At 30.4% G+C, this 230,686-nt stretch carries 220 protein-coding genes, 3 riboswitches and 2 other annotated features (2 of these 225 running past the window's edge); of the genes, 167 read left to right on the top strand and 53 right to left on the bottom strand.

The window, feature by feature from the left end:
* From OCU55_RS09060 to OCU55_RS09050, 3 genes are all read right to left on the bottom strand, one after another.
* A protein-coding gene (locus OCU55_RS09060; RefSeq protein ID WP_261851981.1) for an FtsX-like permease family protein crosses the window boundary here: on the bottom strand, nucleotides 1-131 show its beginning. It extends 1,213 nt beyond the left edge of the window; the window shows 131 of its 1,344 coding nt (coding positions 1-131); it begins with the start codon at nucleotides 129-131; its stop codon lies beyond the left edge, outside the window.
* A 514-nt stretch (nucleotides 132-645) separates the two neighbouring features.
* The gene (locus tag OCU55_RS09055; protein WP_261851980.1) at nucleotides 646-1,296 is read right to left on the bottom strand and encodes a pentapeptide repeat-containing protein; all 651 of its coding nucleotides are present in this window, start codon (nucleotides 1,294-1,296) and stop codon (nucleotides 646-648) included.
* A 249-nt stretch (nucleotides 1,297-1,545) separates the two neighbouring features.
* A complete protein-coding gene (locus OCU55_RS09050; protein WP_261851979.1) occupies nucleotides 1,546-2,235 on the bottom strand; it encodes a Crp/Fnr family transcriptional regulator in 690 nt (229 codons plus the stop codon).
* Between the two features lie 104 nt (nucleotides 2,236-2,339).
* On the opposite strand from OCU55_RS09050, the gene OCU55_RS09045 reads away from it, so the two are divergent.
* The 7 genes from OCU55_RS09045 (at nucleotide 2,340) to OCU55_RS09015 (ending at nucleotide 9,812) form a co-directional block, all read left to right on the top strand.
* A complete protein-coding gene (locus tag OCU55_RS09045) occupies nucleotides 2,340-2,762 on the top strand; it encodes a DMT family transporter (RefSeq protein WP_261851978.1) in 423 nt (140 codons plus the stop codon).
* Nucleotides 2,763-2,829: 67 nt separating this feature from the next.
* Nucleotides 2,830-3,300, top strand: coding sequence for a DMT family transporter (locus OCU55_RS09040; RefSeq protein WP_261851977.1), 471 nt, complete (start codon nucleotides 2,830-2,832; stop codon nucleotides 3,298-3,300).
* Between the two features lie 150 nt (nucleotides 3,301-3,450).
* The gene (locus tag OCU55_RS09035) at nucleotides 3,451-4,140 is read left to right on the top strand and encodes a YjjG family noncanonical pyrimidine nucleotidase (protein ID WP_261851976.1); all 690 of its coding nucleotides are present in this window, start codon (nucleotides 3,451-3,453) and stop codon (nucleotides 4,138-4,140) included.
* A 266-nt stretch (nucleotides 4,141-4,406) separates the two neighbouring features.
* Nucleotides 4,407-8,228, top strand: a complete 3,822-nt coding sequence (locus tag OCU55_RS09030) for an AAA family ATPase (protein ID WP_261851975.1) — start codon at nucleotides 4,407-4,409, stop codon at nucleotides 8,226-8,228.
* A 12-nt stretch (nucleotides 8,229-8,240) separates the two neighbouring features.
* Nucleotides 8,241-8,726 (top strand): hypothetical protein, encoded by a 486-nt coding sequence (locus OCU55_RS09025; protein WP_261851974.1) that lies wholly within the window; start codon nucleotides 8,241-8,243, stop codon nucleotides 8,724-8,726.
* A gap of 18 nt (nucleotides 8,727-8,744) precedes the next feature.
* Nucleotides 8,745-9,515, top strand: coding sequence for a hypothetical protein (locus OCU55_RS09020; protein ID WP_261851973.1), 771 nt, complete (start codon nucleotides 8,745-8,747; stop codon nucleotides 9,513-9,515).
* Between the two features lie 105 nt (nucleotides 9,516-9,620).
* Entirely contained in the window at nucleotides 9,621-9,812 is a 192-nt protein-coding gene (locus OCU55_RS09015) for a hypothetical protein (protein ID WP_261851972.1), read from the top strand.
* 411 nt (nucleotides 9,813-10,223) lie between these two features.
* On the opposite strand, the gene OCU55_RS09010 is transcribed toward OCU55_RS09015, so the two are convergent.
* Complete coding sequence (locus tag OCU55_RS09010; protein WP_261851971.1) at nucleotides 10,224-11,075, bottom strand: aldo/keto reductase; 852 nt, start codon at nucleotides 11,073-11,075, stop codon at nucleotides 10,224-10,226.
* A 369-nt stretch (nucleotides 11,076-11,444) separates the two neighbouring features.
* Here OCU55_RS09010 and OCU55_RS09005 point away from each other — a divergent pair, with 369 nt between their 5' ends.
* Nucleotides 11,445-12,200 (top strand): AIM24 family protein, encoded by a 756-nt coding sequence (locus OCU55_RS09005; RefSeq protein ID WP_261851970.1) that lies wholly within the window; start codon nucleotides 11,445-11,447, stop codon nucleotides 12,198-12,200.
* A gap of 123 nt (nucleotides 12,201-12,323) precedes the next feature.
* Here the strand turns inward: OCU55_RS09005 and OCU55_RS09000 are convergent, their stop codons facing one another.
* The 3 genes from OCU55_RS09000 to OCU55_RS08990 all read right to left on the bottom strand — a co-directional run bounded on the left by OCU55_RS09000 (nucleotide 12,324) and on the right by OCU55_RS08990 (nucleotide 13,943).
* Nucleotides 12,324-12,659, bottom strand: coding sequence for a branched-chain amino acid transporter permease (locus tag OCU55_RS09000; RefSeq protein WP_261851969.1), 336 nt, complete (start codon nucleotides 12,657-12,659; stop codon nucleotides 12,324-12,326).
* Nucleotides 12,649-13,368: an AzlC family ABC transporter permease gene (locus tag OCU55_RS08995; RefSeq protein ID WP_261851968.1), complete on the bottom strand. Its 720-nt coding sequence runs from the start codon at nucleotides 13,366-13,368 to the stop codon at nucleotides 12,649-12,651. The genes OCU55_RS09000 and OCU55_RS08995 overlap by 11 nt, the downstream gene beginning before the upstream one ends.
* A 395-nt stretch (nucleotides 13,369-13,763) precedes the next feature.
* Complete coding sequence (locus tag OCU55_RS08990) at nucleotides 13,764-13,943, bottom strand: hypothetical protein (protein WP_261851967.1); 180 nt, start codon at nucleotides 13,941-13,943, stop codon at nucleotides 13,764-13,766.
* A 394-nt stretch (nucleotides 13,944-14,337) separates the two neighbouring features.
* Nucleotides 14,338-14,583, top strand: a binding site (T-box leader).
* 478 nt (nucleotides 14,584-15,061) lie between these two features.
* On the opposite strand from OCU55_RS08990, the gene OCU55_RS08985 reads away from it, so the two are divergent.
* The 6 genes from OCU55_RS08985 (at nucleotide 15,062) to OCU55_RS08960 (ending at nucleotide 21,200) form a co-directional block, all read left to right on the top strand.
* On the top strand, nucleotides 15,062-17,053 hold the full coding sequence (locus tag OCU55_RS08985; protein WP_261851966.1) for a methionine--tRNA ligase: 1,992 nt from the start codon (nucleotides 15,062-15,064) through the stop codon (nucleotides 17,051-17,053).
* 360 nt (nucleotides 17,054-17,413) lie between these two features.
* Nucleotides 17,414-18,109 (top strand): TetR/AcrR family transcriptional regulator, encoded by a 696-nt coding sequence (locus OCU55_RS08980; protein WP_261851965.1) that lies wholly within the window; start codon nucleotides 17,414-17,416, stop codon nucleotides 18,107-18,109.
* A 48-nt stretch (nucleotides 18,110-18,157) separates the two neighbouring features.
* Entirely contained in the window at nucleotides 18,158-19,033 is an 876-nt protein-coding gene (locus OCU55_RS08975) for a phosphotransferase (protein ID WP_261851964.1), read from the top strand.
* 117 nt (nucleotides 19,034-19,150) lie between these two features.
* Nucleotides 19,151-19,744, top strand: a complete 594-nt coding sequence (locus OCU55_RS08970) for a hypothetical protein (protein WP_261851963.1) — start codon at nucleotides 19,151-19,153, stop codon at nucleotides 19,742-19,744.
* A gap of 157 nt (nucleotides 19,745-19,901) precedes the next feature.
* The gene (locus tag OCU55_RS08965; RefSeq protein WP_261851962.1) at nucleotides 19,902-20,807 is read left to right on the top strand and encodes a PHP domain-containing protein; all 906 of its coding nucleotides are present in this window, start codon (nucleotides 19,902-19,904) and stop codon (nucleotides 20,805-20,807) included.
* A gap of 105 nt (nucleotides 20,808-20,912) precedes the next feature.
* Nucleotides 20,913-21,200 (top strand): peptide deformylase, encoded by a 288-nt coding sequence (locus OCU55_RS08960; RefSeq protein WP_345795588.1) that lies wholly within the window; start codon nucleotides 20,913-20,915, stop codon nucleotides 21,198-21,200.
* Nucleotides 21,201-21,367: 167 nt separating this feature from the next.
* On the opposite strand, the gene OCU55_RS08955 is transcribed toward OCU55_RS08960, so the two are convergent.
* Complete coding sequence (locus tag OCU55_RS08955; protein ID WP_261851961.1) at nucleotides 21,368-21,901, bottom strand: biotin transporter BioY; 534 nt, start codon at nucleotides 21,899-21,901, stop codon at nucleotides 21,368-21,370.
* Nucleotides 21,902-22,327: 426 nt separating this feature from the next.
* On the opposite strand from OCU55_RS08955, the gene OCU55_RS08950 reads away from it, so the two are divergent.
* Nucleotides 22,328-24,262, top strand: a complete 1,935-nt coding sequence (locus tag OCU55_RS08950) for a Cache 3/Cache 2 fusion domain-containing protein (RefSeq protein WP_261851960.1) — start codon at nucleotides 22,328-22,330, stop codon at nucleotides 24,260-24,262.
* Between the two features lie 89 nt (nucleotides 24,263-24,351).
* Here OCU55_RS08950 and OCU55_RS08945 read toward each other — a convergent pair whose 3' ends face one another.
* From OCU55_RS08945 to OCU55_RS08935, 3 genes are all read right to left on the bottom strand, one after another.
* Nucleotides 24,352-24,966, bottom strand: coding sequence for a DUF1847 domain-containing protein (locus tag OCU55_RS08945; RefSeq protein ID WP_261851959.1), 615 nt, complete (start codon nucleotides 24,964-24,966; stop codon nucleotides 24,352-24,354).
* A 310-nt stretch (nucleotides 24,967-25,276) separates the two neighbouring features.
* Complete coding sequence (locus OCU55_RS08940) at nucleotides 25,277-26,476, bottom strand: FprA family A-type flavoprotein (RefSeq protein WP_261851958.1); 1,200 nt, start codon at nucleotides 26,474-26,476, stop codon at nucleotides 25,277-25,279.
* 169 nt (nucleotides 26,477-26,645) lie between these two features.
* Nucleotides 26,646-28,553 (bottom strand): acyl-CoA dehydrogenase family protein, encoded by a 1,908-nt coding sequence (locus OCU55_RS08935; RefSeq protein ID WP_261851957.1) that lies wholly within the window; start codon nucleotides 28,551-28,553, stop codon nucleotides 26,646-26,648.
* Nucleotides 28,554-29,174: 621 nt separating this feature from the next.
* On the opposite strand from OCU55_RS08935, the gene OCU55_RS08930 reads away from it, so the two are divergent.
* Complete coding sequence (locus OCU55_RS08930) at nucleotides 29,175-29,459, top strand: 50S ribosomal protein L7/L12 (RefSeq protein ID WP_261851956.1); 285 nt, start codon at nucleotides 29,175-29,177, stop codon at nucleotides 29,457-29,459.
* 268 nt (nucleotides 29,460-29,727) lie between these two features.
* On the opposite strand, the gene OCU55_RS08925 is transcribed toward OCU55_RS08930, so the two are convergent.
* The gene (locus OCU55_RS08925; protein ID WP_261851955.1) at nucleotides 29,728-30,591 is read right to left on the bottom strand and encodes an AraC family transcriptional regulator; all 864 of its coding nucleotides are present in this window, start codon (nucleotides 30,589-30,591) and stop codon (nucleotides 29,728-29,730) included.
* 225 nt (nucleotides 30,592-30,816) lie between these two features.
* Here OCU55_RS08925 and OCU55_RS08920 point away from each other — a divergent pair, with 225 nt between their 5' ends.
* The 9 genes from OCU55_RS08920 (at nucleotide 30,817) to OCU55_RS08880 (ending at nucleotide 41,167) form a co-directional block, all read left to right on the top strand.
* A complete protein-coding gene (locus OCU55_RS08920) occupies nucleotides 30,817-32,265 on the top strand; it encodes a UDP-N-acetylmuramoyl-L-alanyl-D-glutamate--2,6-diaminopimelate ligase (protein ID WP_261851954.1) in 1,449 nt (482 codons plus the stop codon).
* Between the two features lie 120 nt (nucleotides 32,266-32,385).
* On the top strand, nucleotides 32,386-33,636 hold the full coding sequence (locus OCU55_RS08915; RefSeq protein ID WP_261851953.1) for a dicarboxylate/amino acid:cation symporter: 1,251 nt from the start codon (nucleotides 32,386-32,388) through the stop codon (nucleotides 33,634-33,636).
* A 426-nt stretch (nucleotides 33,637-34,062) separates the two neighbouring features.
* The gene (locus tag OCU55_RS08910) at nucleotides 34,063-35,010 is read left to right on the top strand and encodes a glycoside hydrolase family 43 protein (RefSeq protein WP_261851952.1); all 948 of its coding nucleotides are present in this window, start codon (nucleotides 34,063-34,065) and stop codon (nucleotides 35,008-35,010) included.
* Nucleotides 35,011-35,295: 285 nt separating this feature from the next.
* Entirely contained in the window at nucleotides 35,296-35,793 is a 498-nt protein-coding gene (locus OCU55_RS08905) for a prolyl-tRNA synthetase associated domain-containing protein (RefSeq protein WP_261852206.1), read from the top strand.
* Between the two features lie 92 nt (nucleotides 35,794-35,885).
* Nucleotides 35,886-36,443: a GNAT family N-acetyltransferase gene (locus tag OCU55_RS08900; RefSeq protein WP_261851951.1), complete on the top strand. Its 558-nt coding sequence runs from the start codon at nucleotides 35,886-35,888 to the stop codon at nucleotides 36,441-36,443.
* A gap of 295 nt (nucleotides 36,444-36,738) precedes the next feature.
* On the top strand, nucleotides 36,739-37,722 hold the full coding sequence (locus tag OCU55_RS08895; protein ID WP_261851950.1) for a D-isomer specific 2-hydroxyacid dehydrogenase family protein: 984 nt from the start codon (nucleotides 36,739-36,741) through the stop codon (nucleotides 37,720-37,722).
* Between the two features lie 430 nt (nucleotides 37,723-38,152).
* Entirely contained in the window at nucleotides 38,153-39,055 is a 903-nt protein-coding gene (locus OCU55_RS08890) for an AraC family transcriptional regulator (protein ID WP_261851949.1), read from the top strand.
* Nucleotides 39,056-39,618: 563 nt separating this feature from the next.
* Nucleotides 39,619-40,641 (top strand): spore photoproduct lyase, encoded by a 1,023-nt coding sequence (splB, locus tag OCU55_RS08885; protein ID WP_261852205.1) that lies wholly within the window; start codon nucleotides 39,619-39,621, stop codon nucleotides 40,639-40,641.
* Between the two features lie 133 nt (nucleotides 40,642-40,774).
* The gene (locus OCU55_RS08880) at nucleotides 40,775-41,167 is read left to right on the top strand and encodes an iron chaperone (protein ID WP_261851948.1); all 393 of its coding nucleotides are present in this window, start codon (nucleotides 40,775-40,777) and stop codon (nucleotides 41,165-41,167) included.
* 222 nt (nucleotides 41,168-41,389) lie between these two features.
* On the opposite strand, the gene OCU55_RS08875 is transcribed toward OCU55_RS08880, so the two are convergent.
* Nucleotides 41,390-41,848 carry a MarR family winged helix-turn-helix transcriptional regulator gene (locus OCU55_RS08875; RefSeq protein ID WP_261851947.1) on the bottom strand — a complete coding sequence of 153 codons (459 nt, stop codon included), beginning with the start codon at nucleotides 41,846-41,848 and terminating at the stop codon, nucleotides 41,390-41,392.
* Between the two features lie 121 nt (nucleotides 41,849-41,969).
* Between OCU55_RS08875 and OCU55_RS08870 the strand changes: the two genes are divergently transcribed.
* From OCU55_RS08870 to OCU55_RS08860, 3 genes are all read left to right on the top strand, one after another.
* Entirely contained in the window at nucleotides 41,970-42,848 is an 879-nt protein-coding gene (locus OCU55_RS08870; RefSeq protein WP_261851946.1) for an SDR family NAD(P)-dependent oxidoreductase, read from the top strand.
* A 104-nt stretch (nucleotides 42,849-42,952) separates the two neighbouring features.
* Entirely contained in the window at nucleotides 42,953-43,939 is a 987-nt protein-coding gene (locus OCU55_RS08865; RefSeq protein ID WP_261851945.1) for an HD-GYP domain-containing protein, read from the top strand.
* A gap of 407 nt (nucleotides 43,940-44,346) precedes the next feature.
* On the top strand, nucleotides 44,347-45,831 hold the full coding sequence (locus OCU55_RS08860; RefSeq protein WP_261851944.1) for a carboxylesterase/lipase family protein: 1,485 nt from the start codon (nucleotides 44,347-44,349) through the stop codon (nucleotides 45,829-45,831).
* 182 nt (nucleotides 45,832-46,013) lie between these two features.
* Here the strand turns inward: OCU55_RS08860 and OCU55_RS08855 are convergent, their stop codons facing one another.
* Complete coding sequence (locus tag OCU55_RS08855) at nucleotides 46,014-46,250, bottom strand: TIGR04540 family protein (RefSeq protein ID WP_261851943.1); 237 nt, start codon at nucleotides 46,248-46,250, stop codon at nucleotides 46,014-46,016.
* Nucleotides 46,251-46,534: 284 nt separating this feature from the next.
* Nucleotides 46,535-46,619: riboswitch (cyclic di-GMP riboswitch) on the top strand.
* 151 nt (nucleotides 46,620-46,770) lie between these two features.
* On the opposite strand from OCU55_RS08855, the gene OCU55_RS08850 reads away from it, so the two are divergent.
* From OCU55_RS08850 to OCU55_RS08830, 5 genes are all read left to right on the top strand, one after another.
* Entirely contained in the window at nucleotides 46,771-48,723 is a 1,953-nt protein-coding gene (locus OCU55_RS08850; RefSeq protein WP_261851942.1) for an LPXTG cell wall anchor domain-containing protein, read from the top strand.
* A 341-nt stretch (nucleotides 48,724-49,064) separates the two neighbouring features.
* Complete coding sequence (locus tag OCU55_RS08845) at nucleotides 49,065-50,678, top strand: spore germination protein (RefSeq protein ID WP_261851941.1); 1,614 nt, start codon at nucleotides 49,065-49,067, stop codon at nucleotides 50,676-50,678.
* Nucleotides 50,662-51,858, top strand: a complete 1,197-nt coding sequence (locus tag OCU55_RS08840; RefSeq protein ID WP_261851940.1) for a Ger(x)C family spore germination protein — start codon at nucleotides 50,662-50,664, stop codon at nucleotides 51,856-51,858. Before OCU55_RS08845 ends, OCU55_RS08840 begins: the two co-directional genes overlap by 17 nt.
* Complete coding sequence (locus OCU55_RS08835) at nucleotides 51,855-52,073, top strand: hypothetical protein (RefSeq protein WP_261851939.1); 219 nt, start codon at nucleotides 51,855-51,857, stop codon at nucleotides 52,071-52,073. Before OCU55_RS08840 ends, OCU55_RS08835 begins: the two co-directional genes overlap by 4 nt.
* Before the next feature lie 23 nt (nucleotides 52,074-52,096).
* Nucleotides 52,097-53,185 (top strand): GerAB/ArcD/ProY family transporter, encoded by a 1,089-nt coding sequence (locus OCU55_RS08830; RefSeq protein ID WP_261851938.1) that lies wholly within the window; start codon nucleotides 52,097-52,099, stop codon nucleotides 53,183-53,185.
* Here the strand turns inward: OCU55_RS08830 and OCU55_RS08825 are convergent, their stop codons facing one another.
* The 3 genes from OCU55_RS08825 to OCU55_RS08815 form a co-directional block, all read right to left on the bottom strand.
* Complete coding sequence (locus OCU55_RS08825; protein WP_261851937.1) at nucleotides 53,186-53,347, bottom strand: hypothetical protein; 162 nt, start codon at nucleotides 53,345-53,347, stop codon at nucleotides 53,186-53,188.
* A 200-nt stretch (nucleotides 53,348-53,547) separates the two neighbouring features.
* Nucleotides 53,548-54,246, bottom strand: a complete 699-nt coding sequence (locus tag OCU55_RS08820) for a YsnF/AvaK domain-containing protein (protein ID WP_261851936.1) — start codon at nucleotides 54,244-54,246, stop codon at nucleotides 53,548-53,550.
* A 164-nt stretch (nucleotides 54,247-54,410) separates the two neighbouring features.
* Entirely contained in the window at nucleotides 54,411-54,893 is a 483-nt protein-coding gene (locus tag OCU55_RS08815) for a YsnF/AvaK domain-containing protein (RefSeq protein ID WP_261851935.1), read from the bottom strand.
* A gap of 342 nt (nucleotides 54,894-55,235) precedes the next feature.
* On the opposite strand from OCU55_RS08815, the gene OCU55_RS08810 reads away from it, so the two are divergent.
* Together OCU55_RS08810 and OCU55_RS08805 are read left to right on the top strand one after the other, a co-directional pair.
* Nucleotides 55,236-56,438, top strand: coding sequence for an MFS transporter (locus OCU55_RS08810; protein WP_261851934.1), 1,203 nt, complete (start codon nucleotides 55,236-55,238; stop codon nucleotides 56,436-56,438).
* Nucleotides 56,431-57,075 (top strand): TetR/AcrR family transcriptional regulator, encoded by a 645-nt coding sequence (locus tag OCU55_RS08805; protein WP_261851933.1) that lies wholly within the window; start codon nucleotides 56,431-56,433, stop codon nucleotides 57,073-57,075. Before OCU55_RS08810 ends, OCU55_RS08805 begins: the two co-directional genes overlap by 8 nt.
* Nucleotides 57,076-57,371: 296 nt before the next feature.
* On the opposite strand, the gene OCU55_RS08800 is transcribed toward OCU55_RS08805, so the two are convergent.
* The gene (locus tag OCU55_RS08800) at nucleotides 57,372-57,923 is read right to left on the bottom strand and encodes a hypothetical protein (RefSeq protein WP_261851932.1); all 552 of its coding nucleotides are present in this window, start codon (nucleotides 57,921-57,923) and stop codon (nucleotides 57,372-57,374) included.
* 495 nt (nucleotides 57,924-58,418) lie between these two features.
* On the opposite strand from OCU55_RS08800, the gene OCU55_RS08795 reads away from it, so the two are divergent.
* Together OCU55_RS08795 and OCU55_RS08790 are read left to right on the top strand one after the other, a co-directional pair.
* The gene (locus tag OCU55_RS08795) at nucleotides 58,419-58,604 is read left to right on the top strand and encodes a PspC domain-containing protein (protein ID WP_183277580.1); all 186 of its coding nucleotides are present in this window, start codon (nucleotides 58,419-58,421) and stop codon (nucleotides 58,602-58,604) included.
* Nucleotides 58,605-58,683: 79 nt separating this feature from the next.
* Complete coding sequence (locus tag OCU55_RS08790; RefSeq protein ID WP_261851931.1) at nucleotides 58,684-58,998, top strand: nucleotide pyrophosphohydrolase; 315 nt, start codon at nucleotides 58,684-58,686, stop codon at nucleotides 58,996-58,998.
* 222 nt (nucleotides 58,999-59,220) lie between these two features.
* Here OCU55_RS08790 and OCU55_RS08785 read toward each other — a convergent pair whose 3' ends face one another.
* Together OCU55_RS08785 and OCU55_RS08780 are read right to left on the bottom strand one after the other, a co-directional pair.
* Nucleotides 59,221-60,120, bottom strand: coding sequence for a DMT family transporter (locus OCU55_RS08785; RefSeq protein ID WP_261851930.1), 900 nt, complete (start codon nucleotides 60,118-60,120; stop codon nucleotides 59,221-59,223).
* A gap of 568 nt (nucleotides 60,121-60,688) precedes the next feature.
* Nucleotides 60,689-60,868 (bottom strand): H-type small acid-soluble spore protein, encoded by a 180-nt coding sequence (locus OCU55_RS08780; RefSeq protein WP_261851929.1) that lies wholly within the window; start codon nucleotides 60,866-60,868, stop codon nucleotides 60,689-60,691.
* A gap of 499 nt (nucleotides 60,869-61,367) precedes the next feature.
* On the opposite strand from OCU55_RS08780, the gene OCU55_RS08775 reads away from it, so the two are divergent.
* The 10 genes from OCU55_RS08775 to OCU55_RS08730 all read left to right on the top strand — a co-directional run bounded on the left by OCU55_RS08775 (nucleotide 61,368) and on the right by OCU55_RS08730 (nucleotide 76,928).
* The gene (locus tag OCU55_RS08775) at nucleotides 61,368-62,345 is read left to right on the top strand and encodes an ABC transporter ATP-binding protein (RefSeq protein WP_261851928.1); all 978 of its coding nucleotides are present in this window, start codon (nucleotides 61,368-61,370) and stop codon (nucleotides 62,343-62,345) included.
* Nucleotides 62,345-63,859, top strand: a complete 1,515-nt coding sequence (locus OCU55_RS08770; RefSeq protein WP_261851927.1) for an ABC transporter permease/substrate-binding protein — start codon at nucleotides 62,345-62,347, stop codon at nucleotides 63,857-63,859. The genes OCU55_RS08775 and OCU55_RS08770 overlap by 1 nt, the downstream gene beginning before the upstream one ends.
* Nucleotides 63,860-64,832: 973 nt before the next feature.
* Nucleotides 64,833-66,989 carry a chitobiase/beta-hexosaminidase C-terminal domain-containing protein gene (locus OCU55_RS08765; RefSeq protein WP_261851926.1) on the top strand — a complete coding sequence of 719 codons (2,157 nt, stop codon included), beginning with the start codon at nucleotides 64,833-64,835 and terminating at the stop codon, nucleotides 66,987-66,989.
* A gap of 348 nt (nucleotides 66,990-67,337) precedes the next feature.
* Nucleotides 67,338-67,967: a non-canonical purine NTP pyrophosphatase gene (locus OCU55_RS08760; RefSeq protein ID WP_261851925.1), complete on the top strand. Its 630-nt coding sequence runs from the start codon at nucleotides 67,338-67,340 to the stop codon at nucleotides 67,965-67,967.
* Nucleotides 67,968-68,157: 190 nt separating this feature from the next.
* Nucleotides 68,158-70,410, top strand: coding sequence for a glycoside hydrolase family 3 protein (locus OCU55_RS08755; protein ID WP_261851924.1), 2,253 nt, complete (start codon nucleotides 68,158-68,160; stop codon nucleotides 70,408-70,410).
* Between the two features lie 231 nt (nucleotides 70,411-70,641).
* On the top strand, nucleotides 70,642-71,253 hold the full coding sequence (locus OCU55_RS08750; RefSeq protein WP_261851923.1) for a YkgJ family cysteine cluster protein: 612 nt from the start codon (nucleotides 70,642-70,644) through the stop codon (nucleotides 71,251-71,253).
* Nucleotides 71,254-71,406: 153 nt separating this feature from the next.
* Nucleotides 71,407-71,611, top strand: a binding site (T-box leader).
* 325 nt (nucleotides 71,612-71,936) lie between these two features.
* Complete coding sequence (gene serS / locus OCU55_RS08745) at nucleotides 71,937-73,214, top strand: serine--tRNA ligase (RefSeq protein ID WP_261851922.1); 1,278 nt, start codon at nucleotides 71,937-71,939, stop codon at nucleotides 73,212-73,214.
* Between the two features lie 442 nt (nucleotides 73,215-73,656).
* Nucleotides 73,657-75,402: a sensor histidine kinase gene (locus OCU55_RS08740; protein WP_261851921.1), complete on the top strand. Its 1,746-nt coding sequence runs from the start codon at nucleotides 73,657-73,659 to the stop codon at nucleotides 75,400-75,402.
* Nucleotides 75,403-75,545: 143 nt separating this feature from the next.
* The gene (locus tag OCU55_RS08735; RefSeq protein WP_261851920.1) at nucleotides 75,546-75,983 is read left to right on the top strand and encodes a MarR family winged helix-turn-helix transcriptional regulator; all 438 of its coding nucleotides are present in this window, start codon (nucleotides 75,546-75,548) and stop codon (nucleotides 75,981-75,983) included.
* A 96-nt stretch (nucleotides 75,984-76,079) separates the two neighbouring features.
* Entirely contained in the window at nucleotides 76,080-76,928 is an 849-nt protein-coding gene (locus OCU55_RS08730; RefSeq protein ID WP_261851919.1) for a (Fe-S)-binding protein, read from the top strand.
* A gap of 393 nt (nucleotides 76,929-77,321) precedes the next feature.
* On the opposite strand, the gene OCU55_RS08725 is transcribed toward OCU55_RS08730, so the two are convergent.
* A complete protein-coding gene (locus tag OCU55_RS08725) occupies nucleotides 77,322-78,638 on the bottom strand; it encodes an FAD-binding oxidoreductase (RefSeq protein ID WP_261851918.1) in 1,317 nt (438 codons plus the stop codon).
* A 382-nt stretch (nucleotides 78,639-79,020) separates the two neighbouring features.
* Entirely contained in the window at nucleotides 79,021-80,004 is a 984-nt protein-coding gene (gene guaC / locus OCU55_RS08720; protein WP_261851917.1) for a GMP reductase, read from the bottom strand.
* Between the two features lie 422 nt (nucleotides 80,005-80,426).
* Between guaC and OCU55_RS08715 the strand changes: the two genes are divergently transcribed.
* Complete coding sequence (locus OCU55_RS08715; RefSeq protein ID WP_261852204.1) at nucleotides 80,427-80,978, top strand: GNAT family N-acetyltransferase; 552 nt, start codon at nucleotides 80,427-80,429, stop codon at nucleotides 80,976-80,978.
* 239 nt (nucleotides 80,979-81,217) lie between these two features.
* Nucleotides 81,218-81,430, top strand: a complete 213-nt coding sequence (locus OCU55_RS08710; protein WP_261851916.1) for a hypothetical protein — start codon at nucleotides 81,218-81,220, stop codon at nucleotides 81,428-81,430.
* A gap of 98 nt (nucleotides 81,431-81,528) precedes the next feature.
* Here the strand turns inward: OCU55_RS08710 and hflX are convergent, their stop codons facing one another.
* The 3 genes from hflX to OCU55_RS08695 form a co-directional block, all read right to left on the bottom strand.
* Nucleotides 81,529-83,325 carry a GTPase HflX gene (gene hflX / locus OCU55_RS08705; RefSeq protein WP_261851915.1) on the bottom strand — a complete coding sequence of 599 codons (1,797 nt, stop codon included), beginning with the start codon at nucleotides 83,323-83,325 and terminating at the stop codon, nucleotides 81,529-81,531.
* A gap of 923 nt (nucleotides 83,326-84,248) precedes the next feature.
* Complete coding sequence (locus tag OCU55_RS08700; RefSeq protein WP_261851914.1) at nucleotides 84,249-84,677, bottom strand: hypothetical protein; 429 nt, start codon at nucleotides 84,675-84,677, stop codon at nucleotides 84,249-84,251.
* 200 nt (nucleotides 84,678-84,877) lie between these two features.
* Nucleotides 84,878-85,804: an AEC family transporter gene (locus tag OCU55_RS08695; protein ID WP_261851913.1), complete on the bottom strand. Its 927-nt coding sequence runs from the start codon at nucleotides 85,802-85,804 to the stop codon at nucleotides 84,878-84,880.
* Nucleotides 85,805-86,340: 536 nt separating this feature from the next.
* Here OCU55_RS08695 and OCU55_RS08690 point away from each other — a divergent pair.
* From OCU55_RS08690 to OCU55_RS08670, 5 genes are all read left to right on the top strand, one after another.
* Nucleotides 86,341-86,640, top strand: coding sequence for a DUF2089 family protein (locus tag OCU55_RS08690; RefSeq protein ID WP_261851912.1), 300 nt, complete (start codon nucleotides 86,341-86,343; stop codon nucleotides 86,638-86,640).
* A 5-nt stretch (nucleotides 86,641-86,645) separates the two neighbouring features.
* Nucleotides 86,646-86,972 (top strand): hypothetical protein, encoded by a 327-nt coding sequence (locus tag OCU55_RS08685; protein WP_261851911.1) that lies wholly within the window; start codon nucleotides 86,646-86,648, stop codon nucleotides 86,970-86,972.
* A gap of 17 nt (nucleotides 86,973-86,989) precedes the next feature.
* Complete coding sequence (locus tag OCU55_RS08680; protein ID WP_261851910.1) at nucleotides 86,990-87,430, top strand: thioesterase domain-containing protein; 441 nt, start codon at nucleotides 86,990-86,992, stop codon at nucleotides 87,428-87,430.
* Between the two features lie 401 nt (nucleotides 87,431-87,831).
* Nucleotides 87,832-88,482 carry a CPBP family intramembrane glutamic endopeptidase gene (locus OCU55_RS08675; protein WP_261851909.1) on the top strand — a complete coding sequence of 217 codons (651 nt, stop codon included), beginning with the start codon at nucleotides 87,832-87,834 and terminating at the stop codon, nucleotides 88,480-88,482.
* A gap of 167 nt (nucleotides 88,483-88,649) precedes the next feature.
* Nucleotides 88,650-89,207 carry a beta-class carbonic anhydrase gene (locus OCU55_RS08670; protein WP_261851908.1) on the top strand — a complete coding sequence of 186 codons (558 nt, stop codon included), beginning with the start codon at nucleotides 88,650-88,652 and terminating at the stop codon, nucleotides 89,205-89,207.
* A gap of 176 nt (nucleotides 89,208-89,383) precedes the next feature.
* On the opposite strand, the gene OCU55_RS08665 is transcribed toward OCU55_RS08670, so the two are convergent.
* Nucleotides 89,384-89,986, bottom strand: a complete 603-nt coding sequence (locus OCU55_RS08665; protein WP_261851907.1) for a hypothetical protein — start codon at nucleotides 89,984-89,986, stop codon at nucleotides 89,384-89,386.
* A gap of 300 nt (nucleotides 89,987-90,286) precedes the next feature.
* On the opposite strand from OCU55_RS08665, the gene OCU55_RS08660 reads away from it, so the two are divergent.
* The gene (locus OCU55_RS08660) at nucleotides 90,287-90,793 is read left to right on the top strand and encodes a hypothetical protein (RefSeq protein ID WP_261851906.1); all 507 of its coding nucleotides are present in this window, start codon (nucleotides 90,287-90,289) and stop codon (nucleotides 90,791-90,793) included.
* A 116-nt stretch (nucleotides 90,794-90,909) separates the two neighbouring features.
* Here OCU55_RS08660 and OCU55_RS08655 read toward each other — a convergent pair whose 3' ends face one another.
* Nucleotides 90,910-91,599, bottom strand: coding sequence for a GntR family transcriptional regulator (locus OCU55_RS08655; protein ID WP_261851905.1), 690 nt, complete (start codon nucleotides 91,597-91,599; stop codon nucleotides 90,910-90,912).
* Between the two features lie 353 nt (nucleotides 91,600-91,952).
* On the opposite strand from OCU55_RS08655, the gene OCU55_RS08650 reads away from it, so the two are divergent.
* The 7 genes from OCU55_RS08650 (at nucleotide 91,953) to OCU55_RS08620 (ending at nucleotide 97,394) form a co-directional block, all read left to right on the top strand.
* Nucleotides 91,953-93,353, top strand: coding sequence for a glycoside hydrolase family 1 protein (locus OCU55_RS08650; RefSeq protein WP_261851904.1), 1,401 nt, complete (start codon nucleotides 91,953-91,955; stop codon nucleotides 93,351-93,353).
* A 184-nt stretch (nucleotides 93,354-93,537) separates the two neighbouring features.
* A complete protein-coding gene (locus OCU55_RS08645) occupies nucleotides 93,538-93,780 on the top strand; it encodes a hypothetical protein (protein ID WP_261851903.1) in 243 nt (80 codons plus the stop codon).
* Between the two features lie 39 nt (nucleotides 93,781-93,819).
* On the top strand, nucleotides 93,820-94,287 hold the full coding sequence (locus tag OCU55_RS08640; RefSeq protein WP_261851902.1) for a GNAT family N-acetyltransferase: 468 nt from the start codon (nucleotides 93,820-93,822) through the stop codon (nucleotides 94,285-94,287).
* 96 nt (nucleotides 94,288-94,383) lie between these two features.
* Nucleotides 94,384-94,956, top strand: coding sequence for an NUDIX hydrolase (locus OCU55_RS08635; protein WP_261851901.1), 573 nt, complete (start codon nucleotides 94,384-94,386; stop codon nucleotides 94,954-94,956).
* Between the two features lie 392 nt (nucleotides 94,957-95,348).
* Entirely contained in the window at nucleotides 95,349-95,669 is a 321-nt protein-coding gene (locus OCU55_RS08630) for a hypothetical protein (protein WP_261851900.1), read from the top strand.
* Between the two features lie 283 nt (nucleotides 95,670-95,952).
* A complete protein-coding gene (locus tag OCU55_RS08625) occupies nucleotides 95,953-96,894 on the top strand; it encodes a hypothetical protein (protein ID WP_261851899.1) in 942 nt (313 codons plus the stop codon).
* 128 nt (nucleotides 96,895-97,022) lie between these two features.
* Nucleotides 97,023-97,394, top strand: a complete 372-nt coding sequence (locus OCU55_RS08620; RefSeq protein ID WP_261851898.1) for a four-helix bundle copper-binding protein — start codon at nucleotides 97,023-97,025, stop codon at nucleotides 97,392-97,394.
* Nucleotides 97,395-97,600: 206 nt separating this feature from the next.
* On the opposite strand, the gene OCU55_RS08615 is transcribed toward OCU55_RS08620, so the two are convergent.
* Nucleotides 97,601-98,446: a class I SAM-dependent methyltransferase gene (locus OCU55_RS08615; protein ID WP_261851897.1), complete on the bottom strand. Its 846-nt coding sequence runs from the start codon at nucleotides 98,444-98,446 to the stop codon at nucleotides 97,601-97,603.
* A gap of 261 nt (nucleotides 98,447-98,707) precedes the next feature.
* Here OCU55_RS08615 and OCU55_RS08610 point away from each other — a divergent pair, with 261 nt between their 5' ends.
* Both OCU55_RS08610 and OCU55_RS08605 read left to right on the top strand, forming a co-directional pair.
* Nucleotides 98,708-99,673: an alpha/beta fold hydrolase gene (locus OCU55_RS08610; RefSeq protein ID WP_261851896.1), complete on the top strand. Its 966-nt coding sequence runs from the start codon at nucleotides 98,708-98,710 to the stop codon at nucleotides 99,671-99,673.
* A gap of 241 nt (nucleotides 99,674-99,914) precedes the next feature.
* Complete coding sequence (locus OCU55_RS08605) at nucleotides 99,915-100,994, top strand: acyltransferase family protein (RefSeq protein WP_261851895.1); 1,080 nt, start codon at nucleotides 99,915-99,917, stop codon at nucleotides 100,992-100,994.
* A gap of 188 nt (nucleotides 100,995-101,182) precedes the next feature.
* On the opposite strand, the gene OCU55_RS08600 is transcribed toward OCU55_RS08605, so the two are convergent.
* Entirely contained in the window at nucleotides 101,183-101,527 is a 345-nt protein-coding gene (locus tag OCU55_RS08600; RefSeq protein WP_261851894.1) for a hypothetical protein, read from the bottom strand.
* A gap of 277 nt (nucleotides 101,528-101,804) precedes the next feature.
* On the opposite strand from OCU55_RS08600, the gene OCU55_RS08595 reads away from it, so the two are divergent.
* The 7 genes from OCU55_RS08595 to OCU55_RS08565 all read left to right on the top strand — a co-directional run bounded on the left by OCU55_RS08595 (nucleotide 101,805) and on the right by OCU55_RS08565 (nucleotide 106,236).
* Nucleotides 101,805-102,224: a GNAT family N-acetyltransferase gene (locus OCU55_RS08595; protein ID WP_261851893.1), complete on the top strand. Its 420-nt coding sequence runs from the start codon at nucleotides 101,805-101,807 to the stop codon at nucleotides 102,222-102,224.
* A 44-nt stretch (nucleotides 102,225-102,268) separates the two neighbouring features.
* The gene (locus OCU55_RS08590) at nucleotides 102,269-102,568 is read left to right on the top strand and encodes a hypothetical protein (RefSeq protein ID WP_261851892.1); all 300 of its coding nucleotides are present in this window, start codon (nucleotides 102,269-102,271) and stop codon (nucleotides 102,566-102,568) included.
* Nucleotides 102,569-102,595: 27 nt separating this feature from the next.
* Nucleotides 102,596-103,114, top strand: a complete 519-nt coding sequence (locus tag OCU55_RS08585) for an NUDIX domain-containing protein (protein WP_261851891.1) — start codon at nucleotides 102,596-102,598, stop codon at nucleotides 103,112-103,114.
* An 89-nt stretch (nucleotides 103,115-103,203) separates the two neighbouring features.
* Nucleotides 103,204-103,626 carry a GNAT family N-acetyltransferase gene (locus OCU55_RS08580; protein ID WP_261851890.1) on the top strand — a complete coding sequence of 141 codons (423 nt, stop codon included), beginning with the start codon at nucleotides 103,204-103,206 and terminating at the stop codon, nucleotides 103,624-103,626.
* A 247-nt stretch (nucleotides 103,627-103,873) separates the two neighbouring features.
* Nucleotides 103,874-104,569 (top strand): hypothetical protein, encoded by a 696-nt coding sequence (locus tag OCU55_RS08575; protein WP_261851889.1) that lies wholly within the window; start codon nucleotides 103,874-103,876, stop codon nucleotides 104,567-104,569.
* 391 nt (nucleotides 104,570-104,960) lie between these two features.
* Nucleotides 104,961-105,590: a hypothetical protein gene (locus OCU55_RS08570; RefSeq protein WP_261851888.1), complete on the top strand. Its 630-nt coding sequence runs from the start codon at nucleotides 104,961-104,963 to the stop codon at nucleotides 105,588-105,590.
* 94 nt (nucleotides 105,591-105,684) lie between these two features.
* Complete coding sequence (locus tag OCU55_RS08565) at nucleotides 105,685-106,236, top strand: hypothetical protein (RefSeq protein ID WP_261851887.1); 552 nt, start codon at nucleotides 105,685-105,687, stop codon at nucleotides 106,234-106,236.
* Nucleotides 106,237-106,355: 119 nt separating this feature from the next.
* On the opposite strand, the gene OCU55_RS08560 is transcribed toward OCU55_RS08565, so the two are convergent.
* Together OCU55_RS08560 and OCU55_RS08555 are read right to left on the bottom strand one after the other, a co-directional pair.
* Complete coding sequence (locus OCU55_RS08560) at nucleotides 106,356-106,820, bottom strand: hypothetical protein (protein ID WP_261851886.1); 465 nt, start codon at nucleotides 106,818-106,820, stop codon at nucleotides 106,356-106,358.
* Between the two features lie 13 nt (nucleotides 106,821-106,833).
* A complete protein-coding gene (locus OCU55_RS08555) occupies nucleotides 106,834-107,616 on the bottom strand; it encodes a hypothetical protein (RefSeq protein ID WP_261851885.1) in 783 nt (260 codons plus the stop codon).
* Between the two features lie 627 nt (nucleotides 107,617-108,243).
* Here OCU55_RS08555 and rsgA (OCU55_RS08550) point away from each other — a divergent pair.
* Nucleotides 108,244-109,290, top strand: a complete 1,047-nt coding sequence (gene rsgA, locus OCU55_RS08550) for a ribosome small subunit-dependent GTPase A (RefSeq protein ID WP_261851884.1) — start codon at nucleotides 108,244-108,246, stop codon at nucleotides 109,288-109,290.
* Between the two features lie 243 nt (nucleotides 109,291-109,533).
* Nucleotides 109,534-110,457 (top strand): aldo/keto reductase, encoded by a 924-nt coding sequence (locus OCU55_RS08545; protein ID WP_261851883.1) that lies wholly within the window; start codon nucleotides 109,534-109,536, stop codon nucleotides 110,455-110,457.
* Nucleotides 110,458-110,575: 118 nt separating this feature from the next.
* Here OCU55_RS08545 and OCU55_RS08540 read toward each other — a convergent pair whose 3' ends face one another.
* Entirely contained in the window at nucleotides 110,576-111,073 is a 498-nt protein-coding gene (locus OCU55_RS08540; RefSeq protein ID WP_261851882.1) for a hypothetical protein, read from the bottom strand.
* Nucleotides 111,074-111,415: 342 nt separating this feature from the next.
* Here OCU55_RS08540 and OCU55_RS08535 point away from each other — a divergent pair, with 342 nt between their 5' ends.
* The 15 genes from OCU55_RS08535 to OCU55_RS08465 all read left to right on the top strand — a co-directional run bounded on the left by OCU55_RS08535 (nucleotide 111,416) and on the right by OCU55_RS08465 (nucleotide 129,506).
* On the top strand, nucleotides 111,416-111,634 hold the full coding sequence (locus OCU55_RS08535; protein WP_261851881.1) for a hypothetical protein: 219 nt from the start codon (nucleotides 111,416-111,418) through the stop codon (nucleotides 111,632-111,634).
* 328 nt (nucleotides 111,635-111,962) lie between these two features.
* Complete coding sequence (locus OCU55_RS08530; RefSeq protein ID WP_261851880.1) at nucleotides 111,963-113,693, top strand: oleate hydratase; 1,731 nt, start codon at nucleotides 111,963-111,965, stop codon at nucleotides 113,691-113,693.
* 128 nt (nucleotides 113,694-113,821) lie between these two features.
* Nucleotides 113,822-113,938, top strand: a riboswitch (SAM riboswitch).
* Between the two features lie 213 nt (nucleotides 113,939-114,151).
* Nucleotides 114,152-115,306: a trans-sulfuration enzyme family protein gene (locus tag OCU55_RS08525; protein WP_261851879.1), complete on the top strand. Its 1,155-nt coding sequence runs from the start codon at nucleotides 114,152-114,154 to the stop codon at nucleotides 115,304-115,306.
* 2 nt (nucleotides 115,307-115,308) lie between these two features.
* A complete protein-coding gene (locus OCU55_RS08520) occupies nucleotides 115,309-116,442 on the top strand; it encodes a trans-sulfuration enzyme family protein (RefSeq protein WP_261851878.1) in 1,134 nt (377 codons plus the stop codon).
* A 284-nt stretch (nucleotides 116,443-116,726) separates the two neighbouring features.
* Entirely contained in the window at nucleotides 116,727-118,133 is a 1,407-nt protein-coding gene (amrA, locus tag OCU55_RS08515; protein WP_261851877.1) for an AmmeMemoRadiSam system protein A, read from the top strand.
* Between the two features lie 14 nt (nucleotides 118,134-118,147).
* Nucleotides 118,148-119,002 (top strand): AmmeMemoRadiSam system radical SAM enzyme, encoded by an 855-nt coding sequence (amrS, locus tag OCU55_RS08510; RefSeq protein WP_261851876.1) that lies wholly within the window; start codon nucleotides 118,148-118,150, stop codon nucleotides 119,000-119,002.
* Between the two features lie 260 nt (nucleotides 119,003-119,262).
* On the top strand, nucleotides 119,263-119,688 hold the full coding sequence (locus tag OCU55_RS08505; protein WP_261851875.1) for a MerR family transcriptional regulator: 426 nt from the start codon (nucleotides 119,263-119,265) through the stop codon (nucleotides 119,686-119,688).
* A gap of 390 nt (nucleotides 119,689-120,078) precedes the next feature.
* A complete protein-coding gene (locus tag OCU55_RS08500) occupies nucleotides 120,079-121,218 on the top strand; it encodes an aldo/keto reductase (RefSeq protein WP_261851874.1) in 1,140 nt (379 codons plus the stop codon).
* 281 nt (nucleotides 121,219-121,499) lie between these two features.
* The gene (gene larC, locus OCU55_RS08495) at nucleotides 121,500-122,852 is read left to right on the top strand and encodes a nickel pincer cofactor biosynthesis protein LarC (protein WP_261851873.1); all 1,353 of its coding nucleotides are present in this window, start codon (nucleotides 121,500-121,502) and stop codon (nucleotides 122,850-122,852) included.
* Nucleotides 122,853-122,864: 12 nt separating this feature from the next.
* The gene (gene larE, locus OCU55_RS08490; protein WP_261851872.1) at nucleotides 122,865-123,710 is read left to right on the top strand and encodes an ATP-dependent sacrificial sulfur transferase LarE; all 846 of its coding nucleotides are present in this window, start codon (nucleotides 122,865-122,867) and stop codon (nucleotides 123,708-123,710) included.
* Between the two features lie 196 nt (nucleotides 123,711-123,906).
* Entirely contained in the window at nucleotides 123,907-124,653 is a 747-nt protein-coding gene (gene larB / locus OCU55_RS08485; RefSeq protein WP_261851871.1) for a nickel pincer cofactor biosynthesis protein LarB, read from the top strand.
* Nucleotides 124,654-124,694: 41 nt separating this feature from the next.
* Complete coding sequence (locus OCU55_RS08480; RefSeq protein WP_261851870.1) at nucleotides 124,695-125,696, top strand: HoxN/HupN/NixA family nickel/cobalt transporter; 1,002 nt, start codon at nucleotides 124,695-124,697, stop codon at nucleotides 125,694-125,696.
* A 147-nt stretch (nucleotides 125,697-125,843) separates the two neighbouring features.
* Entirely contained in the window at nucleotides 125,844-126,413 is a 570-nt protein-coding gene (locus OCU55_RS08475) for a TetR/AcrR family transcriptional regulator (RefSeq protein ID WP_261851869.1), read from the top strand.
* Nucleotides 126,414-126,656: 243 nt separating this feature from the next.
* Nucleotides 126,657-128,342 carry an oleate hydratase gene (locus OCU55_RS08470; protein ID WP_261851868.1) on the top strand — a complete coding sequence of 562 codons (1,686 nt, stop codon included), beginning with the start codon at nucleotides 126,657-126,659 and terminating at the stop codon, nucleotides 128,340-128,342.
* Between the two features lie 345 nt (nucleotides 128,343-128,687).
* Entirely contained in the window at nucleotides 128,688-129,506 is an 819-nt protein-coding gene (locus tag OCU55_RS08465) for a nitroreductase family protein (RefSeq protein WP_261851867.1), read from the top strand.
* Between the two features lie 294 nt (nucleotides 129,507-129,800).
* On the opposite strand, the gene OCU55_RS08460 is transcribed toward OCU55_RS08465, so the two are convergent.
* On the bottom strand, nucleotides 129,801-130,307 hold the full coding sequence (locus OCU55_RS08460) for a GNAT family N-acetyltransferase (protein WP_261851866.1): 507 nt from the start codon (nucleotides 130,305-130,307) through the stop codon (nucleotides 129,801-129,803).
* Between the two features lie 307 nt (nucleotides 130,308-130,614).
* Nucleotides 130,615-131,364, bottom strand: a complete 750-nt coding sequence (gene map, locus OCU55_RS08455) for a type I methionyl aminopeptidase (RefSeq protein ID WP_261851865.1) — start codon at nucleotides 131,362-131,364, stop codon at nucleotides 130,615-130,617.
* A gap of 539 nt (nucleotides 131,365-131,903) precedes the next feature.
* Here map and OCU55_RS08450 point away from each other — a divergent pair.
* The 4 genes from OCU55_RS08450 to OCU55_RS08435 all read left to right on the top strand — a co-directional run bounded on the left by OCU55_RS08450 (nucleotide 131,904) and on the right by OCU55_RS08435 (nucleotide 135,870).
* A complete protein-coding gene (locus OCU55_RS08450; RefSeq protein ID WP_261851864.1) occupies nucleotides 131,904-132,794 on the top strand; it encodes an acyl-CoA dehydratase activase-related protein in 891 nt (296 codons plus the stop codon).
* Nucleotide 132,795: 1 nt separating this feature from the next.
* Nucleotides 132,796-133,893: a 2-hydroxyglutaryl-CoA dehydratase gene (locus OCU55_RS08445; RefSeq protein ID WP_261851863.1), complete on the top strand. Its 1,098-nt coding sequence runs from the start codon at nucleotides 132,796-132,798 to the stop codon at nucleotides 133,891-133,893.
* The gene (locus OCU55_RS08440) at nucleotides 133,875-134,831 is read left to right on the top strand and encodes an acyl-CoA dehydratase activase (RefSeq protein WP_261851862.1); all 957 of its coding nucleotides are present in this window, start codon (nucleotides 133,875-133,877) and stop codon (nucleotides 134,829-134,831) included. Before OCU55_RS08445 ends, OCU55_RS08440 begins: the two co-directional genes overlap by 19 nt.
* A gap of 313 nt (nucleotides 134,832-135,144) precedes the next feature.
* Entirely contained in the window at nucleotides 135,145-135,870 is a 726-nt protein-coding gene (locus tag OCU55_RS08435) for a DUF6062 family protein (RefSeq protein ID WP_261851861.1), read from the top strand.
* A gap of 131 nt (nucleotides 135,871-136,001) precedes the next feature.
* Here the strand turns inward: OCU55_RS08435 and OCU55_RS08430 are convergent, their stop codons facing one another.
* Nucleotides 136,002-137,303: a VTT domain-containing protein gene (locus tag OCU55_RS08430; protein ID WP_261851860.1), complete on the bottom strand. Its 1,302-nt coding sequence runs from the start codon at nucleotides 137,301-137,303 to the stop codon at nucleotides 136,002-136,004.
* Between the two features lie 210 nt (nucleotides 137,304-137,513).
* Between OCU55_RS08430 and OCU55_RS08425 the strand changes: the two genes are divergently transcribed.
* From OCU55_RS08425 to OCU55_RS08415, 3 genes are all read left to right on the top strand, one after another.
* Nucleotides 137,514-137,930, top strand: coding sequence for a YkvA family protein (locus OCU55_RS08425; RefSeq protein ID WP_261851859.1), 417 nt, complete (start codon nucleotides 137,514-137,516; stop codon nucleotides 137,928-137,930).
* A 176-nt stretch (nucleotides 137,931-138,106) separates the two neighbouring features.
* Nucleotides 138,107-138,940: a methyl-accepting chemotaxis protein gene (locus OCU55_RS08420; RefSeq protein WP_261851858.1), complete on the top strand. Its 834-nt coding sequence runs from the start codon at nucleotides 138,107-138,109 to the stop codon at nucleotides 138,938-138,940.
* A 333-nt stretch (nucleotides 138,941-139,273) separates the two neighbouring features.
* Nucleotides 139,274-140,074 carry an aminoglycoside adenylyltransferase domain-containing protein gene (locus OCU55_RS08415; RefSeq protein ID WP_261851857.1) on the top strand — a complete coding sequence of 267 codons (801 nt, stop codon included), beginning with the start codon at nucleotides 139,274-139,276 and terminating at the stop codon, nucleotides 140,072-140,074.
* Between the two features lie 47 nt (nucleotides 140,075-140,121).
* Here the strand turns inward: OCU55_RS08415 and OCU55_RS08410 are convergent, their stop codons facing one another.
* Nucleotides 140,122-140,814: a DinB family protein gene (locus OCU55_RS08410; RefSeq protein ID WP_261851856.1), complete on the bottom strand. Its 693-nt coding sequence runs from the start codon at nucleotides 140,812-140,814 to the stop codon at nucleotides 140,122-140,124.
* Nucleotides 140,815-141,097: 283 nt separating this feature from the next.
* Here OCU55_RS08410 and OCU55_RS08405 point away from each other — a divergent pair, with 283 nt between their 5' ends.
* From OCU55_RS08405 to OCU55_RS08370, 8 genes are all read left to right on the top strand, one after another.
* Nucleotides 141,098-142,222, top strand: coding sequence for an NADH-dependent flavin oxidoreductase (locus OCU55_RS08405; protein WP_261851855.1), 1,125 nt, complete (start codon nucleotides 141,098-141,100; stop codon nucleotides 142,220-142,222).
* A 265-nt stretch (nucleotides 142,223-142,487) separates the two neighbouring features.
* Entirely contained in the window at nucleotides 142,488-142,685 is a 198-nt protein-coding gene (locus OCU55_RS08400) for a cold-shock protein (RefSeq protein ID WP_261851854.1), read from the top strand.
* Nucleotides 142,686-143,192: 507 nt separating this feature from the next.
* Nucleotides 143,193-143,828, top strand: a complete 636-nt coding sequence (locus OCU55_RS08395; RefSeq protein WP_261851853.1) for a class I SAM-dependent methyltransferase — start codon at nucleotides 143,193-143,195, stop codon at nucleotides 143,826-143,828.
* A 1,013-nt stretch (nucleotides 143,829-144,841) separates the two neighbouring features.
* Nucleotides 144,842-146,212 (top strand): ABC transporter substrate-binding protein, encoded by a 1,371-nt coding sequence (locus OCU55_RS08390; protein ID WP_261851852.1) that lies wholly within the window; start codon nucleotides 144,842-144,844, stop codon nucleotides 146,210-146,212.
* Between the two features lie 137 nt (nucleotides 146,213-146,349).
* Nucleotides 146,350-147,237 (top strand): carbohydrate ABC transporter permease, encoded by an 888-nt coding sequence (locus OCU55_RS08385; RefSeq protein WP_261851851.1) that lies wholly within the window; start codon nucleotides 146,350-146,352, stop codon nucleotides 147,235-147,237.
* A gap of 19 nt (nucleotides 147,238-147,256) precedes the next feature.
* The gene (locus OCU55_RS08380) at nucleotides 147,257-148,144 is read left to right on the top strand and encodes a carbohydrate ABC transporter permease (RefSeq protein WP_261851850.1); all 888 of its coding nucleotides are present in this window, start codon (nucleotides 147,257-147,259) and stop codon (nucleotides 148,142-148,144) included.
* 46 nt (nucleotides 148,145-148,190) lie between these two features.
* The gene (gene arfA / locus OCU55_RS08375) at nucleotides 148,191-149,687 is read left to right on the top strand and encodes an arabinosylfuranosidase ArfA (protein WP_261851849.1); all 1,497 of its coding nucleotides are present in this window, start codon (nucleotides 148,191-148,193) and stop codon (nucleotides 149,685-149,687) included.
* 206 nt (nucleotides 149,688-149,893) lie between these two features.
* Complete coding sequence (locus tag OCU55_RS08370; protein ID WP_345795592.1) at nucleotides 149,894-151,309, top strand: arabinan endo-1,5-alpha-L-arabinosidase; 1,416 nt, start codon at nucleotides 149,894-149,896, stop codon at nucleotides 151,307-151,309.
* Nucleotides 151,310-151,520: 211 nt separating this feature from the next.
* On the opposite strand, the gene OCU55_RS08365 is transcribed toward OCU55_RS08370, so the two are convergent.
* The 3 genes from OCU55_RS08365 to araA all read right to left on the bottom strand — a co-directional run bounded on the left by OCU55_RS08365 (nucleotide 151,521) and on the right by araA (nucleotide 155,352).
* Nucleotides 151,521-152,438, bottom strand: coding sequence for an ArsR/SmtB family transcription factor (locus OCU55_RS08365; protein ID WP_261851848.1), 918 nt, complete (start codon nucleotides 152,436-152,438; stop codon nucleotides 151,521-151,523).
* Between the two features lie 519 nt (nucleotides 152,439-152,957).
* A complete protein-coding gene (locus tag OCU55_RS08360; RefSeq protein ID WP_261851847.1) occupies nucleotides 152,958-153,635 on the bottom strand; it encodes a DUF624 domain-containing protein in 678 nt (225 codons plus the stop codon).
* 226 nt (nucleotides 153,636-153,861) lie between these two features.
* Nucleotides 153,862-155,352: an L-arabinose isomerase gene (gene araA, locus OCU55_RS08355; RefSeq protein WP_261851846.1), complete on the bottom strand. Its 1,491-nt coding sequence runs from the start codon at nucleotides 155,350-155,352 to the stop codon at nucleotides 153,862-153,864.
* A gap of 248 nt (nucleotides 155,353-155,600) precedes the next feature.
* Here araA and OCU55_RS08345 point away from each other — a divergent pair, with 248 nt between their 5' ends.
* From OCU55_RS08345 to tkt, 4 genes are all read left to right on the top strand, one after another.
* Entirely contained in the window at nucleotides 155,601-156,686 is a 1,086-nt protein-coding gene (locus OCU55_RS08345; protein ID WP_280923794.1) for a GntR family transcriptional regulator, read from the top strand.
* A gap of 319 nt (nucleotides 156,687-157,005) precedes the next feature.
* The gene (locus OCU55_RS08340) at nucleotides 157,006-157,695 is read left to right on the top strand and encodes an L-ribulose-5-phosphate 4-epimerase (RefSeq protein ID WP_261851845.1); all 690 of its coding nucleotides are present in this window, start codon (nucleotides 157,006-157,008) and stop codon (nucleotides 157,693-157,695) included.
* A gap of 123 nt (nucleotides 157,696-157,818) precedes the next feature.
* Complete coding sequence (gene fsa / locus OCU55_RS08335; RefSeq protein WP_261851844.1) at nucleotides 157,819-158,463, top strand: fructose-6-phosphate aldolase; 645 nt, start codon at nucleotides 157,819-157,821, stop codon at nucleotides 158,461-158,463.
* 16 nt (nucleotides 158,464-158,479) lie between these two features.
* Nucleotides 158,480-160,459 (top strand): transketolase, encoded by a 1,980-nt coding sequence (gene tkt, locus OCU55_RS08330; protein ID WP_261851843.1) that lies wholly within the window; start codon nucleotides 158,480-158,482, stop codon nucleotides 160,457-160,459.
* A 427-nt stretch (nucleotides 160,460-160,886) separates the two neighbouring features.
* Here the strand turns inward: tkt and OCU55_RS08325 are convergent, their stop codons facing one another.
* The 4 genes from OCU55_RS08325 to OCU55_RS08310 all read right to left on the bottom strand — a co-directional run bounded on the left by OCU55_RS08325 (nucleotide 160,887) and on the right by OCU55_RS08310 (nucleotide 162,276).
* Nucleotides 160,887-161,447 (bottom strand): histidine phosphatase family protein, encoded by a 561-nt coding sequence (locus tag OCU55_RS08325; RefSeq protein ID WP_261851842.1) that lies wholly within the window; start codon nucleotides 161,445-161,447, stop codon nucleotides 160,887-160,889.
* Between the two features lie 245 nt (nucleotides 161,448-161,692).
* Nucleotides 161,693-161,836 carry a hypothetical protein gene (locus OCU55_RS08320; RefSeq protein ID WP_200270925.1) on the bottom strand — a complete coding sequence of 48 codons (144 nt, stop codon included), beginning with the start codon at nucleotides 161,834-161,836 and terminating at the stop codon, nucleotides 161,693-161,695.
* Between the two features lie 101 nt (nucleotides 161,837-161,937).
* Entirely contained in the window at nucleotides 161,938-162,078 is a 141-nt protein-coding gene (locus OCU55_RS08315; RefSeq protein WP_261851841.1) for a hypothetical protein, read from the bottom strand.
* A 57-nt stretch (nucleotides 162,079-162,135) separates the two neighbouring features.
* Entirely contained in the window at nucleotides 162,136-162,276 is a 141-nt protein-coding gene (locus OCU55_RS08310) for a hypothetical protein (RefSeq protein WP_261851840.1), read from the bottom strand.
* A gap of 304 nt (nucleotides 162,277-162,580) precedes the next feature.
* Between OCU55_RS08310 and OCU55_RS08305 the strand changes: the two genes are divergently transcribed.
* Nucleotides 162,581-163,111, top strand: coding sequence for a 2'-5' RNA ligase family protein (locus tag OCU55_RS08305; protein WP_261851839.1), 531 nt, complete (start codon nucleotides 162,581-162,583; stop codon nucleotides 163,109-163,111).
* 73 nt (nucleotides 163,112-163,184) lie between these two features.
* On the opposite strand, the gene OCU55_RS08300 is transcribed toward OCU55_RS08305, so the two are convergent.
* From OCU55_RS08300 to OCU55_RS08290, 3 genes are all read right to left on the bottom strand, one after another.
* Complete coding sequence (locus OCU55_RS08300) at nucleotides 163,185-164,651, bottom strand: MDR family MFS transporter (RefSeq protein ID WP_261851838.1); 1,467 nt, start codon at nucleotides 164,649-164,651, stop codon at nucleotides 163,185-163,187.
* 300 nt (nucleotides 164,652-164,951) lie between these two features.
* The gene (locus OCU55_RS08295) at nucleotides 164,952-165,659 is read right to left on the bottom strand and encodes an ABC transporter ATP-binding protein (protein ID WP_261851837.1); all 708 of its coding nucleotides are present in this window, start codon (nucleotides 165,657-165,659) and stop codon (nucleotides 164,952-164,954) included.
* On the bottom strand, nucleotides 165,652-166,812 hold the full coding sequence (locus OCU55_RS08290) for an ABC transporter permease (RefSeq protein ID WP_261851836.1): 1,161 nt from the start codon (nucleotides 166,810-166,812) through the stop codon (nucleotides 165,652-165,654). Before OCU55_RS08290 ends, OCU55_RS08295 begins: the two co-directional genes overlap by 8 nt.
* A 166-nt stretch (nucleotides 166,813-166,978) precedes the next feature.
* On the opposite strand from OCU55_RS08290, the gene OCU55_RS08285 reads away from it, so the two are divergent.
* The gene (locus OCU55_RS08285) at nucleotides 166,979-167,878 is read left to right on the top strand and encodes a helix-turn-helix domain-containing protein (protein WP_261851835.1); all 900 of its coding nucleotides are present in this window, start codon (nucleotides 166,979-166,981) and stop codon (nucleotides 167,876-167,878) included.
* Between the two features lie 46 nt (nucleotides 167,879-167,924).
* Here OCU55_RS08285 and OCU55_RS08280 read toward each other — a convergent pair whose 3' ends face one another.
* Nucleotides 167,925-168,413, bottom strand: a complete 489-nt coding sequence (locus OCU55_RS08280; RefSeq protein WP_261851834.1) for a MogA/MoaB family molybdenum cofactor biosynthesis protein — start codon at nucleotides 168,411-168,413, stop codon at nucleotides 167,925-167,927.
* Nucleotides 168,414-168,880: 467 nt separating this feature from the next.
* Here OCU55_RS08280 and OCU55_RS08275 point away from each other — a divergent pair, with 467 nt between their 5' ends.
* The 14 genes from OCU55_RS08275 to OCU55_RS08210 all read left to right on the top strand — a co-directional run bounded on the left by OCU55_RS08275 (nucleotide 168,881) and on the right by OCU55_RS08210 (nucleotide 179,995).
* Nucleotides 168,881-170,092, top strand: a complete 1,212-nt coding sequence (locus OCU55_RS08275) for a molybdopterin molybdotransferase MoeA (RefSeq protein WP_261851833.1) — start codon at nucleotides 168,881-168,883, stop codon at nucleotides 170,090-170,092.
* Between the two features lie 76 nt (nucleotides 170,093-170,168).
* Complete coding sequence (locus OCU55_RS08270) at nucleotides 170,169-170,795, top strand: molybdenum cofactor guanylyltransferase (protein WP_261851832.1); 627 nt, start codon at nucleotides 170,169-170,171, stop codon at nucleotides 170,793-170,795.
* A 118-nt stretch (nucleotides 170,796-170,913) separates the two neighbouring features.
* The gene (gene moaA, locus OCU55_RS08265) at nucleotides 170,914-171,870 is read left to right on the top strand and encodes a GTP 3',8-cyclase MoaA (protein WP_261851831.1); all 957 of its coding nucleotides are present in this window, start codon (nucleotides 170,914-170,916) and stop codon (nucleotides 171,868-171,870) included.
* A gap of 2 nt (nucleotides 171,871-171,872) precedes the next feature.
* On the top strand, nucleotides 171,873-172,340 hold the full coding sequence (moaC, locus tag OCU55_RS08260) for a cyclic pyranopterin monophosphate synthase MoaC (RefSeq protein WP_427847045.1): 468 nt from the start codon (nucleotides 171,873-171,875) through the stop codon (nucleotides 172,338-172,340).
* A 24-nt stretch (nucleotides 172,341-172,364) separates the two neighbouring features.
* Nucleotides 172,365-172,796, top strand: coding sequence for an MOSC domain-containing protein (locus OCU55_RS08255; RefSeq protein WP_261851830.1), 432 nt, complete (start codon nucleotides 172,365-172,367; stop codon nucleotides 172,794-172,796).
* Nucleotides 172,797-172,810: 14 nt separating this feature from the next.
* The gene (modA, locus tag OCU55_RS08250) at nucleotides 172,811-173,623 is read left to right on the top strand and encodes a molybdate ABC transporter substrate-binding protein (RefSeq protein WP_261851829.1); all 813 of its coding nucleotides are present in this window, start codon (nucleotides 172,811-172,813) and stop codon (nucleotides 173,621-173,623) included.
* 115 nt (nucleotides 173,624-173,738) lie between these two features.
* Entirely contained in the window at nucleotides 173,739-174,596 is an 858-nt protein-coding gene (locus OCU55_RS08245; RefSeq protein WP_261851828.1) for an ABC transporter permease, read from the top strand.
* 142 nt (nucleotides 174,597-174,738) lie between these two features.
* The gene (gene mntA, locus OCU55_RS08240) at nucleotides 174,739-175,155 is read left to right on the top strand and encodes a type VII toxin-antitoxin system MntA family adenylyltransferase antitoxin (protein WP_427847044.1); all 417 of its coding nucleotides are present in this window, start codon (nucleotides 174,739-174,741) and stop codon (nucleotides 175,153-175,155) included.
* The gene (locus tag OCU55_RS08235) at nucleotides 175,152-175,586 is read left to right on the top strand and encodes a HepT-like ribonuclease domain-containing protein (protein ID WP_261851826.1); all 435 of its coding nucleotides are present in this window, start codon (nucleotides 175,152-175,154) and stop codon (nucleotides 175,584-175,586) included. Before mntA ends, OCU55_RS08235 begins: the two co-directional genes overlap by 4 nt.
* Nucleotides 175,587-175,839: 253 nt before the next feature.
* Nucleotides 175,840-177,000, top strand: a complete 1,161-nt coding sequence (locus tag OCU55_RS08230; RefSeq protein WP_261851825.1) for an alanyl-tRNA editing protein — start codon at nucleotides 175,840-175,842, stop codon at nucleotides 176,998-177,000.
* Between the two features lie 21 nt (nucleotides 177,001-177,021).
* Entirely contained in the window at nucleotides 177,022-177,882 is an 861-nt protein-coding gene (locus OCU55_RS08225) for a GNAT family N-acetyltransferase (RefSeq protein ID WP_261851824.1), read from the top strand.
* A gap of 116 nt (nucleotides 177,883-177,998) precedes the next feature.
* A complete protein-coding gene (locus OCU55_RS08220; protein ID WP_261851823.1) occupies nucleotides 177,999-179,021 on the top strand; it encodes a GH25 family lysozyme in 1,023 nt (340 codons plus the stop codon).
* 281 nt (nucleotides 179,022-179,302) lie between these two features.
* Nucleotides 179,303-179,500: a hypothetical protein gene (locus OCU55_RS08215; protein ID WP_261851822.1), complete on the top strand. Its 198-nt coding sequence runs from the start codon at nucleotides 179,303-179,305 to the stop codon at nucleotides 179,498-179,500.
* Between the two features lie 339 nt (nucleotides 179,501-179,839).
* Nucleotides 179,840-179,995 (top strand): hypothetical protein, encoded by a 156-nt coding sequence (locus tag OCU55_RS08210; protein ID WP_261851821.1) that lies wholly within the window; start codon nucleotides 179,840-179,842, stop codon nucleotides 179,993-179,995.
* 351 nt (nucleotides 179,996-180,346) lie between these two features.
* Here the strand turns inward: OCU55_RS08210 and OCU55_RS08205 are convergent, their stop codons facing one another.
* Nucleotides 180,347-180,535: a YjfB family protein gene (locus tag OCU55_RS08205; protein WP_261851820.1), complete on the bottom strand. Its 189-nt coding sequence runs from the start codon at nucleotides 180,533-180,535 to the stop codon at nucleotides 180,347-180,349.
* 578 nt (nucleotides 180,536-181,113) lie between these two features.
* Between OCU55_RS08205 and OCU55_RS08200 the strand changes: the two genes are divergently transcribed.
* From OCU55_RS08200 to OCU55_RS08150, 11 genes are all read left to right on the top strand, one after another.
* Nucleotides 181,114-181,959, top strand: a complete 846-nt coding sequence (locus tag OCU55_RS08200) for a YitT family protein (protein WP_261851819.1) — start codon at nucleotides 181,114-181,116, stop codon at nucleotides 181,957-181,959.
* A gap of 247 nt (nucleotides 181,960-182,206) precedes the next feature.
* Nucleotides 182,207-182,953 carry a hypothetical protein gene (locus tag OCU55_RS08195; protein WP_261851818.1) on the top strand — a complete coding sequence of 249 codons (747 nt, stop codon included), beginning with the start codon at nucleotides 182,207-182,209 and terminating at the stop codon, nucleotides 182,951-182,953.
* Nucleotides 182,954-183,266: 313 nt separating this feature from the next.
* On the top strand, nucleotides 183,267-183,881 hold the full coding sequence (locus OCU55_RS08190; RefSeq protein ID WP_261851817.1) for a TetR/AcrR family transcriptional regulator: 615 nt from the start codon (nucleotides 183,267-183,269) through the stop codon (nucleotides 183,879-183,881).
* Nucleotides 183,882-183,914: 33 nt separating this feature from the next.
* Entirely contained in the window at nucleotides 183,915-184,796 is an 882-nt protein-coding gene (locus OCU55_RS08185; RefSeq protein WP_261851816.1) for a hypothetical protein, read from the top strand.
* Nucleotides 184,797-184,798: 2 nt separating this feature from the next.
* A complete protein-coding gene (locus tag OCU55_RS08180; RefSeq protein WP_261851815.1) occupies nucleotides 184,799-185,284 on the top strand; it encodes a flavodoxin domain-containing protein in 486 nt (161 codons plus the stop codon).
* Nucleotides 185,285-185,407: 123 nt separating this feature from the next.
* A complete protein-coding gene (locus OCU55_RS08175; protein WP_261851814.1) occupies nucleotides 185,408-186,010 on the top strand; it encodes a TetR/AcrR family transcriptional regulator in 603 nt (200 codons plus the stop codon).
* A gap of 239 nt (nucleotides 186,011-186,249) precedes the next feature.
* Nucleotides 186,250-186,954 carry an ABC transporter ATP-binding protein gene (locus OCU55_RS08170; protein WP_261851813.1) on the top strand — a complete coding sequence of 235 codons (705 nt, stop codon included), beginning with the start codon at nucleotides 186,250-186,252 and terminating at the stop codon, nucleotides 186,952-186,954.
* Between the two features lie 2 nt (nucleotides 186,955-186,956).
* The gene (locus tag OCU55_RS08165; protein ID WP_261851812.1) at nucleotides 186,957-190,298 is read left to right on the top strand and encodes an FtsX-like permease family protein; all 3,342 of its coding nucleotides are present in this window, start codon (nucleotides 186,957-186,959) and stop codon (nucleotides 190,296-190,298) included.
* A gap of 244 nt (nucleotides 190,299-190,542) precedes the next feature.
* Entirely contained in the window at nucleotides 190,543-191,433 is an 891-nt protein-coding gene (locus tag OCU55_RS08160; RefSeq protein WP_261851811.1) for a D-alanine--D-alanine ligase, read from the top strand.
* Nucleotides 191,434-191,447: 14 nt separating this feature from the next.
* Nucleotides 191,448-192,902: a MocR-like pyridoxine biosynthesis transcription factor PdxR gene (gene pdxR / locus OCU55_RS08155; RefSeq protein WP_261851810.1), complete on the top strand. Its 1,455-nt coding sequence runs from the start codon at nucleotides 191,448-191,450 to the stop codon at nucleotides 192,900-192,902.
* 427 nt (nucleotides 192,903-193,329) lie between these two features.
* Nucleotides 193,330-194,070, top strand: coding sequence for an N-acetylmuramoyl-L-alanine amidase family protein (locus OCU55_RS08150; RefSeq protein ID WP_261851809.1), 741 nt, complete (start codon nucleotides 193,330-193,332; stop codon nucleotides 194,068-194,070).
* Nucleotides 194,071-194,275: 205 nt separating this feature from the next.
* Here the strand turns inward: OCU55_RS08150 and OCU55_RS24045 are convergent, their stop codons facing one another.
* Nucleotides 194,276-194,629, bottom strand: a complete 354-nt coding sequence (locus tag OCU55_RS24045; RefSeq protein WP_427847043.1) for a DUF5658 family protein — start codon at nucleotides 194,627-194,629, stop codon at nucleotides 194,276-194,278.
* Between the two features lie 307 nt (nucleotides 194,630-194,936).
* Here OCU55_RS24045 and OCU55_RS08145 point away from each other — a divergent pair, with 307 nt between their 5' ends.
* Nucleotides 194,937-195,236, top strand: coding sequence for a Dabb family protein (locus OCU55_RS08145; protein WP_261851808.1), 300 nt, complete (start codon nucleotides 194,937-194,939; stop codon nucleotides 195,234-195,236).
* 132 nt (nucleotides 195,237-195,368) lie between these two features.
* On the opposite strand, the gene OCU55_RS08140 is transcribed toward OCU55_RS08145, so the two are convergent.
* On the bottom strand, nucleotides 195,369-196,655 hold the full coding sequence (locus tag OCU55_RS08140; RefSeq protein WP_261851807.1) for a methyl-accepting chemotaxis protein: 1,287 nt from the start codon (nucleotides 196,653-196,655) through the stop codon (nucleotides 195,369-195,371).
* A gap of 321 nt (nucleotides 196,656-196,976) precedes the next feature.
* Between OCU55_RS08140 and OCU55_RS08135 the strand changes: the two genes are divergently transcribed.
* The 24 genes from OCU55_RS08135 (at nucleotide 196,977) to OCU55_RS08020 (ending at nucleotide 219,649) form a co-directional block, all read left to right on the top strand.
* Nucleotides 196,977-197,825 (top strand): YitT family protein, encoded by an 849-nt coding sequence (locus OCU55_RS08135; protein WP_261851806.1) that lies wholly within the window; start codon nucleotides 196,977-196,979, stop codon nucleotides 197,823-197,825.
* 110 nt (nucleotides 197,826-197,935) lie between these two features.
* Nucleotides 197,936-198,130 (top strand): alpha/beta-type small acid-soluble spore protein, encoded by a 195-nt coding sequence (locus OCU55_RS08130; protein ID WP_200267952.1) that lies wholly within the window; start codon nucleotides 197,936-197,938, stop codon nucleotides 198,128-198,130.
* Between the two features lie 618 nt (nucleotides 198,131-198,748).
* The gene (locus OCU55_RS08125) at nucleotides 198,749-199,030 is read left to right on the top strand and encodes a hypothetical protein (RefSeq protein ID WP_261851805.1); all 282 of its coding nucleotides are present in this window, start codon (nucleotides 198,749-198,751) and stop codon (nucleotides 199,028-199,030) included.
* Nucleotides 199,031-199,245: 215 nt separating this feature from the next.
* Complete coding sequence (locus OCU55_RS08120) at nucleotides 199,246-199,446, top strand: asparagine synthase (RefSeq protein WP_261851804.1); 201 nt, start codon at nucleotides 199,246-199,248, stop codon at nucleotides 199,444-199,446.
* Nucleotides 199,447-199,912: 466 nt separating this feature from the next.
* Entirely contained in the window at nucleotides 199,913-200,407 is a 495-nt protein-coding gene (gene tpx / locus OCU55_RS08115; RefSeq protein WP_261851803.1) for a thiol peroxidase, read from the top strand.
* 444 nt (nucleotides 200,408-200,851) lie between these two features.
* Nucleotides 200,852-201,172 (top strand): hypothetical protein, encoded by a 321-nt coding sequence (locus OCU55_RS08110; protein ID WP_261851802.1) that lies wholly within the window; start codon nucleotides 200,852-200,854, stop codon nucleotides 201,170-201,172.
* A 271-nt stretch (nucleotides 201,173-201,443) separates the two neighbouring features.
* Nucleotides 201,444-202,430 carry an asparaginase gene (locus OCU55_RS08105; protein ID WP_261851801.1) on the top strand — a complete coding sequence of 329 codons (987 nt, stop codon included), beginning with the start codon at nucleotides 201,444-201,446 and terminating at the stop codon, nucleotides 202,428-202,430.
* A gap of 69 nt (nucleotides 202,431-202,499) precedes the next feature.
* A riboswitch (purine riboswitch) is annotated at nucleotides 202,500-202,599 on the top strand.
* A 68-nt stretch (nucleotides 202,600-202,667) separates the two neighbouring features.
* Nucleotides 202,668-204,026 carry an NCS2 family permease gene (locus tag OCU55_RS08100; RefSeq protein ID WP_261851800.1) on the top strand — a complete coding sequence of 453 codons (1,359 nt, stop codon included), beginning with the start codon at nucleotides 202,668-202,670 and terminating at the stop codon, nucleotides 204,024-204,026.
* Between the two features lie 414 nt (nucleotides 204,027-204,440).
* Entirely contained in the window at nucleotides 204,441-205,322 is an 882-nt protein-coding gene (locus OCU55_RS08095) for a YicC/YloC family endoribonuclease (protein ID WP_261851799.1), read from the top strand.
* 10 nt (nucleotides 205,323-205,332) lie between these two features.
* Nucleotides 205,333-205,602, top strand: a complete 270-nt coding sequence (gene remA, locus OCU55_RS08090) for an extracellular matrix/biofilm regulator RemA (RefSeq protein WP_128213994.1) — start codon at nucleotides 205,333-205,335, stop codon at nucleotides 205,600-205,602.
* Complete coding sequence (gmk, locus tag OCU55_RS08085) at nucleotides 205,602-206,240, top strand: guanylate kinase (protein WP_261851798.1); 639 nt, start codon at nucleotides 205,602-205,604, stop codon at nucleotides 206,238-206,240. Before remA ends, gmk begins: the two co-directional genes overlap by 1 nt.
* Nucleotides 206,221-206,439, top strand: coding sequence for a DNA-directed RNA polymerase subunit omega (rpoZ, locus tag OCU55_RS08080; protein WP_183277450.1), 219 nt, complete (start codon nucleotides 206,221-206,223; stop codon nucleotides 206,437-206,439). The genes gmk and rpoZ overlap by 20 nt, the downstream gene beginning before the upstream one ends.
* A gap of 1 nt (nucleotide 206,440) precedes the next feature.
* Nucleotides 206,441-207,628: a bifunctional phosphopantothenoylcysteine decarboxylase/phosphopantothenate--cysteine ligase CoaBC gene (coaBC, locus tag OCU55_RS08075; protein WP_261851797.1), complete on the top strand. Its 1,188-nt coding sequence runs from the start codon at nucleotides 206,441-206,443 to the stop codon at nucleotides 207,626-207,628.
* 32 nt (nucleotides 207,629-207,660) lie between these two features.
* Nucleotides 207,661-209,865, top strand: a complete 2,205-nt coding sequence (gene priA, locus OCU55_RS08070) for a primosomal protein N' (RefSeq protein WP_261851796.1) — start codon at nucleotides 207,661-207,663, stop codon at nucleotides 209,863-209,865.
* A gap of 11 nt (nucleotides 209,866-209,876) precedes the next feature.
* Nucleotides 209,877-210,320: a peptide deformylase gene (gene def / locus OCU55_RS08065; protein ID WP_261851795.1), complete on the top strand. Its 444-nt coding sequence runs from the start codon at nucleotides 209,877-209,879 to the stop codon at nucleotides 210,318-210,320.
* Between the two features lie 17 nt (nucleotides 210,321-210,337).
* The gene (fmt, locus tag OCU55_RS08060) at nucleotides 210,338-211,264 is read left to right on the top strand and encodes a methionyl-tRNA formyltransferase (RefSeq protein WP_261851794.1); all 927 of its coding nucleotides are present in this window, start codon (nucleotides 210,338-210,340) and stop codon (nucleotides 211,262-211,264) included.
* Between the two features lie 181 nt (nucleotides 211,265-211,445).
* Nucleotides 211,446-212,129 (top strand): zinc metallopeptidase, encoded by a 684-nt coding sequence (locus tag OCU55_RS08055; protein WP_261851793.1) that lies wholly within the window; start codon nucleotides 211,446-211,448, stop codon nucleotides 212,127-212,129.
* A gap of 21 nt (nucleotides 212,130-212,150) precedes the next feature.
* Entirely contained in the window at nucleotides 212,151-213,476 is a 1,326-nt protein-coding gene (gene rsmB / locus OCU55_RS08050) for a 16S rRNA (cytosine(967)-C(5))-methyltransferase RsmB (RefSeq protein ID WP_261851792.1), read from the top strand.
* Nucleotides 213,477-213,480: 4 nt separating this feature from the next.
* Complete coding sequence (gene rlmN, locus OCU55_RS08045; RefSeq protein ID WP_261851791.1) at nucleotides 213,481-214,515, top strand: dual-specificity RNA methyltransferase RlmN; 1,035 nt, start codon at nucleotides 213,481-213,483, stop codon at nucleotides 214,513-214,515.
* A gap of 15 nt (nucleotides 214,516-214,530) precedes the next feature.
* Complete coding sequence (locus tag OCU55_RS08040; RefSeq protein ID WP_261851790.1) at nucleotides 214,531-215,250, top strand: Stp1/IreP family PP2C-type Ser/Thr phosphatase; 720 nt, start codon at nucleotides 214,531-214,533, stop codon at nucleotides 215,248-215,250.
* A 1-nt stretch (nucleotide 215,251) separates the two neighbouring features.
* The gene (gene pknB, locus OCU55_RS08035) at nucleotides 215,252-217,231 is read left to right on the top strand and encodes a Stk1 family PASTA domain-containing Ser/Thr kinase (RefSeq protein WP_261851789.1); all 1,980 of its coding nucleotides are present in this window, start codon (nucleotides 215,252-215,254) and stop codon (nucleotides 217,229-217,231) included.
* A gap of 275 nt (nucleotides 217,232-217,506) precedes the next feature.
* A complete protein-coding gene (gene rsgA, locus OCU55_RS08030; RefSeq protein ID WP_261851788.1) occupies nucleotides 217,507-218,373 on the top strand; it encodes a ribosome small subunit-dependent GTPase A in 867 nt (288 codons plus the stop codon).
* On the top strand, nucleotides 218,367-219,017 hold the full coding sequence (rpe, locus tag OCU55_RS08025; protein WP_261851787.1) for a ribulose-phosphate 3-epimerase: 651 nt from the start codon (nucleotides 218,367-218,369) through the stop codon (nucleotides 219,015-219,017). Before rsgA (OCU55_RS08030) ends, rpe begins: the two co-directional genes overlap by 7 nt.
* A 2-nt stretch (nucleotides 219,018-219,019) precedes the next feature.
* Nucleotides 219,020-219,649 carry a thiamine diphosphokinase gene (locus OCU55_RS08020; protein ID WP_261851786.1) on the top strand — a complete coding sequence of 210 codons (630 nt, stop codon included), beginning with the start codon at nucleotides 219,020-219,022 and terminating at the stop codon, nucleotides 219,647-219,649.
* Between the two features lie 310 nt (nucleotides 219,650-219,959).
* Here OCU55_RS08020 and rpmB read toward each other — a convergent pair whose 3' ends face one another.
* The gene (gene rpmB, locus OCU55_RS08015; RefSeq protein WP_128213979.1) at nucleotides 219,960-220,151 is read right to left on the bottom strand and encodes a 50S ribosomal protein L28; all 192 of its coding nucleotides are present in this window, start codon (nucleotides 220,149-220,151) and stop codon (nucleotides 219,960-219,962) included.
* Between the two features lie 193 nt (nucleotides 220,152-220,344).
* Here rpmB and OCU55_RS08010 point away from each other — a divergent pair, with 193 nt between their 5' ends.
* The 6 genes from OCU55_RS08010 (at nucleotide 220,345) to OCU55_RS07985 (ending at nucleotide 226,746) form a co-directional block, all read left to right on the top strand.
* Entirely contained in the window at nucleotides 220,345-220,692 is a 348-nt protein-coding gene (locus OCU55_RS08010) for an Asp23/Gls24 family envelope stress response protein (RefSeq protein ID WP_183277437.1), read from the top strand.
* Between the two features lie 12 nt (nucleotides 220,693-220,704).
* Complete coding sequence (locus OCU55_RS08005; protein WP_261851785.1) at nucleotides 220,705-222,354, top strand: DAK2 domain-containing protein; 1,650 nt, start codon at nucleotides 220,705-220,707, stop codon at nucleotides 222,352-222,354.
* 661 nt (nucleotides 222,355-223,015) lie between these two features.
* Nucleotides 223,016-225,049 (top strand): ATP-dependent DNA helicase RecG, encoded by a 2,034-nt coding sequence (gene recG, locus OCU55_RS08000; RefSeq protein WP_261851784.1) that lies wholly within the window; start codon nucleotides 223,016-223,018, stop codon nucleotides 225,047-225,049.
* A gap of 113 nt (nucleotides 225,050-225,162) precedes the next feature.
* On the top strand, nucleotides 225,163-225,720 hold the full coding sequence (gene rsmD / locus OCU55_RS07995; protein ID WP_261851783.1) for a 16S rRNA (guanine(966)-N(2))-methyltransferase RsmD: 558 nt from the start codon (nucleotides 225,163-225,165) through the stop codon (nucleotides 225,718-225,720).
* Nucleotide 225,721: 1 nt separating this feature from the next.
* Nucleotides 225,722-226,204, top strand: coding sequence for a pantetheine-phosphate adenylyltransferase (gene coaD / locus OCU55_RS07990; protein WP_183277433.1), 483 nt, complete (start codon nucleotides 225,722-225,724; stop codon nucleotides 226,202-226,204).
* 2 nt (nucleotides 226,205-226,206) lie between these two features.
* Entirely contained in the window at nucleotides 226,207-226,746 is a 540-nt protein-coding gene (locus OCU55_RS07985; protein WP_427847042.1) for an ATP synthase subunit B family protein, read from the top strand.
* Here the strand turns inward: OCU55_RS07985 and ylbJ are convergent.
* The gene (gene ylbJ / locus OCU55_RS07980; RefSeq protein WP_261851782.1) at nucleotides 226,729-227,886 is read right to left on the bottom strand and encodes a sporulation integral membrane protein YlbJ; all 1,158 of its coding nucleotides are present in this window, start codon (nucleotides 227,884-227,886) and stop codon (nucleotides 226,729-226,731) included. The two genes, OCU55_RS07985 and ylbJ, sit on opposite strands and share 18 nt — an antisense overlap.
* Nucleotides 227,887-227,961: 75 nt before the next feature.
* Nucleotides 227,962-229,191, bottom strand: coding sequence for a nucleotidyltransferase (locus OCU55_RS07975; RefSeq protein ID WP_261851781.1), 1,230 nt, complete (start codon nucleotides 229,189-229,191; stop codon nucleotides 227,962-227,964).
* 213 nt (nucleotides 229,192-229,404) lie between these two features.
* On the opposite strand from OCU55_RS07975, the gene pta reads away from it, so the two are divergent.
* Nucleotides 229,405-230,406, top strand: coding sequence for a phosphate acetyltransferase (gene pta, locus OCU55_RS07970; protein ID WP_261851780.1), 1,002 nt, complete (start codon nucleotides 229,405-229,407; stop codon nucleotides 230,404-230,406).
* Between the two features lie 30 nt (nucleotides 230,407-230,436).
* Nucleotides 230,437-230,686 carry the start of an acetate/propionate family kinase gene (locus tag OCU55_RS07965; RefSeq protein ID WP_261851779.1) on the top strand. The gene runs 947 nt beyond the window's last position, so 250 of the gene's 1,197 nt are visible here — the first part of the coding sequence; it begins with the start codon at nucleotides 230,437-230,439; its stop codon lies beyond the right edge, outside the window.

The raw sequence follows: 230,686 nt of genomic DNA, 5'->3' as shown, positions 1-230,686 counted from the left end.
TAATTATTGTCATCCATCATAGCATAGCCAATAAATAAAGTAGCTACTGAAGAGATTACAAATAGAAGATAAAGCAAGGTTTGTTTAAAATCTGTTTTAAGCATTTTTAAAGCGAATTTGTAAGTTCCCATATTAACCTCCTGTAATATTTAATATGATTACAATGTTTGTTTACGTATACATTAAGTTGAAAGTAGTACAACTATGTAAAAATCAAAGTAAAAAATATAAATGTCACTATATAGTGACAATATCATTATACATCTAAGTGGAAGTATATACAAATATGGAATTTACTGAATATTTGACCTGTCATCTATTCTATAATTGTTTTTCTTCTTTTTTATTCTTCTGATTTGCAATAGTATATATTTTTTTACTTTAAAGAAAACTATAAAATTTTCAAGCTAGCTAAATCTATATATTAAAATGGGTTTGTAAGTTATTTAAAGCTATGCAGTAAAAAATAAAACTTTATTCATCTGACAAACTTTCTTCATATACATTCAGAAAGGCATATACGCAAAGAAACTCTCCCTTAAGGTAGGAGAGTTTTTTGCAGTGAGATTATATTAAAATGAATTGGGAAAGCATAAGTCTTCAAAAGAATTATCTGTATAAGTAAAAGGTTATATTTTTGTTACGTTATCTAACTTCTACTCCAATTAGTGCGGCAAGAGTTATTGTTTGAGCCGTTGATACAATCATTCCTTCCAAGTCTGGAATTCTAGCAGCTATGCCATCAATTTCTGAACTTCTAAAATCAATTCCTTTTAGCTTAGTATTGAAGAATTGGCTTTCAGTAAGATCTGATTCTTTAAATTCTAGCTTAGAAAACTTACTTTCTTGAAAGTCTGAATAACGTAAATGACATTTATCAAATAGCACTAGATTACAATCTACAAATCTGAAAAGCGAGTACTGACCATTACATTCTTTGAAAAACACGTTTTTTAAAGTTGAATCAGTAAAATTAATACCGACAACTTTACAGTTAATAAACTCAACTCTATGGAAAGAGGATTCTGAAAAATCTACATTACATAAATCACAATTTTCAAATCTAACATCAATTAAATCAGATTTTTGGAATGAAACATTGTTAATAGTAGTATTTTCAAACACCACTTCATTAAATGAAACTTTATTTGCTTCGTGATATTTTAAGGAACCTTCTTTTATATATGATTCTGATATTGAATCATAGTCCGTTATATTATCCTCAGAAAGCTCAAAAGGTGTTAAATCATTAGGTAATTTAGGCTTTATTATTTTTATTGATGTTTTTTTCTCCATAATAAATTCATCCTTATCTTCTATAGTTGTTTGCTAAATTTTACTTATTCATTGTTGCATAAATTATATTAATTTGTCCATTAGTTTTTTAGTCATGGATAAATACTTATTTCAATGTGGTACTTTAACAACGTTCAAATTATAAATGTTAAAATGGAGATTTTTGAGCTACACATAATCAATATTTCAAGCAAATGAACCTGAAGTTTTGAAATATATAATCAGATATTATATGAATAAATTAAAATTCTAAAGAGATTTTAAAAAAGTATTCTTAGATAGCTCTTTTAACTCCATTCTATTTAGAATATAAACAGTTTTAATATCCAATCTTATAATATTTTTCGCTTCTAATTCTTTAAAGGTTCTCCCTAAATGTCTTGTGGTGGTTCCTAAAAATTGAGCAATTTCTTTAAAGCTTGAATCTAAAATTATAGTATCTTCCTCTGTTAAATGCTCAACTAAGTAACTAGCTAGTCTATTACTAAGTGGATATACAAAATTATAGGAACTATTATTAATTGTAGAATCAAGTTTCTCGCTTAAGGAATCTATAAGATAATGAAGAAACTTAGTATTATTTATATAATCTTTTCTAATTATATTGGCTGGTACTGCAATAAGAAAAGTATCTTCAACTGCCTCCACATTGCAGCGAATTGGTTTGTCTTTTAATATTTCTATATCTCCTATGAAGATAAAATCTTTATAGAATTTTAGAAGCATTGATTTACCGTTTTCAAAAAGATAAAAGATTTTTAATTTTCCAGCTACAAGCATATATAGATATTCTAGCTCTGATTCTGAATGTAATACAAATTCATCTTTTTTATAAAAGTGTAGCTCGCAGTGGTTTATTATGTCTTTATCAAATATATCTTCAATATTATTTTTTGAAAAATAATAGTTTAATAGTTCACGATCTAATAATCTTTTCATTAATCCTCCTGTGCAGGACAAATGTCCTATTTGAATTTATATAAATATTATAAATTATTTATAAAGCATTTATAAAGCATTGTAAAGTTTAGGGGGATTTAGTTATGTATAAAAATATAGCACTTATTAATGGTGTGTTACTTGCGATTATGGTGTTCTTTAATGGGATGGTTACTAAGGAAATAGGACCATATATGAGCACTTTAATATTTCATGCAATAGGTCTAATAACGATTGTTCTTATAGCTATTGTTAGAAAAAATAGACTTCCGAAACTAAAAGGAATAAAGTTAATGTTCCTACTGCCTGGTATACTTGGTGTTATAACCATACTTTTAAATAATTTATGCATCCCAATGATAGGAGTAACTTTGACTAGCAGTATAAGTTTATATGGACAACTTGTAATGTCTATTATAGTAGAACACTTTGGGCTTTTTGGAATGCCTGTAAATAAATTTAGAAAAGAAAAAATACTGGGGTTTTCAATAATTTCTCTCGGAGCAATTGTTATGATTATTATATAAAAATATTTTATTTAGGCTATTGTTTAAATTAAAAATAGAAATTTTATTATGTATTGGGGGAGTAATAATGATATTATATGTTTTCTTAGCTTTTTTAATAGGTATAAATATAGTTGTTAATATGATGATTAATGGAAAGCTTTCGCAAAAAGAAGGCATGATAAATGGAGTTGTTATAAATTATTTAATGGCGACCCTTTCCTCGGTTATTCTTTGTACATTTATGATAAGTTCGATTCCTTCATATAAGTTAATACGATCAGTTCCGTTGCCATATTTTATAGGTGGGTTTATTGGAGTTTTGACAACTTATATTTTTAATGTTTTAGTTCCTAAAGTACCTGCAGTTTATGTTGTTATACTGCGATTTATTGGGCAGATGTTTGCCAGTGCCATCATTGATTATATATATTTAGATGTTTTTTCTAAAGGAAAAGTAATAGGTGGTGTATTGTTTCTTATAGGCTTGATTTTGAATGCAAGAGCTGATACTAAACTAAATGATGTTATTGCTATAACTAATGGTACACATTTCTAAAGAAAGATATTCAATATTTGTTTCATTATATGTTATATTGAAATAGATGTTATACTGAAATAGATATCCTAGCTCTATTCTACAAAACTTAGATAAATAAAAATCAGTTAGATTTTATTAGAATAATAACATATATTAGGGGGAAACGATATGAAATACGAAGTTATAATATTTGATGCAGATGAGACACTTTTTGATTTTAGAAAGTCTGAAAGAGAAGCTTTTAAAAACGCTATGATTGAATTTGATATTGAATATGATGAAAACCATCATTTGAAAATATATAGTGAAATAAATACAGCTATATGGAAAGAGTTTGAAGAGGGCCTTATCACACAAGAAAAATTAAAGGTAGAAAGATTTAAGAGACTATCAAATAAATTAGAAGTTACTTTTGACGAAATTGAATTTGCTAAGTCATATATGAAACATCTAGCTAATGCATCATTCTTATTTGAGGATAGTGAGTCACTTGTAGAAAGTTTGTATAAAGACTATAAGTTGGCAATAGTTACAAATGGATTAACAGATGTTCAGAATGGCAGAATAAAAAAATCTGCTATAGCAAAATATTTTCAAGATGTGGTAATATCAGAAGAAGTTAAGGTTGCTAAACCAGATCCGAGGATATTTGAGCTAGCATTAAATAATCTAAAGTACACTGATAAGAGTAAAGTTCTTATGGTTGGAGATAGCTTAAGTTCTGATATAAGGGGTGGTGTAAATGCTGGAATCGATACATGCTGGTATAATCCAGGTGAAATTCAAAACACATCAGACATAAAGCCAACATATGAAATAAAAAGTCTTAATGAGCTGAAGGATATAATTAACGGATAGTTTAAAGAATTACATATATAAGAAAGAGGAATTTTGAAAATAGGTTTCTGATTCAAGTAGTACAACTTAAAAAGGTAGATATAGAGGGAAAGATAAGTTTCTCTTTATATCTACCTTTTCACTGTATATGAAATTATATAAATTTCGCTCTAAAAAATAGTTGAATGATAATTTTTGTAACACATAATTTGTAAATTTAAGTTTGTATATTATGGCAAAATTTATGATATAATTAGTAATCATGGATAGAACTGGGGGAGTTACGATTGGCAAAAAATAATTCAAATAAAGAACCATTAAAGCCAACAAATATGTTGAGAATTTTATTTCCAGAAATTCAAGTTGTAGATTACATAAAAGAAAACGGTATCCTAAATAAAGAAATGTTTAAGAAAAGCCAAAAGGCAGCAAGCAAATCAGTTACAAATGCAACAAGTACTGTAGGAAAAAAAGCTGCTCAAACAGTTTCCAATGCTGTAAAGTCCACTGAACAAGCCATTAATCATGTTGAAAATTCTGTAGGGTCAAGCAAGAATGTAGTTAAAGAGATGGCTAAGAATACAACAGAGGCTATAAATAGTGTATCTAAAAGCATCAATAACGTCGCTAATACTAAAGCAACAAATACTACTAATACTGTATTAAACACAGAAAGCAATAGTGTTTCTGCTTCGAAAGTAGATAAAACTAGAGATGAGCTTGATAAAGCTTTTGATAATGTAGAACATACTCTTTCAGATTATGTTCTAGGGCAGAAAGAGTATATAAGCAGACTTTGCGTTGCATTTAAAAGGCCTTTTGTTTATGGAGATACTGATGGAGTTAAAAATACAATATTCCTAACAGGACCTAAGGGATCAGGTAAGCATCTTTCTGTAAAGGCTATAACAAGGTTTTTAAAGGAAGAAAAGGTTTTAAAGAAGTCAGGAGTTTTCACTTTAGATTTAGCTAACTATAAGCTTGAAAAAGATGCTGATAATTTATTCTTAACTGATCTTTATAATGGACTTTATGGACAAGAACCAGTGGTGGTTTTTGATAATTTTGATAAGTGTCACGCAAGTGTTTTAGATACAATTACAAAGCTTGTAATTGATGAAAAATTGAAGCTTAACAAAAGATATATGGATCAAACAGATTCTATGATAGATGTAACAGGTAAAGGTAATCTTACATTAAATACTACCGATGAAATTCAAGCCAACGGGAAATACCTAGTTTTCATTACTGAAAAAAGTGAAGAAAAAATTAGAACTATGTTCTCAAGCAAGTTTATGCAGAAGGTTTATGACATAATAAGTACTATTGCGCTTACTGATGCAAACCTTTCAATAATTACAAAAGCAATTTTAGAAGATTATAAAGTGAAAATAAATAATAATTTGGGTATTAATATAGATTTCAAGGAAAGTGTGTTAAAACATGTAGTGAAAAATTCAAGCAAGTCTGAAGGTGCTCATTCTTTAAAAGCTTATGTTGAAGAAAATATATATGCACCAATGGTTGAATTACAATTAACAAAGAAGATTTCAAAAGATAAAGCTTATTATTTAAGTGAAGAAGACAACACATTGATATTAAATAGTGGATCAGAAAAGACTCAGCTGGCATCTGTTATTAAAAAGGCAGATACAGAAGGAATTGAAGAATTAAATAAAGAGCTCGATAATGTCATCGGATTAGATAGTGTAAAGACATTTATAAAAACTTTACAGGATAATATAAAGGTACAGAACCTTAGAAAGAATCAAGGGGCTAGTGAAGCAAAAATATCTCTTCATATGATATTTACAGGTAATCCTGGCACAGGAAAAACAACAATGGCTAGAATTATGGCTAGATATCTAAAGGCTTTGGGATATTTAAGCAGCGGCCATTTAGTAGAAGTTTCAAGAAATGATTTAGTAGGGCAATATGTAGGGGAAACTGCTCAGAAGACTATGGCCAAGGTAAACTCAGCTATGGGTGGGGTATTGTTTATAGATGAAGCCTATTCATTAGCAAGAGATAATAATGATGTATTTGGTATAGAAGCAGTAGACAGTCTTGTAAAAGCTGTAGAGGATAATAGAGACAACCTAGTTGTTATACTTGCAGGTTATACAAAAGAAATGGAAGATTTCTTAAAGACTAATAGTGGACTTAAATCAAGATTTAATCATAATGTTGAGTTTCCAGATTATACTCCGAAGGAACTTTTGCAAATTTCTAAAGTACTTGCAAAGTCTAATGGGTATAAATTTGAAGAAGCATTAGATGAGCAGCTTATAACTTTATATGAAGGAAAACAGATAAAGGGTAAAAACGATAGCGGAAATGGGAGACTTGCTAGAAATATAATAGAGCAGGCTATTGCAAATCAGTCAAAGAGACTGGCAGCAATAGATACAAAAGATATAAGCAAAGATGATATGAATACCCTTACCGTAAGTGATTTTGGATTTGATAAAAAGGTTGACTTTGATTTAGAAGCTGAACTTTCAAAGGTAATTGGATTAAATGAAGTTAAAAACTTTGTTAGAGATTTAGAAAAGCAGCTTATTGCTAAGGAAAAGAGAAAGAAACTTGGAATTAATGTGGAATCATCTCAATCTTTAAATATGATTTTCACTGGAAATCCTGGTACAGGAAAAACTACAGTGGCAAGACTTATTGCTGACTTGATGAAAAAAATGGGTATATTAAAATCTGGTCAAGTTATAGAAACTGATAGAAGTGGACTTGTAGGTCAGTACTCAGGAGAATCCACAAAGAAGGCTACTGAAGTATTTAAATCAGCTTTAGGAGGAGTCCTATTTATAGATGAAGCTTATGCAATCATGTCTTCAGAAAATGATCCTTTAGGAAAAGAAGCTGTAGATGTACTTGTAAAACTTGTAGAGGATTTTAGGGAGGATATCATAGTAATACTTGCAGGATACGACAAGGAAATGGGAGAGTTTCTAGATACAAACTCTGGACTGAAATCTAGATTTCCACTGAAGATTAGTTTCTCAGACTATAACTTAGATGAACTTTTATTAATAGGTAAATCTATGATAAAAGGAAAAGGTTTTGTACTTGCAGGTAATGCTGAAGATGAACTTAGAACTTCTATAGATGAAGAAAAGAGAAAAGGCGGAGCACAGGCTGGTAATGGAAGAATGGTTAGGAATATAGTTGAAAAAGCTATAAGGACCCAATCATCAAGAATTGCAGATTTAGAAGACTTCGATGAAAAAGCAGTAGTGCTGTTAACAGAAGAGGATTTTGGAGTTAGTACAGCACAAAATGAAAGCTTTGATTTAGAAGCTAAATTAAAAGATGTAATAGGACTTGAAGAGGTTAAGGACTTTGTGAGAAGTCTTCAAGCTCAGCTTAGAATAAAGAAACAAAGAAAGGCTTTAGGGCTTCCATCTGATGATTCACAAACTCTTCATATGATCTTTAAGGGTAATCCTGGTACTGGTAAGACTACTATGGCAAGAATCATAGGTGAAGTTTTATATAGTCTTGGAGTTTTAAAAGATAAAAAGTTTGTGGAAACAGATAGAAGTGGCTTAGTTGCTGGATATGTTGGTCAAACTGCTATAAAGACTAAGGAAAAGATAGATGCTGCTTTAGGTGGTATATTATTTATTGATGAAGCTTATGCTCTAGCGCAAGATGCCGGTAGCAACAGCGGATTTGGTAAGGAAGCTATTGATACTTTGGTTAAAGGTATGGATGATAACAGAGAAAATCTTTTAGTTATACTTGCTGGTTATAGTGAAGATATGGACAACTTCCTAGAAGTAAATCCAGGCCTAAAATCAAGATTTGCAAATATAATAGAATTCAAAGATTACTCAGTACAAGATCTTTTAGATATTGCAGATATTGTATTTAGAAATAAGGGCTATGTACTTACTGAAGCTGCAAGAAATAAAATGAAGACAATATTTGAGGATGCTTCAAAGGTTTCTGCTTTTGGAAACGGAAGATATGTAAGGAACTTATTTGAAAAAGCAGTTAGAAACCAAGCGGTAAGACTTGAAAATATTGAAAACTTAACTAAAGAACATCTTGTGACTATAGAAGAAGTCGATGTTTCTGCAGTGAGTTTATAGGAGGGTGATAATATGGGAACAATCTATAAACTTATAAGTAATTTAGTGGCAATTGCCTTTGGGGTAATATTTATACCTATAGTTTTACTATTACTTATTTTTACACCTTTAATGGCTATATCTAGTGCGATAAAGATAATTAGTTCTGGATATTCAGTAACTAGTGATTATATTAATGTCATGATTTCTGTTGTAGTTTTAACCTATTTATCACTTAGATTTAGAAATTTGAGAAGAATATATTTCGCGTTTCCGTCTTTATTTGAGACAATTAAATATCTAATAATAGCTAATTTATTTATAGCAATAGGCACTGACGTTTTAAATTGGAGTCATATTACCTTAGATCCAGGAAGACAAAAGCTTGGAATAGCTGTATTTGTATTATCATTGGTGCTTTGGAGAGTGTTTGTTTCTATATATTACTCCAAAAAGCCAATTACAAACTTCATGCCAAAGCCTGAAGAAAGAATGCAAAACTATAGCACAAAAGCTTAGTTAGTGGGAGGGGATATTATGAAGCAATTTAGAGAAGATGATGTAAATAAAGAAGCTGATGTTTTTAATGCTAAAAAAGTATCGAATAAAATTCGTAAAGATAATGAGGATGAGTTACTTAGTATACGATATAATAATGAAAAACCATTAAATGAAGAGAATATAAAAGAAGACATTACACCTGAAGAAGAATATGAAGATGATACTAATGAACAACCAGTAAGTGATGAGCCATTAAGTGCAGAATCACAATATAAAAGAATTGAAGAGAAAGAAAAGAAAAATGATTATATAACCCCAGCAATGAAGAGTTTCAGAATGGCAGTTGGAATACTTGCAATAGTAGCTGTAGTTTACACTGGCTTCTTTGGAAGAGCCGGTGCTGCAAATTATAAGCCTAACCTTGTATCAGGTAAGCTAGATGGGATTAATGCTGGAGAGATGTTAAGTAAGAATAGTGTGAAACTAGATGCAAAAGACTTTACTGTAGATACAGGGAAAAGCTATGGAAAAATTGAACTTTCTATTTGGAACTTTGTTGATAAAGAAGATGGAGATTATGTTCAGGTTTTTGTGGATGGATCACCTCAAGGTGAAGCTTTCTCCATAAGACATAAACCAGTTAAAGTTTCAGTGCCAGATAAGGCTGTAATTCAAGTAAGAGGAATTAGAGATGGAAGTAATAACGGAATAACCTACGGAGTAACCTTTAGTAAAACGGGAGAAACCTACCTTAATACTGTACCTTTAAATGCTGCAAACACTTATACTATAAAGAGTGCTGAGTAGTAGCCTTTTGGGAAGATTTTGGTTTATTTATGGTGTGTTACTTAGTTGTTTATACCGGTTTAACTTTTATAAAGAACAAAATAAAGAAATAAAAGGATTTTTAACATGGTAGATAAAAAGAAAAAATCACTAAAGAAAACAATATTTTTAGCTGGACTAACTCTGTTAATATTATCAGTAGGTTTGCCGTCTATAACCAAAAGTATTTGGGAGATTGTAATAAAAGGAATATTGATTTTAATTTCTGCTATATTAATTTCGTTTGCAGTAGTTAAAAAGGATTTTGATGAGAAGTGATATATTTTCGCTAATTGATTTCTAGACCTCATATAATATAATCTGATTGAGATCATTAAAAACAATAGAATCAGCTATATATAAACTTAAAAACCATGCATATAAAGGTTAACAAGCCTAAGTATGTATGGTTTTTTTATGCATTAAAATGCTGCTATTAAAAAAGCCTTATGTTCTGTATTAAATAAATGTTGTTAATGGGTTCTTTAAGGACAAGCTATACGGGTATTGGGAAAGTAAATTATAATTGTGGTTTATAGAATTATAGTAAAAGTGGCGCGTAATAGTATCAACATTTGTTTAATACATAAGATGATAGTATAAAAAGTGTATATCTAAACTTTGGTTTTTCAACATAACTAAGGGCATACAGAAGAATCCAGCATGCCCTTAGTTATATAATATAAGATATTAGAATGTAATTTTATCTGGATTTTTAGAAAATCCACAAACACCATTTAAATCAGCAATAAGTTTAACATCCTCTTGCGAAAGTTCAAAAGCAAAAACATCTCCATTTTCAATAATACGGGATTTTGTTACAGACTTTGGAAGAGGTAAAAATCCCATTTGCAAACTCCAACGTATGCATATTTGTGCAATTGATTTTCCGTACTTTTCTGCTAAAGCTTGCATTTCCTTTGATTCAAAAATCAAACCAGTTCCCAGTGGACTATATGCCTCTAATAGAATATTATGAGCTTTGCAGTACTCTACAAGTTCATCTTGTGTATCTCCAGGGCAAAGTCTAATCTGATTAACCATAGGAACAATAGTTGCTGTTTTAAGTAAGGCTTCTATATGATGAGGATGAAAGTTACTTACTCCAATTGACCTGATATGTCCAGCGGCATAAAGTTCTTCAAAGGCCTTCCATGAGCCAGCATTTGCTTCTTCCCAACAATCCCTATATTTTATAGGATTTGGCCAATGAATTAGATAAAGATCAAGGTAATCAGTATCAAGCTTCTTTAGAGTCTCTCCGAAAGCCTTCATAGTATTTTCATAACCATGATCATTATTATGAAGCTTACTGGTTATGAAAATTTCTTCTCTAGGTATTCCACTTTCCTTTACTGCTATACCAACACTTTCTTCATTCTTATATCCAGCAGCAGTATCAATATGACGATAGCCAGCTTCAAGAGCATCGCGCACAGAAGATATAGCAATTTCACCATTTTCTGCTTGCCATGTACCTAGACCTACACATGGGATTTCAACGCCGTTAGATAACTTGTAACAATCCTTCAAAGAATTCATTTTTAATACACACTCCAATCTTTAGATAGTATTATTTTAAGCACCAAGACTTAATTTTCTATTTTCATTAATGTATATCATTTAATAAGAATATACATAAATTGTACACCTTAGAGTTTACTGTAAGTCAATAAAATTCCAAAAAACTAGCTGTAAAATGAAAAGGTAAATTCTTGTTTGTAATAGCTAATGAGTGATTAAATGAAACACTTCCATCTGAAAAAAACATTTGATTCTAATAGCTTGGTCATATAGAGTCTCATGTATAACTAATTAATTTCAACAATTTTCTCAAACATAGCTATAAAATATAAAAGTTTCACAGTAAATGTACTAAAATCTAAATTTGTATTAGGGGGAGATATATAAATGGTAACTTGTAAAAATATTTTTGAAAATAAAAATATTGAGGTGGTAGAGGCTAGAGGAGAGGTAAAAGTACTTGAGTACAAAAAAGATCTAAGTGTAAACGCTGCAACCGCAATGGCTGCTTACTTTGCTTCTGAGATGAATATTAGAAAGAGACAAGTGCTGATTGAACTCAAAGGTAATGCATATACAATAAGCGCTGGAGCTATGCAGTGGACTTCGGGAGCTGTCACTATGGCTGCGGATGTTAAGGGGCTTGGAGATTTATTTGGAAAGGCTTTATCTTCAAAAGTAACGAAAGAATCTGCAATTAAACCTAAATATCAAGGTAATGGTTTATTAATGCTAGAACCAACATATAAACATATATTGCTTGAAGATGTTTCAGATTGGGGAGGGTTAGTGCTAGATGATGGTTTGTTCCTGGCTTGCGAATCAAAGGTTCAACAAAAGGTTGTTGCAAGGACAAACCTTTCGTCAGCTGTACTTGGAAAAGAAGGATTGTTTAATCTATGTCTAAGAGGTCAAGGCATTGCTGTTCTAGAGAGCCCTGTGCCAAGAGCTGAACTTATAGAGTTTATTGTTGAAAATGATGAAGTTAGAATTGATGGAAACTATGCAATAGCATGGTCAGATACATTAGATTTCCGTGTTGAGAAGTCTAGTAAAAGTTTGCTTGGTTCCGCAGTTTCTGGTGAGGGATTAGTAAATGTATATCGTGGAACAGGAAGAATACTTATGGCGCCTATTCAATAAGTTACTGTAAATAAAGAAGTATTAATATAAAGGCTAACTGTTTAATTTTTATGTACAAAAGTCATTAGAAAATTCAAGCCTTGCACAAATAAGGCAGTGCCTAAAAGTGCATGGCATTTAATCTTATACAAATATAAATTGAATTGCTATCATATAGATGGCTGTCCCACCTATTATGCTAAGCAAATTATTTCTTTTCCATATATGTAATATCGCTACTGAGGATATGCCAATCAGTTCAGGAATTCCAAAAGGAAAAGTTATTAAGCTAACATTTTTTAAGCAGTAAATTATCAGCATTGCCATAACAGCAGGAGGTAAATAATTGCCTAGATATAGTACATACTTTGGTGTAGACTTTCCTTTTCCAAAAAGGATAAAAGGAGCAATCCTTGTACCGAAAGTAACTATGGCAATAATTATTATAGAAATTAGGGTAGAACTAATATTAACATTCATTACTCACCTCTCCTTTATTAACACCGTAATTTTTTCCCTCTATCTGTTTTTGGAATACCATCAATGTTATAGATATGAAAATCATTGATGGTAGAATTAAATTGCTTGGACCAAATAAGATAAGAGATAAAATTGTGGAGCATGCACCTATCAAAACGGGAGTATGATTTTTATAGGTTGACCATTGTTCAATGAAAATTACTACAAATAAAGCGGTCATTGCAAAATCAATTCCTCTTGTATTAAAAGTTATAAGTGAACCTGCTATTGAGCCAATTGCACTGCCAATAATCCAGTATATTTGGTTAAATAGTGATATGAAGAACATGAATTGGTTGTTATTAACTCCTTCAGGAGCTTTTGAAGCGCAAAGTAGAGAGTAAGTTTCATCGGTAAGAGAAAAAATCATATAGGTCTTTTTCTTACCCATCTCTTTAAAACTCTCAATAAAGGATAAACCATAAAAGACATGTCTTATGTTTACAAATAAAGTCATCAGTGCGATTTCAATTAAACCTGCCCCACAGGTTAAAAGATTAATAGCTATAAATTGCATTGATCCAGCATAGATTAATATGCTCATTAAAATTGCCCATAAGAAGTTGTAACCAGACTTTTCTAGCAGCAGTCCAAAGGCTATGCCTACTGACACATATCCTAACATTACAGGTATGGTAACAGGAAATGCCGATTTAATTGCTTTTTTCATATAAATGCCCCCTTAATTCAGATGAAATGATATTATATTCATAAAAATGTACTATCCGAAATTATAGTATAAAGGGTAAGATTTTGCAATATCACTTAGTTTTATAAAATTGCCTCATATTTATTTATGAAATAAGTATGAGGCTTTATACATAAAGTGATATTAAGAGAGGAAAAATGAGCTATCTTGATAAGTATCAATGGGAGTTGAGCTTTGAAAACTTACAGGAAGAAAGGATGAATTGTTTATGATATAAGCTTAAGTGTGAAGTTTTTCATTTTTATATACAAAAGAGAGTTTTTATATTGATATAAAAGTATATTCCAAATTTCTATTAATTTTTAGAAATAGGGTTGAATTTTTTGAATTAGGAGTAATTATTTATTATTATGTAATTAAACCCTTGCTTCGAAGTAGTGATCTCCACCATTTGATTTGGTTGCACTTGAAATTGTGTCTGGTTTCTGTATCTTTGGAGTTTTTGTTGCACTTGAAACTGTATCAACGGTTTGAGTTTGTCTACTGGAATAAATATTATTTAAAGATGCAGATTGAAATAATTTTGATATATTCATTTGTTAATTACCTTCTTTCACAGTTTTAAAATTTATCTATATAAGAAATATATAGATTAATAAATTAGTAAAATATAAAAACTCTCTAATGAACATGTTTGGCTAAATATATGGATGTACCACTTCGTAATAAAATATATTATTTTTAAATTCTCTCACCAGAAACCGTGAGAGTTTTAAAAATAAATTTCGGTTCGAAGTGGTACATCTATAGAATTATTTATGTTATATGTTAGTAAAACATATCCAATAATTGCAATAGTATAATAATATAGACTAAAGCTTAGAAATAGCTGAGAATTTCCATAAAGTGTAATTATAAGTTTTTTAATTTAGGAAATAATAATAAATATTAATAATTCTTGACATTAATCAATTGATTTTATATATTAAAATAAAGGCTATGAAAAGAAGAGTAATTATCTTTGAAGCTTACAGAGAGTTCCTTTTGCTGAGATGGAACAGTGGAAATTTTAATGAAACAAGGCTTGGAGCTGCATACGGATCTTATTTTGAGGAATAGGTGATACTATGACGTTTGTTCACGTTACGGAACTAGAGTATGTGTTAGTACTTGATAAGATTAGCATGGTAACATGCTAATGAAGCAGGGTGGTACCGCGATCAATTCGCCCCTACAGATTATTGTAGGAGGTGTTTTTTTTATACCCTTTTTACTGTCTAAGAAAGTATAAAATTTTTGAAAGCTAAACCTAGTAATATTAAGGAGTTAAAATAAAAAAGTTAGTTTTGGATAACTTAAGTAATATATTATTTTGAATTAAGCGTCAGTAGGCTGGATGCAGATAAACTTAATATGAATTAGGCAGTAAAATTTGCAATCATATGTACAATTAATAGTAATTTTATTATTGATTTTTTATTCTTTAGGAAATTATATTTTAGATATATCTATGGATAACTATGTATAACAGGCTTAAAAGATAATATAAGTTAAAGAATAAAAAAGAAAACTTATTCACCTGCCAGATTTTCCTCATATACATTCGGAAAGCAGGTGTGTTAAAAAAGCTCACTAAAGAAGGTCGCTCAGCAACTTTTTTGTAGATTTAAATAAATTAGTTAGTCGATGTTATTACATTTAAGGAGTGTGCAAAATGGAAAAAAGAAAAATAGAACGCCCAATATTTCCAAAGAAAGCAGTTATAACTTCAGGTATGCCTTATGGAAATAAAGAACTACACTTTGGACACGTTGGTGGAGTGTTTGTTCATGCAGATACCTTTGCAAGGTTTTTAAGAGATAGAATTGGAAAAGAAAATGTTATATTTGTATCAGGAACAGATTGTTATGGATCACCTATTTCTGCAAGCTACAGAAAAATGGTAGACGAAAATAACTATGAAGGAACTATTGAGGATTATGTTCGTGAAAACCATGAAAAGCAAAAAGAAGTGCTTAATAAATATGAAATGGAACTAAATCTTTATGCTGCATCAGCACTGGATAGAGCTGGTGAAATACACAAAGAGGTATCTGCTAGTGTATTCAATAAATTATATGAAGGTGGATATTTAGTTAAATTATCATCTCCACAGTTTTATGATCCAGATAAGAAAGTTCTATTAAATGGTCGTCAAGTAATAGGCAAATGTCCTATAGAAGGATGCACATCTGAAAAAGCTTATGCTGATGAGTGTGATTTAGGACATCAATTTATGCCGATTGAATTAATAGATCCAAAGAGCACTTTGTCAGGTAAAGTACCAGAACTTAGAGATGTTACAAATTGGTACTTTAAATTGGATGAATATAATAGGCTTTTAAATGAAGAAGTAGATTATTTAAGAAAGAATACGAATTGGCGTAAGTATTTACTAAATACAATCGAAGAATTTTTAAAGCAACCAATTATATATGTTAAACGTAAGCAGTTAGAAGAGGTAACAGATTTAGAAGAAAAGTTACCAAAACACACCATTATAGATGAACCAAAGAAGCCATCTGTTTCTTTTGTTTTTGAAAATCTAGATGATAGAGATAAGGCAAGAGAAGTTTTTGATAAGATGGGTATCCGTTTTAGAACTGGCAAGACTCTAGTGCCTTTTAGATTATCAGGTAATGTTGAGTGGGGGATAGAAGTCCCTGAAAAAGAAGAACTTAAGGATTTAACTTTCTGGGTTTGGCCTGAATCTCTTTGGGCTCCAGTATCTTTTACTAAAGCTTATCTGGAAAGCATCGGAAAAGATTCAGAAGCATGGAAAGAGTTTTGGACTGGAAAAGATTCGAAAGTATATCAATTTATTGGTGAAGACAACATCTATTTCTATGGAGTTGCTGAGATGGCAATGCTTATGGCTTTATTAGGAATAGATAAAGATGATAAAGTAGACTGGGAAAATGTGAATATTCCTCATTTAATTGCAAATAATCATCTGCTTTTTATGGATAAGAAAGCTAGCAGCAGTGGCTCTATAAAACCACCTATGGCAAGAGGACTATTAGAATACTATACTGCAGAGCAATTACGTATGCATTTTTTAAGTCTTGGATTAGTTAAGAAAAGTGTAAGCTTTGCACCTCAAGCTTTTATGGATGATAAGGATAAACAAGGTCCTGATACTGTTTTGAAGGATGGTAATCTGCTTACAAATGTGTTTAATAGACTTGTACGTTCTTGCTTCTATACAGCACAAAAGTATTTTGATGGCACCATACCAGTAGGAGAAATTAGCAAGGAAATTTTAGAGGAATCAAATGAAGCTATTTTAACTTATGAAAAGCACATGTACAATCACGAGTTTCATATTGTAACTTATGTTTTGGATAGTTATATTCGTAATATGAATAAATATTGGGTAAATAATATGAAGCAAGCAGAAAGTAAGGAAGATAATGAATTACGAAGGCAAGTACTTATAGACTCATTTCATGCTGTAAGAACAGCTATAACCTTAATACATCCTATTGCTCCAAATGGCTGTGAGATGGTAAGAGAATATTTAAATATAGATGAAAAACTTTGGAGTTGGGATTATATTTTTAATCCAATTAATGCTCTTTTAGGTGATCCAGCTACTCATAAATTAAAATACTTAGAACCAAGAGTAGACTTCTTCTCAAAACATGAGAGTCAAATCTCTGGGTAAAGGTTTCTAAATAATAAGTACTTTGCTGAAATTAGAAAGAGCCCTAATTTATATATTATGCTTTAAGAAGAATCCTATTATAGGGTTCTTTTTTTGTTGTAGAGGAAAGCGTATAATTTCTATGATATCTAAACTAGTAATTTCAAGAGATTAGGATAACCTTTTAGTAAATGCAGTAAAAATAGAACTTAATAGACTATAGGGTTAAATAAAACGTATTATGGAAGATTTTTATTGATTATATTAGATAATTATTGACAGATGATGGTAAAGATAATATGCTTATTCTAAGAAATGAATTACAATTCATTACTTACTACATAGGAAAGTATAAAGTTCCCATTATGGAGGAGATTTATTATGGTGTACAAAAAGTCAGATAAAACAGAATCACGTAAAGATGAAAAAAGAAAATTAATCTTTGAAACTGCATCTAAAGTCTTCGCGGAAAAAGGATATAACAATACTTCAATAAAAGATATAACAAATAAGGCTGAAGTTTCTGTTGGTACATTTTATTTGTATTTTAAGAACAAGGAAGAACTCTTTGAGGAATTATATGATCATATGGAACAAATAATAAGCAACATAAAAAATTATGCTATGAAAAAGGAAACTTCGGTAGCTTCTGAAAAGTTCGCTAATGTAGTAGCTGCCAGTATATGGACCTATCAAAAGTATAGGCAACTTGCAAAAATCTTGCTTGTTGAAGCTTTGCGAATAAACTCTCGATTTGAAGAAAGATATCAAGAACTTGTTATGAAATCCTGTGAAGACATGGAGGGGATTTTAAAGCGTTTGAAAGCTATAGGAATAATTGATGTTCCAGATGTTAAGGTGTCAGCTATAGTACATGAAGGTTCTTTTAACTATGCTATAAGCTATTGGCTAAGGACTGATGATAAAACTGATTTCAAAGAATATTGTTATCCTCTAGCGGTTTCTTCTCTTCAGTCTTTAAAAATTGAATTTTCTAAGGAAGATATACAAAGAACCATTAAAAGCATGTTTTTAGAATTGGATAAGGTGGCTGATGAACTAATTAAGTTTAGTTAAGTAAAAAAATAAATAGATTGGAGGTGGGTTTTTAATAGGTATGCTCAGTTGTACTTATTAGATCTTGTTATGATAGAATTGAATAAAATTAAGTTACTTGCTCAAGGTGGGCAAGCAGAGATTTATGAACTAGATAATGATAAAGTTATAAGAGTATTACGAAACGTAGAAGAAGAGGAATATCTTAAAGCTGAAATGGCAACTATGCAAGCTTTGAAGAAGAAAAACAAGGCTGTACCTACAGTATATGAATATACGAAGATAAATGGAAGACCTTCAATAATTATGGAGAGGCTTAAAGGGGATACGATGCTAGATCATATAAAGAAAAATCCTCTTCAGCTTTTCAAGTATGCTGAAAAGTTAGCTAGTCTTCATGTTGACACAACGAGTTCTGTTGAAGGATTGGTACTTATTTTAATAAATGATAGAGCAGCACATTTAATACAAAAAGCAGAGATGTTAGATGATGATGTTAAAAAATTTGTCCTTGATATTTTGAAGGAGTTACCAAAAGGAATGGATGTTTGTCACGGAGATTTTCATCCAGGAAATATCATGATTGTAGATAATAAATATTATGTAATTGACTGGTTTGGTGCAACTTATGGTAGAAAGCTTTCAGATATAGCACACACTTATCTAATTTTAAGAAACACACCTAAAATTCCAGGAATAAGTAAATTTCAGAACTATCTTATAGGTATTTCAGGAAGTATTATTTCAGGTAAATATTTATCTGCATTAGAAAAAATACAATCAATAGATTATAGTGAATTCTCCAGATGGATGGTCATCAGAGCAGCAGAAAGAGTTTATTATGGAATGCCTTTTGAAAAAGAGGCGCTTGTTAATTTTCTTAAAAGATGCATGAGAGCTCAAAGTGGTGGAGTAAATCCAGATGGTTGGTGGAAGCTTATATAAAAGTATATAGTCACTATTTAAAAGTTTAACTTGTATTTTACAACTCTATAAGATATATTTAATAATTCTTTAGTACCTTTAGAGTATAAAAATAAATTCTAAAGGATAGGTGAAGGAATGTATACTAAAAACTTGCTAGCTTATAGTTACAATTCAAAGACCGATGTGAAATTACAAAAAAAGATTAATTTAATGAAGGTATTGATTCTATTGTTATTATTGACTATTTGTGGTGTATTCATTAGAGGTCTTACCAAGTCATTTGAATATAGGAACAAAAGCAATCTTTTAGTTGCAGATTTTAAAAACGATATTACTATGCTCAGTGAAGCTGCTAATGTAATTGAGACAGAGAGAACATATAATAAATTTTTAGAAGTAGGTCAATTTGGTACTGATGGAAAGTTGATAGATGCCAAGGAAATCTCAAAGGATTTATCGTTAAGCCTAATTAATATTACAGATATGAATAAAAATAATAAGATAGATTCTGAGGAAATTTCAGAGCTAGGTATCATGAGATTTAGAACAGATATTTATCAAAAAGAGCTGAAAACTCTTCAATTCAGTTTGAAATCACCAGATCATAATTTGAAAAACTTTATAATTATAACAAAGGGAAAATATGCAGGGACAATCCTCTATAATGGCAATTTTAAGTTTATTGATAACGAAAATAAAAGGTATTTTGGTTTAGAGATATATATTTAATTTAATGATAAAATATAATTCAAAATGTTAAATATATTTATGTAACACTTAGCAATAAAATTTATATTTTTAATTTATCTTCTTACAGTCAGTAGGAGTTTTAAAAATAGATTTTGATTTGAGTGGCACATATTTAGTTTTGTATGGAGGAATTAATATGAATTATAAAGTTGATTTTCATACGCATACAATTTTTTCTGATGGCGGAAGCACTCCAGAAGAGATGATTGATGATGCTATAGCAGGAGAGGTAAAAGCAATAGCTCTTACTGATCATGATAATATAGAAGGAATTTGTGAAGTTTCCAGGCTGGCTAAGGAAAATAATATAGATTTTCTAAGTGGTATAGAGATAAGTGCACTTTGCAAAGATGGAAGAATTATTCATATTTTAGGAATAGGAATTGATTTTGATAATTCAGAATTCTTGAAGGCCTACAATGAAATGAAACAAGCTAGACACGAAAGTGTAAGTAATATCTTATCAATAATAAAGCAACAAGGTATAAATATTGATATTAATCAATTAAAAGAAAACTCATTTAGAAAATATTTAGACAGATACGATGTATATAAATACTTTATTGAAAACAAAATGTGTGAAACTGCTCAAGGAATTTGGGATAAGTATTTAGATCCAATTCCGTATGGTGAAAAAGAATTATTTAGAGTAGAAGATGCCATTAAAGTAATAAAACAAGCTGGAGGACTATCTTTTCTAGCACATTATAATAAACATATGGGATTCGCAGGACTGGATAATGACCAAATAGAAGAAGAGATAAGCTACTTAGTTAGTCTGGGCTTAGATGGAGTTGAAAGATACTATCCTTCCTACAGTGAAGAAGATTATAAATTTTTGGATTACCTAATTAATAGATATAATTTGATGATTTCTGGTGGTACAGATTATCACGGTAAAAATAGACCGGATATAAAAATCGGAAGCGGAAAAGATAATAATCTTGCTATACCCTATGAAATTTATACAAATATAATTAATAGATTGGAACATTTGAGTATAGGCAAAAATAAGATTTGTTTATCTAGAAGTCTCTTATAAAGAGCTTCTTTTAAGATGTAATATGAGGGAAAGATGTGTTTTTGTTAAGGTTATAAACAGCATGATAAAAAAGATGGATATTCTAGATTTAAAAGACTTATTTATATGAATATAGATAAGGAAGTTGAATTGATAAATCCTAAGCTAGAATATGTTGATGATGAAATGATTACAGTTTGGGATGACTGTATGTGCTTCCCTGAACTTTTGGTAAAAGTAAAAAGATTTAAAAGGTGTGTAGTATATTATAAAGATTTGGCTTGGAAAGATAATTTTTTAGAGTTAGAAGGAGATATATCTGAGTTGATACAACATGAATATGATCACTTAGATGGAATTTTAGCAGTACAAAAGGCTTTGGATGAAAGATCTTTCAAGATACAAATAAAATAATAAAAAATGATTAATAAATTCTTAGCATACTAAACATTTTATTAGTTAAAGAATTGTTGAATTATAGATAAAGGGAGCCTGTTATTTATGGCTCCCTTTAAAATTTCTAAATAATATCGCTGTTTTATATAAGTTTCTAAGCAAAAACAAATTCTTATAAATTTATTCTATCTTCTTAGAGTATTAATTCTTTTAGCAACCAAAGCAGCTATCACAGCTTTTATTAAATCACCGATAATGAAAGGAAGTGCTCCTACAATGAATGCTCTATATACACCGATTCCTGTAATATACGATAGCCATAAAACTCCTAAAATATAAACCACAACAATTCCGCCTATAATGTTGGCTGATATCATTGAAATGATAGAATTATTTTTATTCTTTATTATACAAATAACTATGGAACCAATAAGAAATCCCATTAGATATCCTCCGTTAGAGCCTACAATAACACCAATGCCTGATGCTCCTCCAGAAAATACAGGAAGGCCAATAATCCCCATAAATATAAATGTGATTACGCTTAATCCGGCTTGCAGTGGAGTAAGTACACAGCCAACAAGCATTATCATAAGGGTTTGTCCTGTAAGTGGAACCGGGCTAAAAGGTAGTGGGATTGCGATATAACCAAAAACAGAAATTAAGGTGGCAAATAGTGCTGCATAAATCATATCATTTATTTGAATTTTTTTTCTCATGAAAAGTCCTCCGATTCTATTGATTGTAATTTTAAAAATTTCATTTCTTAACCAACTTGTCCAATTTAGTATAAAATACTAAGAATATATTGTCAACTATAAAAGTAAAAGTGGTTGACAATAGATGGCTCAAAAAAATTTGATTCTTTGAAGCAAGATTTAAAACCTAGTAAAATGAAAATCAAGTTTAATAAGATTAAATTTTTTCGGTGAAAAGTTGTTGTTTACATGATATAATTAGACAGAATGTCTTAAAATTAAATATAAATATACAAGAAATATCAAGAATCAATTGGATGGATTGTTGAATATTTTCAACTCAGCTCGGAAAGTTGTTTCTATTTGTCAGAGCTTGTGGTGAGAAAACTTAAGATATAAGCGTAATTAAGAAGTTATGAGTCTATAACTAAGGAGAAGTGTTTTTGAATGAGAGTAAAATATAAACTTATCATCAGCTATTTGGTTTTAATCGTGTTTGCCGTAAGTGTTTTAGGTTTTCTAATTGGTAAGAAGTCAAATGATGCAGTGTTTAAAGAGCTAGATGAGAAAAGTCAGCGTTTAACAGAATCAATTATTACGACCCTTAGTGTAAGAAATGATCTTCTGACAGAAAAATCCTATGGGGATTTGAATTTTGCAAATACTTTATTAAATAATTTATCTGACCTAACAGTAAACTATAATGAAAACGTAAAGATAGGAGAGTTCAATCTTCCGGTTCTATATACAGGAAATCAGAGATTGTCCTTAGATAATACTATAGTAGATAAACTCAAACAGTCTACAGGGACTGTGGCAACAATATTTTTATTGCATGATAATAAGCTAATAAGAGTTTCAAGTACAATTTTTAAAGATAATATGAGAGTATTAGGGACATATATATCAAATGATTCTGTTGCTTATAATAGAATAATTAGTAACCAAGAATATATTGGAGATATTTTGATAGAAGGCGTTGGATATGTTACAAGGATGAAGCCTTTATTGGATAAAGATAATAAAGTTATTGGAGCAATTGGAATAGGAAATAAGATTATTAACAATTATCTAGAAGAAACAATTAGTAATGTTAAGCTGGGGAAAACCGGTTATGCATATATACTAGATTCTAAAGGGAATGTAGTCATTCACCCAACTGAAAAAGGCAAGAATGTAAGTAATTATGATTTTGTTCAAAAGATGCATTTAGGCAGTGGTGGAAGAATTGAATATACCTATAACGGAGTTAAAAAAGTAGGGTACTATCAATTTTTCGAGCCTTGGCATTTATATGTAGTAACTACCGCAAATTACGATGAACTAAACTCCTCGGCTAAATCAATTTTGACCACTACTGTTGTTACTGGTTCTATAATAATTATCTTAAGTGGAATTATAGGATTGCTTTTAGCAAATACTTTAGTAAAGCCTTTGGATAAGTTAAAATCCTGTATGGAGATAGCAGGCAAAGGTGATTTGACTGTTCATTGTGACATAGAAAGTAAGGATGAGATAGGAATATTAGCAAATAGTTTTAATAATATGTTGGCTGAGAACAGAAGATTGGTAGAAGAAACCTTAGAATACGATAAGCTAAAAACTGAGTTTATTGCTAATATGTCTCATGAACTAAGAACTCCGTTAAATATTATTTTTGCAACTGCGCAGCTATTTAACGTGCTAATAAGCAAAGGTGAAGATCTTAATACTGATAAAATAAGGAATTATACTTTTAGTATAAGGCAGAATTGCTATAGACTATTAAGACTAGTAAATAACCTAATTGATATGACTAAGATTGATTCTGGTTTTATGAAGCTGGAGTTGAGGAACGATAACATAGTACAAGTTACAGAAGAAATAACTCAATCCACTGCTGCGTATGTAGGGCAAATGGACAGAACAATTATATTTGACACTGATCAAGAAGAAAAAGTTATGGCTTTTGATGCTGAAAAACTGGAAAGAATTCTGCTTAATTTAATTTCCAATGCCACTAAATTTACTGAGCCTGGAGATGAAATAAATGTTACTTTGTTTAATTATGAGGATCATGTAGTAATTAGTGTAAAGGATACAGGCAAAGGAATACCAGAAGATAAAGTTTCACAGCTTTTTCAAAGGTTTAAGCAAGTAGACCCATTACTTAGCAGAAGTCATGAAGGTAGTGGCATAGGATTGTCAATTGTTAAGGCTTTGGTGGAGATGCATGAAGGAACAATAGAAGTAAAGAGTGAATTTGGAAAAGGTACAGAGTTTATAATAATATTGCCTGTGAAAATTATTTTAGATATAGAAGATGTAAAAACTAATAGCAATTTTACAAATCAATCTAAGGTTGAAAATATACATATTGAGTTTTCAGATATATATAACTAATATATAGAAACATCTAAATAGAACTTAGGATATCAATATTTGTAAAGAATAAAATAAGCTAGGAGTATTATTCATACCCTTAGCTTATTTTATTTGCCTATGTTTTTAGGGAATAATCTTTCTTTATAATAGGCATCAGCCTGATAAACTACCGCTAGAGGATTGTGACAAAGGACTCTATCCTTTACAGCGAATACAGTTACAGGTGCTTCAGAATATTTAATAAACAAAGAATCATGTCCTACACATAAACCTAAAATTATATTAAGTTCTGTATTATCGTCGTTTAAGAATAATGCTTGACCAATTGGGTTGCACATAGGAACTTTGCTATTATTTATTTCAATTAGATTTTTGGAGATATGTCCGTTCTTGCAAATCACTGAATTTACTTCGAAACCATTATGTACAAGTATCTTACTTAGAATTTTACTTTCATTAGAAAGGCCTATGCAAAAGGCTAGTCCGATTTTCTTATATCCACAACTTTTTGCAAAAGACATTGTTTCCTCTAATCTTGTCTTTTCACCATAATCTTCGCTGACAACTAATGCTGAAGCTTTGGCAAGCTTATAGTTTTCTTCATCATTATATAATGCTTTTATATCCTCAATATTTTCACTTATGCATGGACAGTTTTTGGGTGCATTATCTATATCGCCACTATTACATACATGCTTTGAACAAAGAGCACAAGTATACATGAAAAAACCTCCTTTTAACTGAATAAGTGCAATTAATAGTATGCTAATACAATATATGTTAGTAATTATAGTATAATATAAATCCATTAAAGAGAAAAGGTATATGGGAAATTCGAAAAATTGATTTTGCAATTTTATTTAAAGTAAATGGGGTAGAGGCACAGGGAAGTAAGAGTAGTGTTAGTGGATAAGATAAGTGTAAGTATAATTAAAAGTTCATACTTTTTATTTTATTGGTAAATTAAAGAAGGCCTATGATATTATGATTATCATAGACCTTCTTTAATTATTATATTTGGTTTAGATTATTCTAATTTAGCGATTCAATAAGGCTGTTTGCAAGATTCTCCAATGAGTCTGAATCATTTTCTTTCATGGCAGAATTTAAGGACATGCTATTATCTAAGATAGTCATCTCTTTCATGCCTTCTAGATGCTCATGGATTAATCTTCCAGATTGAGGAGCCCAAGAACCATTTTCTATAAGGCCGAAAGTACGTTTTTGAAGATTTAATGCTTTCATATCCATTAGATAGTTATGCATAGGTGGGTAAATGTTTAGGTTGTAAGTTACACAAGCTAAAACTACATGGCTATATTTGAAGGTTTCTGAGATCAAGTATGATACATGAGTACTTGAAACATCATACATAACTACATTTCGTAATCCTTTTTTGACTAGTCTGGTTGCAAGGTCATTAGCAGCCGCTTCAGTATTACCATACATTGTCCCATAGACGATCATAACACCTTTTTCTTCAGGCTCATAACGACTCCATTTGTCATATTTATCAAGTAAGTATCCAAAATCATTACGCCATACTAATCCATGGAGTGGACAAATGAGCTTTATATCTAGACCACTAGCTTTTTTTAGTAAGGATTGAACATGTGGTCCGTATTTTCCTACGATATTTGTATAGTATCTTCTAGCATCTTCAATCCAGTTTCGGTCATAATTAACTTCATCATTAAATAACTTACCGTCTAAAGAGCCAAAAGATCCAAAGGCATCTGCGGAAAATAATGTACCACTTGTGATATCATAGGTTACCATTGCTTCTGGCCAATGTACCATTGGAGCAGACACAAATACAACTTCATGTTTTCCAAAAGACATCTTGTCGCCTTCTTTAACTATTATTGTTTTGTCATCTATATGGAATCCGAATTGATGCATAAACAATGAGGCTTTTTCTGTGCATATGATTTTGGTTTCAGGATATCGAAGAATAATCTCTTCTATACATGCGGCGTGGTCCGGTTCAACGTGATTTATTACCATGTAATTGAGAGGTCTTTTTCCTAAAACAGCATTAATATTCTCTAGAAACTGTCTGCAGATTGACCAATCTACAGTATCGAATAGTACAGACTTATCATCTAACAAAAGGTAAGAATTATAGGAAACACCACTTGGTATAGGGTGAATGTTTTCAAATAGAGCAAGGCGGCGATCGTTGCCACCAATCCAATATAAATCCTCAGTTATTTCTCTAACACAATACATGAATTTAATCCTCCTTGTATAAATTGATTGTGAACTTTGATAGAAAGCTATCTATCTTTCTATAGGGTTCCATTACGAAAACTTAAGTTATGCATGTTCGAAAATCATGCACCTATGAATTTTAGGCATGCATAACTTAATAGTTGAAGTTGGAACCCTATAACGAATATCACACTTCAATGAACATTGTCTTTTCTTCCCCGCAAGAAGGACAAGCCCATTCTTCTGGTATGTTTTCAAATATTGTTCCAGGGGTTATTTCTCCTTCAGTATCACCCATAGCAGGATCATACTCGTAACCGCATCCGTTGCAGACATAATGTTTCCATGCATGAGCTACTTTCTTTTGAATAATTTTCTTCATCTTTTTCATTGGAGGAGCAGCTTTTTTTGGTTCACCGTTGTCTAAGGCTGCGGTTAGTAGTGGAAGAATTTCATTTAAATCCCCAACTATCCCATAGTCAGCGTTTTTGAAAATCTTTGCATTAGAATCTATATTTATAGCTACGATAGTAGTAGCATCTTTTATACCTTTTAGATGTTGGCCAGCACCAGAGATACCACAGGCAATATAAAGATTGCCGTTGAATTTTTGGCCAGACATGCCAACATAACGATTTAAAGGAACGTATTTAAGGGTTTCAGCTACAGGACGAGAAGAACCTATAGCAGCACCAGCTTGCTCAGCCAGGGATTCTATTAAGTGCATATTTTCTTTTTTACCTATGCCCATACCTGCACTAACAACTCTATCTGCTTTACTTATAGGAGTATCTAAAGGTATTCCTATAGTGAAATCATATCCGTCGTCTTTTAAAGCTTTAACAAGAGAAGCAACCTTTTCTTCAGCAGTACCTTGTTTAAAGACTACTTTCTTTCTATATCCTGTTGCTGGTTCATGCTGAGGAGCTTTGCTAACATGTTCAGTTTTTGGCATCTTACCGATGATATGAGAGGAGATAACCAGTCTCTGAATTTCGTTAGTTCCTTCATATATAGTGCAAATCTTGGCATCTCTATAAGCACGTTCAACCTCCATGCCTTTTAAATAACCACTGCCACCAAAGATTTGAAGAGCTTCATTAACAATTTCAAGGCAAACATCTGAGGCATACTGTTTTGCCATAGCGGCTTCCATGCTATAGTGCTCATGATTTTCCTTAAGTTCTGCTGCGCTATAAATAAGTAATCTAGCGGCTCTTAGTTTTGTTGCCATATCCGATAGCTTGAAGGCTATTATTTGCTGCTGACAGATAGGTTTACCAAATTGAATTCTTTCTTTAGAATATTCAAGTGCATTTTCATAAGCTCCTTGAGCAATTCCGAGAGCTTGGGCAGCTATACCAATACGACCACCATCTAAGGTAGCCATAGCAATCTTAAAGCCTTCGCCCTCTTTGCCTAGTAGATTTTCTTTAGGGACTTTTACATCGTTGAAGATAAGTTCTGCAGTAGCAGAAGAGCGGATTCCCATTTTGTCATAATGTTTTCCAAAACTAAAACCTTCTGAGTCTTTTTCAACAATGAAAGCGCTAATGCCTTTTGTGCCTATATTAGGGGTTGTAACTGCGAAAACAACATATATATCAGCTTGTCCAGCGTTAGTTATAAAGATTTTTGAACCATTTAAAATATAATAATCACCTTCTAGTACAGCTGTGGTTTCAGTACCACCAGCATCGCTGCCTGCATTTTCTTCAGTTAAACCGAAGGCACCAAGTTTTTCTCCCTTAGCAAGAGGAACTAAATACTTTTGTCTTTGATCTTCATTGCCATAAGCAGCTATTGGGTAGGTACCTAAAGATGTATGGGCAGAAAGGATAACACCTGTGCCGCCATCAACTCTTGATAATTCTTCTACAGCTATGGCATAACTAATTACATCTAAACCTGCTCCGCCATATTCTTTGGGATAGGGTATACCAAGCATCCCCATTTCAGCTAGTTTATGAACTGCCTTTGTTGGAAATTTATTTTCTTGATCTAGCATGAATGCTATAGGCTTTACCTCTTCTTCAGCAAACTCTCTGATTTTTTTTCTTAAAATTTCATGTTGTTCTGTGGTTTTGAAAGACATATATTTCCCTCCCTCAAATCAATATTTTAGTGAATGGAGGTATAGGGTTCCTCTACGAAAATTTAATTTATACTTGTTTGAAAATCCTGCTTTCTGAGGATTTTCGGACATGTATAAATTAATAATTGAAGTTGGAAACCTATATAGAAATCCTATCTAAAGACTTAATTTGTGGTTTTGTCAAATAATCAATTATATGATCATTAAACAGAAGCAAATTAATAAATTGGTTAGGAATCCTGTCATTAATACATATATTACATAATATACCTTGTTAAAAGTATACCTATTTAATGTATATATTAACCTCCTATACTAAATATATTTATTAAAGGTTTACAATAGAACCTTAAAATTATTTGCGTTATTCTTAAACCTAGATTAATTTATTTGTATGTAATTTTATGTAAAAGTAAGATATAATTAGTGATTGTAAACAGTACAAGGATCAGTTGTAGATTTATGCATTTATGTTTCGTGATGTAAGGGCTAATTAATGCAAATTGATTGCTTTATTAGTTAAGAGTCTTTTGTGTTATATTATTGAGAATTGTATGTTTATTAAAATATTTAATACCTTGTTGTATTTTTAATTGTTAGAAATTTTTTGGAGGGAAACATATGGACAATAACTTTATATGGATAATTATTGGAGCTTTGTTGCTATCTACTATATTATCAAGCATTAATCAATTGCAAAATGATGTTAAAAGAACAAATGAAATTTTAATAAGAATTGCTAAACAAATTGGAGTTCCAGAGACATCTGTAGATGATGAAATTGAAAGCCTTATTTTAGAAGGGAAAAAGATTAAAGCAATTAAAGTATATAGACAATCCACCAGATCAGGCTTAAAAGAGGCCAAAGAGCATATCGATTTATTATGTGAAAAACTTAAAAGCTAAGAAGTTCGAAGTTTTTAAAAGTTTGATAAGGTAAGCTATAATGGCTTGCCTTAAAGTTTGCTTTAATTTTGAATTTTCCTTAAGATTTCACTCTTTAGCGACAAAAACTAGTGAGATAGGTGTTGCTATAGATAAAATTTATTTGAAACTGGTACATCCATACAGATAAACTACTTAGATACTTAAACTACCAATAAAGATTTCGATGGTTTTATGAATCTTTATTGGGATAGATTTCAATAGGAAGTAATTTATCTATAAAGTAGGCTTATAGACTAGCCTTATAATACTGCTTTGGAGATAATTGAAATTCTTTTTTGAAAGCTCTTACGAAACTAGAATAATCTATAAATCCGCAAAGTGAACACACTTCTCCGGCTTGCATACCGGTTTTTAGAAGATCAGCAGCTCTTTTAGTTCTTTTCTTTTGTATATAGCCATAGAGGGTGTAACCAGTTTCTTTCTTAAACAAATGCATAAGGTAATACTTATTAAGATAAAAGATATTTGATAGCATTTCTATAGAGATGTCCTTCTCTAAATTCGAGTTAATGAAGCTTAAAATAGACTCTATTCTAGGATCATATTTAATATCATCAATGTTTTTATCTGTATTCATATCTAAGAAAAATCTATTGATTTTAACCATGAACTGTATAAATAAGGCGTTTTTCAGTATGGTACTTCCAAAAGATTTGTCCTGTATTTCATCCTTAAGCTCCTGTAAGTTTTTCTTTAGCAGCTCTATCTGCTTTATATTTAATCTAATAAGGTTAAGTTTTCTTTCAGAGGCTATTTGAAAGCAGCTGAGAAGATCGCAGTTATTCATATTTTGCTTTTCTAAAAATAATGGATTTAACCAAAATATTATTCTTTCATATGGTTCAGTTTGACTTATTATAGGAAGATGAAGGTCGTTTTTGCCAACTAATAATACGTCCCAAGGTCTAAGTTTATAGGATTTTCCTTCAATGATATATGTGACATCTCCTGAGATAAAGATAATTATTTTATCAAAGTCGTGGTAATGAACCTCAAAGTCATTTTTTTTCTGATCTTTAAGGTTGAAGAAAAGAAAATCATCATTAAGATAACCTCTCTTTATTTTTTCTGTAGAAATACTTTCATTCAATATAAACACCTCAGATTTTATTAAAATATCATATCGTCTTTCGATTAACCCTTTGGAACATGTCTATCTATAAATTATAGCACTTTATGCAATATAATAAGCATTTAATTCAAGAAAATCTGCAAAAGTTGAGAATATAATATAAATATAGTAAGAGAAAAGGCACGTAAGAATCGTCTAAATCTTGATGATAAATACTGCTGAAAATAAATTGGAGGAACTGTAATGAAGTTATATGAAGTTTTAGAAGGAATAGACTATGAGATGTTAAGTGGAAGTGATGATTTAGACATAGAGAGTTTAACTTGGGATTCTAGGGATGTAGGCGAAAATTCACTTTTTATCGCTGTAAGAAATAGAAATGTAGATAGACATGATTTTGTATTTGATGCAGTAAGTAGCGGTGCTATAGCCTTGATGGTAGAACATGAGATTAATGGTATACAAAATAATATTGCAGTAATAAAAGTAAAAGATGCAAGAAGGTCAATGTCGCTAGCAGCGCAGAACTTTTATCATAGGCCTATAAGTAGATTAAAGACTGTTGGTATAACTGGTACAAACGGAAAAACTTCTGTGAGTTATTTTGTTTCAAAGATACTCGAAGTATTGGAGATAAAATGTGGAGTGATTGGCACTATACAAAATACTGTTGGCATACAAAAAATAAAGATTAAAAAGTTAAATCCAACTACGCCGGATGCAATAGAGCTTCAAGGAACATTTGCAGAGATGTTAGAACTTGGAGCAACCCATGCAACCATTGAAGTTACATCTTCAGCTTTATCTCAAGATAGGGTCTATGGATGTGCATTTGATATTGCTGTATTCACTAATCTAACGCAAGATCATTTAGAAGAACACGGCACTATGGATAATTATAAAAATGCTAAATTGAAACTATTTAGTATGTGTAAGAAAGCAGTGGTAAATATAGATGATTCATTTTCAAAGGATATCTTAGCTACTGCAAATTGTGAAATAATAACTTATGGTATTGATAAAAATTGTGATTTTAGAGCAACAGATATTGAATATACAAATTGTGGCGTGAGGTTTAATCTTCAATATAATTATCAGGCAAGAAAAGTAGAGCTTAATATACCAGGAAGGTTTAGTGTATATAATGCGTTGGCAGCAATCGCAAGTTGTTATAGCCTAAATCTTAGTATTGATGACATTGTAAATGCAGTTAAAGAAATAAAAGGAGTACCGGGAAGATTTCAAGCTATAGAAAATAGCAAAGATATTTTAGCAGTAGTAGACTATGCTCATTCACCAGATGCTATTGAAAACATACTAACTTCAGTTAAAGAAATCACTAAAGGCAAAATAATTACAGTGTTTGGGTGTGGTGGTGATAGAGATGCTAGTAAAAGACCGTTGATGGGAGAGGTTGCTGGTAAGCTAAGTGACTACTGCATAATTACTTCTGACAATCCTAGAAGCGAAGAACCAGCTTCAATAATTAATGATATTGAGAAAGGTCTACTTAAAACTGGATGTATGTACGAAAAGATAGAAGACAGAAAGCAAGCAATCTTCAAAGCACTTAATATTGCGGAACCTAAGGATGCAGTAATAATTGCTGGCAAGGGTCATGAAAACTACCAGATACTAAAGTATGAAACTATACATTTTAGTGATGAAGAAATAGTTAGGAACTTTCTTTAAAATATTAATTCTATTGGTGAGTTTTAGGTAGAGCTGATTTCAACAATAGTCTTGAACATGATCTAACTGTTAAATATAGTATTGAAAATTAATACAGTAAATTAAAAGGAGTTATAGATTATGAGAAGTCTTTTTAAGAATTATAAGATGTCTTTAATGCTTATATTATCAATATTATTAGGAGGTGCTGTTGGAGTAGTATTAGGACCAAAAGCTAAAGTTTTAGAACCCTTTGGACAAATATTTCTAAATCTAATGTTTACTATAATCGTTCCTTTAGTTTTTTTCAGTGTAGCATCTGCTATAGCAAATATGAGTGGTGTAAATAGATTGGGTAAAATAATGATAACAATAATCTTAGTGTTTATATCTACAGCAATTATCTCAGGTGTATTAGCTATAATAGGATCGCTTGTATTTAATCCAACTAAAGGATTAAACTCTGATACAATTAAAAATATATTGTCTCAAGGGGGAGCTGATATTAGTAAAAGTACTGAGAACATTTCATTATCACAGCAGCTAGTAAAGACCTTTACTGTTAGTGACTTCTCGGAGTTGTTTTCAAAGAATAATATGCTTCAAATTATAGTCTTTTCTGTATTTTTTGGAGTAGCCACAACGTTAGTTGGAGAAAAAGGGGAAGTAGTAAGAAAGTTTATTGATTCAGTAACAGCTATAATCATGAAAATAGTTAATATTATTATGTACTATGCTCCAATAGGGCTTGCATGTTATTTTGCTTCTGTGGTAGGGCAATTAGGAACACAAATCTTACAGGGATATTTAAAAGTGTTTTTATTATATTTAGGATTAACAATAATAAATTATTTTATATTTTTTAGTGTATATTCGTATATTTCATCTGGAAAAGAAGGTTTTAAAGCTTTCTGGAAAAATGTAATATCACCAACAGTAACTGCTCTAGCTACTTGTTCAAGTGCTGCTTCTATACCGGTTAATCTTGAAGCTACAAAAAAGATAGGTGTACCTAAGGATATAGCTGAAACAGTAATACCTCTTGGAGTCAACACTCATAAAGATGGATCTGTTATTGGTGGTGTTTTGAAAATAATATTTCTATTTGGATTATTTGGGAAAGATATTAATAGTATACAGGTATTATTATCAATATTAGCCGTTGGTTTTTTAGTAGGAGCTGTTATGGGGGCAATACCAGGCGGCGGAATGATTGGAGAAATGCTTATAATAAGTATCTATGGATTCCCTATTGAAGCACTACCTATAATTGCTGTTATTAGTACAATTATTGATGCACCAGCAACAGTATTAAACTCAACGGGAAATACTGTATGTGCAATGTTAGTTTCAAGATTTGTTGATGGGAAAAAGTGGCTAATGAAGGTTTGATTGAAATGGTGAACTTATTTAGTAAAATGTAAAAGATAGTATCTGAATAAAAATTAATTACAAATTTTAAATTTATATATTTTTAATAATCATCTCCTTTAGATACAATCAAATTGAAGGAAATGATTATTTTTTTGTCTCATTGAATATGGTAAGTTAGCCATATTACAAGGTTGTAGGGGTGATCTTAGAAACGAGATTTTTTTTGATATGTATATTATAAAACTGAAAGATAAAAAATGGTAATAGAACACCCTCATAGATATTAAAACAAAAGTCCTGGTATAGTTTTGTTCATTTTAATAAAGTTTAAACTAAAGGATGTTAATTCATGAAAAAATGATATATAATGATTTTACAACAGATTATTTTAATTAAATATGAAATAATTTAATTTTTAGTGTATTAACTAGGGGGAATGAACTGATGGTCACAAATTGCTTTATTAAACCTTTAATTGAGCAGAGGGCAGATCCTTATGTATACAAGCATACAGATGGATATTACTATTTTACAGCTTCTGTACCGACTTATGATTATATTGAGCTTAGAAGAGCTAAAACTATAGATGGACTAGCTTTGGCAGAAACAACAAAGATTTGGCAAAGACGCGAGTCTGGAGTTATGAGCGAGCATATATGGGCACCTGAACTTCATTATCTAGATGAAAAATGGTATGTGTATTTTGCAGCTGGAGAAAAAGAAGATGTGTGGAAGATACGCCCTTTCGTTTTAGAATGTACGGGAGATGATCCGATGAAAGATTCTTGGATTGAAAGAGGAATGATGCAGAAGGCAGAAGTAGATCCGTATTCGTTTACAGACTTTTCTCTAGATGCTACAGTATTTGAAAATAATAGTAGAAAATATATTGTTTGGGCTCAAAAAGTAGGTGGAGAAGGTGGTATTTCTAATTTATATATAGCAGAAATGGAATCTCCTATAAAGTTAAAAACTGTACAAGTACTTTTAACAACTCCCGACTATGATTGGGAAAGAGTAGATTATTGGGTAAATGAAGGCCCAGCGGTAATCAAAAGAAATGGAAAGATATTTATAACCTTTTCAGCAAGCTCTACTGGAGCTGCATATTGTATGGGATTATTAGAAGCTTCAGATGCTTCAGATTTATTAGATCCACAGTCTTGGAGTAAGACAAGATATCCGGTTTTCTCAACTTGTCCAGAAAAAAATATATTTGGACCTGGTCATAATAGCTTTACGGTTTCAGAAAATGGAGAAGATTTAGTTATTTATCATGCTCGTCCATACGAAAAAATTGTAGGAAATCCTTTATACGATTACAATCGTCATACCATGGTAATGAAACTGAAATGGGATGCAGAAGGAAGACCAGTTTTTGATTTAGAATAAACCAATAAAACTTTAATAAAGGCGCTGTTTAAGCACTATGTTGAAATTAAATAGTTAGCCATCCAATGCCTTAATAAACTATGTTACCCAATCTCTTATTAATAAAAAGAAGTTCTCGATGATTGTCGAGAACTTCTTTATGTTTAAGGATATTAAAAAAAAGGTTTGTAGAGGCACCATCTTACAAGTCTGTGTAAGAATGTTATAATTATCTAAATTGAAGATATGTTATATGATCTGTGAGAATTAATAACTATATATAATCTTTTATTGGAGGAGTAGATGATGTTTACTGAAACTGAACAAAAAGTATATGATATTTTAGATTTACTAGAGATCAAATATGATAGACATGAACATGATGCTGTGTACACTATAGAAGAAGCGAATAATTTAGGTATACATATAGAAGGTCAACTCTGTAAAAATCTTTTTCTTAGGAATAGAAAAGGTGATATTCACTATCTTGTTGTTCTTGATGAAACTAAACAAGTAGATTTAAAATCCCTAGCAAAACAGATTGGAAGTAGTAGTTTATCTTTTGCTTCAGTGGAAAGATTATTTAAATATTTAGGACTTAAGCCTGGATCTGTAAGCCCTTTTGGAATAATAAATGATACTGAAAGTGAAGTTGTAGTTTTAATAGACAGAGATATAACTAATGCTGAGATAGTGTCCTTCTATCCTAATATTAATACTGTTACTATAGGTGTATCATACCTAGATTTTGAGAAGTTCATCAAGTGGAAGAAGAATCAGATACTTTATGTAGATATAGATTAGAATATCACTTATAGTTTTTTACATAACCATATGAAAGTTTGTTAAAGTTAGGCAGCCGATGCTTTAATGAGCTAATGGAAGGAGTATAAAAAATGCTAACACACAAGGGGACACAGTCTTTAGAGACTGATAGACTTTTATTACGTAGATTTAAACCAAGTGACGCGGAATGTATGTTTAAGAATTGGGCAAATGATAGTGAAGTGTGTAAATTCTTGAGTTGGAATCCCCATAAAGATTTAAGTGAGACAAAGCAGATAGTTGAAAGTTGGGTAAATGCATATAGTAGTAATTATTATAATTGGGCAATTGAATTAAAGTCTAATAGTGAGATAATCGGTCAGATATCACTAATGAGTTTGGATGAAAAACATCTTTCTTGTGCTACTGGGTATAATATAGGAAGAACATTTTGGGGAAAAGGATTTATGACAGAAGCGTTAGATGTGGTTATTGACTATTTGTTTGAAGAGATTGGCATGAACAGAATAGAAGCCAGGCATAATACTCTTAATATAGCCTCTGGAAGGGTAATGCAAAAGTCAGGAATGAGCTTTGAAGGAATATTGAGGCAGGTTAAAATCAATAAGTATGGAGAATTTTACGATTTAGCAGTATATTCAATACTGAGTTCTGATTTAAAGTTTTGATAGTTGAATAGAATAGATAAACTATAATTTAGTTCACAATAGTAAAAAAGACTCATAAAAGCGAGTCTTTTTATTTTGGCAAAAACTTACCTGTTTTATTTGCAGATTAGCATTTTACTAGATATGTTTAACGAAATATATCAGAAAATCTGAAATGTCAATAGTTCCCTAGTAAAATATATAGTATAATTGTTTTGGTTAAAATTTTAATTTTAAGTTATTAGCTAAAATAATAATAAATATTATTATATATAAATTTAAATAATTGAAAATCCAGCAAAAGAGAGGTTATTTTATGAAGTTAATATCCTATGATACAAGAGATGATGAAAGAAATGATTTTGATGCAATATCAAAAAAACTTAAAGTAGAAATAACTTTAGTAGATGAGAAATTGAATGAGAAAACTGCAGAACTAGCTAAGGGATTTGACGGTGTGACTATTTTAGGACACAGTCATGTAACTCCAGCAGTTTTGGATAAATTAGATGAATTAAATATCAAGTATATTGCTACAAGAACTGTTGGATATAACAATATTGATGTTGAATATGCAAAAAGTAAAGGCATAAGAGTTAGTAATGCTTATTATGCGCCAAACGGTGTAGCTGACTATACTATAATGCTTATACTTATGTGTATAAGACATTATAAACAAGCTATGTTTAGAGGAAATGTTAATGATTACTCCTTAGTAGGACTTCAAGGAAAAGAAATGAAGGATCTAACTATTGGGGTAATTGGTACTGGAAAGATAGGAGCGACGGTAATTGACGGACTAAAAGGGTTTGGTTCTAGAATATTAGCTTACGATAAATTTGAGAATGACATAGTAAGAGAAAAAGCAACTTATGTGGATTTAGATACATTATATAAAGAGTCTGACGTTATAACTCTTCATACACCGTTATTAGAAAGTACTTATCACATGATAAATGATGAATCTATAAAGATGATGAAGGATAATGTGGTTTTAATTAACTGTGCAAGAGGGGAATTGATGAATATTCCAGCCTTGATTAACGGTATTGAGACTAGAAGAATAGGTGCGCTAGGGCTAGATGTTTTTGAAAACGAAGAAGGAATATATCATATAGATAGACGTACAGATATTATCAGCAATAGAGACATGGCTTACTTAAGACAGTTTCCAAATGTAATAATGACGCAGCATATGGCTTTTTACACTGATGCAGCGGTTACAAGTATGGTAAATAGCGCAATTACTAGCTTAGTTTCTTTCATCAATGCTGGTGAAAGTGATTACGAGATTAGATAAATATGTGATACTTCAATCAAAAAATATTGAGTTTAGCTATTTATAAAATGTATATTTGCTGACAGATTTTTCTCATGTACATTCGGAAAGACAGATGCATAAAAAGAGCTCGCTGAAGAAGGTTGCTTCAGCGACTTTTTTTATTATACAAATAATCTTAATATCATATATGTAAAGCGTTATTAATAAACAGTATCCTTAGCTCAATACTGATATACAAAATTATAACAATATAAAAATTTAAAAATATATAGGAATAATGCGGGTTTTGCACAACAATGTAGTTTTCTTATGCTATAATATTTGTAAATAATCACTAAGTATAAAACGCTTTCAGATTGCAAATGGATAATGCTTGCTAAATAGTGCAGAAAATGCAAGGTAATATAAATTACATCTTGTTATGATAGTAAATGAAGGGGAGATGGAGATGGATTGGCTAGAAAAAATGAATAGTGCTATAAGTTATATTGAAGTTAACTTGACAAATAATATTGCTTATAGTGATGTAGCTAAAATAGCATGCTGTTCAGAATATCATTTTCAAAGAATGTTCTCATTTATAACTGATGTAACTTTAGCAGAATATATAAGGAGAAGAAGACTTACTTTAGCGGCTTTGGAACTTCAGGGCTCAAGTATAAAAGTAATAGATGTTGCCTTAAAGTATGGATATGAATCTCCTGAAGCCTTTACCAGAGCTTTTAAAAATTTACATGGAGTTTCACCAACCTTTGCTAGAGAAAAGGGAACTCAGCTAAAAGCATATCCATCTATTTCTTTTAGTATATCAATAAAAGGAGATGTAGAGATGAATTATAAAATAGTAGATAAGGATTCATTCAAATTTTTTGGAGTAGAAGAAGTCATGGATACAACTAACGGGAATAACCTAGTTAGGATACCTAAGTTGTGGCAAGAATGTTTTAAGGATGGAACAATAGAACGCTTAGTAAAAGCCCAGCCAAAAGAGCTTGTAGAAGATGGCTTTGTTACTGACGTAAATGGAATCATGTGTTACAGAGAAATTGGTGAAGAGACTTTCCCATACATGATAGGTGTATTTGATCTGGATGGCAATGCTGAGGTACCAGGTGAATTTTCAGTTATCTCTGTTCCGGCATTAACATGGGTAATTTTTAGAACTGATGAACACAAAAGCTCAGAGGTTGTAGAAAAGATTCAAGCAATATGGGAAAGAATTTTTTCAGAGTGGTTCCCAAGCTCAGGATACGAACATGCAGAAGGACCTGAACTTGAAGTATACTATACTGCGGAAGGTGACAGAAATTACTCTGAAGTGTGGATACCAGTAGTTAAGAAGCATGCTTAATTTGGATTTGGAAATTTAATATAGTATAAAAGTTTAAAAAAGAAGATGCTGGTGTATCTTCTTTTTTTACTATAAAGGAACCACCAATGAATGCAAAGCCTTCACAAAAGTAGAATAAAAAAGAGCATGTCTTTTCAGTAGGAAAGTGTAAAACTTTTGTACTCGATAAATCTACATATTTCAATGCTTTTATAAGTTTTAGCTATACAGTAAAAAATAAAACTTATTCGCCTTCCATATTTTTCTCATATACATTGGGAAAGGCAGATGTATAAAAAATGTAATGACTTTACTAATTTATATATATCGGAAAATCTCCACAAGACGTGAGTTTTAGCAATTATAAATCAAATTATAATATAGAGCCTTATGAATATATTTTGAGTTATTAAGTGCATATAATTTTTAGAATTAAGTGAATAATAATAAAATAACAATATGTTTTAAAGTGAACAGGAGTAATCTTTTATGATTTGACTTGTAAATATAGAAGGAGTGTTTTTATTAAAACCGCGAGAGGAGTAAATAAATACAGCGTTTTAGCTTATTTATTATGTAAAGATATGTTCAAGCCTAAAAGAGTAATATTTGAGAAAGATTCACTAGAATATGATATGGGGAAGCACATTCTTGATAAATTTAAGCATAATACCCATGTGGAAATTATAAATTTAAATTCTAATAAAATAAAACAACATATACCAGGTGAAGACATTTCATCCCAATATAGTGAGGGTAAAAGAACTATGGTTATTGGAACTAAGAAAAGTTTAAAGTTTCAATCTTGTAAACCTTCAGCTCATTATCAGCTCCCTTTGGTGTCTGGATGTATGGGACAATGTGAATATTGCTATTTAAATACAAAACTTGGTGATAAACCGTTTGTAAAAGTTCATGTAAATATTGATGAAATTCTAAGTCAAGCTCAGAAATACATTGATGAGAGGTCGCCTGAAATTACCATATTTGAAGGATCAGCAACCTCTGATCCAATCGTTGTAGAGCCATACACTCATTCTTTAGAGAAGGCAATAACCTACTTTGGCAAAAGTGAAAATGCTAGATTTAGATTTGTAACAAAATATAATGATGTAGATTCACTGCTTAAGTTAGAACATAATGGACACACAGAGATAAGGTTTAGTATTAATACAAACACTATTATAAATAAATTTGAGCATATGACAGCTTCTAGAGATAAGAGAATAGAGGCTAGCATGAAGGTGGCTGAAGCGGGATATCCTACAGGATTTTTAATTGCACCTGTTTTTATATATGAAAGTTGGAAAGAAGAGTATCATGACCTATTGGTAGAATTAAAAAGTAAGCTTCCAAAAGATCTAAAGTATCCAGTAACCTTCGAGGTTATATCACATCGTTACACAACTACAGCTAAGAATATAATACTGCAAGTGTTTCCAACCAGTGAACTTCCTATGAATAATGAGGAAAGAAGTTTTAAATACGGACAATTTGGTTATGGAAAATATGTTTATCCTAAAGAAAGTTTAAGTGAGATAAAGGAGTTTTTTAAGAAAGAAATAGAGGAATTATTTACTAACAAAGAAATTAAATATATTATATAATCTATATAAGGATAAGATAGATATATTTATCTATATGAGTATTGATTTGTAAATTACCAAAACAAATTAGATGCAAGATTGTATGTTTTTATATCATTCTTATTTATAAATTAGTGTAGTGAAAGGTGTAAAAATGGAAGACGTCAAAAAAACTATAGAATCAATTGATGAATATATTTTAAATTGTCCACAAGAGGTTCAAGAAGTTCTTAAAAACTTAAGAAAAGTAATAAAAGAAGCGGCACCAGAAGCAACTGAAAAGATTAGTTATCAGATGCCTACTTTTTTCCTCCATGGAAATTTGGTTCATTTTGCAGCTTTTAAAAATCATATAGGTTTTTATCCTACCTCTAGTGGAATTGAGGCTTTTCAAAATGAACTAACTGGGTATAAAAATTCTAAAGGTGCAGTACAATTTCCTAAAAGTGAACCACTTCCTTATGAATTAATAAGTAGAATGGTTAAATACAGAGTGGTTGAAAACATAAAGAAAGCAGAAGAAAGAGTAATTAAGAAAAAGAAGTAGTTAATGAAAAGTAGTCTAGAAAATTACTGAATAAATTGTACGTAATATAGTACGATTTTTACCATTTTAATATTAACTATATAAAAAGAGATTAATATAATAATCTCTTTTTTGCTGTGTAGGAAATTATAAGATTTTGATGCTATCTAAATCTAGTAATTTCAAGTGTGTACCATAGCTTTTTATAACATCAGTAAATATAACTTATTTAACTGTTCAATTTTACTCATCCTTATTAAAATCATTAAGAAGATCAACAAAGCTTGCAAGTTTAGAATCATCCCAATTTGATATACGTTCATAAAAAGCAGATTCTTTTTCTTTTAGAGCGCCTATAGTTTTTTGTCTTCCTAGTTCAGTTAAAGATAGCAATACACCTCTGCGATCCTCAGGAGAAGATTCACTACTTACATATCCTAATTTTTTTAATTGATTAACAAGACGACTCACTGAGCTGCGGTCCATGGCTGTTGATTCTGCTAGAGCGGTAGCGCTAGTTGGCCCGTATGTGAACAGCCATCGTATAAGAAGAAATGATGCAGGCTGCAAAGAGTTATCAAAACATGCTGCAGTTCTCACATTCAGTGCATGAGAGGCGCTTAGGAGCATATTTAATTGTCTACCTAACTTTGCTTCCAAATCTAATCTTTTATCATTTTGTGTTGTAATAGTTTTATCCATAATTTACCTCGTATAAATTAATAAAATTAATTGACATATATCAAATAAAAACATATAGTTGACATATATCAAATATAATTCTTTGAAGGCTATAAGTCAAGGAAATATGGAGGAGATTATTATGAAAAAGCAATCTATAATTGTATTAACTGGTGCCACAAGTGGTCTTGGGCAACTGGTTGCAACTGAATTAGCAAAGAGAGACTTTCACCTTGTTTTGACTGCTAGGAGTAAAAGTAAAGCGGAAGAAACTAAGAGTATGCTAAAAAGTATAAATCCAGAGGTGAAGGTTGATTTCTTTTATGGAGACTTGTCATCAATGAAAGATGTAAAAAGAATAGGAGATGAGATTAGTAATACATATTCAAGTATAGATATACTTATAAATAATGCAGGGTTACATGCCTTTGAGCAAAGAATAACTGAAGATGGCTTTTCAGAGATGATAGCAGTTAATTATTTAGCTCCTTGGTTATTGACTCACACATTGCAGAAGATATTAAGAAATTCGGGAGCAGCTACAGTGGTGAATGTAGCATCAGAGGCATCACGTAATCATGGAAAACTTAAACTCCCTGAGGATTTAATGGATACATCTACCTTTACTGCAAGAGAATCATCTTCACTTTATGGGAAAACTAAACTACTTGATATTATGTTTACGGGAGAACTTGCACGTACGTTTTCAGGGACTGGGGTTACAGTAAATGCTCTTAATCCGGGATTTAATGTCACAGGACTAGGCAGAGAACTTGCTTTTGCCTCAGTGCTTGAACGCATTTTAAACTTTTTACATATAGGAGACCCGAAAAGAGGTGCCGACATAATAGTTAGAATAGCCACAGAATCTAAGTATAAAGAGGTAACTGGAGGATATTTTAATGTAGGTACTGGTAAATCTATTAATCCTATCTATCCTTGTGGAGATGAGGAGATTGAAAAGAAGCTCTGGGCTTATACTGAAGAAATATTTAAATCAAGAGGATTACTGCAGAAGTAAAATTTTACATATAGACCAAGAAAAAAGTTTAATATAATTCACAAATGTATTGAGTTTTATGTTATCTTTATAAATACATGGATTGTATTTAAAGAGGTGATAAGATGAAGCTAGTTTTAGCCAGTGATAAATTAATAGGTGAGGTTTTAGCGAATCCTATATATACTGAAAGTGGTATAATGTATTTAAATAAAGGAAATAAGATAACTTCTCGCGCTATTTTTATGCTGAAAAAAACAGGGGTTGCTACAGTATATATAGAAGATGGAAATGATGAATTTGATTTACAGGAGGTATTGGCGACTCCTGCAAAGTTCGAAGCAGTAAAAGCTTTAAAGTTAATATATGATGAGGCAAAAAGCAGAGAGTACATAAATGAGATGAAGGTGTCTCAAGTTGTTAAAGAAATTATGGAAAATATAAACTTATCAGAAAATGCTGCATTGATAAGTAATATAGTGCCAAATGATGAGATTTCTAGATTAGCAATCCATTCGTTAGATGTTGCGACTCTATGTCTAATGGTTGGCATTAGAAAAAAATATGATGAGAAAAAGATATTAAAGCTAGGTATTGCAGCTCTGCTTCATGATATAGGTAAGTTATTTACAAGTGAAAAGCATCATGTAAAAAAAGCACAAGAGATACTAAAAAGAAATCCATCCATTATGTCAACAACGTATATGGCTGTTTATTATATGTATGAAAGAGAAGATGGGTCAGGCCTGTTTGGAGCAATTGGAGAGAAGATTCATGAATTTGCCAAGATACTTGGCATATGTAATGATTATATAAACTACATAAGTGGAGAAAAATCAATTCTTCCTCATGTAGCTATAGAGAAGATTACAACCGAAGCAGTAACCAAATATAGTGAAGAAATCTACAAGGATTTTTTGCATTCAATATACTGCTATCCAAATGGATTGCAAGTTAGGCTAAATAACGGACTTACAGGCTTAGTGGTTATGCAAAATAAAGGTGCCACAACTAGACCGGTGCTAATAGTTAAAAATGATGAAGGATATAGATTCTGTAACTTGATTGAAGCTGAAAATCTTACGCTTTTCATTGAAGAAGTTATTATATAAAGATGGACAACATCAATTTGAAAATATAAATTTTATTATGAAGTATTACATCCGTATAAATATAAGTGAAGAAAAATTGAAAATCATTATAATGATTATGGGAAGGAGCTTTTAAGATATTATAAAAGTTCCTTCCTTTAAATATATGTAAGCTGAATTTATAGTTTCTACGGCTATCTCTTACCTTGTTATATATCATCTTTAAGAATATTTGTATTTTAATAACTATTAAAGCACCGTATTTAATCTTCTCCTTCACAAGCTTTTAATTTTAATAATATTCTTAAACATATATATATTTTAGAATGTTTTTATTTCGTAAAAATCAGCATAATAACTATTAATAGTGTAGGAAATTAACCCTATAAGCATTATCTAAATATATAAGAGTTTAGGAGATATGTATAATGGGATTGGTAGTTGAGACTAAATACGGAAAAGTAGAAGGTTTTAGTGAAGAGGGGATTAATAAATGGCTTGGAATTCCCTATGCTAAACCTCCTATTGGGAAATTAAGATTTAAAAGGACTGAAAAATGTGTTCCTTGGGCTGGGGTAAAAGAAACTAAAAACCATGGTAATAAGCCGCACCAATTTCTAGATACTAAATTAACAGATATTCCTGCCAGTGAAGACTGCTTATTCTTAAATATATGGGCGCCACGAGAGGCGAAAGATTTACCTGTGTTTGTATGGATTTATGGTGGAGCATATAGCATTGGTGAATGTTCAGATCCTAACTATGATGGAACTAACTTTGCAAAGGATGGAGTGATTTACGTTGCCTTTAATTATAGACTTGGTGTTTTAGGCTTCTATGATTTTAGCATATATGATGACAGCTTTGATTCTAATTGTGGAGTGGCTGACCAAATAGAAGCACTTATTTGGATTAAGGAAAACATTGCTACCTTTGGAGGAGATTCAAATAACATTACAATAGCAGGCGAGTCAGCAGGTGCTGCCTCAGTAATAAATATGTTAGCTGCACCAAAATCAAAAGGCTTATTTAATAAAGCCATTGCTGAGAGTCCTATACCTGGATGTGTTCATAATCACTATTCTACAAAGCTGAACATGAATTTATTTTTAAAAGTAACGAAAATAGCACCAGGTGAAGTTTATAAATTAAAAACTCTTCATCCAGACGAAATGAAGCATGCTGCAGAATATTTGCTTTTTAATAATTGCAACTTGTACCCAGGAATATTCTTGCCAGGCCCGGTAATTGATGATTTAATTCCAGAGCATCCTATAGATGCCATTTCCAAGGGGTGTGCAAAAGATATTAAGTTGATTATCGGAACAAATGATGATGACGGAGCTTTGTTTGTAAAAGTGGAAGCTACAATGTTTCCGAGTAGCTGGGAGCAGGTTAGAAAAATGCTTGAACTTAATCACTGCATTGATAAACTTGAAGATTTACACCAGCTATATGATGGACTTTCTGAAAACAAACAGATGAAAGAATTGGCTAAAGATAGAGCTTTTTTAATAGATTCAATTAAAGTGGCTGATAGGCAGAGTGGTTACAATAGCACTTGGATGTATAGGTTTGACTATGCGCCTATATTAACTAGATTAGTTGGATTAAAGTCTGTCCATGGTGTAGAAGTTCCTATTGCATTAGATAATCTAGGTAGGGGAGTTATTCGTAGATTTTGGAAAGGAGCACCAAAAAAGGTTATGTATAAACTTAGAGATGATATGCATACTGCTTGGGTAAACTTTGCAAAAAATAGTGATCCTAATAGGGATTTAGATATGTATTGGCCCAATTATAATGCTGAAATTCGTGCTACTTTTATATTTAATGAAAATAATAGAGTTGTTATGAATCCTAGCGAGAAAAACTATGATGTTTGGAATGATATTAAGTTATATATTGATTAAAACATTTCTTCCGAGAAAAATAATTTAATTCTAATAGCTCGCTCATATAGAATCTCCTGCATTAACATTTAATTTCAACAATATTCTTAAGCATAGCCTCTATGTTAAAGGATATATTTAAAAAATAAATAAAGGGAATTAATCTTAAGTTACAACTTAAAAATTAATTCCCTTAAATAATCCTACTTATCTAATTTGTTTGACACTTCATCGATAAGTGCTTTTCTATCTTCACCTAAAAAGTTAACTAGTTTTGTAGGCATAAATCCATTCTTGTATATTCTGTCCTCGTTCTTTTCTATTAGAGTAAGAATAGTACTTTCAAACTTCTCATAAGTAGTTAAGCCCTCTCTGTATGAATCAACTACATCTAATAACTTTGTTGCTAATTCTTTAGGGTTTTTGTATACTGCTTTCATTGTTATACTCCTTCTTATATAGATTATGTATTTGCTGATAACCCCCTATAATAAACATAAGATTATTATCACACTACATATTCTTAAATATTACATAAATATGATACATTGTTTATGTATTTATTGCAAATAAAAATCAAAATTAATTTATAGAAACTTGAAATGTTTATTTTGTTGTAATGTCTTATTCACAAGTTTGTAATATTTTCTTCACAATTTTGTAATATTATGATACAATTTTACATACTACATAAAATATAACAATTAATGTAAGTATAATATACCATAGATAAAGGCAAATCTATTGAAAGGTAGAGACGCAAAGCTACGGGCCTAAGGTTATTTAACTACGGCAGCCGGGTTACCTAAATTGTATAGCTATAAGCTTTTTCTATAAGCTTACTTTCTTTAATAATAAAAGTGGTCTATATCTATGGAATTGTTTGGGGGTGTTTAACTTCAAGAAATAATACCATAGATTTTTTATTTTGGATTATTATTAATGTAAGGGGAGTATAAAATGAAAAAAAGAAAAAACTTTAGCATAGCCATCTTAGTTATGTTTTTAGTGCAATTGATTTTTGGTATGGGGGTATCGAAAGAGGTAAAAGCAGAAGAAGTTAATTCATCTGTGCCTCAATTCTTAGATATAAGAAAAGAAACTGTAGATTTTGCTTATCAATATAAAGATAAAACTATTATTAATAATGCAGTGATTATTGACAATAATATTAAATTTTATGTTGAAGAAAATGGTAAAAAGCATATAATATCAGAAGATTTTAATCTTATAAGGTTTCTAGACTTTATAGGGATATATAATGATAACGCTTATGTAGTTTCAAATCAAGATAACAAGAGATCAATATATAAAGTTGATTTAAATACATATAAAATGGAATATGTAAAAGAAGTACCATCCTATAAAGACGGACAAGCTTATATAACTCACATAATAATTGATTCAAATGGTGTATTCTGGTATGAGGCGGAAGAGCACAACATTCCAATATATGATTCTAATGGAAGAATACTAGACAATAAAGCAAAAGATATAATATTTAATGATAAAGGCTTTTCATTCGAAGCTGAAAAGATACAAAAAGGAGACCAAAACTACGACAGCTTTGGAGGTCTTATAGAAGCATCTGATGGTAGTATGTGGTTTTCTAGGACAGTTACTTCAGGTACAGATAATAAAGTTTATAAAATTTCAAATGGAAAAATAGAAAAAGAGTATTTAGTAAACAGCGCTGTTCCTATGGCTATCTATGAAATTTGCCCAGGAGATGATAATACATTAACCTTTATAGCAGGAAAATTGGGAAAGATTACAGATGGACGTATTACAGAAGAAAAAATGTTAGTTCAGAAATACAAAATTAATAATGATACACTTCAACTAGTAAAGGAATTTGAATTTCCAACAACATACTTTTTTGCAACAATTGATATTAACAGAAATGTATGGATAAGTCAGAATGGGGATATTTTTAAGTTGGAAGGTAATGAACTTCAAAAGAAGTATGTTGTCGATAACTTTATGAAGCCTATTAAAGTTTATGATGATAAGCATATGGTTGCTTACGGTATAGTAGGCATGGGATATACACCAATATCTATTTCAGATCCAGCCGAAAAACCGTTAGATAACAATAATACCAATACTAGTCAGAATAGCGGAACTAATTCAGGAAATAATACAGTTTCTAGTAACAATGGTACAACTGCAAATAATAATTCAACGCCACAAGATACCAATAAAGAAAAGTTCAATGTGGATGTTAAAGGTACAAATGCTGTATTAACTTTAGATTCTAAGCAGATATCTAAAGACTCTGAAAATACAGTAGTTCCAACACTAGCAAGTAGTGTGCAAACTATCGAAACAAAGTTTGATGCTTTAACTACCAATGGGGGAAAAGGTAGTGTAAAAGTTAATGCAAATAATGTTAGTTTAGTACTTCCATTTTCAACTATAGACTATACAGGGGTAAACAACGGGGATTATGTTAAGTTTAGTGAGGCGATTGTAAAAAATGATTATTCTTTAAGTTCAATCAAGGATATTGGAAAGCTATTTGATTTTAGTCTTGGTATATATAGACAAGATGGAACTAAGCTAAAAGATATTCACAGCTTTAAAAATGGAAAAGCAACTATATCAGTAAAGATTACAAATGATGAAATTAAAAATTTAGATATAAATAAGCTTTCAGCTTTCTACTATAATGAAAATAATAAATCATGGGAAAATGTAGGAGGAAGTTATAATAAAGAAACTATGACATTTACTTTTCAAGCAAGTCACTTTAGTAAGTATACTATAGCTCAAATAAACGGGACTCTCCCTCAAACTGGTGCGGTAATAGACTCTACCGGTATAATGCTAGCTGCATTAATACTTATATTAATGGGAAGTACTGTTTTAATGAGAAGAAACATATCTAGAATAAAAACATCGAATAGATAAAACATTTAGTTATGTATCTAGGAATGAGAGTATTAAAAATACTCTCATTTTTTTATTTAATGAGATTTTCTTTGAAACTAGTCTATCTAAAGATGAACAACTTCGATCCGAAATCGTTCATCTATATTTTTCATAATAAATGTTTACGTATGATACACTACACACTGTTCCTAGGGGGAAAGGGGCATATAAATCCACTATAGTCTAGAAGTATTGATATCTACTTAAACCGTTGATTTACTCCAAAATATGTACATATTATATGCCAAATTGATAAGCGAATATTATTATCAATAATACACAAAATAACTTTAAATTCTAAATGGAGAGGTGTCTTTAATGTGAGCATTTTTTCAAAAGATAATAATAATTCAAAACCTCGGTGTGATGAAAATAAAGATAAAAAAGTAGAGCGGCAGCCATTAAGTAAATCTCTTTCGGATAATTTAAGCACAGTGCGGAATTTGTTTTCAAATTGCAGTGACGTGGTGTATAGAGAGTTTGTAATAGATTCAATTAAGCTTCCATCAGCACTGATTTTTATAAACGAACTTGTGGATACTCAGCTAATTAATGAAACTACCATAAGATCTATTATGAATATGAGGCCGATGAATTCACTAAATACAGACTCTGGCAATATAGTAGATACCATTAAAAATCGGTTTTTAAATACTGTTAATGTAAGTGAGATAGTAGATACTCATGAACTTGAAGAAGGTTTACTAAATGGTAGTGCGGTATTATTAGTAGATAAAGAAGATAAGGCCTTAAAAATTGCTATTCCTGGATTTAGAGGAAGAGATGTATCCGAACCAACTATTGAAAAAGTTATAAGAGGCCCCAAAGAAGGGTTTACAGAGAATATAAGTGTAAATACTGCAATGCTTAGAAAAAAAATAAAATCTTCTAAATTGAAATTTGAGAACTCTGTAGTAGGTAGACAAACAAAGACAATAATTCATATTACGTACTTAGAGGATGTTGTTGATGAAAAGGTACTTAAAGAACTTAAATATAGACTTAGTAAAATAGACGTAGATGCTATTCTTGAGAGTGGGTATATAGAACAATTGATACAGGATACTACAAAGACCATATTTCCACAAATTCTTCATACAGAAAGACCTGACAGAGTAGCTGGAGCTATCTTGGAAGGTAGAATAGCATTACTAATAGATGGCACCCCATTTGCATTAATTGTTCCAACAACTATGATTCTCTTTTTACAGACTAGCGAAGATTACTCAGAAAGATATATTATTGCCTCATTCATTAGAATTGTAAGATTTGTGTTTTTTATAGTTTCATTATTATTACCTGGATTATATGTAGGAATTGTTTCTTATCATAAAGAAATGGTTCCTACTGCATTACTTATAAGTATAATGGAATCTGCTAAAAGAGTTCCCTTTCCAGTACTTGTGGAAGCATTAATTATGGAGGCTACTTTCGAGGCACTGAGAGAAGCAGGAATAAGATTACCCATACCTGCAAATCAAACAGTTGGAATAGTTGGAGCACTTGTAATTGGAGATGCTGCAGTTAAAGCAGGCATGATTTCTTCTATTATGGTTATTATTGTTTCGATAACAGCTGTTGCTTCCTTTGGTATTCCATCTTATGACATGGGGTATTCAATTAGAGTTTTGAGATTTGTGATTATATTCCTTGGGGGATTATTTGGTTTATATGGAATTTTGCTTGGACTTCTTGTAATATTTATTCATTTAGTATCTTTAAGGTCTTTTGGGGTAAATTATCTTTCGCCAATTGCACCAGTAAATTTAAATGAGCTTAAGGACTCGTTTATTAGATTCCCTAGGTGGGCAATGATCAAGAGACCAGGTTCTGCAAATGAAAAAAATCGTCAAAGGCAGATTAGTGGGTTAAAACCTGGACCATCAAGGAATGATGATGAGGGGTTGAGTAAAGAAGATGAAAATCAGAAATAAATTTATATTAGTCAATGCATTAGTTTTTCTGTTGTCCACAGTACTGACTGGCTGCATTGACAAAACTGAGCTGAATGAAATTGCGCTTGTTATTGGAATGGGAATTGATAAGGATAAAGATGAAAACTCCATTCTTGTGACATTAGAACTGGCTAACCCAACTACTACAAATAAAGAATCTAGCGACTCGCCAGGGAGAGCAAATAGCTCAATTTTACAAACAAGTAAAGGGAAAAATTTTTCGGATGCTTTACAAAATTTCACCCAAATTAGTTCATTAGCTATAGACTTTACACATATTCAAGTCATTGTTATGTCAAAGGAGTTGTGTTCTGAAGGGGTTGCAGGAGTTGTAGATTATGTTTCAAGAGATCGACAATTTAGAAATTTAGACTGGATCTTTATGGCCGAAGATAGCGCCTACGAAGTTTTGAAAACCAAGATGTCTAATGATGACATTACATCTTTAGGTTTAGCAAATATGATGAACAAATTAAGAAAGAATGGGTCAATACTACCAGTTGATTTGAACAGATTTATCATTGGCTTTCAAAGTCAAGCAAAAGCAAGTTTGGCACCTGTTGTAAGAGTAGAAAAAACAAAGGATGAACAAAAAGGAAGAATAAAGATTGAGAAGACTGCTGTATTTAAAAATGACCGTTTAGTAGGTGTATTGACAACTGAAGAATCTAAATATTTAGCATGGTTTTATAGAAAAATAAAGGGCAATTTAGTTGTTTCACCTATTACGTCAAATACAAATAAAGAAAATATAGTTGTTCAGATTTTCAAAGAAGATACTAAAATTGAAACAAAGATAAATGAAGGTGATATTAGTTTTGAAATTAAGTGCATGGCAACCGCTGAAATAAAAGAAATGAGTAATCTTAAATTAGATTCATCGGTAATAAGAAGAATAGAAAATAACACCGGGCAGATATTAGAAACTAAGCTAAGTGAATTAATAAATAAGTGTCAAACCAATCTTAATGCTGATGTAATTGGATTTGCTGAAATTATATATAATAATAATCCTGAAAAGTGGGAAAGTATGAAAAAAGATTGGGATAAAATATTCCCTACAATGAAATATAAAGTTAGTTTCGATGTAACTTTAAAAAAGGTAGGAATGACTAAAGATTCTCCTATTGACAGTATTGAGGAGGGGAATATTAAATGATGTTTTTTGTAATTATTTTAGCTATTATAATTGGGGTTATAGAATGCATCCCATTAGTTAAAAGAGGATTGAAAAAAGAGATGTATGTAGTAGTGTTTATGTTATTATTTGCAGTGAGTATTCAAATCCTTAGTAAGAATAAACTTTTTAAATTAAAGGATTTAATAGAAAGTGTTCTTGAACCTATCGGGAGAGCACTTTTTAAGGAAATGTAAATATAGAATGGAGTTGTATAAGGTTGGAGGAAAAAGGAATTATTAATACCAATCAATTTATTTGGTTACTTTTTTGTATAATAACCTCTTTCACAGTTTTACATACACCTGGAATATTGATTGTTCAATCTGGTAGAGATGCTGTCCTTTCAATAATCTTAGCATGGATATTAGATGTACTTTTAGCTGTGGTATATGCATATATGGGTATTAGATTTCCAGGTCAAAATATGGCGCAATATAGTATGACTATATTAGGCAAAGGATTAGGGAAAGTTGTAGGTATGATGTTTCCACTTTTCTTTTTCCTGGTATCAGTTTTATTACAAAGTGGCTTTGCTATAATGCTTCATGTTGCTTTTTTTCCAAAGACTTCTATTGAAATGATTCTTCTTTGCTCTTCAATTACGGTAGCTTATGCTGTTCTTAAAGGAGTTGAAGTTATGGGAAGAGTATGTGAGTTTTTTGGTCCTATATTTTTAGCAAGTCTAATATTATTATTTGTGCTTGTTATTCCAGACTTACATTTAGAAAATCTTAAACCACAGCTTGAACATGGATTTTACCCAACTATTTCTGGTTCGATACTTATTATATCTTTTATTGGGATTTGCATCATTATGGGGTTGTACATACCAATTTGCGATCGCCCTGAGAATGGATTTTTTGCGAAATTTTCAGCAGTGAGCATGGGGGGCATTACAATATTACTAATAATTGTTGCAAGTATAGGAGTTTTTAGTATATCACAAGCTAAAAATATGTTTAGCCCAAGTCTTAGATTAGCAAGATATGTACATATAACTGTATTTATAGAAAGATTAGAAGTGATCTGGTTAATGATTGCAATTGGTGCATTAATTATATCTGCAGCTGAAATGATATGGGCATTTTCCCTGCAAACTGCACAAGTGATAGGATTAAAAAGTTACAAACCTCTTATTTTACCCTCTATATTGGTTTCTTTTGTTTTATCAGCGACTTCCTTCAGAAACAGTATTGATTTATTTGATTTTATAAACTATAGCTATCCAATAATTGCAATGTTTGTTGAAACAGGTTTGGAAATGTTTTTGTTTTTTGCTGCATTAATTTTAAAAAAAAGGGGATAACTATTGCTTAGAAGAAGAATCTTTATCTATAGTATTTTTAACTTTATTTGTATATTTATCAAAAAGGTATTTTTGAAACAAATAAGCAGTTATACATCCAATTATAATTAATGTTGTACCTATAATCAGAGAGAGTAAGTTAAGTAACCCTATTTTATTCATATAAGTCCTCCTAATATTGTAAAATAATATAATATTATAATTTCCGTTTTATACTATTTTTATTTATAAAAAAATAAGCAGGCTAAAAGGCTTCATTAATTAACCTGCTTATTTTTAGATTATATATTTTAATGAGAATTATAAATAATATATTAAGTGTCAATATAGCATACGTATGATATAGCTTTTTATATCATCATTTAAGACCGTTTGGAATTTGATTTGTCAGTAACTTTTGGGGAGCCTGTTATTTTCACTTTAGGCTTTTCTCTTTTTAGTGTTTCTTCAAAATGTTTAATTTCTTTTATATGTTCTCTATGGATTGATACATCCTCCAGCGCAACCCTATGCTTAGTGAAATCAACTCTTTCTTCATTTAAAGGTATTCTGATGATTTGTGGTGGAGTATTTTTTAGCTTTCCGGTAGAAGAGTTAAAGGTTCTTTTCTCTATTACCAGTTCTTCACGCTGAATAGGAATAGTAAATGTTTTTTCTACAGTCACAGTTTCTCTATGAGTCTTTACATCACCAGTTTTCATCCAGGTTTTAGCAATATTAAGCTGTTCTTCTTTAAGTTGTAGAGTTTCAGTTCCTATATCTTTATAAGTCATATCTTTTGATAGTGTTAAACCGTCATTGTATGAACCTGTTCTTTGAGTTGAAATGAATTCAATAAAGTCTCCTGTGAGACCACCAAGAATAACTCCCCATAACAAACCTGTAATAATCTCGTTTAGTGGAATAAATGCAAATGTAGAATTTAAAGCTGATATAATAAAAAGTCCTGATCTATCTAAAAAACCAAGTATTATTCCACATATACCACCAATTATCATTCCTAAAGTGATCCCGTTATATACTTGTGTATTTCGATGTTCTGTTGAAGTGTTTTTTTCCATAACTTTACCTCCAATTTATTTATAGGAACATTTATAGAAACCTAAATTATGTCTGTATAAAAGTTGTGAATCAGAAATATCTAACAAGACCTAACTTGATATATAAAATTAGATTCTTTAAAAGCACCCTCAATCATAAGTACAATTTGAAGGTGCCTCATAAATTATTGTTGTTGATTGTTTTGATTATCTACGATAACAGGATTTCCTACTTTATTTATAGTAGGTTCTTCATGCTTAAGAGTTTGCTCTATATGTTGAGTTTGTTGTACTTCACGTTTATGAGCAGTAACTTCTCCTGTTACTACTGTATTTTTAGTAACATCAACTCTTTCTTCACTTACAGGAATTCTAATTGATTGTTGCTCCTTTATAGGAGTATCACATACTTGATTGTTTAAAGTTTTTCTGTCAATAACAACTTCTTCATGTGAAACAGGTACATCCATGCACTTATGATCTTCAACAATCTCTTTACCAAGTTCAACTTCGCCTTTTTGCACTTTGTTTTTTGATACATTAATTTCTTCTTTACGGAGTTCAACTCTTGCGTCATTTTTGTCTTGTTTTGTATTACCTGCAGCACTGCTTGTAGCTTTGCTTGAGGTATTCTCATCATCTCCAAATAATCCGCTAAATATTCCCATGATAGGCACCTCCATAAATTTTTATATTTGATACGTTTATATATTTTCCTCATAGCACATTTATTATCCTGTTCGAATGTTGGAAAATAAGAAAGAAATAGTGTAAGAAGATTATGTAAAAATTAAACTTAGTATTTAATAACTCATTGGGTATATTAAAAATAATAATATAGGAGCGTTTTAACCTAATAATTTGAGTTTTTCAGAAACCAGAAAACTTTTTTATAAAAAATTGGTAGTTATAGTTTACAGATAATTAAAATGCTTATATAATTATTTACTGTGAGTAAATGGTTTACTATGTGTAAATCATGATTTGATATAATTTTTGGAGGTGCAACATTGAAAAAAGAGTATAGTCATAAAAAAATTCCTTTATTCATACTTATGCTTAACCTTTTTATAGCATTGCTAGGACAAGGTATGGTTATTCCTATATTGCCTGATTATCTTAAACAATTTAATGCAGCAGGTTCTGCAGCTGGTTATTTAGTGGCAGCTTTTGGAGCAGCACAATTCTTGTTTTCTCCTATAGGTGGAAGACTTTCAGATATGTACGGTAGAAAAAAACTTATATTATCGGGACTGTTTCTTACAGTAATCTCAGACTTTATTTTCGCAATTTCACATATGTTAGTTGAGTTATATATAGCAAGGTTTATTGGTGGAATAGGACTCGGAATAATGGTTCCATCGGTCCTAGCTTACGTAGCAGATGTTACCACAAAAGAAACTAGAGCAAAAGGCATGGGATACTTAAGCGCATCCATGAATCTTGGAATGGTAATTGGACCTGGGATAGGCGGCATTATCGCACAATTCGGAATAAGAGTTCCTTATTTTTTTGCATCAGGATTAGGACTTATAGCAACTATTTTAACAATTTTGCTACCGGAAACACTTTCTTTAGAAAAAAGAAAGACTTTAAAACCAAAAGAAAAACAGGAGTCCATTGTAAAGCAACTGAAAGAATCTGTACATACTCCTTATTTTAAATATCTTTTATTAATATTTGTCATGACTTTTGGATTAGTAAATTATGAAACTGTATATTCATTATATGTACAACAGAGGTACGGTTTTGCAGCTGATAAAATATCTATTTTGATAACTTTAGGGGCTGTAATTGGAATCATAACTCAAGTAGGACTAATAGAAAAAGCTATTAAGATTTTTGGAGAATATAGACTTGTAAGGTTTTCCTTATTTATATCAGCTGTAGCATTGCTCTTAATGCTTATAAAAGTTAATTTTGTATACCTCTTAGGAATATCTTCAATATTTTTCGCGTTTAATTCCTTTTTGAGACCAACGGTAAATACTTTGTTAGCTAATGAAGCAGGTGATCAGCAAGGATTTGTTTCAGGACTGAATACTACCTATACAAGTATAGGTAATGTTATAGGACCAATAATGGCTGGAAACTTATTTGACAGTCATATAAATTTACCATATACTGTGGGTAGTTTCATACTTATCGGAGCCATATTTTTGACTAAAAATAAGAAGAAAATTGATATAAATGAGGTAGTTAAAAATGAGTGAATCATGGCACAAAAGCTTAAAAAATAAGAACCGTGCGGAGATAATAGCAGCTGGCAGAGAGCTTTTTCTAAAGAATAATTTTATAAATGTAAATATTAAAGATGTATGTACACAAGCAGGAGTGAGCAGAGTAACTTTTTATAAGCATTTTAAATCAATAGACGAGCTGATATTTGAAGTGCAAATAGATATTTTAGAGTGTATGACTGGCGCTATATCAGAAGCTGGTAGAGTTGGAAATACTGGATTACAAAAACTTAAAAACATGCTTCATGAGTGGGTAAACTTTGCCAGTGAAAATAAGGACCAAATGAAGTTTATAACCTTATTCGATATTTATTATGAAGCATATGATTCAAACGAAGAATTAAAAATGAAATATGAAAACTTTACTAAACTAGAAGGTAACAATTTTTTAGATAATATTATACGTAGTGGTATTGAAGATAGGTCTTTTAAAAAAGATATTGATATAGTAAAAACTGGGTTTTATATATTTCAAACAATGATGGGAGTATTGCAGAGGGTGAGTTATACAAAAATACCAGTTACTTGCGAGGGAATAACTTCAGACGATATAGTACTATCAATTATAGATATGATTATAAATTCTATAAAAAATGAGAAAAATGATTAGGATTTCGCTTTATAGAGGCAAGTAAACTATTTATGTGAATTTTAAGCATAAATTTAAAGTTTATTCGAAGCTAAGGATTGAAGAGGTTTGTTTGCGACAAGGGATAGGAAAAAAAATTGGATTATATAAATTAAGGGACTCTAATGCTGAGTCCCTTGATTTATTATTTTAAGTTCAAGGACTGAAGTAGTTTATCTGATAAAGAGGAATAGATTAACAAGCTTTAATATACAATGCTTAGTTAGACTTTATTTGAAACCGATCTATATATAGTTAAATTTTAATTGCTCAATTATTTAAATAGAAATAAACTCTGATAAGTTAAGATCTCTAATCACATTATGATTTTCTGTTTTTCCAATAACATTAATTGACTTTATGCTTAAATTATTATCAAGGTATAGAGCCCATAATCGTATACCGTTTATTGAGATAAGTTCAGGGTTAATAATTTTATCATTTACCTTAATTTCTACTTTCGATATGTTATTATCAGCAACATATCCTGTGATTAGCCTTATTTTATCATTTAGGCTATAGTATCCGCTGGATAACTCAGAACTTCCACCATGTCCGCCAAAAGTTGTATCAATACACTTCCATCCAAATAGAGTCCTTTTTACGTATGCATGATTTAATGAAAAGCCTTTTGAATTAATGCTGCCATCTGTGAATACAATTACTTTACCATCATAATAATCTTTTGCACTTACAATTTGATTGACCTTAGAACCAGATCTTTCAATTGCACTTACTACTGTTGATGAGCTTTGATTTTTTATAGTAATAAAGCCAATTATTGAACCTGCAATTAGTATTGAAATTAAAATGAAAAATATCTTTCTCATGTTTCACTCCTTTGAGAATAAACTTTATTTTATTGCTACTTAAGTCATAATAAAACTGATATAACAATTGCTTAGAGAGAATTAATGCTAACACATTTATTAATTAGTTCTCTGCTTATATACTAATTTAAAGTTCTTAGATTATTTGTGGATTTTATAAGATAGACAGAAAGACGTATGTTTGCAAATTTTTTGTATGTTATCCAATTGTTATAGTGTATAATTATTTAATAAGAAATATAGCTGTCAACTATATGTTGAAATATATTTTTAGAAAATAAAACCGTATAGTCAATTGCATGTTAAATTTATATATATTTTTTAAAAATATACATAAATTAAGAATTCATAATAAAACCTTAATTTAAGATTATCATAGTAGCTTAATTAAATAAACAGCTTATTTGTCAGTATTAGGAAAATAAATTATTTTGAGATTGCTTACTAAATTTATGTATTATCTCATAATAATAATAATAAAACAAGGAGGAGTATATGAATAAAAAGTTATACAAATCAAATTCTAATCGGATGCTTGCAGGAGTTTGTGGTGGAATAGCTGAATTCTTTGATATCGATGCAACAATTGTACGTGTGCTATGGGTAATATTTGGGCTAGCAGCAGGAAGTGGAATCTTAGCATATATACTGTGTGCATTTATAATACCAAGTGGAGATTAAATAACAATAAGTCTTTTGAGTCATTTCGATTTCAGAAGACTTTTCAATTTAAGAGTATAAAAGCTAAGGAGATAAACCAATGAATGATGTAATTGAAAGAATACGAAAATTTAGAAATGACAGAGATTGGTCGCAATTTCACACACCTGAAAATTTGGCTAAAGCTATAAACATAGAAGCAGCAGAACTTTTAGAACATTTTCTTTGGGATAATAATTATAATAAAGAAGAGGTATGTGATGAGCTTGCTGATGTTCTTGTTTATTGCATACATATGGCTGACGCTTTAGATGTAAATATTGAAGATGTAATAAATAAGAAGATGAATAAAAATGAGAAGAAATATCCGGTGGAGAAGGCTAAAGGCAATAGTAAGAAATATACTGAATTGTAAAGAAAAGTTGTGTTTGAGTTGTATTAAAACTGGGATAATTTCTTGTTATATTTATTAGTGCTTACAATTTAATTTATGAGGAAACTTCAATAAGTTCCTTTGTTTGTTCTAGAGCTTTTTATTGAGATACAGTAAAAAATAAAACTTATTTGCCTGCCAAGTTTTCCTCATATACATTCGAAAAGGCAGATGCGTTAAAAAAACTCACTGAAGAAAGTCGCGTCAGTGAGCTTTTTTGGTAAAAGATAAATATATGATTGCAAATATAATACATGCTGTACCAAGCCATTGAAAAATTCCTAAATTAACATGTAACCAAAATACTGATAAAAAAGCAGCAGATAATGGTTCAATAGAAGAAAGTATGCTTACCTCTATTGGTTTTATATACTTTAAGCTTTCTAAGTAGCAACAAAAAGCAATAAGTGTACCAAATAGTACGACGAATATAATAGCTAGAATTGAGCTTACGGACCATTGGCCTGTACTAACCCAAGGCTTTTGAATAAAGCTAAATCCAATTCCCCCAATGAACATTCCCCAGCCAACTACAGTTATTGAATCATATCTAGCAAGAAGATAAACTGGTTGTAAGGTGTAAAAAGCAGCTGCAAAAGCTGAAGTTACTCCCCAGAACAATGCTATCTTAGAAATAGATAAGGTGCTAACATTACCTTTAGTGATTATTAGAAATGTACCAAGTATTGTTAAGCTAATTGCTATGATTTCTTTTGAACTTGGAGCTTTTTTTGTTCTGATAGTCATATAGAAGATTATTATAACTGGATACAAATATTGAAGTATAGTAGCCGTTGCAGCATTACCATGTTTTATAGCTGCAAAATATGTATACTGTACCCCCAACATTCCTATAAGTGCAAAACATATAAGGTTGAAAATCGTATATTTTGAGCTCCAGATCTTTCGAACATTCTTGTTGCCTCTTAAAGTAGCAAATGACAATAAAACAATTCCAGAGATTAATAGACGGATTACTACAAGCCATTCTGGACTGAAACCTTTCTGCTGAAACAAGTATTGGGCCACAGTACCGGATACTCCCCACAGCATAGTTGAAAAAATTACGAGCACAAATCCCTTTATCCTAGGTTGAGGTTTCATTATATTTTCACTCCTTATGTCTTATTATATAGGTGAACCACTTCATAATTAAACTTCTATTTTCAAATTCTCATCTCAGAACCCAGAGGAGTTTTGAAAATAGATTTAGGATTGAATTGGTTCATCTTTAGATATACCAGTTCCAAATAAAATCTATTTATCGGATAAAATACAATTAATAGCTAAAAGTTATTTTGAGTTTTAATGGTTGTACAAATTTTATGTTAAATTTATAAAATTTCTGCTAGTTATGGATGTACCACTTCGTAATAAAACATATTATTTTTAAATTCTCTCACTAGAAGCCGTGAGAGTTTTAAAAATAGATTTCGGTTCGAAGTGGTACATCTATAGATAAAATTTAAAGCTGAAAAATACCTTCAAATAACAAGTATACACAAATATATTACTTTACTCAAATAAATATTTAATAAATGTATTGTCACTTTCAATGGATTAAAGTTTAAAATAAATATAAAAAGATATGCATGTGAGAATAGTTTTAAATCAATCAAGCAAATGATGTTATCTATTTGAAGCTTATAATAATAACATCATTTGCTTAATTTTATTGTTCTTGAAGTGAGACTAAAGGAACTTCTTGTGATCCTGTAGGTTGATTAAGGGGATGTATATAAGCGATTTCTTTGTTATCGTCTATTTTTTCAATATAAATTTGTTCACCTTCATATGTAACATTAATAACATCAGGCGAGGAAAGAATTTCTTCTGCACGTTTTCTATCCATATTAACACCTCCTTTAAAAATAAATTACAAAAGTAGCATTTGCTTATGAAGGATTAAATATTCTTTAATCTATGGAAAGATTCCATTAGTTACCTTAAGGTAACTAACAAACTTAAAAGTACGTGCTTGCAAATGTATGTTCGCTAAATTATTATATAAATATAAGATTTTTTAGAAATTCAATCTAAGGATATACTAAAAAGCATAAGTAAATTTTATTTTTTAAAAGAATGGTATAGATTATAAAGAAATCTAAATATAATTTATAAAGAAATTTTAAGAAATAAAAGTCCTGCATCTATATATATAGATAAACCAGTTCTAAATGCAATCTTTATTTGGATAAATTCTAATATTAAGTAGTTTATCTATATTTGTATAAAGTGAGAAGAAAATTTATAAAGTCACTTGACCAAGTAGCAGTAATCTTTAGTAATAAAATTAAATAAAACAGTAGGGCTTATATGGTAAGTGAAAGTATAAGTAAGGAGTAAATTAGATGATTAAATTTGAAAATGTATCTAAGTATTATGATAATGGAAATAAAGCAGTTGATTCTTTGAACTTAACTATTAAGGAAGGAGAATTTTTTGTGCTTATAGGGCCAAGTGGATGTGGTAAAACAACTACGCTTAAGATGATTAATCGTTTGATTGATTTAAGTGAAGGAACGATTTATCTAGATGGCAAGAAAATAAGCGAATACAATATTCATGAACTCAGATGGAATATAGGATATGTATTACAACAAATAGCACTATTTCCACATATGACTATTGAAGAAAACATAGCAATAGTCCCTGAATTGAAGAAATGGGACAAGAAAAAAATTAATAATAAAATAACTGATCTTTTAGAAAGTGTAGGACTCGAGCCAGAAAAGTATAGGCATAGAAAACCATCAGAGCTTTCTGGTGGTGAACAACAGAGAGTAGGAGTGGTCCGCGCCTTAGCAGCTGATCCAAATATTATCTTAATGGACGAACCATTCAGTGCATTAGATCCCATTAGCCGCAAAAAGTTGCAGCAGGATATGGGGAAGCTTAAGAAGAAAATAAATAAAACCATTGTATTTGTAACTCATGATATGCAAGAGGCTTTAGCACTTGGAGATAGGATTTGTATAATGCAAGAAGGAAAGATAGTTCAATGTGATACGCCAGAAGCAATTATTAAAAATCCTAAAAATGATTTTGTAAGAAACTTTTTTAAATCTGGAAATGTATATAGAACACCACTTTTTGAATCAGATTACAGAGTGAAGGATTTGATAGAGGAACATCTATATGAGAATACTGATGATAAGGAAGATACTAATTGTGTCAATACTGAAGAATCACTTGAAAACTTATTTTCACTACTAACAAAAGAAAAAAGCATTAAAATAGAGCAAAATGGAAGATTTATAGGAACTTTAAATATGGAACATTTGGTTAAGTTTGTAGCTAATAAGCTTGAAAAGGATGGTGAAATATAATGAATACATTTTTTTCAACGCTTTTAGAACGAAAAGGTCAGTTAGGTACAGCATTACTTCAACATATGCAAATTTCATTTATAGCTATATTTATTGCAGTAATCCTAGCTGTGCCACTTGGGATATATATAACAAAACATAAGCGTTTTGGTGAGATAACTATACAAATAGCAGCTGTTTTTCAGACAATACCTTCTCTCGCTTTACTTGGAGTTCTTATTCCATTAGTAGGTATTGGCAAGGTTCCGGCGGTAATTGCCTTGGTGATTTATGCTATTTTACCTATACTAAGAAATACTTATACTGGTATTAAAGAAATTAATCCTGCTTTAATTGAAGCTGCTGATGCTATGGGAATGAATAGTAGTAAAAAACTTTTTAAAGTTCAACTACCATTGGCGATGCCTGTTATAATGGCTGGTATAAGAACTTCAATGGTAATGATTATTGGAACAGCAACACTAGCTGCTTTAATTGGAGCAGGTGGTCTAGGAGATTTGATTCTTCTTGGAATAGATCGTAATAATAATAGTCTTATTCTGATTGGAGCAATCCCAGCGGCTTTGCTTGCAATTTTGTTTGACGTAGTACTACGTTATCTTGAAAAATCTACATTAAAAAAATCAGTTGTAGCAGTTGGAGTAGCTATTATTATGACGTTAACTATTATTTTAGTTCCATACTTAAGTACACAAAAAAATGAGATTATAATAGCAGGAAAATTAGGTTCTGAGCCAGAGATTTTGATCAATATGTATAAATTAATGCTTGAAGATGAAACAAGTTTACATGTTACACTTAAGCCTGGCATGGGAAAAACTAGCTTTTTATTTAATGCACTTAAATCAGGCGATATTGATATATATCCTGAATTTACAGGTACTGCTCTTGAAACTTTTGTAAAGGAAAATGCAAAAAGTCATAATCCACAAGAGGTTTATGAGCAGGCACGTGTTGGTATGGAAAAGAACTTCAATATGGAACTTTTAAAACCTATGAAATACAATAATACTTATGCTATTGCAGTATCTCCAGAACTTGCAAAAGAATACAAACTAAATAAAATATCTGATTTAAAAAATATTGAGAAACAGCTTAAGGTAGGATTTACTCTTGAGTTTTCTGATAGAGATGATGGATATAAAGGACTTCAAAAAGTATATTCTGTAAACTTTAATAATTTAAAAACAATGGAACCTAAATTAAGATATAATGCGATAAAATCAGGAGACATAAATCTTTTAGACGCTTACTCTACTGATAGTGAAATTGTTCAGTACAACCTAAAGGTATTAGAAGATGATAAGCAATTCTTCCCACCATATCAAGGTGCGCCACTTATGCTAGAAAGCACTCTTAAGAAACATCCTGAGATAAGCAGTGTTCTTAATAAATTATCAGGTAAGATAACTGATGATGAAATGGCTAAAATGAATTATGAAGTAAATGTAGAAGGAAAAACAGCTCAAGAAGTCGCAAAGAGTTATCTGGAAAAAGAAGGATTGCTCAAATAAATTTTAGAATTAGGCGCTGTTAAAGCACCGTGTTGAAATTGATTGGTTAATCATCCGACGCTCTTTAGATGAACAACTCTATAATTGAATTTATATTTTTAGGAGTAGAGTCGTTCATCCTTAATGAGCTTACGCAAAGAATTAATATGATTTTGTCATATTCCATGGCTAAAACTGTAAACTCACTACGTTCGAACAGTACAGTTTTTTAACGCCATTCCATCTGAAAAAATCATTTAATTCTAGTTACTCGCTCATATAGCGTCTCCTGTATAACCAATAAATTTCAACAATATTCTTAAACATAGCTTAGAATTAAAGCATTTTAGAAGAGTAATTATATTGATTTTTTGTATATAAATATGCACAACTTTGCTCTTAAAACTATTTATAAAGTTATATATATTTAGAGGATTCACTTATTGAAGTGAATCCTTTTTAAATGCAGAGGAAAGTGCAAGATGTTAATTTATATAGATAAACTACTTCATATTAGAATCTATCCTAGTAGTCTAATGATCGAAGTAGTTTATCAGTTCAACGAAATAGATAATCCAGTTCTATCTAATAAAACTAGGTAATACTTCTGTTAACTATTAATGATAATAGGATTATCAAATATATACTCTATTTAGAACTGGTTTATCTATAAACTATTTTAAAATAGAATATTAAATTTATTTAGCCTTTATATATAAGTGAAAAATTAATCTTGCTTGAGTATCTTACCGAAAATATATCAAGTTTAATGGAAAAATTATTTAAATTTAAAAAATAGATTAAAATTACATTAAAAATCACTTTTTCAGGTCAAACGATGTAGAATGGGCGTGTAGATTAAGATATAATCAAATTGAGAGAAAATTCAGTTTCACTATTTAAATGGAGAATGTGAGATTTTGCTTAAGTTTTAATGCAGGATCTGTTCACTTCTAACTATATAAAAAACAACAAAAGTAAGGAGGATAGGAAAATGAAATCAAGAAAAATCAGCAGCATCTTCATTGCGACTATAGTTATTGTTTCATCCTTTAGTTGGACAACCTATGCAAGTACAAGTACCACAGATACAAACTCTAAGCGGTATATAGTTAAGTTCAAAACCAAAGGCATTGACGGAGGTAAGCTTATTTCAAATTATAGTGGAAAAGTTAAGCGTCAGTTTAAGCATGTGGATGCAGCAGTGGCTGAAATAACACCTCAAAATGCTGCAAAGCTTTTAAAAGACTCAAACGTAGCTTACGTCGAAGTAGATAATGTGGTAAAGGCAGCAGATACTACATTTTCCAACTGGGGAGTAAGTGATGTAAACGCTCCCGCTTCATGGCAATCTGGATTCACTGGAAAAGGTATAAAGGTTGCTGTTATTGATACAGGAGCTGCAACACATTCAGATTTATCCATTACTGGTGGCACAAATGTAATTAGTGGTTCAACAACTACATCTTTTTCTGATGATAATGGACATGGAACACATGTTGCTGGAATTATAGGAGCAAAGGGAGTAAATGGAGGTGTTAAAGGAGTAGCTCCAGATGCATCAATTTATGCAGTAAAAGCACTTGATTCATCAGGTAGTGGATACACTTCTGATATAATTTCAGGGATAGATTGGGCTATTGAAAATAAGATGGATATTATATCAATGAGTCTTGGGTCAAGCCAATCAGATACTTCACTACAGAATGCCGTGGATACAGCGTATAATAGCGGGATATTAGTTGTCGCTGCTGCAGGAAATGATGGAAATTCTGATGGTACTGGAACTAATGTTGAATACCCAGCAAACTACTCTTCAGTAATTGCAGTTGGAGCAGTTGACTCAACAAACACGAGAGCTTATTTTTCTTCTACAGGAAGTAAAGTAGAAGTGAGCGCACCAGGGGTAAATATAACCAGTACTTACTTAAATGGAAGCTATGCTCAAATGAGTGGTACATCTATGGCTACACCTTTTGTGGCAGGAGATTTAGCATTACTTAAGCAAAAGTATCCAAGCTATACTAATGTGCAATTGAGAAATTTATTAGATAGTAATATAGTCGACTTAGGTGTTAGTGGAAGAGATTCTTTTTATGGATTTGGTTTGATACAAGCACCAAGTAGTACAGCAACAGTTACTGCACCAAGTAAGCCAATGGCAAGTATTCCAGGTGGATCTTATACTTCGAGTCAGGCAATAGCATTAAGTGATGTAACACCAAGTGTGTCAATATATTATACAATTGATGGGACAACCCCTACTGCACAAAGTAATTTATATACTAATCCTATAGCAATAGGATCAACTACAACACTAAAGGCTGTGGCTATAGACGGTAGTGGGAATTCCTCAGAAGTGCTTAGTAATACTTATACAATTACTTCACCGGTTATATTGCCAGCTAAACCAACAGCCAGTGTGCCAGCTGGAAACTATAGTACAAGCCAAACAATAACGTTAAGTGATAAAACAACAGGAGTATCGATTTACTATACTCTTGATGGAACAATACCTACATCGAATAGTACTTTATATTCAGGTGCAATAGCTATAAGTTCAACTAAGACACTTAAAGCAATTGCCATAGATGCTAGCGGTAATGCTTCTGAAGTTATGAGCAATACTTATGTTATAAATGGAACTGTAGCTATCCCTACACCTACAGCAAGTGTTCCTTCAGGTACATATAAGGCACCTTTGTTTATTAAGCTTTACGATAGATATTCAAAACCACTTAAAGCTTTTTATACAATAGATGGAAGTACTCCAACAACTAAGAGTTTACCTTACATGGGATACATTAATATAACAGCCTCTTGTACACTAAAGGTTATAGCTGCAGATTATAATGGAAATGTATCAGGAGTATTGAGTAATCAATATACTATAATAAAACCTCCTGCAGAACCAATAGTGAATGTTAGAAGTGGTATATATAACAAACCTCAGACTATTACATTAAGTGATAGTACACCGGGAGTAACAATTTATTATACTCTTGACGGAACTAGACCTACAACAAATAGTTCTGTTTATAAAGGAGCCATAACTATAAGTAAAACAGCGGTTCTTAAAGCAATTGCAGTAGATGCTTCGGGAAATACATCAAATATAACTTCTTTATTTTATATTATTTTTGGAAGATAGTTTAGGCAGTTGTTTATCTATATCATCAAAATTAAAAGTGAATAAAATCTTGACCCAAGATTAGAATGTGGACAGGCGATAATAACATATTAAAGAGGAAATGATTCGTAAAAACAACGAGATAAGTCAATGATTATATAACAATCATTGGCTTATCTTTTTGCGTTTAAAATCAGTGCTAAAATTAAGATATCTTTTGGGTATTTGTTTCAATATGCAGTGAAAAGAAATAAAGTAGTAAGTTTTTCAAAAATAGAAAATTATCATTTTATAATCCAAAGAATCACTTGGGATTATGTGATATAATTACAAATAATTAATAGATTATAAGAATGAAGGGATAGTTTAATGAAGTTAATATATGGTACATATAATCCATCAAAGCTGACGAGCATGATAAAAATGCTTGATGGACTTAATATTGAAATTACGGGCATTAGCAGTGTTGATTTTAAACTAAGAGAATCTGATGAATCTGGCAAAGATCCATTAGCCAATGCTGTAGAAAAAGCTACTACCTACTTCGAACAGCTTAATAAGCCTGTATTTTCATGTGATACTGGATTGTTCTTTGAAGGAGTAGAAGAAGAAGATCAACCTGGTGTGTTAGTAAAGAGGATACATGGTGAAGATTTATCCTACAGAGAAATGGTTGACTATTATAGCAATTTAGCAGCAAAATATGGAGGTAGACTAACTGCATATTATAAAAATGGTATATGTTTATACATAGATAATGATCATATTTATAAGTATGATGGTGAGGACCTATGTTCTGAGAGGTTTTATATTGCAGACAAGCCTCACAAAAGATATAGAGAAGGATTTCCATTAGATACTTTATCTGTAGATATGGAAACTATGAAATACTATTATGATTTAGAAGATGAAAAAAGTGAAAGCTTAGGCATTATTCCTGGATTTAGAGACTTTTTTATTAGAAGTCTTGGCGATTATTTAAAAACAAAATCTTCATAAAATATATATGTTGAACAATTTTGAAATCTTTAAATAAGAGAGGTTATTATTTTATAATAAGATTTATATTTTCAAAGACTTCTGTGAGAATCTAGGTGAGGTTTGAAAAAAGCTTAAGGATTGAATTAGGACAGCTTTACTTATTGTAATGATTTTTGCATTAGGATATAAAATAAATGGAGGGGAATTTATGAGAAATTGGAGAAAAATTGATAAAGGCGACTATGTAATTATTGTAAATGAAGGTGGAAAAAATGTTGCCTATTCAAAGAATTCAGGTATTAAAATAATTGAGCAAGATGGCTTTGCTTTTAAGAACTTAAGTAAAAGTGGGAGACTTGAAAAATATGAAGATTGGAGACTGCCTGCTAAGGATAGAGCTAAAGATCTAGCAAGTAGACTTAGTATAAAGCAAATAGCAGGCCTTATGCTCTACAGCGGACATCAAGCGGTTTTTAGTAAAAAAGAAAGTTTCTCAAAAGCTTTTGATGGAACTTATGATGGTAAGACTTTTGATGAGACTGATGTGAAAATTACTGATTTGACGGATCAACAAAAAAAGTTTCTTACAGATGACAATCTAAGACATGTACTTATAACAGCAGTGGATGATGCTAAAACAGCAGCAGTGTGGAATAATAATCTGCAAGCGTTTGTTGAAGGGCTTGGTCTTGGAATACCTGTAAATATAAGCAGTGATCCAAGACATACAACTAGTCCAAATGCAGAGTTTAATGCGGGTGCAGGAGGAGATATCTCAAAATGGCCAGAGCCATTAGGACTAGCTGCAACTTTTAGTAGTGAAGAAGTAAGTAAGTTTGGATTTATTGCATCTAAAGAGTATAGGTCGTTAGGAATAGCAACTGCCTTATCACCTCAAGTAGATATAGCAACAGATCCTAGGTGGATGAGATTTAGTGGAACTTTAGGTGAAGATCCAATTTTGGCCCGTGATTTAGCTGAAGCTTATTGTAATGGATTTCAAACTTCTGCTGGAGATAGTGAAACAGAAGATGGATGGGGATATGAGAGCGTAAATGCTATGGTTAAACATTGGCCAGGTGGAGGAAGCTGTGAAAGTGGCAGAGATGCACATTTTGCTTACGGTAAGTATGCTGTTTATCCAGGAGACAACTTTAATGATCACTTAATTCCTTTTACAGAAGGAGCCTTTAAGTTATCAGGTAAAACTAAGAAGGCATCAGCAGTTATGCCTTATTATACAATATCATATGATATTGATAAAAAATATGGTGAAAACGTAGGAAATTCTTTTAGTAAATATATAATTAAGGACTTACTAAGAGAAGAGTATAATTATGATGGAGTTGTTTGTACTGATTGGGGTATAACTAAGGAGAATAATGTAATTGATGGCTTTATATCTGGAAAGAGTTGGGGAGTTGAAAAATTATCTGAGAGTGAAAGACACTTTAAAGTACTCATGGCTGGAGTAGACCAGTTTGGTGGAAATAATGAGGTCTTACCAATTCTTGAAGCTTATGATATGGGAGTAAAAGAATTTGGTGAAGAATACATGAGAGAAAGATTTGAAAAATCAGCTGTAAGATTATTGTTAAATATCTTTAGGACTGGTTTGTTTGAGAATCCTTATGTAGATCCAGAAGAATCTGATATGATAGTTGGCAAAGTTGAATATATGAAAGCGGGATATGAATGTCAGCTTAAGTCTATAGTGATGTTAAAAAATAAAAATCAAACACTTCCAATAAAGGAAAGAAAGAATGTTTATATACCTAAGAGAAGATTAAAGGAAAGTATAGATTGGTTCGGAAACGTAATCCCAGCTAGGGAAATAGAACCAGTAAATAAAGCTATTGTTGAAAAATATTTTAATGTAGTAGACAATGCAGAGGAAGCTGATTTTTCAATAGTTTTTATAGAATCGCCTAAAACAGTGGGATATTCTAAGAAAGAGGGATATGTACCTATAAGTTTACAATACAGACCTTATAAAGCTATAAGTAGCAGAAAAGTGAGTCTAGCAGGTGGTGACCCATTAGAACAATCAAATAATAGATCATATTATGGTAAAACAAATTATGCTACAAATGAAGAAGATTTAGATATAATATTAGAAACTAAAAACTTAATGAGACAAAAACCAGTATTAGTGTCTATAAACATGGGAAATCCAACAGTGTTTGGTGAGTTTGAGGATAAGGTTGATGCAATAGTGGTTGATTTTGGTGTACAAGTTCAAGCTATACTGGATGTTATAAGCGGAAAGCGTAATCCAAGTGGATTATTACCGTTTAACATGCCGAAGGATATGGATAATGTTGAAGAACAGTTTGAAGATGTACCACATGATATGAAATGCTATAAAGATGAATTGGGTAATGAGTATAGTTTTGCTTTTGGACTTAATTTTAATGGTATTATTAATGATGAAAGAGTAAGAAGATATAAAAGAATATAAATCATATTGGATAGACAAAAAAACTGCTATAGAGTATTTAGTAATGTTATAATATAATAGGAAATAGTTTAAAGCCTACATTTATATTTCAACAGAAATTTAGATGCAGGTTTTATATTTGAGTATAATTAAATGTTTTTAAAAACATATCAACTTGTGTGCTAAAGATGAAAATGAAGAAAACAATGATTTAATTTGTAGCTAATGCATAAAAACTTAAGGAGAAATGACATGAAATTATTATTTGACTCAGAAGGTAAAGTAAATTATGACAAACTTGATAAAGATACAACTGTGGAGGATATCTTAAAAGCAATTGATATATTCTTAAACAGCAACCCCCTTCCTTGTGAAGATTGTGAGGAAAGTTGCTGTAAAAAGGCTTGGTCAGTTGAAATAGATAATATCTGTGTTAACAGAATAAGCAACTGGAACAATGAAGATTCTTCAGATTTTGTAAGACAGAGGCTTGTAAAAAAGAGAAATTACTATAGAGAGTTTGACCAATATGTATTAAATAAAGAAAAAAATTGTCATTTCATTACTGAGGAGAACTATTGCACAATTTACGAGCAAAGACCAATAATTTGTAGGTTATATATCTGTATCGATAAAAGTTATAGATATAATGTTGTTAGAGAACTCATTGGAAGCACTTATTTACAGGCCTTAATATTTGAAGAAGAGATGAGAAACAATTCAATTTCAGAGGATTTAATTAAAGAATATAAAAGAAATCCTGCTGTATTTGCAAAGGGGTATGACATAGCTTTGAATGATATATTAAATTATGCTGAAGAAGAAGGCTGGTTATATGATGATGAAAGAGATGAATTATATTAATAAGTATATTTTTAGTATTTTTAAATTGTAAAAAGGATGATCCTTATATAAATAAAAACACTTTTATTAATGATTCAAGCGAAAAATACTTATTCTCACTTGAAAATCTGTATAATATTATATATAATTGATACATAATAACAACATATACAAAAAACAGTGATTATAAAAGCTACGATTTTTGGATTTCTTCAGAGAGCCGATGGTTGGTGCAAATCGGTGAAGTACTAAATCTTTCCACTTTTGGAGCTGTCGGTGATGAATCGAAAGGTTGGTAACCTTTATATTACTTTCGAGTGGCTGAATTTTAACTATTTCAGCAATTTGGGTGGCAACGCGGAGTACTTCCGTCCCATTTTTTATATTTGGGATGGGAGTTTTTTTATTCTTAAGGAAATTATAATCCAATGAGATCTATGGATAAGTATGCATAACAGATTTAATATATAATATTAAGATAAAGAATAAAAGAAGAAGAATATGTATATTTATTCATTATTAATATGTTCTTAATTTAGAGATACCATTAGACATAAATTGTTATAATAAATACAGTATTTAAAGATAGCATTGTAAATTATTAATTATTATCTTACAATGTAAAAGTAACCATTTAGGTAAATGTTTATATTACTGTGCTTTTAAAATATTATAAATAGATAAATGTATCAGGAGGGTAAATTATGTTAGATTTAAGATTTGTAAGGGAAAACCCTGAAATAGTAAAACAAAACATAAAAAATAAGTTTCAAGATAATAAGTTAGGTTTAGTTGATGAAGTTATAGCTTTAGATGCTGAACTAAGAAATGCAAAGCAAGAAGCTGATTCTTTAAGAGCAAATAGAAATAAAATCTCAAAGAGCATTGGTGCATTAATGGCTCAAGGAAAAAAAGAAGAAGCTGAAGAAATGAAAAAACAAGTTGCTGCAAATTCTGCACGTTTGGCAGAACTAGAAGTAAAAGAAGGCGAATTAGAGAAAAATGTTAAGGATATAATGATGATAATTCCAAACATCATAGATCCAAGTGTTCCAATAGGTAAAGATGATAGTGAAAATGTGGAAGTTGAACGTTTTGGTGAGCCAGTAGTACCTGACTTTGAGATTCCATATCACACTGAAATCATGGAAAAACTTAGCGGTATTGATTTAGATAGTGCTAGAAAGGTTGCTGGAAATGGTTTCTACTATCTAATGGGCAATATAGCTAGACTTCATTCTGCAGTTATATCATATGCTAGAGATTTTATGATAAATCGTGGATTTACATATTGTATACCACCTTTCATGATTCGTAGTGAAGTTGTAACAGGTGTTATGAGTTTTGCTGAAATGGATGCAATGATGTATAAAATAGAAGGTGAAGACTTATATCTTATAGGAACAAGTGAGCATTCTATGATAGGTAAGTATATAGATACAATATTACCAGAAGCTTCACTTCCTCATACTTTAACTAGTTACTCACCATGCTTCAGAAAAGAAAAAGGAGCTCATGGAATAGAAGAAAGAGGAGTTTACAGAATTCATCAATTTGAAAAACAAGAAATGATTGTTGTATGTAAACCAGAAGAAAGTATGGATTGGTACAACAAACTATGGAAAGATACAGTTGATTTATTCCGTTCATTAGATATACCAGTGAGAACTTTGGAATGTTGTTCAGGTGACTTAGCTGATCTTAAGGTGAAATCAGTAGATGTAGAAGCTTGGTCTCCAAGACAAAAGAAATACTTTGAAGTAGGAAGCTGCTCAAACTTAGGAGATGCTCAAGCACGTCGTTTAAAAATACGTGTAGATGGTGAAAACGGTAAATATTTTGCACATACACTAAACAATACAGTAGTAGCTCCTCCAAGAATGTTAATTGCGTTCTTAGAGAACAACTTAAATGAAGATGGTTCTATAAACATTCCAGTAGCATTACAACCTTATATGGGTGGAATGGCAGTAATTAAATAATATAAGTAAATGAAGATGTAATAAGGTATTATGTTAATAAAATACCTTGGAGACCCTTTAAAAAGCGGATTTAACCAAATTACATCTATAGATGCAGCATATTCAATGAAAAATTTGATGTGTTGCATTTTTTTATATAAATAATCACCTTAATTTTACATTTTAATCGGTATTTGCACTATGAATATGTATTTACAATATATTGGAAGGTGTATTATAATTTGTACAATAATAATTTCACTAAGCAATTGCGTTGGATATATTGTGGTTGTGATTCAAAGGATATTCCATAAAAAAAGTTTTATAAATTTTAAAAGTCTTGTGCTTTTAGCAAGTAACTTTATAATTATTTTACATTATTTGTAATTTTGTATAAATACAGAAAAAACTTAAATTCAGCTAGATAGCTTTATATTGAATATATTTATAAAAGGGGTAAGGTATGGGAAAGATCAATTTTTCAGAGGTATTTAATATTGATTCTTTTAAAAAAATGTCAGAAAGCCTTTATGAAGCATCCGGAATTCCTGTAGGACTTATTGATGTAGACGGGACAATATATATAAAAACTGGATGGCAAGATATTTGTACAAAATTTCATAGAATTCATCCAAATACTTGTAGCCGCTGCTTGAGTAGCGATAAGTATATAAATGACCATATAAAAGATAGTAGATACATAGAATACAGATGTTTAAACAATATGTGGGATATAGGAGTGCCTATTATCATATATGGACAACATGTAGCTACAATTTTTATGGGGCAATTTTTTTATAAGGATGAAGAAGTTGATGTTGAGTTTTTTAAAAGACAAGCTCGACAATTTAATTTTGATGAGGAAGAGTACATTGCTGCACTAAGTAAAGTTCCTAGATGGACAAGGAAAAAGGTTAAAAGTATCATAGATTATTACTTAGGGCTAGTAACTACTTTAGCTGAAAGTGGATTAAGACATTTAGAGTATGAAAGTTCCCAAAAAGAACTTGCTAAAAATCAGAAATATCTTGATACTATTTTTAATTCAGTAAATGACGCTATATTTATAAATGATTTTAATGGAAACATAGTAGATGCAAACCGTAGATCTTATTTTATGTTTAATTATTCTGAAGATCAACTAAGAAAGATGAATATAATAGACATGATATCATCAAAGTCTGTGATAACAAAAGAAAAGATGCTTCAAATCTTTAATAAAGCTACAAATGCTAGACCTATAGTATTGGAGTGCATCTGTAAGACAAAGAATAATGATGAATTTTGGGCTGAATTTAATATTAGTTCAATTAGATTTGAGGAGAAAGAAGAGATTGTAGTAAGTGTTCGTGATATTACGGATAGGAAGTTAAGTGAACTAGCCTTACAAGAAGAGGCATATGAATTAGAAAATCTAAGAACTGAATTCTTCGCAAACATTTCACATGAGCTAAGAACACCTTTAAACATAATATTTGGTGCTATACAAGTAATCGGAGCAGAAATTGAAAACAAGGAAAAAGCTGTTGATAAGGCAAAAATATTAAACAACTTAAATGTTGAAAAGCAAAATTGTTTTAGATTATTGAGGCTTATAAATAATTTAATAGACTCTACTAAACTTGATTCAGGGTATTTTGAATTAAATATGGTTAATTGTAATATTGTAAATATAGTTGAAGAAATTACTTTATCAGTTGCAGATTATATTAATAATAATAATCTAGATCTTATTTTCGATACCGAGATAGAAGAAAAGATAATGGCTTGTGATTTGGATAAGATTGAAAGAATAATGCTTAACCTCTTATCAAATGCGGTAAAATTCACCCCTGACGGAGGAAAAATTTTTGTGAATATTATCGATGGAGAAGAATACATAACCATTACAGTCGAAGATACTGGAATAGGGATTCCAAGCCAAAAACTAAATATAATATTTGATAGATTTAGGCAAGTAGATAAAACATTTATAAGAAGACATGAAGGTAGTGGAATAGGACTATCTTTAGTGAAATCATTAGTTGAAATGCATAATGGATCTATTTATGCAGAAAGTAAATATGGAATGGGGACTAAGTTTTCAGTGAAACTACCAGTTAAAGTGCTAAGTGAAGGAAGTTTAAGGCAGTGGGATGAGAAGCAAATAAGTACTAAAGAAAACTATGTTGAGAGAATTAAAATTGAGTTTTCGGATATATATAAATAATATCTTAATATACATACTACAAAATTATAATCTTAAAATAATTAATTACATAATATAGTAAACCTCTAATTGATATTGACAAAAGTCTAACAAAGGCATATTATAAAGATAGTGTAGATACACTGAAACGAGAAGGTGATAATATGGATATTAAGGTTTATGATAAAAAATCATCTAAGTGTAATTGTCTCAATTTAAGAAGAGCATCTCATGCTATAACTGAAGTTTATGACGAGTTCCTTGCTCCAAGTGGTTTGAAGATAGGACAGTTTTCTTTGCTAAAGCATATAGATGCTTTAGGACCAGTAAGTGTAAGTAATTTGGCAATTAGCATAAGATTGGATAGGACCACTCTTGTGAGAAATCTTAAACCTCTTGAAGAAAGAGGTTACATCGATGATATCGCGATAGAAGGTACAAGAAATAGACAACTGAAGTTAACAGATAAAGGAAAAGAAGTTTATAAATCAGCAGAGGTACTTTGGAACAAAGCTCAAAGCTATTTAGATGATTATCTAGGCAAGGATAACCTGGATGCTTTTACAAAGTTACTTTCAAAAATTGAGGCATTGGTGCCTTAATTTTTTTAATAAGTATCGTGTATATGCACGATACTACTAATTCTTTTTTATTTGATATTAAAGTTTTTAAGATATTAAAAGTACGGAGGGGTTAATATGGAAAACAAAATAAGAGAAGAGATTAAGAGGTTTTTTAAAGATAGTAAAGAAAATTGGTTTGAAGAAATTGATGGTTATTATTTTGAAGAGCCAATTATAGGTTTTGCTGATTCCGAAGATGATTTATTTAAAGAATATAAGAATATAATAGGTGAGCATCATTACACACCAAAGGAAATTTTTGAATTAGCCTTTGAAAAAAGTAGTTTTAGAACTGGTACAGTAATTAGTATAGTACTTCCTATAAACGAAAAGACAAGGAAAAGTAACAGGGGATTGCAGGATTGGCCATCAAGAGAGTGGACATTAACTCGTACTTTTGGTGACGAGGTATTTATTAGAGCTTTATCCACTCATATGGAGAATTATTTTAAAGATATGGGTTATAGAGCTATAGCACCATATCATTCTCAGTGGTTCAAAATTACAGGATCACACAATGGACCTACTTCAAACTGGTCAGAACGTCACGTGGCTTATGTTTCAGGCTTAGGTACTTTTTCTATAAATGATGCTTTTATTACAGACAAAGGAATTGCAATTAAATTGATATCTTTAGTAACTGATCTAAAGCTTACGCCAGATGTGAGAAAATATAAAAATCATACTGAAAACTGCTTGCTATGCAGCAAGGGGATATGTGGAGCATGTATAAAGAGATGTCCTGTAAATGCCATAACAAGAGAAGGTCATGATAAAGTAAAATGTATGAAATATGTTTATGGTGAGGAATCTAGAAAAAAAGCTGAAGCTATTGGAGCTAGCCCTAAAGCTGGATCAGGTTGTGGATTGTGTCAAAGTGGTGTACCTTGTGAGGGAAGAAACCCTATAGCAATAAGTAGATAGAAAACTGAAGTGCTAAGATATAGATAAACCAGTTACAAATAGAATTTATAAATCAAGTTATATACCATTAATAGTTAAATAGATTATTGGTATGTTTTTAAATCGTGGAAATGGGATATCTATTCCGCTTAAACAGATAAACTACTTCAATCCTTAAACTCCAAATAAAGATTTTGGTTATTCTACGAATGTTTATTTGGATAAGTTCTAATATGAAGTAGTTTATTTATATAATTGGGAAATTGATAATAGTAAGAAAATTTATTTAGTTTAATTATAATTATAGAAATTAAGGTGTTGCTAAAGATGAAACACTTGTTTAAGTAGCTAAAGTAGTGATACCTTGATTTAAACAATATCATTTATAAATGATATTGTTTAAGTTATTACGTATTAGAGGGTTATTGATTGCTGGAACTTAAAGAAGTTAGTTGGATCATATAACTTTTTAACTTCTTTAAGAGGGTAATAATTTTTGCCATAGTATTCATGACCATAATCCTCTAATTCAGCATAGGGGAAGTTAACATAGGAACCATTAGTAAGAGGCTTAACAAATCTAAAAACTTTTTCAACCCAATTTTTATATTCATATGAAACCTCATCCTCTTCCCAATCTGCGGTTATACATAGTATATATTCAGCTTTTCTATAGTAATAGGCTGTTTGGTTATTGGGAATATCATCTATAGCTCCACCTAGAGAATATAACCTTATGAAGCATTCATCTATACCAGGACTGTTGTTTATATATTGAACCAATTTCCTAAGATCTTTTCTAGATAAAGGTTTATATACAAATCTTCCAGTTGCTTTAAACTTATTTGGTGGATCGTAGAAGGCACTAATGGCCTTTATAGCATCGATAAAAGCAACATATTCAATTGAAGAATTTTTTAATAAATTTGGTAGTGATAAAAAGTCCTTTAATATCAATTTAGCTTCAGCTTTTGTGCCATATAAAAAGCCGTTTAAATAGATACCTTCTTTGTTAAAGCCAGCAAAACAGCTTATTTTATTATCAGCAGTTTTAAGCCAATATTGCCATAATTCTACAAAGTCTTCCATTGATTCATTATCCCATCTAAGCTCTATAATCGTAATTTTACTTACTTTTTGAGCTTTAAAAATATATGAAGTTGCAACACCAAAGTTTCCGCTACCAGCTCCACGACAAGCCCAGAATAACTTTGGGTTTTCATGGTTGTTAGCGGTGATTGAGGCTCCTTTGGCGTTTACCATTTCTAGTCCTAAGAGATTGTCAGCAGTTAAACCAAAGTTTCTGCAGGACAATCCTATTCCACCACCAAGAGTTAAGCCAGAGATGCTAACAGTTGGGCATGTCCCTCCTGCGAAGGCATAGCCTTTTTTCGCAAGCTCTGAATATACTTTGCCAAGTCTAGCACCAGCTTGAATTTTTACAATGTCATTTTTTTCATCAATTTCAACATTGTTCATATAAGTTGTATCCAGTATTAAAGCACCATTACTTGTTGAATATCCTTCGTAATTATGACCTCCAGTACGAATACGAAGAGGTATATCATTTTTTTTGCACCATTTTATTGCGTTTGAAATATCAGTATTATTGTAACAATAAACAATAGCAAGAGGAAATTTATTAATGTCACGATTATATTCAAGTCTTAAAATTTGATATTCTTTATCTGAAGGGGTTATTACTTTACCTGTTAACCCTTGAAAGTCCACATTCTCACCTCGAAAAAATTAATAACTACACCATAAGCACATTGATTTATCTATATATAGATGAATAGATATCCCATTTCCATGATTTGAAAATAGTATTCAGATTGAGGTAGGACATCTTTATATAAAGTATGAAAATGTATAACACTAAGTGTCAAGTTTTCAAATAAATATTGAAAAATCAAAAGAATAATATAGAAAACTAGCAGTTGAAAGATATGATAGACTAAAATAAAAAGAACCTATATATTCTGTACAACAAAATATATAGGCTCCTAATTAGAAATTTATATTTATCTAGTATTAATCTAACAAATAATAAATGATAGAATAGATATAACTCTATCTGTAGATGCACAAAGTATTAATCTCTTTTGATGTTCTAGTAGACTTTATCACCATTAAATATTGAATTTTTAACTACAACGTAATCAACATTTCTGATAGCATCTAACTTATTTCCACCTGCATAGGAGATAGAAGATTGAAGATCTTGTTCCATTTCGATTAAAGTATCTTTTAAAGGTCCTTTGTAATCAACGAACATTTTCTTTCCTTCAACATTTTTTCTCTCGCCTTTTTGATATTCTGAAGCTGAACCAAAGTACTCTTTATATAGCTTACCGTCCTTTTCGATAGTTATCCCTGGTGATTCTTCATGTCCTGCAAATAGTGATCCAATCATTACCATGGTTGCACCAAATCTAATTGATTTAGCTATATCACCATGAGTACGGATACCTCCATCAGCAATAACTGGTTTGCTTGCTGCTTTAGCGCACCAACGAAGTGCTGCTAATTGCCATCCACCAGTTCCAAATCCAGTTTTAATTTTAGTTATACAAACCTTACCAGGTCCAATACCAACCTTTGTAGCATCTGCACCAGCATTTTCAAGTTCTCTTACTGCTTCTGGAGTACCTACATTTCCAGCAATAACAAAGCTGTTTGGTAAGTGCTTCTTTATATGTTGGATCATTGCGATAACCGCATTGGAATGGCCATGTGCTATATCTATAGTTATGTACTCAGGTACAAGATTTTCAGATGCTAATTGTTCGATGAATCTATATTCATCTTCTTTTACACCTACACTGATTGAAGAGAATAATCCACGTGAAGTCATATCTTTAATAAAAGCAATTCTCTTTTCAGGCTCAAAACGGTGCATTATATAGAAATAACCATTTTCAGCTAAATATATTGAAATTTTTTCGTCTATAATGGTTTGCATGTTTGCAGGAACCACAGGTAACTTAAATGAACGACCACCTAATTCTACAGTGGTATCACATTCCGATCTACTGTTCACTATACACTTTGCAGGGATTAATTGAATATCTTCATAATCAAAAACATTTTCCATTAGTTACACCTCTAAATACGAATATTGTTATTAAATTAAACAAGAATGTTTGTCTAAATGTAGTTTACAATGTTTTTATTAATATGTCAAAAAAATTGTATTTATTTAACATATCAGAGAGCTGGTTGCCTTTCTAGAATGATATTTGTTATAATTTAGATAAATAAAGTTCGATTTGTAAATTAAAATTTGAAATTAAACAGTATGTCGTTAGTATTATCAAAATATTATATATTTATATGAATTCAATAAAAATAAAAAAGTATTTAATTTAACTAATCTTATAAAACAATAATATTCGTAAATTTTAATTTGAAAACTTAAATTTAAAAATTGTTTAAAATAAAAATATTTATAAATAATATTTAGTTAATATGAATTTATTATTTTAATGAATAAGATAAGAGGAAAAGGTGAATTACATGCAAAAGTTTTATGAAACCAAAAGATTAATTTTAAAAGTTTTAGATGAAGCGAATGCTGGACAAGTATTAGACTATTATATGAGAAATAGAGATTTTCTTGAAGAATGGGAAGCAACTAAAGATGAAGAATTTTATACAAAGGAAACCCATGAAATACAATTAAATAATGATCTAGAAAATATGTTAAAAGAAAATATGCTAAGACTTTGGATATTTAAAAAAGATGATGAAGGAACCGCAATAGGAACATTATCTTTCACTAATATAGTTAGAGGAGCATTTTGGTCTTGTTTTTTAGGTTATAAACTTGATGGTGCAGAAATAAACAAAGGGTATATGACAGAAGCATTGAAAAAGGGAATTGAAATAATGTTCAATGAATTTAAGCTTCATAGAATTGAAGCTAATATAATGCCTAAGAATAAGAGATCATTAAGAGTTGTTGATAAATTAGGGTTTTATAATGAAGGGATAGCATACAAATACCTTAAGATTAATGGTAGATGGGAAGATCATATTCATATGGTTCTATTGAATGATAAAGTCTGATAATTAAATTTTGCTATAAGAGGGAAGGGGGATAATAGAGTAGAGGAAAGTACTATTTATTTTTCTTTCCAGTTAAATTGGATTTGTTAATATATAGATAAACTACTTCATATTAGAATTTATCCTAGGAGTCTAATGATCGAAGTTGTACATCTATATATAGTGGCGTAAATATGATTAACTTATGGGATTATATTAAATAAAGTAAGATTATCATAGTATATATGGAGGTGATATAAATGAATAATGATAGTAATGATAAAAATAGGAAGTTTCTTTTTTTCTATTATAATCCTGAAGATCCATCTAGTACTGTTGATAGGAAAAATGGTAAAGGAGTAACTATAAATTTTGCAAGTAAAGAAGGAAGAAGATTATTTCTATTTCTTATGATACCTGCAATTATGATGATGATAATAGTTGTGTTTATAGCTATATTAAGTAATAGATAATTGATAGCTGTAGGGCATAATAAAATTAAAGGGCAACCCAATTGTGGTTACCCGTTTTAAAACATTTAATATTACTTCTAATTAAGTCTTCATCATTATTAAGATTTAGCTAGAACTTCGAAATCTAGGCACTTTTTATAAATTTCTTCATGAACTAAAGCTTTTATTTTAGTGCCTTCTTCTAGATGATCTTCATGAAGGATCTTAGAGTTATCATGAAGCATTGATACGAATTTTTGTTCAGTATATGGAATTATGAACTGTTTTTCCATCAGTTTAACTGGAATTTCTTTACCTATATAATCTAGCAGCAATGATAGATTTATTTCTTTTACTGCGCTGACTTCTATTGTCTTCTGTTTTTTTAAAAACTCTCGTACTTTATTTAAGTTTTCTTCTGAAGCCTTATCTACTTTATTTAGAACAACAATAGTGTTTTTATCTAGTGCATCCAGCTCCTCAAGAACTGAGTTAACGGATTTGATTTGGTTTATAACTTCTTCGTTTGAAGCATCAATTGTGTGTAAGAGTAAATCAGCATCAATTACCTCTTCTAAGGTTGATTTGAAAGCTTCAACTAAATCATGAGGAAGTTTACTTATAAAACCAACAGTGTCTGATAGAGCTATTCTTCTATTATCACTTAAGGTAACAGCTCTAACCGTGGTATCTAAGGTTGCAAAAAGCATATCTGCTTCTAAAACACCATCTTTATCAATTTTATTGGAAGCTGAAATTTCACATAACTTATTTCTAAGGGTTGACTTACCTGCATTTGTGTAGCCAACTATAGCTACCTGACTTATACTGCTTTTATTCCTTTTAACTTTTTGAATTGATCTTTGCTCTGAAGCTCTATTTAGTTCATTTCTTATTTCTTCAATTCGACGTTCTATATGTCTTCTGTCAGTCTCTAGCTTTTTCTCTCCAGGACCTTTTGAGCCAACGCCCCCCCTGATTCTGGAAAGGTTAGCATTTGCATTTCTTAGTCTTGGGATTTTATGATTAAGCATTGCTAGCTCAACTTGAAGCATACCTTCTTTACTTTTTGCTCGTCTTGCAAATATGTCAAGTATAAGTGTAGTTCTATCTATAACTTTACATTTTAAAGTTTCTTCAAGATTTCTAAGTTGTGAACCTGATAGCTCATCATCAAATATAACCACATTGGCATTTTTAATTTGTTTTAAATAGCTTAGTTCTTCAATTTTTCCTTGACCTGCATAATAAGCAGTATTAATTTTATTTTTCTTCTGGAAAACCTTAAATACAGGAACAACATCGCATGCTTCAGCAAGACCACAAAGTTCCTCAAGACTTTCTTCACTGTCATTTCCAAATAAAATGGCTCTTTCAATATCATCATCTTGTTGTTTTATATCTGTGATTATTTTTTCAACATAAGATATTTTTTCTCTAAGATTCAAATGTAGAGCAGAGGATAAAGTTAGACTTCTAAGTTCTTTAAAAGATAGATTGTTGTCATTAATATCACATAAGGCGATGTTCACTTTTATGTTTTCGATATTTTCATTAACTCCAATAGCAACCATTGCATCTAACTTAAGCTCCATTAAAGCTGAAGTATCCATAGAGGATAAGGTACTGTCTCCAGAAGGGTGTGTATGAATTACTCTATAACCGCTTAGTCTTTTGGTTGCTCCGTCTATATAAGGTATCTCTGCATTATTTAAGTTACCTATTGATATATCAGTTATTTTTCCTCTTCTATTTATAACCACACACAGTTCTTTTTTTATAATTCTGCTAATATCGTTCATTTCTGAAACTAATTCATAAGAAAAAATACTGCTGTTATCTATATTTAATTCATATAGTGCCTCAAGTCTTTCAAGTAACAATTTCTTTATTCCATCTATATTTCCTGTTATCATATAATATCCTCCAATCAAAATTATGAATATACTAATATTCATTTATTACTTTGTATTTAAAGATGTATGACTTTGTATTTTGATAATCCTCAAAATTTTCAGAGGAAAATTACAAAATATATATTTTATTACAAAGTAGTACATCTATAGTTGTGTTTTATAGCCGTAGTATCTTAAGATAAAATAATTGTATTAATTTAATCTATAAAAGTGATAGCCTCATTTTTTTGCCTCCTGATCATAATTTTAACTTCAAGTTTTACTGGCAATTTATCTAATTGAGCTCATTTCTAACTCCCCCTAGGATAACTTTTGAATATAATAAGTTGTTTTTTCATAAGGTTTATGAGTGTGATTAGCCAATAAAATTAACTTTGCCACATCAATTAATGCCTTAAAGAAAGTAGTATATTTTACATAAATAAAAGCCGCAAAACAATGAACTCTAACTGGTAGAGAATTGCACTGCGGCTTATGATATTAACAAAATAAAAAACCACAGATTTTCTCTGCGGTATCATAAATCATTCATTACAATAAAGCTTTAAATTTTAAATGCCTATGTATATAAGCGAGATGTTTTATAGCTTTAGTAATACAATATAATAAAACCGCAGAATATGAAGTCTGCGGTCAAAAAATTACATATAAAATATTGAAAAAATATATAACATTTTTAACTATTTACAGCAGACTGTATATTTTAATATTAGATTTTTATTTGATTTTAGCTTAAAAATTAACATTTTACAGTCCCCTTTCATACATTTGGTAATTTCATTGTAAAGCATATATTGCTAAATGTAAATAACTTTTTGGAATGTACAGCATATGAGTCAAACTTTATTGAGTTTAAATGTATTAAATTTGCGGAACAAAGTTTCTAAAATCTATGTTCATAGAGTGAATTTGAATAGAGTTAATTATAGTATAGTCATTTGCGCCTGTTCATTTGATCTTTGTATGACACCTACAGTTTTGAATATACTTCCTAAAATACTTAAAGTATAGCCGGTCGTTATGTTTAGATTAGGAGTTATTGAAAAATTGCTTTCACCGGATCGTATACTTTTTTCTAATTCTCTAAGTCTAGTATATGCTATGTCACCTAAAAGTATATTGCCTATTAAAGTTAAGCTACTAGAAAGTACTACAAGTTGCGTTGGTTCTAAGTCATTGGAAGTATTTATACCTCTTTGTCTTTTAAGTATGATTTCTCTTTCCTTAATTGCTGAATTAATAAGAATTATATATGCTAATATAATAATAAGTGATGCAGATTTTTCTTTTTGTATTAATGCTAAATCTAATTTGTCATTTCCAGCACGTCTCACAGAAACATTGTTTTCCATAAAATCTCCATAAAAAATGATATAATATAGTATATTTATTTAATAAGTTAATGTTCAATTTTATTTAGTCAAATGTTTATATAGGAAGAATAGATTAAAAATACAAATAAAGTCTTTTAATTAATTTAAGCATATTCGTAATTCTACATTTAAAGAATTATAAATATGCTTAAATTTTATTGAGATGTTCGAAGTTTATATTAAGTTAACAATAAAGCTACAATTAATGGAATTGTAAATACAGAAATTAAAGTGGTAATAAAAACAGATTTTGCAGCCAAATCTACATCGCCATCATACTGATTTGCGAATAACACTGCACTATTACCTACAGGCATAGCTAAGTTAACTAAAGCAACGCCCAAAACTAATGGACTAGTTATAAAATATTTTAAAAGTGGATATGCAATAAAAGGAATCAGAATCTGTTTGATTATTGTGTAAGGATAAATTCTAAGTTCTGTAAAGACTTCTTTAATATTTAAATTGGCTAAAGTAGAACCAATAAGCATCATTGCTACTGGGGTAGTGATATTACCAACCATATCAAAAGTAGATTTTAATACAGGATGTACAGGTATTCTTAAAAAGTAAATAGCTATAGCAAGTAGTGATGATATTATTCCAGGAGATAAAAGGTTTTTGAAGCTTAATTTAACTTTACTATTAGTTCCATAATTTATTAAAACTATACCTAAAGTAAATACCCAAATATTGAAGATCATATTGAAGATAGAAGTATAAAATACCGCTTCATTGCCAAAAATTGCTTTCATTACTGGGAATCCCATAAAGCCTATGTTAGAGAAAACTGTCATAAACATGTAAATTCCTCGTTGATGTTTCGGAATCCTAATGATTCTAACTAACATATAACTTATTATTGGCAATAAAGTGAAAATAATTATAGCTACTAAAAATACAAATAGAGCCTCTTTAGTATTATTACTTTGTTTAATTGAACTTACAGATGCCAACACCAAAGCTGGGGTTGTAACATTAAGCAGTAGTTTATTTAGTTTTTGATTTAAAGTGTCATCAAAGATTTTTATCTTATTTAAAAAATAGCCAAGACCTAAAATAATAAACAATTGTAGCATTTGATTAATCACAATATTTACATCCATATTATCCCTCTTATCTAACAATAACCTTGATTATTGTTTAATAAATTCATTTGCTTTTATAAATAAATTGCCTTCATAAAAATAGCATTTATATAAAATTATTTAATATCTATTTTAAAGCATATTTTACTAAAATTAAAATTATTTGAATTTTCTTTTTTATTAAGCTTCATAATCAATAAATGCCTTAAGAGTTATATTAGCACCTTTTTTGTGATATTTCTAATATGTTTCTAATTTTGAAACAATATTGTTAATAAAGTTATGGTTATAGTCTCGAGTCAAAATGAAAGAACTATATAATTATAATTCAAAATTCATCTACAACTGAATTTATTTCATATTTAGAAAAAAGCAAAGTGAAGCAACAATGGAATAGGAAATAATTTATATTATAATCACCACGTAAGATAAAATGGAATTTTATTTGTAATTATTTCTAAAAATAATTGACTTTAACAATGTTAAAGTTTAACCTTAATATTATTAAAGTATTTGTTTAATTTAACATAAATAAAATTAAGGTGTGATGTTAAATGCCGATAGAAGTAATACCTAATTGGTTATCAGGGTTGGAAGAAGAGGATATAAGTTTTATTAAGACTTTTATAGTATCTTCAGGTTCTTTAAAAGAAATTGCTAAGATTTATGGTGTTACATACCCAACAGTAAGATTGAGATTAGATAGAATAATTCAGAAAATCAAAATATCTGAAGATACAAAAGATGAACCATTTATTTCTTTAATTAAAAAATTAGCAATAAATGAAAAATTAGATTTAGACACTGCTAAAATTCTTATTTCTGAATATAAGAAAACTAAAAAAGGGGAGTAAATCTAATGAACTATATAATAAGCTATTTTAAATTTTTGATATTTTTCTTTATGTTTTGTATAACTCTAATTCTTCAAGTATTCTTATCTAAAAGAAAAAATAAGTGGCTTGGATTGATATTACCTATAATATCTTTTATGATATCACTTTTAGTTCCGTTAAATACTATTACTGATGGAAGAACCACAACAGAAGTTATAGCACAGTTTCTAGTTTCACTGATTTTAGCTAATATCCCTACAATTATATTTGTATTAATTTATATTATTTGCAGGGATAAATACAAAAAGAAAAAGGAAATGGATAAGATAGATATTCGAGATTTACATTAAGTAAGATGGAGGAGCTTATGGAAAAACATGAATTTGAACAATTTTTATATGATCATATACCAATAACAGAAAAGATGGGATTTACTATTGTTGAATTTACGAAGGATAAAGTGAAAGTTGCGGCAAAGCTTGAACCAAATATCAATCACAAGCGCACAGCTTTTGGAGGAAGTATAAATTCTTTGATGACTGTTTGTGGCTGGGCTATGGTGTTTATCAACATAAAAGAAGTTGATCCAGAAGCTCATATTGTTATTAGAAAGAGTAATATAGAATACTTAGCGCCAATAGATTGTGATTTCATTGCTGAGTGTGAGCTTTTAGATGAGGAAGACAGAAATAAGTTTTTCGAAATGTACAAAAAGCATAAAAAAGGTAGACTAACTCTTAAGGTTACATGTCACAAGGAAACTAAATTACTGGCTGAATATGAAGGCCAATATGTTGCATTTAAGTAATTATTGTAAATACATGGAAATAGATTTCGGTTCGAAGTGGTACATCTAGACACAAAAAAGACTATAAAGATGTATTAAAAAAATGTTGGTGGAATTAAGTTTGTCCATCAACATTTTTTTAATACAGATCTATATGCAACTTAAACTTTAGAGCAATATCCTTTCGATAAAAAGGTTTTTAAATTTTTCTAATAGAATAAAATATCATACAATAAGACATTTTATTAAAATTCCCATACAAAGAAATATATTGCTAAGATAAAGAATATTATTTAGAAAGAGTTTAGTAAATAAAATCAGCTTAATACTTAAATGGGTTAATAGGTGAAGAAGATATTAAACAGCAGTAAAAGTATGTAAAGGAAATTGGTGATATATAATTAAAAAGGGGGATTTGAAAATTGTCAAAAGAGACAATAATACAAATAAAATTTTTAGCAGCTCCTATCATATGGCAGGTCATATACCTATTTATTAGTGGTGGATTTACTAAAGAGAATAGGGTGTATTGTGATTTGATTTTTTATTTTGTCTTAGCAGTTTATTTTATATCTATAGGCTATATAAGTTTCAAAAAGTTATTTGAACAGTGGAAAAGCGGGAAAAGCTTTTGGATACAGGTATTATGGACTGCAATATCACTTACACTAGCCTTCGGATTAGGAGTGGTAGTTTCACTTTTGTTTCCAAATGTCGATGATGGAATGGGAGTGTTTAGAGTAACCAATATACCTTCCTTAATAGCTTTTATATTTACAACAATTATTTTTCCACCTATAGCAGAAGAGGCTTTTTATAGGAAAGCGATAGTGAACTTTGAGAATAGAAAGTTTTTAATCATATCTTCTATTTTAGGAGTAATATTGTTCTCATTAGAGCATTCATTAAAGTTATTAGGATTATTAACTGCAGCAATTTGGGCAGTTCCTCTTACTTTATCTTATATAAAAACTAAAAATATATATATTCCAATGACAGCACATTTTATTTGCAATTTGCTAGTTAATGGCTTTGGTGTTATCGCAATAATGACAAGGCTAATATTAAGATAAAGTAAGAAACTTATAGATTTTAAAACTTAACCTGTTAGAATATAATTGTTTTGTAAGATAAAGTAGGGGCAATAATAAATATTATACAGAAAAAGTCCTTATTGGATATGAATATAGTATTTGTGTTATAATTAGCTAATATATTTTTAAGACTTGGGGGTGTGGTTTTGAGTAAACTACAAGAAATACTTGAATTTAATAAAGAATTTGTAGAAAACAAAGAATATGATAAATACAGAGCAACTAAAAATCCTAACAAGAAGCTAGTAATTTTATCATGTATGGATACTAGACTTACAGAACTTCTTCCTAAGGCGCTTAATCTGAAAAATGGTGATGTTAAGCTAATTAAGAATGCTGGTGCTTCGATAATGCATCCATTTGGAAGTATAGTAAGAAGTATTGTTGTTGCAGTATACGAATTTCAAACAGATGAGGTTTTAGTAATTGGACATCATGGCTGTGGTATGAGTAACTTAAATGTGGATAGTACTCTAGAAAAGGCTGTAGAAAGAGGAATTTCTAAAGACGTAATAAATACCTTATGTAATGCAGGTATTGATGTAAAAAAGTGGCTCCACGGTTTTAATTCTGTAGAAGAATCAGTAAAAGAAAGTGTTGAGCTTATAAAAAATCATCCGTTAATTCCTAAAGATATAAAAGTACATGGGTTGATTATAGATCCGGAAACTGGCAAGCTTGATGTGGTTGTGAACGGATATTAATATAATATAAGAATCCCAAAGAGTCCCAATCTCTTAATTTATTAGAGTTTGGGACTTTTTATTTATGCTCTGCGATAAGATATTATTACTTTTGATTGAGATAACTTTAAATTTTCTATAGTAACATCCTTAAAATTTAATAAATATAAAACATACAAAATTTTAAAATCATAAAGTTATTGGTTATTAACAGGATACCATTTTAATTCATCTAAATGTATAGAAGATGAATCTTTTGGATTATATTGATATTTGTAAACTGGAGAATCGCTTTTATCAAAAGCAACCGGATTTAGATTACTAGATTGAATCATTTTATCCCATGTGAATATAACCGTTACGCCTAGAGAAATTGATTTGCTTTGAATATCTGAACCAGTTCCAGCCTTAATAACTTTAACATTAGGATCATTATTTTCAACGGCCAGAACAGTTATTTGTTTGCTGTTGTCAGAACTAAAGCTTTCCCATCCAACGGTTTTAACTAAATCATTTTTCATAGCATCATCAAAGAAATATATGGTGGAATTACAATGCCATAAAAGCCCTTGTTTCATTACTAAGGCGGTTTTCAAACCTTTTGAGGTTTTTAATAATAATACATTTCCCCAATCTCTCTTAACTTCCCCAAACTTCTGTATATTGTCATTCATTTCTAGTGCAGCTTCAGCAGCTTTCATAGGTGAAAGTCTATACCCTTGAAGGTAGATAAATGAGGAAGAAAAAAGTACAATTAGAAAAATAAAAATTATAGGCTTAAAGTAAGCTGTTTTTTTCATATATAACTCCTTGAATAGAATTATTTTATTGAATTTTATAATATTAAAAAAGTAATCTTTTGAAAACTTAAGTTTAGGTTGTTAGAAAATAGTATGGATATGAACTTTAAGAGTACATAACTTAATATAGGAAGTTCCAGTTCTATAAAAATAATACAATATATTGTGGCTGGCTGCAAATATTTTACATATGACTAAAATGTTTTTAAAGTAATTCAAATTGTTAAATATGTAATAATTTTAAGTTTTTTGGGAAATATAACTTTGGGCTATAAGAATTGGATATAATAGGAGGGAAACATGAAGAAGTTTATTAATAGTTTTCTAATTTTATGTACACTTATGATAACTCAGCCTTGCTTCCATAATGAAGTCAGCGCTAGACCTACAGAGGAAAATCCTACGATACACTCAACTTTTCAGACATATGATCAAAATTCGATTCCAAGATTATTAAAGTCTGAACAAATTTCAGCTAATCAAATCAAGATAACTTACGATAGAGATGTGGATAAAAGTTTAGCAGAACAGCCTACAAATTACTGGATAAAAGATTTGAAAAATGAGGAGCCAGAAGGAATAGCTACTGTTGGGCAAAATTGTGAAGCAGATAAAAGTAATTCTCTTACAAGAGATATAGTTAAAATAGAATCTAAAAATGGACTTGGAAATGTATATATACTTACCTTTAAAAATAATATCCCTAAAGGAGAGCAGTATAAACTTGTAATATGTAATGTTACAGTAGAAGGTGCTCAGCCATATAATGGTGATAATGGTGCAAGTATGTTTGCAGGAAAGTTTTAATTGAAAATAAAAAATCGCAAATATGAATTGCATTTGCGATTTTTTGCGTATTTACCTTTATAAACGAATGTGGGAAAAAATAGTAGTGATAAAGCATCATTTTTATTCTAAATATGCTATCTTCGACAGTAATAAGTCAATCTGTTTTCTCTAGTTTTTGTTAAAGAGTATTCATATACTCGTCCATTAGTTAAATAGCCAGTGTTAGTAACTTGCATAACTAAAGTATCATTGGGAAGGTCTAAGAGTTTATACTCTTCATCATTTAATTTCACACAACTTATATTTCTTATGCTATGACTTATTCTGAAGTCATACTGAGATTCTATGTAAGTTAGTAGACTTGATTCACAATCTTTTACAGTAAGATTAGAAAAGATTGAATAGGGCATATAGATTTCTTCTAGATGATGTAAATTAGAATTTACATAACGAACCCTTATTATATACCAAGCCTTAGAGCCAGTTTCTATATTAAGATAATCGCAAATCTCATCTGGAGCTATGACTAGTTCAAATTTGTGTACATCAGATTTTATATTTTTAGCTATATGATGATCTGACAATGAAGTGATAAAAAGGTTGTTGTTATCATATGCAGTGAAATCCATGACATAAGTGAGTCCACTAGAATTTTTGGTTAGATAATTTCTTTCAATAAGATGATCAATAACCTTCCTTATTGTGTGTCTATTGCAATCGTATTTGATGGATAATTGTGTTTCGGAAGGAATTTTAGAAGAAGCAGGCATTTCACCTGATATAATCTTACTAATTAAGTCATCAATAATTTCCTTACTTTTCAAGCTAATCCTCCTAGTCTATGTTTATCTATAGTAATTATAGAGTTCCTAGTTCAACTATTAATATATACATGCCCTAAAATCATCGGAAGCCGAGATTTTAGGAAATGTATATATTAAATCTCAATAAAGGAACTCTTTAGTTGTTATGCTAAATCTTATTTAACAAAAACAGCATACTGAGCATGGTTAAGTTCATAATAAAATTATAACACAATTTAAACTTTAAGAAAAAAATTCTTGTATAGACAATGTGATAAGTGAATGATACGGACTGATAAAATGAACTTAAGACATTTTGAATATTTAATTAGTAAACATAGGTAAAAATATTGAGGAGAGAGGTGCAGATTTATATGGCAAATTATAAACTACCAAAAGATTTCTTTTTCGGAGCAGCTATGTCAGGTCCACAAACAGAAGGCGCACACAATAAGGATGGAAAGTTACCATCAGTTTGGGATCATTGGTCCGACTTAGAAATAAATGCATTCCACAATAATGTAGGTTCTTACGTAGGTAATGATTTCTACAATAAATACGAAGAAGATATAAAAATATTAAAGAGTTTAAATTTAAAATCATATAGAACATCTATTCAATGGTCAAGACTTCTTGATAAAGATGGTAATTTAAATCCAAAAGGAGTTGAATTCTATCACAAAGTGATTGATTGTTCATTAGAAAATGGTATTGATGTATTTATGAATCTTCATCATTTTGACTTACCACAGTATCTTCAAGATAGAGGTGGTTGGCTAAATAGAGAAGTGGTTGAGGCTTATGCCAATTTTGCAAGGCTTGCATTTAAGGAATTTGGTTCGAAGGTTAAACATTGGTTTACATTTAATGAACCTATAGTTGTTTCAATGCAAATGTATATGAGTGGAGCATGGTATCCATATGAAGTGAATTACAAAAAGGGTATGCTAGGACAATATCACATAACATTAGCACACTGTTTAGCAGTAAGAGAATTTAATAAATTAAAAGCAGAAGGAACTATTTCAGATAGCTGTGATATAGGACTTATCAATAATTTTGCACCACCTTATACTAAAGAAAATCCTTCAAAGGAAGATTTAGAAGCTGTTAGAATGACTGATGGTATACATAACAGATGGTGGCTTGACGTATGCAGTAAAGGAACATTACCTAAGGATATATTAGATACATTAGAGGAACTAGGTCTTCTACCAGATTTAAGAGAAGGAGACGAAGGAATTTTATCTTGTGGTAAAGTGGATTGGTTAGGATTTAACTATTATCAACCAGCAAGAGTTCAGGCTCCGGCAGAGAAGTTTGATGAGTATGGAAATCCTAAATTCTCAGATCCTTATATTTGGCCAGAAAGAAAGATGAATGTTTACAGAGGTTGGGAGATATATCCTAAAGGAATCTATGATTTTGCTATGAAGATAACTAAAGAATGCCCTGGACTTCCATTCTTTATATCCGAAAATGGAATGGGTGTTGAAGGTGAAGAAAAATATAGAAATGCTGATGGATTGATTGAAGATGATTACAGAATTGATTTTGTTAAAGAACATCTAGAATGGGTAGCAAGAGCAATAGAAGATGGAGCTGACTGCAGAGGATATCACTATTGGGGAGCTATTGATAACTGGTCATGGAACAATGCATTCAAAAACAGATATGGTTTTGTAAGTGTTGATTTAGCAAATAAATATACTAGAGTAAAAAAGAAATCAGCAGCTTGGATAAAAGCTGTAGCTGGAAATAACGAAATAATATAATTAATTTGGGTAAATGATAAAAGGGTTAAGATAATTATGCATTGGTATAATAGTCTTAGCCCTATTTTTATCTATAATTAAGAGCGAAAAATTAAAGTATTATGTAGTAGGAATTTTAAATTTAAAAATTAGAATTAATTAGGAAAGGTAATTTAATAATTTGGCTATAAAGATGAAAGTAAATATGAGTAGGATAAATTGTGATTTAATATGTAATAACAGAAGTCGATTTAGGTTAGTTAATAAATTGAAATATTTTCCAGGAAATAGCAAATATAAAAAGATAAAAATATTTGATGATATTTACATAGGAGATTTAGATGAAGTTATTGAAAGATCATTTAGACAAACCGTTTTTTTTAGTAAGGAAAAAATAGTGGACTTCTTAATGGATTTATTTAGTTTTTACGGTGATGTAAGACAATGAAGAGAAGTTGCTTCAAAATAATTTTAAGGAGATGAATATATGGATGTGGTTATTAAAAAAGGTGAAATAGAAAATTTAGAAGATTGTTACGAAGCGCTAATTAATTCAGAGATAGGAGAAGCTTACTTTGAAAGTTTTGATGCTCGAAAAATACTATTAAGTGGACTGAAGAATAAAGAAATAGATGTGGCAATAGATATCCTTGGAAAATGTGTAGGGTTTATTTGGTACGAAAGATATGGCACTTTTGGAATACACACCTATCTACATATAATAGCTGTAAGACAAGAATTTAGAGGTAAAGGAATAGGAAAAAAGTTAATAAAACAATTTGAAGAAAATATATTCAAGAAAGACAGTATGATATTTCTAATGGTGGCAGACTTTAATAAAGATGCAAAGAAGCTGTATGAAAAAATTGGATATGAGCAAGTGGGTATTATACCTAGCTTTTATAGAAAAGGTATAAACGAACATCTGATGATGAAAACTAAGCCTGTGCAGTAAAAGTTAAGTAATACTAGTATAAATATTTGAAAAATGAAGCCTTCATGTATATAATTGGTATAAGAATATTGAACGAATATGATGGAGGCATTAGATATGGATTTTATAGAACAAATTAATAGATATATTCCTAAAAATGAACAAGAAGAAAAAGATAAGAGTATTATTATTGAATATATAACTCAGTACCCTAACAATATTTTAATTAGAGATAATGAATTTGCGCATATAACAAGCTCTGGTTTTATAATGAATAAAAACTTAGACAAAGCTCTCATGATTCATCATAATATAAGAAATACATGGGCATGGACCGGAGGACATGCAGATGGGGATGGCGACCTTCTTCATGTAGCAATCAAGGAGGCTAAAGAGGAAACTGGAATTTGTAACGTATCTGCATTAAAAGATGAAATAGCTTCACTTGATATATTACCGGTTTATGGCCATTATAAAAATGGTAAGTATGTAAGTGCCCATTTACATCTTTCAATATCTTACATATTGATTGCTGACGAAACTGAAGAACTTATAGTTAAAGAAGATGAAAACAGTGCAGTTGATTGGTTTTCAATAGATAAGTTTACAAGCGAATACTTTGATGCAAATGATGTTTTCTTATATAATAAGTTAATAAAAACTGCTAAAGAAATGAATAGAAAAATATAGTGAATTTATAAATATAAGGGCAGGGGGACATAGATAGTCTTCCTGCTTGTTTTTAATACCTACTTTTATAATACTGTAGAGTTTAAAAATAAATCTTTTAATTTAATTGAATATATTTTATAAAACTTGGATATTTTATTTTCAAATAAAATAATAATAGTAGGTGGTAAAATGAGAAGCCAAGGAAAAAGTACCTTTTTTTTCTACCGATTGCAGCTGTATTAGTATTAGTTTATTACTTTTCAATAACAATAAATTTTGATAATGAGACATTAGCTAAAAAAGGGGTAAGAAATTTAATAGATAAAAGTGCTAGTATAGAAGATGTTTATATATTACAGTCTATAAAGCTAGGAAAAGCAAAATATACTTTAGTTGAAGTTAATAATAAATTGTTTTTATTACAATTAGGAGATAAGTTATTCAATAGATATAAAGTAACAAGTATAAATAGTTTTTTTGGAAGTTCTAGAGCACAAGTATTTCAAACAAGCGATGGTAAGTATCTTATATACTATGGAAGAGTTGAAAATCCTTCAATAAAATATGTTGTTGTAAATACGGTGGACAAAAAATATAGAATCAACTTTTCAAATACACGAAACATACTTGATTATTGCAAAGTAGAAGATTCAATATCTACAGGTGACATTGTAGCCACCTACGATTATTATGCCAAGGATGGAAAGTTAATTTTAAATAGTTCATTTTGATATTATGTATTGTAAATTATAGATAAGTTTGAACCAAAAACTATTTTTAAAATATTTCAAACTTTTGAGTAGATGTTTTAAAAATATAAATGAAATGATATATGCATCTATTAAATATATATTTTTAAATTAAACTTGCTAAGCTTAAATAATTTTAGTTAAATTGGCAAATATTAATATCTGAAGCAATAATAGATAAGATATGTTTTTGAAAATCTATTTTTTGTTTATAACCTTTGCAAAGGCTGAATATAGTGAAAGTATTAATTTCAGGAGGTGAAGCATGAATAATATGTTTTTCATTGTAATATTATTTATTCAAATCTTATTTTTAGTTTCAACCTTATATTCGTTAAAAACAGCACTAAAAGCTGATGATAATATCATTCTTGGGGTTACTTTGCCAAAGGATAAGTTAAATGATGAACAAGTAGAAAAGTTAGAGTTATTATATATAAAAAATATTAATACCTTAGCTATAGTTTTTGGTTTACTATTTGTACCAGAATTACTACTCAAAATTGATTTTGCAGGGTATCCTTCGTTAGAAATTGTATATTTTTTTGCATGGATAACATCTCTATTAATATCATCAAGAAGAGTTGTTCATTTGGCAAACAAGAGGATGAGACTGTTGAAAAGTAAAAATAAGTGGGGAGTAAGTGGGGTTAAAACCATTGATATAAATAGTAAAAAGTTAACCTATGATGATGAATTTTGGCCAAATGGCATTAACTATTGTAATCCTAAAGATAAATCTTTCATAGTATCAAAGCGAATAGGACTTGGGAATACAGTTAATTTAGGTATTAAAAAAGGGAAAATTTTCACTTTCGGTACATTAGCTGCAGTAATAACAATTGCAATGGTTTTATCCACTTATTTACTTTTAACTGATTTTTATACTCCGTCAATATACATAGATGGAGATAAAATAAAAGTTAGTGACTTGGATTATAGCACTGCATTTAATACTTCAGAAATACAAGACGTTAAATTAATAGATGAGGTGCCTAAGGTAAATAAAATTAATGGAGCTTTGACATCTATATATGCGAGAGGTAAATTTGATATTAATTCTTATGGAGCTGGAAGAATATTTATATTCAAGAATAGTTCGCCATATATAATGATAAGGCTTAAAGACTCGTATATAATCTATAATGAGGATAATAAAACAAAAACAAATAGCTTATATGAAGAATTGAAGGCACGAGTAAAGTAGCCTATATAGAACAGTAAAATGTTATGGTTTGTCATAATGTTTATAACTCTATAAAGAATATTTAGGTTAGGTAAGGGGAAATTTAAATCCTGTATACAAATATTTTTAATTAACAGGAGGAGTTTATTATGGCAACATCATTAGAGGTACCAGTTATTTCTCTTATGCAGGGAGGAAATCCAACTCAAAGCTGTATAGATTTATGTGTGAAATGCGCACAAATATGCCAAGAATGTTTTAGTATGTGCCTTCAAGAGGCTGATGTAGAGGCAAGAGGAACTTGTATAAAAACTCTTCAAGATTGTGCGGAAATATGTTCAACAGCAGCATGCCTTATGGCTAGAGGTAGTGGATTCTCAAAAGAAATATGCCAGTTGTGTGCTACAGTATGTCAAGAGTGTCAAAATGAGTGTAGAGAATTTAAAGATGAACATTGTCAGGTTTGTGCTCATGTATGTAGTGAATGTGCAACAGAATGTACAAAGATGATAAATATGTAATTATATTTTGAAGAAAATTATATAAGAAATTGCTACGAAGAAATATCTTTGTAGCAATTTTTTTGTTTTAAAGAGAAGTATAAAAAATCTTATGCTGTTCAAATCTAGAATTTCAGTGTATACCTTTTAAAGGAATACAGTAAAAAATAAAATTTGGTTACCTGCCAAACTTTTCTAGAATATGAATGTTTCAAAATCTTTGAAAACTATTCTGCGGTTAATGCAAAAGTAGATAATGGTTCAATGTTATTATCTTTGATATAATATTTTAATAAGTCTACTTCAGACTTAATTAAATTGGCTAATTTTGTGGAAGTAGGTTTTAAGTTTTCTAATTCTACAGAATAGTTATGTAAAACCATATCAATTTCCCACTTACCATCATGAAGTGAAGATGAATGAATAATCTGTTCATTAGTAACATTCCAGCCTGAAGCTACTACAATTTCTTTTATATCCTTTGGTGTAAATAAAGTACGGACATTGGAAATACTATTTTCTTTGAAACATTCATATTGAGATTGTATAAGTACCGCTAATAAGTGAGGATATTGATCTTTTAGATATAAGTTGGTATCCCACTCAGCAAAACAAAGTTTCTTTCCCCATTTTCTTGCTTTTTTTAATATGGCCAAAAGTTCTTCTGATGATTTCAAGTACCAGCTACAATGAGAAAGAATAATCATGTCAAAGGATCCATCTTCAAATTCTACTGAAGGAGATAGTATATCAACCTCTAAATCTATTTTAACCTGTTTACCTAATGTGGAATTTTTAAGATAATCAACTGAATCACCAACTGTAATTGGAGCACCATAACTTGGGGGAGCAATATCAATTCCTTGAACAAGCCCATCTTGTCCAACCAAATAAGCTAAAACCGCAGTGGTATCACCTTGACCACAGCCTATCTCTAATATTCTTGAGTCTTTTTTTATATCCCAAAACTCAGCCAATTTGACTCTGTGCTTTGTTTGAATTCTCTGCATATGTGGCATGTTAACGCTTGTAGCCATACAACCAAGTATAATATCCAAATCTTCATTATTCATAAAATCACCTTACCTTTTATGTTATTGTAGAACAGTTAATCAGAGCATAATTATCTATATCAAAATCATAATTATAAATATAATAAAGATAAAACGCTTCAATCCAAAATTTATAATAAGTCTATAATATTCACTGCCTACACATAGATATTATCTCATAAGAGCAGGGAAATAAAAGACAGCAAAGTAACTATTTAAGAATAATTTAACTTTTCATACATATAGAAATATATAGAAATCGAAAAAGGGAGAATTAATATTATGAGAAAAAAGCTAAATAAATTGATTTATGTTGAAGAGTATGTATATATCAATGGGATAGAGCAGTTTTTGTTTCATAATGGCATAAGTTATGATAATCCAGTAATGCTGTATTTACATGGTGGGCCAGGAAGTGCTGAATCATTATTCACTGAAGGCTTTCAAAGAAAGTGGGAGGATTTATATACAGTAATCCATTGGGATCAAAGAGGAGCAGGAAAGACTCTTACTAAAAATCCAGACAAATATCCTACTATAGATTTATTACTAAAGGATTTATACGATATAGTTCATTACTTAAAGAAAAAGTATAATAAAAATAAAGTAATCTTACTTGGACATTCATGGGGGAGTGTTTTAGGGAGTACTTTTATAAAAAAATATCCAGAAGAGATATCTTATTATATCGGTGTTGGTCAAGTTGTCTCTATGTTAGATAATGAAAGAGTTGGTTATGAAAAGGTTAAGGAATTAATCTTGAAAAAAAATGATATTAAATCTCTAAAAAAGCTTGAAGCTATTGGTGAATATCCAGATAAAGAATATAGTGAAGAGTGGTTGAAAAAGTGCTTGAAATTGAGAAAACTTCAAGAAAAGTATAGGTTAGCTGCAAGTATGAATTTATCAATATCACTTATTGCCTTTAAGAGCCCTATCTTTAAATTATCAGATATTATTGCGTTGATGAAAGCCTTTAAATCAAATGGAAAATTAGTTGAATTCTTAGTGAATTTCAATTTGAAATTAGAATCTAATAAATATGAGATACCAGTCTTTTATATAATGGGGGGAAATGACTGGCAAACTCCTTATAGTGAGGCTGAAGAATATTTTAATAAAATAGAAGCTCCATTTAAAAAGTACTACTTAATACCAAATGCTGGACATATGACAATGTTAGATCAGCCAGATTTGTTTTTTGAAGCATTGCAAGAAATTACTGAAAACAGAAAGCAGCAAATTTAGTTTAGATTTATTTTGTTAGAATTATATTATGGAAATTTACTGGTATTGTATATATAATAAGATTTAGGTGCAAAAGTGAAAAAACAATATAATAAAATAGTAAATCACTTAAAGCTATTTTAACTTTTGATAAATTTAAGTAAATTGTTAAGTTGAGTGGTAAGTTGTTAAGTCATGGGAGGGCTCACCACTTAAATTTAATAAGCTACATTAATAGTTCATAAATTTTGAGGGGGATATAATGAGAAAACATTATATAGATTGGTTAAGAAATATTTGTATACTTTTTTTATTTCCTTTCCATACAGCAAGAATATTTGATGGGAATGAGGCAAATTATGTACAGGGCACTCCTCATTTGTTTACCACAAACTTGGTGGTTCTTTCATTTTGGTTTATGCCATTAATGTTTTTGATTGCCGGGATGTCTAGTAAATTTTCTTTGTCAAGTAGAACAAATAAGCAGTATATCAAAGAAAGGTTTTTACGACTTTTTGTTCCACTATTTGTTGGGATACTAATTGTCATGCCTCCACAAGGTTATATTGCTATGAAGTTTCATTACAACTATAATGATAGTTTTTTTAATTATTTGGAAAAGTTTTTCAGCGATTTTTCTGATTTGAGTGGATATTTTGGAAGTTTTACTCCAGGTCCTTTGTGGTTCATAATTTTCTTATTTATAATATCTATATTTACTTTGCCATTAATGAGAAGCATATTGAAATCTGATAAAGTTAAAAATCAGCTGATTAAATTATTTAGCCATCCATTAAAGATAACAATTATGGGACTTGCTATAACAATAATTTCTATTCTGCCTAGCATTGGAGGAAAGAATATATTTGTATATGGGTTGATTTTTATTGCAGGATTTATTCTAACTTTAGATGAGAAAATATGTGAGATGATAGAAAAATATAGATTATACTATTTAATAGTAACAATCATCGGTTCAATAACAATGTTGATTGAGATATACACTGTTGGCTGGCTAGATGGATTTAGCACTTTAGGTATTATATTTTCATTAATTTACTATTTTACAATATGGATTTCTTTATTAGCTTGCATTGGCTATGGAAAAAAATATCTTAATTTTAAAGCAGGTTTTCTTTCATACTTTTCAAAAGCGGCTTTTCCTATATATATAATGCATCAAACTTACCTTGTTATAATAGGATATTTTATTTTAAAATCAGTAAATATATTTTTATTGCAATATATTTCAATAATCTTACTTACTTTTATGATTTGTTTAATTACATATGAGTTAATTAAAAGATTTAGATTAACAAAATTTTTATTTGGAATAAAGTAGAAAAGCTGTATTTACTTTTGTAGCATTCCTATGAACAAGTCATATTAATTCTTTGCGTAAGCTCATTAAAGCGTCGGATGATTAATCAATCAATTTCGACACGGTGCTTTAACAGCGCCTAAATTAAAAGAGATATTAAAGATAGCGGGCATTAAAGTAATAGATCATTATATAGCAAAAGGGAGCTTTTAAAAAACTCCCTCAGCAAATTCTAATTTTATTAATGGTTTTCCACCTTTTGTAACACTATTGTAAAACGGGAATCTGTGAGTTTCTATTCCTTTTAAAGTTCCATCTTTTTCTATACCATCAACACTTTCTGAACTAACTGTATTCCAAGATATTATTTGGTATCCTAAGCCGTAATAAATGGTTGTTCCGCCATCCTTGTATACTTCTTTTTTAAATATAAATACTGGATTGTTACCATTTTTTATTTCAGACCGATCTATTAAGAAAGTTATTTCGTGTATAGAAAGTAAAAAACATATAAAACATAATGTAAATATCAAGATTTTTTTGTTTTTTTTCATAATGCACCTCAAATTTAATATTTCCATTGTATTTTTATGAAAACTTAGATTAAAGCTATAATTATATCTTTATATAATTATAACTGATTCATAAAAATATAGGATTACAATAATATTAAAAGTGCTGTAAAGTAAAGTTATTAGAGGATATTAATGTTTCATGAGTTTGGATTTTAGTATTGGAGTAGCATTATATGGAGCAAAAACGAAATAAGGAAGAAGAATTTGAAGTTAAAGGTGAATTTAGGGTTGGATTAGAAATAGAAGGTGATTAAAAATGATTGAAATAAAAAGAGGAATATTGACGGCAGAAGTATTCATTGAATTGGTAGAGGCTGTTGGATGGGGGCATCCGTCAGTAGAACAAGTTGATTTAGCTATAAAGAATTCTTTGTACAATGTTTGTGTAATGGAAGAAAATAAGATAATCGCAATGGGTAGGCTCTTTGGAGACAGTAGTATGTCTTATTTTATAAAAGATTTGGTAGTTTCTCCAAACAATCAGGGAAGAGGTATAGGAAAATTGATCATTGAGGATATGTTAGATTTTATAAAATGTAAAACTCCAAAGGGATGGAAAGTATGTATTGAACTAATGAGTGCATATGGAAAAGAAGGTTTCTATGAAAAATCAGGATTTGAGAAAAGGCCAAATCTAAATTGTGGATCAGGAATGTCTTTATTTATACATAATTAATAATTGATTTATAATTAGTATTATTAGATTTTAGGAGAAATTAAATGATTAAAATATTATTTAGTATTTTAATAATATTCCTTGGAATATTAATTGTTGCAATCTCAATTTTTAGTAAAGATACCAATATAGATAGATGCTGGAATGAGAATAAAGATATTTATAAGAAATATATTAAATATCAGACATTATCTGATGTATTATCCGGAATTCTCTTTGTGATTATAGGTTTTATGTATCTATTTAATATATTAAGTGGAGAAAATGTAGGGTTGATAAGTACAGTTTTAGTGTTAGCAAATAGAATAGTTGAGCTAATAATTAGCAATAAATATAAGATGTAATTAAAATGGAGAGAGGGTGAAATAAAAGTGCTTTTTGAATACAACATTGGACTGAATGATCTTGATAGAGAATCAATAAAAATAATTAATAGACAAGCCATTAGAGCGGTTATTCCATGTGGAAATAAGATTTTATTAGTGAATACTAACAAAGGTGATTATAAGTTTCCAGGCGGTGGAGCTAATAAAAATGAAACTCATGAAGATACTTTAAAAAGAGAAGTCATGGAAGAAACAGGATATATAGTGAGAACGGTAAAAGAAAAAATTGGGCAAATTGTACAAAGAAGCTTAGACAAATATGAAGAAGACACTATTTTTCAGATGGTTTCACATTATTATCTTTGTGAAATTGAAGATGATAAGGTAAATCAAAAACTAGATGATTATGAAAAAGAACTAGGTTTCTCACCAAAACTAATTGAATTAGATAAGGCTATTTCTGCAAATGAATTAATACTTGAAAACGGTGAGGATATAAATCCTTGGGTATACCGAGAAACTAAAGCTTTGAAGGCAATACAGAGATATTATGGACTTACATAGGATTTATATGATTTTACTTTAAGTAGTATTTGATAAGTTTATATAGAAAAATAATATAATGATAAATGTTTTAATAAGGAGTGATAGTTGTGGAAATAATATATAAAAATAATTGTTGTAATATAGATTGGAATACTGTACCAAGGATATTAAGTGCTGTTGGAATGTCATATTCAGATCCAGAAATTCATAAAAAAGCTTTTAGCAATAGTTATATTACTGTCTTTGCTTTTGATAATGAAAAGTTAATTGGTTTTGGACGAGCGATTTCAGATGGAGTATATCAAGCTGCAATATATGATTTGGCAATTTTACCAGAATATCAAGGGAAAGGAATAGGAAAAGCGCTTTTAAAAAGAATAACAAGTACGATTCCTAATTGCAATTATATTTTATATGCAGCTCCAGGAAAAGAAGGCTTTTACGAAAAATCTAATTTTAAGAAAATGACAACAGCGATGGCATTGTTCAATAATGCAGAAGAAAAGAGAGAAAAAGGATTTATTGAGTAATCAGAGTATGCAATAAGGCTATAACTGCTTATTATAATATCTCACTTAATGCATTAATTTAGCAGTTTACATTAAACTGAAGTTTTTTTATAAGTAAACTTACAGAGTTTTCTAGATAATTTCAATGGAAATATTGTATAGCTCACACAATCTTCACATATTATTTCGATATTTTTTAAGTAAGTTAAAAGTATACTTTTAAGAGTAGTATAAAAATTTTAATAATATGATAAGAGGAGTTGATGCTATGTCAACAATAAACGGAATTTCAAGCAGTTGGTATACTAATGGTGCTACACAAGTTTCAAATTCAAGCCAACTAATATCTAAGGTTCGTCGCAGCAATTATGAGGAACAAGATGCTTATCAGTCTAATTTTGATGCTGTACAAGCAAGTCAAAATGTTAGTTTTACTAACCCGTTAGAGAGTTTAGTTTCTAGTGGCACAATAACTGAAGATCAAAAAACTGCTATTCAAGATGCCTTTAACAGCTCTATGAAATTAAATGTAGCAGGTACATATGGTAGTAGACCAACAAACCCAATAAGCAAACTTGTAAGTAGTGGTGTAATTTCTCAAAATCAAGCAGATTCCATTAAGGAAACTTTTAAAAATATATCGAAATCACATATGCATCATAAAAGACCGGAAGGGATATCAAATATTGATGAGAAGCTAAGTGGTTTGGTTTCAGACGGAACTATTTCTGAGGATCAGCAAACGTCAGTAATCAATGCATTTAAATCATTAAAAGAAAATTCAAATACAAGCGAATCTAAATTCGAAGATCCCTTAGATAGTCTTGTTGAAAGTGGAACAATTACTGAAGCTCAAAAGGATTCTATTATGAATATATTAGTTCCACCAATGAGAAATGAAGGTAATGCTGAGAGTGTTTATAATACTACTGATGATACTACTGTAGCAAGTATTGAGGCTTAAAAACTTTTAAAATGATCCTGAGTTAAATTTCAGCTCAGGATTTTTTATTTGCAATTTTTTAATGAATAAGGAACTATCACACAATAATTGAAATTAACAAAATTTATTTTTATTATAAAATTGAAAAAGATATGAAACTGTTTTTAAATATTTTTGTTTAATATTGAAAAATAAGTAAATTAGAAATAATGAAATGTTCAATGTTTTAAGCTGAAATTTAATGTGATTATAAAGGATAATGTTGACAATAAGTAAGTAACTAAATACAATTAAATCAGAAACATACATATAATGTAACTTTGATCAACATTATATCAAAAATTTTATTTGTAGCTCTGAATTTTACATTTTATCTGATTCAAAGATATTTTTATGTAGAAAGAGGTGAGTAATGGGGCGCAAAAATGGAATAGTTACTATCTTAACAATCTTTCTATTAGTTGTAAGCATGATTTTCTATAATTCTTTTTTATCTCAAAATTCAAAGAAATTAACTACTAACACAATTACTAAGAATCAAAATTTATCAACTAAGAGGTTTTCATTAAAAGAAGCCTATTTATTAGCATTAAAAGAAGCAATGAATTGGAATAAAGATTCTAAGCTTGTGCTAATTACAAGTGTTGATGATGACGAAAGAGAATTTTCTGGAGTATCAGGAAAGAGAAAAAAGTGGAATCTTATATTTGCAAACCTTTCAGCTGAAGAAACACTCCAAATTTCTATAGACAATGGAGAAGTTAAGAAGTTTCCAATAAACAAGGAAAAAACAATGGCAAATGTAATAATTGATTTTGATTCCATAAAGGTTGATTCAACTGAAATAATAGAAAAAGCCAAGAAGGATTTTAAATTGAAACCAGGAATTGATTGGGCTAATGGATTTCATTTTTCTCTCATGAATAATGGAAAACAAACATTTATGACAGTTACTGGACTTAATCAAGATAATAAATTTACTCAAATCTATTATGATTCTAAAACTGGAACTTGTATTGGGTCCAAAGTCCAACTTAACTAAAGCATGTAGCTTGATTTTAAATAATGATTTATTTTTACTAATATGGTATTATATAACTATAGGGACATAAATTAATAATTATTAGGGGAAGTTTATGAAAAAAAGCGGTTTTACGTGGTTGTTTTGGGGATTTCTTTTTGTTATGCTGAGCTTCAATATTAATAATTTTGATATTTTGCCAGACATAGTAGGCTATATTTTCTTTGCTATTGGGTTTAGTAAGTTGTCAAATGAAAGTAGCTATTTTTTAAAGGCAGGAAAGTATAATATTGTTTTAATAATTTTATCAATTCCTAGAATCTTTAATTCTTCTATACCACTTACAAGTTTTAGCTTCACTTTTTCAGCTTTAATTGCAATAATTCTTTTTATTGTATCTATAATATTTAATTTACTCACAATTTACAATCTTTTTCAGGGGATACAAGAGATGGCAAGTCAGAAAGGGAACAGTTCTTTAAAGATAGAAGCAGGTGAGAAGTGGAATCAGTATTTGTTTTTGCAGATTGGATTTGCTTTAACATTCATCTTTATATTTGTCCCTTTGCTAGGGTTGGTTTACTTTGTAATTATATTTATAGCAGAAATCGTAGTTGCAATTAGGACTATGATGTTTATGAGTAAATGCAGTTATGACCTTAATTAAATAAAAATTAGGCTTAAGTAAAGAGGTACAGCATGATTGGAAATACATGGTGTACCTCTTAGTTTTTTATTTAGTTTAATTGGGTCAAACAAAACTTATGTGTAAAAAGGTAGAATTAGTTAGCTTTTATTTAGCGATAAGCTGCTAACTCCAAGAGCTTTATTTGACCAAAGTATAGATTTAATCATATCTGATTGAATATCAGTACACTCTATAATCAACACTACTTCAGTACCTCTTCTATCTTTACTTTTATTTTTAGAACTTCTTGTAAGGATTAATTTTATAATCAATCCTGATAGTACTCCGATTAATATACCTATTAATCCCCATAAGAAGGGGCCCCATTTCAATACAAAACCATATATTTCTCCAAAGATTCCAAATATAACAGCCAAAATTGAAGGCAGATCTAATAAACTCAGGCCATCTGAGCTGTGAATAGAATCAAAAAAACTTATATCTTCATTCCTTTTATCAATTGGAATAGCTAGAATATTTTCCTTCTTTATTCCCTTCATTTCTATTTCAGTAATGGCTAATTCTAAATAAACTGAATGATCAAAAGTAGAAACTATATGCATTTTCACACCTCTTTCATTTTTTTGAGGGCATATTAAAATTTGAGGGCTGATAATTTTTCTTTAAAAATTTTGCTTGATCCCAATCAAATAGTTTGTTAGTTTCAATTGTATTAGTGTAAGCATCATACATAGCAAATAAATATACCGAAGGTATATTTAGAAACCACTGCATATCTAATATTTCTTTAGCTTGTTTAAAATCTCCAAGTAATGTGCAATGAGCTGCAGGAAGAAAATTAGAATTATAGCAAATAATAATCCACCATATGATGAGAAAAAATGCTGTAATAAGTCTATGAAGATAAAGTTGACCAGAACCTGGTACTAGTAGCGACCACATAGTAGCAACCCAAGGATTTCTTTTATCCAAATAATTAATTTCAATAAAATTCATCTTGAAAGTTTGAATATCCTTATCTTCTCTTCTCGCTAGTAAACAAACATGATTTAAGTCTACAGCACTTCTGTAACTATCCCATATTGCAAAAATATATATAGGGAGATAAAGAGACAGCCACCTAATGTTTATTACTTGCTTAGCCTTTTCAAAGTTTCCTATACAAGAATATAAAATCAAAAGATTAACATGTGAGTTATAGTTTATATATATTTCCCATAGGAAGAGAACCAAGCCTCGTAAGTATTTTGAAAGTAGAAGGTGTCCCATACCTGGAAATGCTAAGGACCAAGCTGCTATTATAAAGGGATTCCTTAAATGAAGTTGTGTTGTTCCAAATATATTTACATATAGCAAGGTTCTTCTTGCATAGTTCTTATCAAATTGTATATTAGACATAAGTTTGGCTCCTTGAGATGCTTAATTTATAAGTTAAATCTGTTATAGTATAAGTAGATATTTAATAACTATAACAAAAATGCGTTTATTTACTTGAAAAAATCCTAACTAGTAAAATAAGTAAAAGTGTTGACAAAAATTACAAAACTGAATAGAATAGATACATAAAGGTACTCAAAAAATTGGTATTTTTATTTTGAAAGGAGTGTTGTTTTATGAATGCAAATTTAAAGGTGATTGCAGTCTAAAACTAAATATGGGCAAAGATATAACTGTAGGGTAAGCATACCCTTTGTTTGTGTTGTATTTTTGCAGTAATATATAACCTTTCATAATATACTGTCTTAAATGGATTAGTAACACGGCAGGAAGGTCGTGTTTTTTTTGTAGAGTTATGCAGCTTAAAAGCTACATAACTCTACATTCTTTAACCGTAGATAGCAGCACATTAAGGGTTGTTTATCTACGGTATTTTTATGCCCATTTTTAGACTAAAGTAAGAAAGAAAAATTAGAAACTTATATCAAGTTATTGATATAAAAAACTTTTTAAGGGAGTGATTTAATATGGTGATTTTACTCGGTAATTTTAGGATAGAAAACAACTTTATAAATTTGGAGGAATTAGATGAATAATAGTACTATAAAACGATATGGATACAATGAATTTTATGAAAGACAAATAGATGAAATCACAATGGATTGTAGTGAATTAGTACCTGCAAGGATTCTTGAAGTGCATAGAGAATATTACAAGCTTATGACAAGTGATGGGGAAAATAGCGCAAAACTTAAAGGATCGATTTTTTATAATGATAGTTCGAGTAGTGTGTATCCAGCAATAGGAGACTTTGTTTTAGTAAAGAAAAATACTATGGGAGATGACATAATATATAAGGTTCTTGATAGAAAAAGCAAATTTGCTAGAATGGATTCTTTTCATGAAAAAGAGCAGATAGTTGCAACGAATTTTGATTATGTATTTATAGTGACATCTCTTAATTATGATTTTAGTATAAAGAGAATTGAACGATATTTGACTTGTGCTTGGGAAAGTGGAGCAAATCCTGTAATAATTCTTACTAAAGCTGATTTATGTGATGATTGTGAAAGCTATATAGCTGAATTAGAAACAGTGGCTATTGGGGTGCCTATAATTGCTGTAAGTTCATACACAGGTCAGGGATTTGATGATATAAAAAAATTTGTAAAGCCAGAAAAAACAATTGTACTTCTTGGATCATCTGGTGTAGGTAAGTCATCACTAGTAAATGCTATAGCGGAAGAAGATGTAATGCGCGTAAATGATATCAGGGAAGATGATAGTAAGGGAAGGCATACTACAACTCATAGGCAACTTATTATGCTAAAGAATGGTACGATGATAATTGATACTCCTGGTATGAGGGAACTCGGGATGTGGGTGGTTGATGATGGCCTTAATGTTACTTTTTCTGATGTAGAACAATTAGAACTAAATTGTAAGTTTAGTGATTGTAAGCACAAAACTGAACCAGGATGTGCAGTTAAAGCTGCGCTGGAAAGTGGTGAATTATCTATTGAAAGATGGAAAAATTTCATAAAGCTTAGAAAAGAGGCTGAATTTGCAGAGAAAAAAGCTAAGCTACTAAGTAGAGATAAGAGTAATAATAAGAAAAAGCAGTTTGCTAGATAAGTGATAATATTAAGTTGGGTCTTTAGGATCCAACTTTTTTACTTTATAAGTTTATTTATAGTGAGGCCAGTAATAAAGAAAAACTATAAATATTATAGAATCAACTGGATATTTTCAAAAACAGAAAATGTTTTCATTTGAATTTCGATAAAATGTTTTGTACAATAAAAATAGTAAATTGAAAATGTAAACAATTGTTGGTTTTCGTAATTTATAGTGAAAGTTATACTAGGAGGGGAAGTAATGAAAAATATAAAAATAGGAAATGGTAAGATCGATGGTTCTGAAATTTCTCTAGGTTGTATGAGAATGGCTGCATTAAGCAAAGAGGAAGCAGAAAAAGTAATTAAAGTTTCTTTAGAAGAAGGTATAAACTTCTTTGATCATGCAGATATCTATGGTGCTGGAAAGTCAGAAGAAATATTTGCTGATGCAATAGGAATGAATTCAGATATAAGAGAAAAGATGATAATACAAACTAAGTGTGGAATAGTTCCAGGAAAGATGTTCGACTTTTCAAAAGAGCATATATTAGCTTCAGTGGACGGAAGTCTAAAAAGATTAAAAACAGATTATGTTGATACTTTATTATTGCATCGTCCAGATACTTTAATGGAACCAGAGGAAGTTGCAGAAGCATTTACTCAGTTACATGATAGCGGTAAGGTAAAATACTTTGGAGTAAGTAATCAAAATCCAATGCAGATAGAGCTTTTAAATAAATACTTAGGCGAAAATAACATTATAATCAATCAATTACAATTTGGTGTTATGCATACTGGAATTATTGATTCAGGTATCAATGTAAATATGAAGGTTGATAGATCTATAGATAGAGATGGAAGTATTCTTGAATATTGCCGTCTAAAAGATATAACAATACAAGCATGGTCTCCATACCAGTATGGATTTTTTGAAGGGGTATTCTTAAATAATGATAAATTCCCTGAGGTAAACAAAAAGATTGATGAGATTGCAGAGAAAAAAGGTGTAACGAATACAGCTATAGCCACAGCATGGATTTTAAGACACCCAGCAAAGATTCAAACTATAGTTGGTTCAATGAGCCCAAATCGTATTAGAGAAATCTGTGCAGCTTCAAAAGTTGAACTCAGCAGAGAAGAATGGTATTCAATATACCTTGCAGCGGGAAATCAATTACCTTAATTGAATATAAAAGCATCCCAAGTTTTAAATTGAGATTTGGGATGCTTTTTACTTTCCAAGAAATCAAAGTAAAGTGAAGCTTAGGAAAATGCTATAGTGATCTTTTCTTATTATAAATTTATGCAAATAAGTAAAAATAATTAAAAGAAGCTTCGATTGAAGGATTTCGATTAGTATTTTTTATATCAGTGCTGCCTAATGAATCAGATAATATAGCTCCTGCTCCAAAGAAAAGCATATATATAGTGATTAAAGCCATAATTATAAATTTTATAAAAAAGTTACGTTTTTTAAATCTTATGCTTTTTTCTGAGAAGTAGTACATAAGATAAAAACCAGCCAAAAGGTTTAAAGTGCCAAAAATCTTATTATGATCTAAAAATAAATATAGGTACAAGATAATAGATACTGGGATAGTTAACCACCTAGGGATCTTAAATAAATTAATTTTATTAGTCTTAAAATTTGATTCGGTTAATATAAAATTATGCTCAATAGTATTACAGTAAATCTTTTGCTTAGACTTTATCCTGCCTTTAGAATCAACATGGCCAACGCCAATTAATTTTTCCTGAAAACTTTGATCAATTTCTTTATTGTCAATATTTATGTACATTTTTCCCCCTATATAAAGTAGCTATATTAATATTATACATCTAGTAAAGGGTATATGACACATGAAATATAAAGCTCTACTTTAATAATTAAACTTGTATCAGTTGCAATAAAAGCATAATCATTTATGGAACTTTTCTACTAAAATAATTGGGATAAGTTAATTGTAATTTTATTATACAAATATACCTATATCTTAGAAACTAAACTTAATTGGGACGTATTATATAAATAAAGACGAAGAATAGGAGACGATCATGAAGGATAAGTTTTAACAAAGTATAATAAAAATAAAATTTCTTTTCTGTAAAAAATAAGTGAATTAGAAGAAAGGTTATAGAGTATGGATAATGATAATATTCCCGGTAAATATAGTTTACGTGAAACCGTAAATAGAAATGAAGAAAAAAAGGTTGAAAAAGTTATAAAGAAAGCTGCTAAGAAGGCTGCAAAAAGGGCAGCTAAGAAAGGTTATAAAAAGGGATTTAAGAAAGGATTTAAAGAAGGGTTTAAAAAAGGTTTTGAAGAGAGTCTTAGATATGACGATATAACACGTTCTTAGTGAATGGAAGATTTGCTGTGATAATGCCAAAACTTTAGTTCGCAGATTATGGTCAGAAGAATAATTATTATGAAATATTTTAATGGGGTAATATATCTTTCACTTTTTTAATCAGCTAGAAAATATGTCTAAGGTACATATAGGGGCTTCTTATAAATTATTATAATTACTAGACAAATGAGTTAAACTGTATAATTACAATGAAAAAATCCTGATTTATAATTAGTAATAGATAAGGCATTAAAATAGATAAGTTGAGATGATTCTAAATAAAAAGATATCATAAAGGTTCATACCAACTTATAAGTGTAAAATGGAGGAAAAGGGCATGAGTAAAAAGTCTAGTAAGGATAATGTAAACATATTACTTGCATTAGGAGCAATAGCTGGTGCTGCAACTGTGGCAGCCATAGGTGCAAAAAAAATGAAGGATAGAGCAAAAGTGACAGATAAAAGTTTGCAAAGGCTTTCTAATAGTGAAGTTAAGCAGGTTTATTTTGTTGGGGGTGGATTAGCGTCTTTAGCTGGTGCTGCTTATCTTATAAGAGATTGTAATTTTAAAGGTGAAAATATTCATATAATAGAAGGACTTAAGATACTTGGTGGTAGTAATGATGGTGCCGGAGATGCATTAAATGGCTTTATCTGCAGAGGAGGCAGAATGCTAAATGAAGAGACTTATGAGAATTTTTGGGAGCTGCTATCAACTATACCATCTTTAGAAATGCCTAACATGAGTGTAACTGAAGAAATATTAAATTTTGATAAGTCACATCCAACTTATGCGAAAGCAAGACTAATTGACAGGAATGGAGTTATTCAAGATGTAACTAGCATGGGCTTCAATAATGCTGATCGTATGGCACTTGGAAAGCTTATGGCTACTTCTGAAGATAAACTTGATGATATGACCATTGAACAATGGTTTAAGAATACACCACATTTCTTTGAAACAAATTTTTGGTATATGTGGCAGACTACGTTTGCTTTTCAAAAATGGTCTAGTTTGTTTGAATTCAAGAGATATATGGATCGTATGATTTTTGAGTTCTCCCGTATAGAAACTTTAGAAGGTGTAACAAGGACCCCATATAACCAATATGATTCAGTAATTCTTCCTTTAAAGACTTATTTGGAGAATTTTGGAGTTGATTTTAGTATAAATGCTACTGTTACTGATCTTGACTTCAAACCAGGTGAAGATATAACTGTAACAGCAATACATGTGGAAGACAGCGAAGGGGAAAAAGTTATCGAGCTTAAGGATGAAGATGTCTGCATCATGATAAATGGATGTATGACAGATAACGCAACTTTAGGAGATATGCATAGAGCACCAGAATATACACCGGATAAGCCAATGTCAGGAGAACTTTGGGCTAAGATTGCTAAGAAAAAGTGGGGACTTGGAAATCCAGAACCATTCTTTGGTAATCATGAAGAGACAAATTGGGAGAGCTTTACTGTAACCTGTAAAGGAAATAAGCTGCTTAAGCTTATTGAAAAGTTCTCATCAAATACCCCTGGTAGTGGAGCACTAATGACCTTTAAAGACTCAAATTGGTTGATGAGCATAGTAGTCGCAGCACAACCACATTTTAAAAATCAACCACTTGATACAACTATTTTCTGGGGGTATGGACTATATACTGACAGAATAGGTGACTATGTAAAGAAACCTATGAGAGAATGTACTGGAGAAGAAATATTAATAGAGTTATTACATCATCTCCATATGGAGGATAAGACAGAAGAAATAATGGATTCGGTGGTAAATGTAATTCCATGTATGATGCCGTATATAGATTCTCAGTTCCAACCTCGTAAGAAGACTGATAGACCAGAAGTTGTGCCAAAGGGCTCAACAAATTTTGCAATGATAAGTCAGTTTGTTGAAATACCTGAAGATATGGTATTCACAGAAGAATATTCTGTTCGTGCAGCAAGAATAGCAATATATACTTTATTCGACGTTAAAGATAAGAAAATTTGTCCAGTAACCCCATATAAGAAAAATCCTAAGGTTTTAAAGGACGCTTTAAAGACATCTTTTAGATAAACTTATTCGAATTAATTTATGTATCACTAAAATGGAAAAATAATTATTAAATTGGTAAAGTTTTATAAAATGCATTGACATAAAACTAATATACAGCATATAATATGTATTAATTGAATAATAGTTTTGGCTTATCGCGAGAGGTGGAGGGACTGGCCCTGTGAAACCCAGCAACCAGCATAAATTTCATTTAATTTGTGTAATGGTGCTAAATCCTGCAGTTTTATTTAACTGGAAGATGAGAATGGATTTCTGTAGTAGATACATGTCAGAGTTTATTCTCTGGCATTTTTTTTTGCTGTATAGGAATCGCTCATATATTGGTAAGCCTTCATAAAGTATAAAGAAAAAGAATAGGTTTCTTCATATACATTAGAAAAGGCTGACTTAAAACAAATTATCAATGAAAATAGAAGTATAGATTTTTACTTAAGCGAGATATTAAGGGGGCATTTGATATGTGTGCAGAGAAATCACTAAAATTTGAGACTACAGCAGTACATGGAAGTAAGGGCTTTGACCCATTAACTGGAGCAATAAGCTTTCCAATCTATCAGACAGCTACATTCAAGCATGGGGGCTTGAATGAAAGTACTGGGTATGATTATTCTAGATTACAAAATCCTACTAGAGAAGAGGTAGAAAACACTGTAGCTAGACTTGAAGGAGCTAAATTTGGCACTGGCTTTTCTACAGGTGTAGCAGCAGTAACTGCTGTATTAAGTTTATTTAAATCAGGTGATCATATTTTGGTTTCTGATGATTTATATGGAGGTACTTTTAGATTATTTAGAGATATTTATGGACCTTATGGAATAGAGCATGATTTTATAGACACCACTGAATTAAATGAAATAATAAATAATATTAAAGAAAAAACTAAGGCTATTTTTATTGAAACCCCTTCAAATCCTATGATGAAAGTTGTAGATATTAATGAAGTGGTAAAGTTAGCAAAAGAGAAAAATCTAATTGTAATAGTAGATAATACATTTTTAACACCATATTTTCAAAAACCTCTTAATTTAGGAGCTCATATAGTGGTTCATAGTGGAACCAAGTTTCTTGGCGGACATAATGATACCCTTGCTGGTTTTGTGGTAACTAATGAAGAGTGGATAAATGAAAGAATACGATTTTATGAAAAATCTACAGGTGCAACCTTAGCGCCTTTTGATTCGTGGTTAATACTTAGAGGAATAAAAACATTACATATAAGAATGGAAAAAAGTCAAGAAAATGCAATAAAAGTTGCTGAATTTTTGAAAAAACATCATAAGATAAAAGAAGTGTTTTATGTAGGATTACCTGAACATAAAGGATATGAAGTTTCTAAAAAGCAGGCAACTGGCTTTGGTTCTATGATATCATTTAAAGTCAGAAATCAGGAAGATGTAGCTAAAATATTAAAAAATGTTAAAGTTATAAACTTTGCAGAAAGTTTAGGTGGTGTTGAGACTTTGATTACCTATCCACAAACTCAAACACACGCAGAAATTCCAGCTGAAATAAAGAAGAAACTTGGTGTAACAGAAGATTTATTAAGGCTGTCAGTAGGTATTGAAAATATAAGTGATTTAATTGAAGATTTAGAAAGCTCATTGAGGTGTTAAATATGAAATTTGGTACAAAATTAATTCATAATGGAAATGAAATAGATGAAGAAACTGGTGCACTTAGTATACCAATTTACCAGGCGTCTACTTTTCATCAAAGAGATATAGATAACTTTGGAAAGTATGATTATTCTAGAAGTGGAAATCCTACAAGGGAAGCGTTAGAAGACACAATAGCACAACTTGAAAATGGACATAGAGGTTTTGCTTTTTCTTCAGGGATGGCAGCGACATCATCTGTTTTATCAATATTTTCAGCTGGAGACCATATTGTGATCTGTGAAGATGTATATGGAGGAACATATAGAATAACTACTAAAGTACTGAGCAGATTTAATATAGAGTTCACTTTTGTTGATGCGTCTAAACTAGAAAACATAAGAAGTGCAATTAAGGAAAATACAAAAGCAATTTTCTTAGAGACACCTTCAAATCCTCTTCTTAAAATAACTGATTTAAAAGGTGCGATATCTGTAGCTAAGGAGAAAGATATAATCGTAATAGTAGATAATACTTTTATGTCACCGTATCTCCAAAGACCATTAGAGTTAGGTGCTGATATTGTAGTTCATAGTGCTACTAAATTTATAGGTGGACATAGTGATGTGGTAGGTGGGCTAGCAGTGGCTAAAACTAAAGAATTAGCAGATAGAATATACATTATACAAAATTCCTTCGGAGCTATACTTGGACCGCAAGATTGTTGGCTGCTACTTAGGGGGATTAAGACTTTAAAAATAAGATTAGATGCTCATCAAGCAACAGCGTTGAAGCTTGCAACATGGCTTCAAGAGAAGGAGCAGGTAGAAAAAGTTTATTATCCTGGACTAGAAGGTCATATAGGAAAAGATATTCATTTTTCTCAAGCCTCTGGTGCTGGAGCGGTGCTTTCTTTTAAATTTAAAACTTTAGAGCAAACGAAATATTTTCTTAACAATATAGAGAATGCTGCTTTCGCTGTTTCTCTAGGTGGTGTTGAAACTATTGTTTCTTATCCGGCGAAAATGTCACATGCAGCTATACCGAGGGAAGAGAGAGAAGCACTAGGAGTTAGTGATACCTTAATTAGGGTATCTGTTGGTCTAGAAGAATACGAAGATATAATTGAAAGCTTTGAAAAGGCTATTATTTAAAAAGCTACATCTATATATATCAGCTGCTTGCATATGGAATAAAATATAAGTAGCTGATTTTTTCTATGTAGGTAAAAAATTATAAGATAAACCTAGAGAGTTCTGTTGATCTACACGCTCCTTATGTATATACAGTAAAAACAGAACTTATCCTCATACTAAAGTATCATCATATACATTGGGAAAGACAGAGAAACAAAAAACTCATATCAGTATTTAATATTATAAGTTGGTAAAACTAATTTTCATATTACGGATATAACTAAAATAAAGAGGTGATTGTCTTGAGTTTAAAAGGTTTCTATTTATTGCCACATCCTCCAATAGCTGTACCAGAGGTAGGTAAGGGCGAAGAAAAAAAGATAAGTGCAACTGCTAACAGCTTTCATGTGATTGGTGAAGAGATTGCTAAAAACGCTCCAGATACTATTATATTAGTTACTCCTCATGGGGTGATGTTTCAAGATGCTATTGCGATAAGTTATGAAAATGAGATATATGGTGATTTGAAAAATTTTAGAGTTCCGAGTGTACAGATGAAACTTAAAATAAACAAAGAGTTAACAACAAAAATATACGAAATAGCCTATGGAGAGGGAATACCAGTTATAATGGCAACCAATTCTCTCTTAAATAAGTATAATCAATCAGTTACATTAGATCATGGAGCTATGGTTCCTCTTTACTTCATAAATAAACATTATAGTAACTACAAATTCGTGCATATAACTTATGCAGCCATAAGTGATATTGACTTATATAAGTTTGGGATTGCCATAAGAAGAGCTGTGGAGGAATTAAAAGAGAATGCGGTTCTTATAGCAAGTGGAGACTTATCTCATAGGCTTAAAAAAGAAGGACCTTATGGATATAATCCTTATGGTGAGAAGTTTGATAAAGAGTTCCTTGATAACTTAGCAAAAGGTGATGTTAAAACTGTTCTAAGTATTGATAAGGAGACTGTTTGTGAAGCTGGTGAATGTGGAAGACGGTCAACAGTAACGCTTCTTGGTACACTTGAAGGTAAAAAGTTTAATGGAGATCTTTTGAGTTATGAAGGAACCTTTGGAGTTGGGTATGGAATAATGAAATTTAATGTTTTGTCTGAAGATGAGCCAAAGCTTGGTGAATTAGAGGAACTTAGAAAATCTCAATATGAAAAAAAGAATAACCAAAGTGATCCTTACGTAAGGCTTGCAAGAGAAAGTCTTACTACCTACCTAACTACTAGAAGAAAACTTAAAGAAATTCCTGAATATGTACCGAACGAAATGAAGAATATGCAAAGAGGTGTGTTTGTATCGCTGAAAAAACATGGTGATTTAAGGGGATGTATTGGTACCATATTTCCAGCAACTGATAATGTGGCAAAAGAAATTATTAGAAATGCAATAGAAGCAGGAATAAACGATCCAAGATTTTATGAAGTTGAAGATGACGAACTTTTTGATATTGATTTTTCAGTGGACGTATTGACAGAACCTGAGATGGCAAATAAGGAAGATTTAAATCCGAAGGAATACGGTGTTATTGTAAGGTGTATGGGCAAAACAGGTCTTTTACTACCTGACTTAGAAGGAGTAAATTCAGTAGAAGAGCAGCTATCCATAGCGTTGGAAAAGGGAAATATAGATCCAGATGATGAGTATACTATACAAAGATTTCAAGTTATAAGGCATAAAGAAAGCTAGGAGAAAGCCATAAAATGAGAAAAGAAGCTATGTTTTATGAAAATCTTAAAGATAAAGTACACTGTTATTTATGTCCTCACAATTGTGTAATTGAAAATGGGCATATAGGCAAATGTAATGTGCGAACTCACGAGGATGGAAAACTCTATACATTGAATTACGGAGAAATAACCTCAGCTGCATTAGATCCAATAGAAAAAAAGCCACTATATTATTTTAAACCAGAAAGTTTCATTCTGTCAGTGGGCAGTTTTGGCTGTAATTTTGTATGTGGGTTTTGTCAAAATCATAGGATATCTCAGCAGATTGCTAAAAGTGAATTTGTTTCAAAAGAAGAATTAGTAAAAACAGCTTTGACAACAAAAGATAATATAGGTTTAGCATTTACTTATAATGAACCTAGTATATGGTACGAGTATGTATATGATTGTTCTAAACTTCTAAAAGAAACTGATGAAAATGCCTCTGTTGTAATTGTAACCAACGGATATATAAGTGAAGAACCATTAAAAAAGCTGCTTCCTTATGTTGATGCTATGAATATAGACTTAAAAAGTTATAGTAATAGTTACTACAAGGATTTATGTGGTGGAAGCTTGAAGCCTGTATTAAAGACTATCGAGATAGCTGCCCAAAAATGTCATGTTGAGATAACGACTTTATTGGTTAGCGGTGAAAATGATAGCTTAGAAGAGGTAGAAGAAATAGCAAAATTTTTAAGTAGTATAAATAAGGATATACCATTACATCTTTCAAGATATTTTCCACGATATAAATTAATGAGTTCTCCAACAGATTTAACCTTTATGAGGAAAGCCGAAGAAGTGGCAGGTAAATATTTAAATAGAGTGATATTAGGGAATGTATAGGAATTAAGCACTAAGCATTACTATTGTTGATAAAAATATTTGCTATAGCTTTTCTAATTATATAGTTTATAAACCAATCAAATATATCAACTTGCAAATGGGTATAGTCCTAACTATAAGCTTAGGTATATTTTCTTAAAAGTTATAGGGAATATAAATTTTCTGCAGTTTTCTGTCTATACCACTTGACTTATATACCATAAAAGGAGTTATATTAGACTTGTACATAAACCTAGGTTATAGAAGGGAAGTTGTTTTTTATGAAATATACAATAAAGCAGGTAGCTGAAAAATTTGATTTAACTGAGTATGCAATCAGATATTATGAAAAAGAGGGATTACTTCCGAATATAGCCCGTGATGAACATGGGATTAGAAACTTCAGTGAAGATGATATTGAATGGATAAAGCTTATATGCTGTTTACGTAATACTGGAATGGCCATTTCAAAAATCAAAAACTTTGTTGCTCTTTGCATGGAAGGTGACAGAACTTTAGAATTAAGAAGAGAAATTATTTTGGCACAAAAGAAGATAACTGAGCAAAAAATTAAAGAGATGAACAATAATCTTGAAATGATTAATTGGAAGCTCAAGCATTATACTGGGCTAATTAAAGAGAAGAAAACAGAAAGTAGCTGTTGTAATTCTATCAATAACTGTGAAAATAGCGGAGCAGTAGTGTAGTGAATTTTTATAAGAATATTAACTTAGTAAGAAAATTAATCCTAAACTTTTTATGAAGTTTTTAAGGATTAATTTTTTGCTTTATTTAATTCTATGAAAAAGTGCACTATTGAAATCGTGTAAGATGTATTTAACCTTGCAAACAAGAATTTAGTTTTTCATTTTAGAAAAAAGATTTAGTCACTATATTGACTTAGAGTATACTATAAGGTGTAATATTTATAATATATGGAAACAAACTTCAAATAATATTATTTTAAATGAAAATAATAAAGATCCATATTGTCCAACCTTTATCATAATTGCCCGCGGAACCAGGCTTATTAGTATGGATTCGTATATATGATTTGGGTTGAAGCATATGTGTAAAAAGTATGAGGAGGAGTCGAGATGTTATACAGAAATTTTGGTAATACAAATGAAAAGGTTTCAATTTTAGGTTTTGGATGTATGAGATTACCATTAATGCCAGGAGGAGATCCATCGCAAATTGATGAAGAAAAAGCAATGGGGTTAGTTCGCTATGCAATAGATAACGGCGTGAACTACATAGACACTGCTTATCCATACCATGGAAATGGTATGACTAGAGGCGGTGGTGCAAGTGAACCTTTTGTTGGAAGAGCATTAAAAGATGGATATAGAGAAAAAGTAAAATTAGCTACAAAGCTTCCAAGTTGGCTAATACAATCAAGAAGTGATATGGATAAATATTTAAATGAGCAACTTGAACGTTTAGATACAGATCATATAGATTTTTATTTGGTACATGCTTTAAATAAAACTGATTGGGAAAGATTAAAAGCTAATGGGATAGATGAGTTTTTAGATTCTGCTATAAAAGACGGTAGAATAAAATATGCTGGTTTCTCATTCCATGATAAATTAGAAGTATTTAAAGAAATAGTTGATTATTATAATTGGTCATTCTGTCAAATACAATATAACTATTTAGATGAAGAATTCCAAGCAGGAACTGAAGGTTTAGAATATGCTGCTGCAAGAGGGCTAGGTGTTACTATAATGGAACCTATCAGAGGTGGAAAACTTGTAAACATCCCTGATGAGGCAAAAGAAGCTTTTGATAAAGCAGATGTAAAGAAATCTCCAGCAGAGTGGGCTTTAAAGTGGGTATGGAATCACCCAGAAGTTAAGGTTGTACTAAGTGGAATGAACACATTAGAACAATTAGTAGAAAACATTAAAGCAGCTGGTGAAACTCCAGAAAATTCTTTAACTGAAAAAGAATTAGCTATAGTTGATGAAGTTAAAACTATAATTAAAGGTAAAATGAAAGTTAACTGTACTGCTTGTGGATATTGTATGCCATGTCCTGCAGGAGTTAATATACCAAGATGCTTCAGTGCATATAATACTTACAATATGTTCCCTGGAGACAAGTCGTATGAAAACTTGCCAGTTAAGGAAAAGGCTACAAGCTGCGTTAAATGCGGTAAATGTGAGCAACATTGTCCACAAAGCCTTCCTATCCGTGAACATTTACAAACAATTAAAGAAGTATTTGCGTAGAAGTTAAAAATTTAAGAAGTTAAAAATTTTAAATACCAAAATGTTAAGGTGTACAGGTTCTTTTTAAAATATCTTAAAATTATTATATATGGTAAATTTAATTTGGGACCTGTGCATCTAAAGATGTACCAGTTCGAACCTAAATCTATTTTTAAAACTCTCACGGGTTCTTGGGAGAGGATTTAAAAATAATAAGTTTTATTACGAAGTGGTACATCTATATATATGAACGTAAAAAATTCTAAAGAATGTTAAATAACAAATGTAATGGAGAGAATAAGATGAAAATATTATATTATGATTGCTTTTGTGGAATTAGCGGAGATATGAATTTAGGGGCACTAATCGACTTAGGAGTGGACAAGGAATACTTATTAAATGAAATTGCAAAGTTAAATATATCTTCTGAGTATGGAATAGATATTAGGAAAGATATCAAAAACGGTATAACTGGCACTAAAGTTGATGTAATTATAAATGAACAAGACAATCATAATCATGCTCATATGGATGAAGATCATCTAAATGAATCACACACACATACCAATATACATGAATTAGATCAAAATGTTCATCATGAGCATAATCATAATAGTCAACATAGTCACCACCATAATCACATAGATGAAGGGCATTCACATGAAGATTTAAATCTTTCGGAGAATAAAACCCATCACCATCATGGACATAGAAATTTTAATGATATTAAGAATATAATAAGCTCAAGTGAGTTAAGTGATAAAGTAAAGAGCTTAAGTTTAGCTATTTTTATGAGGATAGCAGAAGCAGAAGCAGAAGTTCATGGAAAAACCATAGATGAAGTTCATTTCCATGAAGTTGGAGCTATTGATTCAATAATAGATATTGTAGGTGCAGCAATTGCCTTGGATTATTTGAAGGTTGATAAAATTATGGCATCAACTATTCAGTTAGGTGGAGGCTTTGTTAGATGTGCTCATGGACTTATACCTGTACCAGCACCAGCAACAATTAGGATACTTAAAAATATACCAGTAAAAACTGGAATAGTTAATTTTGAAACTACAACTCCTACAGGTGCAGCAATTTTAGCTGAAAATGTTGAAGTTTTCACTGATAAGACGGAGTTTTCAATAGAGAAGATTGGATATGGTCTTGGAACTAGAGAACTTGAAATACCTAATGTTCTAAGAGTATATTTAGGCGAAGAAATAAAAAATGAAGACATTGAAGAACAACACTTACTTGAAACTAATATTGATGATATGAATCCTGAAATATATAGTTATGTTGAAGAAAAGCTTTTTGAATCAGGAGCATTAGACGTGTTTAAGACCGCTATAATCATGAAAAAAGGAAGACCAGCAATAAAGCTAAGTGTTTTAGTTACTAAGAAGGTTGAACAGAAGGTGCTTGAAGTTATCTTTAGGGAAACTACATCTATTGGTGTTAGGAAATTCAATGTAGAAAAGATTATGCTAAATAGAGAGTTTTCTAAGCTTACAACTAAGTATGGAGAGGTAACAGTGAAGAACTCATATTATAAAGGTGAGTTGGTTAAGTCAAAACCTGAGTATGAGGATTGTAAAAGACTAGCTGAAGAAAATAATGTACCAATATCTAAAATATATAACGATATATATAAGGCATTATAGGAGGTATGGGGAATGGAACTTAAAGAAAAATTTCAATTACTTAAAGATATAATTAAAGAAAAGGGAAGTGCTGCTGTAGCATTTTCTGGTGGTGTTGACAGTACTTTTCTTGTAAAAGTAGCTAACGAAGTATTGGGGGAAAGGCTAATTGCAGTTACAGCAACTTCATCAACTTACCCAGAAAGAGAGCTGAAAGAGGCTATTAAATACTCAAAGGATATGGGAGTTAAACATATTATCATATCGTCAGAAGAATTGGATATAGAAGGTTTTGCTAGTAATCCTAAGAATAGATGTTATTTTTGCAAAAAAGAACTTTTCACAAAGATTAAGGATGTAGCTTTAGAAAATGGGGTTCAATATGTATTTGACGGCTCTAACTTAGATGACAATGGAGATTATAGACCAGGCATGCAGGCTGCTAGAGAACTAGAAGTGGTTAGTCCGTTAAAGGAAGCAGGGCTAACTAAAAATGATATAAGAGAATTATCTAAGGAACTTGGACTTCCTACTTGGGATAAACCATCATTTGCTTGCCTTTCTTCTAGATTCCCTTATGGGCATAAGATAACTTTACCTAAGTTAAAAATGGTAGATCAAGCTGAACAATTCCTTCTTGATATGGGAATAAAGCAAGTTAGAGTAAGACATCATGGTGAGATTGCTAGAATAGAGGTTGCTCCTGAAGAAAGAGAACAATTTTTTAATATTGAACTTATGGATAGGATAGGCAATAAGTTTAAGGAAATTGGTTTTACTTATGTTACTTTAGACATGTTAGGCTATAGAACTGGCAGCATGAATGAAGTTTTAAACAAAGAAGAAAAAACACTATTTACTATTCAAAAAAAGAGCTAATAAAGAAAAAAGAGTCTTAATTAAGACTCTTTTTAGTGGTTAATAGTTAATTTCAACAGTATTCTTAAACATAGTCTAAAAATAAAATTAATTTAAGTCAGTTATGGTGTTGGTAAAGGTTTGATAATTTATACAGCATTTGAAGGATGAAGATTACAAATTAAGTTGAAAGCCTTAGTATATTTGGGAGGATAGTATGGATAAAGTCGATATTAAAAAGCTGCTAGAAGCTGTTAAGAATGGTGGAATTGAAATAGAAAAGGCAGTCAAAGAAATTGAAGATTTGCCTTTTAAAGATTTAGGTTTTGCAGTAATTGACAATCACAGGCAGATAAGAACAGGATATCCTGAGGTTATATATTGTGAAGGAAAAACTGTGGAGCAGGTAAAGAATATCATTGAATTTATGCTTACGAAAGACAATAACATTTTAGCAACAAGAGCTAGTGAAGAAATGTTTGAGGCAGTTAAGGCAATATGTAGTAGTGCAAAGTATAATAAGTTAGGCAGAACTATTACCATCAGAAGAAAAGAAGAAAAGCTTACTGAAAGTTATATTGCTATTATTTCTGCAGGTACATCGGATTTGCCAGTTGTTGAAGAAGCCTATGAAACAGCATTGATTCTAGGAAATAAGGTTGAGAAGATTGTAGATGTAGGTGTAGCTGGCATACATAGATTATTTGCTAGGCTTGACGTCATAAGAGGTGCTAAGGTAGTGATTGTTATTGCAGGAATGGAGGGTGCTCTTGCCAGTGTTATAGGTGGGCTAGTAGATAAACCAGTAATTGCAGTTCCAACAAGTGTTGGTTATGGCGCTAACTTTGGCGGCTTTGCAGCACTTTTATCCATGCTAAACAGTTGTGCCAACGGCATAAGTGTAGTTAATATAGATAATGGCTTTGGAGCTGCATATAATGCAAGCATGATAAATAAATTATAAAAGAACGTAATTGTTTGGTGTTAAGGGGGAGTTGTAGGAGTATGCAATTAAAAAAGAATACTAATTGGATATTCTATAGTGTTATAGTAGTTATATTACATATCATTGGTGTAACTTTGGTATTACTTAATATTAGTAAATACCCACAAATTATTGGTCTTGCTCTTTTAGTATATACATTAGGACTAAGACATGCATTTGATGTAGATCATATCGCAGCAATTGACAATACAGTAAGGAAATTAATCGAGCAGGAGAAAGATTCAACAGGAGTCGGATTCTTTTTTTCAATGGGACATTCCTCAGTGGTTTTTATAATGGCGCTTATAACTACTTTTTCAATGGGATGGGCAAGTAAAAATATTCCTCAGATCAAAGAAGTAGGTAGTATAATAGGTACTTCAGTTTCTGGAGCTTTTCTTGTTATTATAGGAGTGCTTAATCTATTTATTTGGTTTGATATTTACAAGTTTTTTAAAGACACTAGAAAAGGCAAATATGAAGAAGAAAGCTTAGAAAAACTTTTATTGGATAGAGGGTTAATTGCTAAGATAGGAAAACCATTCTATAAGTTTATAAGCAAAAGTTGGCATGTATACCCATTAGGTTTTCTCTTCGGATTAGGATTTGATACCGCATCAGAAGTAGCTCTCTTAGCAATTTCAGCAAACGCCGCAACAAAGAGCATCCCAGTGACAATGCTTATCGCTTTGCCTATTGTCTTTGCAGCTGGTATGAGCTTGATGGATACTGCAGATGGTATATTTATGACCACAGCATATAACTGGGCTTTTTCAACCCCTTTACGTAAGATATATTATAATCTTTCTGTTACAGGTATATCTGTTATTGCAGCATTATTTATTGGTGTAGTTGAGTTAACACAAATATTGGCACCAAAACTTGGCTTAAACAGTGGGGTATGGATGTGGATACAAAATCTTGATATGGCGAACATTGGTTATCTATTGGTTATATTGTTTGTTATAATGTGGGCGTTGTCGTATATAATATGGAAGACTTTGAAGTTAGAAAGCGCCTAAAAATTAAAATTTATAAACAGTTTAATAAGAATTACTTTTAAACAAGAAAAATATTATATCCTATGATACAATTATTCTATAGGTATTTAGAAAATGTATCATAGGAATTTTTATTGGTTAATATTAAAGCTTTATTTGGAGGATTTTATGGCAAGTTCATATATGACAAAGCAACTAATGGCAGATTCATTAAAAAAGCTTATGGAGAAGATTCCGTTTAGCAAAATATCAATTCAAAATATAGTTGATGGCTGCGGAATTACAAGACAAGCTTTTTATTATCATTTCCAAGATGTATATGAATTATTAGGCTGGATTTATAATAATGAAGCTGTTCATTATTTAGAGCAACATAAGTTCTATGCAACTTGGAAGGAAGGTTATTTAGAGGCTTTTAGATATATTGAAAAAAACAAAGCCTTTTGTATGAATACCTTACATTCCATCGGGAGAGATCATCTTGAGAGATTTCTTTTTGCAAACACATCAAATTCACTTAAGCAGATTGTAGATGAAATTTCTGAAGGAACAAAGATAACAGAAGAATATAAAAAATTCATAGTAGATTTTTATACACCAGCTCTTTTTTCACTAGTTGCAAAGTGGATGGAAGAGAATATGAAGGAAAAACCTGAACATATAATTGAGAATATAGGTTTTTTAATTGATGGTACCATAAAACAAGCAATAATAAGATTTGAAGAAAAACACAGATAGAAAAAATCTGTGTTTTTTGACGTTTTGGTTTACAATTGCAGCTATTTGTAAAGAAATTTGACATATGCATTTGTTTGTAAATTGTAATGCTTTATGTAAAAAATTATATTGTAGTTGAGGGGTGGAAGAAATAACACCTTGATCATTAAATAGACATTTTATTTTAATATTTATTGCAGTAAAACTTAGACTTTAAAGAGTTGAAAGTAATTTGTTTCTGCATTTATGAAAGGGTGGAGAGTTATGAAAAATTATGAGAGAATAAGCACAGTACCTCAAAACGGTATTGAAAACAAGAAAGCATACTTAGTAGGTGGAGGTATAGGATCACTTGCATCTGCAGCATTTTTAATTAGAGATGGACATATGCCAGCAAAAAACATTCATATCTTAGAAGAATCCAATGTTTTTGGTGGAAGTATGGATGGAGCAGGAAATGCAGAAGAGGGGTATATTGCTAGAGGCGGAAGAGAACTAGAATCTAGAATGGAATGCCTTTATGATTTATTTGGATTTATTCCATCACTTACTAATCCAGATAGAACAGTTTTAGATGAATTTAGGGAACTTAATATTGCAGAACCAATAAAATCACACTGTAGATTAGTAGAGAATAAAGGACAAAAAGCAGATTTTTCTACCTTAGGACTTGAATTAGAAGATATTATATCTTTAAACAAGCTAGTACTTGCTCACGACGATGAAATTGGAGCTGCTACTTGCGAACAATGGTTCAAGCCACATTTCTTTGAAACAAATTTCTGGTATTTCTGGCGTTCAATGTTTGCATTTGAAAATTGGCATAGTGTATTAGAAGTTAAAAGATACATGGTAAGATTCATGCACTTAATAGGTGGAATGAATCAGTTAGATGGGATACTTCATACTGAATATAATCAATATGATTCATTAATATTACCATTAATAACATGGCTTAAGAAGCAAGGGGTGGTAATGGAATTAGGTGTACAAGTTATCGATTTGGATATAAGGGTTACTGAAGAAGAAAAAACTGTTGAACGCATTTATGTTAAGAGAAAAGGACATGAAGAGGTTATTGAGACAACTGTAAATGATTTGGTTTTTGTAACTAATGGGTCAATGACTGAAAATTCAACTTTAGGAGATACACATACACCAGCTCTATTAAACAGAAATCAAAAAGAGAGAGGCTGTTGGTCCTTATGGGAAAATATAGCTAAGCAAAGTCCTGATTTCGGACATCCAGAAGTATTTGCTGGAGATATAGATAAAACAAAGTGGCTTTCTTTTACTGTTACAATTACAGACAACACTTCAGTTTTTGATCATCTATTAGAGCTAACTGGTGATGAACCTGGTATGGGTGGAGTTGTAACAATTAAGGATTCAAATTGGCTAATGTCTTGGGTTACTCCAAAGCAGCCACATTTTATAAATCAACCTGAAAATGTACAAGTAATGTGGGCGTACGGATTATTCCCAGATAAGGTTGGTGATTTTGTAAATAAGAAGATGAGTGATTGTACTGGGGCAGAACTCTTTACTGAATTACTTTATCATATGGGCTTAGGAGATAAGGTAGATGAGATACTACCATCATGTAAAGTTATACCATGCATGATGCCATATATAACAAGTCAGTTTATGCCTCGTAAGAAAGGTGATAGACCTGCAGTTATACCAAATGGGTGTACTAATTTAGCATTTCTTGGACAATTCTCAGAGATACCAAATGATTGTGTATTTACTGTAGAGTATTCTGTAAGATCTGCGATTATGGCTGTATATGGATTACTTAAGTTAGATAAAGAAGTTCCACCGGTTTATGAAGGACAATATGATGTTAGAGTATTGTTAAATGCAGTTAAGACTATGCTAGGAAACAGAGAAATATCTATCGATAGAATGATTGGTAAACTACTTTTTAACACAGGGATTATAAAGTAATATAGTAAACAAAAAAAGAAGTAATCTGACCTTGGAATTAAGGTAGCAGGTTACTTCTTTTCACCTTTTATATATAAAACAATTATATCCTTTTTTCAGATTATATTGTACATTATATAGGCTCATAAACCTATATTTTATGATAAATATTCTTGTAACAAAACATACCTAAATCGTAGGAATACAGAAAAACTTAGAGGTTTATCTATAAAAATGAGTCTTAGTATAAAATCATAAGTTAGACTAATATAATAACTAAGTGTTATAATTGCTATAGTCAAAAAAATAATATGAGGTTAGCACTACTTAAGAAACCTTGTAATAAGTAGGAGAGTGTAAAGTTTTATGATGAATGTTAATGTGGAAAAATGTATTGGTTGTGGATTATGCGTAAAGGACTGTTTTGTTAGAGATATAGAGATGGTTGATGGAAAAGCAAAAATTAAGAATGAAGCTTGTTTTAAATGTGGACATTGTATTGCAATATGCCCAAAAGAAGCAGTGTCAACAGATGATTACAAGATGGAAGAAGTAAAAGCATATAATAAAGATGAATTTGAAATAGAACCAGAAAGATTACTGAACTTTATTAAGTTTAGAAGAACAGTAAGACAATTTCAAGCTAAAGATATTGAAATTGAAAAATTAAATAAAATTATAGATGCTGGAAGATTTACACAAACGGGAAGTAATGCACAGAATGTTTCTTATGTAGTAGTTAGAGAGAAATTAAATGAGCTAAAAACTTTAGCGTTTGAAGGTTTAAGTAACTATGGAAAATATATGCTTAATAATTTAACTCCTGAAACTGCGCATTTTAAGAGATATGCTGAAATGTGGATTCAAATGAACGAAGAATTTAAAGCTGATAACACAAAGGACAAGTTGTTCTTTAATGCACCTGCAGTAGTATTAGTATTATCTGAATCAGAGGTTAATGGAGCTCTAGCTTCTTCTAATATGGAACTTATGGTAGATGCTTTAGGACTAGGAACTTTCTTTAGTGGTTTCTTTGTAAGAGCAGCACAAGGAAATAAGGAAATAATGGAGTTACTAGGATTAAAGGAAGGTCAAAAAATAGTAACTTGCATGGTAATAGGATATCCTGCTGTAAAATATTCAAGAACTGTACCAAGAAAAGATGCTATAGTTTCATGGAAGTAGAATTTTTAATATAATTAGGTAATATTTTGCAATATAAATGATTGATTGGTATGAAAACTTATATTGATTAAATATTTACTCATAACTAATCATAATTTAAAAGATAGATTTGAATTCCAAATAGACTGCGACTAGATTATTCTAATAGTCGTAGTCTTTAGTTATTTCAAACTTAATTTATGTATGTTCAAAAATTATTATATTAAGTATTTTAAACATGCGCAAGTTAATGGAGTTCAATATGATCAAAGATTTCTTACACTTCTAAGATTTTAGCCTTGATAGATGTTAATATTATAGTGGATTTGCATTGTAAAGTTCACTATTATCTTTTATAAGTTTTTTATTTGGAACTTCATAGATCATACCGCCTTCCACCTTTTTAAAAACATGCCTTGAAAATAAATCTTTGCTATCATCTGAAGCGTTGAGTGAGATGGAATAGCATTCTTTTTCTCTTGCAAACTCAACAAGTTTTGTTAATAGTAAAGCTCCTATTTTTTGTTTTCTGTATGATTCGTGAACGTATAGATTAGTTATATGCGCACTTTTTCCTGTTTTATTTTTAATGGATGGGATAGAATCGTAAAAGGATAACATTCCAGTACCTATAATAGCGGCATTATCTTCTGCCAACATAACAACACAGCTTTCATAATGCATCTTTTCCTCAAAATACTTTTTTAGATTTTCTTTTAACTCATAGTATTCTTCATCAGTGGAAATAAGTTCCAAAAAATCTAGTCTTAGTGAAACAAGCAAGTGTACATCTTTCTCATCAGCAAACCTATATGAAAGCATAGTCTAGTTTCTCCTTTATGTATTTATAGTATGAAGCAGTTTTTTATATATAGATATTATAGAAATTAAGCGAGGTTATGAAATTAGTATATTATTATATTATCAACTGATCTAAAACTTATACTATGGAAATTGATAATATAAATTATTCTAGTAGAGAGTGAAGCTTAGTATGACACTATAATATATATAGCTCACTAATATATTTTCAAAGCTCCCATGGTTTTGAATGAGAGTTTTGAAAATATCAAATTAATATCTATAAAATCTTGTGAGGTTAAAAAATACTAACGTATAGGGTCAAAAGTTATATTGTTGTTAGTATAATAGGTTTTCCCTTTGTTACAACAATAGTATGTTCAAATTGAGCTACAATACTTTTATCTGGAGTCTTATAAGTCCATCCGTTTGTGTCCTGAAAAATATGTTCAGCACCAGTTGATATAAAGGTTTCTACTGCAAGTACTAAGCCATCCGTTAAAATGCAACTATCATTAATATCAAAATAATTAAGAATATTTTCAGGATCTTCATGTAAGTTCTTACCTATTCCATGACCAGTTAAATCTCTTATAACTGTAAATCCATTCCTTCTAGCTTCATTAAAAATCGTTCTTCCTATTTGATTAATCTTACTACCTGCCTTAGCTTTCATAATTGCTTTATCTAAAGCTTGTTTTGAACAATCACAAAGTTTTTGTTTTATATTATTAGCATTGGGAGATACAACTATAGTTGCACCTGTATCTGAGAAGTAACCGTCTAGAACTGCTGATACATCTATATTTACGGAATCTCCCTCATTTATAAGTCTAGTACTTGGAATTCCATGAGCAGCTTCATCATTAATGCTTATACAAGTAGCACCAGGGAAATTATATTCATACTTAGGTGCAGATTTGGCACCGTAGGAAGAAAGTATTTTTTCACCTATTAAGTCTAACTCTATAGTTGAAATGCCTGGTCTCACAGCTTTTAGTATTTCTTCTCTGGCTTCAGCAACAATCTTGCCAATTCTCCTTAATGCCTCTAATTCACTTTCTGAATTTATTATCATTTATATCACATCCTAGATTCTTTATTAATTTACTTCTAAATATTTACTCTTAATAATTATTTATATAATACCATAATACTGCCAAATAGATTATTAAATTTACTTAAATTGTATATAAGCTTATTAGAATTAGAGCGTGCTATGTATAAACTTTAATGCATATTAAACAACGTCAAATTTTATATGTATGAGCATCAGAATAATTAGTGATGTTTTACGATATACGTATATTATTAAAGGTAATAACAAAAAAAAGAAAAAATGTTACGATTGAATAAGAAAATTTGTGATTAACTAGAATAATATTGAAATAATAGATAATACTACTTTAATGGAACTTTATTTTTTATTCTTTAATAATTTCTGATTAAATTAGATTCGTATATATGTATGATAGAAAGGTCTAAAACATAATAAAATTAAAGAATAAAAAGAAGAATTTGTCGCTTGCCAGAAATTTTTAGTAAGCTTAGAAAAGGCAGATGCGCAAAAAAATCATTGAAGAAAATCGTTTCAGCGATTTTTTCATGGAGGATAAAATGAAAGTTGGTATTCCAAAGGGACTCTTATATTATAAGTATCATCCTTTCCTAAATACGTTTTTTACTGAACTAGGAGCTGAAATAATAACATCGGAAGATACAAACAAAGCGATTTTAGATGAAGGTGTTAAATATTGTGTAGATGAGGCATGTTTACCTATAAAAATTTTTCATGGTCATGTGTCAATGCTCAGAGATAAATGCGATATTATAGTTATACCAAGAATAATGCAACTTAGGTCAAGAGAATACATTTGTCCTAAGTTTTGTGGCTTGCCTGAAATGGTTCTAAATAGCATACCAGGTATTCAAGAATCAATAACAGAACCGATATATGCAGCTTCAGAGAAGGAACTTTATCAATGGGCACAGAAGGCTGGAAAAGCAATCACAAATAATAGAACACAAATAAGAAATGCATTTGATAAGGCCTTAGGTGAACAGGATAAATATAAAACTGGAATAAGAAATGACAATTATAAAATTAATGTTGCCTTGGCAGGTCATCCATACAATTTATATGATGACTTCATAAACATGAATATAGTGAAGAAATTAAATAAATTAGGGGTTGGGGTAATAACAGAGGAATTCATAGATGATAATTTAATTGATAATAAAGTTAAAGATTTATATAAAAGACCTTTTTGGACTTTTGCTCGTAATGCATATGGATTCACTTTAGAAGCTTCAAATGAAAAAATGGTCAATGGGATAATATATATATCGTCCTTCGCTTGTGGTATTGATTCAGTGATAGTTGAACTTATCAAAGACAAAATTGGAGATTTTCCTTTTATGATTCTAAAAGTTGATGAGCACACTGGGGAAGCCGGATTAGAAACCAGAGTAGAAGCCTTTGTTGATATGTTAGAAAGGAGCTGTTAATTTGAAAATAACATTTCCGCATATGGGTAATGTATATCTTGCAGCTAAGGCATTATTTGATGGTCTTGGCATTGATTATGTGATACCTAATCAGAGTAGTAAATCATCTCTTGAAATAGGAGCGTTACATTCGCCTGAAGAGATATGTCTTCCATTTAAGATTATGATTGGTAACTATATTGAGGCAATTGAGCAAGGAGCAGATACTGTAATAATAACTGGAAGTTGTGGACCTTGTAGATTTGGAGAATACTGCGAGATGCAGATGAATCTACTTAAAAAACTTGGTCATGATTTGGACTTTATAGTTATAGATGCTCCAAAAGAAATAGGGGTTAAAGAACTCTTTGCTAGAGTTAGTAAAATATCATCAGTGAGTGAAAAAACTGTTTTTGAGAAATTAAGAGTATTGTATGATGCTTTAAGAGTGGTTAGATTAGTTGATGAAGTAGAAGCCAAAGCACACTATCTTGCTGGTTTTGAAAAAGAAACTGGTACTTGTAAAAGATTGCTGCATAAATGTAAAGCTGAAGCTCTAAAAACTTCAAATCCATCACAAATGATAAAAATCCTTTTAGATTATAAAAAGCAAATAGATAATGTAACTATAGATAGCAAAAAGAATCCTATTAAGATAGCAATAATAGGAGAGATATATACGGTAATAGAACCATTTTCTAATCTATATATCGAAGATAAATTAATGGATTACGGGGTTTCAACAACAAGAAGATTAACTCCTAGTTGGTGGGTAAAAAATACAGCACTTGTTCCAACTAAATTAAATTCTCTAGATATAAGAAAAGGGTCAAAAGAATACCTACCTCTTTATATTGGTGGTCATGCCAGAGAATGTATAGGTGAAGCAGTTTTGGCGCATGAAGAAGGATGTGATGGAGCTATTCAGATTTTTCCAATGGGGTGCATGCCTGAGATTGTTTCAAAAGCTATTTTACCTAAAATATCTAGCGACAAAGACTTTCCTATAATGTCTTTAGTCGTTGATGAGATGACTGGGGAAGCAGGCTATGTCACAAGAATAGAAGCATTTGTAGATTTACTTGAAAGGAGAAAGATGAGATGTACTACCTTGGCGTAGATGTAGGGTCCGTAAGTACTGACTTAGTGCTTATAGATAATCAAATGAATGTGATAGAAAAACTGTATTTAAGGACTAAAGGAAGACCCATAAATGCTATTCAACAAGGCTTTAAGATTCTAAAAGAAAAATATAACGGATTAGAGGTAAATGCAGCAGGAACCACTGGAAGCGGCAGGCATATTGCATCAACACTAATAGGTGCCGATGCAATAAAAAATGAGATAACAGCTCATGCAGTAGCTGCACTAGAGATTGATAAAGATGTAAGAACTATAATTGAGATTGGTGGTCAAGATTCCAAAATTATTGTTTTAAAAAATGGAGTAGTTTCTGATTTTGCAATGAACACTGTATGTGCAGCAGGTACAGGTTCATTCCTAGACAGGCAAGCAGAAAGACTAGATATTCCCATTGAGGAATTTGGTGAATACGCACTTAAATCTACAACTCCTGTAAGAATAGCCGGAAGATGCGCTGTATTTGCAGAATCTGATATGATACATAAACAGCAACTGGGATATAACGATTCTGATATTATAAGAGGTTTATGTGATGCATTAGTAAGAAACTACTTAAATAATATTGGAAAGGGAAAAGATATTGAATCCAAGGTGTTTTTTCAAGGTGGGGTAGCCGCAAATAAAGGGATGAAAGCTGCTTTTGAAAGTTCTTTAGGTTTTGAGATCTTTGTGCCAGAGCACTATAATATGATGGGAGCTATAGGTGCTGCACTTATTGCAAAAGCTGCAGTAGAAAAGAATGGCAAGACTAACTTTAAAGGATTTAAACTTGCAGATAGTAAATTTATATCTAAAAGTTTTGAGTGTGAAGGATGCCCAAATAGGTGTGAAGTTGTTAAAATTAATGAAAACGAAAGTACTATTGGGTGTTTCGGAGATAGATGTGGTAAATGGAGTAGTAAGAAAGCCATATAGTATATAGAATTAATTTATATTTACCAAATTAATTCTATACAAAATATTACTATTATCTTAAATAATAGAGTATAGGTGCTGAAAATTTCAGGTTTTCAGCACCTATACTTTTATTAAACTAAATAACTATATAGTTTTAAAACATTTTATAAAGTTTATCAATAAATGATAAACGGTAAAAACAACTAAATATTTTGATGTAAATGAGTTATAATTTAAAATATAGAAATGTGTTTTTTTACTTATGATTTTTGAAAAGTTTGTCTATATTCTAAAATATGATTTGTATGATAGGTATATTAAGGGAGAATTTATGAAAAAGTTAAAGATTGAAGAGATAAAAATTTATGAGACTTTCGAAAATAAATTGGCTGAGTGCCCGTTTTGTGTTTTGGAAAAGAGTTATGAGGAACAACTTATGCACTCTATTTTAGGTGAAAGAATAATGGATGTTGATTTCTATCCTAAAATAGGAAATGAGCATAAGTTCTGTGAAAATCATATTGAAAAATTAAATAGAGGTAGTGATAAATTAGGCTTAGCAATAATGCTGGATAAAATAATAAATGAGGAAAAGAAAAAACTACATAAAAATAAACCCCTACAAAAAAAAGATAATTCGGTAGTTAAGAAGTTATTGTCTTTATCAAAAAATTCTAGTGCACCTTCAAATGGAAAAACGAACTATGAATGCTTTATATGTAGTAAACTTGATGAAAACAATAAAGATAATATTAAGACAAGCGTTGAACTATGGAATAAGGACATGGATTTTAGATTACTTTATAAAGAGTCTAGAGGGTTTTGCAATAACCATTATATAAATATGATTAATGAGTTGGAGAAATCATCTGAAAAGAAAGGTATAGCTGATATATATGAAGTTACTAATGAGATACATTTAAAGAATTTAGAAAGACTTCAAGAAGAACTACAATGGTTTATTAAAAAGTTTGATTATCTTAATTCTGATAAACCTTGGGGAACATCTAAAGATTCTGTACAAAGAGCTCTTCAAAAACTTTTGGGAAACTACTAATTCATGTTAATTTTTATATTAGATGATTAAAAACTCTGCTTAGAATCAAGCAGAGTTTTTAAAAATTAGATTTTAGATTATACTGGCAGATTTTTTTTTGTTAATTACTATAATTTTTATGTTTGTGTATATTAAGAGTTGGATAACTTTGGATTGTTGTTTATTATTATATATATATCCAGTAAAACTAAGTTTATTGTAAGCCAGACTAATCCAAAAACATATCCGTTATAAATTGCACTTGGATTTTCCATATTCGATAAAATCGGTGAAATCCCAGATAATAAACATATTAATAAAGTTAATGCGATTAAAATAGTAGCTGATAAATGTTTTTTTACGTATTTTAATACTATGAAGGTAGAAAAACCATATGCAACAATTGACATTAGCCCTTCGTGGCTAGGAAAAGTGTAGTCCATATTACTATAGTAGTTAGTTATTGGATTTAACCGTTTAAATATAGTGTTCAAGGATATACATAACATTTCTCCGCCAACTATAGTGGTAAACAGAAATTGAAGTTCGAGTCTTGGACTGGAACTCTTTCTAATTATTAACATAGCGATAATCAATATTAAAATAACTATAAAAATATTTGAAGTCAAGAATGTTAGTATGGTAATAAATTTTGATAAGCTATTTGAAAAAATATCTTTGATATAATATGTTGCTACTAAATTAAATTGATTTAAATCGGATGTTATATAGTCTTGAACTATTCCTACAATTAGTGCAAAGATTCCTATTAGTGCGAGAGTTAATATACTTATAACATTACGATTTTTAGCGAAGGAATATACATATATGAATGTATTGTTAAGTATTTTATAACTAAACTTTGCAAGTTTGAATCCGTGATTCTTATATGAATATATAATTCCAATAACCATAAGTAATATAAGAAAAATATAGGACATGTATTTTGATATGTAACTATCAAGTTTCTCCCAATTTGGACCTAAAAACATACCTAAGGATATAAAAGTAAAAGTCCAAATTAATGCACCTAAATATGCATTTATAGCAAATTTCTTATATGATATTTTGGTTATACCAGAAAAATATCCTGTAATATGCCTAACCCCTGGAATGAAGTATGAGAAGAGTAATAAATTATTTCCATAGGAATTGAACCAATTTGATGGCTTCTCTAAGTTTTTTTTATTTATATGAAAGTACGAAAAGTATTTATTAATAAACTCAATGCCAAATTTACTTCCTATTAGATACGAAATAGTTATTCCTAATATTACACCCAAAGTAGCTGACAAAACACTTAGAAAGAGATTAAGTTTAGATTCATATATGAGAAAACCACAGTAAGTCATCATTATTTCGCCAGGGAGAGGAAATGCGATAAGTTCTAAGGTTAAACTTATTAATAAAATGGCGTAACTATAACTATTGAAGAGATTCATTATAAATTGCACAGTATCACCTCCTACTATAATATAGATGCATTATTTCATTAAAAAAATGTGTTTTCAAATTGAAGTGATGAATCTGCATCTCTTATCATAAGTATTTGTAATAAAACCATTTTTTATGTCTAAATTATTCCATAAAAGAAAATTTTACAAATAGAATGCTGTTTATTATAATTATAATGCAAATATAGTATTGGAAAATTTGGAGGAATCATGATCAGAAAACTTTCAAGGGGATTAGGAACTTCTATAAAAAAATTTACTGGAAAAGGCAAGAATTTAAAAAAAGAAATTGGAGCCTTATATTTGGCTTATAAAAGAAATGACATTCCAATATATACGAAAATAATTATTATGGTTGTAGTTGCATATGCATTAAGTCCCATAGATCTCATACCGGATTTTATCCCGGTTCTAGGCTTTCTTGATGATCTAATAATTCTTCCTTTAGGAATTGCTTTAGCTGTTAGACTTATACCAAAGAACGTTATGGAGGAGTGTAGAATTGATGCTGAAAGACAGTATAATAAGATCAAAAAGAAAAGCTATTTATTTGCTATTGTAATAATAATTGTTTGGATTATTCTTATTACCTACATAATTTTAAAGATTAGAAGTTGGTTTACTTAAAATCTCAAGTAATATAAGAATAGAATATCATTTAAATGATATTCTATTTTGCTTTTATAAATTAAATTCTATCATTATACATAACACTAGTAATTAAAAGAATATATGTTAAAGCTTTACTGTCTATAAACGAAATATTATATATGACGTATAAGAAATCATTAGGGGGAATTATTATGTTAAAAATATCAGAAAATGAAGTGCTAGAAGCATTTTACACAGTATTACCATATTTAATGGTTTTATTTGATGATGAAGCATCTTTTGCGATTACCGATGAAGATAAATATTTGTTAATTGAAAACTGCAGTAACTTACAGATTAAAGGAAAAGCAGGGGACATAATTCCTAAAGGTGGAGCTATACATAAAGCAATTAGTTCAGGAAAAACAATTATAATGGATGTTCCGAAGGAAGTGTACGGCATACCTTTTAAGTCATATGCAATTCCTATAAAGAATGATAATAATATAGTAGTTGGTTCGATTGTGATAGGTAAATCTCTAGAAAAAAGAAATCAAGTGCTATCAACCTCAGAGGCAGTAGCAGCTTCACTTGAACAGATATCTGCATCTATCCAAAGTTTGACAGAGGGAATGCAGAGAGTTGCTAATTCTAACAATGAAATTTTAAGTGAGGTAAAGGTTGCAAAAGAAAGCACAAAAGGAACAGATGATATTTTAAGATTTGTTGAAAATGTTTCGCATCAAACTAATCTGTTGGGTATAAATGCTGCTATTGAAGCTGCAAGAGCTGGAGATCTCGGTAAAGGATTTGGAGTAGTAGCACAAGAAATTAGAAAATTATCAGCTTCAAGTAGCGAGTCAATAAAAAAGATAAACAGTGTACTTACTGAGATTGAAGGATCAGTTGGAAATATTTCAACGAAAGTGAGTGACACAAGTATTGTTTTTGAGTCACATGCAGCAACTTTTGAAGAAATATCGGCTTCAATTCAAGAACTAAGTGCAAATGCCAATATTTTAGATCAATTAGCGAGAAAGCTTTAATATAAAAGTCACTACTTTGATATAGATGTACCTCTTCGAACAGAAATCTATTTTTAAAACTCTCACGGGTTCTGGTGAGAGAATTTAAAAATAATAAATTTTATTACGAAGTGGTACATCCATATGTTCGCAATATGAAAGTAATGACTTTTTTATTTTAAAGGAAAGTATATGGTTTTTATATTACTAAACCTAATAATTTTGATAGATTTTTAAGAATATGTATCTGAAGTATTAAGTTTATGTGAATTTGATTGTTTTATTGATAAAATGTTATGTATAATATTACCATAAGATAAATTAGAAGCAAGTAAAGTTTAAAAAGGAGAAAAAATGGCTGTACTAATCCCTCAAAAGGTCGAGCAAGTACTTTTTGCTTATGAGAATGAATTAAAATGTACTTTTAATAATAAAATTTTTGGAGTGTACATATATAACTCTGTTACATTGGGAAATTTTGACGACAGTAAGAGTGATATAGATTTTCTAACAATTATTAATGAAGATTTTGATGATGTAGATTTAAAAAAATTAAAATTAATTCATCAAAAACTTTTGAATGCATACAAATATGCTAGTAAGATGGAAGGGATGTATATAAGAATTGATAAAGTGGGTAAAGGAAATGATGAGATTCCACCATATGTATACTTTTCAAATAAAAAGCTTCATGAGTATGGATATTATGATATAAATTCTGTTACTTGGTGGATGCTGAGAAATTATGGAGTTGCCATAAAGAGCCCAAGTATTTCAAATTTGCAGTTAAATATTGAATGGAAAAACGTAATAACAAACATGAACTATAATATTAATTGTTATTGGAAAAGAAAACTAGAAAATAAATTTATCTTTATAACAGATTACTGGATTGAATTTTCAATTTTAACATTATGCAGGATATTATATACTTTTGAAAATAATAAAATTACCTCCAAGACAGAGGCTGCGAAATTTGCAGCTAATATGATGGTAAATGAAAAATACAAAATGATTATTTCAGAAGCGTTAAGGATAAGAACTGGAGCTTCGAAAAAGTCTTTGTACAAGGGTAGAGTGGATAGACTACGAGATGCAAGAGATTTCGTTGAAAATATAATAATTTATTGTAATGATAAATATAATTTGATTTAGAAATTTAACTCTTCAACCTTAAACTAGTTTTAAGAATTAGAGAAAACTTACTTGTTTATAGCTTTCAGATATTTATTCTTTGCTTTAAAGCATTCGTTTATATGAACTATATGATGTCGTGTAACGGGCATAAGTAGGATACCAGAAATAGTTTTTTTGCTCCAAAAGTCAATAAGCCAATTTGCATCAGGGAGATTGGATACAGCTTTTTCTTCAATAATTCTACTTAATGCTTCTTTAGAAAATTTTCTTTTTAGATCTGTAAATTCAAGATTTCTAATAATATGTTGAGACTTTCTTCCTACAGCTATTCTGTAGTTACGAAGTTCATTTATTTCTAAGCCTTTGCTAAATTCCAAGATTTCGATTGGATTAAGCTCATTTCCAGTAGTACAAATTGAAGATTGTGTTCTTCTAAGCCAATCTTCAGTATTAATTACCTGTTCATCACCAGCTACAAGAATATTCATTGTTATATCTTCAATTCTAGCTGAGTGCCACAAACCATATAAGATTGTTCTACCTTTCTCGTTAGTAGAAGTTCTTAAAGTGGTTTCATCTAAATTTTCCCATAAATCATCCTCAAAGCTATTTGTTGTTATAGATGACATTTCAGAAAGATGCACCATAGAGTGCTGATTTAGACATAGTTTAATAGCCGTTTCAAAGTTAGTGTTGTCTAATAGAAATGATTTTAATTTCTTTTGATTTTCATTCCACTGGAATTTTTTATCTACCATAATTCTTAATCTCCCTTATATTACAAAACACTGCTGAATCTTAAATCACAATATAGTTTAAAATACTTTCATACAATTATAACATATATTTACAAAAGTTTAAAAATTCAATTATTAAGTATAAAACCTAAAAATCAGTGAATTATATAATGGGGATGTCTACTGAATGTTAAAAGTAACCAATACTAATTATTAATAAAAAATAACTTGCACTTATAGAAAGTTGTAGTAAAATTATACCAAAGAGATGAGAAGAAATATTTATGAAGAGAGGGTGATTTTTTTGAACTCAAAGTATGAAAGACTATTTGAATCGAGAAAACTTTTAGGAGGAAAAACAGTTAAGAATCCAATGGTGATGTCTCCTATGACTACTTTTGCTGGCCAATCAAACGGAAATGTTTCTGAAGCAGAGTTATTGTATTATAAAAGAAGAGCAAAAAATGTTGGTATGGTAATAACGGCTACAACATATGTTACTCCATCTGGTAAAGGGTTTTCAGGACAATTTGCAGCTTATTCAGATGAATTTTTGCCTAGTTTAAAGTTGCTGGCTCAAACTATCAAAGAAGAAGGAGCGTTAGCGATACTTCAAATTTTCCATGCTGGAAGAATGGCGTTGCCAAATGAAATACCAAATGGGGAAACCATAAGCGCAAGTGCAGTAGCTCCAGTTAGAGCTGGGACTATTACACCAAGAGAAATGACAGATGACGAAATATATTATACCATAAAAGCTTTTGGTGAAACTACAAGAAGGGCTATTTTAGCTGGATTTGATGGTGTTGAAATACATGGAGCTAACACTTACCTAATTCAGCAATTTTTCTCACCGCACTCAAATAGAAGAAACGATAACTGGGGAGGAAATATTGAGAAAAGAATGAAATTTCCTTTAGCCGTAATAGATGAAGTAAATAAAGCAGTAAAAAATGAAGGGAAAAGTGATTTCATTGTAGGGTATCGCTTTTCTCCTGAGGAACTGGAGAACCCAGGAATAACTTTAGAGGATACTTTGGCATTTGTAGATGTGCTATCAAAACAAGACTTAAATTACTTACATGTATCATTAAATAACTTTTGGCAAGGTTCGATTAGAAATAACTCAATAACAGACCCTACTATATTAAAGATTAAAGATAAGATTGAGGGAAGAGTACCACTAATAGGTGTGGGATCTATTCATACTCCCGATGAGGCGCTGAAGGCGTTGGATAGTGGAATAGAATTTTTAGCATTAGGAAGAGAGCTAATAATGGAGCCTGAGTGGTTGGAAAAGGTTAAAGATGATAAAATTGATGAGATACGCACTTCAATAAGTAAAAGTGATAAGAATATATTAGATATACCTGAAGTTCTTTGGGAAAATATTATAAATGCGCCAGGATGGTTTCCTATAACAGATTAATTAGTTTGTATTACATGCATAAAGATGTATCATAGGATTCGAGAACTATTTTTATAATAAAAATTAGATTTTATTACTAAAATTAAAAATAAGAGGTTGATTTATATAAATATTAATGTTATTATATAAATGTAACTTAAATGAAACGTAAATAATGTAACACAAATATATTTCAATTAGTGCTTATTATTATGAGGACATCGAAATTTTATTGTGAATTATTACAGAAGTTTAAGAAAAAAATAAAATTTCGGAGGTACACAGAATGACTGGTACAGTTAAATGGTTTAATGCAGAAAAAGGATACGGATTTATAACAGGAGAAGATGGAAAAGACGTTTTCGCTCATTTCTCACAAATCCAAAAAGAAGGTTACAAGAGTCTTGAAGAAGGACAAAAAGTAAACTACGAAGTAGCTCAAGGACCTAAGGGACCTCAAGCTGAAAATATCACTTTAGCTTAATAGTTGATATTTAACCCTTAAAGATTTTTCTTTAAGGGTTTTTATTTATTTATTTATTTATTTATTTATTTATTTATTTCAAAACTTTATATGTTTAATTGGTTGTAGCTATAATTCATTGATATAAATGGATTATGGCTATTTTTATTTTACAATAATAGTGAAATGAGACTTTATTAAAAATGTAATTTGCAATAAGGGGTATGTGCTTGAATGAAATTGAACTTATGAGGAAAGTTGGTATCATTTTAGTTTGAGTGATGCCTGTATATAGATATTTGATTGAGATATTTTATATGAACATGGAAAGAATATTTAAAGAAGGATAAATTAGAATGAGTTTGTCTTGCAACACTGCTGGTTGTTTTTATTCTTACAGATGTAGCAGTTGATTGTAAAACTTATGTTTTTAGGTTTTATAACTAGAAACTATAAAAGCTTTGGAGATAGTTTTCTGGTTGAAGTAGTTTCTCTATAAAAATTAGTAGCTTAGAAAGGATGTTATATATGAGTGAAATTGCTAGAAGATTGAATCAATGTAGAAGACCCACTGGTGATGTAGGGAAGATAGTTGTTGAAAACATGAATGAAAGTCACTATAATCTCACTACTTGGGGGCTTGAAAAAATTGATGTAAATAAGAATTGTTTTATTTTAGATATTGGTTGTGGGGGAGGAAAAACAGTAAATCGGTTAGCGGAAAAAGCTGAGAGTGGAAAAGTTTATGGTATGGACTATTCAGATGATTGTGTTAAATGGTCTATTGATTTGAATAAGAAACTTATTGATGAAAATAAAGTAGAAATCTTTCAGGGAACTGCTGAGAGTATTCCTTTTAAAAATGAAAAGTTTGATTTAATTACTGCTGTAGAAACAATATACTTTTGGCCTAATATTAAAGGTTGTTTTGAAGAGATAAAAAGAATATTAAAGATTGAAGGGACTTTTGTAATTATAAATGAAATGTATAGAAGCGACAAATTTAAAGAAAGAAATGAAAAATTTGAGGAAGTAGGGAATATGAATATATTTAGTTCTGATGAGCTTGAACTGTTATTAAAGGATGTGGGTTTTGGAAAAATAGAAATTGATCTGATAGAAGATAAGAATTGGTTAAGGTGCATGTGTAAAAAAAATAAGTGAGGACGAGGTGAGGGGGAATTTTGTATTTCTCCTTGTTTTTTGCTATGTCAGTTGTTATGAAAAAATAAAATGATAAAGTTGAATTTAACACAATATATAAATAAGTTTTCTAAATCCAAATAAATAACATAAAATAGTATATGATTTAACTTAATGTATAATGAAGGGGTATAATTAAATAAAAGTGTAAAATATTTTCTTTGAAATCATTGACTTGTATGCTCAATAATGTAATATTAATAGTATAGATGTCCGTACAAATATGATAAATTCAATCTGGCATAAAACTATATCTAATTATTACTATACTTTTGAATTAATACATTGCAATAGAATCTGTTTTAAAATTATGCAATGTGAACTATGAAGGTTTTAAATGGATCTTTGATAATTAAGTTGTATTTCATTAATTTAGTAAAGTTTAAAAGCATATCTTGATTTCTTTTTAAAGGATTTTAAACTAATGTGTTTTTGTAGGTATATAGTAGAACTTGGTTATAATAAATCTAGTTAAAAAAGACTGGCAACACCAAAAAAGGTTGATTTCTAATAAATTATATTTAGCATAATGTAAATTAAATATATTTAAAAACGTATTATAATCGCATAAAATCAGGAATTCACATGTTTGTTTTAATAAATTATAAAATATTTTAAATAAATTTAAAGTAAAGCATTGACTTAATATTTATACGAGTTATAATATAATCAAGGAACAAACAAATGAAAAAGCAATAATAGTGAGAAAATAAATATTTTTTTAACGAAAATGAAAATGTTTACTAGAAAATTATACACTATAATTGTTGAGTTTGAAAGTGTAAAATGTTTTCCTCTGCTTTTCAATCTTTAAAAGAGAGAAAGACGAAGACAAGCTTAATATTATTTCATATAATATTAAAACAAAAGAAAAATGAGTTAAAAGCTTTAAACTCATGGAAGTATAGGCCTAAACTAAATAATTTTACAAAACATTAAAATTCTACGTTTAAAACTATCAAGGGGGAGAATGTATGTTAAAAAGATCAAAAAAAATAATGTCAATTCTTATTACTGCAGTAGTAGTAGCGTCAGTATTTGTAGGTTGTGGAAATAAGAAAGAAACTGCTTCATCTGATGGAAAAATCGAACTTACTTGGATGTGTTATGGACAACCACAAGAAACTAAGGTTTTTGATCAAGTAATAAAGAAATTTGAAGCTAAGTATCCAAATGTAAAGGTTAAGATCGTTTCTACTACAGCTGATCAATATGGACAAAAAATACAAGCCTCAATGGCATCAAAGAAACTACCCGATGTATTATACATGAATCCAGGAGATGTAAAAGCTTGGGTTAATTCAGGAAATATATTGGATATGACTCCGTATCTTAAAAAGGCAGAAGAAGCTAAAATATTAGATTTATCTGATATATGGCCAAAAGGACTTGCAAAATATAAATACGATGGTGAAAAGATTGGACAAGGAGATCAATATGCGCTACCAAAGGATATAGGACCTTTCGGATTTGGATATAACAAAGATATGTTTATAAAAGCCGGAATTCCTCTTCCAGATAAAAATAAGCCTTATACATGGGATGAATGGATTGATGTTTGTAAGAAGCTTACTAAGGACACAAACGGCGATGGAAAAATGGATCAATGGGGAACTGGTTTAAATGTTAACTGGACACTTCAAAGTTTTGTATGGAGTAACGGAGCAGACTTCTTAGATGAATCTAAGACAAAAGTAACTGTTGATGATCCAAAGTTCGCTGAAGCATTACAATTCTTCGCAGATCAAACTTTAAAAAATAAAATAACTCCTTCGGCACAAGAAGGTCAAACACTTGATACTTATCAAAGATGGTTAAAAGGACAATTAGCATTTTTTGCTGTAGCTCCATGGGATATAGCAGCATTTAAGGATCTTCCTTTCAAATATGACATAATACCATATCCAGCAAGCCCTGCAACTGGTAAGTCGGCTACATGGTTAGGATCAGTTGGTTTTGCAGTTGGAGCGAATACAAAACACCCACAAGAAGCTGTTAACTTAGCAACATTCTTATCAACAGATAAAGATGCAAATAAGATGGTTTCAGAAATGCAAATCCAGGTTCCAAACTTAATGTCAATGGCTAAGAATGAATATGTGAATAATGCAAATATTCAACCTGAAAATAAGCAAGAATTCCTAAATATAATTGAAAATACTGGTAGATCAATGCCAGCAGAGTACACTTACAATGCTGAATGGATCAATAAGTTCTTCGAAGGAATTCAACCAGTTTTAGATGGTAAGAAGACAGCAGCAGCTTACTGTAAAGAAGTTCAACCTAAGATGCAAGAACTTTTAGACAAAGCTATTGAAAGAGAAAAGAAAGAAAAGAAGAAATAATTTAAAATAATCATTTATTTATTGCAGAAGAGACCATTATTCTTCTGCAATAAATAAAGATTCAGTACTTAAATGTAAAAATAGCTAGAAATAATAAGGTAAGCGCGGTAATTAATATAATAATAGGTGGTGGAATCATGGCTATAAAATCAGACTATTATGCTAAAGAGCGTAAAGCAGGTCTATTATTTGTTCTTGCACCAGTACTTGGTTTTTTCCTTTTTGCCTTTGGCCCGTTAATGTTTTCGCTTTATGCAGGATTCACTGATTGGAGCTCAATAGGTGATATACATTTTGTAGGTCTTCAAAACTTTAAAGATATGTTCCATGATATAAACTTTTGGAGATCGCTTTATAATACAGTATTTATGATGATTGGTATTCCTATCGGACTTATTTTAGCTTTAGCATTAGCACTAATGATGAATAGAAAAATATTCGGAATAAAAGCTTTTAGAGTTATTTATTATATACCAGTTATATCCTCTGTAGCAGCTGTATCAATACTATGGAGATGGGTATATAACGGAGACTACGGTCTACTAAATCAATTATTAGATAGTTGGTTCCATATAAAAGGACCAAACTGGTTATTTAATGAAACTACTGTTAAGCCAGCCATTATGGGGATGGCTATATGGAAGGGTCTTGGAGGCTCTATGCTTTTATACCTAGCAGGTATACAAAGTATTTCAAAAGACTATTACGAAGCAGCTCAATTAGATGGAGCAACTTCTTTTAACATATTTAAATATATCACAATTCCACTTTTAAAGCCGGTTACATTCTATATGGTTATAACAGGCATCATAGGTGGTTCACAAATGTTCGTTGAACCAAACATAATGACTGACAATGGTGGTCCCAACTATAGTGCAGCAACAATAGTTTACTATTTATGGGATAAGGCCTTTAAAAATTACCAAATGGGATATGCCTGTGCAGTTGCATGGCTTCTAGCGATATTCATATTTATAGTTACACTAATTCAATTTAGAAATAATGATACATTCTTCGAAAGCTAACAAGAAAGAGGTGATATAAGTGCTAAATACTGAAACAATCAAAAAGAAACCAAAATACGAAATGTCAGGAATGAAAAGAAGAACTCAGATAGCTAATATAATTATATTTCTTTTATTGTTAGCAGGATCATTGGTCATGATAGTACCATTGCTTTGGATGGTTTCTACTTCCGTAAAAGAGAAACTCCAAGTGTTCCAATTACCACCAGTATGGATACCAAAACCTTTCGTTTGGGGTAAATACTCTGAAATATGGGAAAAGGGGCCGCTATTAAGTGGTTTCATAAACAGCTTAAAGGTTGGGGTAACAGTTACTGTAGTAGGTACTTTTACATCAAGTTTAGCAGCTTTCAGTTTTGCAAAACTTAATTTTCCACATAAAAATAAGATATTTTTAGCTTTACTTGGTACAATGATGATCCCTTTCCCAGTTGTAATGATTCCTCAATTCGTTTTCTTCTCAAAGATAGGTTGGGTAGATTCATTATTACCACTTATAGTTCCGGGATTATTCGGTAACGTAACGATGATATTCTTCTTAAGACAGTATATACAAGGTATACCTAATGATATTATAGACGCAGCAAAAATAGATGGATGTTCCTTCTTTAAAATATATTATAAGATAATATTCCCTCTAACTGGTCCAGCCTTGTCTGCTCAGATAATACTGTGGTTCATGGGAATATGGAATGACTTCTTAGCACCAGCTATATATATAAGTACACCAGAGAAAATGACTATTCAAACTGTTATACAATCATTTAACGCAACATATGCAATTCAAACTGATTATCCACTAATAATGGCAGCATCTGTAGTTGCAATGCTTCCTATTATAATTGTATTTATAGTCTTCCAAAAGTGGATTATAGAGTCTGTGGCAATAAGCGGAGTAAAAGGTTAGTTTTAACATATAGTAGCAGCTTTAAAACTAAAAAGGAGAAATAGTTATGAAAAAAGTAAAATATTTTGTAGACAAAAATTATAAGATTTCAGAAGTGGATCCACGTATGTTTGCTTCTTTCATTGAACATCTAGGAAGGGCAGTTTATACAGGAATATATGAGCCAGATCATCCAACGGCAGATGATCAAGGATTTAGACAAGATGTTATGGAATTAATTAAGGAACTAAAGGTTCCTATGGTTAGATATCCAGGTGGAAATTTTGTATCTGGATATAATTGGAGAGACGGTATAGGACCTAAAGAAGATAGACCTAGGAGACTTGATTACGCATGGAGAACAACTGAAACAAACGAAGTTGGAATTGATGAGTTTGTAGATTGGGCAAAAAAGGCTGATATTGAGCCTATGATAGCTGTTAACTTAGGTACTGGCACTCCTCAAGATGCTGGATATTTTGTTGAATACTGTAATCACCCTGGTGATACAGATTTAAGCGAACTAAGAAAGAAGAATGGACATGAAGAACCACATAATTTTAAATTATGGTGTTTAGGGAATGAAATGGATGGACCATGGCAGATAGGTCATTTGAATGCAGATGACTATGGTAAAAAGGCTTTAGAAGCTGCTAAGATAATGAAATGGGTAGATCCAACAATTGAACTTGTAGCATGCGGAAGCTCAAATGCTGAAATACCAACTTTTCCTGAATGGGACAGAACGGTTCTTGAATATCTTTATGAACAAGTTGATTACATATCCTGCCATAGGTATTATGAGAACTTTGGTAACATTGAGGATTTCTTAGGATCCTTTGCAGATATGGAGAAGTTTATTAATACAATCGTAAGCACAGCTGATTATGTAAAAGCCAAAAAAAGAAGTAATAAAACTATGTATCTTTCTTTTGATGAATGGAATGTTTGGTATCAGAAGAAGATAAAGCTTACTGATTGGGAAGTTGCTCCGCCTATATTGGAAGATATATACTCCTTATTAGATGCTCTAGTGTTTGGAGGATTAATGTGCTCATTGCTTAAGCATGCTGATAGAGTTAAAATAGCGTGTCTTGCTCAATTGGTTAATGTTATAGCGCCTATTTTTACTAGAAAGGGAGGGGCGGTTCTAAAGCAGACTACTTTTTATCCTTTTCAACAGGTATCCACCTATGGTAGAGGAGAAGTGCTAAATGTCTTGCTTGATGCGCCGACTTTTAAAACCAATTTACATGGTGAAATACCAATTGTGCAATCAACAGCTACTTATAATAAAGAAGACAATACTATAACTATATTTGCACTTAATTGTGATCAAATTGATGATGTAGAATTATCAGCAGAGTTAAGATCATTTGGAGGGCTAAAGGTTATAGAACATGTTGTATTAGATGGTCCAGATCTTAATGCTACTAATACTTTCGAAAATCCTGAAAATGTTAAACCAAGGAATGTAGATATTCCTGAAGTTAGAGAAGGTAGTTTAAATATAGTTATTCCGAAACTCTCATGGAATATGATAAGAATTAGTTGTAATAAATAGTTCAAAACATAATTTTCATAATATTATTCTCTAATTTAGGATTTAGTGCACAAGTTAAATTGCTGTGCTAAATCCTATTTTACTGTATAGGATTTTATGTGAGCTAAAACTAACGATTTAAAGTGGCTAGCATAGATTTTTAGGTATACAGCTAAAACAAGAGTAGAAATTAAAAAAACTTTAGCAATTGAAAAGGAGGTTTTAATATTAAACGATATTTTCAGATAACAATTTCACTACTTTTTTTAACTAGTTTTATTGGTTGTTCATCTAATGCTAATAAAGAAAAAGCCTTAAAAGATATAACATTTCCAAGTGGAATAAAACAAGAGAAACTTAGAGATGTAGAGGTCATAAATGATAAAAGTAAATGGGGAGAGTTAAATACCCATGATCCATCAGTTTTCAAAGACAATGATACGTATTATGTTTTTTCTACTGATGCTAGAGTTGGTGGACCTGCAACGCCTGGAATACAGGTTAGGAAATCGAAAGATATGATAAATTGGCAATTTGTTGGTCAAGCTTTAGAAGGAGTGCCCGCCGGTGCTTATGAGTGGACTGGAGCTAAAGGGCTATGGGCACCTGACATAACTAAGATTGGGGATTATTATTATTTATATTATGCTGCTTCGTCTTTTGGTAAGAATAAATCATATATAGGATTAGAACGAAGTAAATCAATAGAAGGGCCATGGGAGGATATGGGGTCTGTTATTAAGAGTGAAGAAGGCGATAAAATGAACGCCATAGACCCTAATATAGTTTATGATAAAAACGGTGATATGTGGATGAGTTATGGTTCTTTTTGGACTGGTATTTATATAGTTAAGCTTGATAAGAATACAGGAAAACCAGTTGATTCTTTAGATAAAGGCAAGAATATATCTTCTAGAAATAACTCTGTAAGCGGAGCTGTGGAGGGACCGTATATTGTATATAATAATACACAGGAACAATATTATTTGTTTGAGTCTTATGATTCCTTATCGAAAGATTATAATGTTAGAGTAGGAAGGTCTGATAATATTGATGGCCCTTATTTAGATATTAACGGAAATGATATGACTGACACAACAATAGAACCGAATGAAGTAGGAAATAAAATTATGGGTGGCTATAGATTTGGGGAAAGCGAAGGGTGGTTAGCACCTGGTCATAATTCGGTTTTAAAGGATGGGGATGATTATTATATCTATCATCATATAAGAACAGAAGAAGATTCGAATTGGTTTTATTTAAATGTAAGAAAAATTGAATGGTCTAAAGATGGTTGGCCAATGGTATCTCCGGAAAAATATGCAGGAGAAAAAGAACAAAAAATATCAAAGGATGCAATTCCTGGACAGTGGGATGTTATATTACTAGCAAAGGATAATAATGATATAATACCATCTGAACAATATACCTTTAGGTCAAATGGAAAGATAGATAAAGAAGGTAACGCTAAATGGAGTATTGAAGGAAATAATGATATTGCTATAAGTTTATCAAATAATGAAGAAGATCAGTTTCAAGGTAAGATTCTTCCTGCTTGGGATTGGGAAAACAACAAATCGACATTAGTGTTCACTGGAATCAATAAAAAAGGTCTAGCTATATGGGGGAAGATGAGTAAATAGAGCTATTTATATAGTAAATATTATGATATATGTTAAAAGCACGTTACATTCATATAAAATGAATTTACGTGCTTTAGTTATTTTACTGTATAGGAAGGTTAAAATTTTCACTCCAGCTAACCCTAGATATTTTAATGATTTTATAAGCTTTTTAAGGTTGCACTGCAAAAAAAAGTTCACTGAAGAAAGCCGCTTCAGTGAACTTTTGCTATTAATCATTAAGTACATCATAAACAACTCTTACATTTAACCCTTGATTATAATTTCCGAAGTTTTTGCCAAAGATGGTTAAGCCTCCTACATGTTTTGTTTCCTCAGGAACAGCCATCTTTAATATTAAATCGCTCTTATAATTTAAATTAATATCTTCTATTGTAGTGTCTGATATTTTTAATCCATCAATAAATGTACCAAATTTGTTGATTGTTAAGAGTTTTAGTAATCCATATTGATTCCAGTTTGGGAACCACCAAGATGGGGTTAAGATTCCTTTGCTATCTGCGTAATCTCCAGGACTGGTCCAGCTACCTACATTTATGTTATTTAGTATGAAATGAATATCTGAAGGCCAAATATTGCAGTTTCCAGGTGCCTCAGAACTTATTTCCATAGATATTTGTATTTCAGAAAACTCTTGACCTGGTTTTAAATAATTTGGAATTCTATATTCTATAAAACCCTTGGTAAACCATAAGATATCTGCATTAATTCTTTCTGGATCAGCGAAATAACTAGGATTGTCAACTTCACCAATAAGTCTTTCTTTTGTGGCAATGCCGCATGTAGGGGAAATCTCATAAGATGAATAGTGGCCTATTCCTATTTCTAATTCATAGGAATTTTCTATATCTTGAGTTCCTATGTCGATTACAAATTTATCTTCATGTAGATAACAAATTTTTTGGATCCCGTGTTTGGCAGTTAAGGTATTAGTTTTTATTAAACCACATTCTTCTAATTTCTTTATGTGCATTGTTACAGCACCATTAGTAAGTTGAAGTTTTTCTGCCAATTCATTCATGTTTAATTGTTTATGTTCTGAAAGAAGTTCAATTATCTGCACCCTTATATCAGAGCTTAAAGCTTTGAATAAAGGTAAGCTTTCTTTTAAGTCAGTTATGTGTATCATGATATTCTCCTCTATAGTATTAATAAAATTTTTTGCTATAAACTCAATGAAAGTATCTATAAAGAAATTACTATCGAAAGAATTATTGCATGCTTTTAAAATTATATTTAAATTAAATCTACTACTCTTACATTATTATACTATTTTGCGGAAAATAATGAAATAATATTTTAAGTTTTTCTAAAATAAAATTTCATTTTCTAAAGAAAAAAAGATAAAGTATACAGTAATAGCAATTGTTTAATCATTTACACTAACAAATATAACATATTTTCACATATTTAGATAAAGGTAAAATAGTTGCTGGATATTTGGTGAAAAATTAAGAGCTATTTAATATCACTTTATTATTTAATATTATTAAATCATTTCGTTAAATAATTAATATTAATATATGATATATAAGGCGTTATACCAAATAAAGAGTTTGGTTTAAAGAGTTATATATAGTGTGGTATAGAGATAAAAAAATATGAAGCACTTTTACGTGACTTCATATTTTTATATATAATGAATAACTTATGGGCTTATAAATTTTTTTTCTACATAATCGAATACTTTTCTCATATTAAATACTATGCCATATGCGGCTAGGCTTCCTAAGAATAGACCGATTATACCTCTTCCTTCAATAAATAAGAGGGTAGCTACAATAAGTACTGCTATATTAATTAATGAAACAAAAGGGTTTTTTAGTGCTAAATAAATGGATAATTTGATTATATCAATTGTCTTCATGCTAAACCTTGATAATATAGGGAAGGCATATGAAAAAATCAAAATTAGCAGAAACAAAATTATAACAGTTGGTATTAATAAAAATAAAAAGCTTTTATTTATAAAACATAATTTTATATCAAGTAGTAGAATGAAAGTGGTTAAAAGAAATAAAATCCACAATTTCATTGAAGAAAAGAAATTATCTTTATAGGCTCTAAAAAAATCTTTCGTTGTATCCAAATATTTTTCTCTAACTATCTTACCCATAGAAGAGCACACTGCAGTAATTGATGGACCAGTAGGGATTAGAGCAATTAAAAACACCAATATATTGTCAAATTTTATTTCAACAGTATATGCACATATGATAAATAGAATATTACATAAAAAGAAGTAAATATTCGTAATGAAAAACCAATGAACATAGTTAAGTACTTTGCTTAAATTGCTATCTCCGAAATCGTTATTGTTAGCCATAATATCACTCCGCATCTTAAAATATTATATAAACTGATTTTAGTATTGAAATTAAACTATATTTTCTTATGTATAATTAGACTTAAATACTAAAATAAATTTATATTATTATAACATGAATAGAAATGCTTTAGCATTTGTTAGATTTTTATCACCCCAGCATCATTATTTAATGATGCTGGGGATTAAATATATTAAGATTTATTTCTAGAAGTATAGGGGGAAACTATCTTAATTTCCAAGCAACGTCATTCCAAAGTATTTGGTTTCTGAAATCACGAATTTTAGTGTCAGCATCTATGATAAGAGTTTCCATTCCAATCATTTCAGCATAATCTAATAATTGATCAGTAGTTACTTCGAAGGAGAAACTAGTATGATGAGCTCCACCAGCAAGTATCCATGCTTCAGCTGATTCCTTTAATGAAGGAAGTGGCTTCCAAAGAATTCTTGCAACTGGAAGTTTAGGTAACTCTTTTTCTATCTTAACAGCTTCAACTTCATTTATTAATAATCTAAAGCGGTTACCCATATCAAGTAGGGAAGCACAAAGACCTGAACCTGCAGCTCCATCAAATACTAATCTTGCTGGATCTTCTTTGTCACCTATTCCTAGATGGTGAACTTCAATTCTAGGTTTTGTTGCAGCAATTGTTGGGCAAACTTCTAACATGTGTGCGCCTAAAATTAATTCATTTCCTTGTTCTAAGTGATAAGTGTAATCCTCCATGAAAGCAGTGCCTTTGTTTTCGGCCATTATCTTCATAACACGAACTAGTGCAGCTGTCTTCCAATCACCTTCGCCTCCAAAGCCATAGCCCTTAGCCATTAAGTGTTGAGCAGCAAGACCAGGAAGTTGTTTCATTCCATGTAAGTCTTCAAAGTTAGTTGTGAATGCGCTAAAGCTGCCTCTTACAAGGAAAGATTCAAGACCTAATTCGATCTTAGCTTGCTCTCTAACAGCATCTCTCTTTGGACCAGGAACGAGTAAATCTTCAGCAAAGTCGTATTCGCTTTCATACTCTTTCATTAATTCATCTACTTGCTCTTCAGTGATTGTAGCCATTTCATCTACTAAATCACAGATTCCATAAGCATGAACTTCCCAGCCTAATTTGATTTGAGCTTCAACCTTGTCACCTTCAGTTACAGCAACATTTCTCATGTTATCACCAAAACGAGCAACCTTTAGAGTTTTACCTTCAACAAATGCAACAGAAACCCTTGTCCAACTTGCTATTTTAGCTAGAACATCTTCGTCTTGCCAATGACCTACAACAATTTTTCTTTTAACTTGCATTCTAGCTCCGATAAAACCATATTCTCTATCTCCGTGAGCTGATTGATTAGTGTTCATGAAGTCCATATCCATAGTGCTCCATGGAATTTCACGATTGTATTGAGTGTGTAAGTGAAGAAGTGGTTTATTTAGTTGTTGTAATCCAGCTATCCACATCTTTGCAGGTGAAAAAGTATGCATCCAAGTTATTATACCTGCACAGTTTTCATCTGAATTTGCATCTATACATAACTTAGCTATTGAACTTGAGCTAGTTAGTATTTTTTTAAAAACAATTTTATGTTGTGATCCTAATTTTTCGTTTAAATTTTCAGCTATTTCTTTAGAATGGTCTTCTACCTCTTTAAGTGTTTCCTCTCCGTATAAATGTTGACTACCTGTTACAAACCAAAATTCATAAGGTTTTGTTTTAAGCATTTTACATCCTCCCTTTTAGTTAAGTTATATTAAGTAATAAACATACAAATTTGCAATGAAATTTAGAATTTGTACGTACCATTTGAGTATATTGTAAACCTTTTATTATTTTATTTCAATATAAATATTAAGAAAATAAATATTATTTTTTTAGAGTTTTAGGGTTTATAGGCATTGACATAAAGAAATATTGTTATAAAATAGAATTATAGGACATACGTACAAATAATTTGAGGAGAAATAACTATATGCGTGAAGAAGCAAAAATATCAAAATACATGCAGATAGCGTCCTTTTTTAAGAAAGAAATGGAAGAAGGAAGAATTGCCTATGGTGATCAACTTTTAACTGAAAATGAAATTGTTGATAAGTTTTCTGTAAGTAGACACACAGTAAGGCAAGCTTTTATGGAATTAGAAAATAATGGCTACATAAAGAGGGAACAAGGCAAAGGAACCTTTTGTAGTTATAGTGAGAAGAATAAGTCAAACGAGCAGAAGACAATTGCAGTTTTAACTACTTATATATCAAACTATATTTTTCCTTCAATAATATCTGGAATAGAAGAGGTTTTAAGTTCTGCTGGTTACAATCTACTTCTCTACAATACAAACAATGAGAAGCAAAAAGAAAAAGAGTGCTTAGAGAAAATAATTGAAAATGGAGTGGCTGGTCTTATAGTTGAACCTACTATGAGTGCAGCAGAAAATACAAATTTAGCTTATTATAGAGAGTTAGAAAAAAGAAATATTCCTTATATAATGATTAATAGTAAGTATAAGGAGCTTAGTGGACCTTTCGTTGGTATGGATGATGTAGAAGGTGCATACATATTAACTAAATATCTTCTTCAGATTGGTCATAAAAATATTGCTGGCATTTTTAAAAATGATGACTTGCAAGGGTTAAATAGAGAAGTTGGATATTTAAAAGCACTTAAGGAAAAAGAAATTACTACCAATGACCATAATATTGGAAAGTATGGTACTAAGGAAAAAGAATATTTTCCTCAAGAGTTTACTAACGGACTTCTTAGAAGAAAAGATAGACCAACAGCAATTGTTTGTTATAACGATCAAATAGCTGTTCAAGCGCTTCAAGCAATCAGAGAAGAAGGCCTTAGAGTACCAGAAGATATAGCGTTAGTAGGGTATGATGATTCTTACATTGCTACTGCTACAGAAGTAAAACTAACAACAATAAGGCATCCAAAAGAAGATCTTGGAAGAAAAGCTTCAAGAATGCTCATGGATGTAATTGAAGGAAGAGTTGATCATAGTTCCTACGTATATAAACCGGAACTAATAGTTAGAGCGTCCACCACAGGACTTTAATTTGCTTAAAATATAATTAGCTAGCTGTAAAAGGCTAAGCTAATGTATTTTACATATATTTTTTTAAAGATATTTGTACGTACAATAAAGGGTATTTGTATGAATAACGATAGACTTTTATTATGAAAAAAGAGTTCTATAATAGAAAGGTTTTTTGTATTTAGGTATTAAGTACTTATCAATTTGAAAAGGTTTAAAATAACGTAATCTGATAGGTGTTTTATAGGTAACTTTTTAGTTTTTACGTATTAGTAATTCAGATTAACTGCTAGGCTATCTGTAATCTATATATCATCTTATTTATCTAAAGGAGGTAAAAATGTTAGAAGAATTAAAAAAGCAGGTTTTAGAAGCCAATCTTATGCTTCCACAATACAACCTTGTTAAATTCACATGGGGGAATGTAAGTGGAATAGATAGAGAAAAGAATTTAATTGTAATTAAACCAAGCGGAGTTCCTTATGAGGAGTTAACTATTGATAAATTAGTAGTTCTTGACTTAGAAGGAAATATAGTAGAAGGAGATTTAAGACCTTCATCTGATACCCCAACTCATATAGAACTTTATAAAAGATATAAAGATATGGGTGGTATTGTTCATACTCACTCTACATGGGCCACTATATGGGCACAAGCTTCTATGGAAATGCCAGCACTAGGTACAACTCACGCAGATCATTTCTATGGTAATATCCCTTGTACTAGAAAACTTACTGAAGCAGAAATAGCAGGGGATTATGAAGGAAATACAGGGAAAGTAATAATTGAAACTTTAGGAGATAGAGAAGTTATGGCTATTCCAGGAGTACTTGTAAGCTGTCATGCACCTTTTACGTGGGGAAAAACTCCAAAGGATGCAGTTGTAAATTCTGTTGTTCTAGAAGAGACTTGTAACATGGCTTATCATACTGTTACTTTAAATAAAGAAATAGGAAGTTTAGATCAATTTTTGTTAGACAAGCACTATTACCGGAAGCATGGAAGTAATGCTTACTACGGTCAAAAATAGGTGCGTTATTGTTTTGAAAGTTAAATCTAGATAAATATATGTATAAATTATATTTTATATAAAAATAACATTTACTTTAAGTATTATGGAAAATAAAGTGTATAATAAAAAGGAGTCGGAATTATGAAATTATTTTTAGATACAGCTAATGTTAATGAGATTAGAGAAGCAAATGAGATGGGAGTTATATGTGGTGTAACCACAAATCCAAGCCTAATTGCAAAGGAAGGTAGAGATTTTAACGAAGTTATTAAAGAAATCACTTCAATAGTAGATGGCCCAATAAGTGGGGAAGTAATAAGTCTTGAAAAAGAAGGTATGGTTAAAGAAGGAAGAGAAATTGCTAAAATTCATCCAAACATGATTGTTAAGATACCTATGACTGCTGAAGGTTTAAAAGCTACAAAGGTATTAGCAAGCGAAGGAATTAAAACCAATGTAACTTTAATATTTAACCCAGGTCAAGCGTTACTTGCTGCAAGAGCAGGAGCTACTTACGTAAGTCCTTTCCTTGGAAGATTAGATGATATTACTACGAACCCAATGGACTTAATTGAAGCGATAACTACTATATTTAATGTGCATAATATAAAGACAGAAATAATAGCTGCAAGTATAAGAAATCCTACACATATAATCGATTCTGCTAAAGCGGGTGCTCATATTGCAACAGTACCATTTGGTGTTATAAACCAAATGATTAAGCATCCATTAACAGATAGCGGTATAGAAAAGTTCATGAATGACTGGAAAGCTATATTTGGATAAAAACGGAGGAGATAGAATGAGTAAAAATATTGATAATTTAACCGTAGACTCTATAAGATTACTTTCAGCAGAAGCTGTACAAAAAGCTAATTCAGGTCATCCTGGATTGCCAATGGGAGCGGCTCCAATGGCATATGCCATTTTTGATAAGGTTATGAAACATAGTCCTAAGAATCCTAAATGGTTCGACAGAGACAGATTTGTACTATCAGCTGGACATGGTTCAATGCTTTTATACTCACTTTTACACTTATATGGATATGGACTTACAGTTGATGATTTAAAGAATTTTAGACAAAAGGATAGTAAGACTCCAGGGCATCCAGAGTATGGTCACACTGTAGGGGTTGAAATAACTACTGGACCTCTAGGTCAAGGGCAAGTTAATTCAGTTGGTATGGCTATGGCTGAAAGCTTTTTAGCTAAAAAGTTCAATAGACCTGGTTATGAAATCGTTAATCACTACACTTATGCTTTATCTGGTGATGGTGATATGATGGAAGGTATAACTGGTGAAGGTGCTTCACTAGCTGCCACTCTAGGATTAGGTAAACTCATAGTATTATATGACTCAAATAAAATCTCTATAGAAGGAGATACAGATATAGCCTTCAGAGAAGATGTTGGAGCAAGGTATGCAGCATATGGATGGCAAGTACTTACAGTAGAAGACGGAAATGATGTTGCTGCAATTACAAAGGCTCTAGAAGAAGCTAAAAAAGAAACTGAAAAGCCATCGTTAGTTATAGTAAAGACAGTAATAGGATATGGCTCACCTAAAGCAGGAACTTCTTCAGTTCATGGAGAACCTCTAGGTGTTGAAAATATTAAAAAGGCTAAGGAATTCTTAGGTTGGAGTTATGAAGAAGAATTCCATGTTCCAGAGGAAGTTAGAGAACATTTATGTGAAACTATAGAAAGAGGAACTAAAGTAGAAGAAGAATGGAACAAACTTTTTGAAAGCTATAAGAAGGAATATCCAGAAATTGCTAGTGAATGGGAGCTTTGGAATAGTGGAGAAGTTAAAGCAGATTTACTTTCAAATGAAGAATACTGGAATTTCGAAGGTAAGCTTGCTACAAGAGTATCCTCAGAAAAAGTTATAAATAGATTAATGGATTTAGTACCTAACCTAATAGGTGGATCTGCTGACCTTGCACCGTCTACAAAAACTTATATGAAGGGAAAAGGAGATTTCTCTAAAGAAGATAGAAGTGGAAGAAATCTTCACTTCGGAGTAAGAGAACATGCAATGGCAGCTATTGCTAATGGTATTGCAGTACATGGAGGTCTTGTGCCTTACGTTTCAACTTTCTTTGTATTCAGTGATTATATGAAGGCTTCAATGAGACTATCAGCACTTATGAAGATTCCAGTAGTTTACGTTTTAACTCATGACAGTATTGGAGTAGGCGAAGATGGTCCGACTCATGAACCAATTGAACAATTAGCAATGCTTAGAAGTATACCTAATATGCATGTATTTAGACCAGCTGATTCAAAGGAAACTGCTGCTGCATGGCTACATGCATTAAAAAGAAAAGATGGTCCTACTTCCATAGTACTATCAAGACAAAATCTTCCTTTATACAATGAAACATCTCCAGAAGCTTTAAAGGGTGCTTATATATTGAAGGATAGTGAAAAAGAAGTACCAGATATGCTTCTTATGGCAACTGGTTCAGAAGTTGAGTTAATATACGAAGCTCAATCAAAGCTTAAGGAAGAAGGAATTGATGCAAGAGTAATTTCAATACCATCTTTAGAAGTTTTTGAAGCTCAAGGAGAAGAATATAAAGAAAAATTAATGCCAAAGGCTGTAAGAAAGAGAGTTGCAGTTGAAGCAGCATCATCATTTGGATGGCATAAATATGTTGGATTAGATGGTAAAGTTGTTTCAATTGATACCTTTGGAGCATCAGCACCTGGAGATATACTTTTCAAAGAATTTGGCTTTACAGTAGATAATGTTATTAAAACTGCAAAAGAACTTTAAAAAATAGAAATGGATTATAATTAAACTAGGTGAGCTACATAGCCACTATACTAAGTATAAATTCTATACTATATAATAAATTAGCCCCCATTAAAGCATTTTGCTTTAATTCCATATATGAACAACTTTACAATTAAACATATGTTTTTAAAACTCTGCTGATAATACAGTAGAATTTTAAAAAAGCTTTAGTTTTAGAGGAGTTCAACCTTAAATTAAAGGCCTACAGAGTTTTGCGATTTCTCTGTAGGCCTATTGATATTTTTTAATATAAGTGTTCTTTAGGTTCTAGTTAATATGGTGGTTTAGTAGTGTGATATAAAAACACAATATTTTTTAAGAATCTATTTTAATTTGAGAAAAATTTATTATGAAATTCCAGGCTTGTACTTACAGAAGTGATTTTAGAATAAATTAAAGGGAAGCGTTACAATACAATTTCTTCTAAACTTACTAAACTTGTTCCTTCAAATTCTATGCAAACTATAAAGGGCATTAGATCTATTATTCTCAAAAAACTATTATAATCAAAGCTTTTATCATAATAATTTATAATTGTACCAAGAGCAGTCCCATGAGTTCCTATCACAATATTTTCTTGTGGATGCTTTTCTAGTATACAATGTAAAGCCTGTACATTTCTATTCTGAACTTCCTTCAAGCTTTCGCCCTCTGATAACTTAAAGTTAAAATCCTGCCATTGATTACGGGCAAAGGTATGGAAATCTTTAATCCAAGAATTACTTATCTTTCTTTCTCTTAAATCATCAATTATTAATACTTCCAAACAATTCTTGCTTGTGAAATCTAAAATGGTATCAATGGACCTTTTATAAGGACTACAGTAGGCTTTAGTAATCTTCTTATCTTGCAAAAAATCGGTTACCTTAAGGGCTGATTTTAATCCATCTTCAGTTAAAGGTCTTATTAAATCGTCATGTATGTTAAAGTCTGGAAGTGCATGACGAACGAAATAAACTTTGCTCATAGTGCCTCCTAAAAAAATAATTTCTCAAAAGATTATATCATAAATACAAGTTAATTGGTAATTTTACAATTATTATTAAATAAAGCGATTATATTGCATATCCTTCATAACTATTTAATTAAAGCAGTATTCTTTAACACACCCTGAATTAAAGATAGGTATGGATGTCAAAAAGTTCTATAAAAAAGGTAGCTAATAATAGCTACCTAATCTTGTGAAGTTATATACATTAAATTTCTCGTATGTTATTGCTTTGGAAGATGCTTTACAGGCATACTTGTATTTTCATTAAATTCAGCATTTACTGGATTAGCTGCTGATTTATTATTTTTATTTCTATAATAAGATTTTTCTCCGGTTCTATTATTTTTCCCTAGTTTTTGAGTCATAATTAGCCACCGTTATGTAAAACATAAACACTATGAAAGTTCATGCTTACATCCTTTCCTTTTATTATAGGCTTTGAAATTAATTTTAACATTAATTAAGTTTAAAGATATTCTTCAGGTGAATGTCTAACAGGCTTCTTTGAATCTTTATTCCAGACTATCTTTACTGGATTTGGATTGTAATTTTTACCTTTACCATGATCTTTATGAACTGGCTTATTTATATGATTTGTACTTTGCATGACATATACACCTCCATATTTATCTAATCTAAACTTACAAATTATACATGTCCAAAATTATCTTTGTGGTAAACCTCTTACTGGTTCACTCATGTCTTTATCTCCATTTGTATTTACAGGATTTGGCTCAGAATTCTTGTATTTATTTAGATAAGCTTTTTTGTCACCTAATTTCTTCTTGCCGTTAGCTTGTTGCATATCAAATCACCTCCATTAATATTCTTTGTTTTTGAGGCGAAACTATTCCTGTTAAGTTATTCAAGACTTTAATGTATAAATGAAAAGAACATAAAAATAGCTTTTAAAGGTTATTTTATGAAGTGTTGAGTAAAAGTTTTTAGCTATAATTTATATAATAATATAGATGCATAATTTTTTTTATAAAATAAACTGTTTATATAGATATAAGCACTTTACACATAAGTTAAATATTGTTTAAAAGTCAAATGAGATTAGTATTAGATTTTGTAAGACATCAATAAGAATAAGAGGAGATATGAATATGAGATATGTTATTGTTTCAGTTATTAAAGGAAAAGCAGGAGATTTTAATAATAACTTAAGAAAAGAAGTGTTTAATAAATTCAAAGCGAAATCTTCAAAGTTGCCGGCACATTTTACTATAAAGGCTCCATTTGAATATGAGGGGAGCATAAGAGAACTGGAAGATCAACTGAAAGATTTGTGCGAACAAAGTGAAGTAACTCCATTAATTATAGATGGATTTGATCATTTTGATAATAGAGTTGTGTATATGAGTATGAAACTGACTGACGAGGGAAAAGAAATACATGATAAAGTAATTGAGGTTTTGCAATCATTTAATTTTATAAATTTCAAAGAAAAAGAAGGAAAGGAAAAATCTTTCCATATAACAGTAGCATCTAAAAATATTAAACCAATATATCAATATATATGGGAATATGTTTCTGAAATACCTTGTAAATTTGAAAGCAGCTTTGACAATGTATATATTTATAAGTGGGAGAACAATACATGGGTGCTTCATAAGGAATATTATTTTAAAAGGTAAATGATATTAAAATAAAAGAGAGTAAACTTGTTTTTCAAGTATGCTCTCTTTTGTTTTATTAATTAAAAATATTTTAAGCTTGGTTAATATCATTACTTTCCTTTAGCTTATTAGGAAGTATAAAAGAAAGCAATAAGCATATTACAGAGATGACAACTAATACAAAGAATATGCTTTTTATTCCACTGATTTGTGAATTGATTATGCTATCAAAAGTATACTTGATTTTTCCTTCAGAAGAAGTATATAGATTGTTAGGGTCTACATTTTTTATCCCTATTTTATTAAAATAGTTTATTATACTAAGATTAAACATACTTCCGAAAACACTAACGCCAATAGTCTGACCTAAGGTACGAAGTAGAGTGTTTGAAGCAGTAGCTGCTCCTCGCATATTAAAATCTACAGAGGTTTGTACTATTATTGTGATTATGGTAAAAACTCCTCCAAAACCTGCTCCTAGTATGAAGGTATACGCCATTGAGAGAACTAGTGGAGAGTTTACACCGAGAGTAGCAAGAAGTACTGAACCTATTATTAAAACTATAAAAGAGAATATGGTGGTAATTCTTTCTCCGTATTTTGTAATAGCTTTTCCTAAAACAACTGCAGCAACTAACCAGGAAATAGACATTGGTGCAAGAGAAAGCCCAGAAATTGTGGCGCTTTTCCCAAGTATGTTCTGTATATATATTGGCATATATACATCACAGCCTATAAGTACAGCAGAAGCTAAGAAACCTATTATATTTGTTACCGTATTTGTTTTAGTGAAGATCTCAAAAGGTATTATTGGTTCTTCTGCCGTCTTTTCAACCTTATAAAATAGTGCTAGCATTAATATTGATATTATAAGGCAAATAATTATATTAGTAGAAAAGAAACTATGTTTTTTTTCAGCAAATAATATAATAAGCAATATAAACAAAATTGAGAACGAAAGAGTTATTGTACCTAGATAGTCGATTTTATGGCTTCTTTTCTCGAAAGATTCTTGTAAGTTCTTCTGTAGTAAAAAGATACATAGTATTCCAAAAGGAATATTAATAAAAAATATCCAATGCCAGCTTAAATAATCAATGAAGAATCCTCCTAAGAAAGGTCCAACTAAACTTGCTATTCCCCAAACAGAGCTTAACCAGCCTTGAACCTTTGCTCTTTCCTCAAGTGTAAATACATCTCCGACAATAGTATAACTTATTGTAAAGATACCACCTGCTCCAAGTCCTTGCAAGGCTCTGAAAAATATCAGTAAATACATATTAGTTGAAAATCCGCACAAGAAACTACCAAGTAAGAATATAGTTATAGCAATTGAAAGCATAAGCTTTCTTCCATATAAATCAGATAGTTTTCCGTAAACTGGGGTGGATATAGCTGAAGTGAGCATATATGCAGAGAATACCCAACTTATAAGTTCAAAGCCATTTAAGCTTTTTACTATTGATGGAACCGCTGTAGTTACAACAGTACCTTCAACAGCTCCTAAAAACATTGCTACCATCAATGCTGTAATTATGCTGTTTTTACGTGAATCCATTAAGAAACAACTCCTTTGTTAAGTATGTATCACTTCAAAATGAGGATTATTCTAAAAATACCCCAGGATTTTGAGGGATTTAAAAAAATTCTAAGGTGAAGTGGGATATCAGTATAATGACCATAATATTTTAACATATATTAATTGATAATAATGTTTTATGATAAAATTTTTAATTAACCATGGTGTTATTGTTCAGTGAAACCTCAAATTAACCTTAAGAATTTTATATCTTTAAACAGTAAAAAGGAGAAGAATTATTATCTTCTCCGATGAAATTATATATTTGTGAAAGTAAATCTAAAGACCAATTACTGTATCTCTTTTATTAGTGTCCATTACAATTCTTCCGTCTTTAACCTCAATAATTCTATCAGTCTTTTCAGCAATCCTATTGTCATGAGTTATAACAATAAAAGTAGTATTTAATTTCTCATTTATGGCTCTTAAAAGAGTATAGATACTTTCTGTTGATTCAGAATCTAAATTCCCTGTAGGTTCATCAGCTAGAACTATTTTAGGGTTATTTATTAATGCTCTCGCTATAGCAGTTCTTTGTTGCTGCCCTCCAGACATATTTGTAGCTAAGTTGTTTTTTACCTTGGTTAGTCCAACTAGCTCTAAAAGCTCATCGGCTTTCTCTTTAATTTCCTTTGATGGTTTTGAGTTTCCGATCATATAAGGCATAAGCACATTTTCTAGAGCAGTAAATTCAGGGAGCAAATAGTGAAATTGAAATATGAATCCAATGGTTTTATTTCTTAGCCTAGCAAGTTCATTTTTTTTCATGTTATCAGTTCTAATACCATTTATATAAATCTCTCCGCTGGTTGGTTTGTCTAAAGTACCCATTATATTAAGAAGAGTACTCTTACCACTTCCAGAAGCACCGATTATTGAGTTAAAGGTTCCTGCTTCAAAAGATATATTAATATCATTTAAGACCTGAGTCTTTATAACGGAGCCGTAGATTTTGTTTATATTTTTCAATTCAATTACATTATGCATTTCTAATCACCTCGATTGGATTTAATTTTGATGATCCTCTTGCTGGAATCAATGCTGCAAGGGTAGAAGCAAATAGAGCTACCAGTGCTGAAATACCTATAAATTTATAGCTGATATATAGTTCTACAACTGGAGTTCCATCAGGATTTACAGCAAATTTAGTAAACATATAACTTAAACCTAAACCTAAAATAACTCCTAGAATTACTCCCATGATTCCAAGTAAAAAGCCTTCAAATAAGAATATTAAACTAGACTGAGTATCCCTAATTCCCATAGCTTTTAAAATTCCTATTTGTTTAGATTTTTGAACTACTGTTACAACTAGTACGCTGGCAATACCTAGAACAACAGAAATCATAACGAATACTTGAATCATGTAGCTTGATACACTTTGTCCGTTTAATCCGCTTAAAAGGGATGCATTTTGTGCCTTCCAGTTATCTATCTTTACCATATTATTATCTAGTTTTGCTGAGATATTTGAAGCTATTTCATCAGCTTTGAATACGTCCGTTACTTGCATCTCAATTCCGGTTATTTTATCTCCAGTAGAAAAGAGGTTTTTTACAGTAGATAAATCTGTTACTAACCATGACTTATTAATTGTAGATATTTTTAAGTCATAGAATCCAGTTACTGTTAGAGTAGTAAGCTTACCTGAGTTTGTGATGACATCCACTTTATCATTTGTATTCAGATTCAATTCATCTCTTAAATCTTTTCCCACTAATATTTCAAACTCATTTTTAGGAATAGTTCCTTCATAAACACTACTTTTAATATTATAAATCTTATCCGAATCGTTAATGTTCATACCTCTGAGTAGGACAGAATATGTTTTTGAATCATTCTTAATTAGTGCGGGTCCATCTGATAGTATAGAAAGATTTTTTATTCTATCGTCAGAGTTTTTTATTTTATCTACAATAGAGCCATAATTATCTATTAACTTATCAGAGGAATTTGAACTTATGGTAATCTGAGATGAATTGCCTATAGTTTTATTTATCAAACTCTTCTGAAGTCCCTGTATTAGAGAACCAATAAAAATTTGGACTGAGACGCCAACTGCTATACCAAGTGCTATTAAGGCTGTTTGTCCTTTAGTTGATTTTAGAAATCTTACTGCTATCTTAAATGCTAATTTCAATTTTTTTACCTCCTAAATTAAACTTAAAAGTCGTCTAATATAAATTACTTGATAATAATTATCAACTAATTTATAATATAATCATATATCACATAATGAAATAAATCAATATATAATTAGTAAAAGTATTACGAAGTGTGTTAAAATTTATTTAGAGGTGAATAAAATGAAGAATATAATCTCAATTAATATAAAGAACTTAAGGAAGCTAAATAAATATACTCAAAAACAACTTGCTGAGTTATTAGGAGTAGCACAGACAACTATAGCAAATTATGAGAATGGAATAAGAATTCCAGATGCAGAAATGCTACAAAAGATGGCTGATCTTTTTGATATTAGTCTCGATTATTTATTAGGTAGAGAAGAAAGAGATTCAAATATGAGAGATGAGGGCCAATTAATCGGAGTTTATGGAACTGAACTTGAAAATAAAGAAAATTTATATAAGGATTATTTAACTTTTCTTTTAGAAGGAAATAGTAAAGCTGCTAGAGAATTAGTTATAGAATACTTTGAAAAAGGACTCCCAATGGGATTTATATACTTTGATATTTTCGAGAAGGCTTTAAAAGAAATAGGTAGCCTTTGGGAATCAGGTAAAATAGATGTTTGGCAAGAACATTTCATTTCAGAGGTTACGCTAGATACAATGAGAGAGGTAAAAGCTAGAGAAAAGAGGAAGAAACATAAATCACATTCTGTGATAGGAGTTACTGCTGGTCCAGAACAACATAACATAGGACTGAAAATGGTTTTAGACATGCTTGAAATAGAAGGGTGGAATACAGTTTATTTAGGGTCCAACGTTCCAGTGGGAAGCCTCATAAAAGCAATAGATACAGAAAAACCAAGTTTGGTAGCTATATCAGTTACAATGGAATATCATATGGAGTCTGCAAGATTTATGATACAAGCAATCAAGGATAAGTTTAAGGAGAGTGCCCCTAAGATTATAATAGGAGGAGGTGCCTTTAATAACAATCCTAAGTTATGGAAGACAACAGGAGCTGATGAATTTTCCTCTAATACAGATGATATGCTGGAACTTATGGAAGAGAGCTAGTTACAATCTATATTTGTAATTAGCTCTTTTCTTATACCGTTCAAATTTATCTTGCACACTCAGAAGCTTCGCCTGTAAGTATCTGTATTCCATGTGGAAGGACAGGCAAAATAACTTCCAAGTTTTCTACGGCACCTTTTGGGCTTCCAGGCAAGTTAACTATTAAGGAGTATTTTCTTATACCGCTTACTGCTCTGGAAAGCATAGCTTTAGGTGTTATCTTCAAAGATGTAGCTCTCATTGCTTCAGCAATACCAGGAACCTGTTTTTCTATAACTAGTAAAGTGGCTTCAGGAGTAACGTCTCTTTGGGAGAAACCAGTACCTCCATTAGTTAATATTAAGTTTATTTTCATTTCATCACATAAGTATGTAAGTTCTTTTTTTATAATATCTATTTCATCTGGAATAATCTTATAGTATTCAATTAAGTAACAATCTTTATCTAATAGATCTTTTATCGTCGGACCTGTAATATCAACTCTTTCGTTTCTTGATCCTTTATCACTTATAGTCAAAATTGCGGTTTTTATCATAATAGTTCCCTCCTATGTGTCTAAAACTTTATATTAAATAATTGTGTATTTAAATTTAAATGTAAACTTATTTGACTATAAAAGTTAGTTCTACTTCAACTTTCTTTCATCTAATAAGGTTTTAATATCGATAAAACTCCTTAATTATACTACATCGAATGCTTTTGTAAAGAAAGAATGTTACAAGATAAAAGCTTATTATAACTTCTTATAATAATAGGCTATTAGGATTGAAGTATTAAATAGCATATAAAAAAAGTTAAAATTAGCTTATAATAAGTTTTATGATATGATAACTTATTTAATTAATATATAGAAGTAACTTCTTTTATAGCAATTAAAAAAGTGTAACTTTTATTGGATAGGTTGATTGAAACAAACTTACTATGGATGATTTAGAATCTATTTAAAGAATACTAAAATTTAGATATTGTACCATAAGCATTAGTAACGAAAGGATAGTTAAAATGATTAGTGTAAGTGAAGCTTTAAGAATAATTTCTGAAGAAGCTAAACCAATAGGTAAAGAGAAGAAGGAATTACTTTTATGCAATGGCTTAGTTTTAGCGGAAGATATATTATCTAAGGACAATCTTCCGCCTTTTGATAAGTCAGCAATGGATGGATATGCAGTAAGAAGTAGTGATACGGAAAAAATAACTGCAGAAAACCCCAGAGGATTTAAAATAAAGGGGGTAATAAAGGCTGGTCAGTGGTGTACTGAAAGCATAAACGCAGGAGAAGCATATAAGATAATGACCGGAGCACCAATTCCTTTGGAAGCTGATTGTGTTATAGAAGTAGAAAAGATTAAAACAGAAGGTGATATAGTCTACTTATATAATGAAGTAAAAAAAGATAATCATGTAATAAAGTTTGGTGAAGAAGTTCAGCCTGGTGATATAGTGGTTGAGAAAGGAACTGAAATAAGGCCGGCTGAAATAGGGCTTTTTGCATCATTAGGATATAAAACAATTGAGATTTATAAACCACCAGTAGTAGGGCTTATTATAACTGGTGATGAACTTGTAAATATAGATGAGACTATAGGAAAAGGAAAGATAAGGAATAGTAATGAATACGCAATAACTTCAATGATAAGAAGTTTAGGTCTTGAAGTAGTTTCTTTTGGTATTGTAAAGGACGATAAAGATGTACTTAAGAAAGTTATAGAGGAAGGACTGGAAAAAACAGATATAATAATAACTTCTGGCGGAGCTTCAGCAGGAGACTATGACTTTGTTGAAACTATATTAAAGGAAATAGGTGCTGATATAAAGTTTGACTCAGTTGCTATAAAACCTGGAAAACCTATAAGTTTCGCTGTATTAAGTGGTAAGTTTTTCTTTAGTCTTCCTGGTAATCCACTTTCAGCAATAACTACCTTCGAACAATTTATAGAGCCACTTTGTAAAAAGGTTTTAGGTAAGCAGGATTATATGAAAGAAGAATTTTCAATTATATTAGGAGAAGATTTTAAAGTAAGAAGAGGAAGAGTAAAACTTTTATATGTAAAGATAGTTAAAAAGGATGATAAATATTATGCTTATAACATTGGTTCGCAAAGCTCTAACAAACTTACAACAATAAGTAAAGCTAATGGAGTATTAATAGTACCAGAAGACTATACTGAGATGCGAGCAGGAGAAAAAATACGAGGAAGATTCATATTTAAGTAAATCATCTTTGGAAATGATAGAAGTGATCAAAAGAACGGAGTAAAAGTTCTATAAAAAGAGCTTAAAGTAGAGGCAAATGTTTTATAACAAATCAGAGAAATTAAATATATTTAAGACTGCTGTAATATTAGCTGGTGGTAAAAGCTCTAGAATGGGCTTCGACAAACAATTTTTGGAATTTGAAGATAAACAGATCATTGATGTAATAGCAGAAAAGCTTTATACTTGCTTTGAAGAAATTATAGTAATAAGCAACAAGCCAGAGTTTTATAGAGATAGCCCATATAAAATAATTTCGGATGAAATAGCAGATATTGGGCCTATTTCAGGGATATATGAAGGTCTTAAGACTGCAAAAGGAGAATATGTGTATTTTATTGCTTGCGATATGCCTATAGTTAATATCCGGTTTATAGAATTCATGAAAGATAGATTAATAGAGGAACCTAAGCAGTGTTGTATAGCTGAAAGAGAAAGTTATATCGAACCTTTTAACGCTTTTTATTCAAAGTCATTGCTCTCAAAAGTAGAGCAAATGATAAAAGCTGATAAAAGAGCACTTAAACAGTTAATAAAAGCTTCAGATACTCTATTTATTGAAGAAGAAAAAGTAAAGAGTTTTGACTGTAGCTTTGAAATGTTTATGAATTTAAATACAAAAGAGGATTTAGATAGATACATAAAGACATATAAGGAAATCTAATTATTAGTCCATTTTTAATTGATAAAAATTTGAGTTTTTTATTATAAAAAATGCTTAAGTATTTGTCATACACTTAAAATTTAAGAATATTTGTAGGATTTTCATGGAGGTAATATAAATGATAGATTCACATGGGCGTAATATAAATTACTTAAGAATTTCTGTAACGGATTTATGTAATTTAAGGTGTAAGTACTGTATGCCTGAAAAAGGAATAAAGAAAACCTGCCATGATGAAATATTAAGATTTGAAGAAATAGAAGAAATAGTAAAGAAATTTGTTTCTTTGGGCATAAAGAAGATTAGAATAACTGGTGGGGAGCCTTTAGTTAGAGCGGGTATAATAACACTTATTGAAAAGCTGTCTAAGCTTAAAGGTATTGAAGAGATAGCGATGACCACTAATGGTACACTTTTAAAAAAGTATGCTAAAGAGTTGAAGGAAGCAGGTCTCACAAGAGTTAATATAAGCTTAGATACTTTAGTTGATGAAAAATATAGAACAATAACAAAAGGTGGAATACTTAAAGAGGTACTTGAAGGAATAAGCGAAGCTAAAAAAGTTAAACTAACTCCTATAAAGTTAAATGTTGTTCTTATAAAAGATTTCAATGAAGATGAAATAATGGACTTTATCTATTTAACCAAGGATGAAGAAATTGACGTAAGATTTATAGAGCTTATGCCTATTGGACAATTAAAGCAATGGTCTCTTAATAGATATTTAAGCAATGAAATAGTGATTAAAAAGGTTCCAGAACTTATCCAAATAGAGTCTAGGGATATATCTTCACCTGCAAGACATTATAGACTTCCTGATGGAAAGGGAAACGTTGGACTAATTAATCCAATATCCTGTAAGTTCTGCAGTAATTGTAACAGAATAAGGCTAACAGCAGATGGAAAGCTAAAAGCATGTCTTCATTCTAATAATGAAATATATATCAAAGGTTTAATGAGAGATGGAAAAGATATAACTGAGGTTCTATATAATATTGTAAAACATAAACCCAAGGAACATGGCCTTGAGAATGGAGAGTATATAGAAAGAGAAATGACTGCTATAGGAGGATAATTATGGAGTTTTCGCATTTTAATGAAGAAGGAAGAGCTCATATGGTTAATGTTTCAGAAAAAGATGATACAAAAAGAGTTGCGGTAGCAAGAGCTACAATCAAGATGAAACAAGAAACCATAAAGCTAATAAGAGAAGGTCTCATAAAGAAAGGTGATGTGCTTGCGGTATCTCAAGTAGGCGGAATTATGGGAGCTAAAAAAACTTGGGAGCTTATTCCTATGTGTCACAATATACTTTTAACTGGTTCTGATATAAAGTTTGATGTTAAAGATGTTGAGATACATATAGAAGCAACAGTAAGTACTATAGGAAAAACTGGCGTAGAAATGGAAGCTTTGACGGCTGTTAATATTGCAGCTCTTACTATATATGATATGTGTAAGGCTGTGGATAAAGATATGATAATAACTGATATAAAACTCATGAAGAAAACCGGCGGCAAAAGCGGAGATTACGTAAGAAAATAAATGCTTAAAGGGAGTAAGTGCTATATGGCTAAGGTAATATCTATTAACATAAGTGAAATAAAAGGTGTTGTTAAGATACCTATAAGCAAAGGCTTTTTTAAAGAAGAACATGGATTAGAAGGAGATGGACATGCTGGGAAATGGCATAGACAAGTAAGCCTTCTTGCAAAGGAAAGTATTGATAAGATGACACTGTTCGGAGTTCAGGATTTGACACCAGGAAAATTTGCGGAAAATATCACAACTGAAGGGATAGTATTACACGAACTGCCTATAGGCACAAGGCTGAAGATAGGGGAAACTATTCAAGAAGTAACACAGATAGGCAAAGAGTGCCATAATGGATGTGCTATCAAAAATGAGGTAGGAAAGTGCATAATGCCAACTGAAGGCATATTTACAAGAATAATAAAAGGTGGAGTTATAAGACCTGGAGACACCATTGAAATAATGTAGCAGGGGAATGTAATATGACAAAAAGATTAAAACTAGTTTTAACTTTAGTTGTTTTAGTTGCTGTATCTATTAGTGTACTTGGATGTTCTAAAGTGTCTAAAAATATAACAAACAATAATGAAAAAAAGATAATGGTTTTTGCAGCTGCTAGTCTTACAGAAAGTTTTAACGAGATAGGAAAAAAGTTTGAAGAAGATAAGAAAATTGACGTAGTATTCAATTTTGCTGGTAGCCAAGCTCTAGTTCAGTCTATAAATCAGGGAAGTCCAGCAGATATATTTGCTTCTGCAAATACAAACTACATGGATGAGTTAAAGAAAATTGATAAAATTGAGGGTAGCAAGGCGTTTGCAGAAAATAAGCTTGTTATATGTATAAGCAGAACTAGTAAAATATCTGTGAATAATTTTAAGGATTTGTCAAAAGATGGTTTGAAACTTGTAATTGGAGATAAAACTGTGCCAGTGGGAAGTTATTTTTATAAAGTATTAGAAGAACAAAAACAGAAAAATTCTATCGATGACTATACTTATAATGCTATTAAATCAAACATTAAAAGTAATGAGCTAAATGTTAAGGATGTTTTAGCAAAGGTTATACTCGGTGAAGCTGATGCGGGAGTAGTATACAAGACTGATATAAATGAAGCTAATAAAGATAAAGTTGATATAGTAGAAACAAGTGAGTTTAATAATCTTAAAGTTCAGTATCCCATAGCAAAATTAAAAGCTTCGAAGAATAAAGAAGAAGCAGAAGAGTTTATTACATACATAACTGAAGGTAAAGGAAAGGATATATTAAAAAAACATGGGTTTAATATACAATAATAAAGATGTACCAATCCAATCATAAATTTATTTTTAAAGCTCTCATTGATACTGGAGAGAAAATTTTAAATATAGTTTTATAATGAGTGATGCATCTATTTAACATAGGAGATTTATGGTACAAGATGGTTTATTTAATAAGAAATTCGCTAGCATAAGAAATAAAACTAACAACACTATATTAAGTAAGATTTTGGTTCTCCCTATAGGGATTATTATATTTATATATCTAGCGATTGTTATACTACCAATAACTGCTATGATTAGATATTCAGGCATAGATAATATACTTGAGATGTTTTATATAAAGGACAATATATCAAGTATAATTCTTACTTTCTATACATCTAGCATATCGTTATTGATGACTTTTGTTTTTGGCACAACTATAGCATTTTATTTAAGAGCTATAAAAAATAAAAATCTTTCGAAACTTATAAGCATAATAATTGAGCTTCCAATAGTTTTACCGCCAGCTGCAGTGGGGATTGCGCTGCTTTTAACTTTTGGAAACAATGGATTTGTAGGGAAATTATTAAATCAAATAGGAGTAGAGATAGTTTTTACTCCTATTGCTGTTATTTTAGCACAGTTTTTTGTGTCTTCAGCTTATTATGTGAAGGTTCTTACTAATTCAATTAATGATATACCAAAAGAAATCTTTGAAGCTACTTATGTTTTAGGTGCTGGACGTGTTGAGACAGTGTTTAGAGTAATAATACCTATGCTTAAAAGAGCTATAATCTCTGGCCTAATATTAAGTTTCATAAGATCCATAGGAGAGTTTGGGGCCACATTGATGTTTGCAGGTAATATACTAAATGAGACTAGAACAATTCCACTTCAAATTTATACATATATGCAGACAGATATAAAAATGGCCACCTCATTTTCTACTATTTTATATATTTTATCATTTTTATTGCTCTTCTCAGTAAGAATATTTCTAAAAGATGAAGGAGAAGTTCTATAAGCTAATACTTCACTTTTATTTTAGCAAGAATTTGGATATAATATTAATACTAGGTATATAATCTAAGTTTAGGGTGTAATAGTATTAATTTATAAATATTTATTACTTTAAGATTTAATTAATCTAAAGGTTGGTGTTAAATTTGGATAATGATGAGAGGCAATTGGCTCTTGATAAGCTTAATTCTAAAGAAGTATATGATTTTATAAACCAGTTAGATATTGATAATGTTATTATATTTGGAAGTTTAAATCACGGCGAATTCAATGAGATATCTGATGTGGATATTGCAGTGCTAAGTGAGCAAAAGATAACACTTGATACAATTTTGGATTTGGAATTATTCTTAGAAAATTTATTAAATAGACCAATAGATGTTGTTGACCTCAGAAGTGATAAGTTGGATTTGTTTGTTAAAATAAATATATTAAACTATGGAAAAATATTATTTACAAAAGATAATGGAAAAATGTTTGAGCATATTTGTGATGAAGTTGATAGAACCTATAAAGAAAATGAAAACTTTATATACTTTAGGAGATTGGATGTATTATCATGAATGATGAGAGACTTGTAAAAATAATAGAAGATTTAGAAGAGTGCAAAGCTGATATAAATGAATGTTTAGAAGTGCTGGAAAAATATAAAGATGATGAGCTTATAACCAAACTAGCAAAATCAAGCTTGAGGCAACTCTTTGTTGGATTTCACACAATATTAGAAGATTTTTGTTCTATCGCTTTAAGAGAGGTAAGAAGGTTTAAGATAGGTATTTCCTTAAGTGATAGCTTTAAACTTTTGAGAAAAAGCGATGTATTTGATGAAAGAACATATCTTTTTCTTGAAAAATCTAGACTAGTGAGGAACCGAATATCACATAGGTATAAAGAACCAAGTCATGAAGAATTGTTAGAGCATATAGTAAACAATACAGATAAATTTGATGTAATAATCAATATATCTAAAAAGTTTCTTAGAAAATATCAATAAGTGCTTAAAGTTTTAATTAGAAGATTTATATATGTTAAAAAGAAATATTGTCGTTAACAATATCTGGTAACGACAATGATATTGAATTTTCGTTGAAGTTAATAGGCCTACTTAAATGTATAAGGGCATTTTATAAATTATGAACTATTTAAAATGTACATGATTTATAAAATGTTTTTTTGCTGTATGCTATAATTTTATTTAAATAAATATTCATTATAACCTAAACTAATTAAAATTGGGGGGGATTAATATGACTGAAAAGTTATTTTACAAAGACCCATATATATGCGAAGCAGATTGCGAAATTGAAAGAATTTTAGATAAAGGAGATAAATTTGAAATTGTGCTCAAAAGCACTCCCTTTTATCCAGAAGGTGGGGGGCAGCCGAACGATTTGGGATACATTAATGATATTAAAGTAAGTTATATATATGAAGAAGATGATGTAATATATCACGTGGTTGATAGAATGCCAGAAGGAAGTGTAGTCAAATGTAAAGTTGATTATGAGAGGAGAGTGGATCATATCCAACAGCACTCAGGAGAACACTTATTGTCAGCTGCCTTTTTTAAACTTTTTAAAGTTTCCAATGCAGGATTTCATCTAGGAGAAGACTATGTGACTATTGATATGGAATTAAGAGAGGCTACTGAAGAAATGATAAAGAAGGTAGAAAAAGAGGTTAACTTATACGTATTTAAGAATGAACCAATCAAAACATATTTTTTATCAAAAGATGAGGCTCTAAAGCTTCCACTTAGAAAAGAGATAAAAGCTGAAGGAAATATAAGAATGGTGCAAATGGGTGATAACACTGATTTTAGTGCTTGTTGCGGAACTCATGCAAACAGGACTGGAGAGATTGGTCTTGTGAAGATAATAAAATATGAAAAGTATAAAGGAATGACTAGAGTCTACTTTAAATGTGGTGGCAGAGCATTAAAAGATTATCAAGTAAAGCATGACTATATAGTTGATTTAACTAGAACTCTTTCTGCGGATCCGTCAGAAATAAGTAATAAGATAAAGAATCAGAGGGAAGAAGTCATAGAACTTAAAAAGAAGGTTGGAAGTTTGTATAGCAGTATAGCTTCAAGTAAAGCTCAGGAACTTCTGGAAAGTTCTAATGACAAATTTATATTAGCTCAATATGAAGATTTTGAGCTTTTAGAAAAAATATATGATGAATTCAAAGAAAAAGATTTTGTATTAATTTTAAGTTCTTTAAGAGACAAAAAATTAATATTAGCTCAAAATGGAGCTTTTGATTTTGAGTGTGGAAAGTTATTCAAAGAAACTTTAAAGGATTTTGGAGGAAAAGGTGGTGGAAACTCCAAAAGAGCTCAAGCTAGCTTTGAAGACGAAAACTCACTTAATAAATATATAGATTATTTAAAAGAAAATCTTTAGAACGAAATTGGAGGATTATTTTTGATAATAAAAGAATTCAGTGAACTAAATAAGGAATTAATTAATTCTATAAGAATTTTGGAAGATGTTTGTAAAGAACATGATGGGTTAAATGGAGATATGTTTTTAGATAACTCATTAAACTTTAACAAGAATATAAAAAATTTATTTATGGCATATGAGGATGATGTTTTAATAAGTGTTTTATATATGTTCATTCCAACTAAGGCTGAAGCAGAAATATCAGCGTATACACATCCTAGTTATAGGAAAAGAGGATATTTTAAAGCGTTAGTATGCAGAGCAAGTGAAGAGGCTAAAAAACATGATATTAAAGATTTACTATTTGTTTGCGAAAGTCAATCAAAGGATGGAAAGGAAACTATAAAAAATCTTAAGGCTGCCTATGATTTTACAGAATATCTTTTGAAATTTAATAAAGATAGCAAAGGATTAGTTTCATCTAACCTAGCTAAGGTTAGAAAAGCGTCGGATAGAGATGCTAAAAAAGTTATTGATATATGCATGGATGCCTTTGATGATAGTTTTGAAGTTTCTCAAAGTTTTACAATGAAAACTTTAGAATCCAAAGATAGAGAAATTTATGTGTCAGAATTGAATAATGAGATTATTGGGGCATGCTCTGTAAGCTACAATCGAAATGATATATTTTTATTTGGCTTTGCAATAGCTAAGGCTAATCAAGGTAAGGGGATGGGAAAAGAAACTCTGATAAAATTAATTGAAGTTTTATGTAGCGATGAAAACAAAAATATCTTTATCGAAGTAGATAGTGGAAATGATATAGCCTTTAATTTATATAAAAAATGCGGGTTTGAGATAAAAACTGCTTTTGAATACCACAAAAAAAACATATTATGAACAATAAGAGAATATTAATTTCAAACATATAATTACTTCATAAAAAACATGACTAGGATGTACAAAAAGGACCAAAATTGCACGTCTTTTCATATATATTAATAGGGAGGGATATTATGTATAAAGGAATTGATATTTCTAATTATCAAACTAATGTTGATTATTCTCGAGTAAAGAATAGCGGAATACAAGCAGCCTATCTAAAAGCATCTGAAGGTATAACTTATAAAGATAAGATGATGGCTACTCATTATCAAGGATTAAAAGCACAAGGTATATTAGTTGGATTTTATCACTTTTTTAGAGCAAGAAGTGTTGAAAATGCAATAGATCAAGCTAACTTTTTTGTTGAAACAATAAAAGGATATAATGTTGACTTAAAATATGCTTGCGATGTAGAAACTACTGAAGGATTAGATAAAAATCTTTTAAGTAGCTGTGTTAGAACCTTTATTGATAGAGTGAAAGAATTGACAGGAATAGAATGTATAGTATATACAGGAAGCTATTTCTCAAAAAACAATTTAACAGATCTTTTGAAAGGTACTCAATTGTGGCTAGCTCATTATACAAATGGAACACCAAGCTGGAACACAAATATTTGGGATACTTGGAGTGGCTGGCAATATACTTCATCAGGTTCAGTTAGTGGTATTTTTGGACCGGTTGATATGGATCAATTTAAAGAAGATCTATTGACAGGAAGGACAACACCACCAGTAAACCCAAATCCGCCTATGGGGCAAGTAAGTGGAGCAAATGCAGTTGTAAAAAATGACTGGTTCTATGGGAGAACAGCTAACGGTGATATTGAGCCAGGAAGAATAGTTGACATTGGAGATAGAATGAAAGTTATTGATGTATCTTATAGTAAGCAGCTTGATCTAGTTGAATACCCTGTACCAGGAGGTACAAGGCAAACTTATATAAGGAATGTTGTAGCTAATATTGGCTATTTAAATGCTCCGATTTATGTAAGTGGCTTTAGACAAGTATACGATAGATTTTCAGGTGCTAATATAGGAAGTGTTAATAGTGAAAATGTTATTGTCTTAGAGGACTTGGGAAATGGTAGATTAAATGTAGTGTATAGTACCGACAAGGGAACATGGACTAAATCTGGTGTAATAACAAGATAAAAAATTAGTCTTGAAAATTTTTGTGGCTACAAATTTAAAATAAGCCTTATTCGCCTTCCAAAGTTCCCCTCAGATACGTTCGAAAGGCAGGTACGCAAAAAACTCACTACAGAAGGCTAATTTAGCAACTTTTTATTCATTTAATAGTTAAAGATTATGAAAAATTGATCAAATTACAATTTTAAATTAAACCTTAATGAAATTATAAAAATATCATGCATACGAACTTATGTTTGCATACCGTAATGATATGTATTATAATAATATTGAGGTGATTAGTAATGGATATATTAAAAAGTGCTTTAGAATTTCATAGGCCTGTTACAATTATCTACATGGACAAAGACAGAAAAATAACAAGAAGAAATATTCAAGTACTAGGTATAAAAGGTGATAATGTTCAAGCTTTTTGCTATTTAAGAAGACAAAAGCGTTATTTTAGGAAAGAGAATATACTTGCTGCAGAATATATACACTAATAGGTTTTGTATTATGAAAACTTAAATTATACTTGTTTGAACAGGGAAGATTCTAGCATGTTTCCAGTATGTATAAATTGATAATTGGGATAGAATTATTACAAAGTATACCTTAGAAAGTAAAATATACATGTATTGATTAATACATCCTACATTTATAAAGGATAATTATATAAGTAGTAGATAAAATATAAATAGATGAACATTTATAGTACATCTATTTATTGTTTAGTTTTCTTAAGAATTCCAAAATCTACTTAGAAAAGATACTAAAAGATTTTGAGAAAGTAAGTGAAAACACAGATAGTATAATTATTCTTAATAATGGAGGTGTAAGCAGTGATACGTGAAATTGTAGGAGTTTCAACACTAATAAGCATGTTAGGAAATGAAAAAAAACCAAGGAAGACTTTCCATTCTAGAACTATAAGTTTTTTGGGAACGGCTACTGGTGTAGGTGTAGCAACCTATATGTTAGTAAGAAAAAGAATATAGAACAAAGGGCTTGGTACTCCAAGCCTTTTGCTGACATATAGGAAACTATAAAATTAAATAATCCAAACTCTAAATAAAATTTAGTGTTTGGATTATTTTGGTTTTAGCATTGACCACAGTGAGTAATCGAAGACATATAAGAGCAATTTAAATAATTTAAAATTGAGGATATACTTTAAATTATTGCGGATTATGTCTTCAAGTTAGTTACGATATTATGTTGCACATATTTTAAAAATTTATTCTAAAAAAAACAGCTTTTATGAACATTTAATATTCTTATCATAGCTAATATATATAATTTAAATGTAGAGTTTAAATTATAAAAAGACTGGTAAAAATCCAGTCTTTCTAAGCTCTAGCGTCTAGGTTGCTACCTAGATTAGAGTTTACGCTTAGCTCCATCATCTTAATTAGATTTTGTGAGTTTTCTTGAGAACTATCAAGAGTTTTTTTTACTAATGAAATACTAAGAGCTTGAGCTAAGCTGTCCTGCTTCATTCCTATAGATAATGATGCTATATCAGTAATAATATTCAAAATATCATCTCCTATATGAATATCTAAATAAGAATAATACCACTTTCTTTAAACTTATTAAATTATAGGGGATTCTACGAAAAAATATTGTTTAAATAAGTGGTATATTTAACATATCGTCATGAAACCAAGAAACTTAACCAATAAAGAGTAATATTTTACTATAAAGGTATAAAATATTAAAAAAATTAAGGATTGACATAAGGTCCAATTTTGGATAATATTATGTTGTAAATAAAAGACGTTCACAGAAGAGTGTTTCTGTGTAATGAGAGCATATAAATCTTAAATTGTTAATTGGTGAAAGAAGCCTGTTGCATATTTTGATTTATGTGCTCTTTTTGCTGTAAAGGAAAGAATAAAAATTTTCAGCTAGTTAAACATCGATATTTCAATGGATTTAGAAGTTTTTATGGCTATACAGTAAAAAATAAAACTTATTCGCCTGCCAGAGTTTCCTTATATACATTCGGAAAGGCAGATGATAAAAAAACACTAAATAAGGTCTCTTTAGAGACTTTTTTATTGAAAATAACTAGAATATTTTTCTTATGTTATATGACGGGAGGAGAGATTACATGAAAAATAAAATCAAAGATTTTTTACTGCTTTTTACTGGATCTGTTTTAGTAGCTTTAGGAACATATTTTTTTCTAGCACCAAATAAGATAGCTGCAGGTGGAATAAGTGGTATAGCTATTATTATCAATAGCATAATACATAGTCTGCCAATAGGTGGGCTTATGATGTGTATGGAAGTGATATTGTTTTTGGTAGGTATATTGGTTATTGGACCTTTTTTTGGTGGAAAAACAATATTTTGTAGTTTTTCTATTTCTGGAATCATATTAATCTTGGAGGAGGTATTTCCTAATATTAAACCTATAAGTGATGATGTACTAATACAGCTGATTTTCGGAGTGTTAATTTGTGGACTAGGTATGGGAATAGTGTTCAACCAAAATGCATCAACAGGCGGAACTGATATAATTGCTAAAATAATTAACAAATACTTTAATATATCTATTGGCAACTCACTTCTAGCTGCAGATATTATTATAACTATTGCTGCCACATCAATATTTGGAATTAACATAGGCCTTTATTCAATACTTGGTGTAATAATAAACTGTACGCTTATAGACAAAGTAATAAAAACTTTAAACACATATAAGCAAGTTGCGATAATAAGTTCTCAAGGTGAAGAAATCAAAAGATATATAATGGATATATTAGAAAGAAGTGCAACAATTTACTATGCCAAAGGTGCTTATAATAACAACGAAAGTGAAGTCATAACTACAGTTCTTAGTAGAAAACAGTTTATTCAGTTGAAGGAGTATATTGGCAGTATTGATGATAGAGCTTTTATTACAATTAATGAAGTACATGAAGTAGTTGGTGAGGGATTTACTTTTAGTTAACTAGTTATGAATAAATTGAGTTCTTAAAGTTATCATATTATGAATCTTAAAAGGCTAGTAAATAGCAATAAATTATTTACTAGTCTTTAATTTTGTAAAAAAAAGTTTTTTGTTCGACAATCTTCCTGTAAATCTGCAGTTGAAATACTTTATAATATACAAGTATGTATATTTATACTAAAGAAATGTTTAAAATTACATGTTTTTTATTCATGTAGAACAGAGGTATCTATTAGGGGGAGTAAGAGTGCTTAAAGATTTTTTTTATAATATAGATAGAGTGAGGGGTTTTGTGAACAAAGTCATAATTATCTTACTGATATTAAGTGCTACGTTGTTATATACTTTCGGACTATCGGTAATAATGGACAAGTTAGTAATTAGTAATAGGACTGCGGAAAGCTTTTTAATTGCTAATACTAAATTGAATACTATAGTTTATTCCACAATACCAATTGTTGTTATATTAATGTTAGTTCTGTATGTTGCAATATTGATACTCATAAATAGAGAAGGTTCATATATATTTCGGTTTGGACAAATTAATAAAATTCCACAAAAAAGAAAATTCGGATTATTAAAAATTAGTTTTATATATGTTATTATTCTTTCAATCCTTAGTTTCTGTTTTTACTACACCGTGAAAAATTATTATGAACTTTTGCCCAACAAGATAGTACGTCATAATCTTATTAAGGCTAAAGAGCTTACATATAGCTATGGAGATATAAAATATTGTGATATAAAAATAAAGAGTAGAGGAAAGAACAATTCTGAATTAGTATATAATATTAATTTTAATGATGGAAGTTCGTTTGATGCAGCTCATAATATTTATAATGAAGGAAGCTATATTGGAGCGATTGGCGTGCTGGATAATATAATATTAGATAAAAAAATCAAAAAAAATATAGATAAACAAAATTACTATTTATTACTTAATGGTAAAGATGAAGATGAAATAAAGATTTATCAAAGAATATTCAATGAATGAAGATTTTAAGATTGAGATGTAGGAAGACTAACATATATAACTTTATTTATATATTTGAATAGATAAGTATACATGTTTAATTTATAAATGAAACCACTAGTTATTTTACTCATAGTAGTAAATTAACTAGTGGTTTTCTGTATTTTGAAGAAGCTAACGACTCGATATTTTAGATTTCTAAATTATACAATTATTCTTTAAAAGTTATATTTATCATATTTGGTAATTGACACCAATATGCTATGGTGCTATCATTTATTTAACAATGTTAAATCATTTAACATTGTTAAAATATTGGATAGGAGTATTCGAATTGGGAATTCAAGATAGAAGAGAAAGAGAAAGACAAGAAAAGAGAGAGCTAATATTAAAAGCAGCAAGAGAAATCATAAACTCAGAAGGAATTGACAGTGTTACTGTAAGAAAAATAGCAGATAAAATAGAGTATACCGCACCTATTATATATCATTACTTTAAGGATAAAGATGAAATAATTGACTGCATTATGAGAGAAGGATATAAAAAGATTATTGAGTCTATATCAATTATGGAAGATAGTGATGGTGAACCTGCAAGTAGAATAGAGGATGGATTAAGAAATTATATTAAGATGGCTTTAAAAATGAAAGAAGAATATAGAAATTTGCTTTTGAATAGCTCACCAAATGTACTTGAGCATACGTCTGTACTATTTGAAGGAGCATCAAAAGAACGAAAAGCCATAGGTATACTATGTGAGTGCATAGAAGGCTTATGGAATGAAAGTGATATTGACAAAGGTAAAATCGAACTTACAGCTCAAGTTATATGGACATCAACCTTTGGACTAATAATACGGCTTATGATTGAAGACTTTATTACTATTGATCAAAAAGAAAAACTTATTAATTGTCATATTGAAGCGGTTTTAAAAATATTAAAATATTAAAATGTTAAATATTATTAAAGTGAGGTTAATTCGATGAAATTAAGAATATCTGTAAACATTCTTTCAATCTTAATAGCACTTTTATCACTTTTGGCAGCGGTATACGGTATTTTTTCTAATCAAAGTTATGACAAAACTGAATTTACAACAATTGGCGGAGAAATTGTTAAAATGTATGGAAGAGGTATATATCACAATGATTCTGTTTCTATAGCTTCTCAAGCAATTTCTCAAGATATAGTTACGATAATTCTAGCAGTACCGTTGCTAATTATATCATTATTTTTAGCAAACAAAGGGCTCATGAAGGGTAGGCTACTACTTACAGGAACATTAGGTTACTTTTTTTATACCTATACATCTTACAGTTTTCTGTCTATGTATAATAAATTTTTCTTAATTTATGTAGCTTTAATGTCTATGAGTTTTTTTACCCTTACACTGATGATCACTTCTTTTGATATTGACAACATTAAGTCCTATTTTAATGATAAGATCCCGAGAAAGTTTATAGGAGGGTTTTTATTGTTTATGTCTTTTGTGGTTGGGTTAATGTGGATTGGGAAGATTGGAACAGCATTTTTAAAAGGAGGATATCCAGAAGGACTAGAGTATTATACAACTTTGCCTATACAGGCGCTTGATTTAGGTTTTGTTGTTCCAATTGCAACTATGTCAGGTATTTTAGTAATTAAAAATAAGTCATTGGGGTATCTTTTAGCTCCGATAATGATCATTAAGGAAATCTCTATGCTAACAGCTATAACAGCTATGATAATAGGTCAGATATATTCAGGTGTTTCAATGTCAGTAGGTGAGATTATTATATTTCCATGCTTCAATTTAATTGTTATTTATTGTCTGTATCTTGTAATTAGTAATGTTAAAGAAAATAATCATATGGTTAGGAGATAATTATGAAAAGTTTAATTATTTATGCGACTAAATATGGTACGGTAGAAAAGGCTTCAAATCTTATAAAAGATAAAATGAAAGAGGAAGTAGTTGTTGTTAATATTCTTAAACAGGAGCCTCCTTCTTTAGTTGAATTTGATAACATAATATTAGGTGGATCAATATATATAGGAAATATACAAAAAAAGTTAAAACAATTTGCAATAAATCATGAAGAAGAGCTCCTAATGAAGCGAGTAGGACTTTTTATATGTGGAGGTGCTGATAAAGAAGAGGAAAAAGGTAAAGAATTAAAAAATGCATTTCCTTCTAGATTATACGAAAATGCTATATGTAGATGTTCATTTGGATATGAATATAAGTTTGAAAAACTAAATTTTTTCGAAAAAGCAATGATTAAAAAAATAACAGGAATCAAAGACAGTGTTTATAAACTTTCAGAAGACTCTATAGAATACTTTGCAAATACTATGAACAAAACTATATAATAATATATTTAATATGTTAATAAAAAACAATCATATCAAATAAAGATAGATTGTTTTTTTAAAGTTAAGTTGACATTGAATTTTTTTAAGAGTAAAATTTTAAAAGTGAACGGAGGTTTTCTAATGCAATATCAAAAGGATGAAGTCAGAAAAAGTATTATAGATGAGGCAATAAAAGAATTTAATACTAAGGGTTATAAAGCTGCTTCTATAAGAAGCATAGCCAAAAATTCTGGTACTTCAGTTGGAAATATATATAAGTATTTTGCAAGTAAAGAAGAATTATATGAAAATCTTATTGGTGCAGTTTATCATAAAGTTATGGAGTACATAAATCAATTCAAAAAGGTAGAACTTAATGATAAGGCTGAAGACATATTCTATAATCTTTTGGAAAAGATAATGGAGATATTTGATGATAATAGAATTGAACTAGCTATCTTACTTAACAAAAGTGAAGGTTCAAAATATGAAAATTGTAAAGTTACTTTTGTAGATTTTATTACAAGAGTGGTTACAGAGGTTATGGAATATGGTCTAAGTATTCAGAATAAAAAGCTTAAAGATAATTTTATAATATATCTTCTTTCTTATAGTCTAGTGGAAAGTATTTCAATTACATTAAAAGAAAAAAATGATGAAATTGAAGTTAGAAAGTTAATATTAAATCTGATTGATATCTTTTACAAAGATGTAATAGATAAACTTGAGTATGATCAATTATAAAAAGTTCGGAAAAATAGAACTGATAGTTTGATCTCATATTTTTGTATATCTGCATAACTTAGTAGTTGAGCTTTGAACTCTATAAATTTGTACCATTTTAATCGAAAATATATTTTCAAAGCTTTTGATGTTTTGTAATTAAATTTGGGTATCTAATTGATACTTTTACGAAACTATTAATTTAAATTTTTAATCTAAAAGAGAACGAGAGTTCACAAATAACTTTGGAGGGAAAGTCAATGGGGAGTTTTATCGAGTTAAAAAATGTTAGAAAAAGTTATACCATGGGTGAAGTTGTAATTAAAGCAGTTGATGATGTCTCCTTTTCAATAGAAAAAGGAGAGCTTGTCATTGTACTTGGTGCCAGTGGTGCAGGAAAGTCTACTATCCTTAATCTTCTAGGCGGCATGGATCATGTAACTGAAGGTAAAATATATGTGGATGGAAATGAAATAAGCAGCTACAATACTAAAATGTTGACAAGGTATAGAAGAGAAGATATTGGATTTGTATTCCAATTTTACAATTTAGTGCAGAACTTAAATGCAGTAGAAAATGTTGAGCTTGCTGTTGAAATATGCAAGGAACCTATGAACCCAGTAGAAGTATTAAAAAATGTAGGACTTGAACATAGAATTAACAATTTTCCTTCTCAACTTTCAGGAGGAGAACAACAAAGAGTGTCTATTGCAAGAGCTCTTGCAAAGAATCCTAAGTTATTACTTTGTGATGAGCCAACAGGTGCATTAGACTATAATACAGGTAAATCAATATTAAAACTTCTTTCTGATACCTCGAAAAAGTACAATATGACTGTAATAGTAATTACACATAACACAGCTATAGCTCCAATTGCTGATAAGATAATAACTGTTAAAAGTGGTAAGGTTGAAAGCGTTAAAACAAATTCTAATCCAGTACCAATAGAAAGCATTGAGTGGTAAACATGAAAAAGACATTTTTTAAAAATTTATTCAGAGATATTAGAAAGACACTTTCAAGATTTTTATCTATAGTTATAATCATAGCAATTGGAGTATCTTTTTATGCAGGTGTTAGAGCTACTAGTCCAGATATGAAAATATCAGCAGATTCATATTTTAATAGCAATAATCTAATGGATTTTAAACTTATATCAACGCTAGGACTTACTAAAGATGATTTAGAAGAAGTGAAAAAGGAAAAGGGTGTAACAGCAGCTGAAGGAGCTTATTCTCTTGATGCAGTTGTTATAAAAGAAGATCACTCTTTAGTACTCAATATTAATACTCTGCCGTCAGAAAGCGGAATTAACGCAATAAAACTGGTTGATGGAAGAAGACCTAAGAACAATACTGAGGCTATAGCTGAAGATAAGTTTTTAAAGGAAAACAATCTTAAGATAGGAGATAAGATTAAACTTCAATCAGGTAATGATACAAATATAGGAGACAAGTTAAAAAATACTGAATTCGAAATAGTCGGTTCAGCAAAATCTCCTATGTATGCTTCAGGTCAAAGACAATTAAGTTCTGTAGGGAATGGTTCAGTTAGAGGGTTTGTTTATATCCTACCGGAGGTATTTAAAAGTGAGGTTTATACAGAAATATATGTAAGAGCTGAAAGTGAAGAATCAAAAAATAGTCTTCTAGAAAATGAAAAGTATAAAGAAGAGATATCGAGTATAGAAAAAGACTTCAAGAATCTTGGATTAAAAAGAAGCGAAGTCAGATATTTGGATGTAATGAAAACCGCTGAGGATAAGCTTAAAGAGGCAGAAGATAAGCTTAACAGCTCAAAAAAGGAAGCAGCAGATAAATTTGCTGATGCACATAAAAAACTGGAAGATGGAAGAATTAAACTTGAACAAGGTAAAGCTGAACTGAAGAAAAATGTAGACTTATACAATAAAAAAATCTCTGATGGGGAAAAGCAAATAGCGGATGGAAAAAAAGCGATTCAAGATGGAGAAACAAAGCTAAATGCTAGTGCCCTTGAAATTGAAAATGGAAAAACTGCTCTAGCTGCAGGGAAGAAACAGCTTGAGGATCAATTGTCAAAGCTAAATGAAGGTAAGAAGTTAGCTGCTGATGATATTTCTAATGGAATGCAAGGTCAGTTAATAGCATTAAAAGCAAGTTTAGACAAAGATCCTACAAATCCAATGCTAATTATGCAATATAATACTTTAAATCAGGCTTTTAACAATGGAATAAAAGGTAAAGACTTTGATTCAATGTATAGTTTCTTAAAAAGCAGCGGAATGTTAGCTCAAATGCCTAACTCTAAGGATCTTGATGACCTTAATAATGCTTCAAATCAAATTAATAGAGCAAAATCAGAAATATCTTCTAAGGAAAATACTCTTATTGCTGGAGAAAAGCAACTTCTATCAGGTAGAAGCGAACTAGAAAGCAGCAAGGAAAAAATTGCTGATGCTGAGGTTGAACTTAATAAGGGTAAAACTGAAGGTACTACTAAGTTAAATGATGCTAAAAAGAAACTTGAAGATGGTGAAAAAGAGCTAAATGAAAATTCTGTAAAACTAAAAGATGAAGAAGAAAAAGCAAACAATAAAATAAATGACGCAGAAAATGAAATACAAAAAAACAGAGATAAATTGAAAGATATAAAAAATCCAGAATGGTATGTACTAGGAAGATCACAAAATGTAGGTTATGAGAACTATAGACAGGATAGTGATAGAATCGATAATATCGGTAAAGCCTTTCCATTGATATTTTTCTTAGTTGCCGCACTTGTAAGCCTTACTACAATGACAAGAATGGTTCAAGAAAATAGAATAGAAATAGGTACTTTTAAGGCATTAGGTTATTCAAGAACAGCCATTGTTGCTCATTATTTAATTTATTCTCTATCAGCTAGTGTACTAGGAAGTGTGATAGGGGTTTCTTTTGGGTTTAAACTATTTCCTCCACTTATAATGAATGCATATACTTCACTTTATGCAATCCCTAATTCACTAACTCCATTTAATACTACATTAGCATTAGAGGCGTGTTTGATTGCTATATTATTTACAACTGTTTCTGCAGTTGCAGCTACATTAGATGAACTTAGAGAAGTTCCTGCATCACTACTTAGACCTAAGCCACCTAAGTCTGGTAAAAAGATTTTTCTTGAAAAGTTACCTTTCATATGGAAGAGACTGAGTTTTACAAGAAAGGTCACTGCCAGAAATATATTTAGATATAAGCAGAGATTTTTCATGACTGTTATAGGAATAGCTGCCTGCACAGGACTTATGATAACAGGCTACGGTCTTAAGGATGGAATACTTGGTGCGGTAGAAAAGCAATTTAACGATATTTATACTTATGATATGCAAACCTCACTTACACAAAATGTGGATAATGATGAGAAAAATAATATTGAAGATAAGATTTATAGTAATCAAAACATTAAATCGATATTATTTACCTATTCTAAAAATTCCACGATCAAAAAAGCTGATTCATCTGATGAAGATGCATATCTAGTTGTTCCTGAGAAAAGTGATGAGCTGAATAAATATATAAATCTTTCTATGAAAGGTAAGAAGCTTCAACTTACTGATGATGGTGTTATAATTACTGAAAAATTGTCGAAGTTAGTTAATAAAAAGGTAGGAGATATCATTGAAATAACTGTCAATGATAAGGTAATGAAGGCTAAGGTAGCTGCAATAACTGAACATTATGTTCAGCACTATGTATATATGAGTTCCAATTATTATAAAAAGCTTTCGGGGGAAGATGTAAAGTATAGTGGCTTTTTTGCACTAATTAAAGATAAATCCAAAGATACAGAGAACAAGATAGCGGAAAGCTTTAACAATATAGATAAGGTTGGATCTACAAGCTTTAAAAATAGTACCCATCTTGACTTTAATAAGAGTATGGATAGTATAAATTCAGTTGTATTAATACTTATAGCATCTGCAGGTGTTCTTGCTTTTGTTGTAATTTATAATCTTACTAATATTAATATAAGTGAGAGAAGAAGAGAACTTGCAACTATTAAATTGCTTGGATTTTATAATCATGAGCTAGCGGCATATATATACAGAGAAAATATGATATTAACTGTAATAGGAAGTATAACTGGAATAGTGGTAGGAATATTTATTAATAATTTTGTTGTATCTGCAGCAGAAACTAATGTAATAATGTTTTTAAGAACTATAAAGCCGATTTATTTCTTATATTCTGTGTTATTAACAATATTATTCTCTATAATAGTTAATTTAGCTATGTATAAAAGATTTGATAAAATAGATATGATTGAATCTTTAAAGAATGCAGAATAAATTATTAACGATTTATTCTTAAAATAGTAATACTGTGTTAATAATATGATTATACAATTAAGATAGTAAGACGATCGACCACACATGTTAGCAAAAAACAGTTGGATCCCCCCATCCTGCTGTTTTTTTTTGCTTCTAAAGAAAAAATATATACCACATATATATAAAACTCAACAGTTAGTGGTACTTAAAAAACATCAGCTTAGCACATATACTTATAATAAAGCTAGAAGGAGTGATGTTTATGAAAGTTGGAGTTTTAATGGGTGGTGTATCATCGGAAAGAGAAATATCTATGATGTCAGGAAAAGAAATTGTTGAAAATTTAGATATAAATAAATATGAGGTTGTTCCAATAGTTATAGATTCTAAGATTGATATATTTGAGAAGGCAAAAGATATTGATTTTGCGTTCATTGCTCTTCATGGTGCATTTGGAGAAGATGGCACTGTTCAGAGTATACTTGAGACCATGAAAATACTTTATTCAGGTTGCGATGTTTTAACAAGTGCAATTTGCATGAGTAAGAAACAAGCTAAGAGGATAATGAAAAACCAAGGTTTAAATGTAGCTCAAGATATAAGCTTGAAAAATAAAGATTTTTCGATCAATAATATAGAAAAGATAAAATATCCTATGGTAGTCAAACCTAATTCTGGAGGTTCCAGTGTTGGAACTTTCATAGTAAGAGATAGAATAGAGTTGATTAATGCAATTGACGAAGCATTTAAGTATGATAAAGAAGTTTTAATTGAACAGTATCTAAAAGGAGAAGAGTATACAATACCTATATTAAATGGTGAGCTTATGCCTATATTGCAAATAAAAACAAAAGAAACTTTCTTTGATTATAAAGCAAAATATTTTGATGATAAAACTGAGGAGGTTGTAATAAAGCTACCTAAAGAACTAGAAGAACAAATGGAAAGTATAGCTTCAAAGTGTTGGGATATATTTGATTGCAAATCATATGTTAGAGTTGATATTATAGTAAGTGATGGAATTGCATATGTACTAGAATTGAATACAGCACCTGGAATGACAAAAACTTCCTTGTTTCCTAGAAGTGCAAAAGCGGCAGATATGGAGTATTCAGAGCTTTTAAATAAAATCATTGAGTATTCCTTAATTTAAGAGGTGATAGATATTTGATTTTTTCTTCATTTAATTTTGATAAAAAAGAACCTTTTTATATACAGATAGAACAGCATATAAAAGAAAGTATAAATAGCGGATTACTTCAAAAAGGAAGTAAGCTGCCTTCAACGCGGGAAGTTAGCGAACTATTGAATATAAGTCGAAGCACTGTTGTTACAGCATATGAGAATTTAGAAAGTGAAGGTATAATTAAAAGTTTGAAAGGTAAAGGAACCTTTGTATCTTTACAGCTTATGAGCGAGGATAAAGCTTTTAATATAAAATGGGAGTTAAAAGTAAATAAGTATGCCAATATCTGTGAAAGTTTAGACATAATAAAAACTGAATTACCTTGGGAAAGAGGTATGATTTCATTTAAAAGTATCGCCCCAGATGAGACTTTATTTGATACAGAAGAATTTAAGAGATCATTTTTAAGTACATGGTCTTTCCAAGGCGACAAGCTACTTAATTATGGTTACGCTCAAGGTTATAAACCACTTATTGAATATTTATTAAAGTACATGGCTAATAAGGGAGTTAACATAGAGGGGAAAGACATTTTAATTACTAATGGATTTACTGAAGCTTTTGATATACTTATAAATTCATTAACAGAGCCAGGAGACAAAGTATTATGTGAAAATCCAACTCATAATACAGCATTAAAAATAATGAGAGCTCATGAGCTTAATATTATTGGAGTAGAAATGACACAAGAAGGTATGGATCTAAAAAAACTTGAGGATAAATTAAGAAATGAAAAGCCTAAGCTTGGTTTTATAATACCATCATATCACAATCCTACAGGGATAGTTATGAAGGGAGAACATAGAAAGAAAGTGCTTAATTTATTTGAAAAATATTCTGTACCTATAATAGAGGACGGGTTTAATGAAGAACTTTTGTATTCAAGTTCTCATGTTCCACCTCTCGCAAGTTTATGTAATAAAGGGAATGGAGTCATATATATAGGAAGTCTTTCAAAAATACTTTTTCCAGGTCTAAGAATTGGATGGGTTTTGGCAGATAATAAGCTTATAAGTACGTTAGAAAGTGTGAAAAGAGCTAGAAACATACACAGTTCTTTTTTAGATCAAGCCCTTTTGTTCAATTATATGAATAATGGTGCCTTTAATAAGTATCTAAAAAAGGTAAGAAAGCATTATAGAGAGAAATATAATTTTACCTTTTCGGCAGTGATGAATCATATACCGAATGAATTTATCATGGGAGAAGGAGGACTCCACATATTTGTTAAGCTTAAAGGAATTAGTAGCAGAAAAGTACTTGAAGGTTGTTATAAACGAGGGGTAGTGTTCACACCTGGTGATATTTTTTATACTGATGGCAGTGGCGAGGACACATTACGATTGGGTTTTTCGAAAGTAAGTTTACAAGACATTGAAGAAGGTATAAGAATAATAGGTGAGGAGATTAAGAGGATAAAATTATCTACAGAATGAATACAATTAAAAAAAGAATAATTTATTTGCCTGCCAGATTTTCCTCATATATATTCGGAAAGGCAGATGCGTAAAAAATAGCTAATAAAGTTCGTATTAGCTATTTTTTATTCTTTAAGAAATTACAATTTGTATAAGTATATTTACCGGTATATTTTAATACTAGATAATATTGAACTGTACTAAGGTAAAGAATAAAAAAGAAAAATTTATTCGCCTGCCAGATTTTCCTCATATACATTCGGAAAGGCAGATGCGTAAAAAAATAGCTAATAAAGTTCGTATTAGCTATTTTTTTTGTGTAATAAATTTTACATTTAATACATATATTTATTGTTTACACATTTGAGAAGTAGATGTAAAATAATATATAAATATGGAAATAAATACAAGAGGGTTTGTAGATGTGTGAGTAGGAGATTTTTAAATGAAAAAGAAGAGAAAACGTTATAATATTAGGATTGAAAGGCTTGCATTTTCATTTTCAGTAATTTCTATGCTTATTCTATTAGTATTAAATGGTGCCATATCAATATTTAGCTCTAATAAGGAAAAAATCGATGACACTACTTTATTAGTTAAATCAAAACAAAACTTTGTTGTATGTATTGATCCTGGTCACGGAGCATATGATAGAGGGACAGAAAGTGCTAATGGAGTATTTGAAAAAGATATTGTATTAAAAGTAGGCCTAAAAGTTGGACAAATTCTTGATAATAATAATATAAAAGTGGTGTATACAAGAAAAGATGATGAAACAATATTAGGATCAGACGATAGAGAAGATTTAAGGAAACGTGTGAAGATATCCCAAGATAATAAAGCTGATGTATTCGTTTCGATTCATTGTAATAGTTATAAGGATACATCAATTAAAGGGATAGAGTTATGGTGTAATGAGCCCAATACAAAAGATGAATTATTAGCAAAGGATATTCAGGAGGAGCTATATAAATTAAAGTATACTGAAAAACGAAATATGAAGTACCAAGCCAACTCGCCATTATATGTACTTAAAAATAATGATGCAATTTCAGCTTTAGTTGAAATTGGATATCTATCAAATAAAGAGGATAGTAAATTTATAACATCAAAAGATGGACAAACTAAATGTGCGGAAGCTATAGCAAAAGCTATATTAAAGTTTAAGGAAAGTATAAAAAAATAAGGGCTTTAATCACTTGATTATTGCTCTTATTTTTAACTGTAAAGACCAGTATAAAATTCTCAAGCTAGCTAAACCTAGTGGTTTTGAGATTTGTTATAGATTTTTAGGTGATACAGTAAAAAATATATTTGCGTACCTAAATTTCATCATATGTATTTGGAAAGTCATATTAGGAAAAAAAGCTCACTTCAGCGGATTTTTTTATTTATTTTAAATAAAACTTTAATAGTGCAAGCCAGATTAAATGCAATAAATTTACAAAGGAATAAAAAAGCATGCAAGCTATAATTATTTTGTTCGAATATATTAGTTGATTAACAGATGCCTTTTTCATTCTATTATATATGAATACAATTAAGGAGGCTGGAATTAATATCTTAAATAGGACAGCTAAAATTGGAGTGTTGAGTGTTATGGCAATAAGTGAATTACCTTCATAAAAGTATCCGCTATTGACTAATATAAGTGTAAAGAATATATCTGACACATTAAGAAAATATATAATTAATAACTTCTGCTTTAGAATTGACAAATTATAGTTTTTTAAAAAATTAAACATCAAATCATTCCTTTTAAAAAGTAGGATTTCCCATTTTAAGATAGAATATAATAAATAAATCAAAAATATGTTGTAAAAAGGTAGAAAAACTTTTAAATTATATTTAAATTGTAGTTACACATATTTAAAAGCTTAAACTTGCAAATAATATTTTTTTGAAATAGAATAAAACTTAAATAAGTTTTCATATTGGTGTACAACTTCATATTTAAATTTATATTTTTAAAATCTCATTATAGAACCTATAGGGGGCTAAAAATAGGATTTGTATTGAAGTAGTACAGCTTTAGAGTAAGGAGAGGTTAATATGATTAAACATATAGTAATGTGGAAGTTGAAGGATTACGCTGAAGGAAATGATAAACAATTTAATGCAAATGAGATTAAAATACGATTAGAGGCTTTAAAAGATAAAATTAGCGAGATAGGTAAAATAGAAGTTGGAATAAATAACAACCCTGCTAATTCTTATGATGTGGTTTTATATTCAGAATTTGAAAGTTATGAAAATCTAAATATATACCAAAGTCATCCGTCACATATAGAGGTTGCAGCCTTTGTTGGAGCTGTTAAGGTCGATAGAACTTGTGTTGATTATGAAGCTTAAGTTATTATTGATTTGCATAGTATTAGTTTGATATAAAGTAAAAAGCTAGGTCCATATATAAATTAGCTTTAAGTGTTTAAGTTAAAGTTAGTTTAGTTATATATGAATCTAGCTTTTCTTATCTAAAAATGATTAGGAAATTTTAAATTTGCTGGTAAGTTCATTTAAATCTTTCGAAATGTCGTTCAAATGATTTGATGTATTAAGAACTTGTTCGATATTGGCATTTTGTTCTTGAAGTGAGGCCGAAATTTCCTCAGTATTTGCTGCTGATTCTTCGGCAACTGCGGCTATTTCTTCTATGGTGCTTACAACATTATCTTTATTTTCATTAACCTTATTTATTTTACTTATTAGAAGATTAACCTTGTCTAACATACTGTCAATATCACTTTTAATTGAAGTGAAGGTCTTACCAGTTTCATCAGATACTTGTCCGGTTTTATGTATTGTATTTGATGCTTCTGTCATATATCTTTCAGTTTCAGAAATCATAGCTTGGAAATCATTGATTATGACTTCTATTTCCTTTGTGGATTGCTCTGTTTCGGTTGCAAGTTTTTTTATCTCGTTTGCAACTACGGCAAATCCCCTTCCTGATTCACCAGCTCTAGCTGATTCTATTGATGCATTCAATGCTAATAGATTTATTTGGCTAGCGATATCATTTATAGTATTTGTAATACTGCTTATATGATTTGACTGTTCTTTTAAATTGTTAATCCTAACAGCAACCTTATCAGATACAATCTCGTTTTCTTTTATAGTATCTACAAGTTGATTTATATTTTTAATTCCAGCATCGTTAGAAAGTTTGGTTTTATCTATATATTGTTTTATTACCGTTGTAGATTCTCCTATATTATTGATATCGTCAGCTAGGTGTTCTAGTTTTTCCGTACCATTTAAAGTGCTGCTTGATAATTCGTTTGATGCAGTAGCTATTCCATTTACAGCACTAGTTATAGATTCAATTGTACAAACATTTTGTTCAACTATCTTGTTCATATCTTCTGAGCCTATAGCAACTTTATTTGAGCTCTCAATTATTGCTAAAACTATGTTTCTAAGTTCAACTCTCATTTTAGACACGGAAGTAGCAATTTGATTTAATTCATCATTTCCTTTTATTTTGTGTAATGTATCGAATGCATTTTGATCAACACTAAAATCAAAATCAGCTGTTCTATTAAGTATTTTTGTTACAACTGAAATATTTGTTGAAATTTTGTAAGTAAGATACGATGCAAAAGACATACTTATTAGGACAATAGGTGCCGCAATTATGAAAATTATATCTAAGTTGTCTTTGCTTATATATCCCTTTATAACGAGATACATGTAAACTATGATAAATATGCTGCTTACAACTACAGCGGCAAATGAAAACATAAGCTTTTTTCTGATTGAAGATTTCATGCTATTACCACCTTATTTAAATTGTGTTTTTTCCATAAATTAATATTTATTTAATATTTCACCTCCAGAGAAAGAAAGATTTATACACTATAGTGCATATTATACAACTAAGTTTTATAAAATTACAATATAGTGCATTAGTTTACATTTGAATTTAATAATAAATTAATATTTAAAATTACTTTATATAGAAAGTAGTTTGTAAGTATAAAATCATTAAAAAATTGCTTATATATTATTAATATGCTATTATTAATGGTATAAAAATAAAAAAATAGCATTAATAATAATGTTAATTTCATGGTTTTATTGGAGGTTATAATGAAAAATAAATTAGCAAATACTTTTTTTAGAATAATATTTATTATAACAGGGTCAATACTAGCTGCAATAGGGTTAGAAATATTTCTAATACCTAATGAATTAGTAGATGGTGGAGTAGTTGGTATATCAATAATGGTAAGTCATCTCACTGGTTTACCTTTAGGCATATTTACTTTTATATTAAACATACCATTTTTCGTTTTGGGGTATAAGCATATTGGTAAGACCTTTACAATTTCAACACTTTTTGCTGTAATATGTTTATCTTTAAGTGTCAACTTTTTTCATCCTATTCCAGGAATTACTCATGATACATTACTAGCGGCGGTATTTGGTGGTGTTATTATAGGAGCTGGTGTAGGTTTGATAATTCGAAATGGCGGTTCCTTAGATGGTACTGAAATAGCTGCAATAATTCTAGATAAAAAGTTAAGCTTTTCTATTGGAGAGATTGTAATGTTTTTCAACTTTTTTATATTAGGAATTTCGGGAGCAATATTTGGATTTGACAGAGCAATGTATTCGTTAATAGCATACTTTATAGCCTTCAAAGTAATTGACATTATTGTAGAAGGACTTGATGAATCAAAGGCTGTTACAATAATATCTGATAAACATAAAGATATAACAGAGGCTATTGTGGACAGGCTTGGCCGTGGAGTAACGTTGTTGGATGGAAAAGGTGGATATAAAGGAATAAAAACAAATGTAATATATGTTGTTGTATCAAGATTAGAGATTGCTAAAGTAAAAAGTATTGTCCAAGGGTTTGATGAAGACGCATTGATCACCATTGGAAGTGTAGAAGTCGCTGGAAAGAGATATAAGAAAAAACCTATTCATTAGTAGGTAAAAAATTCATTACATGCCATAAATCAACCTGAATATAATATCTGTAATTATATAAAATAGTATTAGAAACACAAACAAAAATATTTTTTTAGGAGGGATACACAATGGCAAGAAGTAATAGAACTTTAGTTCCAGAAGCTAAGCAAGCATTAAATAAGATGAAACAAGAATCAGCAAAGGAAGTTGGGGTTAATCTAAAAGAAGGCTACAATGGAAACCTTACATCTAGAGAAAATGGTTCTGTAGGTGGAAATATGGTTAAGAAAATGATACAAAGCTATGAAGATGGATTAAAATAGTAAGTTCTTGGATTTACAAGTAATATCCATCATCAGAAAAATTATAAATTAAATAAAAATAATAGCGGGAGATATTATTATTCCTGCTATTATTTTTATTTAATTCTAAATTGATATCATCTAATATAATATACTCGTAAATGAGTAATAATTTTAAAAATTGAATTCAAAATAATATCTTATTTATAATATATATTAATATTAAAAGTTAAAAAATTATATAGTATCAAGTAATTTAAAAACTAAACTGTGTAAAATAAAAGCAAAAATGGAAATTACATATTAAATTCAATCTATATAAATTCTAATTAGTTTTATTCAAAAGAATTAAAGTAAGGATGCTTTAAACTATTAATTGATGAAGACGGTTAAGTTGAGCTTATATATTATAAAAAAGTTATATTTATAATTAATATATAGCCAAAAAAAGGATTATATATTAAAATTGTCTTATTCAATCAAAATCCTAGCAAAAATTTTAGTATAACAAATTAGTTACTAGGGAAAAGCCAGCTTCGTATAATTTTATTTTTTTAAATTTGGCTGATTATGAGTAGAAATTTTACAATCATAAATTTTATTACGAAGTGTATATAAATATAAAAAGGAGTAGATGAAATGACTATTATAGTATTTTCAGGTAATGAAGAAGGAGTTAGTGTAGAACTAACCACAGAAAAATTAGATAAAGCATTAGAAAAATATAAAGAAAATATAGAAGAATATTTTCTTGAAATATGGATTGAAGATGATGTAAAGCTTGGAGAAGTAGTTTTTGATTATGAATCTGATGAAGAAGATGCTCAAAAATGTTTTTACTTTTTAGATGAAGAGAATGAAGAACAATTTAGTTCATTAGAAGATGTTAAAAAATATATATTAGAAAGAATAAAGGCATAGAAATATGCCTTTTTAATTTAAATGAACTTCAGAGAGGTTTTATTTTTTAGAAGACTATAATAGAGTAAAATCTTTGAAACTTAGTTAGCTACCAAATATATTTGTATTATGGAAATATATTAGTTTAAATAGGGATTATAAAAATTGGTAAAAAGTTTTTAGAATAATTAATATTTTTCTCCTTAAAATACTATATATGAAAGGAGTGATTATTAATGAGAATTAAAGAGGGAACAATTCCAACTCTTATAGGCAGTGTTGTTGTAGCTGGAACAGCAGCTTTAAGAGCAAATGAACTTAGAAAACATGGAATGAGAAAAAGAGACTTAGTTCCAATGGCTGAAACTGCTTTATTAGGATTTGGATTAGCACATGTAGTTTTAGGCACTATTGATATGGTTCAACATCATAGATAATCTTTAAGAGAACCTTATGGTTCTCTATTTTTACTGTAAAGGCAAGTATAAAATTTTTGACTTAGTTAAATCTAAAACTTTCTTTAGAAGTTTTTTATGGCTGTACAGCAATAAAATAAAACTTATTGCCTGCCAAACTTTTCTCATATGCATCAGGAAAGCCAGATTCATAAAAATCTCGCTGAAGAAGGTCGATTCAGCCACTTTTTTTGTGGTATAGGGAAGAGCATAATTTTTATTTTGATAATTCAATAAATTTCATTCACTTTGAGTGTGAGTTAATGTAGACAGAATAATAATGAGTTTACTATTTAAAGTTAATAAAGATATGTTGTTTTTATTCATAGACTATTTTTAAATTCTCACGGTTTTGGTGAAAGAATTTAAAAATATAAATTTTATTACGAAATGACACATACATAATAATAGACTTGAATAATTTTTTATAATAAAAGGAGGATTTAGAATGAAGGTAAAGTTTAAAGGAAATGAGGTTGAACTAAAAGGGAAGCAACTTGCTGTTAATGAAACTATAGCAGATTTTACCGTAACAGATACGAATCTTAATTCAGTGAATTTTAAAGATATTCATGGCGTTAAAATATTGCTAGCAGTCCCATCTGTAGATACTCCAGTGTGTGATTTAGAAGTTGCTACATTTAATGATAAAGTTAAAGAATTGCCTAATATAACTTGTGTTACTATATCAATGGATTTGCCATTTGCTCAAGCAAGATGGTGTGCAGCAAAAGGAATTGAAAATGTTAAAGTATTTTCAGATTATAAAGAAAGAAATTTTGCAGATATTAGTGGTACTTATATAAAAGAATTAGGACTTTTAACAAGAGCTGCTTTCGTAATAGATTCAGGAAATAGAATAGTATATGCTAACTATCTAGAAGAAGTTTCAAATCAAGTAAACTTTGATGAGATATTACAAGTAGCCCAAAATACAAAATAGAAAATTATATGTATTTTATAACCATTTTAATTATTTAGAAATATTTCGAGTTTCTTTAAATATAAGGAACTTTAAAATATGAAAATGATTAAGATGGTTTTTTATTATAATAAGAAAATATCAATGATATGCTGAATAATAGAAAAAAGAATAATTTATAAGTCTCACAGAATTTATAAGCACTTTTATGAATATATTTATAAAAATATAGTTTTAACAATTTGTTTTTTTCTGTATTGGAAAGTATAGAAATTTTGACTTAGATAAACCTATATATTTCAATAGTTTTACAAGTTTTTTGATTATACAGTAAAAAATAAAACTTATTTGCCTGCCAAATTTTCCTCATATACATTCGGAAGGGCAGATGAGCGAAAAAAGATTATTGAAAAAGGCCACTTAAGCGACCTTTTTATAAATATATGAGTCAAAGGGGAGAAGGGAATGGATAAATTAGCTAGTATTATTATTTTGGCTGGAATAGCTGAAGCAATTTGGGAAACAATCAAGATGGTTTTCGATCATGGAAAATTGGATTTCAATAAGCTTGGTGCAATATTAGTAGGTGTATTACTTTGTCTAGTAACTGGAGCTGACATATTAAGCTTAATTGGATTTTCACCAAAAATTAATTACGTAGGACAAGTCTTAACTGGTTTGCTTATATCTAGAGGAGCTAACTTTGCGCACGATTTATTGACGAGTATTTATAATTTGCAGCAAAATACAAGGACAGATAATTCAAAAGTAGAAACAAAATTATAAGAATATATTTATTTAATAGATTTATAGAAATAATAAAATATAATAAACTTTTTTAAACATTTTAAAATAAAAGCTATAATCTTAGACTCTAAATAAACTACTTGAATGTGATACTAATTGTTGAAAAAAAACCTTATATATAATAAACTTTTATAATGTAAAAAGATTATTTAAAATGGAACTTTTAATGAACGAGGAAACGTTTATATAATAATGTGAAGGAATATTTCATTTTTAATGGCTTAAAATACAAAGTTACCTAGGAGGAATAATGAAAAAGATAGCAATAGTTTTTAATGGTGGAACAATATCAATGAAAGTGGATCCTAGAATAAAAGCGGCAGTTCCGAGTCTTACAGGTGAAGAAATAATGTCAATGGTTACAGGAATTGAAAGCTTTGCAGAAATTGAGTCATACACATATTCAAGCCTGCCAGGTCCACATATGACTCCAGAAATAATGCTTGATCTTTCAAAGTATGTGCAAAAACTACTTTCAAGAGACGATATAAGTGGAGTTGTAATAACGCACGGGACAGACTCTCTAGAAGAAACTGCCTATCTTCTAGATTTGACATTGGATACAGAAAAACCAGTTGTATTTACAGGAGCAATGAGAAGTAGCTCTGAATTAGGTTACGATGGCCCTTCAAATCTTGCAGCATCAATTTGTACCGCTATTTCTGAAGAAGCTAAAAATAGAGGAGTTTTAGTGTGTTTCAATGGCGAGCTTAATAGTGCGGCAGAAGTTACAAAGGTTAATTCAATGGCACTTAATGCTTTTAGAACACCTAATTTTGGTCCTATAGGTATAGTAGATAACAATCGTGTTATATTTTATAGAGATGTTCATAAGGAAAGCTTTATAGATATAAAAAATATAAATGGCGAGGTAACTTTACTTAAAAGCTTTGCTGGAATGGATTCTAGATTGATTGATTTTTCAGTGGCAAGTGGAGATAAAGGTATAGTGATAGAAGCTATGGGAAGGGGAAATATTCCTCCTGCTATGGTAGATGGCATAAAAAGAGCTATAGATAAGGGTGTTGTGGTAGTTGTGGTCTCAAGATGTTTTGAAGGAAGAGTTTATGACTCTTACGGATATCATGGTGGTGGAAAAGAGCTTAGAAATTTAGGGGTAGTTTTTGGAGACAATATGCCTGGCCAAAAAGCTAGAATCAAATTGATTACTGCTTTAAGCTACACATCAGATTTTGAGTACATAAAATGTCTGTTTGAAAGAGATTTGTATAAATAAGGTGAATTATAAAAAATAAAAGTAAAAAATAATTCGGATATATTGACAACAATATAGGTGGAATATATAATAATATTCGTGCTTATTGCTCGTATAATTTTGACGATATGGGTCGAAAGTTTCTACCAGATACCTTAAATATCTGACTATGAGGAATCAAAAGTTGTCAATACATCAATATGATGTCGCTTTGGTTCTTCACCTCTGCGGCTTTTATTTTTTAGGAGGAAGAAATTTATGCAAAATCTAAAAGCTAAACAAAGAAAACTAGCAATACTTGATAACAAAAATGTAGACTATAAGAAAGAAACTTTAGCAGGTATAACTACTTTCTTAGCTATGGCATACATAATAGCAGTTAATCCTGATATTCTTAGTAAATCAGGAATGCCAGTTGGTGCTTTAGTAACAGCTACCTGTTTGTCAGCAGGGCTAACTTCGATATTTATGGGGGTCTACGCCAATCTTCCTATTGGACTTGCGTCTGGTATGGGGCTAAATGCATTTTTTGCTTTTACTGTTTGTGGTAAGTACGGTATTTCTTGGACTGTAGCTTTAACCGCGGTTTTTGTAGAAGGCCTTATTTTTATAATTTTATCATTATTCAGTGTTCGTGAAGCAGTAGTTAATGCTATACCTCGTAACATGAAACTAGCAGTAACTGGTGGTATAGGATTGTTTATTGCGTTTATAGGTATGTTGAATTCAGGGCTTGTTGTACAGGATCAATCGACTACAGTTGCACTTGGTAGATTTACTACTCCATCAGTTGCAATTGCTTGCCTTGGAATTTTAATAATAGTTATTTTAGAAAAGAAAAAAGTAAAAGGCGCAATGCTTTGGGGGATTTTAGGTGGTACATTAGTTGCCTGGGCATATGCACTTTTCGATACACGAGGGGCTGCCGCATTTGGTATATATTTACCAAATGGAATATTCAAATTTGAATCACTTACACCAATCGCAGGTAAAGTTGATTTTTCATTCCTTTCGAATAGTGCTAATATACTTACATTTATAGGAGTTGTTTTAACATTCCTATTTGTAGATTTTTTTGATACAGTGGGAACATTAGTAGGTGTTGCTACAAGAGCTAATCTTGTGGACAAAGAAGGCAGAGTTCCTAATGCTGGAAGAGCTTTGTTAGTTGATGCAGTAGGTACTACTGGTGGAGCATTAATGGGAGTTTCTGCAATAACAGCTTACATAGAAAGTGCAACAGGCATTGAAGAAGGTGGAAGAACTGGATTTACTGCAATAGTAACAGGTGTGTTATTCCTGCTTGCAATGTTTTTATCACCGATATTTATTGCAATTCCATCATGTGCAACTGCGCCAGCACTAATATATGTTGGTTATCTAATGATGGGTACAGTAAAAGAAATCGACTTTAGTGATATTACCGAAGCTGTACCAGCTTTCTTGACAATAAGTATGATGCCATTTACATATTCAATAGGTGATGGATTAATGATAGGTATATTATCATATGTAATAATAAATGTAATATCAAACCTAGTTTCAAAAGATAAAAAAAAAATATCGGCAGTAATGTATCTATTAGCTGTTATATTTATTTTGAAATTAGTATTATAATTGTCTTCCTTCAATTTTATTATAGCCTTGCTAGATTATCTGGCAGGGCCTTTTTTACTTTATATGAGGGCATAGAGTTTAATTTCAACCTAAACCTAGTAAATTCAAGTTATTAGCGTAGCTTATAGGAATATAGTAAAAAACAAATATTGTTCGCCTGCAACTTTCATCATACGGATTCAAAAAGGCATATACGCAAAAAACTCAGCAAGGAAGATAGATTTAGAAAAAGTTTCAATGATAGTGGATGCTACTTAAAGATAATTATTGAGGTTAATAAGTAAAAGTAGTCTTGTAAAAAAAATATTGAGAGCAAATGTAAACATTCTGTTAACAAACTGTTGACATTTGTTAAGCGTATTATATACAATGAATATAGTCTCAATCTGATATATTTTTTTAGGAGGATTGACAATGATTAAAAGTATGACAGGTTTTGGAAGAGCTTCAAGTGAAGAAGAAAGTGCTAGAAGTTTTTCATTAGAAATGAAGAGTGTAAATCATAGATATCTGGATATAAATATAAGAATGCCTAAATCAATGATTTCGCTTGAGGAAAGAATAAGAAGAATTGTAGGAGAAAGATTGAACAGAGGTAAAGTTGATATCTTTTTGAACTACAAGAACTATGGACAATTTGATACTGCTGCAAAATTAAATGTTGATTTAGCAGATAGTTATGTAGATTGTCTAAAGCAAATTAAAGAAAGATATTCATTAAAAGATGAATTAAGCTTAACATTAATTTCTAGATTTCCTGAAGTTATAGTTCTTGAAGAACATGAGGAAAATTTAGAAGATATTTGGAAAGAATTACTTCCTCTAGTGAATAAAGCACTTGATACGATAATATGCATGCGAGAAGCTGAAGGCCAAAAGCTTTATGAAGATATGATTCTAAAATCTAATGATATTGAAGCTAATGTCAGAAAGATTGAAGCTAAATGCCCTGAAGTTCTTAAAGCATATAAAGAAAAATTAAGAGAAAAGCTTCAAGGTATTTTAGAGAATGTACAGATAGACGAAAACAGACTTGCAATGGAAGTGGCTATCTTTGCAGATAAGTCAACCATTGATGAAGAGATAACAAGACTGTATAGTCACATAAATCAGCTTAGAAGCACATTTTTACTTAATGAACCAATTGGAAGAAAGCTAGACTTCATTATTCAAGAAATGAATAGAGAAACGAATACAATAGCATCCAAGTCTACTGATTTGGAAATTACTAATTTAGTTATCAATATTAAAAATATGATAGAGAAAATAAGAGAGCAGATCCAAAATATCGAGTAGGAGGAATAATATGAGTATCAAATTGATCAACATTGGTTTTGGAAATATAGTTTCAGCTAATAGACTTGTTGCAATAGTAAGCCCAGAATCAGCACCAATAAAAAGAATAATTCAAGAGGCTAGAGATAGAGGTATGCTAATTGACGCTACATATGGTAGAAGAACAAGAGCAGTTATCATAACAGATAGTGACCATGTTATTTTATCAGCAGTTCAACCTGAAACAGTTGCACATAGATTATCTACTAAAGATGATGATGTAGAAGAGGTAGATGAATAATGCATCAACACGATAAAGGAATACTTATTGTGATATCGGGACCTTCAGGCGCTGGAAAAGGTACCATATGTAAGGCTTTGGTAGAAAATAACGAAAATCTTTTTATTTCAGTTTCTGCAACTACAAGAAAACCAAGAGTTGGGGAAGTTGAAGGAGTAAACTACTACTTTATAACTAAACAAGAGTTTTTAGAAAAGGTAGAAAATGATGACTTCATTGAGTGGGCAGAAGTTTATGGTAATTATTATGGAACTCCAAAATCCACAGTAGATCAAATGCTAGATGAAGGTATCAATGTAATCCTTGAAATTGATATTCAAGGCGCACTAAAGGTTAAGGAAAATGCAAGAGATGGTGTTTTCGTATTTATTCTTCCTCCATCAATGGAAGAGTTAAAGCAAAGAATTATAAATAGAGGAAGCGAAACACAAGAATCTTTAATGACAAGATTCAAATCAGCGTATCAAGAGATAAATTATGTATCAAAATATAACTATGCAGTTGTAAATGATACAGTTGATGAAGCAGTTAAAAAAATAGAAAGCATTATCTTAGCTGAAAAGTGCAGAGTAGACAGAATAAAAGAAACTATAATAGAATCAAAGGAGGGTTTAATTCATGAGCAACTCTATGATTAATCCATCAATCGTAGACTTATTAGAAAAGGTAGACAATAGATATTCATTAGTTATTGTAACTTCAAAGAGAGCAAGACAAATAATAGATGGTGCCGAACCATACGTAAAGGTAGACTCAAACAAACCATTAACAGTTTCTATTAATGAAGTTAATGATGGCTTTGTAAAATATGAACAAATAAAGGAAGGCTTAAAATAGAATGAGTAAAAAGTGTGTTGTTGTTGGCGTTTCTGGAGGAGTAGCAGTATATAAAGCTTTAGATGTTATTAGTACTTTAAGGAAACAGGATATTGACATTCATGTAATTATGACTGAGTCAGCAACTGAGTTTGTAACACCACTTTCATTTCAATCTTTAAGTCAAAACATGGTTGTTACAGACATGTTTGCAGAACCAAAGGCTTGGGAAATACAGCATATTTCATTAGCAAAAAGAGCGGACTTAATGCTTATTGTGCCAGCAACAGCCAATATTATTGGGAAAGTTGCAAATGGAATTGCAGATGATATGCTTTCGACTACAATAATGGCTACAAAAGCTCCAGTTGTTTTTGCTCCAGCCATGAATACAAATATGTATGAAAATGTAATAGTTCAAGAAAATCTTATAAAATTAAAAAGATTAGGGTATAACTTTATTGAACCTGCAAGTGGAAGATTGGCTTGTGGTGATGTTGGTAAAGGTAAGCTAGCCGATACAAAACTTATTTCTGAATACGTAATAAGTATGTTAAATGATCAAAAAGATTTAGTAGGCAAGAAAGTTTTAGTAACAGCCGGTCCTACTGTTTCTGATATTGATCCAGTTAGATTTATATCAAATAGATCTTCTGGTAAAATGGGTTTTGCTATTGCAGAAGAAGCGAGAGATAGAGGTGCTGAAGTAGTACTTGTAGCTGGACCTTCAAATATTCCTGATCCTTTTGGGATGAAAATAGTAAGAGTTAGAACAAATGAGCAAATGATGAAGGCTGTTTTAGAAGATTTTGATTCTTCAGATATCGTTATAAAATCTGCTGCAGTTGCAGATTACAAACCTAAAGAATATCATGATAAAAAAATCAAGAAAACTGAAGGTGATCTTTCAATTGATTTTGTAAGAGATAATGATATACTTAAAACTTTAGGTGAACGCAAAAAAAATCAGGTTCTAGTAGGATTTGCTGCAGAAAGTAATGATTTAATAGAAAATGCAGATGCCAAACTTAAAAGAAAAAATCTAGATTATATTGTTGCAAATGATATATCAAAATCAGATACAGGTTTTGCATCAGATGATAATTTGGTTACTATTATTTCATCTAAAGGTGAACATTTTGCCTTGGATAAAATGAATAAAAAAGACGTAGCAAGAAATTTGTTTAATATAATAAAAAAGCGCAATTAGCGCTTTTTTATTTATAGCTAAGGGTGATAATATTGAGTTTATTCGCAGGTGTAGTTGTAAATAGTGATGCTTTAAAAGTAGATAAGTTGTTTACATATGAAGTACCAGATAAATTTAGTCCCTTGATTCAAAAAGGACATAGAATAAGAGTTCCTTTTGGAAAAGGAAATAAAACTATAGAGGCTTTCGTTATGGATCTATATACTGATTATAACGGAAACATATCAAAACTAAAGGCTATTTCAGAAGTCTGTGATGAAAATCCATTAATTACAGAAGATGATTTTAGCCTAATACAATTTATGAGAGAAAAATACTTATGTAAGTATATTGAAGCCATTAGGGTGTTAATTCCTACCGGTATTATGAAGGGGAATAAAATAAAGACTAAAAAGGTAATCTGCTACGGTGGGGCCGAGCTTCAAGGCAATCTTAACAAGCCTAATTATAAAAATGCAGTGGATATTATTTCTAAAAATAGTGGTATTTATACTAAAAGTGAATTAATTGATAAATTTAGCCTGTCTGCTTATACAATCTCCAAATTACTAGAAAACAATATTATATTTTCTGATGATGAGCAGGTAAATAGGATAAATACTAGGAAATATGAAGTGTATTCATCGAGAGTTTTAAATATGGAACAACAACAAGCGGTAGATACTATTCTAAGTAGTAAGAATAAATTAATACTGCTTAAAGGTGTTACTGGTAGTGGTAAAACTGAGGTTTATATGAATCTAGTTAGCAATATGCTTAATAACGATAAGACATCTTTGATTTTAGTTCCTGAAATAGCCTTAACCCCTCAAATGATAGAGCGTTTTAAGGGAAGGTTTGGAAAGAATGTAGCTGTTTTTCATAGCCGATTATCTGATGGTGAGCGTTTTGATGAATGGTTTAGAATAAAGAATGGCGATGTTAAGTTAGTTATTGGTGCTAGATCAGCTATATTTCTACCTTTTGATAATCTAGGTCTTATCGTTATAGATGAGGAACATGAGGGAACTTACAAGTCTGAACAAAATCCTAAATACCATACTCGAGAAATAGCTGAATTCAAAAGTAAATTAACAGGTTGTACTGTTGTGTATGGTTCAGCTACTCCAAGTATTGAATCCTATTTTAAGGCTTTAGAAGGAAATATGAAATTAGTTGAATTAAAAAATAGAGTTGATAGTTCCAGTTTGCCTAAGATGGAAGTTATCGATATGAGAGAAGAACTTAGCAACAATAACAAAAGTATGTTTAGTAAAAAATTATATGAAGCAATCCAAGATAGATTGGAAAAGAAAGAGCAGATAATAATTTTCCTTAACAGAAGAGGATACTCAACTTTTGTTTCTTGTAGAAAATGTGGCTATGTATTTAAATGTCCTCATTGCGATATAGCTATGACTTATCATACTAATGGATATCTTGTATGCCATTACTGCGGTACAGCACATAGGCAACAAAGCGAATGTCCGTCCTGTAGCAGTAAATATGTTAAATATTTTGGTGCAGGTACTGAAAAACTAGAAATTGAGATAAAAAAGTTATTTCCTAAAGCGAGAGTTCTTAGAATGGATGTTGACACTACAAGGAAGAAAAATTCTCATGAAGAAATATACAATACTTTTAAAAATGGTAATGCAGATATATTGGTAGGAACTCAAATGATATCGAAGGGGTTAGACTTTCCTAATGTAACACTTGTTGGAGTTGTAACAGCTGATATTTCTCTTAATCTTCCTGATTTTAGATCTAGTGAGAGGACCTATCAATTAATTACTCAAGTTGGAGGAAGAGCAGGAAGAGGAAGTAAGGAAGGCAATGTCTTAGTGCAGAGTTATAATCCAGAACATTATAGCTTAAGTTATGCTAAAAATAATGATTACGAAGGTTTTTATAAAGAAGAAATAATTCTTAGAAAAACTATGAATTATCCTCCGTATGCAAATATAATGCTTATTAACTTAAGTTCTAAAAATCAAGTTGATTTGCAAAAGCACTGTGAAAAGCTTGGTTACAGTATCAAAAATGAATTGAAGGATAATGATCAAGTAGAAGTACTAGGCCCATGCCCATGTATAATTCAAAAAATTAATGAAATGTATAGATGGCAAATCTTAATAAAAGGTAATTTTGAGTTATCTTTGGCACATAATATAAAAGATATAGTTTATGAATTATCAAATGAAGTTTATAATGATATAAGGATTAGTATGGATATAAATCCAAATAATTTAGTATAGGAGTGATAGCTTTGGCTTTAAGAAATATAAGAAAAATTGGTGATGAGATTTTAAGAAAAAAATCTAGAGAAGTAGATACTATAAATGATAGAATCAAAACACTGGTTAAAGACATGATTGATACAATGTACGAAGAAGATGGAGTTGGGCTTGCCGCACCTCAAGTAGGAATCCTTAAGAGAATATTTGTAATTGATGTATATGATGATAATGGTGCTAGAGTGTTTATAAATCCAGAAATATTAGAAACTGAAGGTGCTGAAACTGATATGGAGGGATGCCTTAGCATACCAGGGGAACAATCAGAAGTAGAAAGACCAAGCAAGGTTAAAGTAAAAGCACTTGATATAAACGGACAAGAATTTGTATTAGAAGCAGAAGGTCTTCTTGCTAGAGCAATATGTCACGAAAATGACCATTTAGATGGAGTTCTTTTTGTAGATTATTCTAAATAGTAAGGAGGAGATAAGTTATGAATATAGTTTTTATGGGAACTCCAGATTTTGCGGTTCCATCATTAAAGTCTTTAATATCTGAATTTGGTGTTAAGGCAGTTTTTACTCAACCAGATAGACCTAAGGGAAGAGGTAAGAAGTTAGCTATGTCTGCAGTGAAAGAGGTAGCGGTAGAAAATAATATACCTGTATATCAGCCAATTAGAATTAAGAATGAGCCAGAAACTATAGATGCATTAAGAGGTATGGAACCGGATTTTATAGTGGTTGTAGCCTTTGGTCAAATATTACCTAAGTCTGTTTTAGATATACCAAAGTATGGGTGTATAAACCTTCATGGTTCTTTACTTCCAAAATATAGAGGCTCTGCACCTATACAATGGTCTATAATAAATGGAGAAAAAGTAACAGGCAATACTACTATGCTCATGGATGTTGGGGTAGATACTGGGGATATGCTTTTAACAAATAGTGTAGAAATAAATGATAATATGACCGCTGGAGAACTATACGATATACTGAAGGAAACTGGTGGAAAGCTTTTAGTTGATACAATAAATGGTTTAATTAATAACACTATATCACCGGTAAAACAAGATGAAAGTAAAACCTGCCATGCTTCAATGCTAGACAAAAATTTAGCTAATATTGATTGGAGTAAGAGTGCAATAGAAATTCATAATCTAGTAAGGGGACTTAATCCATGGCCGATAGCTTATACACAATACATGGATAAACAAATGAAAATTTACGAAACTGAAGTTATAAATAGAAATAGTGGTAAATTGCCTGGAACCATACTTTCCGTTACAAAGCAAGGTGTGGAGGTAGCTACAGGTAAGGATGTTCTACTAATCAAAAAGATTCAATTTCCTAACGGAAAACCACTATACGTAGAACAATATATAAATGGTAATTCTTTTGAGATTGGGTATGTGCTTTAAGCCGTTTCAATTTTATGTGCAAACTATTTTATGAGAATATACTTTGAGAATATCAATTCAATAAGAAATTCATATAACTATAGTTTAAAAATATTTTATTTATAAATGGTTAATTTAAGATAAGAAAAATTATAACTAGAAAAGTAAAGTGCTTAGCAGTAGAATATGATAAAAGGAGTGAATGTTAATGTTTTTTGATTCAACTTTTTTATTGTTAGTACCTGCAATGTTAATATCTATATATGCTCAATCAAAAATTTCATCAACTTTTAACAAATACAGCAAAGTTAAGAGTTATAATGGATATACTGGTGCTCAAGTAGCTAGGATAATTTTAGATGACTCTGGTCTTCATAATGTACCAATAGAATTGGTATCTGGTAAGCTATCAGATCATTATGATCCAAGACAAAAGGTTTTAAGGTTATCTCAGGATGTTTATTATAACAGTTCTGTCGCATCAATTGGTGTTGCAGCGCATGAAGTAGGGCATGCAATTCAGCATAAAAATTCGTATGCTCCATTAATTATAAGAAACGCAATTGTACCAGCTGTTAATATTGGTTCAAACTTTTCGTGGATTTTATTTGTGTTAGGATTAATGTTAGGGATACGACCACTTATAACTTTTGGTATATTACTTTTCTCAGCTGTGGTAGTGTTTCAGCTTATAACACTTCCGGTTGAATTTAACGCATCCAGCAGAGCTTTAAAGATTTTAAAAAGCAAAAATATACTCTATCCAGATGAAGTAAAAGGAGCACAGAAAGTTCTTGGTGCTGCAGCGATGACTTATGTGGCTGCAACTCTAATGGCTATTTCACAACTGTTAAGACTTATAGTCATCAGTGATAGAGACAGATAAACAGATAAATCGAGGTAAAAGATGAATAGCAGAAAAATAATTAAAGATACTTTAGATAGTATTCTCTACAATGGAGCTTATTCAAACATAGAACTTAATAAGCGTCTTAGTGAGAGTGATTTAAACGACAAAGATAAAGGTCTAGTTACTGAAGTAGTTTATGGAACAATTAAATATAAAAAAAGTATAGATTATATAATCTCTACTTTAGTAGCAGATGAAAAGAAAATAGATAAAAGAATTCTAAATATATTAAGAAGTGCTATATACCAAATTAAATATCTAGATAGAGTTCCTGATTTTGCGGTAGTAAATGAATCTGTAAATTTGGGTAAAAAGATTTCAATGAATTCTTCAAGGTTTATAAATGGAGTTCTCAGAAACTTTATAAGAAACAAAGATGCTGAAATTAAAAGTAATATAAGTGATATTGAGTATCTTTCAGTTGAGTACTCCTTTGAACCTTGGATGGTTAAACTTTTCTTAGAACAATTTGGTAGAGAAAAATGTGTAAAGATATTAAGTGGCCTCAATTCAACTCCAAGTGTAACTGTAAGGGTTAATTCATTAAAATCAGATTATGATGAAGTTTTTGATGAATTAAATGAACAAGGATATACAGTTGAGGAAGGTAATATCTGTCCTGAAGCTATAAACATAATTAGAGGAAAGAGCATAGAAAACAATCCTCTCTTCATACAAGGAAAAATAACTGTTCAAGATGAAAGTGCTATGCTGGTAGCTCCATTGTTAGAACTTAATGGAGATCTTAAAGTACTAGATCTATGCAGTGCGCCAGGAGGTAAAACAACGCATATTGCCGAGCTTTTAGATAATAAAGGGACAGTAATAGGTTGTGATATCTACGATCATAAGCTTAAATTAGTAGAAGAAAATAAAGATAGATTAGGAATAGAGAATATACAAACAAAATTACTAGATGCAGCTAAATACAATAGTGAATTTAGGGAAATTGCTGATAGGATTTTAGTTGATGCGCCATGTTCAGGTTTGGGAATTATAAGGAAGAAACCAGAAATAAAATGGACAAAATCTCAAAAAGATCTAAAAGATCTGGTTAATATTCAAAGAGATATGTTAAAGAATGCATGGTTGTACTTAAAACCTGATGGAATAATGGTATATTCTACATGCACATTGAATAAAAAAGAAAATGAAGAAAATATAAAATGGATTAAAGAAAATTATAAAGATGTTCAGATTGAAAAGATCTATTTAGGAGAAAGCGACAATGTAATATACAACGAAGATGGATCTGTAACTATATTACCAAATGAATTTTTTGATGGTTTTTATATTGCAAAACTTAGGAAGTTAAGTAGGTGATACAATGGATAATATCTTAGATCTAACTCTTGATGAACTTAAATCATGGATGAAGGCAAATAATGAAGGAGCTTTTAGAGCTAAACAGGTCTTAGAATGGATTTATAAAAAGCATACTTTTGAATTTAAAGATATGACTAATATATCTAAGGCTTTAATCGAAAAATTAGAAGAAAACTTTTATTTTAGTATTCCTGAAATTAAAGAAATCTACACATCTATAAATGATGATACCAAAAAGTTGCTTTTGGAATTTAAAGACGGAAATTTAATTGAAGCAGTTATTATGAAGTATAAACATGGAAATTCAATTTGTGTTTCTACTCAAGTTGGTTGCAGGATGGGTTGTAAATTTTGTGCTTCAACCTTAAATGGAATGGTAAGAAATCTGACTACAGGAGAAATCATAGCAGAGATTTTAGTTGGTGAAAAGATTCTTGGTGAGAGAATTTCTAATGTAGTTTTGATGGGAAGTGGAGAACCCTTTGATAACTTTGAAAATGTTATGAAGTTTTTAGAATTAGTAAATGCGGATTATAGTTTGAATATTGGTCAAAGGCACATAACACTTTCGACTTGCGGGATAGTACCTAAAATAAAGGAGTTTGCGGATAAAGATACACAGATTACTTTGGCCATTTCGCTACATGCTTTCAGTGATGAAAAGAGAAAACAGATAATGCCAATAGCAAATAAATATTCAATAAAAGAAATATTGGATGCATGCGATTATTATATAAAGAAGACTAATAGAAGAGTTAGCTTTGAATATTCATTGGTTAAGGATGTAAATGATTCAAAAGAAGATGCAAAGGCATTGGCAGGGTTGCTTAAGAATATGCTTTGTCATGTGAATTTAATACCAGTCAATGAAGTAGTTGAGAACTCCTTTAAAAGGTCATCTAAAAAAACAATTGAAGAATTCGAAAGTATTTTAAAAAGCTATGGTGTTGAAGTTACTGTAAGGCGAGAGATGGGAACGGATATAAATGCCGCTTGCGGTCAATTAAGAAGAAGCTATATCAATGCCCAGAATTAATAGGGGGAAGATTCTATGGTAAGCATTAAAACAGATGTGGGTAACAAAAGAAATTTAAATGAGGATTTTGCTAGTTACTATAAAGATGATAGATATTCTATTTACGTAGTTACAGATGGTATGGGAGGCCATAATGCTGGAGAAGTAGCAAGTAAGATGGCTGCAGAAGGGCTGATTTCCTATTTTGTTGAAAATTATGGTACAATAGATGATGTTAATATATTAAAAACTGCTATAGAACATGTAAATAGAAGTATATTTGAATTTTCACTAGGTGACGATACTTTAACTGGTATGGGTACTACAATAACTGCTTGCTTTGTAACTAAGAACTTAGCACAGATAGCTAATGTTGGAGATAGTTGTTGCTTAGGAATTATAAATGATAAGATAATCAAGATAACGAAAGATCATTCTTTAGTTCAAGAACTTTTGGATTGTGGATCTATAAGTGAAGAAGAGGCAATGCATCATCCTAGAAAAAATGTCATTACAAGAGCTATAGGTACAAATTTAAATGTAGAAGTAGATTTATTCGATATAACTTCTTCAGGTTTTGAGATACTTGTTTTGTGCTCAGATGGCTTAACCAATGAGATTTCGAATGAAGAGATTAAAGACTTGATCAAGTCCAAATCTAACTATGATGACGCTTGTACTGCTCTCGTTGAGCTGGCTAAAGACAGAGGGGGAAAAGACAATATTACTGTAATGATATTTGGAGGAGAGATATAGCATGGTAGGTAAGGTTTTAGGAGAAAGATATGAAATTCTTGAAAAGATAGGCGAGGGGGGAATGTCCTATGTCTATAAAGCAAAATGTCATAAGTTAAAAAGATATGTAGCAGTAAAAGTACTAAAAGATTCCTTTACCAATAATGAAGAAATCATCGAAAAATTTAAAAGAGAAGCTACTGCCATTGCCAATTTAACTAATCCTAATATTGTGAATATATTAGATGTAGGTACACAAGATAATATTCACTATATAGTCATGGAATATGTAAAAGGTAAAAATCTTAAAGAAATAATAAATGAGCATGGAAAATTTCCCTACGAAAGTGCAATAAGCATAGCATCTAAAGTAGCCAATGCACTAGATTGTGCACATAGAAATAATATAATACATAGGGATATAAAGCCTCAGAATATATTGGTTACTGAAGAAGGTATAGTAAAGGTTACAGACTTTGGTATCGCCAAATCAACGGATTCTTCTACAATAACTTATACTAATAGCGTTATGGGATCAGCACATTATTTTTCTCCAGAGCAAGCAAAAGGAAGCTATATAGATTGTAGAACTGATTTATATTCTTTAGGTGTAGTGTTGTATGAAATGGTAACTGGTAGAGTTCCTTTTGATGGTGAATCACCGGTCTCTGTAGCTTTAAAACACATTCAGGAAGATGTAGTTCCGCCTAAGAATTTAAACAGCAAAATTCCTGATAGCTTAAATTCCTTAATTCTAAAAGCAACTGAAAAAGAACCGATTAAAAGATACCAAAGTGCTAAAGAAATGATAGGGGATTTAGAGAAAATTAAAGAAAATCCAAATGCTCAGATAATTATTCCAGTTGAATCATTAGAAGATGATCATACCAGAATAATGGAGCCAATAACAGTTGAAGCTATAAAGCAAGCAGCGGCTAAAAAAGCTTCCAATGTAAAACCGAAAGACATCGATGATGAAGATGAAGAAGACGACGAGTATTACGATGATGAAGATGAAGATGAAAAGCTTACTCCAAAGCAGAAGAAGCAAAAAACTAAAAACAGGATTTTACTTGGGCTTCTATTTTTACTTTTACTTGTTATTGGTGCAGTTTCGGCATATGCAATTACAAATAATAAAGTAAAGCTACCTACAACTACAGCTGAACAGGTAGAGGTTCCAGATGTTGTTGGGATGACTAAGGATCAAGCAAAGAGCACTATAGAGGGAAAAGGGCTTGTATTTGTTGATGGTGGTCAAGAAAATAGCGATAAACCACAAGGAACAGTTACTCAAACAACTCCAGCTGTAGGTGAGAAGGTTGATAAAAGTGCTCAAGTTAAAGTTGTGATAAGTGCTGGCGTTGCTACAATAAATGTTCCGGATTTATCAAACCAAGATGAAGCTGGTGCTAAAAAAGCTATTGCCGCAGCTGGTTTCTCTGTTGGAAATGTGACTCAAGATTTTAGCGATACTGTTCCAAAGGGGAAGGTTATGAGTCAGGATCCTGCTGCAAATGCTGTAAAAAATAAAGATGATAATACTCCTGTAAACTTTGTTATTAGTAAAGGTCCGCAACCTGTTATAGTACCTTACTTTATTGGTAAGACTGTTGATGAAGCTCAAAAGATTATATCAGATGCAAAAATGAGTTTAAATCTAAAGCCAAAAGAAGTTGTAACTGATAAAGTTGAAAATAAAGATATGGATGGTAAAATATTTGATCAAACAATACCTAAGGATACTGAGGTAGCTAAGAATACAGATATAACTGTTCAATATTATAAATATCAACCTAGGAAAATAGATGTGCAAGGTGCATTAAATAATCAGACAAGAGACTATGCAGAGACTTGGTTAAATAAAAATGGAATTGCATATAATTTCGACGACCCAAGTCAGCCTAAAGACTCAACCGTAATCAAGGTTGAACCTGCACAAGTGGCACCTGGTGAATCTGTTAAAGTTTATTTAAAACCTGCAAATAAACCAGCTCAATAAAAAATTCGCTGAAGTGTCCTTCTTCAGCGAGCTTTTTTAACGCATCTGCCTTTCCGAATGTATATGAAGAAAATATGGCAGGCGAATAAGTTTTATTTTTTACTGTATGCCCATAAAAGACTTCTAAAATCATTGAAATATCTAGTTTTAGCTAAGTTTAAAATTTTATATGTTCCAATACAGTAAAAAATGGTGCCAGTATATACTGGCACCATTGCATTTTTATCGAAAAAGTGTTTATTATATTTATAGAATATATTTTTTTTGGAGGTACTATGACAGGTACAATAATTAAAGGCATTGGTGGTTTTTATTACATTAAGACAGAAGACGGAATAATTGAATGTAAGGCAAGAGGTATATTTAGACATAATGATCTGAAGCCCATGGTAGGAGATAAGGTTGATATAGAGGTTACTAACGGTAAAGGTGTTATTAACTCTATACATGAAAGGACTTCTGAGCTTATAAGACCTACTGTATCAAATGTTACTCAGGCATATGTAGTTTTTGCTATTAAGAATCCAGATATAAATTTTGACTTGCTTAATAGGTTTTTGGTATTGTGTGAACACAATAATATAAAGGCCATTGTTTGTCTAAATAAAATCGATTTATGCAGTGAAGAAGAAAGCACTAATATAAAAAACATCATAAATAATCTTGGATATGAAGTTTTATACATAAATGCAAAAGGACAACTGGGGCTTGATATTTTAAGAAGCAGGCTTTCAGACAATGTAACCGTATTATGCGGTCCCTCAGGGGCTGGCAAATCAACTCTCATAAATGCTTTGGCTGACAAAGAACATATGGAGACTGGGGAAATAAGTGAAAAGCTAAAAAGAGGAAAACATACTACTAGACATAGTGAGCTTATTCCAGTAGAAGATGGCTTTTTAGTTGACACTCCAGGGTTTTCAAGTTTAGATTTAGATTTTATTGAAAAAGATGACCTAAAGTATTGTTTCCCAGAGTTTATTGATTATAATGAACAGTGTAAGTTTACAGGATGTAATCATTACAAAGAACCTAAATGTGCAGTTAAGAATGCAGTAGAGGAAGGGAAGATAAGCACACTTAGATACGAATTTTACATAAGATCACTAGAAGACATAATGAGGAGGAAAATTAAATGGTAGTTTTTTCACCATCGATTTTAGCAGCAGATTTTACTAGATTAGGAGAGCAGATAACACGAGTTGATGAAGCTGGTGCTGAATTTATTCATATTGATGTTATGGATGGAGCTTTCGTTCCAAACATATCTTTTGGATTTCCTATAATAAAGGCAATTAGACCTTTAACAAAAAAGGTTTTTGATGTTCATCTAATGGTTGAAGAACCTGCAAGGTATATAGATGAGTTTATAGCCACAGGAGCTGATATAATAACTATACATTACGAAGCTGATAGACATATTGACAGAACTATTTCATATATAAAAAGCAAAGGAATTAAGGCAGGAATATCACTTAATCCTGCGACGCCTGTTGAGCTTATCAAACACCTAATATCAAAACTAGACATGGTTCTTATCATGTCTGTTAATCCAGGTTTTGGTGGGCAAAAATTTATTGACTACTCTCTGGAAAAGATTAAGGAAGTAAAAGAATTGTCAGAGAAGTATAATCCTGAACTTCTTATAGAAGTAGATGGTGGGATAGATAAGAGCAATATTAAGAAAGTTGTAGATTCTGGAGCTAATGTAATAGTTGCAGGTTCTTCAGTTTTTAATGGAGATAATATAGAAAATAACTTAATGGAGCTTAGAAGGGTGCTGTAGTAATGAAAGCTGTTATAGTAGCAGGAGGAAAGGCTCCAAATAAAGATTTGTTTTTATGTGAAATAGAAGATGCGGATTATTTGATAGCTGCAGATAGTGGTGTTAATGTATTTTATAAATATAATGTAGAGCCTAATGTAATATTAGGTGATTTTGATTCTGCTAAACACGAAGCAATTAATTCTTTTAAAGAAGTTGAGATTGTTAAGTTTAAACCTGAAAAAGATTTTACAGATAGCGAATTAGCTTTTAAAAATGCAATAGAACATGGAGCAGATGAGATTGTTTTACTTGGATGTACAGGTACTAGGCTTGATCATACTGTTGCTAATATAGGACTATTAAAGCGTGCTTTAGATTTGAATATAAAGGCCATAATTAAAGATGAAAATAACTGTATTTTTTTGGTTTCTAAAGGTGTAGAACTTCAAGGATCTCACGGACAAACTATATCTTTTCAGGCTTTTGGAGAGTCAGTAAGGAATTTTTATATAGCGGATGCAAAATATCCACTTTATGATTATAACTTACAATTTGGAGACGGAAGAACTGTTTCAAATGAATTTATAGATAAATCAATTAAAATTGACTTTTCTGCTGGCATAGTTATGGTTATCTATAGTAATGACTAACAATTAAAATAAAAAATCTAATAATTTATGAAAAATTATTTGTCACCAATAAATTGCTTTTTGCATACTATATATAAAGCAGCTTATTGGTGGCTTTTATATTAATTGTGGGAGGAATTAGAATGAAAATAGTGGCTATTAAGTTACCTAAGTTTTTATCTGTTTTCTTAAGGATTTTTATAAGAAAAGGAAGGAAACATACATAAGAAAAACTAATATTATTAGATAAAGTTAAAAGCGTGCCATAGGCACGCTTTTAATGTTAAAAAAAAATGCAATTGCTAATTTACAACTGCATTTCACAAGATTCTTAGACAGCTCTTTGAACCTTACCTGAACGTAAGCATCTAGTACAAACATGAACAGTTTTTGGTGTTCCGTTAACTACAGCTTTAACTTTCTTTATGTTAGGAGCCCATTTTCTCTTGCTTTGTCTGTGTGAGTGGCTGTATTGTACTCCTGATATTACACCCTTGTTGCAGATTTCGCATTTTCTTGACATTTACAACACCTCCTTAACTCTGAAGATTGTGATCTTCAATAGGACATATAATATATTATCACAACATGTATAATTTATGCAAGATAAAAATACTAAATATGCGCAAAATATTAGAGATAATTAAGAGTATTGAATAATCTTCCTATTTAATATAGAATATATTTAATGGAATATAGCAAGGAGGAATTTAATTATGTTAGGCGTATCAAATGAGTTTGGAAATATATCATATTCTGATGAAGTAGTGGCTAAAATAGTTGGACTTTCAACTATGGAATGCTATGGTGTTGTTGGAATGGTATCTAAAAATGCAACCGATGGTTTTTGGGAGCTAATAAGAGTTGAGAATTTAAGCAAAGGTGTTAAAATAAATTTTAAAGAAGATAAACTAAATGTAGAACTATTCGTTATGGTTGAGTACGGTACAAAGATATCTGTTATAGCAAATAATATAATTCAAAAAGTAAGATATAACGTTGAAAATTATACTGGAATTAAAGTATCATCAATAACTGTTAACGTTCAAGCTGTGAGAGTTTAGGAGGGCAAACTAATGAATTATATTAGAATAAATGGTGAAAATTTTTACAATATGGTGATAAATGCAAGTAATAGATTGGAAGAGCAAAGCGAGTATGTTAATTCGCTTAATGTTTTTCCTGTTCCAGATGGTGATACTGGAACTAATATGTCAATGACATTTAAAGCTGCTGTTAAGGAGATTGAAGCCTTAAAAGGAGCTTCTATAGGCGAGATTTCAAAGAAACTTGCTAAAGGTGCTTTAATGGGAGCAAGAGGAAATTCAGGAGTTATATTATCTCAAATACTTAGAGGTATTTCAAAAGGCTTAGAAAATAAAGTGGAAGCGGATACAGCTGAGTTTGCTAGTGCTTTATCAGAAGGTGCGAAATCGGCCTATAAAGCAGTTATGAGACCGACAGAGGGCACAATTTTAACCATTATAAGAGCTGCAGCAGAGGCTGCTTCAGAATCTTCTGCTACTGATGTAACAGTACTAATGGAACAAGTTTGCAATCACAGTAAAACAATGCTAGATAGAACACCTGAAATGCTTCCAGCCTTGAAGAAAGCAGGAGTAGTAGATTCTGGTGGAATGGGTCTTTTAATTATACTACAAGGAATGTATGAGGCTTTAGAAAAAAATCTACAAGCAGAAATACAAAACTTTAAACCAGCAGTTACTGGAGTATCAGCAGCAAACAACATGGAAGATCATGATATTAAATTCGGATATTGTACTGAATTTATAATTATGGGAGATAGCTCTAAATCTAATAAGTTCAAAGATGAAATAGAGCATTTTGGAGATTCAATGATTGTTGTTGGATATGAAGATGTTATAAAAGTTCATATTCATACTAATGATCCTGGTGCTGTTCTTTCAAAGGCAGTTCAACTAGGTGAATTATCAAAGATTAAGATTGATAATATGAGAGAAGAACATAGACATCTTTTAGTTGAAAAAGAATATGAAGATGTTCCGGATGAAAATATAGTAGCTGTTGAACAAGAAGTTGAAGAAAAGAAAAAATATGCTTTTGTATCGGTGGCTATGGGATCTGGAATAAAAAATATATTCAAGGATTTAGGAGTTGATTATGTAATTGAGGGTGGTCAAACTATGAATCCAAGTACTTTAGATATACTTGAATGCATAGATAAACTAAATGCTGAGCATATTTTCGTATTCCCAAATAATAAAAATATTATAATGGCTGCGAATCAAGCTGCAGAAATATCTGATAAACATATAGTGGTTGTTCCTACAAAGACAATCCCTCAAGGCATTACATGTATTACTATGTTTAATCCAGAAGCTGAAGTTGAAGAAAATATAAAAGAACTTAATGATTCAATAGAACTAGTTAAGTCAGCATCTGTAACATATGCAGTAAGAGACACTGAAATGGATGGAATAGAAATAAAAGAAGGCAATATACTAGGGCTGATTGAAAATAAAATTAAGCACGTTGGTGGCGATGTATATGAAGTTACAGAAGAGTTATTAAATCAAATGGTAGATGAAGACAGCGAGCTTATTACTTTATTTTATGGAAAAGAATGCGATGAAAATGAAGTGAAGCAATTTGTTTCTAGACTTGAAAAGAAGTATAGCGATATAGATGTTCAATGCTATAATGGTGAGCAACCATTGTATTATTTCCTAATATCTGTAGAATAAATTTTAATATCTCATACATATGCTAACTTAGAGAATATAGATTTATCTAATGTTAAATTTATATAATAAACTGCTAAATAGTACATGTAATCTTATTGAAATTTATAATATACATCTGTCTTAAACATAATCAAGATATTGATAATAATTGACATATGATGTAATATAAGAAAAGCGACATTGTCGCTTTTCTTTTTACTATTTGTATATATGTACCACTTCGCAATAAAGTTTATATTTTCAAGTTCTCCTCTAAGAACCTAGATGAGTTTTGAACCTAGATTACGCTTTAAATGCATATTTATAGGGTTCCATTACGAAAATCTAAGTTATGCATGTTAGAAAATCGTGGTTACTGAGGATTTTTGCGGAATGTATAACTTAATGGTTGAATTTGGAATCTGTAGATAGACCAGTTCCAAATAAAATCTAACTAAGTAATTAAGGTTAAAATAATAGATAATAGAATAATCTACTAAGTTTTGTATAGCAGAACTGGGAGTTCTATATAATTTAATAACAAATATTAAGCTGAAGTTTTATTGTAATGAAAACTTCAATAAGATGTACTATAATAGATTATTAGTCATATAAATCGTATTTTAATACAAATGAAAAATGACTGATAAACTGAATGATTTTTTTATTTTAGGTGGTAAAGATGGATATATATAGCGAGATAAAAAAATTAAAAGGAGTAGGCCCTAAATTGGAAGAAAAGTTAAATCGATGTGGTATTTTTACTATGTTGGATTTGCTCCTTTATTTTCCAAGAGATTATGAATTTGTGGATGGTAATCCTAATATAGATGATATTTCTGAAGAACTTAAACAGATAATAAATTGTAAGGTAGTTTCATTTGAAAGAGATATTAGGACTAAAAACGGAAAACGACTAACCTCCATTGCTTTAAGATATGAAAATACTAAAGTTATAGCAAAATGGTTTAACCAACCGTACATAAAAAATAATTTTAAGATTGGTGAAAGCTATAATTTAATGGGGAAATACAAAAAGGTAGGAAACTATCTTGAAATAGTTAATCCTACCATAGTATTTAGAGATGCTAGTGACAATGAAATACTGCCAGTATATCCTTTGAAGGGGGATATTACTGGAGGAGTTATATCAAAGCTCGTTAATAGTATCCTATGCAATATAGTTATAGGAGAAAATTTACCAGAATACTTATTGTTAAAGTATAATCTAGTTTCTTTAGATGAAGCTATAAGAAATATACATTTCCCTTCTACAAAAGAAAAGTTAAATGGAGCAATTACTAGATTGAAATTTCAAGAGTTGTTTACATATTCGGTAAAACTTTTAATGTTAAAGAATCACTTGAAACAAGGTAGTAATGGTATTAAATTTAGCATGTGTCCCGAACTTACCGACTTAAAAAAATCACTTCCTTACGAGTTGACTAATGCGCAAGCGAAAGTTGTTAGAGAAATACTTCTTGATCAAAAAAGCTCTAGTCCAATGAATAGACTTGTTCAAGGAGATGTAGGAAGCGGTAAAACTGTTGTAGCGTTTATATCAATGTTTAATGTATATAAGAACGGTTATCAAGTAGCAATGATGGCGCCAACTGAAATTTTGGCATCACAGCATTTTTATGAAGCTAAAAAGTTACTTGGCAAATTCGACATAGATATTGAACTTTTGACAGGAAGTACAACAAATAAGGAGAAAATTAGGATAAAAGAAAAAATTTCTTCTGGAATCCCTATTGTTGTAATAGGCACTCATGCTATAATACAGGAAGATGTTAATTTTACAAATTTAGGGTTGGTTGTTACCGATGAGCAGCATAGATTTGGGGTAGAGCAAAGAAGTAAACTAATCAATAAAGGGAAAGAACCAGATGTTCTAGTTATGACTGCTACACCAATACCTAGAACTTTAGCTTTATATCTATATAGCGACTTGGATGTTTCTATTATCGATGAACTTCCTCCTGGTAGAAAAAAGATTGAGACATTGTTCTTTCAAAGTGAATCAAAATATCAAGCATATAATTTAGCATTAGATGAAATTAGCAAAGGAAGACAAGTTTATGTGGTATGCCCTCTTATAGAAGAGGATGAAGATGGAAAGTTGAATTCTGTTGATGAAGTATATAATGATCTTAGCGATGGTGTTTTAAAAGAACATAAAATCGAGAAACTACATGGAAAGATGGCTCCAAAGGATAAAGAAGATATTGTTAATAGATTTAAAGAAGGTCATATAAAAGCGTTAATCTCAACAACTGTTATTGAGGTTGGGGTAAATGTGCCTAACGCTAGTGTAATGATTATTGAGAATTGTGAAAGATTTGGATTAAGTCAGTTGCATCAGCTTAGAGGAAGAGTAGGAAGAGGTCAATATCAATCTTATTGTATCTTAGTTGGTAATGCTAAAAATAATATAACTAAGAAAAGAATGATGATAATGACTGAAAGTAATGACGGGTTTTACATTGCAGAACAAGATTTGAAGCTAAGGGGATCTGGTGAAATGTTTGGGCTGAGACAAAGTGGGGATTCAGGCTTGATTTTAGCGGATATAATTGAAGATATGAAGATATTAAGATGTGCCAGCGAAGAAGCTAAAATAATTTTACAGAGTTCAGATGTAAATAATGTAAAGCTAATTACAGAGATTAGTAAAAATCTTTCTAGAAGTTCAAAGTATATTTGCTTCAACTAAAAAACTTTGATAAGATATTTTTTCTGATTACAGATAGGTATCCATTTATTTAAATAATATTTTAATTTATTTATCTATATGATAAAATTCACTTAATTTAGGAGGACATACAAATGAGAATCATAGCAGGAAAAGCAAAAGGAAAAAAATTATTATCACCACCTACATACGATACAAGACCAACATTAGACAGGGTGAAAGAAGCCATGTTCAGCAGTATACAATTTTATATTCCTGATGCTGTTGTAATTGACATATTTGCGGGGACTGGTAGCTTAGGGTTAGAAGCTGCAAGCAGAGGTGCTAAAGAATGCTATTTAGTTGATAAAAGTCCTATAACATATCCAGTTTTAAGGGAAAATATCCAAAATTTAAAATTCGATGATTTCTGTTTCTCTTTAAATATGGATGCATATAGTGCCTTAAACTCTATGGCTGATAAGGGAAAGATGTTTAATATTATTTTTATTGATCCACCTTATCTAAAGAATATGATTCCTGATGCGATAAAGATAGTAGAGGATAGAAATTTGCTAGATCCGAACGGTATAATTGTAACTAAAATAGATACAAGTGAAGAAATATATCAAGGCAGTGAAAAAATTAAGATAACAAATGAAAGAAAATATGGAAATACAACCGTTGTCTTTTATAAATACAAGGAGGACTAAAATGAAGATTGCCGTATACCCTGGAAGCTTTGACCCAATAACTAATGGACATCTTGATATCATTGCTAGAGGGGCTAAGGTTTTTGATGAAGTAATAGTTGTCGTACTAGTTAATGTTGATAAAAAAGGCTTATTTAAGATAGATGAAAGAGTAGAATTAATAAAAAGAGTTACAAAAGACTTTCCAAATGTGAAGGTTGAATTTTTTAATGGTCTTTTAGTAGATTTTATGAGACAAAAGAAAGCTACTGTAATCTTAAAAGGATTGAGAGCAGTTTCTGACTTTGAGTATGAATTTCAAATGGCATTGATGAATAATAAATTAGATCCGGAAATAGAAACTGTTTTTATGATGACTAATGCACAGTACTCATACTTGAGTAGTTCAGCTGTAAAACAAGTTGCTAAATTCGGTGGTTGCATTCGTGAGTTGGTTCCAGATGAGATTATCGTAGATATTATAAGTAGAATAAAGGGGGAATAAGGGTGAGTAAAATGGAAGTTAATGTTATTGAGCTCCTTGAATATCTTCAAGATATTGTTGAAAGTGCAGCAAAGGTTCCTATAACTGGTAAAGTTGTTGTTGATAAGAAGGAAGTACTAGAGGTTGTAGATCAAGTTATAAATTACTTGCCAGATGAATTTAAGAAAGCTCAATGGGTTATGACAGAAAGAGAACGGATTTTAGGGGAAGCACAAAAAGAATATGAATCTGTTAAGAAGCAGACGATGGATCTTCTAAAGAAGCAGGTTGAAAACCATGATATAGTAAAAGAAGCAAATATTAGAGCACAAGAAGTAATAGCTTCAGCTCAAAGAGAAGCTAAAGCTATTAGAATAGGTGCAAGAGATTATGCAGATGAAATACTTAGTCAACTTGAAAAAGAAATAGAAGTTAAAACAAATGAGATTTTAAACATAATTAAAACTAACGTAGAAACTTTGGCCACTAATATGAATGATGATATGAATAAAAGTGCCGTTACTATAAGAGAAAATATTAAGGAACTACGCAGCATTAAATAACTTTTTTATACTTAGACAAATAATTGTTAATATCATAAATATTAAGTATGGTAGCCAAATTTGGTTGTTAAGACCAACTGGGGAATTTGAGCTGAATGTAGGTATCGTAGTGATGAATATAGTACATAGAAGGAATGTGACGATTACACCTATCAATCCTTGTAAAAATTTAATTGCAAAATATTTTTTTACTGAGATATCATATTTATAAAAAAAAGCGTGTGTTTGTGCAATAATTGAAAAGCCTCCAAAGCAGCAAAAAAAGCTTATGAGGCATAATTTTATTGTTATAGATAAAGTGCTACTTGTTATAATATAACATCCGTTAGTTAAGTCTAGACTGCCTAGGAATAATGCTGATAACAATTCGTTATTTAAATTCATATTAGATATACTGTTAGAAATAATGCTTGCAATAGCATTATTTTTTATTATGGCTATTAATACAGCAAAAATAATTACATAGCCGCCTACCATCAGGGTACCATTTATACCATCGTTAATGGATGCTTTAAAAGCTTCACCTATATTAAGATTTTTAGGTGATGGTTTAAAATTTAATCTTTTAGGATTAGCTTTGCTTTTGGAAAATAAGCCAATTATAAAAAAAGATAAGTAGTTTGCAGCGAGTATTATATAACCATAATAGATATTGTTGAGCATTGAACTAGCCACAGATCCTAATATGAATATTGGTCCAGCATTAGAAGCTATGTTTAAAAGCCTTTTGAACTCAAGTTCATCTATATAACCATTATCATAGAGCTCAGAACTGTATTTTGCGCCAAGAGGATAACCACATAACATACTTGCAACAATAGCGAAGCTACAGTTTTTACTTAGTCTTAGAGGTCTACATAAAATTGGTCCTAATAATTTAGAGTATATAGATATTCCATCAAAAGCAATAAGAAGATTGCAGATAACCATAAATGGAAACAAAGAAGGCAAGATGGCCTTTATAAATAATTGTGCGCCTTGTAGAGCTGCTTCCATGCAACTTCTTGGATTTACTACAAAATAGAGTATTAATATTGTTAATGATAAAGTTACAAAAGTGCTTGTCCTATTAAAATTAAGCTTTAGAAGCATAAAAATTAATAAAGCTGATGCAATAAGCAATAAAAAAATACTATACATGAGATCCCCCCTTATCTCATATATAGTATTTTCTTTATATATTTATTCTAGAATTGTATTGAAAGATTTTAATATTTATTTATGTACAAAAGGGCTAATTAGATAATCTGCATTAACAGGAATAGTTGGATTTATAAGAGAATATGCATTTGTGGCCCTTAAATCGATTTCTAGCATTGGATTATTTATTTGTTTTGGCATTTTATTTATTATATTTATTTCTGAGTTCCTTTTTATTTCTTTTACTATTTGTGCTCCAACATTGTTTAATCCAAGTACTCTTAAATAATTTGGTTTTGAAGTTCTTAAAGACTGAATATCATAGTTTTCAAAGCCTATAAAATATTGGCATAAAAGTCTTGAAAGCCTTGAATAAGCATATCTTTTACTTTTAACTAGCATTATAAGTTCATCAGCAGATTTCGCTTTCATAATTTCTTTGATAAATTTATTTTCTAAACCTTCCATGTTGTCTGGAAGATTAGAAAGTGAACCTGGATTAGTTGTAATCTTATACTTAATATACTTAAGAAAATCATCATTTGATGGAAACTTATCTGAAATTTTCCTTTTTTCATCTATAATTTGTATAGATGTATCAGGCATGTATTTATAAAGTTCATCAATTGGGGAATCATTATAAAGTTGTTCCCTTATAGCAGTGGCACTTGCAAAACTACTGGTAAGATTTATGTCATTATAAGATGAACCTATTCTTTTAATAGTTATTGGGTTGATAGTACTTTTTGATTTAATTATACTTTTGCAGTACTCAATACCTAGAATATTATTTGAGGAATTTAAGAATTTTTCGAATTCCTCTGAGCGAAAATTGAAATTATCATATTTTTTGAAATACTCAAGTAAAGCTTCTGAACGGGATTTTACATATGACTTACCTTGGTTTAAATGATTGCGTAATAAGGATTTAAACTCATTTGATTCATAGGATAACGTTTTTGCTACTTTCATAATTATATCTATTTCTCCAATTTCGCTTCCAAAACATATGGAGTTAACTACTGATGTTTGATTTAAAATATCTACAGCGCCTTTTGCGAAAAATTCAGCTGAAGATACAGAAAATATTGTAGGTAGTTCTATAACTAAGTCAACTCCGTTCAGAACAGCAATTTGGGCGCGAGTCCATTTATCTAAGATTGAAGGTAGACCTCTCTGAACAAAATTTCCGCTCATTACGCATATGACACCATCAGCATTAGTAACCTTCTTAGTTTGCTCAAGATGTAGTTTATGTCCGTTATGAAATGGGTTATATTCAGTTACTATTCCAACAATATTCATAATAAAACCCTCCTTTATCAAATTATAGATATATAATACACCAAACATTGGATAGAATAAATATAGTATTAAAAAATGAAATGTCAGATTATTATTAATTATTCAAATATAAGAACTACTATGTTTTTGGCTTTATGTGTTGAAATCTACTCTAATTTAGGAGTATATTAGTATATGTAGATATTATCCGTTCGACTGAAAGGAGAAATGAACATGGAACTTATGAAGCAAATTTGGGATATGGCACAAAAAGATATAAAGAGAATTGTGCTACCTGAGGGAGATGAAGAGAGGACACTCGTAGCATCTCAAAAAATTAAAGAAAATGGATTAGCAGAGGTAACTTTAGTAGGATCAGAATCAGTGATTAGAAGTAAAGCCGCAGATTTAGGTGTTAATCTAACAGGAATAAATATCGCTGATCCAGAAACTTCAGATAAGCTTGAAGTTTATGTTAATGAATTTTATGAGCTTAGAAAAAGTAAAGGTATGACAATCGAGAAAGCTGGAAAGATTGTAAGAGATCCATTATATTTTGGTACAATGATGGTGAAGGTTGGAGATGCAGATGGTATGGTTTCAGGTGCTGTACATACTACTGGAGATTTACTAAGACCAGGTCTTCAAATAATTAAGACTGCACCTGGGGTTTCTGTTGTATCAAGTTTCTTCATTATGATGGTACCAGGTTCTAAATATGGAGAAGAAGGAATGCTTTTATTCTCAGACTGTGCTGTTAACCCAAGCCCAAGTTCAGAGCAGCTTGCAGCTATTGCAATAGCAACAGCTGATACAGCAAAAAAATTATGTAAGATAGACCCTAAGGTTGCTATGCTTTCATTCTCAACAATGGGATCAGCAGATCATGAGGTTGTAGATAAAGTTAGAGCTGCAACTGAAAGAGCTAAAGAATTGAGACCTGATCTATTAATAGATGGGGAAATGCAATTAGATGCAGCTATAGTTGAGAAAGTTGCTAGTCAAAAGGCACCTAATAGTGATGTAGCTGGAAAAGCTAATGTTCTTATATTCCCAGATCTTCAAGCTGGAAATATAGGTTATAAACTTGTGCAAAGATTTGCGAATGCAGAAGCAATTGGACCAATCTGCCAAGGTTTTGATAAACCTATAAATGACTTATCTAGAGGTTGTAGTTCAGATGATATTGTAAATGTAGTTGCACTTACTGCTGTTCAAGCACAATTTGATAAATAGAACATTTTAATCATTTTAGGAGGAATAGAAATGAACATATTAGTAATTAATTGTGGAAGTTCGTCTTTAAAGTATCAATTAATTGATATGAGTAAAGAAGAAGTTTTAGCAAAAGGACTTGTTGAAAGAATAGGAATAGAAGGATCAATACTTACTCAAAAAGTAGAAGGTAAGGACAAATACGTAATAGAACAAAAGATGAATGACCACAAAGATGCAATAAAGTTGGTTTTAGATGCACTTGTAGATAAAGATAATGGTGTACTAAAGTCAATGGATG

This window comes from Clostridium folliculivorans, assembly GCF_024341905.1.
In the GTDB taxonomy this organism is placed as follows: domain Bacteria; phylum Bacillota; class Clostridia; order Clostridiales; family Clostridiaceae; genus Clostridium_AR; species Clostridium_AR folliculivorans.
The sequence above is the reverse complement of the archived record's forward strand: the minus strand, read 5'-3'. Positions and strand labels throughout refer to the sequence as shown.

Bases quoted from the DNA above. Each gene is read 5' to 3' on its own strand.
- OCU55_RS09055 (WP_261851980.1), bottom strand. From the start codon at position 1,296: ATGGAGAAAAAAACATCAATAAAAATAATAAAGCCTAAATTACCTAAT.
- OCU55_RS09050 (WP_261851979.1), bottom strand. From the start codon at position 2,235: ATGAAAAGATTATTAGATCGTGAACTATTAAACTATTATTTTTCAAAA.
- OCU55_RS09045 (WP_261851978.1), top strand. From the start codon at position 2,340: ATGTATAAAAATATAGCACTTATTAATGGTGTGTTACTTGCGATTATG.
- OCU55_RS09040 (WP_261851977.1), top strand. From the start codon at position 2,830: ATGATATTATATGTTTTCTTAGCTTTTTTAATAGGTATAAATATAGTT.
- OCU55_RS09035 (WP_261851976.1), top strand. From the start codon at position 3,451: ATGAAATACGAAGTTATAATATTTGATGCAGATGAGACACTTTTTGAT.
- OCU55_RS09025 (WP_261851974.1), top strand. From the start codon at position 8,241: ATGGGAACAATCTATAAACTTATAAGTAATTTAGTGGCAATTGCCTTT.
- OCU55_RS09020 (WP_261851973.1), top strand. From the start codon at position 8,745: ATGAAGCAATTTAGAGAAGATGATGTAAATAAAGAAGCTGATGTTTTT.
- OCU55_RS09015 (WP_261851972.1), top strand. From the start codon at position 9,621: ATGGTAGATAAAAAGAAAAAATCACTAAAGAAAACAATATTTTTAGCT.
- OCU55_RS09010 (WP_261851971.1), bottom strand. From the start codon at position 11,075: ATGAATTCTTTGAAGGATTGTTACAAGTTATCTAACGGCGTTGAAATC.
- OCU55_RS09005 (WP_261851970.1), top strand. From the start codon at position 11,445: ATGGTAACTTGTAAAAATATTTTTGAAAATAAAAATATTGAGGTGGTA.
- OCU55_RS09000 (WP_261851969.1), bottom strand. From the start codon at position 12,659: ATGAATGTTAATATTAGTTCTACCCTAATTTCTATAATAATTATTGCC.
- OCU55_RS08995 (WP_261851968.1), bottom strand. From the start codon at position 13,368: ATGAAAAAAGCAATTAAATCGGCATTTCCTGTTACCATACCTGTAATG.
- OCU55_RS08990 (WP_261851967.1), bottom strand. From the start codon at position 13,943: ATGAATATATCAAAATTATTTCAATCTGCATCTTTAAATAATATTTAT.
- OCU55_RS08985 (WP_261851966.1), top strand. From the start codon at position 15,062: ATGGAAAAAAGAAAAATAGAACGCCCAATATTTCCAAAGAAAGCAGTT.
- OCU55_RS08980 (WP_261851965.1), top strand. From the start codon at position 17,414: ATGGTGTACAAAAAGTCAGATAAAACAGAATCACGTAAAGATGAAAAA.
- OCU55_RS08970 (WP_261851963.1), top strand. From the start codon at position 19,151: ATGTATACTAAAAACTTGCTAGCTTATAGTTACAATTCAAAGACCGAT.
- OCU55_RS08965 (WP_261851962.1), top strand. From the start codon at position 19,902: ATGAATTATAAAGTTGATTTTCATACGCATACAATTTTTTCTGATGGC.
- OCU55_RS08960 (WP_345795588.1), top strand. From the start codon at position 20,913: ATGAATATAGATAAGGAAGTTGAATTGATAAATCCTAAGCTAGAATAT.
- OCU55_RS08955 (WP_261851961.1), bottom strand. From the start codon at position 21,901: ATGAGAAAAAAAATTCAAATAAATGATATGATTTATGCAGCACTATTT.
- OCU55_RS08950 (WP_261851960.1), top strand. From the start codon at position 22,328: ATGAGAGTAAAATATAAACTTATCATCAGCTATTTGGTTTTAATCGTG.
- OCU55_RS08945 (WP_261851959.1), bottom strand. From the start codon at position 24,966: ATGTATACTTGTGCTCTTTGTTCAAAGCATGTATGTAATAGTGGCGAT.
- OCU55_RS08940 (WP_261851958.1), bottom strand. From the start codon at position 26,476: ATGTATTGTGTTAGAGAAATAACTGAGGATTTATATTGGATTGGTGGC.
- OCU55_RS08935 (WP_261851957.1), bottom strand. From the start codon at position 28,553: ATGTCTTTCAAAACCACAGAACAACATGAAATTTTAAGAAAAAAAATC.
- OCU55_RS08930 (WP_261851956.1), top strand. From the start codon at position 29,175: ATGGACAATAACTTTATATGGATAATTATTGGAGCTTTGTTGCTATCT.
- OCU55_RS08920 (WP_261851954.1), top strand. From the start codon at position 30,817: ATGAAGTTATATGAAGTTTTAGAAGGAATAGACTATGAGATGTTAAGT.
- OCU55_RS08915 (WP_261851953.1), top strand. From the start codon at position 32,386: ATGAGAAGTCTTTTTAAGAATTATAAGATGTCTTTAATGCTTATATTA.
- OCU55_RS08910 (WP_261851952.1), top strand. From the start codon at position 34,063: ATGGTCACAAATTGCTTTATTAAACCTTTAATTGAGCAGAGGGCAGAT.
- OCU55_RS08905 (WP_261852206.1), top strand. From the start codon at position 35,296: ATGTTTACTGAAACTGAACAAAAAGTATATGATATTTTAGATTTACTA.
- OCU55_RS08900 (WP_261851951.1), top strand. From the start codon at position 35,886: ATGCTAACACACAAGGGGACACAGTCTTTAGAGACTGATAGACTTTTA.
- OCU55_RS08895 (WP_261851950.1), top strand. From the start codon at position 36,739: ATGAAGTTAATATCCTATGATACAAGAGATGATGAAAGAAATGATTTT.
- OCU55_RS08890 (WP_261851949.1), top strand. From the start codon at position 38,153: ATGGATTGGCTAGAAAAAATGAATAGTGCTATAAGTTATATTGAAGTT.
- splB (WP_261852205.1), top strand. From the start codon at position 39,619: ATGTTCAAGCCTAAAAGAGTAATATTTGAGAAAGATTCACTAGAATAT.
- OCU55_RS08880 (WP_261851948.1), top strand. From the start codon at position 40,775: ATGGAAGACGTCAAAAAAACTATAGAATCAATTGATGAATATATTTTA.
- OCU55_RS08875 (WP_261851947.1), bottom strand. From the start codon at position 41,848: ATGGATAAAACTATTACAACACAAAATGATAAAAGATTAGATTTGGAA.
- OCU55_RS08870 (WP_261851946.1), top strand. From the start codon at position 41,970: ATGAAAAAGCAATCTATAATTGTATTAACTGGTGCCACAAGTGGTCTT.
- OCU55_RS08865 (WP_261851945.1), top strand. From the start codon at position 42,953: ATGAAGCTAGTTTTAGCCAGTGATAAATTAATAGGTGAGGTTTTAGCG.
- OCU55_RS08860 (WP_261851944.1), top strand. From the start codon at position 44,347: ATGGGATTGGTAGTTGAGACTAAATACGGAAAAGTAGAAGGTTTTAGT.
- OCU55_RS08855 (WP_261851943.1), bottom strand. From the start codon at position 46,250: ATGAAAGCAGTATACAAAAACCCTAAAGAATTAGCAACAAAGTTATTA.
- OCU55_RS08850 (WP_261851942.1), top strand. From the start codon at position 46,771: ATGAAAAAAAGAAAAAACTTTAGCATAGCCATCTTAGTTATGTTTTTA.
- OCU55_RS08840 (WP_261851940.1), top strand. From the start codon at position 50,662: ATGAAAATCAGAAATAAATTTATATTAGTCAATGCATTAGTTTTTCTG.
- OCU55_RS08835 (WP_261851939.1), top strand. From the start codon at position 51,855: ATGATGTTTTTTGTAATTATTTTAGCTATTATAATTGGGGTTATAGAA.
- OCU55_RS08825 (WP_261851937.1), bottom strand. From the start codon at position 53,347: ATGAATAAAATAGGGTTACTTAACTTACTCTCTCTGATTATAGGTACA.
- OCU55_RS08820 (WP_261851936.1), bottom strand. From the start codon at position 54,246: ATGGAAAAAAACACTTCAACAGAACATCGAAATACACAAGTATATAAC.
- OCU55_RS08815 (WP_261851935.1), bottom strand. From the start codon at position 54,893: ATGGGAATATTTAGCGGATTATTTGGAGATGATGAGAATACCTCAAGC.
- OCU55_RS08805 (WP_261851933.1), top strand. From the start codon at position 56,431: ATGAGTGAATCATGGCACAAAAGCTTAAAAAATAAGAACCGTGCGGAG.
- OCU55_RS08800 (WP_261851932.1), bottom strand. From the start codon at position 57,923: ATGAGAAAGATATTTTTCATTTTAATTTCAATACTAATTGCAGGTTCA.
- OCU55_RS08795 (WP_183277580.1), top strand. From the start codon at position 58,419: ATGAATAAAAAGTTATACAAATCAAATTCTAATCGGATGCTTGCAGGA.
- OCU55_RS08790 (WP_261851931.1), top strand. From the start codon at position 58,684: ATGAATGATGTAATTGAAAGAATACGAAAATTTAGAAATGACAGAGAT.
- OCU55_RS08785 (WP_261851930.1), bottom strand. From the start codon at position 60,120: ATGAAACCTCAACCTAGGATAAAGGGATTTGTGCTCGTAATTTTTTCA.
- OCU55_RS08780 (WP_261851929.1), bottom strand. From the start codon at position 60,868: ATGGATAGAAAACGTGCAGAAGAAATTCTTTCCTCGCCTGATGTTATT.
- OCU55_RS08775 (WP_261851928.1), top strand. From the start codon at position 61,368: ATGATTAAATTTGAAAATGTATCTAAGTATTATGATAATGGAAATAAA.
- OCU55_RS08770 (WP_261851927.1), top strand. From the start codon at position 62,345: ATGAATACATTTTTTTCAACGCTTTTAGAACGAAAAGGTCAGTTAGGT.
- OCU55_RS08765 (WP_261851926.1), top strand. From the start codon at position 64,833: ATGAAATCAAGAAAAATCAGCAGCATCTTCATTGCGACTATAGTTATT.
- OCU55_RS08760 (WP_261851925.1), top strand. From the start codon at position 67,338: ATGAAGTTAATATATGGTACATATAATCCATCAAAGCTGACGAGCATG.
- OCU55_RS08755 (WP_261851924.1), top strand. From the start codon at position 68,158: ATGAGAAATTGGAGAAAAATTGATAAAGGCGACTATGTAATTATTGTA.
- OCU55_RS08750 (WP_261851923.1), top strand. From the start codon at position 70,642: ATGAAATTATTATTTGACTCAGAAGGTAAAGTAAATTATGACAAACTT.
- serS (WP_261851922.1), top strand. From the start codon at position 71,937: ATGTTAGATTTAAGATTTGTAAGGGAAAACCCTGAAATAGTAAAACAA.
- OCU55_RS08740 (WP_261851921.1), top strand. From the start codon at position 73,657: ATGGGAAAGATCAATTTTTCAGAGGTATTTAATATTGATTCTTTTAAA.
- OCU55_RS08735 (WP_261851920.1), top strand. From the start codon at position 75,546: ATGGATATTAAGGTTTATGATAAAAAATCATCTAAGTGTAATTGTCTC.
- OCU55_RS08730 (WP_261851919.1), top strand. From the start codon at position 76,080: ATGGAAAACAAAATAAGAGAAGAGATTAAGAGGTTTTTTAAAGATAGT.
- guaC (WP_261851917.1), bottom strand. From the start codon at position 80,004: ATGGAAAATGTTTTTGATTATGAAGATATTCAATTAATCCCTGCAAAG.
- OCU55_RS08715 (WP_261852204.1), top strand. From the start codon at position 80,427: ATGCAAAAGTTTTATGAAACCAAAAGATTAATTTTAAAAGTTTTAGAT.
- OCU55_RS08710 (WP_261851916.1), top strand. From the start codon at position 81,218: ATGAATAATGATAGTAATGATAAAAATAGGAAGTTTCTTTTTTTCTAT.
- hflX (WP_261851915.1), bottom strand. From the start codon at position 83,325: ATGATAACAGGAAATATAGATGGAATAAAGAAATTGTTACTTGAAAGA.
- OCU55_RS08700 (WP_261851914.1), bottom strand. From the start codon at position 84,677: ATGGAAAACAATGTTTCTGTGAGACGTGCTGGAAATGACAAATTAGAT.
- OCU55_RS08695 (WP_261851913.1), bottom strand. From the start codon at position 85,804: ATGGATGTAAATATTGTGATTAATCAAATGCTACAATTGTTTATTATT.
- OCU55_RS08690 (WP_261851912.1), top strand. From the start codon at position 86,341: ATGCCGATAGAAGTAATACCTAATTGGTTATCAGGGTTGGAAGAAGAG.
- OCU55_RS08685 (WP_261851911.1), top strand. From the start codon at position 86,646: ATGAACTATATAATAAGCTATTTTAAATTTTTGATATTTTTCTTTATG.
- OCU55_RS08680 (WP_261851910.1), top strand. From the start codon at position 86,990: ATGGAAAAACATGAATTTGAACAATTTTTATATGATCATATACCAATA.
- OCU55_RS08665 (WP_261851907.1), bottom strand. From the start codon at position 89,986: ATGAAAAAAACAGCTTACTTTAAGCCTATAATTTTTATTTTTCTAATT.
- OCU55_RS08660 (WP_261851906.1), top strand. From the start codon at position 90,287: ATGAAGAAGTTTATTAATAGTTTTCTAATTTTATGTACACTTATGATA.
- OCU55_RS08650 (WP_261851904.1), top strand. From the start codon at position 91,953: ATGGCAAATTATAAACTACCAAAAGATTTCTTTTTCGGAGCAGCTATG.
- OCU55_RS08645 (WP_261851903.1), top strand. From the start codon at position 93,538: ATGAGTAGGATAAATTGTGATTTAATATGTAATAACAGAAGTCGATTT.
- OCU55_RS08640 (WP_261851902.1), top strand. From the start codon at position 93,820: ATGGATGTGGTTATTAAAAAAGGTGAAATAGAAAATTTAGAAGATTGT.
- OCU55_RS08635 (WP_261851901.1), top strand. From the start codon at position 94,384: ATGGATTTTATAGAACAAATTAATAGATATATTCCTAAAAATGAACAA.
- OCU55_RS08625 (WP_261851899.1), top strand. From the start codon at position 95,953: ATGAATAATATGTTTTTCATTGTAATATTATTTATTCAAATCTTATTT.
- OCU55_RS08620 (WP_261851898.1), top strand. From the start codon at position 97,023: ATGGCAACATCATTAGAGGTACCAGTTATTTCTCTTATGCAGGGAGGA.
- OCU55_RS08615 (WP_261851897.1), bottom strand. From the start codon at position 98,446: ATGAATAATGAAGATTTGGATATTATACTTGGTTGTATGGCTACAAGC.
- OCU55_RS08610 (WP_261851896.1), top strand. From the start codon at position 98,708: ATGAGAAAAAAGCTAAATAAATTGATTTATGTTGAAGAGTATGTATAT.
- OCU55_RS08605 (WP_261851895.1), top strand. From the start codon at position 99,915: ATGAGAAAACATTATATAGATTGGTTAAGAAATATTTGTATACTTTTT.
- OCU55_RS08600 (WP_261851894.1), bottom strand. From the start codon at position 101,527: ATGAAAAAAAACAAAAAAATCTTGATATTTACATTATGTTTTATATGT.
- OCU55_RS08595 (WP_261851893.1), top strand. From the start codon at position 101,805: ATGATTGAAATAAAAAGAGGAATATTGACGGCAGAAGTATTCATTGAA.
- OCU55_RS08590 (WP_261851892.1), top strand. From the start codon at position 102,269: ATGATTAAAATATTATTTAGTATTTTAATAATATTCCTTGGAATATTA.
- OCU55_RS08575 (WP_261851889.1), top strand. From the start codon at position 103,874: ATGTCAACAATAAACGGAATTTCAAGCAGTTGGTATACTAATGGTGCT.
- OCU55_RS08570 (WP_261851888.1), top strand. From the start codon at position 104,961: ATGGGGCGCAAAAATGGAATAGTTACTATCTTAACAATCTTTCTATTA.
- OCU55_RS08565 (WP_261851887.1), top strand. From the start codon at position 105,685: ATGAAAAAAAGCGGTTTTACGTGGTTGTTTTGGGGATTTCTTTTTGTT.
- OCU55_RS08560 (WP_261851886.1), bottom strand. From the start codon at position 106,820: ATGCATATAGTTTCTACTTTTGATCATTCAGTTTATTTAGAATTAGCC.
- OCU55_RS08555 (WP_261851885.1), bottom strand. From the start codon at position 107,616: ATGTCTAATATACAATTTGATAAGAACTATGCAAGAAGAACCTTGCTA.
- rsgA (WP_261851884.1), top strand. From the start codon at position 108,244: ATGAATAATAGTACTATAAAACGATATGGATACAATGAATTTTATGAA.
- OCU55_RS08545 (WP_261851883.1), top strand. From the start codon at position 109,534: ATGAAAAATATAAAAATAGGAAATGGTAAGATCGATGGTTCTGAAATT.
- OCU55_RS08540 (WP_261851882.1), bottom strand. From the start codon at position 111,073: ATGTACATAAATATTGACAATAAAGAAATTGATCAAAGTTTTCAGGAA.
- OCU55_RS08535 (WP_261851881.1), top strand. From the start codon at position 111,416: ATGGATAATGATAATATTCCCGGTAAATATAGTTTACGTGAAACCGTA.
- OCU55_RS08530 (WP_261851880.1), top strand. From the start codon at position 111,963: ATGAGTAAAAAGTCTAGTAAGGATAATGTAAACATATTACTTGCATTA.
- OCU55_RS08525 (WP_261851879.1), top strand. From the start codon at position 114,152: ATGTGTGCAGAGAAATCACTAAAATTTGAGACTACAGCAGTACATGGA.
- OCU55_RS08520 (WP_261851878.1), top strand. From the start codon at position 115,309: ATGAAATTTGGTACAAAATTAATTCATAATGGAAATGAAATAGATGAA.
- amrS (WP_261851876.1), top strand. From the start codon at position 118,148: ATGAGAAAAGAAGCTATGTTTTATGAAAATCTTAAAGATAAAGTACAC.
- OCU55_RS08505 (WP_261851875.1), top strand. From the start codon at position 119,263: ATGAAATATACAATAAAGCAGGTAGCTGAAAAATTTGATTTAACTGAG.
- OCU55_RS08500 (WP_261851874.1), top strand. From the start codon at position 120,079: ATGTTATACAGAAATTTTGGTAATACAAATGAAAAGGTTTCAATTTTA.
- larC (WP_261851873.1), top strand. From the start codon at position 121,500: ATGAAAATATTATATTATGATTGCTTTTGTGGAATTAGCGGAGATATG.
- larE (WP_261851872.1), top strand. From the start codon at position 122,865: ATGGAACTTAAAGAAAAATTTCAATTACTTAAAGATATAATTAAAGAA.
- larB (WP_261851871.1), top strand. From the start codon at position 123,907: ATGGATAAAGTCGATATTAAAAAGCTGCTAGAAGCTGTTAAGAATGGT.
- OCU55_RS08480 (WP_261851870.1), top strand. From the start codon at position 124,695: ATGCAATTAAAAAAGAATACTAATTGGATATTCTATAGTGTTATAGTA.
- OCU55_RS08475 (WP_261851869.1), top strand. From the start codon at position 125,844: ATGGCAAGTTCATATATGACAAAGCAACTAATGGCAGATTCATTAAAA.
- OCU55_RS08470 (WP_261851868.1), top strand. From the start codon at position 126,657: ATGAAAAATTATGAGAGAATAAGCACAGTACCTCAAAACGGTATTGAA.
- OCU55_RS08465 (WP_261851867.1), top strand. From the start codon at position 128,688: ATGATGAATGTTAATGTGGAAAAATGTATTGGTTGTGGATTATGCGTA.
- OCU55_RS08460 (WP_261851866.1), bottom strand. From the start codon at position 130,307: ATGCTTTCATATAGGTTTGCTGATGAGAAAGATGTACACTTGCTTGTT.
- map (WP_261851865.1), bottom strand. From the start codon at position 131,364: ATGATAATAAATTCAGAAAGTGAATTAGAGGCATTAAGGAGAATTGGC.
- OCU55_RS08450 (WP_261851864.1), top strand. From the start codon at position 131,904: ATGAAAGTTGGTATTCCAAAGGGACTCTTATATTATAAGTATCATCCT.
- OCU55_RS08440 (WP_261851862.1), top strand. From the start codon at position 133,875: ATGTACTACCTTGGCGTAGATGTAGGGTCCGTAAGTACTGACTTAGTG.
- OCU55_RS08435 (WP_261851861.1), top strand. From the start codon at position 135,145: ATGAAAAAGTTAAAGATTGAAGAGATAAAAATTTATGAGACTTTCGAA.
- OCU55_RS08425 (WP_261851859.1), top strand. From the start codon at position 137,514: ATGATCAGAAAACTTTCAAGGGGATTAGGAACTTCTATAAAAAAATTT.
- OCU55_RS08420 (WP_261851858.1), top strand. From the start codon at position 138,107: ATGTTAAAAATATCAGAAAATGAAGTGCTAGAAGCATTTTACACAGTA.
- OCU55_RS08415 (WP_261851857.1), top strand. From the start codon at position 139,274: ATGGCTGTACTAATCCCTCAAAAGGTCGAGCAAGTACTTTTTGCTTAT.
- OCU55_RS08410 (WP_261851856.1), bottom strand. From the start codon at position 140,814: ATGGTAGATAAAAAATTCCAGTGGAATGAAAATCAAAAGAAATTAAAA.
- OCU55_RS08400 (WP_261851854.1), top strand. From the start codon at position 142,488: ATGACTGGTACAGTTAAATGGTTTAATGCAGAAAAAGGATACGGATTT.
- OCU55_RS08395 (WP_261851853.1), top strand. From the start codon at position 143,193: ATGAGTGAAATTGCTAGAAGATTGAATCAATGTAGAAGACCCACTGGT.
- OCU55_RS08390 (WP_261851852.1), top strand. From the start codon at position 144,842: ATGTTAAAAAGATCAAAAAAAATAATGTCAATTCTTATTACTGCAGTA.
- OCU55_RS08385 (WP_261851851.1), top strand. From the start codon at position 146,350: ATGGCTATAAAATCAGACTATTATGCTAAAGAGCGTAAAGCAGGTCTA.
- arfA (WP_261851849.1), top strand. From the start codon at position 148,191: ATGAAAAAAGTAAAATATTTTGTAGACAAAAATTATAAGATTTCAGAA.
- OCU55_RS08365 (WP_261851848.1), bottom strand. From the start codon at position 152,438: ATGATACACATAACTGACTTAAAAGAAAGCTTACCTTTATTCAAAGCT.
- OCU55_RS08360 (WP_261851847.1), bottom strand. From the start codon at position 153,635: ATGGCTAACAATAACGATTTCGGAGATAGCAATTTAAGCAAAGTACTT.
- araA (WP_261851846.1), bottom strand. From the start codon at position 155,352: ATGCTTAAAACAAAACCTTATGAATTTTGGTTTGTAACAGGTAGTCAA.
- OCU55_RS08345 (WP_280923794.1), top strand. From the start codon at position 155,601: ATGCGTGAAGAAGCAAAAATATCAAAATACATGCAGATAGCGTCCTTT.
- OCU55_RS08340 (WP_261851845.1), top strand. From the start codon at position 157,006: ATGTTAGAAGAATTAAAAAAGCAGGTTTTAGAAGCCAATCTTATGCTT.
- fsa (WP_261851844.1), top strand. From the start codon at position 157,819: ATGAAATTATTTTTAGATACAGCTAATGTTAATGAGATTAGAGAAGCA.
- tkt (WP_261851843.1), top strand. From the start codon at position 158,480: ATGAGTAAAAATATTGATAATTTAACCGTAGACTCTATAAGATTACTT.
- OCU55_RS08325 (WP_261851842.1), bottom strand. From the start codon at position 161,447: ATGAGCAAAGTTTATTTCGTTCGTCATGCACTTCCAGACTTTAACATA.
- OCU55_RS08320 (WP_200270925.1), bottom strand. From the start codon at position 161,836: ATGACTCAAAAACTAGGGAAAAATAATAGAACCGGAGAAAAATCTTAT.
- OCU55_RS08315 (WP_261851841.1), bottom strand. From the start codon at position 162,078: ATGCAAAGTACAAATCATATAAATAAGCCAGTTCATAAAGATCATGGT.
- OCU55_RS08310 (WP_261851840.1), bottom strand. From the start codon at position 162,276: ATGCAACAAGCTAACGGCAAGAAGAAATTAGGTGACAAAAAAGCTTAT.
- OCU55_RS08305 (WP_261851839.1), top strand. From the start codon at position 162,581: ATGAGATATGTTATTGTTTCAGTTATTAAAGGAAAAGCAGGAGATTTT.
- OCU55_RS08300 (WP_261851838.1), bottom strand. From the start codon at position 164,651: ATGGATTCACGTAAAAACAGCATAATTACAGCATTGATGGTAGCAATG.
- OCU55_RS08295 (WP_261851837.1), bottom strand. From the start codon at position 165,659: ATGCATAATGTAATTGAATTGAAAAATATAAACAAAATCTACGGCTCC.
- OCU55_RS08285 (WP_261851835.1), top strand. From the start codon at position 166,979: ATGAAGAATATAATCTCAATTAATATAAAGAACTTAAGGAAGCTAAAT.
- OCU55_RS08280 (WP_261851834.1), bottom strand. From the start codon at position 168,413: ATGATAAAAACCGCAATTTTGACTATAAGTGATAAAGGATCAAGAAAC.
- OCU55_RS08275 (WP_261851833.1), top strand. From the start codon at position 168,881: ATGATTAGTGTAAGTGAAGCTTTAAGAATAATTTCTGAAGAAGCTAAA.
- OCU55_RS08270 (WP_261851832.1), top strand. From the start codon at position 170,169: ATGTTTTATAACAAATCAGAGAAATTAAATATATTTAAGACTGCTGTA.
- moaA (WP_261851831.1), top strand. From the start codon at position 170,914: ATGATAGATTCACATGGGCGTAATATAAATTACTTAAGAATTTCTGTA.
- moaC (WP_427847045.1), top strand. From the start codon at position 171,873: ATGGAGTTTTCGCATTTTAATGAAGAAGGAAGAGCTCATATGGTTAAT.
- OCU55_RS08255 (WP_261851830.1), top strand. From the start codon at position 172,365: ATGGCTAAGGTAATATCTATTAACATAAGTGAAATAAAAGGTGTTGTT.
- modA (WP_261851829.1), top strand. From the start codon at position 172,811: ATGACAAAAAGATTAAAACTAGTTTTAACTTTAGTTGTTTTAGTTGCT.
- OCU55_RS08245 (WP_261851828.1), top strand. From the start codon at position 173,739: ATGGTACAAGATGGTTTATTTAATAAGAAATTCGCTAGCATAAGAAAT.
- OCU55_RS08235 (WP_261851826.1), top strand. From the start codon at position 175,152: ATGAATGATGAGAGACTTGTAAAAATAATAGAAGATTTAGAAGAGTGC.
- OCU55_RS08230 (WP_261851825.1), top strand. From the start codon at position 175,840: ATGACTGAAAAGTTATTTTACAAAGACCCATATATATGCGAAGCAGAT.
- OCU55_RS08220 (WP_261851823.1), top strand. From the start codon at position 177,999: ATGTATAAAGGAATTGATATTTCTAATTATCAAACTAATGTTGATTAT.
- OCU55_RS08215 (WP_261851822.1), top strand. From the start codon at position 179,303: ATGGATATATTAAAAAGTGCTTTAGAATTTCATAGGCCTGTTACAATT.
- OCU55_RS08200 (WP_261851819.1), top strand. From the start codon at position 181,114: ATGAAAAATAAAATCAAAGATTTTTTACTGCTTTTTACTGGATCTGTT.
- OCU55_RS08185 (WP_261851816.1), top strand. From the start codon at position 183,915: ATGAAATTAAGAATATCTGTAAACATTCTTTCAATCTTAATAGCACTT.
- OCU55_RS08180 (WP_261851815.1), top strand. From the start codon at position 184,799: ATGAAAAGTTTAATTATTTATGCGACTAAATATGGTACGGTAGAAAAG.
- OCU55_RS08175 (WP_261851814.1), top strand. From the start codon at position 185,408: ATGCAATATCAAAAGGATGAAGTCAGAAAAAGTATTATAGATGAGGCA.
- OCU55_RS08170 (WP_261851813.1), top strand. From the start codon at position 186,250: ATGGGGAGTTTTATCGAGTTAAAAAATGTTAGAAAAAGTTATACCATG.
- OCU55_RS08165 (WP_261851812.1), top strand. From the start codon at position 186,957: ATGAAAAAGACATTTTTTAAAAATTTATTCAGAGATATTAGAAAGACA.
- OCU55_RS08160 (WP_261851811.1), top strand. From the start codon at position 190,543: ATGAAAGTTGGAGTTTTAATGGGTGGTGTATCATCGGAAAGAGAAATA.
- OCU55_RS08150 (WP_261851809.1), top strand. From the start codon at position 193,330: ATGAAAAAGAAGAGAAAACGTTATAATATTAGGATTGAAAGGCTTGCA.
- OCU55_RS24045 (WP_427847043.1), bottom strand. From the start codon at position 194,629: ATGTTTAATTTTTTAAAAAACTATAATTTGTCAATTCTAAAGCAGAAG.
- OCU55_RS08145 (WP_261851808.1), top strand. From the start codon at position 194,937: ATGATTAAACATATAGTAATGTGGAAGTTGAAGGATTACGCTGAAGGA.
- OCU55_RS08140 (WP_261851807.1), bottom strand. From the start codon at position 196,655: ATGAAATCTTCAATCAGAAAAAAGCTTATGTTTTCATTTGCCGCTGTA.
- OCU55_RS08135 (WP_261851806.1), top strand. From the start codon at position 196,977: ATGAAAAATAAATTAGCAAATACTTTTTTTAGAATAATATTTATTATA.
- OCU55_RS08130 (WP_200267952.1), top strand. From the start codon at position 197,936: ATGGCAAGAAGTAATAGAACTTTAGTTCCAGAAGCTAAGCAAGCATTA.
- OCU55_RS08125 (WP_261851805.1), top strand. From the start codon at position 198,749: ATGACTATTATAGTATTTTCAGGTAATGAAGAAGGAGTTAGTGTAGAA.
- OCU55_RS08120 (WP_261851804.1), top strand. From the start codon at position 199,246: ATGAGAATTAAAGAGGGAACAATTCCAACTCTTATAGGCAGTGTTGTT.
- tpx (WP_261851803.1), top strand. From the start codon at position 199,913: ATGAAGGTAAAGTTTAAAGGAAATGAGGTTGAACTAAAAGGGAAGCAA.
- OCU55_RS08110 (WP_261851802.1), top strand. From the start codon at position 200,852: ATGGATAAATTAGCTAGTATTATTATTTTGGCTGGAATAGCTGAAGCA.
- OCU55_RS08105 (WP_261851801.1), top strand. From the start codon at position 201,444: ATGAAAAAGATAGCAATAGTTTTTAATGGTGGAACAATATCAATGAAA.
- OCU55_RS08100 (WP_261851800.1), top strand. From the start codon at position 202,668: ATGCAAAATCTAAAAGCTAAACAAAGAAAACTAGCAATACTTGATAAC.
- OCU55_RS08095 (WP_261851799.1), top strand. From the start codon at position 204,441: ATGATTAAAAGTATGACAGGTTTTGGAAGAGCTTCAAGTGAAGAAGAA.
- remA (WP_128213994.1), top strand. From the start codon at position 205,333: ATGAGTATCAAATTGATCAACATTGGTTTTGGAAATATAGTTTCAGCT.
- gmk (WP_261851798.1), top strand. From the start codon at position 205,602: ATGCATCAACACGATAAAGGAATACTTATTGTGATATCGGGACCTTCA.
- rpoZ (WP_183277450.1), top strand. From the start codon at position 206,221: ATGAGCAACTCTATGATTAATCCATCAATCGTAGACTTATTAGAAAAG.
- coaBC (WP_261851797.1), top strand. From the start codon at position 206,441: ATGAGTAAAAAGTGTGTTGTTGTTGGCGTTTCTGGAGGAGTAGCAGTA.
- fmt (WP_261851794.1), top strand. From the start codon at position 210,338: ATGAATATAGTTTTTATGGGAACTCCAGATTTTGCGGTTCCATCATTA.
- OCU55_RS08055 (WP_261851793.1), top strand. From the start codon at position 211,446: ATGTTAATGTTTTTTGATTCAACTTTTTTATTGTTAGTACCTGCAATG.
- rsmB (WP_261851792.1), top strand. From the start codon at position 212,151: ATGAATAGCAGAAAAATAATTAAAGATACTTTAGATAGTATTCTCTAC.
- rlmN (WP_261851791.1), top strand. From the start codon at position 213,481: ATGGATAATATCTTAGATCTAACTCTTGATGAACTTAAATCATGGATG.
- OCU55_RS08040 (WP_261851790.1), top strand. From the start codon at position 214,531: ATGGTAAGCATTAAAACAGATGTGGGTAACAAAAGAAATTTAAATGAG.
- pknB (WP_261851789.1), top strand. From the start codon at position 215,252: ATGGTAGGTAAGGTTTTAGGAGAAAGATATGAAATTCTTGAAAAGATA.
- rsgA (WP_261851788.1), top strand. From the start codon at position 217,507: ATGACAGGTACAATAATTAAAGGCATTGGTGGTTTTTATTACATTAAG.
- rpe (WP_261851787.1), top strand. From the start codon at position 218,367: ATGGTAGTTTTTTCACCATCGATTTTAGCAGCAGATTTTACTAGATTA.
- OCU55_RS08020 (WP_261851786.1), top strand. From the start codon at position 219,020: ATGAAAGCTGTTATAGTAGCAGGAGGAAAGGCTCCAAATAAAGATTTG.
- rpmB (WP_128213979.1), bottom strand. From the start codon at position 220,151: ATGTCAAGAAAATGCGAAATCTGCAACAAGGGTGTAATATCAGGAGTA.
- OCU55_RS08010 (WP_183277437.1), top strand. From the start codon at position 220,345: ATGTTAGGCGTATCAAATGAGTTTGGAAATATATCATATTCTGATGAA.
- OCU55_RS08005 (WP_261851785.1), top strand. From the start codon at position 220,705: ATGAATTATATTAGAATAAATGGTGAAAATTTTTACAATATGGTGATA.
- recG (WP_261851784.1), top strand. From the start codon at position 223,016: ATGGATATATATAGCGAGATAAAAAAATTAAAAGGAGTAGGCCCTAAA.
- rsmD (WP_261851783.1), top strand. From the start codon at position 225,163: ATGAGAATCATAGCAGGAAAAGCAAAAGGAAAAAAATTATTATCACCA.
- coaD (WP_183277433.1), top strand. From the start codon at position 225,722: ATGAAGATTGCCGTATACCCTGGAAGCTTTGACCCAATAACTAATGGA.
- ylbJ (WP_261851782.1), bottom strand. From the start codon at position 227,886: ATGTATAGTATTTTTTTATTGCTTATTGCATCAGCTTTATTAATTTTT.
- OCU55_RS07975 (WP_261851781.1), bottom strand. From the start codon at position 229,191: ATGAATATTGTTGGAATAGTAACTGAATATAACCCATTTCATAACGGA.
- pta (WP_261851780.1), top strand. From the start codon at position 229,405: ATGGAACTTATGAAGCAAATTTGGGATATGGCACAAAAAGATATAAAG.